This window comes from Micromonospora sp. Utrum1 (genome assembly GCF_057197805.1).
This window is the reverse complement of sequence record NZ_CM170071.1, coordinates 1731520-1962205: the sequence shown is the minus strand read 5'-3', so window position 1 is coordinate 1962205 and position 230686 is coordinate 1731520. Positions and strand designations below refer to the sequence as shown.

The 230686-nt window shown below is 74.0% G+C and carries 207 protein-coding genes, 2 pseudogenes and 1 riboswitch (2 of these 210 running past the window's edge); of the genes and pseudogenes, 70 read left to right on the top strand and 139 right to left on the bottom strand.

Going from position 1 to position 230686, the window contains the following annotated elements:
- Both AC0OLQ_RS09580 and AC0OLQ_RS09575 read right to left on the bottom strand, forming a co-directional pair.
- Positions 1–657, bottom strand: the 5' portion of a protein-coding gene (locus tag AC0OLQ_RS09580; protein WP_484531022.1) for a hypothetical protein. 294 nt of this gene lie to the left of the window's left edge; only the first 657 of its 951 coding nucleotides appear in the window; it begins with the start codon at positions 655–657; its stop codon lies off the left edge, out of view.
- A gap of 125 nt (positions 658–782) precedes the next feature.
- On the bottom strand, positions 783–2045 hold the full coding sequence (locus tag AC0OLQ_RS09575) for a S1C family serine protease (RefSeq protein WP_484532308.1): 1263 nt from the start codon (positions 2043–2045) through the stop codon (positions 783–785).
- A gap of 549 nt (positions 2046–2594) precedes the next feature.
- On the opposite strand from AC0OLQ_RS09575, the gene AC0OLQ_RS09570 reads away from it, so the two are divergent.
- The 4 genes from AC0OLQ_RS09570 to AC0OLQ_RS09555 all read left to right on the top strand — a co-directional run bounded on the left by AC0OLQ_RS09570 (position 2595) and on the right by AC0OLQ_RS09555 (position 8536).
- Complete coding sequence (locus tag AC0OLQ_RS09570) at positions 2595–3917, top strand: HRDC domain-containing protein (RefSeq protein ID WP_484531021.1); 1323 nt, start codon at positions 2595–2597, stop codon at positions 3915–3917.
- A 186-nt stretch (positions 3918–4103) separates the two neighbouring features.
- Positions 4104–5327: a thiolase family protein gene (locus tag AC0OLQ_RS09565; RefSeq protein WP_357339490.1), complete on the top strand. Its 1224-nt coding sequence runs from the start codon at positions 4104–4106 to the stop codon at positions 5325–5327.
- Positions 5324–7387, top strand: coding sequence for a 3-hydroxyacyl-CoA dehydrogenase NAD-binding domain-containing protein (locus tag AC0OLQ_RS09560; RefSeq protein ID WP_357339491.1), 2064 nt, complete (start codon positions 5324–5326; stop codon positions 7385–7387). The genes AC0OLQ_RS09565 and AC0OLQ_RS09560 overlap by 4 nt, the downstream gene beginning before the upstream one ends.
- A 243-nt stretch (positions 7388–7630) precedes the next feature.
- On the top strand, positions 7631–8536 hold the full coding sequence (locus tag AC0OLQ_RS09555; protein ID WP_484531020.1) for a hypothetical protein: 906 nt from the start codon (positions 7631–7633) through the stop codon (positions 8534–8536).
- Between the two features lie 62 nt (positions 8537–8598).
- On the opposite strand, the gene AC0OLQ_RS09550 is transcribed toward AC0OLQ_RS09555, so the two are convergent.
- The 4 genes from AC0OLQ_RS09550 to AC0OLQ_RS09535 form a co-directional block, all read right to left on the bottom strand.
- Positions 8599–8985, bottom strand: a complete 387-nt coding sequence (locus AC0OLQ_RS09550) for a VOC family protein (RefSeq protein ID WP_357339495.1) — start codon at positions 8983–8985, stop codon at positions 8599–8601.
- Positions 8986–9189: 204 nt separating this feature from the next.
- Complete coding sequence (locus AC0OLQ_RS09545) at positions 9190–11730, bottom strand: malectin domain-containing carbohydrate-binding protein (protein ID WP_484531019.1); 2541 nt, start codon at positions 11728–11730, stop codon at positions 9190–9192.
- A gap of 185 nt (positions 11731–11915) precedes the next feature.
- Positions 11916–13076, bottom strand: a complete 1161-nt coding sequence (locus AC0OLQ_RS09540; RefSeq protein WP_357339508.1) for a sensor histidine kinase — start codon at positions 13074–13076, stop codon at positions 11916–11918.
- A complete protein-coding gene (locus AC0OLQ_RS09535; RefSeq protein WP_357339510.1) occupies positions 13073–13741 on the bottom strand; it encodes a response regulator transcription factor in 669 nt (222 codons plus the stop codon). The genes AC0OLQ_RS09540 and AC0OLQ_RS09535 overlap by 4 nt, the downstream gene beginning before the upstream one ends.
- Positions 13742–13900: 159 nt before the next feature.
- Between AC0OLQ_RS09535 and AC0OLQ_RS09530 the strand changes: the two genes are divergently transcribed.
- A complete protein-coding gene (locus AC0OLQ_RS09530; protein WP_484531018.1) occupies positions 13901–15148 on the top strand; it encodes a peptidase C39 family protein in 1248 nt (415 codons plus the stop codon).
- A gap of 1 nt (position 15149) precedes the next feature.
- On the opposite strand, the gene AC0OLQ_RS09525 is transcribed toward AC0OLQ_RS09530, so the two are convergent.
- Positions 15150–16451: an outer membrane protein assembly factor BamB family protein gene (locus AC0OLQ_RS09525; RefSeq protein WP_484531017.1), complete on the bottom strand. Its 1302-nt coding sequence runs from the start codon at positions 16449–16451 to the stop codon at positions 15150–15152.
- On the bottom strand, positions 16436–17719 hold the full coding sequence (locus AC0OLQ_RS09520) for an outer membrane protein assembly factor BamB family protein (RefSeq protein WP_484531016.1): 1284 nt from the start codon (positions 17717–17719) through the stop codon (positions 16436–16438). Before AC0OLQ_RS09520 ends, AC0OLQ_RS09525 begins: the two co-directional genes overlap by 16 nt.
- Before the next feature lie 108 nt (positions 17720–17827).
- Here AC0OLQ_RS09520 and AC0OLQ_RS09515 point away from each other — a divergent pair, with 108 nt between their 5' ends.
- A complete protein-coding gene (locus AC0OLQ_RS09515; protein ID WP_484532307.1) occupies positions 17828–19654 on the top strand; it encodes a DUF6311 domain-containing protein in 1827 nt (608 codons plus the stop codon).
- A gap of 31 nt (positions 19655–19685) precedes the next feature.
- Here AC0OLQ_RS09515 and AC0OLQ_RS09510 read toward each other — a convergent pair whose 3' ends face one another.
- The 3 genes from AC0OLQ_RS09510 to AC0OLQ_RS09500 form a co-directional block, all read right to left on the bottom strand.
- Positions 19686–20015: a nucleoside triphosphate pyrophosphohydrolase family protein gene (locus AC0OLQ_RS09510; protein ID WP_357339527.1), complete on the bottom strand. Its 330-nt coding sequence runs from the start codon at positions 20013–20015 to the stop codon at positions 19686–19688.
- A 237-nt stretch (positions 20016–20252) separates the two neighbouring features.
- Positions 20253–22040 (bottom strand): DUF6311 domain-containing protein, encoded by a 1788-nt coding sequence (locus AC0OLQ_RS09505; protein ID WP_484531015.1) that lies wholly within the window; start codon positions 22038–22040, stop codon positions 20253–20255.
- A complete protein-coding gene (locus tag AC0OLQ_RS09500; RefSeq protein WP_484531014.1) occupies positions 21998–23806 on the bottom strand; it encodes a DUF6311 domain-containing protein in 1809 nt (602 codons plus the stop codon). The genes AC0OLQ_RS09505 and AC0OLQ_RS09500 overlap by 43 nt, the downstream gene beginning before the upstream one ends.
- A gap of 240 nt (positions 23807–24046) precedes the next feature.
- On the opposite strand from AC0OLQ_RS09500, the gene AC0OLQ_RS09495 reads away from it, so the two are divergent.
- Positions 24047–25231, top strand: a complete 1185-nt coding sequence (locus tag AC0OLQ_RS09495; RefSeq protein WP_484531013.1) for a hypothetical protein — start codon at positions 24047–24049, stop codon at positions 25229–25231.
- A 272-nt stretch (positions 25232–25503) separates the two neighbouring features.
- On the opposite strand, the gene AC0OLQ_RS09490 is transcribed toward AC0OLQ_RS09495, so the two are convergent.
- The 6 genes from AC0OLQ_RS09490 to AC0OLQ_RS09465 form a co-directional block, all read right to left on the bottom strand.
- Positions 25504–26052, bottom strand: a complete 549-nt coding sequence (locus AC0OLQ_RS09490; protein ID WP_484531012.1) for a hypothetical protein — start codon at positions 26050–26052, stop codon at positions 25504–25506.
- Between the two features lie 190 nt (positions 26053–26242).
- The gene (locus tag AC0OLQ_RS09485) at positions 26243–26938 is read right to left on the bottom strand and encodes a hypothetical protein (protein ID WP_484531011.1); all 696 of its coding nucleotides are present in this window, start codon (positions 26936–26938) and stop codon (positions 26243–26245) included.
- Positions 26939–27192: 254 nt separating this feature from the next.
- Positions 27193–29136: a 1-deoxy-D-xylulose-5-phosphate synthase gene (gene dxs, locus AC0OLQ_RS09480; protein WP_484531010.1), complete on the bottom strand. Its 1944-nt coding sequence runs from the start codon at positions 29134–29136 to the stop codon at positions 27193–27195.
- Positions 29137–29206: 70 nt separating this feature from the next.
- Positions 29207–30400, bottom strand: coding sequence for an anhydro-N-acetylmuramic acid kinase (locus AC0OLQ_RS09475; RefSeq protein ID WP_484531009.1), 1194 nt, complete (start codon positions 30398–30400; stop codon positions 29207–29209).
- A 13-nt stretch (positions 30401–30413) separates the two neighbouring features.
- Positions 30414–31652 carry a class I SAM-dependent RNA methyltransferase gene (locus AC0OLQ_RS09470; RefSeq protein WP_484531008.1) on the bottom strand — a complete coding sequence of 413 codons (1239 nt, stop codon included), beginning with the start codon at positions 31650–31652 and terminating at the stop codon, positions 30414–30416.
- On the bottom strand, positions 31649–33712 hold the full coding sequence (locus tag AC0OLQ_RS09465; protein ID WP_484531007.1) for an APC family permease: 2064 nt from the start codon (positions 33710–33712) through the stop codon (positions 31649–31651). Before AC0OLQ_RS09465 ends, AC0OLQ_RS09470 begins: the two co-directional genes overlap by 4 nt.
- A gap of 158 nt (positions 33713–33870) precedes the next feature.
- Between AC0OLQ_RS09465 and AC0OLQ_RS09460 the strand changes: the two genes are divergently transcribed.
- Together AC0OLQ_RS09460 and AC0OLQ_RS09455 are read left to right on the top strand one after the other, a co-directional pair.
- Positions 33871–34536 (top strand): potassium channel family protein, encoded by a 666-nt coding sequence (locus tag AC0OLQ_RS09460; RefSeq protein WP_484531006.1) that lies wholly within the window; start codon positions 33871–33873, stop codon positions 34534–34536.
- 2 nt (positions 34537–34538) lie between these two features.
- On the top strand, positions 34539–35228 hold the full coding sequence (locus AC0OLQ_RS09455) for a potassium channel family protein (protein ID WP_154225344.1): 690 nt from the start codon (positions 34539–34541) through the stop codon (positions 35226–35228).
- Positions 35229–35247: 19 nt separating this feature from the next.
- Here AC0OLQ_RS09455 and AC0OLQ_RS09450 read toward each other — a convergent pair whose 3' ends face one another.
- The 4 genes from AC0OLQ_RS09450 to dut all read right to left on the bottom strand — a co-directional run bounded on the left by AC0OLQ_RS09450 (position 35248) and on the right by dut (position 37681).
- Positions 35248–35922: a DUF3159 domain-containing protein gene (locus AC0OLQ_RS09450; RefSeq protein WP_484531005.1), complete on the bottom strand. Its 675-nt coding sequence runs from the start codon at positions 35920–35922 to the stop codon at positions 35248–35250.
- Positions 35919–36299 (bottom strand): OB-fold nucleic acid binding domain-containing protein, encoded by a 381-nt coding sequence (locus tag AC0OLQ_RS09445; protein WP_357339555.1) that lies wholly within the window; start codon positions 36297–36299, stop codon positions 35919–35921. Before AC0OLQ_RS09445 ends, AC0OLQ_RS09450 begins: the two co-directional genes overlap by 4 nt.
- Before the next feature lie 205 nt (positions 36300–36504).
- Entirely contained in the window at positions 36505–37158 is a 654-nt protein-coding gene (locus AC0OLQ_RS09440; protein WP_357339557.1) for a DUF3710 domain-containing protein, read from the bottom strand.
- A gap of 25 nt (positions 37159–37183) precedes the next feature.
- Positions 37184–37681, bottom strand: a complete 498-nt coding sequence (dut, locus tag AC0OLQ_RS09435; protein ID WP_484532306.1) for a dUTP diphosphatase — start codon at positions 37679–37681, stop codon at positions 37184–37186.
- An 86-nt stretch (positions 37682–37767) separates the two neighbouring features.
- On the opposite strand from dut, the gene AC0OLQ_RS09430 reads away from it, so the two are divergent.
- A complete protein-coding gene (locus AC0OLQ_RS09430) occupies positions 37768–38259 on the top strand; it encodes a DUF3093 domain-containing protein (RefSeq protein ID WP_484531004.1) in 492 nt (163 codons plus the stop codon).
- 27 nt (positions 38260–38286) lie between these two features.
- On the opposite strand, the gene AC0OLQ_RS09425 is transcribed toward AC0OLQ_RS09430, so the two are convergent.
- On the bottom strand, positions 38287–39075 hold the full coding sequence (locus tag AC0OLQ_RS09425; RefSeq protein ID WP_484532305.1) for a hypothetical protein: 789 nt from the start codon (positions 39073–39075) through the stop codon (positions 38287–38289).
- A 213-nt stretch (positions 39076–39288) separates the two neighbouring features.
- The gene (locus AC0OLQ_RS09420; RefSeq protein ID WP_091269374.1) at positions 39289–39585 is read right to left on the bottom strand and encodes a DUF4193 domain-containing protein; all 297 of its coding nucleotides are present in this window, start codon (positions 39583–39585) and stop codon (positions 39289–39291) included.
- Between the two features lie 436 nt (positions 39586–40021).
- Here AC0OLQ_RS09420 and AC0OLQ_RS09415 point away from each other — a divergent pair, with 436 nt between their 5' ends.
- Positions 40022–40531, top strand: coding sequence for a LytR C-terminal domain-containing protein (locus AC0OLQ_RS09415; protein WP_357339833.1), 510 nt, complete (start codon positions 40022–40024; stop codon positions 40529–40531).
- Between the two features lie 102 nt (positions 40532–40633).
- Here AC0OLQ_RS09415 and AC0OLQ_RS09410 read toward each other — a convergent pair whose 3' ends face one another.
- Positions 40634–41455: an inositol monophosphatase family protein gene (locus AC0OLQ_RS09410; RefSeq protein ID WP_484531003.1), complete on the bottom strand. Its 822-nt coding sequence runs from the start codon at positions 41453–41455 to the stop codon at positions 40634–40636.
- Between the two features lie 287 nt (positions 41456–41742).
- On the opposite strand from AC0OLQ_RS09410, the gene AC0OLQ_RS09405 reads away from it, so the two are divergent.
- A complete protein-coding gene (locus AC0OLQ_RS09405; protein ID WP_357339564.1) occupies positions 41743–43353 on the top strand; it encodes an RNA polymerase sigma factor in 1611 nt (536 codons plus the stop codon).
- A gap of 246 nt (positions 43354–43599) precedes the next feature.
- Positions 43600–43833 carry a DUF7455 domain-containing protein gene (locus tag AC0OLQ_RS09400; protein WP_013284786.1) on the top strand — a complete coding sequence of 78 codons (234 nt, stop codon included), beginning with the start codon at positions 43600–43602 and terminating at the stop codon, positions 43831–43833.
- 177 nt (positions 43834–44010) lie between these two features.
- Here the strand turns inward: AC0OLQ_RS09400 and AC0OLQ_RS09395 are convergent, their stop codons facing one another.
- From AC0OLQ_RS09395 to AC0OLQ_RS09385, 3 genes are all read right to left on the bottom strand, one after another.
- Positions 44011–45744: a DEAD/DEAH box helicase gene (locus tag AC0OLQ_RS09395; RefSeq protein ID WP_484531002.1), complete on the bottom strand. Its 1734-nt coding sequence runs from the start codon at positions 45742–45744 to the stop codon at positions 44011–44013.
- Between the two features lie 180 nt (positions 45745–45924).
- Positions 45925–46566: a trimeric intracellular cation channel family protein gene (locus AC0OLQ_RS09390; protein ID WP_357339568.1), complete on the bottom strand. Its 642-nt coding sequence runs from the start codon at positions 46564–46566 to the stop codon at positions 45925–45927.
- 40 nt (positions 46567–46606) lie between these two features.
- Positions 46607–46825: a DUF3039 domain-containing protein gene (locus AC0OLQ_RS09385; RefSeq protein WP_107074832.1), complete on the bottom strand. Its 219-nt coding sequence runs from the start codon at positions 46823–46825 to the stop codon at positions 46607–46609.
- 88 nt (positions 46826–46913) lie between these two features.
- Between AC0OLQ_RS09385 and AC0OLQ_RS09380 the strand changes: the two genes are divergently transcribed.
- Both AC0OLQ_RS09380 and AC0OLQ_RS09375 read left to right on the top strand, forming a co-directional pair.
- The gene (locus AC0OLQ_RS09380; protein ID WP_357339571.1) at positions 46914–47849 is read left to right on the top strand and encodes a pseudouridine-5'-phosphate glycosidase; all 936 of its coding nucleotides are present in this window, start codon (positions 46914–46916) and stop codon (positions 47847–47849) included.
- Positions 47846–48742 carry a carbohydrate kinase family protein gene (locus AC0OLQ_RS09375; protein WP_357339573.1) on the top strand — a complete coding sequence of 299 codons (897 nt, stop codon included), beginning with the start codon at positions 47846–47848 and terminating at the stop codon, positions 48740–48742. The genes AC0OLQ_RS09380 and AC0OLQ_RS09375 overlap by 4 nt, the downstream gene beginning before the upstream one ends.
- Positions 48743–48778: 36 nt before the next feature.
- On the opposite strand, the gene AC0OLQ_RS09370 is transcribed toward AC0OLQ_RS09375, so the two are convergent.
- Positions 48779–49135 (bottom strand): DUF3099 domain-containing protein, encoded by a 357-nt coding sequence (locus tag AC0OLQ_RS09370; RefSeq protein WP_357339835.1) that lies wholly within the window; start codon positions 49133–49135, stop codon positions 48779–48781.
- A gap of 107 nt (positions 49136–49242) precedes the next feature.
- Between AC0OLQ_RS09370 and AC0OLQ_RS09365 the strand changes: the two genes are divergently transcribed.
- Positions 49243–49554 carry a hypothetical protein gene (locus tag AC0OLQ_RS09365; RefSeq protein WP_244167872.1) on the top strand — a complete coding sequence of 104 codons (312 nt, stop codon included), beginning with the start codon at positions 49243–49245 and terminating at the stop codon, positions 49552–49554.
- Positions 49544–49855, top strand: coding sequence for a hypothetical protein (locus AC0OLQ_RS09360; protein WP_484531001.1), 312 nt, complete (start codon positions 49544–49546; stop codon positions 49853–49855). The genes AC0OLQ_RS09365 and AC0OLQ_RS09360 overlap by 11 nt, the downstream gene beginning before the upstream one ends.
- A gap of 3 nt (positions 49856–49858) precedes the next feature.
- Here AC0OLQ_RS09360 and AC0OLQ_RS09355 read toward each other — a convergent pair whose 3' ends face one another.
- The 4 genes and pseudogenes from AC0OLQ_RS09355 to AC0OLQ_RS09340 all read right to left on the bottom strand — a co-directional run.
- The gene (locus AC0OLQ_RS09355; protein WP_484531000.1) at positions 49859–51091 is read right to left on the bottom strand and encodes a low temperature requirement protein A; all 1233 of its coding nucleotides are present in this window, start codon (positions 51089–51091) and stop codon (positions 49859–49861) included.
- Positions 51092–51163: 72 nt separating this feature from the next.
- A complete protein-coding gene (locus AC0OLQ_RS09350) occupies positions 51164–52363 on the bottom strand; it encodes a low temperature requirement protein A (protein ID WP_484530999.1) in 1200 nt (399 codons plus the stop codon).
- A 62-nt stretch (positions 52364–52425) separates the two neighbouring features.
- Positions 52426–53001, bottom strand: a complete 576-nt coding sequence (locus AC0OLQ_RS09345; RefSeq protein WP_484530998.1) for an HhH-GPD-type base excision DNA repair protein — start codon at positions 52999–53001, stop codon at positions 52426–52428.
- Between the two features lie 120 nt (positions 53002–53121).
- Positions 53122–54336: pseudogene (locus tag AC0OLQ_RS09340) on the bottom strand (S8 family peptidase); the annotation flags it as partial.
- A 185-nt stretch (positions 54337–54521) separates the two neighbouring features.
- Here AC0OLQ_RS09340 and AC0OLQ_RS09335 point away from each other — a divergent pair.
- Together AC0OLQ_RS09335 and dtd are read left to right on the top strand one after the other, a co-directional pair.
- Entirely contained in the window at positions 54522–56006 is a 1485-nt protein-coding gene (locus AC0OLQ_RS09335) for a DUF7782 domain-containing protein (RefSeq protein WP_484530997.1), read from the top strand.
- Positions 56006–56428: a D-aminoacyl-tRNA deacylase gene (dtd, locus tag AC0OLQ_RS09330; RefSeq protein WP_484530996.1), complete on the top strand. Its 423-nt coding sequence runs from the start codon at positions 56006–56008 to the stop codon at positions 56426–56428. The genes AC0OLQ_RS09335 and dtd overlap by 1 nt, the downstream gene beginning before the upstream one ends.
- 91 nt (positions 56429–56519) lie before the next feature.
- Here the strand turns inward: dtd and AC0OLQ_RS09325 are convergent, their stop codons facing one another.
- Positions 56520–57308 (bottom strand): sporulation protein, encoded by a 789-nt coding sequence (locus tag AC0OLQ_RS09325; RefSeq protein WP_357339837.1) that lies wholly within the window; start codon positions 57306–57308, stop codon positions 56520–56522.
- A 225-nt stretch (positions 57309–57533) separates the two neighbouring features.
- Between AC0OLQ_RS09325 and sigB the strand changes: the two genes are divergently transcribed.
- Together sigB and AC0OLQ_RS09315 are read left to right on the top strand one after the other, a co-directional pair.
- Positions 57534–58520: an RNA polymerase sigma factor SigB gene (gene sigB, locus AC0OLQ_RS09320; protein ID WP_484530995.1), complete on the top strand. Its 987-nt coding sequence runs from the start codon at positions 57534–57536 to the stop codon at positions 58518–58520.
- 82 nt (positions 58521–58602) lie between these two features.
- The gene (locus AC0OLQ_RS09315; RefSeq protein WP_484530994.1) at positions 58603–59010 is read left to right on the top strand and encodes a VOC family protein; all 408 of its coding nucleotides are present in this window, start codon (positions 58603–58605) and stop codon (positions 59008–59010) included.
- Positions 59011–59013: 3 nt separating this feature from the next.
- Here AC0OLQ_RS09315 and AC0OLQ_RS09310 read toward each other — a convergent pair whose 3' ends face one another.
- Genes AC0OLQ_RS09310 through AC0OLQ_RS09300 form a run of 3 tightly spaced genes read right to left on the bottom strand, consistent with a single transcriptional unit; the run spans position 59014 to position 63660 of the window.
- On the bottom strand, positions 59014–61569 hold the full coding sequence (locus AC0OLQ_RS09310) for a bifunctional acetate--CoA ligase family protein/GNAT family N-acetyltransferase (protein ID WP_484530993.1): 2556 nt from the start codon (positions 61567–61569) through the stop codon (positions 59014–59016).
- Between the two features lie 3 nt (positions 61570–61572).
- The gene (locus AC0OLQ_RS09305) at positions 61573–62754 is read right to left on the bottom strand and encodes an acetoin utilization protein AcuC (RefSeq protein ID WP_484530992.1); all 1182 of its coding nucleotides are present in this window, start codon (positions 62752–62754) and stop codon (positions 61573–61575) included.
- Positions 62755–62802: 48 nt separating this feature from the next.
- Complete coding sequence (locus AC0OLQ_RS09300) at positions 62803–63660, bottom strand: sulfurtransferase (RefSeq protein WP_484530991.1); 858 nt, start codon at positions 63658–63660, stop codon at positions 62803–62805.
- A 98-nt stretch (positions 63661–63758) separates the two neighbouring features.
- On the opposite strand from AC0OLQ_RS09300, the gene AC0OLQ_RS09295 reads away from it, so the two are divergent.
- Positions 63759–64445, top strand: coding sequence for an iron-dependent transcriptional repressor DtxR (locus tag AC0OLQ_RS09295; RefSeq protein ID WP_357339604.1), 687 nt, complete (start codon positions 63759–63761; stop codon positions 64443–64445).
- A gap of 22 nt (positions 64446–64467) precedes the next feature.
- Here AC0OLQ_RS09295 and AC0OLQ_RS09290 read toward each other — a convergent pair whose 3' ends face one another.
- The 4 genes from AC0OLQ_RS09290 to AC0OLQ_RS09275 all read right to left on the bottom strand — a co-directional run bounded on the left by AC0OLQ_RS09290 (position 64468) and on the right by AC0OLQ_RS09275 (position 66991).
- Positions 64468–65016, bottom strand: coding sequence for a hypothetical protein (locus AC0OLQ_RS09290; protein WP_484530990.1), 549 nt, complete (start codon positions 65014–65016; stop codon positions 64468–64470).
- A gap of 86 nt (positions 65017–65102) precedes the next feature.
- Entirely contained in the window at positions 65103–65345 is a 243-nt protein-coding gene (locus AC0OLQ_RS09285) for a DUF5522 domain-containing protein (RefSeq protein ID WP_484530989.1), read from the bottom strand.
- Between the two features lie 30 nt (positions 65346–65375).
- A complete protein-coding gene (locus AC0OLQ_RS09280) occupies positions 65376–66353 on the bottom strand; it encodes an asparaginase (RefSeq protein WP_484530988.1) in 978 nt (325 codons plus the stop codon).
- Positions 66350–66991: a class I SAM-dependent DNA methyltransferase gene (locus tag AC0OLQ_RS09275; RefSeq protein WP_484530987.1), complete on the bottom strand. Its 642-nt coding sequence runs from the start codon at positions 66989–66991 to the stop codon at positions 66350–66352. The genes AC0OLQ_RS09280 and AC0OLQ_RS09275 overlap by 4 nt, the downstream gene beginning before the upstream one ends.
- Positions 66992–67121: 130 nt before the next feature.
- On the opposite strand from AC0OLQ_RS09275, the gene AC0OLQ_RS09270 reads away from it, so the two are divergent.
- The 3 genes from AC0OLQ_RS09270 to AC0OLQ_RS09260 all read left to right on the top strand — a co-directional run bounded on the left by AC0OLQ_RS09270 (position 67122) and on the right by AC0OLQ_RS09260 (position 70080).
- Positions 67122–68378: an MFS transporter gene (locus tag AC0OLQ_RS09270; protein ID WP_484530986.1), complete on the top strand. Its 1257-nt coding sequence runs from the start codon at positions 67122–67124 to the stop codon at positions 68376–68378.
- A 95-nt stretch (positions 68379–68473) separates the two neighbouring features.
- Positions 68474–68815, top strand: coding sequence for a YciI family protein (locus AC0OLQ_RS09265; protein ID WP_357339618.1), 342 nt, complete (start codon positions 68474–68476; stop codon positions 68813–68815).
- Positions 68816–68880: 65 nt separating this feature from the next.
- Positions 68881–70080, top strand: coding sequence for an RNA polymerase sigma factor (locus AC0OLQ_RS09260; RefSeq protein ID WP_484532304.1), 1200 nt, complete (start codon positions 68881–68883; stop codon positions 70078–70080).
- Here the strand turns inward: AC0OLQ_RS09260 and AC0OLQ_RS09255 are convergent.
- The 5 genes from AC0OLQ_RS09255 to nrdR all read right to left on the bottom strand — a co-directional run bounded on the left by AC0OLQ_RS09255 (position 70073) and on the right by nrdR (position 77099).
- Complete coding sequence (locus AC0OLQ_RS09255) at positions 70073–71704, bottom strand: hypothetical protein (RefSeq protein ID WP_484530985.1); 1632 nt, start codon at positions 71702–71704, stop codon at positions 70073–70075. The two genes, AC0OLQ_RS09260 and AC0OLQ_RS09255, sit on opposite strands and share 8 nt — an antisense overlap.
- Positions 71705–71792: 88 nt before the next feature.
- Positions 71793–72518, bottom strand: a complete 726-nt coding sequence (locus tag AC0OLQ_RS09250; RefSeq protein WP_484530984.1) for a nucleotidyltransferase domain-containing protein — start codon at positions 72516–72518, stop codon at positions 71793–71795.
- 106 nt (positions 72519–72624) lie between these two features.
- Positions 72625–73560 carry a DUF2332 domain-containing protein gene (locus AC0OLQ_RS09245; RefSeq protein WP_484530983.1) on the bottom strand — a complete coding sequence of 312 codons (936 nt, stop codon included), beginning with the start codon at positions 73558–73560 and terminating at the stop codon, positions 72625–72627.
- Between the two features lie 119 nt (positions 73561–73679).
- Positions 73680–76538 (bottom strand): vitamin B12-dependent ribonucleotide reductase, encoded by a 2859-nt coding sequence (locus AC0OLQ_RS09240; RefSeq protein WP_484530982.1) that lies wholly within the window; start codon positions 76536–76538, stop codon positions 73680–73682.
- A 66-nt stretch (positions 76539–76604) separates the two neighbouring features.
- Positions 76605–77099, bottom strand: a complete 495-nt coding sequence (gene nrdR / locus AC0OLQ_RS09235) for a transcriptional regulator NrdR (RefSeq protein ID WP_357339625.1) — start codon at positions 77097–77099, stop codon at positions 76605–76607.
- Positions 77100–77644: 545 nt separating this feature from the next.
- On the opposite strand from nrdR, the gene lexA reads away from it, so the two are divergent.
- Positions 77645–78427, top strand: coding sequence for a transcriptional repressor LexA (gene lexA / locus AC0OLQ_RS09230; RefSeq protein ID WP_484530981.1), 783 nt, complete (start codon positions 77645–77647; stop codon positions 78425–78427).
- 56 nt (positions 78428–78483) lie between these two features.
- On the opposite strand, the gene AC0OLQ_RS09225 is transcribed toward lexA, so the two are convergent.
- Together AC0OLQ_RS09225 and hflX are read right to left on the bottom strand one after the other, a co-directional pair.
- Entirely contained in the window at positions 78484–80076 is a 1593-nt protein-coding gene (locus tag AC0OLQ_RS09225) for a hypothetical protein (protein ID WP_484530980.1), read from the bottom strand.
- 50 nt (positions 80077–80126) lie between these two features.
- Positions 80127–81590 carry a GTPase HflX gene (hflX, locus tag AC0OLQ_RS09220; RefSeq protein WP_484532303.1) on the bottom strand — a complete coding sequence of 488 codons (1464 nt, stop codon included), beginning with the start codon at positions 81588–81590 and terminating at the stop codon, positions 80127–80129.
- 196 nt (positions 81591–81786) lie between these two features.
- Between hflX and AC0OLQ_RS09215 the strand changes: the two genes are divergently transcribed.
- The gene (locus AC0OLQ_RS09215) at positions 81787–83259 is read left to right on the top strand and encodes an NAD-dependent malic enzyme (RefSeq protein WP_357339633.1); all 1473 of its coding nucleotides are present in this window, start codon (positions 81787–81789) and stop codon (positions 83257–83259) included.
- A gap of 124 nt (positions 83260–83383) precedes the next feature.
- Here the strand turns inward: AC0OLQ_RS09215 and dapF are convergent, their stop codons facing one another.
- Genes dapF through AC0OLQ_RS09200 form a run of 3 tightly spaced genes read right to left on the bottom strand, consistent with a single transcriptional unit; the run spans position 83384 to position 85864 of the window.
- Positions 83384–84229, bottom strand: a complete 846-nt coding sequence (gene dapF, locus AC0OLQ_RS09210; protein WP_484530979.1) for a diaminopimelate epimerase — start codon at positions 84227–84229, stop codon at positions 83384–83386.
- 7 nt (positions 84230–84236) lie between these two features.
- Positions 84237–85148: a tRNA (adenosine(37)-N6)-dimethylallyltransferase MiaA gene (miaA, locus tag AC0OLQ_RS09205; protein WP_484530978.1), complete on the bottom strand. Its 912-nt coding sequence runs from the start codon at positions 85146–85148 to the stop codon at positions 84237–84239.
- On the bottom strand, positions 85145–85864 hold the full coding sequence (locus AC0OLQ_RS09200) for a class III extradiol dioxygenase subunit B-like domain-containing protein (RefSeq protein ID WP_484530977.1): 720 nt from the start codon (positions 85862–85864) through the stop codon (positions 85145–85147). The genes miaA and AC0OLQ_RS09200 overlap by 4 nt, the downstream gene beginning before the upstream one ends.
- Before the next feature lie 203 nt (positions 85865–86067).
- Between AC0OLQ_RS09200 and AC0OLQ_RS09195 the strand changes: the two genes are divergently transcribed.
- Together AC0OLQ_RS09195 and AC0OLQ_RS09190 are read left to right on the top strand one after the other, a co-directional pair.
- Positions 86068–87276: a DUF349 domain-containing protein gene (locus tag AC0OLQ_RS09195; RefSeq protein ID WP_484530976.1), complete on the top strand. Its 1209-nt coding sequence runs from the start codon at positions 86068–86070 to the stop codon at positions 87274–87276.
- A gap of 345 nt (positions 87277–87621) precedes the next feature.
- Positions 87622–89238 (top strand): cellulase family glycosylhydrolase, encoded by a 1617-nt coding sequence (locus tag AC0OLQ_RS09190; RefSeq protein WP_484530975.1) that lies wholly within the window; start codon positions 87622–87624, stop codon positions 89236–89238.
- Between the two features lie 50 nt (positions 89239–89288).
- Here the strand turns inward: AC0OLQ_RS09190 and miaB are convergent, their stop codons facing one another.
- From miaB to selD, 3 genes are all read right to left on the bottom strand, one after another.
- Positions 89289–90788: a tRNA (N6-isopentenyl adenosine(37)-C2)-methylthiotransferase MiaB gene (gene miaB, locus AC0OLQ_RS09185; protein ID WP_484530974.1), complete on the bottom strand. Its 1500-nt coding sequence runs from the start codon at positions 90786–90788 to the stop codon at positions 89289–89291.
- 108 nt (positions 90789–90896) lie between these two features.
- Complete coding sequence (locus AC0OLQ_RS09180) at positions 90897–91376, bottom strand: hypothetical protein (RefSeq protein WP_357339649.1); 480 nt, start codon at positions 91374–91376, stop codon at positions 90897–90899.
- A gap of 236 nt (positions 91377–91612) precedes the next feature.
- Positions 91613–92602: a selenide, water dikinase SelD gene (selD, locus tag AC0OLQ_RS09175; RefSeq protein WP_357339655.1), complete on the bottom strand. Its 990-nt coding sequence runs from the start codon at positions 92600–92602 to the stop codon at positions 91613–91615.
- A 197-nt stretch (positions 92603–92799) separates the two neighbouring features.
- On the opposite strand from selD, the gene AC0OLQ_RS09170 reads away from it, so the two are divergent.
- From AC0OLQ_RS09170 to AC0OLQ_RS09155, 4 genes are all read left to right on the top strand, one after another.
- Positions 92800–93555, top strand: a complete 756-nt coding sequence (locus tag AC0OLQ_RS09170; protein ID WP_484530973.1) for an amino acid ABC transporter ATP-binding protein — start codon at positions 92800–92802, stop codon at positions 93553–93555.
- A gap of 56 nt (positions 93556–93611) precedes the next feature.
- Positions 93612–94478, top strand: a complete 867-nt coding sequence (locus tag AC0OLQ_RS09165) for a glutamate ABC transporter substrate-binding protein (RefSeq protein ID WP_484530972.1) — start codon at positions 93612–93614, stop codon at positions 94476–94478.
- 79 nt (positions 94479–94557) lie between these two features.
- Positions 94558–95232 (top strand): amino acid ABC transporter permease, encoded by a 675-nt coding sequence (locus AC0OLQ_RS09160; RefSeq protein ID WP_484530971.1) that lies wholly within the window; start codon positions 94558–94560, stop codon positions 95230–95232.
- Positions 95232–96119, top strand: a complete 888-nt coding sequence (locus tag AC0OLQ_RS09155; RefSeq protein WP_484530970.1) for an amino acid ABC transporter permease — start codon at positions 95232–95234, stop codon at positions 96117–96119. The genes AC0OLQ_RS09160 and AC0OLQ_RS09155 overlap by 1 nt, the downstream gene beginning before the upstream one ends.
- A gap of 75 nt (positions 96120–96194) precedes the next feature.
- On the opposite strand, the gene rny is transcribed toward AC0OLQ_RS09155, so the two are convergent.
- From rny to AC0OLQ_RS09115, 8 genes are all read right to left on the bottom strand, one after another.
- Positions 96195–97961 (bottom strand): ribonuclease Y, encoded by a 1767-nt coding sequence (rny, locus tag AC0OLQ_RS09150; RefSeq protein WP_484530969.1) that lies wholly within the window; start codon positions 97959–97961, stop codon positions 96195–96197.
- Between the two features lie 823 nt (positions 97962–98784).
- The gene (locus AC0OLQ_RS09145; RefSeq protein ID WP_484530968.1) at positions 98785–99489 is read right to left on the bottom strand and encodes a 3-keto-5-aminohexanoate cleavage protein; all 705 of its coding nucleotides are present in this window, start codon (positions 99487–99489) and stop codon (positions 98785–98787) included.
- Between the two features lie 73 nt (positions 99490–99562).
- A complete protein-coding gene (locus AC0OLQ_RS09140; protein WP_484530967.1) occupies positions 99563–100261 on the bottom strand; it encodes a regulatory protein RecX in 699 nt (232 codons plus the stop codon).
- A 14-nt stretch (positions 100262–100275) separates the two neighbouring features.
- Positions 100276–101322 (bottom strand): recombinase RecA, encoded by a 1047-nt coding sequence (gene recA, locus AC0OLQ_RS09135; RefSeq protein ID WP_091269420.1) that lies wholly within the window; start codon positions 101320–101322, stop codon positions 100276–100278.
- A gap of 184 nt (positions 101323–101506) precedes the next feature.
- A complete protein-coding gene (locus AC0OLQ_RS09130) occupies positions 101507–101707 on the bottom strand; it encodes a DUF3046 domain-containing protein (RefSeq protein WP_484530966.1) in 201 nt (66 codons plus the stop codon).
- Positions 101708–101710: 3 nt separating this feature from the next.
- Positions 101711–103054 carry an MFS transporter gene (locus tag AC0OLQ_RS09125; RefSeq protein WP_484530965.1) on the bottom strand — a complete coding sequence of 448 codons (1344 nt, stop codon included), beginning with the start codon at positions 103052–103054 and terminating at the stop codon, positions 101711–101713.
- A gap of 71 nt (positions 103055–103125) precedes the next feature.
- Positions 103126–104268, bottom strand: coding sequence for an acyl-CoA dehydrogenase family protein (locus AC0OLQ_RS09120; protein ID WP_484530964.1), 1143 nt, complete (start codon positions 104266–104268; stop codon positions 103126–103128).
- 50 nt (positions 104269–104318) lie between these two features.
- Complete coding sequence (locus tag AC0OLQ_RS09115) at positions 104319–105035, bottom strand: GNAT family N-acetyltransferase (RefSeq protein WP_484530963.1); 717 nt, start codon at positions 105033–105035, stop codon at positions 104319–104321.
- A gap of 93 nt (positions 105036–105128) precedes the next feature.
- Here AC0OLQ_RS09115 and AC0OLQ_RS09110 point away from each other — a divergent pair, with 93 nt between their 5' ends.
- On the top strand, positions 105129–105782 hold the full coding sequence (locus AC0OLQ_RS09110) for a 4a-hydroxytetrahydrobiopterin dehydratase (RefSeq protein WP_484530962.1): 654 nt from the start codon (positions 105129–105131) through the stop codon (positions 105780–105782).
- Positions 105783–105787: 5 nt separating this feature from the next.
- Here the strand turns inward: AC0OLQ_RS09110 and AC0OLQ_RS09105 are convergent, their stop codons facing one another.
- The 3 genes from AC0OLQ_RS09105 to AC0OLQ_RS09095 are packed head-to-tail and all read right to left on the bottom strand — an operon-like array spanning position 105788 to position 108054.
- Positions 105788–106486, bottom strand: a complete 699-nt coding sequence (locus AC0OLQ_RS09105; RefSeq protein WP_484530961.1) for a UdgX family uracil-DNA binding protein — start codon at positions 106484–106486, stop codon at positions 105788–105790.
- A gap of 54 nt (positions 106487–106540) precedes the next feature.
- Complete coding sequence (locus tag AC0OLQ_RS09100) at positions 106541–106663, bottom strand: hypothetical protein (protein WP_484530960.1); 123 nt, start codon at positions 106661–106663, stop codon at positions 106541–106543.
- Between the two features lie 53 nt (positions 106664–106716).
- Positions 106717–108054, bottom strand: coding sequence for an aminotransferase class I/II-fold pyridoxal phosphate-dependent enzyme (locus AC0OLQ_RS09095; protein WP_484530959.1), 1338 nt, complete (start codon positions 108052–108054; stop codon positions 106717–106719).
- 38 nt (positions 108055–108092) lie between these two features.
- Here AC0OLQ_RS09095 and AC0OLQ_RS09090 point away from each other — a divergent pair, with 38 nt between their 5' ends.
- Complete coding sequence (locus AC0OLQ_RS09090) at positions 108093–109340, top strand: bifunctional pyridoxamine 5'-phosphate oxidase family protein/GNAT family N-acetyltransferase (protein ID WP_484530958.1); 1248 nt, start codon at positions 108093–108095, stop codon at positions 109338–109340.
- A complete protein-coding gene (gene leuE / locus AC0OLQ_RS09085; RefSeq protein ID WP_484530957.1) occupies positions 109337–110005 on the top strand; it encodes a leucine efflux protein LeuE in 669 nt (222 codons plus the stop codon). Before AC0OLQ_RS09090 ends, leuE begins: the two co-directional genes overlap by 4 nt.
- A 41-nt stretch (positions 110006–110046) precedes the next feature.
- On the opposite strand, the gene AC0OLQ_RS09080 is transcribed toward leuE, so the two are convergent.
- From AC0OLQ_RS09080 to AC0OLQ_RS09035, 10 genes are all read right to left on the bottom strand, one after another.
- Positions 110047–110976, bottom strand: a complete 930-nt coding sequence (locus AC0OLQ_RS09080; RefSeq protein ID WP_357339738.1) for a sporulation protein — start codon at positions 110974–110976, stop codon at positions 110047–110049.
- Positions 110977–111095: 119 nt separating this feature from the next.
- Positions 111096–112160 carry a hemolysin family protein gene (locus AC0OLQ_RS09075; protein WP_357339740.1) on the bottom strand — a complete coding sequence of 355 codons (1065 nt, stop codon included), beginning with the start codon at positions 112158–112160 and terminating at the stop codon, positions 111096–111098.
- Positions 112157–113509 carry a hemolysin family protein gene (locus AC0OLQ_RS09070; RefSeq protein ID WP_357339742.1) on the bottom strand — a complete coding sequence of 451 codons (1353 nt, stop codon included), beginning with the start codon at positions 113507–113509 and terminating at the stop codon, positions 112157–112159. Before AC0OLQ_RS09070 ends, AC0OLQ_RS09075 begins: the two co-directional genes overlap by 4 nt.
- A 161-nt stretch (positions 113510–113670) precedes the next feature.
- Positions 113671–114003, bottom strand: a complete 333-nt coding sequence (gene mnhG, locus AC0OLQ_RS09065; protein ID WP_484530956.1) for a monovalent cation/H(+) antiporter subunit G — start codon at positions 114001–114003, stop codon at positions 113671–113673.
- Positions 114004–114037: 34 nt separating this feature from the next.
- Positions 114038–114301 carry an MrpF/PhaF family protein gene (locus tag AC0OLQ_RS09060; protein WP_357339747.1) on the bottom strand — a complete coding sequence of 88 codons (264 nt, stop codon included), beginning with the start codon at positions 114299–114301 and terminating at the stop codon, positions 114038–114040.
- Positions 114298–114954, bottom strand: coding sequence for a Na+/H+ antiporter subunit E (locus tag AC0OLQ_RS09055; RefSeq protein WP_357339749.1), 657 nt, complete (start codon positions 114952–114954; stop codon positions 114298–114300). The genes AC0OLQ_RS09060 and AC0OLQ_RS09055 overlap by 4 nt, the downstream gene beginning before the upstream one ends.
- A complete protein-coding gene (locus AC0OLQ_RS09050) occupies positions 114951–116456 on the bottom strand; it encodes a Na+/H+ antiporter subunit D (protein ID WP_484530955.1) in 1506 nt (501 codons plus the stop codon). The genes AC0OLQ_RS09055 and AC0OLQ_RS09050 overlap by 4 nt, the downstream gene beginning before the upstream one ends.
- 55 nt (positions 116457–116511) lie before the next feature.
- Positions 116512–116994, bottom strand: a complete 483-nt coding sequence (locus tag AC0OLQ_RS09045) for a Na(+)/H(+) antiporter subunit C (protein WP_357339753.1) — start codon at positions 116992–116994, stop codon at positions 116512–116514.
- A 55-nt stretch (positions 116995–117049) separates the two neighbouring features.
- Complete coding sequence (locus AC0OLQ_RS09040; RefSeq protein ID WP_484530954.1) at positions 117050–119884, bottom strand: Na+/H+ antiporter subunit A; 2835 nt, start codon at positions 119882–119884, stop codon at positions 117050–117052.
- 118 nt (positions 119885–120002) lie between these two features.
- Entirely contained in the window at positions 120003–120371 is a 369-nt protein-coding gene (locus AC0OLQ_RS09035) for a hypothetical protein (protein ID WP_484530953.1), read from the bottom strand.
- Between the two features lie 180 nt (positions 120372–120551).
- On the opposite strand from AC0OLQ_RS09035, the gene AC0OLQ_RS09030 reads away from it, so the two are divergent.
- From AC0OLQ_RS09030 to AC0OLQ_RS09010, 5 genes are all read left to right on the top strand, one after another.
- Positions 120552–125147, top strand: coding sequence for an ATP-dependent helicase (locus AC0OLQ_RS09030; protein WP_484530952.1), 4596 nt, complete (start codon positions 120552–120554; stop codon positions 125145–125147).
- 179 nt (positions 125148–125326) lie between these two features.
- Entirely contained in the window at positions 125327–125833 is a 507-nt protein-coding gene (locus tag AC0OLQ_RS09025; RefSeq protein ID WP_484530951.1) for a GNAT family N-acetyltransferase, read from the top strand.
- Entirely contained in the window at positions 125830–126636 is an 807-nt protein-coding gene (locus tag AC0OLQ_RS09020; protein WP_484530950.1) for an SAM hydrolase/SAM-dependent halogenase family protein, read from the top strand. The genes AC0OLQ_RS09025 and AC0OLQ_RS09020 overlap by 4 nt, the downstream gene beginning before the upstream one ends.
- Positions 126637–126682: 46 nt before the next feature.
- Positions 126683–127480, top strand: coding sequence for a DNA-formamidopyrimidine glycosylase family protein (locus AC0OLQ_RS09015; protein ID WP_484530949.1), 798 nt, complete (start codon positions 126683–126685; stop codon positions 127478–127480).
- A 181-nt stretch (positions 127481–127661) separates the two neighbouring features.
- The gene (locus AC0OLQ_RS09010) at positions 127662–131273 is read left to right on the top strand and encodes a multicopper oxidase domain-containing protein (protein WP_484530948.1); all 3612 of its coding nucleotides are present in this window, start codon (positions 127662–127664) and stop codon (positions 131271–131273) included.
- Between the two features lie 85 nt (positions 131274–131358).
- On the opposite strand, the gene pspM is transcribed toward AC0OLQ_RS09010, so the two are convergent.
- The 7 genes from pspM to AC0OLQ_RS08975 all read right to left on the bottom strand — a co-directional run bounded on the left by pspM (position 131359) and on the right by AC0OLQ_RS08975 (position 137699).
- Entirely contained in the window at positions 131359–132138 is a 780-nt protein-coding gene (pspM, locus tag AC0OLQ_RS09005) for a phage shock envelope stress response protein PspM (protein WP_484530947.1), read from the bottom strand.
- A gap of 16 nt (positions 132139–132154) precedes the next feature.
- Positions 132155–133006, bottom strand: a complete 852-nt coding sequence (locus tag AC0OLQ_RS09000) for a PspA/IM30 family protein (RefSeq protein WP_484530946.1) — start codon at positions 133004–133006, stop codon at positions 132155–132157.
- Between the two features lie 166 nt (positions 133007–133172).
- On the bottom strand, positions 133173–133622 hold the full coding sequence (locus tag AC0OLQ_RS08995) for a helix-turn-helix domain-containing protein (protein ID WP_484530945.1): 450 nt from the start codon (positions 133620–133622) through the stop codon (positions 133173–133175).
- 226 nt (positions 133623–133848) lie between these two features.
- The gene (locus AC0OLQ_RS08990; RefSeq protein WP_357339844.1) at positions 133849–134421 is read right to left on the bottom strand and encodes a CinA family protein; all 573 of its coding nucleotides are present in this window, start codon (positions 134419–134421) and stop codon (positions 133849–133851) included.
- A gap of 98 nt (positions 134422–134519) precedes the next feature.
- Positions 134520–135101 carry a CDP-diacylglycerol--glycerol-3-phosphate 3-phosphatidyltransferase gene (gene pgsA, locus AC0OLQ_RS08985; protein WP_484530944.1) on the bottom strand — a complete coding sequence of 194 codons (582 nt, stop codon included), beginning with the start codon at positions 135099–135101 and terminating at the stop codon, positions 134520–134522.
- A gap of 47 nt (positions 135102–135148) precedes the next feature.
- Positions 135149–136699 carry a 30S ribosomal protein S12 methylthiotransferase RimO gene (gene rimO / locus AC0OLQ_RS08980; RefSeq protein ID WP_484530943.1) on the bottom strand — a complete coding sequence of 517 codons (1551 nt, stop codon included), beginning with the start codon at positions 136697–136699 and terminating at the stop codon, positions 135149–135151.
- Between the two features lie 76 nt (positions 136700–136775).
- Complete coding sequence (locus AC0OLQ_RS08975) at positions 136776–137699, bottom strand: ornithine cyclodeaminase family protein (RefSeq protein ID WP_484530942.1); 924 nt, start codon at positions 137697–137699, stop codon at positions 136776–136778.
- A 95-nt stretch (positions 137700–137794) separates the two neighbouring features.
- Positions 137795–137860: riboswitch (guanidine-III (ykkC-III) riboswitch) on the top strand.
- A gap of 53 nt (positions 137861–137913) precedes the next feature.
- On the opposite strand from AC0OLQ_RS08975, the gene AC0OLQ_RS08970 reads away from it, so the two are divergent.
- On the top strand, positions 137914–138228 hold the full coding sequence (locus tag AC0OLQ_RS08970) for a DMT family transporter (RefSeq protein ID WP_357339779.1): 315 nt from the start codon (positions 137914–137916) through the stop codon (positions 138226–138228).
- Positions 138229–138322: 94 nt separating this feature from the next.
- Positions 138323–138568: a hypothetical protein gene (locus tag AC0OLQ_RS08965; protein WP_357339781.1), complete on the top strand. Its 246-nt coding sequence runs from the start codon at positions 138323–138325 to the stop codon at positions 138566–138568.
- 73 nt (positions 138569–138641) lie between these two features.
- Here the strand turns inward: AC0OLQ_RS08965 and AC0OLQ_RS08960 are convergent, their stop codons facing one another.
- Positions 138642–139520: an MFS transporter gene (locus AC0OLQ_RS08960; RefSeq protein ID WP_484530941.1), complete on the bottom strand. Its 879-nt coding sequence runs from the start codon at positions 139518–139520 to the stop codon at positions 138642–138644.
- 79 nt (positions 139521–139599) lie between these two features.
- Positions 139600–139971, bottom strand: a pseudogene (locus tag AC0OLQ_RS08955) (MFS transporter); the annotation flags it as partial.
- Positions 139972–140202: 231 nt separating this feature from the next.
- Between AC0OLQ_RS08955 and AC0OLQ_RS08950 the strand changes: the two are divergent.
- On the top strand, positions 140203–140799 hold the full coding sequence (locus AC0OLQ_RS08950) for a TetR/AcrR family transcriptional regulator (protein WP_357339786.1): 597 nt from the start codon (positions 140203–140205) through the stop codon (positions 140797–140799).
- A 24-nt stretch (positions 140800–140823) separates the two neighbouring features.
- Here AC0OLQ_RS08950 and AC0OLQ_RS08945 read toward each other — a convergent pair whose 3' ends face one another.
- Complete coding sequence (locus AC0OLQ_RS08945) at positions 140824–143268, bottom strand: DNA translocase FtsK 4TM domain-containing protein (protein ID WP_484530940.1); 2445 nt, start codon at positions 143266–143268, stop codon at positions 140824–140826.
- A 113-nt stretch (positions 143269–143381) separates the two neighbouring features.
- Between AC0OLQ_RS08945 and AC0OLQ_RS08940 the strand changes: the two genes are divergently transcribed.
- Both AC0OLQ_RS08940 and AC0OLQ_RS08935 read left to right on the top strand, forming a co-directional pair.
- Positions 143382–143861, top strand: coding sequence for a YbjN domain-containing protein (locus tag AC0OLQ_RS08940; RefSeq protein ID WP_357339791.1), 480 nt, complete (start codon positions 143382–143384; stop codon positions 143859–143861).
- Entirely contained in the window at positions 143858–145438 is a 1581-nt protein-coding gene (locus tag AC0OLQ_RS08935; RefSeq protein ID WP_484530939.1) for a YbjN domain-containing protein, read from the top strand. The genes AC0OLQ_RS08940 and AC0OLQ_RS08935 overlap by 4 nt, the downstream gene beginning before the upstream one ends.
- 88 nt (positions 145439–145526) lie before the next feature.
- On the opposite strand, the gene AC0OLQ_RS08930 is transcribed toward AC0OLQ_RS08935, so the two are convergent.
- From AC0OLQ_RS08930 to AC0OLQ_RS08905, 6 genes are all read right to left on the bottom strand, one after another.
- Entirely contained in the window at positions 145527–147089 is a 1563-nt protein-coding gene (locus AC0OLQ_RS08930; protein ID WP_484530938.1) for a S1 family peptidase, read from the bottom strand.
- Positions 147090–147274: 185 nt separating this feature from the next.
- On the bottom strand, positions 147275–148963 hold the full coding sequence (locus AC0OLQ_RS08925) for a ribonuclease J (RefSeq protein WP_484530937.1): 1689 nt from the start codon (positions 148961–148963) through the stop codon (positions 147275–147277).
- Positions 148964–149014: 51 nt separating this feature from the next.
- Positions 149015–149941 (bottom strand): 4-hydroxy-tetrahydrodipicolinate synthase, encoded by a 927-nt coding sequence (gene dapA, locus AC0OLQ_RS08920; protein WP_357339798.1) that lies wholly within the window; start codon positions 149939–149941, stop codon positions 149015–149017.
- A 52-nt stretch (positions 149942–149993) separates the two neighbouring features.
- Positions 149994–150731 carry an FAD-dependent thymidylate synthase gene (gene thyX, locus AC0OLQ_RS08915; protein WP_484532302.1) on the bottom strand — a complete coding sequence of 246 codons (738 nt, stop codon included), beginning with the start codon at positions 150729–150731 and terminating at the stop codon, positions 149994–149996.
- Between the two features lie 140 nt (positions 150732–150871).
- Positions 150872–151564 (bottom strand): DUF2752 domain-containing protein, encoded by a 693-nt coding sequence (locus AC0OLQ_RS08910; RefSeq protein WP_484530936.1) that lies wholly within the window; start codon positions 151562–151564, stop codon positions 150872–150874.
- Positions 151565–151568: 4 nt separating this feature from the next.
- Positions 151569–152798, bottom strand: coding sequence for a winged helix-turn-helix domain-containing protein (locus tag AC0OLQ_RS08905; RefSeq protein ID WP_484530935.1), 1230 nt, complete (start codon positions 152796–152798; stop codon positions 151569–151571).
- A gap of 78 nt (positions 152799–152876) precedes the next feature.
- Between AC0OLQ_RS08905 and AC0OLQ_RS08900 the strand changes: the two genes are divergently transcribed.
- A complete protein-coding gene (locus tag AC0OLQ_RS08900; protein ID WP_484530934.1) occupies positions 152877–153428 on the top strand; it encodes a GNAT family N-acetyltransferase in 552 nt (183 codons plus the stop codon).
- On the opposite strand, the gene AC0OLQ_RS08895 is transcribed toward AC0OLQ_RS08900, so the two are convergent.
- Positions 153327–154637: a glycosyltransferase family 87 protein gene (locus AC0OLQ_RS08895; RefSeq protein WP_484530933.1), complete on the bottom strand. Its 1311-nt coding sequence runs from the start codon at positions 154635–154637 to the stop codon at positions 153327–153329. The two genes, AC0OLQ_RS08900 and AC0OLQ_RS08895, sit on opposite strands and share 102 nt — an antisense overlap.
- A 35-nt stretch (positions 154638–154672) precedes the next feature.
- On the opposite strand from AC0OLQ_RS08895, the gene AC0OLQ_RS08890 reads away from it, so the two are divergent.
- From AC0OLQ_RS08890 to AC0OLQ_RS08880, 3 genes are all read left to right on the top strand, one after another.
- Complete coding sequence (locus AC0OLQ_RS08890; RefSeq protein ID WP_484530932.1) at positions 154673–155251, top strand: GNAT family N-acetyltransferase; 579 nt, start codon at positions 154673–154675, stop codon at positions 155249–155251.
- A gap of 36 nt (positions 155252–155287) precedes the next feature.
- A complete protein-coding gene (locus AC0OLQ_RS08885; protein ID WP_484530931.1) occupies positions 155288–156244 on the top strand; it encodes a sigma-70 family RNA polymerase sigma factor in 957 nt (318 codons plus the stop codon).
- An 85-nt stretch (positions 156245–156329) separates the two neighbouring features.
- A complete protein-coding gene (locus AC0OLQ_RS08880) occupies positions 156330–156710 on the top strand; it encodes a VOC family protein (RefSeq protein WP_484530930.1) in 381 nt (126 codons plus the stop codon).
- Between the two features lie 280 nt (positions 156711–156990).
- On the opposite strand, the gene AC0OLQ_RS08875 is transcribed toward AC0OLQ_RS08880, so the two are convergent.
- The 8 genes from AC0OLQ_RS08875 to truB form a co-directional block, all read right to left on the bottom strand.
- Positions 156991–157479: a GNAT family N-acetyltransferase gene (locus tag AC0OLQ_RS08875; protein WP_484530929.1), complete on the bottom strand. Its 489-nt coding sequence runs from the start codon at positions 157477–157479 to the stop codon at positions 156991–156993.
- 164 nt (positions 157480–157643) lie between these two features.
- A complete protein-coding gene (locus AC0OLQ_RS08870) occupies positions 157644–158579 on the bottom strand; it encodes a helix-turn-helix domain-containing protein (protein WP_484530928.1) in 936 nt (311 codons plus the stop codon).
- Between the two features lie 113 nt (positions 158580–158692).
- The gene (dapB, locus tag AC0OLQ_RS08865; protein WP_484530927.1) at positions 158693–159466 is read right to left on the bottom strand and encodes a 4-hydroxy-tetrahydrodipicolinate reductase; all 774 of its coding nucleotides are present in this window, start codon (positions 159464–159466) and stop codon (positions 158693–158695) included.
- 72 nt (positions 159467–159538) lie between these two features.
- Positions 159539–160888, bottom strand: a complete 1350-nt coding sequence (locus AC0OLQ_RS08860; protein ID WP_484530926.1) for a M16 family metallopeptidase — start codon at positions 160886–160888, stop codon at positions 159539–159541.
- Positions 160889–161111: 223 nt separating this feature from the next.
- Positions 161112–163505, bottom strand: coding sequence for a polyribonucleotide nucleotidyltransferase (locus AC0OLQ_RS08855; RefSeq protein ID WP_484530925.1), 2394 nt, complete (start codon positions 163503–163505; stop codon positions 161112–161114).
- 220 nt (positions 163506–163725) lie between these two features.
- Positions 163726–163995 (bottom strand): 30S ribosomal protein S15, encoded by a 270-nt coding sequence (gene rpsO / locus AC0OLQ_RS08850; protein WP_043962418.1) that lies wholly within the window; start codon positions 163993–163995, stop codon positions 163726–163728.
- A 204-nt stretch (positions 163996–164199) separates the two neighbouring features.
- Entirely contained in the window at positions 164200–165126 is a 927-nt protein-coding gene (locus AC0OLQ_RS08845) for a bifunctional riboflavin kinase/FAD synthetase (protein WP_357338271.1), read from the bottom strand.
- A 30-nt stretch (positions 165127–165156) separates the two neighbouring features.
- Positions 165157–166041, bottom strand: coding sequence for a tRNA pseudouridine(55) synthase TruB (gene truB, locus AC0OLQ_RS08840; RefSeq protein ID WP_484530924.1), 885 nt, complete (start codon positions 166039–166041; stop codon positions 165157–165159).
- Positions 166042–166116: 75 nt separating this feature from the next.
- On the opposite strand from truB, the gene AC0OLQ_RS08835 reads away from it, so the two are divergent.
- From AC0OLQ_RS08835 to AC0OLQ_RS08825, 3 genes are all read left to right on the top strand, one after another.
- Entirely contained in the window at positions 166117–167154 is a 1038-nt protein-coding gene (locus tag AC0OLQ_RS08835) for a hypothetical protein (protein ID WP_484530923.1), read from the top strand.
- 88 nt (positions 167155–167242) lie between these two features.
- A complete protein-coding gene (locus AC0OLQ_RS08830; RefSeq protein ID WP_357338264.1) occupies positions 167243–167542 on the top strand; it encodes a hypothetical protein in 300 nt (99 codons plus the stop codon).
- A 55-nt stretch (positions 167543–167597) separates the two neighbouring features.
- Positions 167598–168539, top strand: coding sequence for a hypothetical protein (locus tag AC0OLQ_RS08825; RefSeq protein WP_484530922.1), 942 nt, complete (start codon positions 167598–167600; stop codon positions 168537–168539).
- Positions 168540–168542: 3 nt separating this feature from the next.
- Here AC0OLQ_RS08825 and AC0OLQ_RS08820 read toward each other — a convergent pair whose 3' ends face one another.
- From AC0OLQ_RS08820 to rimP, 12 genes are all read right to left on the bottom strand, one after another.
- Complete coding sequence (locus AC0OLQ_RS08820) at positions 168543–169868, bottom strand: MATE family efflux transporter (RefSeq protein ID WP_357338257.1); 1326 nt, start codon at positions 169866–169868, stop codon at positions 168543–168545.
- A 125-nt stretch (positions 169869–169993) separates the two neighbouring features.
- Positions 169994–170518 carry a P-loop NTPase family protein gene (locus AC0OLQ_RS08815; RefSeq protein ID WP_484530921.1) on the bottom strand — a complete coding sequence of 175 codons (525 nt, stop codon included), beginning with the start codon at positions 170516–170518 and terminating at the stop codon, positions 169994–169996.
- A 487-nt stretch (positions 170519–171005) separates the two neighbouring features.
- Positions 171006–171215 carry a DUF6186 family protein gene (locus tag AC0OLQ_RS08810; protein ID WP_357338293.1) on the bottom strand — a complete coding sequence of 70 codons (210 nt, stop codon included), beginning with the start codon at positions 171213–171215 and terminating at the stop codon, positions 171006–171008.
- The gene (locus tag AC0OLQ_RS08805; RefSeq protein WP_484530920.1) at positions 171215–171625 is read right to left on the bottom strand and encodes a hypothetical protein; all 411 of its coding nucleotides are present in this window, start codon (positions 171623–171625) and stop codon (positions 171215–171217) included. Before AC0OLQ_RS08805 ends, AC0OLQ_RS08810 begins: the two co-directional genes overlap by 1 nt.
- Before the next feature lie 77 nt (positions 171626–171702).
- Positions 171703–172749, bottom strand: a complete 1047-nt coding sequence (locus AC0OLQ_RS08800; protein WP_484530919.1) for a DHH family phosphoesterase — start codon at positions 172747–172749, stop codon at positions 171703–171705.
- On the bottom strand, positions 172746–173243 hold the full coding sequence (rbfA, locus tag AC0OLQ_RS08795; RefSeq protein ID WP_484530918.1) for a 30S ribosome-binding factor RbfA: 498 nt from the start codon (positions 173241–173243) through the stop codon (positions 172746–172748). The genes AC0OLQ_RS08800 and rbfA overlap by 4 nt, the downstream gene beginning before the upstream one ends.
- Before the next feature lie 248 nt (positions 173244–173491).
- The gene (locus AC0OLQ_RS08790) at positions 173492–173785 is read right to left on the bottom strand and encodes a DUF503 domain-containing protein (RefSeq protein ID WP_357338245.1); all 294 of its coding nucleotides are present in this window, start codon (positions 173783–173785) and stop codon (positions 173492–173494) included.
- A gap of 34 nt (positions 173786–173819) precedes the next feature.
- Positions 173820–174929, bottom strand: a complete 1110-nt coding sequence (locus tag AC0OLQ_RS08785) for a TRM11 family SAM-dependent methyltransferase (protein WP_484530917.1) — start codon at positions 174927–174929, stop codon at positions 173820–173822.
- 77 nt (positions 174930–175006) lie between these two features.
- On the bottom strand, positions 175007–178015 hold the full coding sequence (infB, locus tag AC0OLQ_RS08780) for a translation initiation factor IF-2 (RefSeq protein ID WP_484530916.1): 3009 nt from the start codon (positions 178013–178015) through the stop codon (positions 175007–175009).
- 93 nt (positions 178016–178108) lie between these two features.
- A complete protein-coding gene (locus AC0OLQ_RS08775) occupies positions 178109–178444 on the bottom strand; it encodes a YlxR family protein (protein WP_484530915.1) in 336 nt (111 codons plus the stop codon).
- A gap of 16 nt (positions 178445–178460) precedes the next feature.
- Positions 178461–179504, bottom strand: coding sequence for a transcription termination factor NusA (nusA, locus tag AC0OLQ_RS08770; RefSeq protein ID WP_484530914.1), 1044 nt, complete (start codon positions 179502–179504; stop codon positions 178461–178463).
- Positions 179501–180157, bottom strand: a complete 657-nt coding sequence (gene rimP, locus AC0OLQ_RS08765) for a ribosome maturation factor RimP (protein ID WP_357338230.1) — start codon at positions 180155–180157, stop codon at positions 179501–179503. Before rimP ends, nusA begins: the two co-directional genes overlap by 4 nt.
- 266 nt (positions 180158–180423) lie before the next feature.
- On the opposite strand from rimP, the gene AC0OLQ_RS08760 reads away from it, so the two are divergent.
- The 7 genes from AC0OLQ_RS08760 (at position 180424) to AC0OLQ_RS08730 (ending at position 186801) form a co-directional block, all read left to right on the top strand.
- Positions 180424–180873, top strand: coding sequence for a hypothetical protein (locus AC0OLQ_RS08760; RefSeq protein ID WP_357338290.1), 450 nt, complete (start codon positions 180424–180426; stop codon positions 180871–180873).
- Positions 180870–181310 (top strand): ferritin-like domain-containing protein, encoded by a 441-nt coding sequence (locus tag AC0OLQ_RS08755; protein ID WP_357338222.1) that lies wholly within the window; start codon positions 180870–180872, stop codon positions 181308–181310. The genes AC0OLQ_RS08760 and AC0OLQ_RS08755 overlap by 4 nt, the downstream gene beginning before the upstream one ends.
- A gap of 70 nt (positions 181311–181380) precedes the next feature.
- Positions 181381–181962, top strand: coding sequence for a PadR family transcriptional regulator (locus AC0OLQ_RS08750; protein ID WP_484530913.1), 582 nt, complete (start codon positions 181381–181383; stop codon positions 181960–181962).
- A gap of 29 nt (positions 181963–181991) precedes the next feature.
- Positions 181992–182714 carry an ABC transporter ATP-binding protein gene (locus tag AC0OLQ_RS08745; RefSeq protein ID WP_484530912.1) on the top strand — a complete coding sequence of 241 codons (723 nt, stop codon included), beginning with the start codon at positions 181992–181994 and terminating at the stop codon, positions 182712–182714.
- Complete coding sequence (locus AC0OLQ_RS08740) at positions 182711–185407, top strand: FtsX-like permease family protein (protein ID WP_484530911.1); 2697 nt, start codon at positions 182711–182713, stop codon at positions 185405–185407. Before AC0OLQ_RS08745 ends, AC0OLQ_RS08740 begins: the two co-directional genes overlap by 4 nt.
- 68 nt (positions 185408–185475) lie before the next feature.
- Positions 185476–185955 carry a nitroreductase family deazaflavin-dependent oxidoreductase gene (locus AC0OLQ_RS08735; protein WP_484530910.1) on the top strand — a complete coding sequence of 160 codons (480 nt, stop codon included), beginning with the start codon at positions 185476–185478 and terminating at the stop codon, positions 185953–185955.
- 108 nt (positions 185956–186063) lie between these two features.
- Entirely contained in the window at positions 186064–186801 is a 738-nt protein-coding gene (locus tag AC0OLQ_RS08730; RefSeq protein ID WP_357338209.1) for a nucleotidyltransferase domain-containing protein, read from the top strand.
- Between the two features lie 15 nt (positions 186802–186816).
- Here the strand turns inward: AC0OLQ_RS08730 and AC0OLQ_RS08725 are convergent, their stop codons facing one another.
- Both AC0OLQ_RS08725 and map read right to left on the bottom strand, forming a co-directional pair.
- Entirely contained in the window at positions 186817–187533 is a 717-nt protein-coding gene (locus tag AC0OLQ_RS08725; protein WP_484530909.1) for a VIT1/CCC1 transporter family protein, read from the bottom strand.
- Positions 187530–188387 (bottom strand): type I methionyl aminopeptidase, encoded by an 858-nt coding sequence (gene map / locus AC0OLQ_RS08720; protein ID WP_484530908.1) that lies wholly within the window; start codon positions 188385–188387, stop codon positions 187530–187532. The genes AC0OLQ_RS08725 and map overlap by 4 nt, the downstream gene beginning before the upstream one ends.
- A gap of 94 nt (positions 188388–188481) precedes the next feature.
- On the opposite strand from map, the gene AC0OLQ_RS08715 reads away from it, so the two are divergent.
- Positions 188482–188796 (top strand): STAS domain-containing protein, encoded by a 315-nt coding sequence (locus tag AC0OLQ_RS08715; protein ID WP_484530907.1) that lies wholly within the window; start codon positions 188482–188484, stop codon positions 188794–188796.
- Between the two features lie 15 nt (positions 188797–188811).
- On the opposite strand, the gene AC0OLQ_RS08710 is transcribed toward AC0OLQ_RS08715, so the two are convergent.
- The 8 genes from AC0OLQ_RS08710 to AC0OLQ_RS08675 all read right to left on the bottom strand — a co-directional run bounded on the left by AC0OLQ_RS08710 (position 188812) and on the right by AC0OLQ_RS08675 (position 200028).
- Entirely contained in the window at positions 188812–192474 is a 3663-nt protein-coding gene (locus AC0OLQ_RS08710; RefSeq protein WP_484530906.1) for a SpoIIE family protein phosphatase, read from the bottom strand.
- 124 nt (positions 192475–192598) lie between these two features.
- Positions 192599–193351 (bottom strand): gamma-glutamyl-gamma-aminobutyrate hydrolase family protein, encoded by a 753-nt coding sequence (locus tag AC0OLQ_RS08705; RefSeq protein WP_484530905.1) that lies wholly within the window; start codon positions 193349–193351, stop codon positions 192599–192601.
- Entirely contained in the window at positions 193348–194115 is a 768-nt protein-coding gene (locus tag AC0OLQ_RS08700) for a 3-oxoacyl-ACP reductase (RefSeq protein ID WP_091268577.1), read from the bottom strand. Before AC0OLQ_RS08700 ends, AC0OLQ_RS08705 begins: the two co-directional genes overlap by 4 nt.
- A 1-nt stretch (position 194116) precedes the next feature.
- A complete protein-coding gene (locus tag AC0OLQ_RS08695) occupies positions 194117–195472 on the bottom strand; it encodes an aldehyde dehydrogenase family protein (protein WP_484530904.1) in 1356 nt (451 codons plus the stop codon).
- A 102-nt stretch (positions 195473–195574) separates the two neighbouring features.
- Positions 195575–196939: a glutamine synthetase family protein gene (locus tag AC0OLQ_RS08690; protein ID WP_357338182.1), complete on the bottom strand. Its 1365-nt coding sequence runs from the start codon at positions 196937–196939 to the stop codon at positions 195575–195577.
- 181 nt (positions 196940–197120) lie between these two features.
- Entirely contained in the window at positions 197121–197777 is a 657-nt protein-coding gene (locus AC0OLQ_RS08685; protein ID WP_484530903.1) for a response regulator, read from the bottom strand.
- On the bottom strand, positions 197774–198958 hold the full coding sequence (locus AC0OLQ_RS08680; protein WP_484530902.1) for a sensor histidine kinase: 1185 nt from the start codon (positions 198956–198958) through the stop codon (positions 197774–197776). Before AC0OLQ_RS08680 ends, AC0OLQ_RS08685 begins: the two co-directional genes overlap by 4 nt.
- Complete coding sequence (locus AC0OLQ_RS08675; RefSeq protein ID WP_484530901.1) at positions 198955–200028, bottom strand: DUF418 domain-containing protein; 1074 nt, start codon at positions 200026–200028, stop codon at positions 198955–198957. The genes AC0OLQ_RS08680 and AC0OLQ_RS08675 overlap by 4 nt, the downstream gene beginning before the upstream one ends.
- Before the next feature lie 247 nt (positions 200029–200275).
- On the opposite strand from AC0OLQ_RS08675, the gene AC0OLQ_RS08670 reads away from it, so the two are divergent.
- Positions 200276–201400, top strand: a complete 1125-nt coding sequence (locus tag AC0OLQ_RS08670) for a PQQ-dependent sugar dehydrogenase (RefSeq protein ID WP_484530900.1) — start codon at positions 200276–200278, stop codon at positions 201398–201400.
- Positions 201401–201422: 22 nt separating this feature from the next.
- Here the strand turns inward: AC0OLQ_RS08670 and AC0OLQ_RS08665 are convergent, their stop codons facing one another.
- From AC0OLQ_RS08665 to pcaF, 5 genes are all read right to left on the bottom strand, one after another.
- Entirely contained in the window at positions 201423–203000 is a 1578-nt protein-coding gene (locus AC0OLQ_RS08665; RefSeq protein WP_484530899.1) for an amino acid permease, read from the bottom strand.
- Positions 203001–203295: 295 nt separating this feature from the next.
- Positions 203296–203796 carry a DUF456 domain-containing protein gene (locus AC0OLQ_RS08660; RefSeq protein WP_357338157.1) on the bottom strand — a complete coding sequence of 167 codons (501 nt, stop codon included), beginning with the start codon at positions 203794–203796 and terminating at the stop codon, positions 203296–203298.
- A complete protein-coding gene (locus tag AC0OLQ_RS08655; protein WP_484530898.1) occupies positions 203793–205955 on the bottom strand; it encodes a putative bifunctional diguanylate cyclase/phosphodiesterase in 2163 nt (720 codons plus the stop codon). The genes AC0OLQ_RS08660 and AC0OLQ_RS08655 overlap by 4 nt, the downstream gene beginning before the upstream one ends.
- Before the next feature lie 6 nt (positions 205956–205961).
- Entirely contained in the window at positions 205962–206780 is an 819-nt protein-coding gene (locus AC0OLQ_RS08650) for an SAM-dependent methyltransferase (protein ID WP_484530897.1), read from the bottom strand.
- Positions 206781–206922: 142 nt separating this feature from the next.
- The gene (gene pcaF, locus AC0OLQ_RS08645; protein WP_357338149.1) at positions 206923–208128 is read right to left on the bottom strand and encodes a 3-oxoadipyl-CoA thiolase; all 1206 of its coding nucleotides are present in this window, start codon (positions 208126–208128) and stop codon (positions 206923–206925) included.
- Between the two features lie 105 nt (positions 208129–208233).
- Here pcaF and AC0OLQ_RS08640 point away from each other — a divergent pair, with 105 nt between their 5' ends.
- The 4 genes from AC0OLQ_RS08640 to AC0OLQ_RS08625 all read left to right on the top strand — a co-directional run bounded on the left by AC0OLQ_RS08640 (position 208234) and on the right by AC0OLQ_RS08625 (position 212475).
- Positions 208234–209199, top strand: a complete 966-nt coding sequence (locus AC0OLQ_RS08640) for a glutathione S-transferase family protein (protein ID WP_484530896.1) — start codon at positions 208234–208236, stop codon at positions 209197–209199.
- The gene (locus AC0OLQ_RS08635; RefSeq protein ID WP_484530895.1) at positions 209192–209815 is read left to right on the top strand and encodes a DUF998 domain-containing protein; all 624 of its coding nucleotides are present in this window, start codon (positions 209192–209194) and stop codon (positions 209813–209815) included. Before AC0OLQ_RS08640 ends, AC0OLQ_RS08635 begins: the two co-directional genes overlap by 8 nt.
- 240 nt (positions 209816–210055) lie before the next feature.
- Positions 210056–211345, top strand: coding sequence for a dicarboxylate/amino acid:cation symporter (locus tag AC0OLQ_RS08630; protein ID WP_484532301.1), 1290 nt, complete (start codon positions 210056–210058; stop codon positions 211343–211345).
- A 62-nt stretch (positions 211346–211407) separates the two neighbouring features.
- Positions 211408–212475 carry an NADH:flavin oxidoreductase/NADH oxidase gene (locus AC0OLQ_RS08625; RefSeq protein ID WP_484530894.1) on the top strand — a complete coding sequence of 356 codons (1068 nt, stop codon included), beginning with the start codon at positions 211408–211410 and terminating at the stop codon, positions 212473–212475.
- 51 nt (positions 212476–212526) lie between these two features.
- On the opposite strand, the gene AC0OLQ_RS08620 is transcribed toward AC0OLQ_RS08625, so the two are convergent.
- From AC0OLQ_RS08620 to AC0OLQ_RS08595, 6 genes are all read right to left on the bottom strand, one after another.
- Positions 212527–216021: an ATP-binding cassette domain-containing protein gene (locus AC0OLQ_RS08620; protein ID WP_484530893.1), complete on the bottom strand. Its 3495-nt coding sequence runs from the start codon at positions 216019–216021 to the stop codon at positions 212527–212529.
- A 90-nt stretch (positions 216022–216111) separates the two neighbouring features.
- Positions 216112–216705 (bottom strand): TetR/AcrR family transcriptional regulator, encoded by a 594-nt coding sequence (locus AC0OLQ_RS08615; RefSeq protein WP_484530892.1) that lies wholly within the window; start codon positions 216703–216705, stop codon positions 216112–216114.
- A 10-nt stretch (positions 216706–216715) separates the two neighbouring features.
- Positions 216716–218866 carry a YhgE/Pip family protein gene (locus AC0OLQ_RS08610; protein WP_484530891.1) on the bottom strand — a complete coding sequence of 717 codons (2151 nt, stop codon included), beginning with the start codon at positions 218864–218866 and terminating at the stop codon, positions 216716–216718.
- Positions 218863–219573: an ATP-binding cassette domain-containing protein gene (locus AC0OLQ_RS08605; protein WP_484530890.1), complete on the bottom strand. Its 711-nt coding sequence runs from the start codon at positions 219571–219573 to the stop codon at positions 218863–218865. Before AC0OLQ_RS08605 ends, AC0OLQ_RS08610 begins: the two co-directional genes overlap by 4 nt.
- Positions 219574–219688: 115 nt before the next feature.
- Positions 219689–220528 (bottom strand): GNAT family N-acetyltransferase, encoded by an 840-nt coding sequence (locus AC0OLQ_RS08600; RefSeq protein ID WP_484530889.1) that lies wholly within the window; start codon positions 220526–220528, stop codon positions 219689–219691.
- Positions 220529–220606: 78 nt separating this feature from the next.
- On the bottom strand, positions 220607–221833 hold the full coding sequence (locus AC0OLQ_RS08595) for an MFS transporter (protein ID WP_357338130.1): 1227 nt from the start codon (positions 221831–221833) through the stop codon (positions 220607–220609).
- Positions 221834–221955: 122 nt separating this feature from the next.
- Between AC0OLQ_RS08595 and AC0OLQ_RS08590 the strand changes: the two genes are divergently transcribed.
- Both AC0OLQ_RS08590 and AC0OLQ_RS08585 read left to right on the top strand, forming a co-directional pair.
- Positions 221956–222546, top strand: coding sequence for a PadR family transcriptional regulator (locus AC0OLQ_RS08590; RefSeq protein WP_357338125.1), 591 nt, complete (start codon positions 221956–221958; stop codon positions 222544–222546).
- Positions 222543–222686, top strand: a complete 144-nt coding sequence (locus AC0OLQ_RS08585; protein WP_357338123.1) for a hypothetical protein — start codon at positions 222543–222545, stop codon at positions 222684–222686. The genes AC0OLQ_RS08590 and AC0OLQ_RS08585 overlap by 4 nt, the downstream gene beginning before the upstream one ends.
- Before the next feature lie 58 nt (positions 222687–222744).
- Here AC0OLQ_RS08585 and ispG read toward each other — a convergent pair whose 3' ends face one another.
- The 6 genes from ispG to AC0OLQ_RS08555 all read right to left on the bottom strand — a co-directional run bounded on the left by ispG (position 222745) and on the right by AC0OLQ_RS08555 (position 227828).
- Complete coding sequence (gene ispG / locus AC0OLQ_RS08580; RefSeq protein ID WP_357338121.1) at positions 222745–223917, bottom strand: flavodoxin-dependent (E)-4-hydroxy-3-methylbut-2-enyl-diphosphate synthase; 1173 nt, start codon at positions 223915–223917, stop codon at positions 222745–222747.
- Positions 223918–223926: 9 nt separating this feature from the next.
- Entirely contained in the window at positions 223927–225174 is a 1248-nt protein-coding gene (locus AC0OLQ_RS08575) for a M50 family metallopeptidase (protein ID WP_484530888.1), read from the bottom strand.
- Positions 225174–226385, bottom strand: coding sequence for a 1-deoxy-D-xylulose-5-phosphate reductoisomerase (gene dxr / locus AC0OLQ_RS08570; protein WP_484530887.1), 1212 nt, complete (start codon positions 226383–226385; stop codon positions 225174–225176). The genes AC0OLQ_RS08575 and dxr overlap by 1 nt, the downstream gene beginning before the upstream one ends.
- Positions 226386–226584: 199 nt before the next feature.
- On the bottom strand, positions 226585–226734 hold the full coding sequence (locus tag AC0OLQ_RS08565) for a hypothetical protein (RefSeq protein WP_484530886.1): 150 nt from the start codon (positions 226732–226734) through the stop codon (positions 226585–226587).
- Positions 226735–226737: 3 nt separating this feature from the next.
- Positions 226738–227250, bottom strand: a complete 513-nt coding sequence (locus AC0OLQ_RS08560; RefSeq protein ID WP_484530885.1) for a YcxB family protein — start codon at positions 227248–227250, stop codon at positions 226738–226740.
- A 35-nt stretch (positions 227251–227285) separates the two neighbouring features.
- A complete protein-coding gene (locus AC0OLQ_RS08555) occupies positions 227286–227828 on the bottom strand; it encodes a GNAT family N-acetyltransferase (protein ID WP_357338107.1) in 543 nt (180 codons plus the stop codon).
- Positions 227829–227878: 50 nt separating this feature from the next.
- Here AC0OLQ_RS08555 and AC0OLQ_RS08550 point away from each other — a divergent pair, with 50 nt between their 5' ends.
- Both AC0OLQ_RS08550 and AC0OLQ_RS08545 read left to right on the top strand, forming a co-directional pair.
- Entirely contained in the window at positions 227879–228721 is an 843-nt protein-coding gene (locus AC0OLQ_RS08550) for a YhjD/YihY/BrkB family envelope integrity protein (protein ID WP_484530884.1), read from the top strand.
- A gap of 76 nt (positions 228722–228797) precedes the next feature.
- Positions 228798–230399, top strand: coding sequence for a phytoene desaturase family protein (locus AC0OLQ_RS08545; RefSeq protein ID WP_484530883.1), 1602 nt, complete (start codon positions 228798–228800; stop codon positions 230397–230399).
- On the opposite strand, the gene AC0OLQ_RS08540 is transcribed toward AC0OLQ_RS08545, so the two are convergent.
- Positions 230380–230686, bottom strand: partial view of a TMEM175 family protein gene (locus AC0OLQ_RS08540; protein WP_357338285.1) — the 3' end only. The gene runs 350 nt beyond the window's last position; 307 of the gene's 657 nt are visible here — the last part of the coding sequence; the start codon falls outside the window, past its right edge — the gene reads right to left on this strand; it ends in the stop codon at positions 230380–230382. The genes AC0OLQ_RS08545 and AC0OLQ_RS08540 overlap by 20 nt on opposite strands.

Genomic DNA, 230686 nt, shown 5'->3' with positions numbered 1-230686 from the left:
CTTGTCCAGCTTGCCGTTGGTGGTGACGTAGAGGCCGGTCATCACGCCGCCGAGGACGAGGAGCAGCCCGGCGACGATGCCCAGGATCAGGGCAGCCCGCCCCTTGCCACCGCCCGCTGCCGGCGCCCCGTACGGCGGGACCGGGCCGGGCGGCGCCGACATCGGGTAGCCCGGCGGCGCCGACATCGGGTAGCCCGGCGGGGCCGACATCGGCTGCGGGTAGCCCGGCACGGAGCCGGCGCCGGAAACCGGCGGGACCGAGTTCGGCGGGGCCGACATGGGCTGCGGGTAGCCCGGCACGGAGACCGGCGCGCCCGGAGGCGGGACCGGGGCGGCGCCCGGCGCGTACTGGCCGGGCATCGGCGTGGTGGGCTGCGGCAGGGTGGGCTGGGGCTGGGCCGCGCCGTACTGCGGGGGCTCGGGCTGGGCGGGCCGGTACTGCGCGGGCTCGGGCTGGGCCGCGCCGTACTGCGGGGGCTCGGGCGGGGCGGGGCGGTACTGCGACGGCTCCGGCTGGGCCGGCTCGTACTGCTGGGGCTCCGGCTGGGCCGGCTCGTACTGCTGGGGTGCGGGCTGGCCCCCGTACGGGCTGCCGTACACGGTGCCCCCCGGCGGCTGGGGCGGGTAGCCGCCCGCTCCGGTCGGTGGCTGGGACATGTCTCTTCCTCCAGGTTTGCTGGTCCCCCGCGGGGTGGCCCGTAGGGCCGGGGTCTGCGGTCGGCGTGGTCGGGCCTACGCCTCGACGGTGCGGGACGGGGTCAAGCCCACCGGCGGCGCGCCGGTCAGCAGAGCTTGAACCGGTCGCACGCGGTCTTGATCGGCACCGCCAGGCCGATGCCCTCGGCGTCCCGGGCCTTGGCCGTGGCGATCCCGACCACCTCCTTGGACCCGTTGATCACCGGCCCGCCCGAGTTGCCGGGGTTGATCGGCGCGTCGAACTGGATCACCGGACCGGAGCCGCCCTCGTCCTTGCGGAACGCGCTCACCACGCCCGTGGTGACGCTGTCCTGGAGGCCGAGCGGCGCGCCGACCACCACGATCTGCTGCCCGGACTTGACCGGCGTGCGCGCCGCGAGCAGGCCGGTGAACTTGGCCGTGGTGCGCAGGTGGGCGAGGTCCTTGTCCTTGTCGACCTCGACGATCGTCGCCTCGAACCGCTGGTCCGTGCGCTCCAGGAAGACCTTGCGGTCGCCGGCCGCGTAGACCGCCTCCACCACGTGGAAGTTGGTGAGCAACGTGGTGCCGCCCCCGGCGGGAGCCTTGCCGATGGCGAAGGCCGTGCCGGTGAACTGGCCGGCCCGCACCCGGAACACGCTGGGCAGCACGGCGCTCGCCACGGCCTCCGGGTTGAACGTGGCGCCGGCCTGCTTCTCCAGCACCCCCGCCCGCTCCTCCAGGCCGTCGAGCCGGCCGGCGTCCGTGCCCTGCGCCTCGGCCAGTCGCCGGTCGGTGGCGGCGAGCCGGTCGTCCAGCCGATGGATCTGATACGCCTGCACGCCCGCGACCAGAGCCAGGATCCCGGCCAGGACGAGCGCCACCACCGGCAGCCTGCGCCCCCGCCCGGACCCGCCGGGGTGACCGGTGGGCTGTCCCGGCAACGCCGGCCCGGCGGCGGGCTGCCCGGGGTAGGCCGGCCCGGACGTGGGCTGCCCGGGATAGGCCGGGCCGGAAGTGGGCTGGCTCGGGAACGACGGACCTGACGTCGGCTGGCCCGGGTAGGCCGGGCCCGACGCCGGTGGCGGATAGGCCGGGCCCGACGCCGGTGCCGGATAGGCCGGGCCCGACGCCGGTGCCGGGTAGGCCGCGCCGGGAGTCTGCTGAGTCGGATAGCCGGCGGAGGCCGGCTGGCCCGGATGTGTGGGCGGAGCGACGGAGTTCGGGGCCGGGTGGTCGGTGTTGCCGGGCTGGCCGGGGAACTGTCCGGGGGCGGTCGGCTGTGCGGGCGGCCAGCCGCCGGGGGTGCGCGGGGTGGGTGCGGCGCCGCCACCCCACTGGCCGCTGTTCGGCGGCGGCGACCAGGCCGCCGAGGCGCCCGGCTGGTCAATGCCCGGCGCACCGCTCGCCCCGAGGGCGGGCGCCGCATCGAAGCCGGCACCGGGCGCGGAGCCGGGAGCGACGGGTGCGGAGCCGTGGCCCGCGCCGGCGGCAGCGGGTGCGGCACCGAACGCGGCGACGGGCGCGCCCGTCGGGTTCGGGGTCGGCGGGGTCGGATAGCCGGAGGGCTGACCCGGGACGGTGGCGTGGCCGGTCGGCGGGACGATGCGCGGCGGCAGCGGCCCCGGCCGGTCGGCTCGGGCCCGCCCCTGCTCGGCCGTCTCGTCGCCGCCCTGCCCCGGCACGCCGTCACCGGCCCCGTAAGCGCCCGTCATGATCGCTTTGTCCTCCCCCGTGACCGCCCCACCGACCTCCACCGACGGCCTCCCGGCCGTCCGCGGCTCATGGACCGTACCTGCGTGAAAGGGGTTTGTCTTCCCCGTTGTCCGACCCTGCCACCCCGGCGCAACCCGACCCTGTCACGCCATCTCCGGGACACCCGCCGACACGCGCCCGACCGGCTGCGCACACCGGATCGCCCGGCGCACTAGGGTTGTCAGGTGACCGACGAACCACCCCTGCGCCGTCGGGCCGCCGAAAGCCGTACGGGAGAGGCCTCGCCGCATCCGTCCTCGGCCGCGCCGGAGCCGGCGGACGCGGGGACCGAACCCACCGCCGGCGGGCCCGTTCCCCTGACCGCCCCGCGCGACGGCACGCCCGCCCCGGTGGCCACCGCGCGCGAGCTCGACGAGGTCGTGGCCCGTTTCGCGGCCGGCAGCGGCCCGGTGGCCCTGGACGCCGAGCGCGCTTCGGGCTACCGCTACAGCCAGCGCGCCTACCTGGTGCAGCTGCGCCGGGCGGGCTCCGGCACGGCGCTGATCGACCCGCTGCCGCTGCCCGACCTCACCGCCCTCGACTCGGTGATCGCCGGGGCCGAGTGGGTGCTGCACGCCGCCAGCCAGGATCTCGCCTGCCTGGCCGAGGTGGGGCTGCGCCCGCGCCGCCTGTTCGACACCGAGCTGGCCGCCCGGCTGGCCGGCTTCGAGCGGGTGGGCCTGGCCGCGCTGACCGAGCAGGTGCTCGGTTACAGCCTGGAGAAGCACCACTCCGCGGCGGACTGGTCGAGCCGGCCGCTGCCGGAGTCCTGGCTCACGTACGCGGCGCTGGACGTGGAGCTGCTGGTCGACCTGCGCGACGCGCTCGACGAGGAGCTGGAGAAGCAGGGCAAGTCGGCGTGGGCGGCGGAGGAGTTCGCCGCGCTGGTCCGCAACGGCGCCCGCCCGCCTCGCGTACGGGCCGAGCCCTGGCGCCGCACCTCGGGCATCCACCGGGTGCGCGGCGCGCGTGCGCAGGCCCGGGTCCGCTCGCTGTGGTACGCGCGGGACCAGATCGCCGCGCGGCGGGACGCCGCCCCGGGCCGGGTGCTGCCGGACTCGGCCATCGTGGCCGCCGCCGAGCTGGACCCGAAGGACGAGAAGACCCTGCTCACCCTCCCCGGTTTCGGTGGCCGCTCGGTGCGCCGGTTGGCGCGTACCTGGCTGGCGGCCCTGGACGACGCCCGCCAGCTGCCGGATGACGCCCTGCCGGTGAATCCGGTGGTGGAGGGGCCGCCCCCGCCGCACCGGTGGGCGGAGCGGGACCCGGTGGCGGCCGGCCGGCTGGCCCGCTGCCGGGAGGTCGTGGTCGGCACGGCCGGCGCGCACAACCTGCCGCCGGAGAACCTGATCGCCCCGGACTACGTACGCCGCCTGGCCTGGCAACCGCCCGAGGAGATCACCGACGACACGGTCGCCGAAACCCTCCGCACCTTCGGCGCGAGGGAGTGGCAGATCACCCTCCTCCTCCCGGCCCTGACGGAGGCCCTCCACCTCCCGGCGTCCTGACCGGACCCCAGCGTCGATCATGAAGTTGGCGGCAGTTCTGGAGATCGACATCGCCGTCAACTTCATGATCGACAGGGCGACCGCGCTCGCGGCGCGTGTGGGGTTGGCCACATGGGGGGTGGTGTCGCCGTTGGTTACTGGCGAGTAGCATCCGGGGAAACGCCAGTGCCGGCTAGGAGGCTCCAAGTGCCCCGTGAAGTTCGGGATGTCGTCTTCGTCGACGGCGTCCGCACCCCGTTCGGCAAGGCGGGTGGCATGTACGCCAACACCCGCGCCGACGACCTGGTGATCCGCTGCATCCGCGAGCTGATGCGGCGCAACCCGCAGTTGCCGCCGGAGAAGGTGGAGGAGGTCGCCATCGCGGCCACCACCCAGATCGGCGACCAGGGCCTGACCATCGGCCGCACCGCCGCCCTGCTGGCCGGCCTGCCCAAGACGGTGCCCGGCTTCGCCATCGACCGGATGTGCGCCGGCGCGATGACCGCCGTCACCACCGTGGCCAGCGGCATCGCCGTGGGGGCGTACGACGTCGCCATCGCCGGTGGCGTCGAGCACATGGGCCGCCACCCGATGGGCGAGGGTGTCGACCCCAACCCGCGGATCATCGCGGAGAAGCTGGTCGACCCGTCCGCGCTGGTCATGGGCGCCACCGCGGAGAACCTGCACGACCGGGTCCCGCACATCACCAAGCAGCGCACCGACGCCTTCGCGCTCGCCTCGCAGCAGAAGACCGCCAAGGCGTACGCCAACGGCAAGCTCCAGGGCGACCTGGTGCCGGTGGCGATCCGCGACCCGGAGGCCGGCTGGGGCCTGGCCACCACCGACGAGGCTCCCCGGGAGACCTCGCTGGAGAAGCTCGCCACCCTCAAGACCCCGTTCCGCCCGCACGGCAAGGTCACCGCGGGCAACGCGGCGGGCCTGAACGACGGCGCCACCGCGGCCCTGCTGGTCGCCGAGGAGACCGCCCGCGAGCTGGGCCTGCCGATCGGCATGCGGCTGGTGTCCTTCGGTTTCGTCGGCGTCGAGCCCGAGGTGATGGGCGTCGGCCCGATCCCGTCGACGGAGAAGGCGCTGCGCATCGCCGGCCTGAGCATCGACGACATCGGCCTGTTCGAGTTGAACGAGGCGTTCGCGGTGCAGGTGCTGGCCTTCCTCGACCACTTCGGCATCGCCGACGACGACCCGCGGGTCAACCCGTGGGGCGGTGCGATCGCCATCGGTCACCCGCTCGCCTCCTCCGGCGTCCGGCTGATGACCCAGCTCGCCCGGCAGTTCGCCGAGCACCCCGAGGTCCGCTACGGCCTCACCGCCATGTGCATCGGCATCGGCATGGGCGGCACCGTGATCTGGGAGAACCCACACTGGACGGAGTCCAGCAAGTCCGCGCAGGGGGAGGGTGGAGACAAGTGAGCCTCGCCGCACCGAACGAGGTCGTCACCAAGGCGCTGCTGCGCCAGGTGAACGTACCGGGGCTGGACCGTCCCGCCGCCCTCATCACCCTCGACAACGGCTTCGACCACACCAAGCCGAACACCTTCGGGCCGGCCGGCCTGACCAGCCTGGACGAGGCGATCACCGCCGCGCTCGCGGCGAAGCCGGCGTTCATCGCGGTCACCGGCAAGCCGTACATCTTCTGCGTCGGCGCCGACATCGTCGGCCTGCCGGCGCTGGAGAACCGCGAGCAGGCGCTGGAGATCGGCCGGCTCGGCCACCGGGTCTTCGCCCGGCTCAAGGACAGCGAGATCCCGACCTTCGCCTTCGTCAACGGCGCGGCGATGGGCGGCGGCCTGGAGCTGGCCCTGCACTGCCACTACCGGACCCTGTCGGCGGGCGCGGCGGCTCTGGCGCTGCCCGAGGTCTCGCTCGGCCTGGTCCCCGGCTGGGGCGGCACCCAACTCCTGCCGAACCTGATCGGCATCCCCGCGGCGACGCAGGTGATCCTGCAGAACCCGCTGATGCAGAACAAGATGCTCAAGCCGAAGCAGGCCGCGGAGATGGGCATCGCGGACGTGCTGCTGGAGCCGGCCGACTTCCTGGAGCGGTCGCTGGAGTGGGCCGCCGGCGTCGTCTCCGGCGAGGTCACCGTGACCCGGCCAGAGGTCGACAAGGACATGTGGGCGGGCGTGCTCTACTTCGCCCGGCAGACCCTCGACCAGCGGCTGCACGGAGCGGTCCCGGCCGCCTACAAGGCGCTGGACCTGCTGGAGACCGCCAAGGACGCCGACTTCGCGGCCGGCACCGCGGCCGAGGACGAGGCCCTGGCCGACCTGGTCTTCTCCGAGGAGCTGCGCAGCGGCCTGTACGCCTTCGACCTGGTGCAGCGGCGGGCCAAGCGGCCGGCCGGAGCGCCGGACAAGGGCCTGGCCCGCCCGGTCACCAAGGTGGGCATCGTGGGCGCCGGCCTGATGGCCAGCCAGCTCGCCCTGCTCTTCGCCCGCCGGCTCCAGGTGCCGGTCGTCATGACCGACCTGGACCAGTCCCGGGTGGACAAGGGCGTCGGCTACGTGCACACCCAGATCGAGAAGGCCGTCAGCAAGGGCCGGATGGACAAGGGCACCGCGGCCAAGCTGTACGGCCTGGTCAGCGGCTCGGTCGACAAGTCCGTCTTCGCCGACGCCGACTTCGTCATCGAGGCGGTCTTCGAGGACCTGAACGTCAAGAAGCAGGTCTGGGCCGAGCTGGAGAAGATCGTCAAGCCGGAGGCGGTGCTCGCCACCAACACCTCCAGCCTGTCGATCAGCGAGATGGCCGCCGACCTGGAGCACCCGGAGCGGGTGGTCGGCTTCCACTTCTTCAACCCGGTCGCCGTGCTGCCGCTGCTGGAGATCGTCCGCGGCGAGCGGACCGACGACGCCACCCTGGCCACCGCGTTCGCGGTCGGGAAGCAGCTGAAGAAGTCGAGCGTGCTGGTCAAGGACGCCCCGGCGTTCGTGGTCAACCGGCTGCTGACCCGCTTCCTCGGCACCGTCTTCGCCGCCGTCGACCAGGGCACCCCGCTGGACGTGGCGAACAGCGCGCTGGACCCGCTGGGCCTGCCGATGCGCCCGCTCGCCCTGCTCCAGCTGGTCGGCCCGGCCGTGGCGTACCACGTGGGCGGCACCCTGCACGCCGCCTTCCCGGACCGGTTCGGGGTCAGCGAGAACCTCAAGCGGATCGCCGACTCGGGCCAGCCGATCGTGGTCGACGACCAGGTCAACGAGGAGGTCGCCAAGCTGCTCGTGGTCGGCGACCAGCCGCTCACCGCCGAGCAGGTCCGGCAGAACGCGCTGGACGCGCTGGCCCAGGAGATCCGGCTCATGCTCGACGAGGGCGTCGTCGCCGAGGCGCAGGACATCGACCTGTGCATGATCCTCGGCGCCGGCTGGCCGTTCCACCTGGGCGGCGTCACGCCGTACCTGGACCGGACCGGCACCGCCGAGCGGGTCACCGGCCGGCGGTTCCTGCCGCGCGGGGTCGCCAGCCTCCGCTGACAGCCACCGCCGCTCCCCCACGATCGCGGTGGCCGGCCGTCCCTCGCGGACGGTCCGGCCACCGCGATCGGCGTTTCCCCGCCGGTCACCGGCCGGACACCCTGCGCATACTTCCCCGACATCGCCCGGGCGGCCCGGTCACGAGCCGGTTCCGGTTTCGTCACGTCGGCAGCGGCCGGACACCGCTGTGTCGGTGCGGCTCGCTACGATCACGCGTCCGGATTTAACTCAGGAGCTGACACCATGTCCCAGCCGCCGTCCAGTCCCTACCCCGGTTCCTACCCCCCGCCCCACCAGCAGCCCGGTGGCTACCAGCCCCCGCAGCAGCCCCAGTACGGCGGCGGCTACCCACCGGCTCCGCAGCAGCAGCCCCAGTACGGCGGCGGCTACCCGGAGAGCAACCAGCCCGGCCAGCAGTACGGCGGCGGCTACCCGGAGAGCAACCAGCCCGGCCAGCAGTACGGGGGCGGTTACCCCGGCGCGGGGCAGCCCGGCCAGCAGTACGGCGGCGGCTACCCGGAGACCGGCCAGCCCGGCTACGGCGCCCCGGCCCCGCTGCCGCCGAAGAAGAAGTCGAGCGCCGGCAAGATCGTGCTGATCGTGCTGGCCGTCGTGCTGGTGCTCTGCGTCGGCGGTGGCGCCGCCATCTGGTTCGCCGCCAAGGACGAGGTCGGCGAGGTGGTCACGGCCACCAAGACCCGCCTGGTCGAGCCCACCACGCTGGCCGGCCGGGCGAAGGTGGACCAGCCGGAGCTCCAGTCGGCCGCGGTCCAGATGAAGTCGGAGATCAGCAAGGACGTCCCGAACACGACCAGCACGGTCGGCGCGTTCTACGGCGATCCGGCGAAGAAGGACCTGGTCATGATCGCCGGCGCGTCCGGCGTCATCGCCGACCCGCAGAAGGAGATGGCGGACGCCATCACGGCGATCACCCCCGAGCTGGGCGCCAAGGAGTTCAAGACGGTCGACGCCGGCCCGCTGGGCGGCGAGGCCAAGTGCGGCGACGGCAAGGCCGAGGACGTCCCGGTGGCCGTCTGCATGTGGGCCGACAAGGGCAGCCTCGGCATGGTGGTGGTCTACTTCAAGTCCGCCGCCGAGATCCAGTCGGAGTTCGTCACCATGCGCGGCGAGATCGAGAAGCAGGGCTGACCTCCCGCAGACCCGGTGGACCGGGCCCCCGCCCTGCGGCGGGGGCCCGGTCCCGTTTCGGATCAGGCCGAGGCGGCGCGCTCCGCCGGGCTGCGGCAGACGCAGAACTCATTGCCCTCGGGGTCGGCGAGCACCACCCAGCCGGTGCCGTCCGGCCGGCGGCGGTCGTCGACCAGGGTGGCCCCGAGGTCGCGCAGCCGCGCCACCTCCTCGTCCCGGGTCCCCTCGGCCGCGTGCACGTCGAGGTGGAACGCGCCCTTGCCGTGCCGCTCCCCCACCGAGACGAAGAGCAGGTCGGGGCCGTGGCCGCCGGGCGCGGCGAGGACCGCCTCCGGGTCGCCCGGGTGGTCGTCGTCGTTCAGCTTCCGGTCGAGAACCCGGGCCCACCAGCTGGCCAGGGTGAACGGGTCGTCGCTCTCGACGGTGACGCAGTGGATCTGTGCACTCACGGTGCTTTCCTCCTGGATCGGAGTGCGCCCCGCCGGAGTGAGGGAGTCAGCGGCGACTGCGGGGCGCGGGACGGTTCATGGTGAACATCGACCACACCCCCTTCCACGTCTCGGGCTGACGCCGTTGATCATGTCACCGACTGGCGGCGGGAACAAGCCCGGCCCGGCCCCGAGAGCGGGACCGGGCCGGACGAGTACCCAGGGTCACGGGCCGACGAAGACCGCCTTCGCCCGCCAGTCGACGCCGTCCACGGCGGGGCCGCTGCGCACGGCGAACGCCGCGACCGGCGCACCGCCCGCCCAGTCCGTGGCCGACAGCTCGCCGGTGCTCCGGTTGACCTTGTAGAGGGTGCTGCCGGCCAGGAAGACCGACCCGGCGTCGGCGAAGCCGCTCGCCCCGGCGATGGTGAACCTCTCCGCGCCCACCACGCCGCTGTCCGGGGTGAACCAGCGCCAGAACAGGCCGCCCTGCCCGGCGAGGGTGTAGTAGAGCTGGCCGCCGCTGTAGAACATGCCGGTGACGTTGGGGATCTCCGGATAGAAGGTGTTGGTCACCCCGGCGTACGTCTGGCCGGCCGGGCCGGAGTCCGTCTCCACCGCGTCCCAGTAGGCGTCGTGGTACGGGTCGACCGCCGAGGCGGCGCCGAAGGTGGACCCGTTGAAGGTGCGCCGCCACAGCGACCCGTTCATCCCGTAGAAGAGCGTGCCGCCGACCCAGAACGCGCCCCGCGCGGTGGACCACGCGGTGCCGTCCGGGACGGCCACCGGGCCGACCGCGCCGACGGTGGTGACCCCGTCGTACGACCGGACCTGCACCTCGTCGCCGGTGCCGGCGGGCGGGGCGCCGGTCTTGACGATCTCGATGCCGTCGACCAGCGGGTTCTCCACCACGTGCCGGAACTCGAGGTCGATCGAGCCGTCGCTGACCACGGTGAACGCCCGCATGGTGCCCACGTTGTGCCCGACGCTGGCGGAGAGGTCGAGGTCGTCCAGGACGGTGGCGCCCTCCAGGGCCACGTCGAAGACCCGGGAACCGGCCGCGGCGGTGCCGTCGTACCGGTTGGCCAGGTAGAGCCGGACCTGGACCTCGGTGCCCGCGGGCACCGGGAACTGCCAGCTCAGCTCCGGGTCGCCGGCCGGGTCCCAGCGCTCGTCGCTGTAGAGCGCGGCCGGGGTGCCGGCCGGCACGGTGGCGTCCACGCCGCCCACCGGCGCGAAGCCGGCCGTGCTGCTGCCGGCGTTGTGGTACGGGCTGGGGTTGCCGCCGTCGTCGGCCGCCCAGTCCGGTCCGCTGTCCGTCGAGGCGACCAGCGGGCCGCCGGCGTTGACCCGGTGCAGCACGTTCGTCGGCGCCGGGACACCGGCCTGGTACACGTGCCCCGGGAGGGTGGCCGTGGTGGTCGGGTGCGGCGCCGCGCCGCCGGTCAGCGGGAAGAACGCGATCCGCTCCCGGCGGTACTGGAAGTTGCCGATCCACGAGGTGTCCGAGCCGACCCAGAGGCCGGCCGGGGTGACCAGCATCTCCGAGGCGCCGATGCCGCGGGGGTGCCGGCCCGGGTTCCAGGACAGTGGCAGGCCGGTGCGCGGGTCGAGGGCCGCGATGCTGGCCCGGCCGACCGCGCCGGCCTGGGCCGAGTCGCCGCCGAAGCTGTTGTTCAGCCAGCGGAAGTGACCGCCGACGTAGACCGCCTGCTCGCTGATGCCGACCGAGAGGTAGGTGTCGCCGCCGGTGTAGTCGACCCAGGTGGGCTGGAGGTCCGCGCCGGTGGCGCCGGCCTCCCAGCGGGCGGCGGCGTCGCAGAGCGTGCCGCCGTTCGGCGCGCCGGTGGTCACCACCACGAAGTAGCTGCCGTCCGGGGCGAAGGCGAGGTCCCGCATGTACGAGTCGAACGCCCACCAGGCGCAGCGCGGGGTGTACCGGCTGGTGTTCCAGTCGGCCACGGTGGCCGACGTGGGGCCCAGGTCGAGTTTGACGATCTGGTCGTGCAGCACCCCGTCGGCCTTCTTGAAGTTGCCGATCACCACGAGTTTCGTGCCGTCCGGGGACACGGCCAGCTTCTCGGCCCCGACGCCCCCGTTCGCGCCGCTGACCCCGTCGTAGTTGTGGTGCTCGGTGAGCGCGGTGGCGAGGTAGCCGTCCAGCGCGCCGGTGCTCGCGTTGAGCGAGGCGAGGCCGCCGCGCGGGTTGGCGTTGCCGGCCGTGGTGAAGATGCCGCCCACCAGCAGCCGCCCGCCGACCAGGGCGACGTCGTTGACCAGCCCGTTGAACGCCGGAGGGGCGAAGCTGGTGACCAGAGCCCCGGTGGCGACGTTGAGCAGGGCCACCTTGCGCCGGGTCACTCCGTTGACGGTGTTGAACCTGCCGGCGACGAAGACCGTCCCGGTGGTGGGCCCGGCAACCACCGCGTACACCTCGTTGTCGACGGTCGGCGCGAAGGCGGTGTCCACCATGCCGGTGGCCTTGTCGAAGGCGAGCAGGTAGTTGCGGGTGATGTCGGCGTCGGACCCGCGGTTCTGCACCCGGGTGAACGAGCCGGCCACGATGATCTTCGTGCCGGCGTCGTGGATCGCGTCGACCTTTCCGTCCATGATGTCCGGCGAGGCGGTGGAGGGGGTCGCCTTGACCAGGGTGGTGTGGTCGGGCGCGGCGGCGGCGGGGCCGGCCGGGGCCAGTCCGGCGGCGGTGAGCGCGACGGCGGCGAGGGCCACGAGGACACGGCGTGTGCGGGCCGAGGGGTGGGTCACGGGCAGCTCCGGAGGCTCATGTGGACAGGCGTGTCGCAGCACTCACCCTGGGCCACCCGTCACACGCCGTCCAGCACCGGCCACGCTTTCTGCCCGACCACCGCTGCGCTCCCCCCGACCACCCGGAGCGGCCGGACGGGACAGCCGGGCCCGGCCGCACGAACAGGTGACCGCCGATCGGCCCCTCAGGTGGCCGCGGGGGCGTCGGCCGACGGCAGGGTGACGGTCACCTCCAGGCCGCCGCCCGGCTGGGCGACCGCCTTCACCGTGCCGCCGTGCGCGTCGCAGACCGCCCGCACGATGGACAGTCCGAGGCCGGAGCCGCGGGCGCCGGTGCGTTCCTGCCCGCCGCGACGGAACGGCTCGAACAGCCCCGGCACGTCGGCCGGGGCGACCTCGAACCCGGTGTTGCCGACCACCAGCCAGGACCGCTGCCCGTCGGTGCCGGTCCGCACCCAGAGCCGGCCGTGCAGGTGGTTGTAGCGGACCGCGTTCTCCACCAGGTTGCCGGCGAGCCGGTCGAGCAGGCCCGGGTCGCCGACCACCGGTGCGGAGCGCAATGAGGTGTGCACCTTCAGGCCGATCCGCTCCACCTCGCGGGCCATCGCGGAGAGCGCGTTGGCGGTGCCGACGGCGAGGTCGAACTCGGTGCGCCGGGCCAGCCGGCCGCCGGTCTGCGCCTCGCTGCGGGCCAGCACCAGCAGCGCGTCGACCAGCCCGTTGGCGCGTTCCGAGGCGTCCCGGACCACGCTGGCCATCCGGCGGTATTCGGCGAGGTCCGCCTCGTCGTCGCTGAGCGTCACGTCGATCTCGGTACGCATCACCGCGAGCGGCGTCCGCAGCTCGTGCGAGGCGTTGGCCACGAACCGCCGCTGCGCCTCGAAGGCGGCGCTGATCCGGTCCAGCATGGCGTCGAAGGTCTCGGCCAGCTCGGCCACCTCGTCGTCCGCGCCGGACCAGCCGATCCGCTCGTCGAGGGTGGTCTCGCCGAGCCGGCGCGCGGTGGCGGTGACCTGGTGCAGCGGGCGCAGCGCCCGGCCGGCCACCGCGTACGCCCCGGCGACCCCGACCATGCCGATCGCCGCCAGCGCCACCAGGCCCTTCACCAGCAGCTCCCGCGAGGCGGCGTCGATCAGTTGCCGCTGCCAGTGCCCGGCGTCGAGGGTGCGGCCGTCGGCGAGCACCACCGTGGAGCCGGGCAGCAGCTCGTCGGTGGGGCGCAGCGCGTCCCGGACCAGCAGCCAGGCCAGCAGCACCAGGAGCGCGCCGGCCCCGACCAGCAGCACGCCGTTGAGCAGGGTGAGCCGCAGCCGCAGGGTGGGCCGCAGCCGGGACCGGCCGGTCACGCGGAGGCCTCGCCGATCCGGTAGCCCGCGCCGACCACCGTCTCGATCAGTGGTGGGTCGCCGAGCTTCTTGCGCAGCGTCATCACGGTGACCCGGACGATGGTGGTGAACGGGTCGGTGTTGGCGTCCCAGACCCGCTCCAGCAGCTCCTCGCTGGAGACCACCGCGCCGCGCGCCTTGAGCAGCTCGGCCAGCACGCCGAACTCCTTGTTGGTGAGGTCGACCGGCTCGCCACCGCGGGTGACCACCCGGCGGGCCGGGTCGAGCACCAGGTCGGCCAGCTCCAGCACCGGCGGGGCGGCCGGGGTGGCCCGCCGTCCCAGCGCCTGCACCCGGGCGACCAGCTCGTCGAAGGCGAACGGCTTGGGCAGGTAGTCGTCGGCGCCGAGCTGCAGCCCCTCCACCCGGTCGGCCACCGTGCCGCTCGCGGTCAGCATCAGCACCCGGGTCAGCGCGCCGGAGGCGGCCAGGTCGGCGCAGATCCGGTCGCCGTGCACGCCGGGCAGGTCGCGGTCCAGGATCACCACGTCGTAGCGGGTGACGAAGGCGGCCTCGTGCCCGGCGTCGCCGTCGTAGGCGACGTCCACGGCCATCCCGCGCTTGCGCAGCCCGCGCGCGATCGCGTCGGCGAGGTTCCGCTCGTCCTCGACCACCAGTACCCGCATCCCGGCCTCCCACCTCGTGACCTCCCACAACCTAGTGCGGGCCGCCAAGCGTCCCGCGCCGGCCGTCATTGCAAAAAATCTTCGGGTACGCGATGCTCGCCGGCAGGTAGCGACAACCGCCCCGGCCACCGGCCCGGGTCCGAGCCGACGGGAGCCCGCATGACCGCTGTCGACCCTGGCCGGGACGTGACGTACCACCGCTTCCGCTTCCCGGCGGACCTGCACCTGGGCACCGCGGACGGTCTGGCCGGCGGCCCGGACGGGCTGGTGCTCGCCGCGCCGGCCGACCGGGTCGAGCACACCGACCCGCACTCCGGCGACACCGCCGGCTACGACGCGGCGACCTGGACCTCTCCGGTGGTGCCGGTCGACTTCGCGGTCGCCGAACTGGTCCCCTCCTGGACCGCCGACGCCCCGCCCGGCTGCTGGCTCCGGGTGGAGTTGCGCGGCTGGGCCGGTGGAGTCGCCACCACCGGCTGGTACGACCTGGGCCGGTGGGCCGCCGACGAGACGACCATCCACCGCTCCTCGGTGCCGGGCCAGGCCGACGAGGCGGCCCGGGTCGCGGCCGACACCCTGCGCGTGACGGGCGCGACGGTCACCGGCTGGCAGGCCCGGGTCACCCTGCTCCGGCGCCCCGACGCCCCGGCCGGGCCGGTGCTGCGCACGCTCGGCGTGGTCGCCTCGGCCGGCGACACGCCCGGCCCGCCGGCCACCCGGACGGGCGCGCCGGGGGCTGCGGACGGCGGGCCGACCACCGTGCCGGCCCCGGTCGACGGGACGCCCGGCCACGCGCTCGGGCGGGTGCTGGACGTGCCCCGCTACGCGCAGCGGCTGCACGCCGGCGGGGAGACCCGCTGGGGCGGCGGCGGTGACTCCTGGTGCAGCCCCACCTGCGTGTCGATGGTGCTCGACTACTGGGGCGCCGGCCCCACCCCCGACCGGTACGCCTGGGTCGCCCCGCCCGGTCCCCGGCCGGTGGTGGTGCACGCCGCCCGGCACTGCTACGACCACGCCTACGCCGGGGCCGGGAACTGGGCGTTCAACGCCGCGTACGCGGGGCTGCACGGGGTGGACGCCTTCGTCACCCGGCTGCGCTCGCTGGCCGAGGCGGAACGGTTCGTGGCCGTCGGCATCCCGCTGATCGTCTCGGCCGCCTTCCACCGGGGGCAGGTGCCCGGGCTGGACTACGACACCCGGGGACACCTGATCGTGCTGGTCGGCTTCACCGCCGACGGCGACCCGGTGCTCAACGACCCGTACGCCCCGGACGACGAGGGGGTCCGCCGGACGGTGCCCCGGGCGGCGTTCGAGGCGGCCTGGCAGCGCGGCAGCGGCGGGGTCGTCTACGTGGTGCGACCGGAGTCGGTGCCGCTGCCGCCGGCACCCGCGCAGGCCAACTGGTGACTCACCGGCCCACCGGCCAGATCGTCAGCCCGCCCGACGGGCGCAGGCAGACCAGCGCCGTGCCCGAGTCGGCGCACTCGTCCCAGGAGCCCGGAAGCACCGCCCGGATCCGGACCTCCCCGGCCGCGACATCCAGCGCGCCGACCAAGGTCCGGTCGCCGGGCATGCGGCGCAGCCCGAGCAGCCGGGTCGGGTCGCTCACGATGCCGGTGGTACGCCAACGGCCGAGCCGGGCGAGGGCGCGCCCGGTGGCCGGGTCGAGCACCGACAGCTCCAGCTCCAGCCCGACGCCGGGCTCGGCGCCGAGCAGCCGGTCGCCGACCGGCGCCATCCCGATCCACTGGTCGTCCACCCAGCTCGGCCGCCCGGTGGCCGGGTCGAGAGCCCGTACCCCGCCGACCTGGTCGCGGATGCACACCATCCCGGCGCACTCGACGAACCAGACCCCGGCGCGGGGCTCCACCGGCACGTCCCAGCGCCGGTCCAGCCGGTCCAGCCCGTACGCGGTGACCGTGCCCGGCGCGCCGTCGACCAGCAGCAGGTCGGCCACCACCTGGGTGAACCGGTAGGAGACCCGGTCCGCGGCCGGCGGCACCCGGCCGGCGTGCACCAGGGCGCCGGAGTCCGCGTCGTGCACCTCCACCCGGCCGTCCGGGGTGATCAGCACGATCTGGGTCACCCCCCGATCGTCCTCCCGGTACCCCACCCCGTTGCCGGGCAGCAGCAACGACCAGCGCACCGCGCCCGAGACCGGGTCGACGGCCAGCACGGTGCCGGTCCCGGCCGCGCGTGGGGTCTCGAACAGCACCCCGCCGGACCGGGTCGACACCGGGTAGCCCGACTGCCGCCAGCGCACCGCGCCGGTGGCCGGGTCGAGCAGGGTCGAGACCGTGTCGCCGGCCCCGGCCGGGCTGCTCGTCACCAGCAGCCCGCCGGCCACCGTGCCCAGCCCGAGCAGGTGGTCGCCGACCGGCAGGGTGAACCGCCAGAGCGGCTCCCCGCCGGGCAGCCGGTGCCCGGTGACCACCCGGCCGCCCCGGCCGATCGTGCCCGGACCGTCGGCCACCATGAGCCGGCCCGCCAGGACCAGGAAGATGGCGCCCTGCGGGGCGGGCACCCGGATCCCCACCGGCTGCCGGGCCGGCCCGGCGGCGCCCGCCAGGGTCAGCAGGGCGAGGCAACAGGCGGCCACCGCCCGGGCCACCCGGCCCGGCGGCCGGACCGGCGAGGTCTCCGGCTCGTCGGCCTCCTCGCCGTGCCGCATCTCCCCCAGCTCGATGACCGGGCTCACGACAACCGCCACAGCCCGAAGTCGCCGTCCGTGCGGCGGCAGACGAGCAGCTTCGCGCCCATCCGGCAGTCGCCGACGGCGCCGATCATCACCTGGCGGACCTCGGCGCGGCCGCCGGCCGGGTCCAGCTCGGCGAGGAGCAGACGGCTGTTTCTCACCCGCCGGACGCCGAACAGCCGGCCGTCGAACTCGTCCTGCGGGATCACGTCCCACTCGCCGAGGTCGGCCACCAGCCGGCCGGTCGCCTCCTCGACCACCGCCAGGGCGGTTCCGGTGCCCGTGGTCATGCCCACGGCGACCAGAAGCCGGCCGCCGGCGGCCAAAAGCGTCCCCGTCCACCGGTCGTCGGTCCACCGCACGGCGCCGGTGGCGGGGTCGAGCGCCCACATCCCGCCGGTCTGCCCGGTGGCGCAGAGCAGACTGCCGCACCGCTCCGCGAAGCCGACAAGCGGGAGATCGGCCGTCCAGCGGCGCTGGAGGGTGTCGAGGTCGTAACCCGTGACGGTGCCACCGGCGTCCCCGATCACCAACAGCATCCCGGCGGCGAGCAGGGTCCGCTGCCGGGTGGGCAGGTCGCCGGGGCGCAGGTCGCGGGCGACCAGCCGGGCGCCGGTGACGGCGTCGTAGACGGCGGTCTCGCCTGCGGCCGGCAGGTAGACCAGCCGGTCCACGCCGGCCGGGCCGAAGCTGAGTTCGAGGTTGTCCGGTGTGCCCGGGACCGACCACAGGGTCCGGCCGTCGCGCACCGCCACCCGGCGGATCGGCTGCCGGTCCGCCACCTCGGGGACCTGCATCAGCAGCGCCTCGCCGGCCGGGAAGCCCACCCCGGGCTGGCGCCAGCTCACCCGGCCGGTGCGCGCGTCGAAGCCCATCGACTCCCACCCCGAGTCGCCGGCGGTCCGCCCGACCAGGAGCACGGTGCCGTCCTGCTCCCACACCGAGGCGGCGACGCCCGCCCCGGGCAGCGCGGTCCGCCAGAGTGTCCGGGGTGGACCCCCGGCCACCCGGTACGCGACGAGTCGGCGGCGGCCGTCGGCGTGCTGCGGGTCGAGCGGCTGCACCACGTACACCCGGTCGCCGGAGACGAAGGCGGTGGCCGCGGGGCCGCCCACCAGGGTGCGCGCGGCGGCACGCGGCGGCGGAGCCGCGGCGGCCAGCGTGACCAACGCCACCAGCAGCACCGCGACGGTCCGGAACGGACGGCCGGCGGCCCGCGGACGCCGGGTCGAGGGCTCCGGCACGGCGTCGTCGCGCACCTCACCCAGATCGATGACGGTCACGACGACCTCCTCCCCGCGCCGCCGCCCCGGCGGTCCCGGCCGAGACCGGTACGAGACGTGCCGCCTGTACGATGGCCCGTCGTGGCTGTGCCGGTGGTCGACCCTTCGCTGAACTCCTCGCGCGTCGAGGCCGAGCCCGTCGTGGCGGCTCCGCCACGCCGGCCCCGCCGCCGGCCGGCCCGCGCCGACGTGCTGGCCATCGGAGCCTATGCGGTGCTCGGCGTTCTCGTCTGCCTCAACTATTGGGGCGACGTGCAACACCGGGTCTCCTCGCACCTGCCGACCGACCACAGCTGGTTCGAGTGGCTCTTCGCCCACGGCGCGTACTCGTTGCGTCACCTGGAGAACCCGCTCTTCACCGCCCGGCAGAACGCGCCGGACGGGGTGAACATGATGGCGAACACCTCGCTGCTCGGGGTCACCCTGCCGCTGGCGCCGCTCACCCTGCTGCTCGGCCCGCAGGTGATGTACGCGCTCTACCTCGGCGCGGCCCTGTCGGCGACCGCGGCCACCTCCTACTGGGTGCTGTCCCGGCACCTGGTCCGCTCGCGCGGGGCGGCCTTCGTGGGCGGCGCCTTCCTCGGCTTCGCCCCGGGCATCGTGCACCACGCCAACGGGCAGCCGAACTTCGTCTCGAACTTCCTGCTTCCGCTGATCGTGGCCCGGGTGCTGCGGCTCGGCGAACCGGGCCGGTGGCGGCGCAACGGGATCGCGCTGGGCCTGCTGGTGGCGTACCAGATCTTCATCAACGAGGAGATGCTGCTGCTCACCGCGCTGGCCTGCCTGGTCGTCGTGGCGGCGTACGCGGTGCAGCGGCCGCGGGCGGCGCGCGAGCGGGCCGGCGCCTTCCTCGCCGCCGTCGGGGTGGGCGGCGGGCTGACCCTGCTGCTGACCGCCTACCCGATCTGGTTCCAGTTCAACGGGCCGCAGTCCTACCGGGGTCTGCAGGGCGGGGTCTTCCACGACTGGGGCGAGGACCTGATGGCCTTCGTGACCTTCGCCCGGGACACCGTGGCCGGGGACGAGGCGGTGGAGAAGACCATCGGGCTGACCGAGCAGAACACCTGGTTCGGCTGGCCGCTGGTGCTGGTCGCGCTGGTCGCCCTGGTGCTGCTGGTGCGCCGCTCGCTGCCGGCCCGGATCGTGGCCGTGCTGGTGGTGCTCTTCTCGGTCGCCGCGATCGGCCCGAAGGTGCGCTTCGACGGGGTGGAGACCGCCGTCGACGGCCCCTGGGCGTACGTGCCGGACGACCTGCCGCTGGTCGAGATGATGATGCCGACCCGGCTGAGCCTGGTGGTGGTCGCCGCGGTCGGCGTGCTGCTCGCGCTGGCCTGGGACGCCCTGTCGGGGCGCGGCCGCCCGCCGGTGCCCGCCCAGCGCACCGGATCGTCCAATCCGGCCCCGCCGCGCCGCCGCTGGCTGCGCCTCGTCGGGTACGCCGCCATCGTGGCCGCGCTGCTCCCGCTGCTCCCCCGCCCGCTGCCGGCCCAGCGGATCGACCCGCCGCCGCACTTCATCACCGCCGGCGGCTGGCGGCCGTACGTGCCGGACGGCCGGACCCTGGTGCCGGTGCCGATCCCGAGCAACGTGCACGGCCTGCCCACGCTGCGCTGGAGCGCGCTGACCCGGCAGGAGTTCCCCATCCCCGGCGGCTACTTCATCGGCCCGAACGAGGTGGGCGAGGGGGTCTTCGGCGCGCCGAACCGGCCCACCAGCACGCTGATCTACTCCACCATGGACACGGACAGGGTGCCGCCGCTCACCGACGAGAACCGCCGCCAGGCCCTCGACGACCTGCGCTTCTGGAAGGCCTCAGTGGTGGTGCTCGGCGCGAACCCCCGCGAGGGCGTGCTCCGTGAGCTGATTACCCAGTTGCTGGGCCCGCCGCAGCGCGTCGACGACGTGTGGCTCTGGGACGTCCGCGACCGCGTCTGACCAACTCTCCGGGCCCGCGCCGCCCCCCGGCTCAGCGGTTGTCGCCGCTGCCACCCAGCACGCCACGGCCCTGGCGGCTGGCCAGCTTGGCCAGGTTGGCCGTCGCGATGTCGTCCAGCGACAGGTCGAGGTAGTCGGCGAGCACCGCCACGTACCAGAGCACGTCACCGAGTTCCTTGGCGATGTCGGCCCGGTCGATCCGCGACTCCTCGCTGTCGAGGTCGCGGACCCACTTCTTGAACTTCTCGGCGATCTCCCCCGACTCACCGACCAGCCCGAGCACCAGGTGGAGCAGCTCGTTCCTCTTGTCACGCGGAGCGGCGGTACGGAGGGCGCCACGCTGATACTCATCCAGGTCCACGACGGGTCAGTATGGTCGAACCGGCCCCCGGCGTGAATCGCCTACGCCATCAAGTTCGTAGCGTCCTCCGACCCATGACGACGCGGGCCGCCCGCGACCGCCGGCTCCGGTCGTGGCGTCCTTCGGACAATGACGATCCGGGCCACCGCGAGCGCCGGCCGTGTCACAGATGGTCGACCGTCGCCGGCCCTCTACCGAGGAGGCCGCACTGCCAACCGTCAGCGGCGAGGGAGCGGGTCAGCCGATCAGGGGGCGGACGTCCCAGAGGTGGGCGCCGGGGACGTCGCGGCCGGGGCCGACCAGGGCATCCACGGTGGCGCGGACCGGGTCGCCCGGGGTCGAGTCGGCCTGCACCAGCACCGCCGCCCGCCAGTGCCGCAGGTCCGCGACGGCCTGGCGGCGTTCCGCGTCGCCGATCGGCGGCACCTGGCCGGTCTCGGCGGCCCGGCGCAGCAGCAGCGAGGTGGGCCGGTCGGGCGCGCCCCAGTGCGCGCTCGGGTCGCCGGTAGAGCGGGGGCCGATGAAGTAGCCGCCCGGCGCGTCGAAGGCCAGCCCGGTCCGCGCCGACCAGAAGGTGGCCGGGCTGACCCCGGATCCGGTGACCGGCGGAACCGGCACCAGCGTCCGCCCCGGCGGCACGTACGCCCGCCAGCCGCCGTCGGTCACGAAGGCCGGCACCGGCATGGCCGGCACGGTGCGGATCGGCGTCGGGGTGAGCGGCAGCAGTGCGGCGGCGACCGCTCCGGCCCACGGCGCCCAGGTGCGGACCGCGCGGTGCCGGACCCGGTCCAGGGCCAGGGCCAGTAGCACCCCGAGCACCGGTACGCAGACCAGCGCGAACCGGGCCGGCACCACCAGGTCGAGCAGCGGCACCCCGGCGAGCAGCCGGTACGGCCCGGGCAGCCCGGTGTCGTGCCGGTTCACCACCACCGTGGTGCCGAGGGAGAGCAGCGCGAAGAGCAGCCCGCAGGCGGCCAGGGCCCGGACCAGGGGCCGTCGCCACAGCCGGACCACCACCAGCACCGCCAGCAGCGGCAGGAACGGCCCGAAGAACGAGTTCTCCTCGGTGGCGTTCGGGGAGAGCAGCCCGGCGTGATGGCCGTCCCCGGCGACGGTCTGCCGGGCGGCGCCGGCGTACGAGGCCAGGTCCAGCCGGTAGCCCCGGGCGTAGAACGGCATCCCGCTGTAGTGGCCGGGACCGTGGAACTGCACCCACAGCGGGTACGCCAGCAGCACCCCGGCGACCAGCGCGCCGATCCCGAGCCGGCGCGCCACCACGGGCGCCAACCGGCGCGCCCCGGCCCGGTCGGCAAGCGCGTACGCCCCGGCGAACACCCCGGCCGCGAGGGCCAGGAAGACAAGCACCTCCTCGCCGAGGAAGACCTGGTAGGTGACGGCCAGCCCGAGCAGCACCCCGTCCCGGCGGACCCGGTCGGTGGCCGGCCGGAACACCAGCCCGAGGATCACCGGGACCAGGAACTGAGCGGCCATGTGCAGGTGCGCCCCGGCCTGCGACACCAGGCCGGGGGCGAAGCCGCAGAACAGTCCGCCCACCGCCGCGGCGGCCCGGGACCGGACCAGCCGGCGGGCGAGCAGCGCGTACCAGGCGGTGGCGGTGCCCGCGAGGCAGAGCACCACGGCGACGAGGAAGGCCACCTGGGAGCCGAACAGCGCGGTGACCGGGGTGAGCGGCACGCCCAGCCCGAGCACCGAGGTGTTGGCCATCAGGTTGACCCCGTCCGGCACGTTCAGCGCGGTGCTGTGCAGCGGGTTCTGCCCGCCGGTCACCGCCCGGGCGGCCCGGGCCAGCATCCACTCGAAGAGCATCTGGTCGCCGGCCTGGTGGAACAGCCGGTCCGGCCGGCGCCACTGCCCGGCGGTGAGCAGCACGGCCAGGCCCAGATAGCCGGCGACCACGAGCGCGTCGACCGGGCGCGGCCGCCACCGGCGCCGCGGCGCGGGCTCGGGGCGGTCCGGGCCGGTCAGGCCGACTGGCTGGTCAGTGTCCGGACGTCCCACAACCACACGTCCAGCTCCTGCCGGGCGGGCCCGACCAGCTGCTCCACGGTCCGGCGCAGCGGCTCGGCGTTCTGCTCGTTCAGCGGCAGCACCACGATCGCGGCCCGCCAGTGCCGCAGCTCGTCGAGGAAGCGGCGGCGCTGCCGGTCGTCGAGTTTCGGCGTACGCCCGGTGGCCTCGACCTCGGCGAGCAGCTCGCCGATGCCGCTGGGCCGGCCACCGAAGCGGCCCGGGTCGCCGGTGACCCCGTTGCACGGGGCGAGGAAGTAGCCACCGGGGATCTTGAAGGCCAGGTCGGTGCTGGCCGCCCAGCGCATCGGGTCGGTGTTGCCCATGGCCGGCACCGGCACGGACACCAGCGTCTGGTCCGGCCCGACGTACTGCCGCCACCGGTCGGCGGTGATGAACTTCGGCACCGCCGGGCGGGTGGTGACCCGCAACGGCATCGGCGCGATGGGCAGCAGCGCGAACACCAGGCCGGCGGCGGTCAGGGTACGCACGGTGCGCCGCTCCACGACCCGCCACGCCGCCGCCCGCTCGACGGCCAGGGCCAGCAGCACCCCGAGGACCACGGTGGTGATCAGGCCGAACCGGGTCGGCACCACGGCGTCCAGCAGCGGCAGCTTGACCAGCAGTTCCCACGGGCCGGTGACCAGGTCCCGGTCCCACCAGGAGACCCGCTCGCCGAGGGAGAGCACGGCGAAGAACAGCCCGGTCGCCGCCAGCGCCCGGACGACGACCTCCCGGCGCAGCCACACCACGATGCCGACCGCGAGGAGCGACAAGCTCCAGCCGAAGAAGGCGTTCTCCTCCGAGTAGTTCGGGGCGAGGTTGACGTTGGCCCGCTCGTTGCCGCCGAGGGTGGTCGAGCCGGGGGTGAAGAACGCGGCGATGTCGTTGCCGTAGTCGCGGACCGTGTCGCTGAGCCCGTGGTAGGCCATCGGCCCGGCGAACTGCACCCAGAGCGGGTACGCCAGCAGCGCCCCGGCGAGCACCGCGCAGACCGCCAGCCCGACGCCGGCCGGCCGCCAGGCGGTGGCCCACCGCTCGCGCTGCTGCACCACCACGGCGAACAGGAACACCCCGCAGGCCAGCGCCGTGAAGAGCAGGATCTCCTCGTTGACGAACGCCTGCACCGTGACCAGCAGGGCGAGCAGCGCGCCGTCGCGCACCGGCCGGGTGGACCGGGTCAGCACCAGCACCCGCCAGACGATGAACGGCAGCAGGAACTGGCTGATGATGTTCGGATGCCAGTTGGCGTGCGACAGCATGGCCGGCGAGAACCCACAGAACCAGCCGCCCACGGCGGCGGCCAGCCGGTTGCGCACCAGGTGTCGGGAGAGCACCCGGTACCAGGCGGCGGCCGTGCCGGCGAGACCGAGCGTGACCAGGGTGACGAAGGAGACCGCCGGTCCGAACAGGAGGGTCACCGGGACCATCGGGATGCCGAGGGCCAGGATGGCGGTGTTCGCCATCAGGTTGACCCCGTCCGGATAGTTGAACTGGTCGGTGTAGAACGGGTACTCGCCGTGCAGCACGACCCGCACCGAGTGGGCCAGGAAGAACTGCACCTGTGCCGGGTCGCTGCTGTAGAGCGCGGCCACCCGGCCGGCCGGATCGGCCCAGATCCCGCTGGTCACCCAGAGCGCGGCGAGCAGGAACATCCCGTACACCGCAAGGTGCTGCCGGCGCGGCGTCCACCGCCACCGCCGCCGGGCGGCCGGCGCGGCGCCCTCCGGGTCGCCCGTGGTGACCGGGGGTTCGTCCACCATGACGGAGAGCGGTCCGCCTGAGGAGTCGGCGTCCGGCGTCGAGGCGCCACGGGTCTCGGCAGGCGTCACAGTCGGCGGAGTCTACCGGAGCCGGAAATTGGCGTACGAATCGCACGTCCCACCGTCCTCTGTGGTCATCATCCGAAAGGGTGAGGCGGGCGCGGCCGGGTGACCGGACGTCTCGTACCATGTGGGCTTCCGGACACGACCGGTGAAGACGGGATTCAGGGGGCGTACAGGGTGGTTTCAGTCCGCCGACGCGGCACGACGGCCACCGCGTTGCTGGCGCTGCTGCTGGCCGGCTGCGGCCCGGTCGCCGAGCGGCAGCCGGCGACGCTGCCGGTCGGCTACGACAGCCTGGACGGCACCCTGAAGGTCTGGCCGGCGCGGGGCAACCTGGCCCGCGACGCCGCCGCGACCGCCGGCATCACCGCCGCCGTGCGCGACTGGCGCTCGCCGATCGACGACCGGGCCCACCTCTCCTCCTCCGGCATCCTCTTCTCCGGCGAGGTCGCCGGGTCACCGCTCGCCCTGGTCGCCGCCGACGTGCCCGGCGAGGCCGCCTCCTGGCTGCTGCAACTCGACCGGGACGGGGAACGCTGGCGGGTGGCCCACGCCACCGAGTACACCGACCCCGGCTACCTGGTCTACTCCGACGTGCTGCCGGTCGCGCAGCCCACCGGCCGCCGCTACCTCACCTCCGCCCGCGTCGAGCGGCTGCTCGGCCCCGACGGCAAGGCGCTCCCCGCGGCCGACGGCATCACCGAGCCGGTCGCCGTGCCCGCCTGCCAGGCCGTGGCGGTGACCGCGACGCTGCGGGCCACCCGCTCGCTGCCGCGCGGCCGGGCCGCGGACCGCGTCCTCGACCTGGGTACGGCGACCCTGGCGCCTCGTTATCCCTTGGTGCGCGACGAGACGGGCTCAGGGAAGCGGGCGCTGACCGGGCTGGACACGTGCGTGCTCGGCGGGGAGCGGGGGCCGTTCGGGAGCGTGCCGCGGCGGATCGGGGACCGTGCGGCTCCTCGCTCGGCGCCGGAGTCGTGGCCGATGGCGAAGATCGCGGTGCGGTCGCTGGGGTCGGTGGCTCTTGGTGGTGGCGAGCCTGGTGAGCTGGAGCAGCTGACCTGGGAGAGCGCCACCGGGACGATGACTGCCGTGGTCTACCGGCCGGCTGGCGGTGGGGCGCCGGTGGTGTCGCCTGCGGATCGGTCCACGACGTTGCAGGCTTACTACCTGCCGGTGCCGGGGCAGCCGCTTGCGGTGCTGAGCTGGCGGACGCGTGATGCCTCGTTCGCCGCGCCGCCGGGGACGACGCGGCTGGTGGATCGGCCCGGCCTTGTGGTCGTGGCGCAGCCGGATCGGAAGCAGACGTTCAGCCTGGCTGGTACGGAGAAGACCTGGTACCGGTCGGTGGGCGGGCGCTGAGTCCGCTTTTCCTTGCGGTGGTGGGGTTCGGGGCAGCCCGACCCGCTCCGGGCGGTCAGGCTTGATCCCTGCGCGGGTCGGGCTGCCCCGAACCCCGCGCCGGTGCCGGTCCGTACGCGGGTTGCGGCTTCCTTCACCCGCTGGCGATCTTGGTGCCAAATGGCCCGTATAGGGGCCATTTCGTTCCAAGATCTCCCCGAGGTCTGTCTAGACGAGGCGGTGGAGGCGGATTTTCGGGGCGCTCGTTTCTCAGGTGGGCCGCGGCGTGTCGTTCAGCTCTGCGGAGGATTCAGCCAGCTTTCGAGATCGTAGGCGACCGCGCAGTACTCGTCGTTGCGGTCGTTGATGGGCTCGTACAGCTCGCCGTCGTTACCCAGCTTCATCGTCAGTTCAAGCTCGAAGCTCGCGGCCATCCCGGCGATGGAACGGCCGCCGGCGCGCTGTAGTGGGACGTCCAGTCCGTACGAGGTGCCGCTGTCGGCCAAGCTGACGTAGATTCGACAGCTTTCATCGGCCCGGAGCATGAAGCCGGTGAACCAGAAGACGTCTTTGACCGAGGGGAGAATCGGGCCGCGCTGCATGAGCTGGAAAACCGTCAACAGCTCCTGCTCGGATGCGATTCGGATCGAGGGCGCCGCGAGCCCTTCGGCGGCAAGCGTGACCAGCCGGTTGCCGTGGACATCCCGCGGTAGGGCCACGTCCCGCTTCAGCCGGTCGATGTCGTCGATGGAAATAGATCGCAGATGGGCGAGAACCGTGTCGACCTCGAATGGATTTCCGTCGTCGTGGTGCAGGGCCTCGTGCGACACCTCGAAAGCCACACCGGACCCCATTGCCAGGTCGTCGGTGAGAACGACTCGGGATCGTTTCTCGTCAACTCGGACGACTCCTCGGAGCCGGGGTCGGGGAACAGAGGCGGAACCTAGAGGAGGTAGCAGCAGCGGCAGCACAGCACCGAGGAGAAGCCGGTGTGCATGGTCCACGTCCTCCAGGTTCCTCACCACGCCGTCCTCAGCTGACTCTGACGCGATTGACCGCGTTCGGGCATTTGCTCTTGCCTTTACAGTAACCGGTGATCACTCCGATGTACGCACCGTCCGGGCTGACGTAACGACCGTCCGACGTGCGAGTGGCCATCTGGACGCCGAAGACCACTGTCTCCCGGACGCCGAGGTTGCTGTCCACCAGGAGAGCCGTGTAGTTGCTCTGCGCATTTGGGCCGTGCGCCTTCAAGGCGGCCTTGAAGGGGTCGATGGAGGTGAGATTGTGCCTGACGTTGTAGTGCCGGTAACCGAGATCAGCGTTGCCCAGGCGCAGCGGGACGTAGGTGCCGTTCCAGTCCCGACCACCCCAGACGACGCTCCACCACTTTCCGTCGTTGCCGCCGCCCGGGTCCAGGTCCGGCAGCGATCCGGCTGTGTGGTCGCCGCCGAACTCCTCGCTCGACAGCACGTCGGAGACGGACCCGTCGTCAGCTCGCACCCGGAACTTGTCCGGAAGCTTCATGTCGGGCATGGAGACAACTTCCTCTTCCGATATTCCTGCCGCCGACGAATACTCCTCGATGGAGGCCCAATGCAGCGTCTCCACTTCGGAATCTGCAGGTGCGGCAGCCGCGCCTGTGGCGGCTGAGCCCGTCATCGCCAGTGCCACCACCGTGACCCCGAACAGCGATCGCAGGCTTCGACGCTGCTGCACGGCTTTCATAAGCGGAATGCCTCCCCTTCATTGGCGACCCTTGTCACCTGATGATCACGATAGGTAAGGCAAGTTCCCACCACAGCCCCGGTTCGCATGGCCGTGCTCACAGCGCCGACTCACATCGATTCACGCCTTGGTCATATTCGACGAGCATGACCGGGCTTGAAGCGGGAACCGCGGGCTGTCGCAAGCGAGCAGGGCATGAGACGCCGAACGGGCGGCCCTGCATACAGCAGGACCGCCCGTTGGCGTAGCTGAGATCAGTTCTTCGCGGTGGCCTCGTCGGCGGCCGTCTCGACGGACTGCGCGTCCAGCCCCGAGATCCACCCGGTCACATCCCGCGCCACGTCCTGCGCAGTAAGCCCCAGGTCGGCAAGGATCTGCGCCCGAGTCCCGTGCGGGTGCCAGTCCGCCGGCACGCCGAGGTCCTTAACGGGCACCCGAACATCGGCATCCCGCATGGCCTGAGCGAGCGCGGAACCCACGCCACCCACCCGGACCCCGTCCTCGACGGTCACCACGAGCCGGTGCCCGACGGCCAGCTCGACCAGCTCGGCCGGCACCGGCCGGACCCACCGCGGGTCGACCACGGTCACGCCGTAGCCCTGCTCGGCGACCCGGGTCGCGACCTCCATGCCGAGGCCGGCGAAGGAGCCGACCGCGACGAGCAGCACGTCGGTACGCGCCGACTCGGCCAGTACGTCGACCGGGCCAACCCGGCGCACGGCCGGCAGGTCGGCGGCGACGGTGCCGGTCGGGAAGCGCAGGATGGTCGGGCCGTCGTCCACGGCGATGGCCTCGCGCAGCTCCTCGCGGAGGGTGGCCGAGTCGCGGGGCGCGGCGATGCGCAGGCCGGGCACCACGCCGAAGACCGACATGTCCCAGATGCCGTAGTGGCTGGGCCCGTCGGGGCCGGTGATGCCGGCCCGGTCCAGCACGAAGGTGACCGGCAGCTTGTGCATGGCCACGTCCAGCAGGACCTGGTCGAAGGCCCGGTTGAGGAAGGTGGCGTAGACGGCGACCACCGGGTGCAGGCCGCCCAGGGCGAGACCGGCCGCCGAGGTGGCGGCGTGCTGCTCGGCGATGCCCACGTCGTACACCCGGTTGGGGTATTTGCGGGCCAGGGTGGCGATGCCGGTGGGCTCGGCCATGGCGGCGGTGATGCCCACCACGTCGGGGCGGTCGTCGGCGATGGCGACCAGCTCGTCGGCGAAGACGTTGGTCCACTTCACCGAGGGGACGGCGAGCAGCTTGCCGGTTTCGGCGTCGAACGCGCCGGGGCCGTGCAGGCAGTCGGCCTCGTCCTCCTCGGCGGGGCGGTAGCCGTAGCCCTTGCGGGTGACCGCGTGCACTATCACCGGGCCGCCGAAGTTCTTGGCGGCGCGCAGCGCCGACTCGACCGCGGAGACGTCGTGGCCGTCGACCGGGCCGACGTACTTGATGCCGAGGTCCTCGAACATGGCCTGCGGGGCGACGGCGTCCTTGATGCCCTTCTTGACCGCGTGCAGCACCTCGTACATCGGCTTGCCGACCAGCGGGGTCGAGCCGAGGGCGTCCTTGACGGTGTCGAGCACCTTCTCGTAGCTCGGGTTGAGCCGCAGCGACGACAGGTGGTCGGCGAGGCCGCCGATGGTCGGCGAGTAGGACCGGCCGTTGTCGTTGACCACGATCACCAGCGGGTTGCCGGCGGTGGCGATGTTGTTCAGCGCCTCCCAGCACATGCCGCCGGTGAGCGCGCCGTCGCCGACCACGGCCACCACGCTGCGCTTCTCGCCGCGCAGCGCGTACGCCTTGGCGAGGCCGTCGGCGTAGGAGAGGGCGGTGGAGGCGTGCGAGTTCTCAATGAGGTCGTGCTCGCTCTCCGCCTGGCTCGGGTAGCCGGAGAGGCCACCGCGCTGGCGGAGCTTGTCGAAGCCCTCCTGCCGGCCGGTGACGATCTTGTGTACGTAGGCCTGGTGGCCGGTGTCGAACAGGAGGCGGTCGCGCGGCGAGTCGAAGACCCGGTGCATGGCCAGGGTGATCTCGACCACACCCAGGTTGGGGCCGACGTGCCCACCGGTGCGGGAGACCTTGGCGATCAGGAAGTCCCGGATCTCGGCGGCGAGGATGTCCAGCTGCTCGGCCGTCATCCGCTTCACGTCCTGCGGGCCGCGGACGGTGCCCAGCAGCCGACCGTGGTTGGCCGTGCCCTCTTCAACGCTCATGACCGAAGAGTCTATCGGCCACCCGACAGCCCGCAGCCCGGCCGTGGATCTTCCCAGGTCAGACCCCCGATCAGGGGGTGACGACCAGCCGGCGCGGCGGATCGGCCTGCGTCGCGGTGAACGGCGGGCCGGACGGGGTCCAGGAGCCCAGCACGGCCGCCCGGGACGCCCCGGTGACCGAGGGGATGGCTCCGGGCAGCCCGTGCCAGGAGAGCCAGCCCAGCAGGGCGAACGCGTACGCCTCCTTGGCCTGCGCCGGCACCCCCAGCTCGTCGGTGGTGCGCAGCCGCCAGCGCCCCTCCCCCAGCGCGGCGAGCCGGGCCCGCAGGGTGGGGTTGCGCACGCCCCCGCCGGCGGCGATGACCTCGGTCACCCCGTGCCGGTCACAGGCGTCGGCGACGGTCCTGGCGGTCAGCTCGGTGAGCGTGGCGAGCACGTCGTCGGCGGCCACCGGCTCGCCCAGGGCGGCCAGCCGGTCGTCCAGGTAGCCGCCGTGGAACAGCTCCTTGCCGGTGGACTTGGGCGGGGCAGCGGCGTAGTAGGGCTCGGCGAGCAGCAGCGCCAACAGGCCCTCGTGCACCCGGCCGGCGGCCGCCCGGGCCCCGTCCAAGTCGCACGGGCGGTCCAGGAAGCGCCGGGCCGCGGCGTCCAGCAGGGCGTTCGCCGGGCCCACGTCGTACCCGAGGACCGGCGCCCCGGGGGCGACCACGGTGAGGTTCGCGATGCCACCCAGATTGAGCGCCGCCCGCGGCGCTGTGCCGCCCGAGCCGAGCGCCGCCCGCGGCCCGCCGGCCGCGTCGAGCAGCAGCGCGTCGAAGGCCGGCACCAGCGGCGCGCCCTGGCCGCCGGCCGCCACGTCCGCCGAACGCAGGTCGTGCAACACGGGTACGCCCACCCGGGCGGCCACCCGGGCCGGCGCGCCGAGCTGGAGGGTGCCCCGCACCCGGCCCGCCTCGACCCAGTGGAAGACGGTCTGCCCGGGCGAGACCACCGCGTCGGCCACACCCCCGGCCAGCTCGACGCCGAGCGCCGCCGCCTCGGCGAAGACCTCGCCGAGGCGGTTGTCCAGCCGGCAGACCGCCTCGATGGTGGTGGCCGCCGGGGGCAGCAGCGCGCCGATCTCGGCCCGCAGGTCGTCCGGGTAGTCGAGGCTGCGGTGCCCGAGCGGGCGCAGCCGCAGCGTCTCGCCCTCCCGGGTGAACTCGGCCGCCACCGCGTCCACCCCGTCGTAGGAGGTGCCCGACATGAGCCCGACGATCTTCATCGGGCCAGGCTAGTCACTCTTCCGGTGGCCGGAACAGCCCGACCAGCTCGACATGCTGGGTCATCGGAAACAGGTCGAAGCCGCGCAGCGCGGCGAGCCGCCACCCGGCCCCGGTGAAGGTGCGCACGTCGCGGGCGAAGGCGGCCGGGTCGCAGGCCACGTACGCGACGGCGCGCGGGCCGGCGGCGACGATGTCCCGCACCACCGGGGCGCCCGCGCCGGAGCGTGGCGGGTCGAGCACCACCAGGTCGACGGGGCCGGTGACCCGGCGGCGGGCCAGCGCGGTCTCCACCCGGGCGGCGACCACCTCGACCCGGGGCAGGTCGGCCAGGTTGGCCCGGGCCGCGTCCACCCCGTCCTGGCTGGACTCGACCACGGTGACCCGGGCGTCGCCGACCCGGCCGGCGAGGGCCGCGGCGAACAGCCCGGCGCCGCCGTAGAGGTCCCAGGCGGTCTCGCCGGGGCGCGGGTCGAGCAGGTCGAGGACCGCCCCGACCAGGGTGTCCGCCGCGGCCGGGTGCACCTGCCAGAAGCCGGACGCGGGCAGCGTCCAGTCCCGGCCGGCGGCCACCTCGCGGACCTCGGCCGGGCCGCTCACCGGGGTGGGCACCCCCTCGGCGAAGGCCACCACGCTGACGTCGCCGCCGGTGGAGGCGACCGTCTCGACGGCGTCGGCCTCCGGCCAGCGGGCCCCGCTGGGCGCCAGCACCGGCAGGTCCTGAATGGCCGGGTGGGCGATCAGGCAGCGGTCGATCGGCACCACCTCGTGCGAGCGGTGCTTGAGCAGGCCGGCCCGGCCGGCGGCGTCGACCGCGTAGCGGACCCGGGAGCGCCAGCCCAGCGGCCCGCCGGGCAGCGGCTCGACCCGGACGCCGAGCGCGTCGATCTGGTCGTCGGTGAGCCCGCCCAGCCGGGTGAGCTGCTCGCGCACCACGGTGGCCTTCCAGTCGAGCTGGGCGGCCGGGGTGACGTGCTGGAGGTCGCAGCCGCCGCACCGGCCCGGCTTCGCGTACGGGCAGGGCTGCTCGACCCGGTCCGGCGACGCGGTCAGGATCTCCACGGCGTCGGCCCGGGCGAAGCCCCGGTGCAGCTCGGTCACCTCGGCCACCACCCGCTCGCCGGGCAGCGCGTGCCGGACGAAGACCACCTGGCCGTCGACCCGGGCCACGCAGTGCCCGCCCGGGGCGACCGCGTCCACGGTCAGCTCGACCCGCTCGGCCTCCTCCAGCCCGGTGCGGGCGGGCGCGGTCACGGGCGCTCCCCCGAACCGCTCTCGCCGGGCGGCGCGGAGACCACCGGCGGGACGCTGGGCGGCAGGGTGCTGCGCGGCACCACCCGGGGGCCGCGCGCCGGGCCACGGGTGAGCGTGGCGTCCAGCCGGTCCAGGTTCTTGCTGGCCGTGGAGGCGAGCTGCCAGGGCACGCTGGTGACCATCACGCCCGGCTCGAAGAGCAGCCGCCCCTTGAGCCGCAACGCGCTCTGGTTGTGCAGGAGGTTCTCCCACCAGCGGCCCACCACGTACTCCGGAATGAAGACGGTGACCACGTCGCGGGGCGACTCCCGGCGGGTGGAGGCGACGAAGTTGAGGATCGGCCGGGTGATCTCCCGGTACGGGGAGTCGATCACGGTCAGCGGCACCGGCAGCTCGCGCCGCTCCCACTCGGCCTGGAGGTCCCGGGTGTCCTTGTCGTCCACGTTCACCGTCACCGCGGTGAGCGTGTCCGGCCGGGTGGCCCGGGCGTAGGCGATGGCCCGCAGCGTGGGCTGGTGCAGCTTGCTGACCAGCACGATGGCGTGGTTGCGGGCGGGCAGCACGGCCCGCTGCTCGGTCGGCTCCAGCTCGGCGGCGATCCGGTCGTAGTGCCGGCGGATGGCCAGCATGAGCAGATAGATCACCGCCATCGCGGCGATCGCGATCCAGGCGCCGAGCAGGAACTTGGTGACCAGCACGATGACCAGCACCACGCCGGTCAGCACCATGCCGAACGCGTTGATCGCCCGGGAGCGGATCATCCGGGCGCGTGCCTCCGGGTCCCGCTCGGTGCGCAGGTGCCGGTTCCAGTGCCGGATCATGCCGGCCTGGGACAGGGTGAACGAGACGAACACCCCGACGATGTAGAGCTGGATGAGCCGGGTCACCTCGGCCTGGAAGCCGATGATCAGCACCACCGCGAAGACGGCCAGGAAGACGATGCCGTTGGAGAAGGCCAGCCGGTCGCCCCGGGTGTGCAGCTGGCGGGGCAGGTAGCGGTCCTGGGCCAGGATCGAGCCGAGCACCGGGAAGCCGTTGAAGGCGGTGTTCGCGGCCAGGAACAGGATCAGCGCCGTCATCCCGGCGACCACGTAGAGCAGCACCGAACCGTCACCGAACACGGTCTGGCCGAGCTGGGTGGTGACGGTCTTCTGCACGTACCCGTCGGGCCCGGCGACGATCTGCGTCGGGTCCTCGACGAACTGGAGGCCGGTCAGCTTGGCCAGCCAGATGATGCCGACCAGCATGCTGACCGCGATGGTGCCGAGCAGCAGCAGGGTGGTGGCCGCGTTCTTCGACTTCGGGGTCTTGAACGCCGGCACGCCGTTGGAGATCGCCTCGACGCCGGTGAGCGCGGCACAGCCCGAGGAGAAGGTACGCAGCAGCAGGAAGATCAACGCGAAGCCGGTCACGCTGTGCTCGGCGTGGATCTCCAGCCCCGCGCTGGGCGCCCGCAGGTCGTGGCCGAGGACGAAGATCCGGACCAGGCCGGTCAGCAGCATGCCGCCGATGACGATCACGAAGCCGTAGGTGGGGACGGCGAACGCGGTGCCCGACTCGCGCAGGCCGCGCAGGTTCATGGCGGTGAGCAGCACCACCGCGCTGACCGCGATGAGGACCTTGTGGGTGGCCACGAACGGCACCACCGAGCCGAGGTTCGCCACGCCGGAGGAGACCGACACCGCCACGGTGAGCACGTAGTCGACCAGCAGGGCGCTGGCCACCGCGAGCCCGGCCCGCGGCCCGAGGTTGACCGTGGCCACCTCGTAGTCGCCGCCGCCCGAGGGGTAGGCGTGCACGTTCTGCCGGTAGCTGGCCACCACGGTGAGCATCACCACGACGACCGCGAGCGCGATCCACGGAGAGAAGACGAAGGCCGACGCGCCCGCGATGGAGAGCGTCAGGAGGATCTCGTCGGGGGCATAGGCGACGCTGGAGAGCGCGTCGGAGGCGAAGACCGGCAGCGCGATGCGCTTCGGCAGGAGGGTGTGCTGGAGACGGTCGGACCGGAACGGTCGACCGACGAGGAGTCGCTTCAGCAGCGAGGTGGGTCGGGCCACAACCGCCAAGAGTACGACCACCCCGCGCCGGGCGGTGGGGGTGGCTGATCGTCTCGCGCACGCCCGCGGGGTACCGTTCGATCCCCCGCTGGCGGCGGGGACGTGGCAGGCTCGCAGACGACGAGCCAGCGGGCGGCACCGGAGGAGGAGCGGACACCGTGCATGTCGTGATCATGGGCTGCGGCCGGGTCGGGTCGACCCTGGCCCACAGCCTGGAGTCCCGGGGGCACTCGGTGGCGGTGATCGACCAGGACGCGGACGCGTTCCGCCGTCTCGGGCCGGACTTCGCCGGCATCACGGTCACCGGCGCCGGCTTCGACGGCGAGGTGCTGCGGCAGGCCGGCATCGAGCGGGCCGACGCCTTCGCCGCGGTCTCCAGCGGCGACAACTCCAACATCATCTCAGCCCGGCTGGCCCGGGAGACCTTCGGCGTGTCCCGGGTGGCCGCCCGGATCTACGACCAGCGCCGCGCCCAGGTCTACGAGCGCCTCGGCATCCCCACCGTGGCCACCGTCCGGTGGACCGCCGACCGGATGCTGCGCCACCTGGTCCCCGAGGGCAACGTGGAGATCTTCCGCGACCCGACCAGCACCGTCTCGATCATCGAGGTGCCGGTGCACAAGGACTGGATCGGCCGGTCGATGCGGCAACTGGAGGAGTCCACCGGCGCGCGGGTGGCCTACCTGATCCGGTTCGGGATCGGCACGCTGCCCACCGCCTCCACCGTGGTACAGGAGGGCGACCAGGTCTTCATGCTGGTGACCGACGACATCACCGCCGCGGTCACCTCGGTGGCGGCGGCGCCGCCCGAAGGGGGGCAGTGAGCATGCGCATCGCCATCGCCGGCGCAGGCAACGTGGGCCGGTCGATCGCCCAGGAGCTGATCGACAACGGCCACCAGGTGATGCTGATCGAGCGGCAGCCCAAGATGCTCCGCCCCGACCGGGTGCCGGCCGCCGACTGGGTGCTCGCCGACGCCTGCGAGCTGGCCAGCCTGGAGGAGGCCAACGTGGCCGGCTGCGAGGTGGTCGTGGCCGCCACCGGCGACGACAAGGTCAACCTCGTGGTGTCGCTGCTGGCCAAGACCGAGTTCGCGGTGCCCCGCGTGGTGGCCCGGGTCAACCGGGCGGAGAACGAGTGGCTCTTCACCGAGCAGTGGGGCGTCGACGTCGCGGTGAGCAAGCCGCGGGTGATGGCCGCGCTGGTCGAAGAGGCGGTCACGGTCGGCGACCTGGTCCGGCTGATGACGTTCCGCCAGGGCGAGGCGAACCTGGTCGAGATCACCCTGCCGCCCACCGCGCCCTACGTCGGTCAGCCGATCCACGCGGTGCCGATCCCCCGCGACGCCGCCCTAGTGGCGATCTTGCGCGGCAAGCGGGTGCTGGTGCCCAGCCCGGACGACCCGATCGAGGCCGGCGACGAGCTGATCTTCGTGTGCACGGCCGCGGTGGAGGACGAGGTCCGGGCGGTGATCCTCGGCCCGGACAGCGTCGAGCGCAACCGCGAGCGCCCGTGACCGACCGCTGCTCGGGGGCTCAGGCCCCCGGCAGCGGCGCCGGCGTGTTCTCCCGGGTCACCCGGCGCACCACCCAGACGGTGATCAGCAGCAGCAGCGCGTAGGGCGGGTAGCCCAGGGCCAGCCGGGCCACGCCCAGCGCGGTGTCCTGGTGGGCCAGGTAGAGCCCGGCCTGCACGCCGACCTTGGCCAGCCACACCACGCCCCAGAGCACGGTGAGCTGGGTGAACGTGCGCACCAGCTTCGGGTCGTCCCGCCACTCGGAGCGGCCCTTGGCCACCAGCACCGACCAGATCCAGCCGACCAGCGGCTGCCGGATCGCCGCCGAGAGCAGCAGGGCCAGGCCGTAGCCGATGCCGTAGAGGATGCCGGGGAGGTAGAAGTCGCGCTCGTTGCCGGTGCGCCAGGCGATGGCCGCGCCGATGGCGACGCCGAACAGGCCGTTGACCGCGTGCCGCACCGGCCGTCGCTGGGCCAGCCGCAGGCCGGCGATCAGCAGCGCCACCGCCACCGAGGCGATCACCGCGGGACGCAGGTCGCCCACCACGTTGGCGATCACGAAGACCACCACGGGAATGCTCGACTCGACCAGACCCCGCCAGCCGCCGAGCTGGTCGGCCATCTGCTCGGCGATGCTGGGCAGCGGCGCGTCCTCCGGTCCGAGTTCCGGCTCGGTGTGCTGTCCCGTCGTCACTTCGGCGACTCCAGCTCGTAGTACGGGTTGTAGATCACCTTGCGGTCGTCCCGTACGGCCACCCGGCCGCGGGCAGTGAGGTGCCGGCCCGGCTCGATGCCGGCGATGTGCCGCCGGCCCAGCCAGACCAGGGTGACCACGTCGCTGCCGTCGTAGAGGTCGGCCTCCAGCGTGGGCAGGTTGGTCCGGGGCGTGTAGACCACCGTGCGCAGCCGCCCGGCCACCGAGACCACCTGGCCCCGCATGCACTGGCGGGCGGGCATGCCGCCGGACTCGGCGCTCTCCCGCTGCAGCTCCTGCGCCTCGATCTCGGCCTCGCTCGCGGTGAGCCGCTGCAGGAGCCGCCGCAGCGACACCCGGCTCTCGTCGGTCGTCATGACCTCCGCGTCACCCTCTCCACGCCCGCCGGCTCGCGCCGGCTCCTGGGTGGCCCCGGGTTGCCGGAACCGTCCCGCCAGCGTACGCCGATCCGACCCGGCGGCGGGACCGGCGTCGGCAGGCGTACCGCCGCCGGGACCGGACACGCGGCGGGCCCGGCGCCGCCGGCGTCACGCCGACGGGACCGGGCCCGGATCGCGGTGCTCAGGCCTCCCGCTGCTGCGGCGCGCCCTCCTGCTCGGCCTGCTGCTCGGCCATCTCGCGGGGCAGCCGCAGCGGCAGCGGCTCACGGACCGGCTTGGCCTCCTGGCCGCGGTCGACGACCAGGCCGTCCAGGCAGGCCGCGAGGGGGCCGGCGGCGACCGGGTTGGTGGCGGCCTCGCCCTGGTAGACCCCGCGCACCATCCAGCGCGGCCCGTCGATGCCGACGAAGCGCAGGTCGGTGATGCCGTCCGGGGTGCGGACGCGGGCGCGCAGCTCGGTGCCGTACTCCCCCTCGACCTCCTGGGCGGCCGCGCCGTCGTTGAACAGCGACTGCCGGATCTCCTCACGCACCTCGTCCCAGATGCCCTCGGAGCGGGGCGCGGCGAAGACGCCGAGCTGCAGGGCGTTCTGGCCGTGCACCAGCACCACCTGCTGGATCACGCCCTGCGGGTCGGCCTGCACCCGCACCTCGACCTCCGGCACCGCCGGGATCTGCAGGCTGCCCAGGTCGAGCCGGGGCGCGTCGGGCGCCTCGGCCGCGTCGTAGGGGCCGCGGGCCGGCGACTGCGGGGTCTCCTCGGCGTCGAGGACCCCGGCGTCCCGCTCGTCACGCGCGTGCCGCGCGCCCTCGGCCCGCTTACGGGAGAAGATCACTGCGCCCACCCTCCGCTGTTCGCACTCACCCTGCCACCTCTTCCGTCCGCCCACCCGCCGGAGCCGGGACCAGCCCGGCGTGCCCGCCGGTGGAGCCGTGCCCGCCGCTCCCGCGCCGGGACGCGGGCAGCTCGACCGCCGGCTGGAAGTCGGCCCGGGCGACCCGCTGGACCACGAGCTGCGCGATCCGGTCGCCCCGGCTGATCTTCGCCGGCGTCTCCCGATCATGATTGATCAGGTTGACCAGGATCTCACCCCGGTAGCCGGCGTCGACCGTACCGGGCGCGTTGAGCACCGTCACGCCGAGCCTGGCCGCCAGCCCCGATCGGGGGTGCACCAGCCCGACGTACCCCTCCGGCAGCGCGATCGCCACGCCGGTCGGCACCAGGGCCCGCCCGCCGGGGGGCAGCTCCACGTCCGCGGCGGCCACCAGGTCCGCGCCGGCGTCGCCGGGATGGGCGTACGCCGGCAGTGGCAGCTCCGGATCGAGCTGCCGTACGGGCACGGGTACGACGTCTGTCACAGTCATCCTCTTCCGTCCGGTCCTTGCGGGGGTGACCCTGCCATCCTGCCGGTTCACCGGTCGCCCGCGCGCCGTACCCTCGGACTGTGCGTCAGTCGTCATCCTCGGCCGCTCCCGTCACCGCCGCTCCGGAGTACTCGGAGCGCCTCGGGCTGCCCTGGTGGGCCTGGCCGATCGGCCTGGCCGCCGCCGGGCTGCTCGCCGCCGAGCTGTGGATGGGCGCGACCGGCGTCCGCGCCTGGCTGCCGTTCGTGCTGCTGATCCCGGCGGCGGTAGCCACGCTCTGGTGGCTGGGCCGGATCCGGGTCACGGTCCGCGCCGGCGAGCTGCGGGTCGACGACGCGCACCTGCCGGTGCGCCACATCGCGGACGCGGTGCCGTTGGATACGGCCGGCCGGCGCGAGGTGCTGGGCGTCGGCGCCGACCCGCTGGCCTTCGTGGTGCAACGGCCCTGGGTCGGCGGCGCGGTGCAGGTGGTGCTGGACGATCCCGACGACCCCACCCCGTTCTGGGTGGTCAGCTCGCGCCGCCCGGTCGAGCTGGCCGCGGCCCTGATCGCCGCCCGCGACGCCGCCTGACCCGCTCCGACCTGGGGTTGTCCGGGGTCAGGGGTTCTTGCGGGGCAGCGCGCGGGCCTGGAAGTGGAGGTCCTTGCGGAGTTGGTCGCCGAGGGTGCGGGTGGCCCGCCGGTTGAGGTAGCCGGCCACGGCGGCGCCGGTCAGGAACGGCCCGAGCGTGGTGAGGTTGCGCCCGAAGCGCCGCAGCAGGCTGTCGCGCAGCTCGCGGCGGGCGGCGGTGCCCAGCACCGCGCTGACCCCGACCCCCGGCATCATCGGGTTGATTCCCCGCTGGGTGGCCCAGGAGTGCATCAGGGCCACCGCCCGCTGGGCGCCGCCAGGGGGCAGTGGCACCCGGTGGACCTGGTGCAGCTCGCCGATCAGCTTCAGTTCGACGGCCACCACGGCGACCGTCTCGGCGGCCAGCAGTACCGGCGCGGAGAGCAGGGTCGGCGTGACCGCCCACTCCACCGCGGCCACCCCGCCGCCGGCCGCGCCGACCCCGGCGGTCGTCCGGGCTGCGTTGCGGATGAGCCGCTCCGCGAGCGCCTCGTCGTCCAGACCGGGGAAGTGCTTGCGGAGGGTCGCCAGGTCGCGAATCGGCACGCGCGGGGCGACCTCGGCGACGGTGTCCGTCATCCAGCGGATCGCCGCCTTCGGCTTGTACAGGTCGGCGATGCCGCGGGCGCGGGTCTGGGCGACCAGCCGGGTGAGCAGTTGCCGGCGGCGGGCGGGGCCGATGTCGTCCTCGGTCAGCGCCGCGACGGTCGCGCCGAGCTGCTCGGCGTCGGCGTCGGGTTGCCCCGGCCGGCCGGCATCGGCGCCCCCGCCGGGCAGGATCACGTTCTTCTCGGTCGGTCGGTCCGCGCCGGTTCCCTCGGCGCCCGGCCCCCCGTCCCGTTCGCTGCGCTCGCTCACCCGTCCGCCCTCCTGCCCCGCGCGGCGTGTCAGCCGCCGGTACGAGTCAAGCAGCTTCCCGCCACCGGCGCATGGCGGCTCGATAAGCGGCGGCCCCGTCGAGGAGGCCGCCGCCGGTGTCTCGGTTCGGGGTCAGACGCACTCGCGGCAGATCAGCTCGCCGTTGCGCTCGACCGCCAGCTGGCTGCGGTGGTGGACCAGGAAGCAGCGGGCGCACCTGAACTCGTCCTGCTGCATCGGTAGCACCTTGACCGTGAGCTCCTCGTCGGCCAGGTCGGCGCCGGGCAGCTCGAAGCTCTCGGCCACCTCGGCCTCGTCGACGTCCACGGCGCCCGACTGTGTGTCGACGCGCCGGGCCTTGAGCTCTTCCAGGCTGTCCTCGCCGAGGTCGACCTCGTCGCGACGCGGGGCGTCGTAGTCGGTGGCCATCGGTTTCACTCTCCCATATCGATATGGTCGCTTCCGGTTGTAACGCCGGACGACGCTGTTTCGGTTCCGCTGGCCGGCCACCAAATGTGTCGGTCACCCGACCCGACCGTCGTGGGCCGGGACCGCCAGGAAGGAACTCCCCAGCGAGCGCGGAACCTTACCCCCCCTTTGGGCGAGGCATGTATACCGCCCTCGCGGCAGAGATGTACGCCCCTGCGCCCGAAGTTGTTCCCAATGTGACTCAGGCGACACGAAGATAGGGGTAGTAGTACCCGTTCCTCTGGTGGCGCGCCGGCATGTCGGACTGTTTCCACGCGACAGCCGGACAAGCGTTAACCTCAGCGGCGTACTCGATCGCCGGCGGGGCGGACCGACCGCCGGCGGCCGCCGCCACCCAATCACCGTCCGGGGAGCGCCCAGAATGAGTTTTGCGCGAGTGCGGGCACTCGTTGTCGTCGGACTGCTGGCGGTCACCGCCCTGGTCTTCGTCGTGGTCGCGGTGGTGCGCGACACCCAGAGCTCGGCGGGCATCGCCGAGGACTGCCCCGAGGGCTGGCCGGTGGCCGACGTGCGCCTGCGCGAGCAGAAGGACGTCAAGATCAACGTCTACAACGGCACCGACGAGGTGGGGCTGGCCGGCGGCGTCGCGGACGACTTCCGCAACCGCAACTTCCAGGTCAAGAAGGAGGGCAACGCCCCCAAGACCGACCAGGTGGCGGTGCTGCGCTACGGCCCCAAGGGCGTCGGCTCCGCACACCTGCTGCGGGCCTACTTCCTCAACAACGCCAAGCTGGAACCCGACCTGAAGCGCAAGGACGACACGGTCGACGTGATCCTCGGCAACGGTTTCCAGCAGTTGGCCACCACCACCGAGGTCAACCAGTCCCTCGGCGACCTCGGCTCGCCGGAGGCGCCGGCCGGCACCTGCGCGGGGCCGGTCAAGTAACGGCCGATCGGCCGACCCGTTCTCGTGAAAAGAGTGGCCCTCCCCCGGCGGGGCGGCCACTCTTTCCGTATCCACCCGGCTCGTATCCGCCCGGCGGACCGGTCACGGGCCGCCGGAGGCGTCCAGGGCGGTGAGCCGGGTGTCCAGCGACTCGTGGAGCGCGGGCGGCGCGGCCAGCACCAGGTCCGGGCCGGGCGGCCGGCCCGACAGCCCGGTCACCAGCAGCCCGGCCTCCCGGGCGACCAGCCCGCCCGCGGCGAGGTCCCAGGCGGCCAGCCCCTTCTCGTAGTAGGCGTCCACCCGGCCCTCGGCGGCCAGGCAGAGGTCGAGCGCGGCGGCACCCATCCGGCGGATGTCCCGCACCTGCGCGATCAGCTCGGCGACCACCCGGGCCTGGTGCGCCCGGCGCCCGGCGTCGTAGCCGAACCCGGTGGCGACCAGCGCCTGCCCCAGGTCGGTCTCGGCGGAGCAGCGCAGCCGCTGCCCGTCCCGCCAGGCGCCGCCGCCCGCGGTGGCGGTCCACTCCTCGCCGGTGGCCACGTTGCGCACCACCCCGGCGACCACCTCGCCGGCCACCTCGGCGGCCAGGGAGACCGCGCAGTACGGCAGCCCGTAGAGATAGTTGACGGTGCCGTCGATCGGGTCGACGATCCAGCGCACCCCGCCCTCGGCGGCCGGGCCGGTCTCCCCCGCGCCGTACTCCTCGCCCAGCACCGCGTCGCCGGGGCGCAGCGTCCGCAGCGCCGCCAGCACCTGTCGTTCCACCGCCCGGTCGGCGGCGGTGACCACGTCGGTGACCGTGCTCTTGGTCGCGGCCACCGAGACCCCCTCGGCCCGCATCCGGTGCGCGGTGGCCGCGGCGTCCCGGGCCACCTCGACGGCGATCGTGAGCAGTTCCTGCGGCGTGGGCGCCGAGGCGATCATGTTCGTCCCCTTCCGGCACGATCCGGACCGGCCGGTTCGCGCGCGGGTATCATCCTTACAAAGTCCACAACTGCGCCTAATCGGTGGTCCGTACGGCCGGTCCACCGTGCGGCGCAGGATGATCGCCGCAGACGGCGTTACAATTCACCCTGCCCCACGCGCCACGGACCGCCAGCGACCGGTCGGACCGGGACACGGGGGTCCCTCAACGACATCGCCCGGCACGGCGTTCCGTGCTGCGCCGGACGACCCGGCCGTGCTCGCTCTTCGCCTCCGGAAGGTCATTCGTGACAGAACCCCGCCAGACCGGCGCCGACGTTCGCTCGCTCACCGACACCCTGATCGCCCACGCGCAGAGCGCCGGCGGCCAGCTCACGTCGGCCCAGCTCGCGCGCACCGTCGAGTCCGCTGAGGTGACCCCGGCCCAGGCCAAGAAGATCCTCCGTGCGCTCTCCGAGGCGGGCGTGACGGTGGTCGTGGACGGCTCCGCGAGCACCCGCCGCCGGGTCGCCGCCGCCCGGTCCGCCACTCCGGCCTCCCGGGCCACCACGGCCAAGACCACCAAGAAGGCCGCCGCGCCCGCCCCGAAGCAGGCGCCGGCCGCCGAGGAGGCCCCGGCCCCCGCCCCGCGGAAGGCGACGGCGCGCAAGGCCGCCGGCACCACCGCCGAGGTGGCCGCCAAGGCCGCCGCCCCGGCGAAGGCCACCAAGACGACCCGGGCCACCAAGGCCACCGTGGCCGCCAAGAACGCCGCCGCGAAGCCGGCCAAGGACGCCCCGAAGGGCGAGGGCGCCGAGGGCGAGATCGATCCGGAGGAACTCGCCGCCGAGATCGAGGACGTGGTGGTCGAGGAGCCGGCCGAGCTGACCCAGGCCGCCGAGGCCGACGCGGCCAGCTCCGCCACGGACAACGACTTCGAGTGGGACGACGAGGAGTCCGAGGCGCTCAAGCAGGCGCGCCGGGACGCCGAGCTGACCGCCTCCGCCGACTCCGTCCGGGCCTACCTGAAGCAGATCGGCAAGGTGCCGCTGCTCAACGCCGAGCAGGAGGTCGAGCTCGCCAAGCGGATCGAGGCCGGCCTCTACGCCGCCGAGCGGCTGCGCGCCGCCGACGAGGGAGAGGAGAAGCTCACCCGCGACATGCAGCGCGACCTGATGTGGATCTCCCGGGACGGCGAGCGGGCCAAGAACCACCTGCTGGAGGCGAACCTCCGGCTGGTCGTCTCGCTGGCCAAGCGCTACACCGGTCGTGGCATGGCCTTCCTCGACCTCATCCAGGAGGGCAACCTCGGCCTGATCCGCGCGGTCGAGAAGTTCGACTACACCAAGGGCTACAAGTTCTCCACCTACGCCACCTGGTGGATCCGCCAGGCCATCACCCGCGCCATGGCCGACCAGGCCCGCACCATCCGCATCCCGGTGCACATGGTCGAGGTGATCAACAAGCTCGGTCGGATCCAGCGCGAGCTGCTCCAGGACCTGGGCCGCGAGCCCACCCCGGAGGAGCTGGCGAAGGAGATGGACATCACACCGGAGAAGGTGCTGGAGATCCAGCAGTACGCCCGGGAGCCCATCTCGCTCGACCAGACCATCGGTGACGAGGGTGACAGCCAGCTCGGTGACTTCATCGAGGACTCCGAGGCGGTCGTCGCGGTCGACGCGGTGTCGTTCTCGCTGCTCCAGGACCAGCTCCAGCAGGTCCTCCAGACGCTGTCCGAGCGCGAGGCGGGCGTGGTACGCCTGCGCTTCGGCCTCACCGACGGCCAGCCGCGGACCCTGGACGAGATCGGCCAGGTCTACGGCGTGACCCGGGAGCGCATCCGGCAGATCGAATCCAAGACCATGTCCAAGTTGCGGCACCCCTCGCGTTCCCAGGTGCTCCGCGACTACCTGGACTGACCGTCACGCGTCAACCACGCCGTGTCGGTTTGATCACCAGCCGTAGAACACTCTCCGGTGACCTGACGGTTGCCGGTTTGTGATCGTTGACGTGGCACCCTTGGTGCACGGCACACTGTCTTCCACGCCAGGTGTGACCTCCGTCCCCGACGGGCACACAGGGAAGGCAGGGCCCGAGAAGGGTGTTGCACGATAGGTGAGCAACCGAAGAGAGTGTTCATCGGTGACGACCAGAGGAGGAAGGCGATGACCCCGACCCTCACGCCGCCGCCCGAGACGGTGAGCCCCCCGGCCGCCGATGAACGGTGCGACCGCTGCAATGCTGCCGGCAAGCTCCGGATCACTCTGGCGGGTGGGAGCGAGCTGGTGTTCTGTGGGCACCACGCGAACAAGTACGCGGAGGATCTCGTGAAGATCACCGTGCGCTACGCGTCGGACCCGGAGTTCAGCTGGCGTGGCGCCGATCTGATGGCGAACTGAGTACGAGGAATCCGCAACTAGACATAAGCCGGCCGGAGGTCTGGGGACCTCCGGCCGGCTTTTGCGCACCCCCACCCACTCCACCCCAAACCCCGTCGATCATGCGGATGGCGGCAGTTCTGGAGATCCACTTCGCCGCCAACCTCATGATCACCCGGGGCCGGGTGAAGGGGCGGGTCAGAGGGTCTGGACGGTGGCGATGCGCTCTTCCAGCTGCTCGATGGTGGCCTGGGCGCTGGGCGGGCCGCCGCAGAGCCGGCGCAGCTCGGCGTGGATTTTGCCGTGCGGCTGGCCGGTGCGGTGGTGGCGGGCGGCCACCAGGGCGTTCAGTTGCCGCCGGAGGGCCACCCGGCGCTGGGCCGCATTCATCGGGGGCGGGGCCGCCGCCGGGGCCGCAGCGGCCGGCTCAGCGGTCCGCTGGGCGGCCCGGCGTCGCTGCGCGGCGAGCTGCTCGGCCTGCCGCTTGGTGAGCAGCATCGAGACCTGGTCGGCGGTGAGCAGCCCGGGCAGGCCGAGGTATTCCTCCTCCTCGGGCGTGCCCGCCTGGGCGGCGGTGCCGAACGAGGCGCCGTCGAAGATCACCTGGTCCAGCTCGGCGGTGGCGGAGAGCGCGGCGAACCGCTTCTCCAGCTCGCCGCTGGCCTGGTCGTCCCGCTGGGCACGCTCCAGCAGGTCGTCGTCGAGGCCGTCGGAGTCCTTCGGCTTGCCGAGCACGTGGTCCCGCTCGGCCTCCATCTCGCTGGCCAGCCCGAGCAGGTGCGGCACGCTGGGCAGGAAGACCGAGGCGGTCTCCCCGGGCCGGCGGGCCCGGACGAACCGGCCGATCGCCTGCGCGAAATAGAGCGGGGTGCTGGCGCTCGTCGCGTAGACCCCGACGGCCAGCCGGGGGATGTCCACGCCCTCGGACACCATCCGGACCGCGACCAGCCAGCGCTGCTCGGAGGCCGCGAACGTCGCGATCCGCGCGGACGCGCCCTGGTCGTCGGAGAGCACCACGGCGGCCTTCTCACCGGTCACCTGCTCCAGCAGCTTGGCGTAGGAGCGGGCCACCTGCTGGTCGCTGGCGATCACCAGACCACCGGCGTCGGGCATGCCGTTGTTGCGCAGCACGGTCAGCCGGGCGTCGGCGGCGCGCAGCACCTGCGGCATCCAGTCGCCGGCCGGGTCCAGCGCGGTCCGCCAGGCCTGCGCGATGAGGTCCTGGGTCATCGGCTCGCCCAGCCGGGCGGCCAGTTCCTCGCCGGCGTTGGTGCGCCACCGGGTCTCCCCCGAGTACGCCAGGAAGAGCACCGGCCGGACCACGCCCTCGCGCAGCGCGTCGGAGTAGCCGTAGACCGAGTCGGCGCGGGAGCGGAGCAGCCCGTCCCCGCCCCGCTCGTAGCTGACGAACGGGATCGGGTTGTCGTCGGAGCGGAACGGCGTGCCGGTGAGCATCAGCCGGCGCACCGCGGGCTCGAAGGCCGCCTTGACGCCGTCGCCCCAGGTCCGGGAGTCGCCGGCGTGGTGGATCTCGTCGAGGATGACCAGGGTGCGCCGGGTCATGGTGCGCCGCCGGTGCACCTGTGGCGCCATGCCGACCTGGGCGTAGGTGACGACCGCGCCGTGGAAGTCGGCCGCGGAGTGCAGGTCGGCGTTGCGGAAGGCGGCGTCGAGCTGAATGCCGACCCGGGCGGCGGACTCGGCCCACTGGGTCTTCAGGTGCTCGGTCGGGGCGACCACGGTGACCGCCTCGACGGTGCCGTCGTTCAGGAGCTCGGCGGCGATCCGCAGGGCGAAGGTGGTCTTGCCGGCGCCGGGCGTGGCGACCGCCGTGAAGTCCTCGGTCCGGCGGCGCAGGTACTCCACCATCGCCTTGCGTTGCCAGGCACGCAGGGGTGGGAACGTGTCGAGCCCCGGCAACCGCGGTGCCACGCGTAGCTCCTCTCCGACCGCACGACGGCGGACCCCGGCCGAGGGCCACGGGTTACGCCGCCCATGAAAACGCCCTCGCGCATCCGGTGCCGCGAAGGCCGACTCAGCATAACCAGCGGGGCCGTTCCGCCCCACTCGACGCCACGCTGGTCACATCCGCCCACCCCACCGTGCGGGGGTTCAGACCTGCGGTCCCCGGACACCGGTGCGGGGCGTCGGCACCGGGGCGGACCAGCGCCGCCGCAGTGCCACCAGGCGCAGCCCGAAGACGAAGACGGCCGCGGCGGTCAGCGGCATCGCGGTCGCCGCCCCGTACGCCGACAGCAGCGCCACCGCGATCGACCCGGCGAGCGCGGCCACCGCGTAGATCTCCCGGCGCAGCACCACCGGGATCTCGCCGGTCAGCAGGTCGCGGCCCAGCCCGCCGCCGATCGCGGTGAGCATGCCGATCATGCAGGCGCCGACGGCCGGCACGTGGGCGTCGAGGGCCTTGAGCGTGCCGGTGACGGTGAACAGGGCGAGACCGGCCGCGTCGAGCACCAGCACGGTGGTGCGCAGCCGGGCGAACTGGGGATGCAGCCAGAAGATGGCGGCGGCGGTGACCGCCGCGGTGACCGCGTACCGCCAGTCGGCGAAGGCCAGCGGCGGCACCTCGTCGATGACCAGGTCGCGGAAGATCCCGCCGCCGAGGGCGGCGACGACGCCGACGAAGACCACCCCGAAGAGGTCGAGCCGTTTTGCCACCGCCGCGGAGGCGCCGGAGGCAGCGAAGACCGCCACGCCGGTGAGGTCGGCGAAGAGCAGGGCGGTGGAGGTGGTCACCGCCGCAGGTTACGTGGGCGGCCGGGGCGGCCGCCCGGCATCACGCGGCGTACGAGTCGTAGATCTCCTTGCACTTCGGGCAGACCGGGGAACCGGGCTTGGCCGCCTTGGTCACCGGAAAGGTCTCGCCACAGAGCGCCACCACGAAGGTGCCCATCACGGCACTCTCCGCGATCTTCTCCTTGCGGACGTAGTGGAACATCTCCGGGCCGGTGTCGGCGTCCTTCAGCTCGGGACGCTCGAGAACCTCTGTACTCACGACTACACCTCCAACGGTCCAGTTAAGCAGGTCGATCCGGCCCGGTCCACCTGGGCCCGCGCCGAGAGCGGCCCGTACCGTAGCCGAAGTGACCAACTTTCACATCAGTCTCGGCACCGAGGTGGCCGACGCCCTGCGCGACGGCCGTCCGGTCGTCGCCCTGGAGAGCACCATCGTCTCGCACGGCCTGCCCCGGCCGGACAATCTTCGCGTCGCGCGACAGATCGAGCAGGCGGTCCGGGACGCGGGGGCCGTCCCGGCCACCATCGGCATGGTCGCCGGTGAGCTGATCGTGGGGCTGGACGATGCCCAGCTCACCCGGCTCGCCACGGTCGACGGGGTGAGCAAGCTCTCGGTACGCGATCTCGCCGTCGCGGCGGCCACCGGCGCGGACGGCGCCACCACGGTGGCGGCGACCAGCGCGGTCGCCGCGGCGGCCGGGATCGGCGTCTTCGCCACCGGCGGCCTCGGCGGGGTGCACCGGGAGGCCGCGCAGACCTTCGACGAGTCCGCCGACCTGGTCACCCTGGCCCGGACCCCGATCGCGGTGGTCTGCGCCGGGGTCAAGTCGATCCTCGACGTGGGCGCCACCCTGGAGCGGCTGGAGACCCTCGGGGTCAGCGTGGTCGGCTACCGCACCCGCCGCTTCCCGGGCTTCTACCTCACCGACGCCGGCTTCGACCTGGACTGGTCGGTGGAGTCGCCGGAACAGGCCGCCGACGTGCTGGTCGCCCGCCGGGAGCAGGGCGTGCACCACGGCGGGCTGATCGTGGCGAACCCGCTGCCGGTGGACGAGCAGCTCGACCCGGCGCTGCACGACCGCACCCTCGCCACGGGCCTGGCCATGCTGGCCCGCGACGGGGTGACCGGCAAGGCGGTGACCCCGTTCCTGCTGGCCCACTTCCACTCCGCCACCGAGGGCGCCAGCCTGGCGGTGAACGTCCGGATCATCCTGCGCAACGCCGACCTGGCGGCGCGGATCGCGGTCGCCGTGGCGGCCCGCCGCACCGCCCCCTCGGCATGATCCCCGTGCCCCGCATCGTCGTCGTCGGCGACGTGATCACCGACGTGCTCGCGGTGCTCTCCGGCCCCCTCGCCACCGGCTCGGACACCGCGGCCGGGATCCGGTTCAGCGGCGGCGGCCAGGCGGCCAACACGGCGGCCTGGCTCGCCGGCCAGGGGGCGGACGTCACCCTGGTCGCCGCGGTCGGCGACGACGAGACGGGCCGCGAGCGGGTCGCCGAGCTGGAGCGGGTCGGGGTGACCTGCGCGGTGGAGCGGCACGAGGGCTACCCCACCGGCACGGTCATCGTGCTCGCCCACGACGGGGAGCGGACCATGGTGAGCCAGCGGGGGGCGAACCTGCGGCTGACCGCCGGGCACGTCGACCGGACCGTCGCGGCGGCGCCCGACGCCGGGCACCTGCACCTGTCCGCGTACACCCTGCTGGACGTCGGGTCGCGCGGCGCGGGCCTGCGCGCGCTGGCCGCCGCCCGCGAGCGCGGGCTGACCACCAGCGTCGACGCGGCCTCCGCGGCCCCGCTGCGGCGGGTCGGCGCGGCCTTCCTGACCTGGGTACGCGACGTCGACCTGCTGCTGGTCAACACCGACGAGGCGACGGTGCTGGCCGGTGGGCTGGACCCGGCGGCGCAGGCCCGGGCGCTGACCTCGGTGGCCCGGCGGGTGGTGGTGAAGCGGGGCGCCGCCGGCGCGGTCTGGGTGGACCGGGCCGGGCTGGTCGAGACGGCCCCGGCGCGCGGGGTGGCCGTGGTGGACGTGACCGGCGCGGGAGACGCCTTCGCCGCCGGCCTGCTCACCGCCTGGCTGGCCGGCGCCGACCCGCGCACGGCCCTGGCCCGAGCCGGCGACCTGGGCGCCCTCGCGGTAACCACGGTAGGCGCCCGCCCCACCCCCTGACGCCTGACCGGTCCGGGCGGTTGGCGCCCGGGCCGGTCAGGGTTCGGCGTCGATGACCTTGTGGGGGCGCTCCTCGGCGGAGAGCGCCATGGGCGGGGTCTCGTCGCGGTGGCGGGGCTGGAACTTCCCGGCCAGCCGGTGCTGCTCCTTGGGCGGACGGTCGTTGGCCAGCAGCACGGCCAGCCACGGGATGAGCACCATCCCGAGACCGCAGAGCGGCAGCCAGAGCCAGAGCAGCGGTGCGTTGACACCCACCAGGACCGCACCGAGCACCAGGCACGCGACCCGGATTCCCATCATCAGCACGTAGCGCTTCTGGCGGCTGGTGAGCTGGTCGTCCTGGCTGCGCGAGGCGTCGGTGATCAGGATCGGCTGGTACGCCTGACGCTTCACCACGGACCTCCTCGAGGGGATTACGACCCATCCTGTCACCCGGGACGGTTGATCGGCGAAAATCGTGACAAGGACGGCGCGTGTTACGGCCGTGGTACGCTCGGCCCGTGGGCAACCGGTTCAGCTTCTCCGATGAGGCGTTGGCCAACCTGCGGGTCTACGACGTCACGCCCGGGGAAGTCTGGGAGGCCCTGCACAGCACGCGACGGGTCATCCGTCACCTCGGGGACGACGTCATGGTGGTCTACGCGACCGACCACCGGGGGCGACGCCTCGCGGTGCTGCTGGCCGAGGCCGACGGCACCGACAACGACTGGGACATCCTCTCCGCCCGCGAACTGAGCGACGTCGAGGCCAAGCGCTACGACGACGCGGTGCGGAGGTCACGCCGACGAGGAGGCGGTCACGATGCACCGTAACGAGGCGACCAAGCGGTTCCACGACAGCGGCGACGCGCTCGCCGACCTGATCGACGAGAGCCAGCCCGCGGAACTGCCCGTCCCCGACACCGACGTGCCGATGGTCAGCCGCTCGGTGCGCCTGCCGCTGGACACGTACGAACGGGTCCGGGCGGCCGCCGAGACGCGCGGCATCGGGGTGACCACGCTCATGCGGCAGTGGATCGAGGCCGGCCTGGCCGACCTCGACGACTCCGCCACGGTCTCCCTGGCCGACGTGCGCCGGGCGCTGGCCGCGCTGTCCCGCCCCACCGCCGCCTGACCGTCAGGCCTCCGGGCCGCTGCTGTCCGGTCCCCGCCGCCCGATCGGGGAGGCCGACATCTCCGGCGGGCGGCCGCGGCTGCGCATCGCGTCCGCCAGCGCCACCCCGGCCAGCACGGCGGCCACCAGGGACAGGGCCAGCACGGCGGGAGCGTGCGCGAGCAGCGGGACGAGCAGCACCAGCACGCCCGCGCCGAGCACCCGGGGAACCGAGATCCGGCCGAAGATCTCGTACTCGAAGCGGGCTCGGCCGGCGAGGAAGAGCAGCGGTCCACCCACCACGAAGAGCAGCAGGGCCGCCTCGGACCGGTGGAACGGCTCGGCGATGGCCACCTCGTAGCCGACCGCCGCGGTGAGCACGCCGAGCACGAGGACCAGGTGGGTGACGGTGGCCGACGTGCCGAGCCGGCCCGGCATGCGCGCCAGCCGCAGCGCCTCGGCGAGCAGGTGCCCGGCCCGGTGGAAGTAGATCCGCCAGAGCAGCGCGGTGGTGACGAAGGCGACCACGAAGGCGCCGGCGCCCTCGCCGGAGAACTCCTCGCCGCTGTAGGTCACCCCGATGACCAGGATCGACTCGCCGAGCGCGATGAGGAAGATCTGCTGGTAACGCTCGGCGAGATGCTCGCCGGCGATACGCCAGCCGAGGACCGGCGCGGACCCGACCCGCGGCACCGGCCAACCGGTGAAGAGGGCTCCGTAGTCCACGGCCAGCGCGAAGGCCCAGAGCGGGAGGCGCAGGTCGTCCGGGCCCAGCGCGCCGCCCAGCCAGAGCGGCGCGGTCGCCGCGGCCCAGACGGCCAGCCGGAGCGGGACCAGCCGCCGCGGATGGCCGTGCAGCGCGGCCGCGACGACCAGGGGTCGGCCGAGCATCACCGCCACGTACGCGAGGGCGAACGGCAGCGCCCGCTCCTCCAGGGCACGCGGCAGCGCCACCCCCATCACCAGGCTGGCGAACATCGTGCCGACCACGACGGCCTGGATGACCGTCCGCTCCGGCTCGTACCGGCTGGTCACCCAGACGGTGATCGTCCAGATCAGCCACAGCGCCAGGAAGAGCAGCACGGTACGGCCGACCGCGGCGGCCAGCGTCCACCCGGCGGCGGGCAGGCTGCCGATCAGCCGCTGGGAGACCCGGGTCAGCGCGAAGACGAAGACCAGGTCGAAGAAGAGCTCCAGGAAGGTGGCACGCCCGGAACTGTCCGGCGGGCGCAGCAGTTCCGCACCCCGTTCGTACACCACCTCACCCCCGTCCGCCGTCCTGGCTCCCAACGACGGGGGCGCCGCCCCGGTTGCGTGTCCCCCGGCGGGTCACATCGGCGAGGCGGGGCGCTCGGGCGGGCGGCCCCGGGCCCGCAGCGCGTCCGCCACCGCCATCCCGGTCAGCACCACGGTGACGGCGAGGGCGAGGGCGAGCAGCGGCAGCCGGCCCAGCAGCGGCACGCCGAGGACCAGGAGCAGCAGGCCGACCAGGCGGGACCGGGAGACCCGGCCGAACACCTCGTACTCGAAGCGGGCCCGGCCGACCACGAAGAGCGCCGGGCCCCCGACGATGGCCGCCACCCGGACCACGTCGGCGTGCCCGGCGGGCTCGGTGATCGCCACCTCGTAGCCGACCGCCGTGGTGACGATGCCGGCGATCATGGTCAGGTGGGTCCAGGTGGCCGACCGCCCCAACCGGGCCGGCTGCCGCGCCTCGGCCACCGCCTCGGCCAGCACGGAGCCGGCCCGGTGGAAGTAGATCCGCCAGAGCAGCACGGTGGTGGCGAAGGCGTCCACGAAGGCGATCCAGCGCGGCAGCGAGAAGTGGGTGCCGCTGAACCCGACGCCGGCCACGAAGATCATCTCGCCGAGCGCGATGATGGTGAACTGCTGGTACCGCTCGGCCAGGTGCTCGCCGGTCACCGTCCACGCCGTGGCCGTCGCCCGACCCAGCCGGGGCGCCGGCCAGCCGGTGATCAGGCCCAGGTAGTCGATCAGCAGGGCGATCCCCCAGCAGAGCAGCCGCACGTCCTCCCCGAGCAGGCCACCGACGAGCCAGGGCACGGCCGAGACGGCCGACCAGACCAGGATCCGGGCGGACAGGTGCCGCTGGACGTGCCGGCGCAGCGCCACCGTCAGGTAGATCGAGCGACCGAGCTGGATGGACACGTAGCCGGCGGCGAAGCTCAGCCCGTGCGGCCCGTACGCGTCCGGCACCGACACCGCCATCACCAGGCTGCCGAACATCGACCCGACCATCACCGCCTGGATGGGCGGCTGCTCCGGGTCGTAGTGGCTGGTGGCCCACGCGGTCAGCGACCAGACCATCCAGAGCGCGAGCAGCAGGAACAGCGTCTGCGCCAGTTCCAGCGGGAGGCGGTCGCCGCCCGTCGCCACGTCGGTGATCAGGCGCTGCGAGACCCGGGTGAAGGCGAAGACGAAGACGACGTCGAGGAAGAGCTCCAGGAAGGTCGCGTGGTAGGGCCCACCGCCCCGGCGCAGGAGTTCCGCCCCCCGCTCGTCCGTCATCACCCGCCCGTCGTCTTCGCCTTGACGATCATGACAACGAGCCAGGGTGGACGCCGGTTGCGTCAGCCCTTCGCGGCCTTCGCCTCCGCCTTCATCCGCTGCTTGTACTCGCGGACCCGGCGCAGCGACTCGGGATCGGTCACGTCGGCCACCGAGCGGTACGCGTCCGCGTCGCCGTAGCCGCCGGCCGCCTCGCGCCAGCCGTCCGGGGCGATCCCGAACCGCTTGCCGAGCAGGGCGACGAAGATCTGCGCCTTCTGCCGGCCGAAGCCGGGCAGGTCGCCGACCCGGCGCAGCAGTTCCCGGCCGTCGGTCACCTCGGACCAGAGCCGGGCCGGGTCGCCGTCGTAGCGCTCGACCAGGGCCCGGCACACCTCCTGCACCCGGGCGGCCATGGCCTTGGGGAACCGGTGCAGGGCCGGCGGTCGGGCGAAGATCTCGACCAGGGCCTCCGGGGAGTACCCGGCCAGCTCCCGGGCGTCCGGCTCGTGGCCCAGCCGCTGGGCCAGCACGTACGGGGAGGAGAACGCCTTCTCCATCGGCACCTGCTGGTCCAGCACCATGCCGAGGAGCAGCGCCAGCGGGCTGCGCGCCAGCAGCTCGTTGGCCTGCGGGTCGATGGGCAGCGAGAGCGTCATGCCTCCATCCTGCCGCGCCCGCCGCCGCCCGCCACGCCGACTCCCCGGCGGCACGCGACACGGCCCGGTGGACAGGGGTGGGGTCCACCGGGCCGCGCGGCCGCGCGATCGTCAGTTGACGACGAACAGCAGCCGGTTCGGTGAGCCGGATCCGGGGTTGGTCACCTTGCCGGTGGTGGCGTTGGTGGTCAGGTAGCTGGCCACCTGCGCCGGGCTGTAGGACGGGTTGGCGCCGAGCACGAGCGCGGCCGCGCCGGCCACGTGCGGCGAGGCCATCGAGGTGCCGCTCAGCGTGCTGCTGGCGGTGTCGCTAGTGCGGTACGCGGAGACGATGCTCGACCCGGGGGCGAAGATGTCCACGCAGGAGCCGTAGTTGGAGAAGGACGAGCGCGCGTCGCTGCTGGTGGTCGAGCCGACGGTGATCGCGGCGGCGGCACGGGCGGGCGAGTAGTTGCAGGCGTTGGCGCTGGAGTTGCCGGCCGCGACCGCGTACGTGATGCCGGAGTTGACCGAGTTGGTCACCGCGTTGTCGATCGAGCTGCTGGCGCCGCCGCCGAGGCTCATGTTGGCCACCGCCGGCTTCACCGCGTTCGAGGTGACCCAGTTGATGCCGCTCACCACGCCGGTGGTGCTGCCGCTGCCGGAGCAGTTGAGCACCTTCACTGCGATCAGCCGGACGCCCTTGGCCACGCCGTACCGGGTGCCGCCGACCGTGCCGGCCACGTGGGTGCCGTGGCCGTTGCAGTCGGTGTTGTTGGTGTCGACGGTGTTGGTGCCCCAGGTGGCCCGGCCGCCGAAGTCGGTGTGGGTGGTCCGGATGCCGGTGTCGATGATGTACGCCCGCACGTTCGAGGCCGTGTTCGGGTAGGTGTAGCTGGCGTTCAGCGGGAGGTTGCGCTGGTCGATCCGGTCCAGGCCCCAGGACGGCGGGTTGGTCTGGGTGGCCTGGGCGGTCACCACCCGGTCCTGCTCGACGTACGCGACGGCCGGGTCGGCGGCCAGCCGGCGGGCCTGGGCGGGGCTCAGCTTCGCGCTGTAGCCGGTGAGCGCCGCGCTCCACACCGTGCCGACGCTGCCGCCGTAGCGCCTGGCCAGGCCGGCGGCCCGGTCCGGCACGGCGGTCCGGGCGGCGAGGCTGTTCGCAGCGCCGACCGTGTCGCTCTTCAGCACCACCAGGTAGCTGCCGCCGATGGCGTCGGGGGCGGAGGCGTAGCGGACGTCGCCGGTCGGTGCGGCGAGGGCGGGGGTGGAGGCGGCGGCGGCGAGGGCCGCGGCGGCTGCCGTGACGGCGAGGACGCGCAGCGCGCGCCGCCGGGGAACGGACACGTCGGACATCGTCTGGCTCCCTACCGGGCACGCCCGGGCTCGTGACCACCGGGTACGCCCATCGACGAACGTTGGGGCAGATGCTAGCCACACATCGATGAGCATGAAAGAGATAACAATCGATACAGTGGGTCGGTGGTATGGATGTCCCGGGTGCCCGCCGGGCGGGCGCCGTGGCGAGGCAGGATGACGACGTGGACCGTCACGACATGCTGCTCTCCCCCGCCGGGGTCGACGCGCTGCGCGCCGCGCTGACCCGGGCGCGCTTCACCGCCAACGGCATCGCCGACCGGCTCGGCGCGCAGGCCACCGGCGGGGTGGCCCGCAACGACTACCGGGCGGCCCTGCGCGCCACCGAGGACCGCGACCCGCTCGGCACGCTGATCCGGGTCTTCATCTGCGAGCAGACCGAGCCGGAGCCGGTGGTGGCCGCCGCGCTCGCCCCGTTGACCGTCGAGGAGGCGCTGGCCGGGGGCCTCGTCGAGCGGCATGACGACGGACTGCGCGCCGGCGTCGATCTGGAGCCGTACGGGGACGACTGGTGGGTGCTCGCCGACGTGCCGGCCAGCGCCCGGCCCGGCCGCCCGCTGCACGCCGAGCACGTGCTGGGCATCGGCGGGGCCACCCAGACGCTGATCGGCGCGACCGTGCGCCGGCCGGTGGAGACCGCGCTGGACCTGGGCACCGGCTCCGGTGTGCAGGCCCTGCACCTGTCCACCCACGCCCGGCGGGTGACCGCCACCGACGTCTCCGAGCGGGCGCTGCGCTTCGCCGCGACCACCGCCGCCCTCAATGGGCAGGACTGGGAACTGCTCCGCGGCGACATGGTCGCCCCGGTGGCCGGCCGCCGGTTCGACCTGGTGGTCAGCAACCCGCCGTTCGTGGTCGGGCCCGGCACCACCACGCACGTCTACCGCGACTCCGGCCGGGTCGGCGACGCGATGGGCGCCGAGCTGGCCGCCGCCGCCCCGCACCTGCTCACCGAGGGCGGGACGATGCAGTACCTGGCCAACTGGGTGCACGTCACCGGCGAGGACTGGGGCGAACGGGTGACCGGCTGGTTCGCCGGCACCGGGCTGGACGCCTGGGTGATCCAGCGCGAGGTGGCCGACCCGATGGCGTACGTCGACCTCTGGCTCACCGACGTCGGCGAGCGGGCCGACCCACAGCGGATGGCGGCCTGGCTGGACTGGTTCGACGCGCACAAGGTGGAGGCGATCGGGTTCGGCATCGTCTCGCTGCGCCGGGCCGGCCACGACGAGCCGATCGTCCGGGTCGAGGACCTGCGCCAGCGGGTGGAGCCACCGCTGGGCGACCGGGTCGGCGAGTGGTTCGACCGGCAGGACTGGCTGCGCGCCCGGGACGCCGACGGGCTGCTCGCCGCCCGCTACCGGGCCGCCGACGGGCTCCAGCTGCGCCAGGAGGCCACCATGGGCGAGGAAGGCTGGGCGGTGGACCGGCAGGTCCTCGCCATGCCGCACGGGCTGCGCTGGTCGGAGGAGATCGACCCGCTGGTGCTCGCCCTGGTCGGCGGCGCGGACGGCCGGCTGCCCCTGCGCGACCAGCTCGCCCTGCTGGCCGCCGCGCACGACGTGGCCCCGGACGAGCTGGCCGAGGCGGCCGGGCCGATCGTGGCGCACCTGGTCGAGCGGGGCCTCGTCGAGCCGGTGGCGGACTGATGCGAGCGGTGGTGCAGACGGTCGGCCGGGCCGCCGTGACCGTCGACGGCGAGGTCGTCGGCGAGATCACCGACGGGCTGCTGGTGCTGCTCGGGGTCACGCACACCGACACCCCGCAGGTGGCCGCCACCATGGCCCGCAAGATCCACGAACTGCGCATCCTGGACGACGAGCGGAGCGCCGCCGACACCGGCGCCCCCGTCCTCGTGGTCAGCCAGTTCACCCTCTACGGCGACGCCCGCAAGGGCCGGCGCCCGAGCTGGACCGCCGCCGCCCCGGCCGAGGTGGCCGAGCCACTGGTCGACGCGCTGGTCGAGGAGTTACGCGCCCGCGGCGCCAAGGTCGAAACGGGCCGCTTCCGCGCACACATGCTGGTGGAGAGCGTCAACGTCGGCCCCCGCACCATCCTCCTGGACCTCTGAACCCCCGCACCCCGTCGGTGATCATGAAGTTAGCGGCACTTTCGGAGATCCACATCGCCACTAACTCCATGATCGACGGGAGGGAGGGGGCTTAGAAGAAGAGGCCGCGGCGGGAGAGGGACTGGCGGAGCCAGCCGTCGAGCTGGGCGGTCCAGTCGGTGCGGTCCGCCGTCGCGTGGTCGACCGTGAAGCGGCCGAAGGCGTCGCGGCCCTCGGTGAACAGGCCGCCACGCTTGTCCAGCTCCAGCACCACGTGCACCTGCTGCGGGTCGGTGACGAAGGTGAGTTCGAGCTGGTTCATCGCGCGGGCGTACTGGGGCGCCGGGTGGAACTCGATCTCCTGGTAGAACGGCAGGCTCTGCCGTAGGCCGTAGATGTGGCCGCGCTCGACGTCGGCCCGGGCGAACCGGAAGCCCAGCCGCAGCAACGCCTCCAGCAGCCGCTCCTGGGCGGGCAGCGGATGCACCGCCACCGCGTCCAGGTCGCCCTTGTCGACCGCCCGGGCCACCTCCAGCTCGGTCCGCAGGCCCATGGTCATCCCGTGCAGGTGCTGCCCGTACAGGTCGGTGAGCGGGGTCTCCCAGGGCACCTGGAAGCGGAACGGCACGTCGTACCGCTGCCCCGGGTCCAGCCGGAACGCGCCGGTCACCTGGGCCCGGCCGAACTCCTGGGTGGTGTCGTACTCCGAGTCGCCGCTCTCCACCTCCACCCGGGTCACCAGGCCGAGCGCGACGTAGCTCACATCGACCGGGTGCTCCCCGCCGACCACCTGGACCCGGCCCTCCAACTGGCCGCCGGGACGGCAGTTCGGGTTGGCCAGCACCGTCTCCACCGACGGTCCACCCACACCCATCGCCTGCATGAGCCGCTTGAAGACCACCACGTCCTCCGATCGCCTGTGCGCGCCGAACCCTGGTGGCCGGCCGCTGGCACGGTAACCGGGTCCGGCAAGGCACAGCCGACGTTCCGCCCGGATTGCTGTCGGGTCCCCGATCGCCTCACTCCCGTTTCACGCTCCGCCCGCCAAGCTGTTCCTCACCGGCACCGCCGCGCCGACGAACGGCACGGAACCGGTACGGCACGACGGACACGGGGAGAGACAGAGATGGCCCAGCAGATGATCGAGCACCAGGAACTGGATGTCACCCTGACCGACCTGGACGCCACCGACGAGCGCGGCGTCTCCACGGACCTGGTCCGGGCGTACCTGAACGGCATCGGCCGCACCAAGCTGCTCACCGCGGCGCAGGAGGTCGAGCTGAGCAAGCGGATCGAGGCCGGCCTCTTCGCCGAGGAGAAGCTCTCCACCTGCACCCCGGTCTCCGCCGAGCTGCGCGCCGACCTGGCGCTGATCGTGACCGAGGGCCGCGCCGCCAAGAACCACCTGCTGGAGGCGAACCTGCGACTGGTGGTGAGCATCGCCAAGCGCTACACGGGTCGCGGCATGGCCTTCCTCGACCTCATCCAGGAGGGCAACCTCGGCCTGATCCGCGCAGTCGAGAAGTTCGACTACACCAAGGGCTACAAGTTCTCCACCTACGCCACCTGGTGGATCCGCCAGGCCATCACCCGCGCCATGGCCGACCAGGCCCGCACCATCCGCATCCCGGTGCACATGGTCGAGCAGGTCAACCGGATGGTCCGGGTCCGCCGCGAGCTGTCGGTCACGCTGGGCCGGGAGCCCACCGTCGCCGAGGTGGCCACCGCGCTGGACATCCCGGAGTTCCAGGTGATCGAGCTGATCTCCTACGACCGGGAGCCGGTGAGCCTGGACCAGACGGTCGGCGAGGACGGCGAGAGCGCGCTGGGCGACTTCGTCGCCGCGGTGGCCCCCGGCGCCGACCCGGGCGACGCCGCCGGCAACGGCGAGCTGCGCAACGAGGTACGCATCGTGCTGGCCACCCTCTCCCAGCGGGAGCAGGCGGTGATCCGGCTGCGGTTCGGCCTGGACGACGGCCGGCAGCGCACCCTCGACGAGGTGGGCCGCGAGTTCGGGCTGTCCCGGGAGCGGATCCGGCAGATCGAGAAGGTGACCCTGCTCAAGCTGCGCGACCCGGAGCGGGCCAACCGACTGGAGGCGTACGCCTGCTGAGCTGACTCCCGCGACAGGCCTGGGCGGTTCGCCCGGGCCTGTCGCGCTTGAAGCGGCGGCCCAGGACCGTCACCCTGGGGTGATGAACTGGACACTGGAAGTGGTGGTCGTGCCGGTCTCCGATGTGGACCGGGCCAAGGAGTTCTACGCCGAACGGCTCGGCTTCGCCGTCGACCACGACACCGACCTGGGGGCCACCGGGCGGGTCGTCCAACTCACGCCACCGGGCTCCGGATGCTCCATCGTCATCGGCCGGGGCGTCGTGCCGGACATGCCGCCGGGCTCCGTCAGGGGGCTGCAGCTCGTCGTGCCAAACCTGGAGAAGGCCCGCGCGGAACTGGTCGAGCGGGGCGTCGCGGTCAGCGAGATCAAGGTGGTCGGGGAGAACCCGAGCCTCGTGCCGCACCCGCTGGACAACGTCGCTTTCGTCTTCTTCGCCGACCCGGACGGCAACGCCTGGGCGGTGCAGCAGATCTCCAGCCGGGGCTGAGCCTCACAGCCGACGCGGGCCGGTGTCCGGACGGGGCGCCTCGGCGCCGGTGCGGACGGTGGCGTGCAGCACCGAGATGCCGTCCGGCCGGGCCAGCACCGGGTTGAGGGTGAGCGACCGGACCCGGGGCTGCTCGTCGGCGAGCCGCCCGACCCGCAGCAGCAGGTCGACCAGGGCCGCCCGGTCCACCGGCGCGGCGCCCCGGTGGCCGCGCAGCAGGGGCGCGGCCCGAGGCTCGTCGACCAGCTCGGCGGCGTCCCGGTCGGTCAGCGGCACCGCCCGCCACGCCCGGTCGCCGAGCAGCTCGGTGGCGACGCCGCCCAGGCCGAAGCCGACCACCGGCCCGAACGCCGGATCCTCCACCAGCTCCACCACACAGGCCACCCCGGGCGGCACCATCGGCTGGACCAGGACGTCCGCGCCGAAGACCGGGGCCATCTCGGCGTACGCGCGGCGCAGCGCGGCGGCGTCGGCCAGGTCGAGCCGGACCGCGCCCAGGTCGAGGCGGTGCCGCAGCCCCGGGGCGGCCGCCTTGAGCGCGACCGGCCAGCCGAGCCGCCCGGCCGCCGCCACCGCCTCCTCGGCCGAGTGCGCCGGCACCGACTCCACCACGTCGATCCCGTACCCGCGCAGCAACGCCGCCGCGTCCGCGCCGTCGGGCCGCAGCGCGGCCTGCCCGGCCGACCGGTCGACCCGGTCCAGCTCGGGCAGCACGCCGGGCGGGCGGCGCAGCCAGTCGGCGTACGCGGTGACCCGGGCCAGGGCCCGGACCGCCTCCTCCACGCTCGGGTACGCGGGCACCCCGGCGGGCACCCGGCCGGCGAGGAAGGTGGCCACCACCGGCTTGCCGGCGGCCCGCGCGTCGGGCAGGGCCGCGGTGAAGTCGGCCTCCGGGTCGGTGAGCTGGCCGGGCAGCGGCGGGGCGAAGACCGCCACCACGGCGTCCACCCGCTCGTCGGCCGCGGAGGCGGCGAGCGCGGCGGCGTACTCGGCGGCGGTGGCCCGGGGGCCGACGTCGTGCGGGTAGCCGTCGGCCACGGTGAGGCCCTGGCCCGCGCAGGCGGTGGCGGCCAGCCCGGTCAGCGCCGAGGAGTTGCCGACCACGGCGACCCGGCGACCGGCCGGCAGCGGCTGGTGGGCCAGGAGCACGCCGACGTCGAGCAGTTCGGCGACGGTGTCCACCCGGATCACCCCGGACTGCGCGAAGAGCGCGCTGACCGCGGCGGCGTCCAGGGCCGGGGCGTCGCCGACCCCCGGCGGGCGGGCCAGCGAGGCGAGCGCCACCACCGGCTTGCTCCGGCCGATCCGCCGGGCCAGCCGGGCGAACTTGCGCGGGTTGCCGAAGGTCTCCAGGTAGAGCGTGATGACGTCGGTGCCCGGATCGTCCTGCCAGTACTGGAGCAGGTCGTTGCCGGAGACGTCGGCCCGGTTGCCGGCGGAGACGAAGCTGGACAGGCCGAGCCCGCGCCGGGACGCCTCGGCGAGCAGGGCCACCCCGAACGCGCCGGACTGGCTGAACACGCCGACCCGGCCGGGGGCGGGCAGCACCGGGGCGAGGGTGGCGTTGAGGCGTACCGCGGGGTCGGTGTTGGCCACGCCGAGGCAGTTCGGGCCGACCACCCGCATGCCGGCCAGGTGGGCGGCGCGGACCAGGGCACGCTGGGCGGCCGCCCCGGCCGGGCCGGACTCGGCGAACCCGGCGGAGATCACCACCAGCCCGTGCGCGCCGGCCTTCGCGGCGTCGGCGACCACCTCGGTCACCGCCGTGGGGGCGACGGCCACCACGGCCAGGTCGATGTCGAGGCCGGCGTCGGCCGCCGACGGGTAGGCGGGCAGCCCGGCCACGGTCGCCGCGGTCGGGTGCACCGGGACGATCGCGCCGGTGAACCCGCCGTCGCGCAGGTGCCCGAGCAGGGCCGCGCCGACGCCCTGGCCGGTGGTGCTGGCACCGTAGACGGCGATGCCGCGCGGGGCGAGCAGCCGGGCGATCGAGCGGGCCTCGGTGCGGTGCTCCCGGCCGCGCTGCACCTCCAGGGTCGCCTCGGTGGGGGCGATCGGGAAGTTCAGGTGCACCACGCCGTCGGCGAACTGCCGCTGGACCTGGTAGCCGAAGTCGGAGAAGACCCGCAGCATCGCCCCGTTGGCCGGGAGCACCTCGGCGACGAAGTGCACGATGCCGTAACGCCGGGCCGCGTCGGCCAGGTGCTCCAGCAGCACCGAGCCGATGCCCCGGCCCTGGTACGCGTCCTCCACCACGAAGGCCACCTCGGCCTCCGGCGAGCCGGGGCCGAGCCGCTCGTAGCGGCCGACGGCGACGATCCGGTCGCCGGCCAGCACCACGAACGCCTCCCGGTCGCGGTGGTCGACGGTGACGAACCGCTGCAGGTCCCGCTCCGGGATGCGCGGGTACGGAGAGAAGTAGCGCAGGTAGCGGGTGCGCTCGGAGAAGCGGGAGTGCATCGCCACGATCGCCGCGGCGTCGTCCGGACGGATCTGCCGCAGCTGGACGGTCGTGCCGTCGCTGAGCAGCACGTCCACCGGTTGCTCGAGTGTGGTCACCGGTCAGTCGCGGGGATCGTGCGGGTCGAGCCCGAGCAGCGGGAAGACCGCCTTGCGGGTCGCCGCGATCGCCCGGTCCACCGCGGTCGGCTCGCCGCTCGGCTGCCACGGCTGGTACGACGGGTCGACGTCGTCGGTCATCCGCAGCGGCACCTCGTGCCCGGGTCGCCGCCGCGCGGCCAGGTCCCGCCAGCCCGGCGGGGTGAGCGTGGCCGGGTCGAGGGGCTCCCCGGTGGCCACCGCGAGCAGGTGCGTCCAGGCCCGGGGCACCACCTCGACCAGCGCGTACCCGCCGCCGCCCAGGGCGACCCAGCGGCCGTCGCAGAGCTCGTCGGCGAGCGCGCGCAGCGCCTGGTAGGTGGCCCGCTGCCCGTCGACGGAGAGGTGCAGGTCCGCCAGCGGGTCGAGCCGGTGCCCGTCCGCCCCGCACTGGGTGACCAGCACCTGCGGCCGGAACGCCCGCAGCACCGACGGCACGATCGCGTGGAACGCCCGCTGCCAGCCCGGGTCGCCGGCCCCCGGCGGCAGCGGCACGTTGACCGCGGACCCCTCCGCGCCCGGGCCGCCGGTCTCGTCGGGGAACCCGGTGCCGGGGAAGAGCGCCAGCGGGGTCTCGTGCAGGCTGACCGTGAGCACCCGCGGGTCCCGGTAGAAGATCTCCTGCACCCCGTCGCCGTGGTGCACGTCCACGTCGACGTACGCGATCCGCTCCGCGCCCAGGTCGAGCAGGCGGGCGATGGCCACCGCCGGGTCGTTGTAGACGCAGAACCCGGCCGCCCGGGCCGGCATGGCGTGGTGCAGCCCGCCGGCCACGTTGACCGCCCGGCGGGCCCCGCCGCGCCAGACCGCCTCGGCCGCGGCGGCGCTCGCCCCGGCGATCAGGGCGCTCGACTCGTGCATGCCGTCGAAGACCGGGTTGTCCGAGGTGCCGAGGCCGAAGCCGGCGAAGAGCGGGTCCCGGGGCGCGGCCCGTACGGCGTCCAGGTAGCGCGGGTCGTGCACCCGGGTCAGCAGCGCGTCGTCGGCCGGTTCCGGCTTCACCAACCGGACCCCGGGCCGGTCCAGCACCCCCAGCTCGCGGGCGAGCGCCATGGTCAACTCGACCCGGACCGGGTCGAGGGGATGGTCGCCCATGTCGTACCCGAGCAGGGCCTCGTCCCACACCACCACCGTGTCGTCGGCCATGGGGCCATCGTCGCACGGGCGCCGGGTGGACCCACCGCACGCGCGGCCTCAGCGGCCGGACGTCTCCCCGGTGGCGACCGGACGGTCCGGGTCGGCCACCCAGTTGCTCCACGACCCGACGTACAGGGCGGCGTCGGGGCGGCCGGCCAGGTGCAGCGCCAGCACCGCCTGGGCGGCGGTCACCCCCGAGCCGCAGTACGCGCCGACCGGCGTGCCCTCGGCCACCCCGGCGGCGGCGAACCGCTCGCGCAGCGCCTCGGCGGCCGGGAAGCGTCCCTCGGCGACGTACTCGGGAGCGGGCAGGTTGACCGCGCCCGGGACGTGCCCGGCGACCGGGTCGATCGGCTCGGTCTCGCCCCGGTAGCGCGGGGCGGCCCGCACGTCGAGCAGCACCCCGGCGTCGGCGGCGGCCAGCCGGGCGGCCTCCCGCGCGTCCAGCACCGGCAGCTCGCCGGGAGTGACCGTGACGTCCCCGGGCGCGGGCGCCGGTGCCTCGGTGCTGACGGGCCGGCCGGCCGCGACCCAGGCCGGGAAGCCGCCGTGCAGCACCCGGACCGGCCGGTGGCCGGCCCAGCGCAGGGTCCACCAGGCGCGGGCGGCCGACATGCCGTCGCCGCCGTCGTACACCACCACCGGGTGGCCGGCGCGGACGCCGGCGGCCCGCAGCGCGGCCTGGAGCGCGGCGGGGTCGGGCAGCGGGTGCCGGCCGGCGGCGCCGGGCCGGCCGCAGAGTTCGGTGTCCAGGTCGACGAAGACGGCGCCGGGCAGGTGACCGGCCAGGTAGTCCGCCCGGCCGGGCTCGCCGGCGAGCCGCCAGCGGACGTCGAGCAGGGTGGGCGGGTCGGCGCGGTCGAGTTCGGCGGCGAGCCGGTCGGGCTCGACCAGCAGGTCTTCGGTTCCGGACATGCGGTCCAGTCAACACCATCCCGGCAGCGATCCCCCGGTTCGGCGTCCGTAGATCGTCGGGGGTCCGGGGTAGCATCGAACGCCGGGAGGCCGCTGACGTGAAGCATGACCTGGTCGACACGACCGAGATGTACCTGCGCACCATCCTCGAGCTGGAAGAGGAGGGGGTGCCGCCGCTGCGTGCCCGGATCGCGGAGCGGCTGAAGCAGAGCGGTCCCACCGTCAGCCAGACGGTCGCCCGGATGGAGCGGGACGGCCTGCTCACCGTCGAGGGCGACCGCCACCTGACGCTCACCGAGCGGGGCCGCAACTCGGCGGTTTCGGTCATGCGCAAGCACCGGCTGGCCGAGCTGCTGCTGGTGAACGTGATCGGGATGCCCTACGAGGAGGCCCACGAGGAGGCCTGCCGGTGGGAGCACGTGATGAGCGACGCGGTCGAGAAGCGGGTCTACGACCTGCTCAACCGCCCGACCCGCTCGCCCTACGGCAACCCGATCCCGGGCCTGGAGGAGCTGGGCGACCCGGGCCTGCTGGAGGCCGAGACCGTGGAGGGCGAGCGCAACCTGGCCTTCCCGGGCCTCTCCGGGCCGGTCGTGGTGCGGCGGATCTGCGAGAGCGTGCAGACCGACGCCGACGTGCTACGGCAGCTGCACGCCGCGGGCGTCGACCCGGGCGCCACGGTGACCGTGGCCCAGGAGCGCGACGGCGTCTCCATCGACCGCTCCGGCGACCGGGTCCGGCTGCCCCGCGAGGTGGCCTCCCGGGTCTTCGTCGCGGCCCACTGACCCGTCCGGTCCCACCCGGTGGTCAGAGCTGCCGGGTGTCGATCACCTTGGCGAGGCTGACCAGCTTGCCGGCCATCTTCTCGGCCTCGGCCGTGGCGGTGCCACGAGGGCTGGCCCAGTGCAGCGTGGCCAGCCGCCCCTCGGCGGCCAGCCAGCCCACCTCCGCCGCCGCGCCGTTCTTCGCGGTCTTCGGCAGCGTGTGCCGGTAGCCGATCTTCCCCAGCTTGGTGACCTTCTTCGCGCCCCGGGGCAGCACGTCCAGGGTGAAGCTCGACGTGTCGATCGACGTGTCGGTCACCGTGAGCGTCAACTCCGGCAGGACGGCCTGCTCGGCGCGGACCACGCAGGTGTGGGTGTCGCCCTTGTCCGTGGCGGCGGCCACGTCGAACCGGCCGCCGGTGTGCTTGGCGATCACCGCGAAGTCGAGCAGCCGGCACGCCCCGCCCGACGAGGCCGCGGCAACCTCGACCGCCCGCGGCTCCGCCGCCGGCACGGCCACCGGCGCGGCCTCCTTGGCACAGCCGGCGGTCAGCAGTACGGCCGAAGCGGCCAGCCAGGTCCGGGCGCGCACGTGGAGACCTCCGCAGTCGTCGGCGGGAGGCGCCCGCCGGATGTCCGTCGGAAACCGTACGGGCTGCCCGCCGGGGACGGAAGTCCTCAATCGTCCACATACGGACAGTGCCGGCACCCTCGCCCGCAGCACGTGCCCCGGCGGGCCAGGAAACCGGCGCTGAGCACGAAGAGCCCGGTGGCCGGGTCGAGGTAGCCGGCCTCCCCGGCGGCCAAGGCGGCGGCGTGCGCGGCCAGGATCCGCTCCCGGTCCGGGTGGTCGGGCGGCAGCCGCGACGGGTGCGGCTCGGTCAACGGCCGGTCCGCCAGAGGTCGTCGCTCTCCGGTCACCGGGCGAGTCTACGGAGCGACCCCGCCGCCTCAGCCGTGCCGGGTGAACGCCTCGGCGACCGCCGCCCCGTCCGCGCCCCCGGCCAGCAGCATCCGGAGCAGCACCTTGGCCTTGTACGGGTCGAGCAGCCCACCGCAGACCAGCCCGCGCCGCCGCAGGTCGGTCTCCGAGCCGACGGCGCCGTAGGTGTTCCGCAGCACCGAGCCGGCCCCGGTGCGCGAGGCGAGCACCACCGGCATCCGCGCGGCCAGCGCGCCCAGCGCCGGGGCGAGATCCGGCGGCACGTGCCCCACCCCGAACCCGGCGACCACCAGCCCGTCCAGACCCGGGGCGAGCGCGTCGAGCAGCGCCAGGTCGTCGTCGAGGGTGACGGTGTGCAGCGCCACCCGGGTGGCGGCCAGCCGGTCGCGGTCCACCGGCGGCAGTGGGGCGTGCCGGGGCGGGCGGGTGAGCAGGCGTACCGCGCCCTCGATCACGTGCCCGAGCGGGCCGGCGTTGGGCGAGGCGAAGGTGGCCGTACTGGTGCTGTGGGTCTTGCGGACGAAGCGGGCGGCGTGGATCTCGTCGTTGAACGCCACCAGCACGCCGAGGTCCCGCGCGGCCGGTGCGGCGGCGACCCGGACGGCGGCCAGCAGGTTGGCCGGGCCGTCCGGGCCGGCCAGGGTGGGGTTGCGCATCGCGCCGGTGAACACCAGCGGCGCCGGGTGCGGCCAGACCAGGTCGGCCAGGAACGCGGTCTCCTCCAGGGTGTCGGTGCCCTGGGTGACCACCACGCCGGTCGCCCCCTCGGCGACCGCCGCGCCAGCCGCGTCCACCAGGTCCAGGATCTGCCGGTACGCCAGCGCGGCGCTGGGCACCGCCTCGACGTCCCGCACGTCGAGCGGGATGTCGGCGAGCCCGGGCACGGCGGCGGTGAGGTCGGCGCCGGTGAGCCGGCTGACCACTCCCCCGGAACCGGTGCCCGCCATGGCGATCGTGCCGCCGAGGGTGAAGAGCGCGACGGTCACCGGGCGGGCTTCCGGGCGAGCAGGAACGCCTGCGGTCCCCGGTCGAGTTCCTCCGCTTCGCGGACCAGCGTGGCGTGCACGGCCAGACCGGCCGCCGTGAGCTGCTCGGCCAGCCGTTCCGGCGGCAGCCAGTACACGTCGTACGAGACGGTGCGACCGTACGCCTGCTCCAGCCGGATCCGCTGGTCGCCGGCCTTGACCGCGATCAGCAGGTGACCGCCCGGGGCGAGCACCCGGTGGAACTCGGCGAACACCTCGGGCAGCAGCTCCGGCGGCAGGTGGATGATCGAGTACCAGGCCACGAGGCCGGCCAGCGTCGCGTCGGGGACGTCCAGCGCGGTCATCGAGCCGACCTCGAAGCGCAGCTCCGGATGGTTCCGGCGGGCCACCTCGAGCATGCCCGGGGACAGGTCGACCCCGGAGATGTCGAGCCCGAGACCGCGCAGGTGGGCGGTGATCCGGCCGGTCCCGCAGCCCGCCTCCAGCACCGGCCGGCCGGGCCCGACCAGCTCGGCGAACGCGGCCAGCATCCCCCGGTCTAGCGGGCCCTCCAGCACGTCGGGGATCAGCCGTGCGTAGTCCACGGCGACGGTGTCGTAGGCGGCGCGCGTCTCGATGAGCCAGCTCGGTTCGATCATGAAGCCGACCCTAGTCGCCGGCCGGCCCCGCGTCCGTCCGCACCCTGGCCGGAAAACGCCGCGCCCGGCGGCGGGCCGGCGGGATACCGTGCCGGGTCGCGACCCGTGACCCCGACGGACAGGCCCAGCGGTGACCCAGCAACTGAAGCCCCCGACCACCGGAACCCGCACCTCCCTGTGGCGGAACCGGAACTTCCTGCTGCTCTGGAGCGGTCAGACGGTCAGCGAGGTGGGCACCCGGATCTCCGGGCTGGCGGTGCCGCTGCTCGCCGCGGACGTGCTCGACGCCACCGTCTTCCAGGTCTCCCTGCTCACCTTCCTGGCCTGGCTGCCGTACCTGTTCTTCTCGCTGCCGGCCGGCATGCTGGCCGACCGGGTCGACCAGCGGCGGCTGATGGTCGTGTGCGACCTGGGTCGTGCGGCGCTGCTGCTGTCGGTGCCGGTGGTCGCCCTGGTCGGCGACCTCACGCTGGCCTACCTGTACGCGGTGGTCGGGCTCTCCGGCGTGCTGACCGTCGCGTTCACCGTGGCGTACCGGAGCCTGCTGCCCGCGCTCGTCCCGGCGGACCACCTCACCTCGGCCAACGCGCGACTGGAGGTGAGCGAGAACCTGGCCCAACTGGCCGGGCCGAGCACCGGCGGCGTGCTCGTCGGCCTGCTCGGCGCGGCGCGGACCTTCGTCGCCGACGCCGCCAGCTTCCTGGCCAGCGCGGTCACGCTGCTGCTGGTCCGGCACCGCCCGGCGCCGCGCACCGAGGGCCGGGTGCCGGTCCGGGCGGCGCTGACCGAGGGGCTCGGTTTCATCCGCCGGCAGCGGATCCTCGCCCTGGTGCTCGCCTGCACGGCCACCTCGAACTTCTTCGTGATGGCCGCCCAGGCCATCGAGGTGCCGTACCTGCTGCGCGTGCTGCACGCCGCCCCGGCCACCATCGGCCTCCTGTTCAGCCTGGGTTCGGTGGGTGGGCTGCTGGCCGGCGTGCTGGCCGGACGGGTGACCGCGCTGCTCGGCGGCGCCCGGTCCATCTGGGTGTCGATGACCGCGCCCGGTCCGCTCTACCTGCTGATGCCGCTGGCCCGGCCCGGCTGGGGCACCCTGCTCTACGGGATCGGCATGGCGGCCTTCGCGGCCAACGCGGTCCTGTTCAACGTGGCGGCCATGTCCTACCGGCAGCGGGTCACCCCGGCCCGGCTGCTCGGCCGGGTCAACGCGGCGTTCCTGTGGATCTGCTACGGCGTGATCCCGCTCGGCGCCCTGCTCGGCGGCGCCCTCGGCACCCGGCTCGGGCTGCGCCCGGCGCTGCTGGTCTGCGTGCTCGGCATGTGGAGCGCGGCCCTGTTCGTGGTCTGCTCCCCGCTGCGCCGGATGCGGGACTTCCCGACTCAATAAAAAGAGGCAAGATTTTCCGGGGCCGCTGTCGAATCCGGCCGCGCCCGTCCGTCGGTGAGACGGAAGAGGGAAACGACAACCCCAAGGAGAGACCGATGGCCCAGTACGCAGTCCTCGTCTACTCGCCCGCGCCGGCCGACCCGATGGACCTGAGCCCCGACTACGTGGCCCTGCTGGAGCGGTACGGGACCCAGGTCGCCGAGCTGGGCGGCCAGATCCTCACCGGGTTCGCGCTCCAGCCGAGCACCACCGCCACGGCGATCCGCGGCGACGTGGTCACCGACGGCCCGTTCATCGAGGCCAAGGAGGTCGTCGCCGGGTTCTTCATCCTGGAGGCGCCCGACCTGGACGTGGCCCTGAAGATCGCCAAGCTGAACCCGGCGACCATCGACGGCGGCGTCGAGGTCCGGCCGCTGTTCCAGCCGCCGGCCGAGTGAGCGACACCGCCACCGTCGCCGCCGAACGCGCCGTGGCGGACGCGCACCGTCGCGAGTGGGCCTTCGTGCTCGCCGCGACGGCGCGCGTCGCCGGCGACCTCGACGTGGCCGAGGAGTGCGTGCAGGACGCCTACCTGGCCGCGCTGGCCGCCTGGGCGCGCGACGGCGTACCCGACAAACCGGGCGCCTGGCTGACCGCCACCGCGAAGCGCAAGGCGCTCGACGTGCTGCGCCGGGAGAAGGTGTTCCGGTCGAAGATGCCCCTGCTCGTCGAACCGGCGGAGGCCGACATGACGGACGAGCCCGCCGGAGACGCGGTCCCCGACGACCGGCTGCGCCTGGTGTTCACCTGCTGCCACCCGGCGCTCGCCCGGGAGGCGCAGGTGGCGCTCACCCTGCGCCTGGTCTGCGGGGTGGCCACCGGCGACATCGCCCGCGCCTTCCTGGTCACCGAGACGACCATGGCGGCCCGGGTCACCCGGGCCAAGAAGAAGATCGCGGCCGCCCGCATCCCGTACCGGGTGCCGGAGGCCGCCGAGCTGCCCGAACGCCTCGACGCCGTGCTCACCGTCATCCACCTGCTCTTCACCACCGGGCACACCGCGCCGACCGGGGCCGACCTGGTCCGCGCCGACCTGGTCGACCGGGCGGTGCACCTGACCCGGATGCTGCTCGCCCTGATGCCCGACGAGCCGGAGGTACGCGGCCTGCTCGCCCTGCTGCTGCTCACCGATGCCCGCCGGGCCACCCGCACCGACCGTGCCGGTCGCCTGCTCCGGCTGGAGGACCAGGACCGCTCGGCGTGGGATCGGGCCGCCATCGCGGAGGGCAACCAGCTGGTCCTGGGCGCGTTCCGCACCGGCCGGGTCGGCCGGTACGCCCTCCAGGCCGCCATCGCCTCGCTGCACGCGGTCGCCCCCAGCTACGCCGCCACCGACTGGCCCCAGGTGGTACGCCTCTACGACGAGCTGCTGAAACGCTGGTCGTCCCCGGTGGTCGCGCTGAACCGGGCGGTGGCGGTGTCCATGATCGACGGACCGACGGCCGCCCTGGCGGAGGTCGACGCCCTGGCTGCCGACCCCCACCTGGTCGGCTACCACTACCTCCCGGCCATCCGCGCCGACCTGCTCCGCCGCCTCGACCGGCCGCAGGAGGCCGCGGACGCCTACCGGGCGGCGCTGGAGCTTGTCGACAACGAGGCCGAACGCGCCTTCCTCACGTCCCGCCTCACCGAGGTCGAACCTTCGGAGAAACCGGTTACGTGAGCACGGTGCAGTCGAGGATTCGGCCGTCCAGGGTGCCGATCGCCAGGCGGCCAGGCGCCAGCCGGGTCAGGGCCAGTGGCACCACGCGGTGACCATCGACCCGTAGTTCCTGTCGGAGGCGCACCGTGCCGTCGTGGGCGTCCAGCACCACCAGCTCGCCGGAGTTGAAGACGACGTACACGACGTCGTCCCCGACATCGCAGGCCGTGGCCTGGTGATCCCCGGTGAAGACCCACTGTGCCGCGCCGCCCGGATACGCCCGGCGGACCACGAAGGCGTTGCCCGGCAGCAGCCCAGCGCCGTCGTGGACCACGCCGGTGTGCACGAGCGCGGGTCCCGAGCGGTCGTCAAGGTACGCCCCACAGCCGCCGTACAGGTGGCCGGCGCGCGACGCGTCCCACTCCAGCGGGAACAGTCGGCGCACCGGCCCCTCGGGCGCCTCGACGGCGACCACCCACTTGTCCCGCCAGGGCTTGTTCCCTCGGCCTTCGAGGAACAGCAACTCCGGCGCGTACCGGATGTCGAAGAAGTGGTTGATCAGGTCGTACCGGCCGAGCAGGAGCGTGGCCGCCCGTTCCCCGTCGGGGCCTCTGAGCAGCACCTCCCCCCGCGCTGCCCGGCTGTAGTGCCGGGTGTCGCGCAGCGCCCACCACCCGTCGGCCCGGGCGGTGACGACCACCGGGGTGGCCGCAGTCTCCGTCGCCGGCACCTCACCCGTCGCCAGGTCGACCCGACGCAGCACGCTCGGGTCGGTGGTCCAGCCCCGGTCCTGGAACCGGGGCGGCGTCTGGGCCAGCGACAGCGCCGTCCGCTCGTCCGGCGCCACGACGATCAGGCAGCCCGTCCCCTCGGTCGGCACCCGCCACAGGAGTTCATCGGAGTTCCCGGACCAGCACTCCAGGCCCGCTCCTTCGAGCGCGGCGAGGATCCGGCCGTCGGCGAGCCCGCGCACCGCCCAGACCGTCCGGCGCGGTGCCCAGGTCCGCCCCCGCTCTCGACAGAGCCGTTCTAGGTGAGCGGCAGCAGCGGCCGGTTCGGCGCCGGGTCCGTCCGGCACCGGATCCGCGCCGAAGGGCGGCCGGAGCATGCCGTTCGTGGGCACCGCCCAGTCGTCCCGGGTGACGGCCCAGGCGAGGGAGGTGGTGCCGAACCGCTCCTCATCCTGGTCGCACGGAATGGCGAGCACCAGGTCGAGGGTGCGGGAATCACACCAGCTGACCCGCCGCACCTCCCGTGGATGGGGCAGCAGCGACGCGACCGATCCACTCTCCAGGTCGAGCAGCAGCAGTTCGCCCTCATAGGCCCAGCCGCCGTCGTACGCGCCGGTGCCCACCGCCACCAGTGGAAGAGTCGGGTGGAAGGCGATGGCGTTGACCGGCCACCGGGTGGTGACGTGGTGCTGACAGCTGAGGTCGTCGGTCCGGTACACCGCCAGCGGGTACCAGCCGGTATGGGGACGGGAACAGGCGGACACGTCCCGGCCGTGCCACTGCGGACGGGCGAGTGCGCCGCCGACCATGATCAGGCGCCCGTCGGGCGAGACCGCGGTGACGCGTGGCTCGCCGATCTCGCGGAACGGACCGTCGCCCAGCACCCGGTCGACCCGGATCTCGGACGGGCTCACCGGCCTTCGGTGGAGTCGATTCTTTCGATCATGGAACAAGCCTCGCGGTCGGACGGGCCGGCGGCAACGGATTTCCGACACACAGCGGTCAGGAGACCTGCCGGCGCGCCCTCGCCACGGTGCGGTGGGCGTCGCGCCAGGCGATCAGGGCGGTGCGGAGGCGGGGTGAGGTGACCGGCTCGCCGCGACGGCGGGCCGCCAGCTGACCGATCAGCCAGGCCGGGGCGGCGGCCGCCTCGACGGCGCGGGTCTTGCTGAGCAGGTCGCCGTGGTGGAGCGCGTGCCGACCGCGGGCCATCGAGGTGAGGCCGAGGTCGGCGAGGCCGGGGTCCAGCCACAGCCACGGCCGCCGGACGGCCCAGGCCCAGTAGCCGGTGAGCTCGGCGCGGGCGGCGGCGCGTACGTCGTCGTCGCTCATCGGCGGGAACACCTCGCCGGGCGGGCGGCCGAAGACCGCGTACCCGTGCCGGACCAGCTCCGCCCGGGTGATGCCGGACAGGATGCGCTGGACGAGCTGCCCATGGGTCCACGTCGGATGTTTCCGGTGCACGTCCGGGATGGTGGCGCTGTCGACGTAGACGCAGCCCAGGTGCAGCCCGGCTGCGCTGCCCGCGTCGAGGCGCCGGTGCACGGCGGCGAGGGTTGCCTCCCGCGCGGCGTCGACCGGGCCGTGGGTCAGCGCCACCAGGTCGAGATCGCTCACGCCGGACCGGTAGTCACCCGTCGCCAACGATCCCGCGACCAGCAGGTCGCTGACCCAGCCGAGCGCCGCGAGCTCACGGGCGAACTCCTCGACGACCGGCAGCCTCACCATGACCTTCCCCTCGGCTCGGACGGTGAATCTTGGAGACTTTCTGTTCCTGTCGAACAGTAAGTCTCCAAGATCTGCCGCCGCGACCGCGGCGGTGCGACGCGGGCGCCTACCCGAACCAGGTGATCGCCTGGCCGTGTCCGCGGCTCCAGGCCAGCGGCTTTCCGTCGAGCGCGAGCACGTTGTGGAACCCGCCCGGCGGTTGTTCCGGCAGCGCGGCGTACGGCAGCACGTCGGGGTCCTCGTTGGCGATCCAGTGCCCAGGCAGCGCGCGGACCACCTCGGCGAACGCCTCCCGGCGCGGCGGCGGCACCTGGTACAGCACCGAGGTGTGGAACACCACCAGGGTCGCGTCCCGGGGCGCCCGCGCGGCCAGCGCCGGCAGGTCGTCCACCAGGTCACCCCGCACCAGCAGCGGTGGGTCGGCCGCGGCGACGGCCGCCGCGGCCCGCAACCGCTCCCGACGGTGCCCGTGCTCCGGCCAGATGAGCGCGTCGAGCCGCGCCACGTCGTCCGGGTCGGTCACGTCGAGCGGGTTGAGGTCCAGGCCGGCCCGCCACACCACCTCGGGCCGGCCAGCCGGGGGCGCCGTCCCGGCGATCGCGCAGTCGAGGACCGGTTCACCCGCCCCGAGCAGGTGGTCGCCGTAGCGGTAGGCGTACCGGTCGGGGTAGAGACACAGGCCCGCGGAGGTGCCGACCTCCAGCAGCGCCAGGGGCTGCGGCAGCGACGCCAGCACCGGCAGGAGTACGGCACACCGGCCCGGCTCGTTCGTCTGCGTGGCCCGGACCCGGAGCTGCGCCTCGATGGCCGGCCAGTTGGCCAGCACGTGATCGTGGAAGGCCGCCGGGTCCTCGACCGGGCCGCCGAGCAGCCGGACCACGGCGAAGAGCAGGTTCGGCTGGCGCTTGGCCGGCGGCAGGGTGTCGATCCTGCCCAGCAGCTCGTCGTCGCGGGCGACCGCCTCCGACAGCCGCTCGTACGCGGGCGACACCCCGCGCGCCTCCCGGGTGGCGAAGGTGGCGTAGCGGTCCGCAGTGGTCATGGCCCGAGCATCCCAGCCGGAGGCGGTCGCCTGCGACGTGAGATTCGTCCCCGGAGTCGGTCTCAGACGCCGCGAGCGCGGCAGGGAAATCCCCTGCCGCGCTCGCGAACGGTCGTACGTCAGCTGCAGCCGCTGGTGGAGCCGCAGCCCTCGCAGACGTAGCAGCTACCGGCGGGCCGCATCTTGGTGCCGCAGGTGAAGCAGAGCGGCGCGTCCGCGGCCTTGCCGATCACGGCCTCGAGCAGTTCGGTGCTGGAGCCCACCGACGGCGCCGGCTTGACGGCGGCCACCTCGGCCACCTCCTGCTTCGGCTGGGCGACCGCCTTCGGCTCGGGCGCCTCGACCGGGGCGGAGGCGGCCATCGCGGTGAGGTCCGCACCGCTCGCCTCCGCCTCCGCCTCGGCCGCGAGCTGGGCGGCCCGCTCCTTGGCGGTGAAGATGCCCAGCTCGGCGCGGCGCTCGTACGGCAGGAAGTCCAGGGCCAGGCGACGGAAGATGTAGTCCATCACCGAGGCCGCCATCCGCACGTCCGGGTCGTCGGTCATGCCGGCCGGCTCGAAGCGCATGTTGGTGAACTTGCTGACGTACGTCTCCAGCGGGACGCCGTACTGGAGACCGATGGAGATGGCCACCGAGAAGGCGTCCATCACGCCGGCCAGGGTCGAGCCCTGCTTCGACATCTTGAGGAAGACCTCGCCGAGGCCGTCGTCCGGGTACGACGAGGCGGTGAGGTAACCCTCGGCGCCGCCGACCGAGAACGAGATGGTCTCCGACGGGCGCTTCTTCGGCAGCCGCTTGCGGACCGGCCGGTACTCGACGACCTTCTCCACGACCTTCTCGACCTCGGCTGCCGGGGCCTGGGTCTCGGCGGCGGTCTTGTTGGACTTGGCCACCGAGAGCGGCTGGCCGACCTTGCAGTTGTCCCGGTAGATCGCCAGCGCCTTGAGGCCGAGCTTCCAGCCCTCGAAGTAGATCTTCTCGACGTCCTCGACGGTGGCCTGCTCGGGCATGTTGACCGTCTTGGAGATCGCGCCGGAGACGAACGGCTGGATTGCCGCCATCATCCGCACGTGGCCCATCGGGGCGATCGACCGCTCCCCCATGGCGCAGTCGAAGACCGGGTAGTGCTCCGGCTTGAGGCCCGGGGCGTCCACCACGTGGCCGTGGTCGGCGATGTGCTCGACGATCGCCTCGACCTGCTCCTCGGGGTAGCCGAGGCTGCGCAATGCGCGCGGCACGGTCTGGTTGACGATCTGCATCGAGCCGCCGCCGACCAGCTTCTTGAACTTGACCAGCGCCAGGTCCGGCTCCACGCCGGTCGTGTCGCAGTCCATCATGAAGCCGATGGTGCCGGTCGGCGCGAGGACGCTGGCCTGCGAGTTGCGCCAGCCGTTCTTGTCACCGATCTTGTTGCCGAGCGTCCACTGCCTGGTGGCCTCGCGCTGGACGGCGGTGGCCACGGTGCCGGTCGGCTTGATGGCGTCGTTGGCGGCGGCGTGCTTGCGCATGACCCGCTTGTGCGGCTCCGCGTTGCGGGCGTAGCCGTCGTACGGGCCGACGACGCCGGCCAGCTCGGCGGAGCGGCGGTAGGCGGTGCCGGTCATCAGCGAGGTGATCGCCGCGGCGACCTCCCGGCCCTGCTCCGAGTCGTACGGAAGGCCGGAGGCCATCAGCAGGGCGCCGAGGTTGGCGTAGCCGATGCCGAGCTGCCGGTAGGCGCGGCTGGTCTCACCGATCTTCTCGGTCGGGAAGTCGGCGAAGCAGATCGAGATGTCCATCGCGGTGATGACGAACTCGACCGACTTGACGAACTTCTCCACCTCGAAGCCGCCGTCGGCGCGCATGAACTTCATGAGGTTCAGCGAGGCCAGGTTGCACGAGGAGTTGTCCAGGTGCAGGTACTCCGAGCACGGGTTCGACGCGGTGATCCGCCCGGTCTCCGGGCAGGTGTGCCAGTCGTTGATGGTGTCGTCGTACTGCAGGCCGGGGTCGGCACACTCCCAGGCGGCCTGGGAGATGCTGCGGAACAACTTCTTGGCGTCGATCGTTTCGATGACCTGGCCGTCGAGCCGGCCGCGCAGGTCGAAGCCGCCGCCGTTCTCCACCGCGGTCATGAACTCGTCGGAGACCCGGACCGAGTTGTTGGCGTTCTGGTACTGCACGCTGACGATGTCGGCGCCGCCCAGGTCCATGTCGAAGCCGGCGTCCCGCAGCGCGCGGATCTTGTCCTCCTCGCGCGCCTTGGTGACCACGAACTCCTGGATGTCCGGGTGGTCCACGTCGAGGATGACCATCTTGGCCGCCCGCCGGGTGGCGCCGCCGGACTTGATGGTGCCGGCGGAGGCGTCCGCGCCGCGCATGAAGCTGACCGGGCCGGAGGCGTTGCCGCCGGAGGACAGCAGCTCCCGGGAGGAGCGGATCCGGGACAGGTTGACGCCAGAGCCGGAGCCGCCCTTGAAGATCAGCCCCTCCTCCTTGTACCAGTCGAGGATGGAGTCCATCGAGTCGTCGACGGCCAGGATGAAGCAGGCGCTGACCTGCTGCGGCGACGGCGTTCCGACGTTGAACCAGACCGGCGAGTTGAAGCTGAACACCTGGTGCAGCAGCATCCAGGTCAGCTCGTGCGCGAACACCTCGGCGTCGGCCGGGGTGGCGAAGTAGCCGTACTCCTCACCGGCGGTGCGGTAGGTGCCGACCACCCGGTCGATCAGCTGCTTGAGCGACCACTCCCGCTCCGGGGTCCCCACCGCGCCCCGGAAGTACTTGGTGGTCACGATGTTGGCCGCGTTGACCGACCAGGACTCGGGGAACTCCACCCCGCGCTGCTCGAAGTTGATCGAACCGTCCCGCCAGTTCGTCATCACGACGTCGCGGCGCTCCCAGGTGACCTCGTCGTAGGGATGCACCCCCTCGGTCGTCCAGACGCGCTCGATCTTCAGCCCGGTCCCGGCCTTGTTCCGTGACTTGCTGGTCGTCACGCCTCGCCCCCCTCGTCAGCGCGGTCACCCACCGCGCGTCGTCAAACTGTCAGAAATCCGTGAAACTCAACTGGTCGCGCCGGCGGCCTCGACGGCCCCGGCACCCTCCCGGGCGCGCGCGGCGGCCCGCAGCGTCTCGATCTCGCGCTCGAAGTCGGCGAGCGAGTCGAAGGAGCGGTAGACGCTCGCGAACCGCAGGTAGGCCACCTCGTCGAGGTCGCGCAGCGGCCCGAGGATGGCCAGCCCGACCTCGTGGCTGGGCAGCTCGGCGGCCCCCTTGGCCCGGACGGTCTCCTCGACCTTCTGCGCGAGCAGCGCGATGGAGTCGTCGTCGACCGGCCGGCCCTGGCACGCCTTGCGCACCCCACCGATGATCTTGGTGCGGCTGAACGGCTCGGTCACCCCGCTGCGCTTGACCACCGCGAGCACCGCCTCCTCGACGGTGGTGAACCGCTTGCCGCACTCCGGGCAGGACCGCCGCCGCCGGATGAGCTGGCCGTCGTCGGCCTCCCGCGAGTCGACCACCCGGGAGTCGGCGTGCCGGCAGTACGGACACCGCATCGCCTGACCTCCTTCTTTCGACCGCGGTCCACCGGCCGCCTCCGGGCACGCCTCGGCGCGGCGGTGCCACCTCTCGATGGCCCCCGCCGGGTCGGCGGTGCGGGAGTGCGGTCGGTAACCGGACCCAACCTGTAGGCGACTTACGCCCATGTAACCACAACATCTAGGGGTCGACCGTATGCCGTCGCACTAGCGAGGTCAAGTTGAACCGCGTGTCCGGCGCGTCATCAGAATCACTCGCCCATGCCACCCCGTCCCCGGCGTACCGAGGAACCCAACGGCCGGCGGCCGACGGGGTCACGGGACGCCGGGATAGAACATTCGTTCGAGAGCGACGTACCATTTATCAGAACAGGCGTTCGGAAATCCAGGATTTCGGCACGACACGCCGACAACAGGTCGTACAGATGTTTGAAAATGGCCGATCTCACCTATACGGTCAACAACGACCGGACGCGGCGGATCGCGGCGGACCGGTCGCCAGCACCACCTGAGCACGCACCACGAGCCGACGAGGCACCCAGCGCCGACCAGGGAGGACGGACGTGACCGAGGACCGGGCCAGCCGGCAGAAGAACCCGCAGCCGATCGACGGGGCGGGTCCGCCGGCGACCCGTCGACCCCGCACCGCGCGCAGCCGGGCGGCCCAGCCCGCCGTGCGCCCGGTCACCCCGGTGGTCAGCAGCTTCCCCGACCCGGCGACGGTCGACCTCACGGCCCGCCAGCGCCGGATCCTGGAGTTCATCCGCACCTGGGTGGAGCGGCACGGCTACCCGCCGAGCGTGCGCGAGATCGGCGAGGCGGTCGGCCTGGTCTCCCCGTCGAGCGTCGCCTACCAGCTCAAGGAGCTGGAGAAGAAGGGCTTCCTGCGCCGCGACCCGAACCGGCCGCGCGCCGTGGACGTCCGGGCCCCCGGCGACATCGACGACGAGGCGGCCCGCGCCCAGCGCCCCGCACCGGCCTACGTGCCGATGCTGGGCCGGATCGCCGCCGGTGGCCCGATCCTGGCCGAGCAGGCGGTGGAGGACATCTTCCCCCTCCCCCGCGAGCTGGTCGGTGAGGGCGAGGTCTTCATGCTCCAGGTCAAGGGCGACTCGATGCTCGACGCGGCGATCTGCGACGGCGACTGGGTGGTGGTCCGGCAGCAGCCGACCGCCGAGGTGGGCGACATCGTGGCGGCCATGCTCGACGGCGAGGCGACGGTGAAGACCTACCGGCGGCGCGACGGGCACGTCTGGCTGATGCCGCAGAACCCGGCCTTCGACCCGATCCCGGGCGACGACGCCACCATCATGGGTCGCGTGGTCGCCGTGCTGCGCCGCATCTGAGGCGAGAAGAAAGGGGGTGAGCGCCGGTTCCGGCGGTCACCCCCTTTTTCGTGCGCTCAGTAGCGGTCGCCCCGGTACTCCCGGCCGCCGCCGGAGACCTGGCCGTACTGCTGGCCCCGGTCGCCGTAGCCGTTGTCGCGGCGGCCTCCGCGCGGGTCGGGTTCACGACGCGGCGGTTCGCCCCGGCCCGGGCCGTAGCCTCCGCCGCCCGGCCGGCCGCCGCCGTAGCCGCCACCGCCCGGGGCTCCGCCGCCGCCGTAGACGCCGCCGCCCTGGGGGCGACCACCGCCCTGCGGGCCGCCGCCGTAGACCCCGCCACCGCGACCGCCGCCCTGCGGGCGACCACCGCCGTAGACCCCGCCGGCCGGGCGGGCGCCGTTCGCCGGGGCGCCGCCGTAGACCCCACCCTGGCCGCCACCGCCGCCGTAGACCCCACCGCGCGGCGGGGCGTCGGGCCGGTTGCCCGGCGGAGGGAAGCCGGAGCCGGCCGGGAACGTGTCGCCCGGCCCGTCGGTCGGCCCGGCGGGCGGCGCCGGCTTGCGCCGGGCCCGCAGGATGCCGAAGATGCCCGCGCCGACCAGGAGCGCGCCGAGCACGCCCACCGCCGCGATCAGGTACGTGATCTCGTCGAGGGTGAGGCCCTCGATCCAGGACTTCTCCGCGGCCGGCTTGGTCACGTCGTTGCCGGCGTTGGGCAGCGCCTCGACCCCGGTGGTGGCCGGGGTGTAGCTGAGGATGTCGATCGGGTCCGCGGCGTCCAGCAGGCCGCCGTCGGAGACGGTGAGGAAGGTCTTCCCGTCGGGCGTGTAGGCGATGGCCTCGCCGAACGGGTCCGCGAGCGGGGTGACCCGGGGCTTGCCGGTGGTCAGCGCGGCGACGATGTTGCCGCCGGTCACGTCGAACTCGAAGGCGTCGCCGTAGGTGCGCAGCACGACCTTGCTGCCGTCGGGCGAGCGGGCCGCGCCGGTGACCAGCAGCCGGCCCGGCGCGCCCAGCTTGTTCTCGGTGTTGGTCTTCGGGAGGGTGACCTCGCCGACCTTCTTCATCGGGATGGCCTCGAGGTCACCGCTGCTCTTGAACTTCGCCGTCGGCGTGAAGATCTCCGACTTGCCGGACAGGTCCTTGGTGATGACCAGCGGCAGGTTGTCGTCGCCGACGAGCAGCGCCTCGGAGTCGTGCGGCTCGTTGCCCGGGTAGGTCAGCCGGTGCAGCACCGGCTGCTTGGACCCGCTCAGCGGCATGGTCCAGATTGCGACCCGATCCCGTCGGGTCTTGGCCTCGACGTTGTCGCCGGTGTCGGCGATCCAGAGGGTCTTCTTGTCCGGCCCGACGGCCAGGTCCTCGGTGTCGCGGGGCCCGGGATCCGAGTAGCGGACCGGGTCCTTGGCGATCTTGCACTTGGTGTCGAGGAAGAAGATCCGCTCGCGGCTCTCGATCTCGCTGCCGTCGTTGATCACGACGTAGCCGGTGCTGGTGGCGACGAGGCCGGACAGCTCCCGGAGGCGCTCGTCCTCGACGGTGCACTTCTTCTTGGGAGCCGCGGCCAGCACGGGGGCCGCGGCGGGAGCCGCCAGGGCGAGCCCGGCCGGCGCCACGACCGCGCCGACGAGGCTCAGCGCGATCGTGACCGAGGAGACAGCGTGCCGCATGGCGCCAAGTGTCGCACGGCCCGGGTTTCGGGCGGGTGACGCCGGACGGCTTACCGCCCGGCGCCCACCCGTTCGTCGCTGGTGAGCCGGTCCCCCGCGCGGTACGGCGCGAGCTCGGCGGCCAGCGCCTGGCCCACCCGGACGTGCAGCAGCGTGCCCTCGGGCAGGTGCGCCGTGCTGAGCACCTCGCCCTGCCGGTGCACCCGGGCCACCAGGTCGCCCCGGTCGTACGGGAGCACCGCCCGGACCTCGACGGCCGGCCGGGGCAGCCGCTTCTCGATCGCCTCGCGCAGCCCGTCGATCCCGCGCCCGTTGTGGGCGGAGACCAGGACCGCCTCCGGCCAGAGCCGCTTGAGCCGCAGCAGCGTCTCCTCGTCGGTGGCGTCGGTCTTGTTGACCACCAGCAGCTCGGGCAGCCGGTCGGCGCCCACCTCGGCGAGCACCTCGCGGACCGCCCGGACCTGCTCCTCCGGGTCCGGGTGGGTGCCGTCGACCACGTGCACCACCAGGTCGGCGTCGGCGACCTCCTCCAGCGTCGAGCGGAACGCCTCGACGATCTGGTGCGGCAGGTGCCGGACGAACCCGACCGTGTCGGAGAGGGTGTAGAGCCGGCCGTCGGAGGTGGTGGCCCGGCGGGTGGTCGGGTCCAGGGTGGCGAACAGGGCGTTCTCCACCAGCACGCCCGCCCCGGTGAGGCGGTTGAGCAGGCTGGACTTGCCGGCGTTGGTGTAGCCGGCGATGGCCACCGCGGGCACCGCGTTGCGGGACCGGCGGGCACGCTTGGTCTGGCGTACCGTCGTCATGCTCTTGATCTCGCGGCGCAGCCGTGCGATGCGGTGCCGGATCCGGCGTCGGTCGGTCTCGAGCTTGGTCTCACCGGGACCGCGCAGGCCCACGCCGCCGCCGGCGCCACCGCCGCGGCCGCTACCACCGGTCTGCCGGGAGAGGGTCTCACCCCAACCACGCAGTCGCGGCAGCAGGTATTCGAGCTGGGCCAGCTCGACCTGCGCCTTGCCCTCGCGGCTCTTGGCGTGCTGGGCGAAGATGTCGAGGATCAGGGCGGTCCGGTCGACCACCTTGACCTTGGTGCGCTGCTCCAGGTTGCGCAGCTGCGAGGGAGACAGCTCACCGTCGCAGATGACCGTGTCGGCGCCGGTGGCGAGCACCACCGCGCCCAGGTCGTCGACCTTGCCCCGACCGATGTACGTCGCCGGGTCCGGCCGGTTGCGCCGCTGGATCAGCCCCTCGAGCACCTGCGAGCCGGCCGTCTCGGCCAGCGCCGCGAGCTCGGTGAGGCTGTTGTCCGCGTCGTCCTGGGTCCCCTCGGTCCAGACGCCCACGAGGACGACCCGCTCCAGCCGGAGCTGGCGGTATTCGACCTCGGTGATGTCGGTGAGTTCGGTGGAGAGGCCGGGGACCCGCCGCAGCGCCTGCCGCTCCGACAGCTCGTATTCACCGGTGGTGGCCTCGAGCTCGTCGTCCTCGTAGGGAAGGAAGGTCTCCTGCTCTCGCAAACCGCGACTCCTGTCCGTTATGTCTTTTGTCGGGGCATTTCCCGTTCGCATGAGCATCCTGACATGTCCCAACGCCCGACGCACCCGCTATATGCCCGTGGCGCTACTAACCAGTAGCGGGGTCGGATGCCGACCGACCTGGGCGGGCGAGTAGAAATGCCAGGCGAGCCGCTCAGCGCCGACGGAGGAGTTCTACGTGGCCAATACCCGACTGCCGAGTGCCGGATTCTCGATCACGATCCGGATCGCGGTACCCGCGGACGCCTCCTCCATCGGGCGGCTGACCACCGCGGCGGGCGAGGCGGGCGCCATCGTCACCGCGCTGGACGTGGTCGACTCCGACCCGGCCCACGTGATCGTCGACCTCACCTGCGACACCGCCGACGCCGGCCACGCCGACCAGGTGGTCGACGCCCTGACCGCGCTCGACGGGGTGGACGTCCGCAAGGTCTCCGACCGGACCTTCCTGCTGCACCTGGGCGGCAAGATCGAGGTCAACTCGAAGGTTGCGCTGCGCAACCGTGACGAACTGTCCCGGGCGTACACCCCGGGGGTGGCCCGGGTCTGCATGGCGATCGCCGAGAACCCGGCCGACGCCCGCCGGCTCACCATCAAGCGCAACACGGTCGCCGTGGTCAGCGACGGCTCGGCCGTGCTCGGCCTGGGCAACCTCGGGCCGGCCGCCTCGCTGCCCGTGATGGAGGGCAAGGCCGCGCTGTTCAAGCGCTTCGGCGGGGTGGACGCCTGGCCGGTGGTGCTGGACACCCAGGACACCGACGAGATCGTGCAGATCGTCAAGGCGATCGCGCCCGCGTACGGGGGCATCAACCTGGAGGACATCGCCGCGCCGCGCTGCTTCGAGATCGAGGCCCGGCTCCGCGAGGCGCTGGACATCCCGGTCTTCCACGACGACCAGCACGGCACCGCGATCTGCGTGCTGGCCGCGCTGACCAACGCGCTGCGCGTCGTGGGCAAGCAGCTCTCGGACGTCCGGGTCGTGGTCTCCGGCGCCGGCGCGGCCGGCACCGCGATCATGAAGCTGCTGCTGCGGCAGGGCGTGGGCGACATCATCGCGTACGACCGGCAGGGCGCCCTGCACCGCGGGCTGCCCGACCTCAACCCGGCCTGGCAGTGGCTGGCCGACCACACCAACAAGGAGAACTACTCCGGCGACCTGCCCGGCGCGGTACGGGGCGCGGACGTCTTCATCGGGGTGAGCGCGCCGAACCTGCTCACCGGCGAGGACATCGCCACCATGGCCAAGGACGCGATCGTCTTCGCGCTGGCCAACCCCGACCCGGAGGTGGACCCGCGGGAGGCGCGCAAGTACGCCGCCGTGGTCGCCACCGGCCGGTCCGACCAGCCGAACCAGATCAACAACGTGCTCGCCTTCCCGGGCGTCTTCCGCGGCATGCTCGACGCGCACGCCGAGGAGTTCACCGAGGAGATGGCGATCGCGGCGGCCCGCGCCATCGCGGACGTGGTCGGCGAAGACAAGATCAACCCGACGGTGATCGTGCCCAGCGTCTTCGACTCCCGGGTCGCTCCCGCGGTGGCGGCCGCGGTGCGCGCCGCCGCCCAGAACCCGACCGCGACGCCCGCGCCGGCCGCCGACCCCGGCCCGGCCGACCTCCCCGAGATCGCCGCCAACGCCAGCGCCACCCCCTGACGGCCCTCCGGGTGCGTCCGTCGTCGCCGCGCCAGCGCCAGCCGGGTGGGAGACACGTTCCACCCTCGGATGCCGGGTTGAGGCTGGTCGGGCGGTTGGCGATGGAGTGGGCGCGCTCGAACGGTCAGGTTGCGAGGGTCGTCGCGGTGATCTCGCCGGTGGCGACCAGGACGGCCGGGCCGGAGAGCCAGCAGGTGTCGTCGGTGACCGTGACGGTGAGGCGGCCGCCGGGAACGTCGACGGTCATCGTGCCGGTCTCCCGGCCGGCGTCGCGCAGCGCCACCGCGGCCACCGCGCAGGCGCCGGTACCGCAGGAGAGCGTCTCGGCCGAGCCCCGCTCGTAGACCCGCATGAGCACGTGCCCGTCGGTGCCCTCGACCGGCTCGGCCGGGGTGGTGAACTCGACGTTCACCCCCGACGGGAAGACCGACGGGTCGACGTCGGGCGCCCGGGTGAGGTCCAGGCCGCCCAGGTCCAGGCTGGCGGGCAGGGCGCAGACCAGGTGCGGGTTGCCCACGTCCACCGCCGCGCCGGTCAGGGTGAGCCCGCCCACGGTGGCGGTGGCGGTGTCGTAGAGCCGGGGGCGGCGCATCTCGACGGCCACGTCGGCCCCCTCGACCCGGGCGCGGACCAGGCCGGCCCGGGTGGCCACCGGCAGCGCCGCGCCGGACGGGGCGGCCAGCCCGGTCTCCAGCAGGTAGCGGACGAAGACCCGGGCCCCGTTGCCGCACATCTCGGCCACCGAGCCGTCGGAGTTCCAGTAGTCCATGAACCACTCGGCCTCGCCGGCCAGCGCGACGCCCTCCGGGTGCTTGGCGGCGCGTACCACGCGCAGCACGCCGTCGCCGCCGACGCCGCGCCGCCGGTCGCAGAGCGCGGCGACCAGGCCGGGCGTCAGGTCGAGCGCCCCGTCCGGGTCGGGCAGGATGACGAAGTCGTTGCCGGTGCCGTGGCCCTTGGTGAACTCCACACCTCCATCATTCCCGATGCTCGGCCACCACCCGCAGCGCAGTGTCGACAAACGCGGGCGACGCCGAATCCAGCCAGTGGATCCGCGGGTCACGGCGGAACCAGGAGCGCTGCCGGCGCACGAACCGCCGGGTGGCCCGGATGGTCTCCTCGTACGCCTCGGTCTCGGTCAACTCCCCGGCCAGGAAGCGCAGCACCTGCTGGTAGCCGAGCGCCCGGCTGGCCGTACGCCCCTCGGGCAGGCCCGCACCGACCAGGGTCCGCGTCTCGGCGACCAGGCCGTCGGCCCACATCCGGTCCACCCGCAGCGCGATCCGCTCGTCGAGCAGCGCGGTGTCCAGGTCGACGCCGAGCTGCACCGACGGGTAGTACGGAGTCGGCTCGGGCAGCGACGCGGTGAACGGCGCGCCGGTCAGCTCGACGACCTCCAGAGCCCGGACGATGCGCCGGCCGTTGCTCGGCAGGATGCCGGCCGCGGCCACCGGGTCGGCCTCGGCGAGCCGGGCGTGCAGCGGGGCCGGGCCGACCGCGGCCAGCTCCGCCTCCAGCCGCTCCCGCACCGCCGGGTCGGTGCCGGGGAACTCGAACTGCTCCAGCACCGCCCGCACGTAGAGCCCGGAGCCGCCCACCAGCAGCGGCAGCCTCCCCCGCGCCAGGATGTCGTCAACCGCCGCGCGGGCCAGCTTCTGGTATTCGGCCACGCTGGCCGGCTCGGTCACCGGCCAGATGTCGAGCAGGTGGTGCGGCACACCCTCCCGCTCGGCCGGGGTCAGCTTGGCCGTGCCGATGTCCATGCCCCGGTAGAGCTGCATCGAGTCGGCGTTGACCACCTCGCCGTCGAGGGCGTGCGCCAGGGCGATGCTCAGCGCCGACTTGCCCGCCGCGGTCGGCCCGACCACGGCCACCACGGTCCGGGTCACTGCGGTTCCCAGTTCGCCACGAAGTAGGCAACGCCGTAGGGAACCTCCTGGTAGCCGAGGTCGCCGCGCCAGTCGCCGCCCGCCGCCCGGACCGCGCCGGCCAGCACCTGCCACGGCGCCCGCCCGGCGACCTTCAGCTCCGCCGACAGCACCGGGTCCAGGCCGAGCAGGGCCTCGACGTCCGCGCCGGCCAGGGCCGCGGCGACCCCCTCGTCGTACGCGGGCGCGCGCGGATCGTCGTAGCCGGGTGCCTTCACCCCCCGGCAGGCCGACCCGTCCCCGAGCACCAGCAGCGCGGTCCGCCCGTCCGGCTCGGCGACCAGGGCGGCGCCGAGGGCGGCGCACTCGGCCGGGGAGGCGTCGGCGGCGACGGACCGGGCCAGCCGGGGCAGCTCGGTGCCGGACCGGTTCACCAGCCAGGCGCCGATGGTCAGGCTCAGTGGCAGCACCTCGGCCCCGGAGCAGGCCACCTTCCACAAGCGCACCGGCCGGTCGAGTCCGTAGCCACGCAGCGAGCCGGAGTCGGCGGCGCCGAAAGCCCTGCTCTCCGGCCCGGCCCCGACCAGCAGGATCACCTCCGGATCGGCGGCGAGCAGCCGGGCCACGGCCGCGTCGGCGGCGGCGCGGAGGTCGTCCAGCTCGGGCGCGGCGGCGCCGGCCAGCTCGGGCACGATCAGGGGCGGGTGGGGGCAGACGGCGGCGGCGACCAGAGGCACCGGTCCAACCTATCCGTATCCCCCGGTGCGTCCCCGCGCCGATCCGGTCATCGAGGCGCTACGACACCGTATGGTCACGGTCGACGACGGGCGCTCGACACGGACCGGGTCGGACCTGTGACAATGCCGGGAGAAACTTTGCTGCGCCGTGGCGGCGATCGCGGGAGGTGTCCCGTCGACGCCGGGAGAACGAGGATGGGCACATGAGCGACTGGACTGCCTTCGGACGGGTGGACGAGGACGGCACCGTCTACGTCAAGACCGCCGAGGGCGAGCGGGTGGTCGGATCCTGGCAGGCAGGGGCACCGGAGGAAGGGCTCGCACACTTCGCCCGGCGCTTCGCCGACCTGGTGACGGAGGTGGACCTGACCGAGGCCCGGCTCAACTCGGGCGCGGCGGACGCCGGCCACTCGCTGACCACGATCCGCCGGATCCGCGCCTCCCTGCCCGAGGCGCACGTCGTCGGGGACATCGACGCCCTGGCCGCCCGCCTGGACAAGCTGGCCGCGGTGGCCGAGGAGAAGGCCGGCGAGGCGCGGGCCGCCCGGGACGCCGCCCGCGGTGAGGCGCTCGCCCGCAAGACCGCCCTGGTCGAGGAGGCGGAGAAGCTGGCCGCCGAGTCGACCGGCTGGAAGACCGCCGGCGACCGGCTCAAGGAGATCCTCGACGAGTGGAAGACCATCCGCGGGGTCGACAAGAAGGCCGACGGTGAGCTGTGGAAGCGGTTCGCCGCCGCCCGCGACGGCTTCACCCGCCGCCGGGGCGCCCACTTCGCCTCCCTGGATCAGCAGCGCAAGCAGGCGCAGGGGATCAAGGAGGAACTGGTCGCCGAGGCCGAGAAGCTCAAGGAGTCGACCGACTGGGGCGTCACCGCCAACCAGCTCAAGGACCTGATGGCCCAGTGGAAGGCCGCGCCGCGCGCCTCCAAGGAGGCCGAGCAGAAGCTCTGGGAACGGTTCCGGGCGGCGCAGGACGACTTCTTCACCCGGCGCAGCGAGGTCTTCTCGGCGCGTGACAACGAGCAGCGCGCCAACCTGGAGCGCAAGCAGGCCCTGCTCGCCGAGGCCGAGGCGCTCGACGTCGACGGCGACCCGAAGGGCGCCCAGGCGAAGCTGCGGGAGATCCAGGCGCAGTGGCACGAGGCCGGCCGGGTGCCCCGTGAGGCCGCCGCCGGGCTGGAGCGCCGGCTGCGCGCCGTGGACGACAAGGTCCGAGAGGTCATGGACTCGGCGTGGCGGCGTACCTCCAAGGAGGACAACCCGCTGCTGGCCCAGATGCGGGCCCAGGTCGCCGAGGCCGAGGACCGGCTGGCCCGGGCGCAGGCGGCCGGCGACGCCCGCCGGATCAAGGAGGCCGAGCAGGCGCTCGCCTCGAAGCGGCAGTTCCTCCAGCTGGCCGAGCAGGCCGGCTGAGTCGAGCTTCACCGGGAGCCCCCGGTCCCGCCTCGGGACCGGGGGCTCCTCCGTGTCCGCCGCCGGGCACGGGAAAGCGCCTTCTCGGCGCGCCCCCGGGTCGACCGGTTGACGCATCGAGGTGAGCTGATCAAAATGGGCGGCAGAGCCAGGTTCCGCACCGGCGCGAGGGCACGACGGCACGACCCGCCGTCGGGATTCGCCGGTGCCTTTCTCCGCGAGTGGCCGTCCACACGACACGGCCCGACGCGCGCTGTCCGCGTACTCGATGACGAGCGGGCCGTCCCCCTTGGTCTTTCCGCCCGCGGCGCTCGCGCGGCGCGGGCATCCGAAGTGGAGCTCGCCATGCACCGACCCACCGCCCTCGGCGGCGCCCTCGCGGCGCTCGCCACCGCCGCGGCCGGCGTTCTCGTCGCCGCCGCCGTCAGCACCACCCCGGCCGCCGCCGCCACCGGCGGGACCGGCACCGGCTACCTGCACACCAGCGGCAACAAGATCGTCGACAGCACGGGGGCCACTGTCCGGCTCACCGGCATCAACTGGTTCGGCATGGAGACCGACAACAAGACCTTCCACGGTCTGTGGTCGAGCAACCCGTGGCGCGGCCAGCTCGACACCATGGCCCGGCTGGGCTACAACACGCTGCGCATCCCCTACTCGAACGACGCGCTGAAGCCGGGCGCGACGGCCACCGGCATCAACGACTTCGTCAACCCGGACCTGGTCGGGCTCTCCCCGTTGCAGATCCTCGACAAGGTCATCGACTACGCCGGCAGCAAGGGGATGCGGGTCATCCTCGACCGGCACCGGCCCACCTCGGCCGGGCAGTCGCCGCTCTGGTACACCTCGACGGTCTCCGAGGCGACCTGGATCGCCGACTGGAAGATGCTCGCCCAGCGGTACGCGAACAACCCCACGGTGATCGGGGCGGACCTGCACAACGAGCCGCACGCCGAGGGCACCAACCCGGCGGCCACCGGCGCCTGTTGGGGCTGCGGCGACACCGCCCGGGACTGGCGGCTCGCCGCCGAGCGGGCCGGCAACGCGATCCTCGGGGTGCAGCCGAACTGGCTGATCTTCGTGGAGGGGGTGAGCTGCCCGAGCGGCGGCCTGTCGAACGTCTGGGACAACGACACCAGCAACGACGAGGACTGCGGCTGGTGGGGCGGCAACCTGTCGAAGGCGGGGCAGTTCCCGGTCCGGCTGAACGTGGCCAACCGGCTGGTCTACTCCCCGCACGAGTACGCCACCTCGGTCTACCACCAGACCTGGTTCGACGACCCGAGCTACCCGGCAAACATGCCGGCCATCTGGGACAAGTACTGGGGTTACCTCTACAAGCAGAACCTCGCGCCGATCATGATGGGCGAGTTCGGCAGCACCCTTCAGGACCCGAAGGACAAGGTCTGGCTGCAGAACCTGATGGCCTACACGGGGACCGGGGTGACCGGGATGTCCTTCACCTACTGGTCGTGGAACCCGAACTCGGGTGACACCGGCGGCATCGCCAACGACGACTGGACCACCATCAACCAGGCCAAGCAGGACATCCTCCAGCCCTACCTGATCCCGCCGGTGGGTGGGGGCGGCACCAGCAGCCCGTCGCCGACCGGCACCCCGAACACGTCGCCGGCGCCCACCACGCCGGCCCCGACCGGCGGCTGCACCGCGACCTACAAGCAGACCAACGCCTGGCAGGGTGGTTTCCAGGGCGAGCTGACGGTGAAGAACAGCGGCACCGGCACGGTGAACCCGTGGTCGGTGACCTGGACCTGGCCGTCCGGGGTCACCCTGGGCAGCGGTTGGAACGCGACCGTCACCCAGTCCGGCGGCACGATCACCGCGGCCGCGCCGACCTGGGCGCCGTCGCTCGCACCGGGCGCCTCGGTGACCATCGGCTTCACCGCGAACGGCGCGGCCTCCGCGCCCGCGTCGGTGAAGCTCAACGGCACCGCCTGCTGACCCGCGACGGCCGGGGCCTCCGCGTGGAGGCCCCGGCCGTCGGCGGTCGGTCAGTGCGCGGCGCAGCCGCCGGTGGGCGCGGGCACCGCGGCCGGCGCGCCGATCGTCGGCAGCCCGAGCAGGACCCCCGGGGTACGCGGGGCGCGCCCCGCCTCGGCCGCGTCGCCGGCCCGGGTACGCCGGTGCGACAGCGGCTCCCCGTCGGCGTTGAGGTGGTGCGGGGCGGCATAGGTGACCGTGGTGTGCACGATGTCGCCGGGGCGGACCTGCCCGGCGAGCGAGCCGGCGTCGAAGTGCACGAGCCGGCCGTCCCGGGCCCGGCCGGACAGCCGGCCGGTGCGCTCGTCCTTGCGCCCCTCGCCGACCGCGACCAGCACCTCGACGGTCTCCCCGACCAGCTTCCGGTTCTCCGCCCAGGTGATCTCCTCCACGCAGGCGATCAGCCGCTCGTACCGCTCCTGCACGACCTGCTTGGGCAGCTGGCCGTCCATGGTCGCGGCCGGGGTGCCGGGGCGCTTGGAGTACTGGAAGGTGAACGCCGACGAGAAGCGGGCCGCGCGGACCACGTCGAGGGTGCGCTCGAAGTCGGCGTCGGTCTCACCGGGGAAGCCGACGATGATGTCGGTGGTGATCGCCGCGTCCGGCATCGCGGCCCGGACCTTCTCGATGATCCCCAGGTACTTCTCGGAGCGGTACGAGCGGCGCATGGCCCGCAGCACGTCGTCGGAGCCGGACTGGAGCGGCATGTGCAGCGAGTGGCAGACGTTGGGCGTCTCGGCCATCGCGGCGATCACGTCGTCGGTGAAGTCCTTCGGGTGCGGGCTGGTGAACCGGACCCGCTCCAGCCCCTCGACGTCGCCGCAGGCGCGCAGCAGCTTGCCGAAGGCGTACCGGTCGCCGAACTCGACGCCGTAGGAGTTGACGTTCTGCCCGAGCAGGGTCACCTCCAGCACGCCCTCGTCGACCAGGGCGCGCACCTCGGAGAGGACGTCGCCGGGGCGGCGGTCCTTCTCCTTGCCGCGCAGCGACGGCACGATGCAGAACGTGCAGGTGTTGTTGCAGCCCACCGAGATCGACACCCAGCCGGCGTACGTCGACTCGCGCCGGGTCGGCAGCGTGGACGGGAAGACGTCGAGGGATTCGAGGATCTCCACCTCGGCGGCGGTGTTGTGCCGGGCCCGCTCCAGCAGCACCGGCAGCGAGCCGATGTTGTGCGTGCCGAAGACGACATCCACCCAGGGCGCCTTGCGGACGATCTCGCCGCGGTCCTTCTGGGCCAGGCAGCCGCCCACGGCGATCTGCATCCCGGGGTGCTTGTCCTTCACGGGGCGCAGGTGACCCAGGTTGCCGTAGAGCCGGTTGTCGGCGTTCTCCCGGACGGCGCAGGTGTTGAACACCACTACGTCGGGCTGCTCGTCGGCCTCGGCGGCGCGCACGTAACCGGCCTGTTCGAGCAGGCCGGAAATGCGCTCGGAGTCGTGCACGTTCATCTGGCAGCCGTACGTGCGCACCTGGTAGGTGCGCGGGCTGCCCGCGGCTGCGGTAGTCATGACCCGGACAGCGTATCCGGCCACCGCCACGCTCCTGAACCAGCTGGTGGTCCGGGGCAGCAGCCGGCGGCCCGGGCCTGCGCCCGGGGCCGGCCCCCTCGCCGCCGGTCAGGCGGCGGCGAGGGCCGGGGCGACCGAGTCGGGCGCCCACCGGGAGCGGTGACACTGCGACCAGCCCCGGCAGCGGGGGTCCGCCACGGTGCAGAGCCGCTGGTCGCTGAGGACCTCGCCGTCGTCGGTCTCGACCACGTCGAAGTGCACCGGCCGGATCGTGCCGTCCGGGGCGACCAGCAGGTGCCGCCCGGCGTCGAGGGTGTCGTCGCGCATCAGGCAGTTGCGGTCCAGCAGCCGGGCCAGCGCCGCGATGCTGGGCAGCTCGGGCAGGCGCTCGGGCACGCCGTAACAGTCGACCATGGTGCCGTACACGCCGGGCGCCTCCCACACGTCGCAGACCACCGCGTACGCGGGAAGTCGGACCGGGTCGGCGACGGCGAGGGGCATCACCACCCGGCCGAGCGCCTCGGCCAGCGCCGGGTAGACCTCCACCGGCGCCGCGCCGTCGATTCTCCAGTTCCACAGCTCGGTCATGCCGCCTCCTCGCTGCGCTCGTCCCACCGGCCTCCGGATCGGGCCTTACTGACGATGGTGGGGTGCATATGACCTCAGCCGGGTGCAAGTTACCGGTCTGTGACCATTCCGGGCAGAATTTCCTCGGGCGACGTTGCCCAGAGTAGCGGGAAGATGACAGTTTATCGGGTATGGTGCCGCCTTCGCGGCTGGAATCCCCGGGGATCGCGCCCGGCGCGGGAACCCGACACCGCTCCTCAGCGGACCCGGATCAGGTGCTCGCTCGCCGGCAGCAGCTCACCGACCACCGTGCCGCCCGGGACCTCGCCCGCGACCAGCAGCCCGCCCGAGGTCTGCGCGTCGGCCAGCAGCAGCCGCTCCCCCTCGTCCACCCCGCCGAAGTCCGTCCACGGGGTCACCCAGTCGAGGTTGCGCCGGGTGCCGCCGCTCACGTACCCGTCGCGCAGCGCCTCCCGGGCGCCGGGCAGGTAGGGCACCGCGGCCGCGTCGATCGCCACGGTGAGGCGGCTGGCCCGGGCCAGCTTCGAGGCGTGCCCGAGCAGCCCGAACCCGGTGATGTCGGTGCCGCAGCGGATCCCGGCCGCGACGGCCGCCCGGGCCGCGTCCCGGTTGAGCCGGGCCATCGAGGCGACCGCCTCCGGAAAACGCTCGCCGGTCCGCTTGTGCCGGGTGTTCAGCACGCCGACGCCGAGCGGCTTGGTCAGCGACAGCGGCAGGCCGGCCCGGCCGGCGTCCAGGGTGATCAGCTCCTCGGGCCGGACCACCCCGGTGACCGCCAGGCCGTACTTCGGGCCGTCGTCGTCCACGCTGTGCCCGCCGGCCAGGTGGCAGCCGGCCTCCCGGGCCACGTCCTGACCGCCGCGCAGCACCTCGCGGGCCAGCTCCAGCGGCAGCACCTCGCGGGGCCAGCAGAGCAGGTTGAGCGCCACGAGCGGGGTGCCGCCCATGGCGTACACGTCGGAGAGCGCGTTGGCGGCGGCGATCCGCCCCCAGTCGTACGCGTCGTCGACCACCGGGGTGAAGAAGTCGGCGGTGCTGACCAGGCCGGTGCGCTCGTCGAGCCGGACCACCGCGGCGTCGTCGCCGTGCTCCAGACCGACCAGCAGTTCGGCGGCGCCGGTAGCCGGCGCGAGGCCAGCGACCATCGTCTCCAGCTCGCCCGGCGGGATCTTGCAGGCGCACCCGCCGCCGCGGGCGTAATCGGTCAGCCGGAGCCGGTCAGTCATCCCCACATGATCTCCGTGAACCGCGGTGGCCGCCACTCGGACGCCCCGTTCCGTGACGGAATTCGGACTCACGGGTACGGCCGTGACCGGTGTTACCGCTCCGTGACCATTCGAGTTGCGTTCCGCCACTTCACCCCGCCTACAGTGGCCCAACCGGGGGTCTCGCGACCCCGCTTTCCGTATGGACGACAGGGACGGTGAACGACGTGACGACGGGCGAACCGCTGATCGTGCTCGACGGGGTGAACAAGTGGTTCGGCCCGCTGCACGTGCTGGACGACGTCTCGCTCTCCGTCGGCAGGGGCGAGGTGGTCGTGGTCATCGGCCCGTCCGGCTCCGGCAAGTCGACGCTCTGCCGGGCGATCAACCGGCTGGAGCCGATCAACTCGGGCACCATCACCTTCGACGGCACCCCGCTGCCGGCCGAGGGCAAGTCGCTGGCCAAGCTGCGCAGCGAGGTCGGCATGGTGTTCCAGTCGTTCAACCTCTTCGCGCACAAGACCATCCTGGAGAACGTCACGCTGGGCCCGGTCAAGGTGCGCCGGGAGAAGCCGGCCGCCGCCCGCGAGCGCGGCCTGGCCCTGCTCGACCGGGTCGGCATCGCCAACCAGGCGGACAAGTACCCGGCGCAGCTCTCCGGCGGCCAGCAGCAGCGGGCGGCCATCGCCCGCGCGCTGGCCATGCAGCCCAAGGCGATGCTCTTCGACGAGCCCACCAGCGCGCTCGACCCGGAGATGGTCGGCGAGGTGCTGGAGGTGATGACCTCGCTGGTCCGCGACGGCATGACCATGGTCGTGGTCACCCACGAGATGGGCTTCGCCCGGCACGCGGCCAACCGGGTGATCTTCATGGCCGACGGCAGGCTCGTCGAGGACGCGCCGCCGGCCGAGTTCTTCGCCAACCCGCGCAGCGAGCGGGCCAAGGACTTCCTCTCCAAGATCCTCACGCACTGAGCGTCCGTAGTGGAGCGCGCCGTCCCCCGGCGGCTCTTTCGAAGAAGGAGATGAGTATGCGTATGAAGCGCGTGGCGGCAGTCGCCGCGGCGGCGACCTTGGCGCTCGGCATGAGCGCCTGTGGCGGCGACGGGGACGGCGGCTCCGGCAGCAGCGGGGCCAAGGGCATCGTCGGCAAGGCGCAGAACCAGAAGAAGCTGGTCATCGGCGTGAAGGCCGACCAGCCGGGCCTGGGCCTGCAGACCGGCAGCCAGTACGAGGGCTTCGACATCGAGATCGGCAAGATCGTGGCCAAGGGCCTCGGCGTCGACGCGAACAACATCGAGTGGAAGACCACCGTGTCGTCCAACCGCGAGCCCTTCATCCAGCAGGGCACCGTCGACCTGGTCGTGGCGACCTACACGATCAACGACGAGCGCAAGCAGAAGGTCAACTTCGCCGGCCCGTACTTCATCGCCGGTCAGGACCTGCTGGTCAAGGCGGACTCCACCCTCACCGGGCCGGAGGCGCTGGACGGGAAGACGGTCTGCTCGGTGACCGGCTCCACTCCGGCCAAGCGGATCCAGACGGACCACCCGAAGGCGAAGCTCCAGCAGTTCGACTCGTACTCCAAGTGCCTGCCGCTGCTGGAGAACGGCCAGGTCGACGCGGTGACCACCGACGACATCATCCTCGCCGGCTACGCCGCGCAGTCCCAGTACGCCGGCAAGTTCAAGGTGGTCGGCAAGCCCTTCTCCACCGAGCCCTACGGCATCGGCCTGAAGAAGGACGACAAGGACGGCTGCGAGAAGGTCAACGAGATCCTCAAGGCCGCCGCCGCGGACGGCACCTACAAGGCCGCCTGGGACGCCACCCTGGGCAAGAGCGGCAAGGCCGCACCCGAGCTGGACACCACCAAGCTGACCAACTGCGGCAGCGTCTGACCGGTTCCGGGGCCGGCATCCGTGAGGGTGCCGGCCCCGGCCTGTCGCGACGCCGACGACGTGCCCCGGGAGTCGACGCATGCACGTATTCGATGATCCGACCAACTTCGACGCGTACGTGTCGGGTTTTCTCTGGATTCTCAAGCTCACCGGCGCCTCGGCCGTGTTCTCGCTGGTGCTCGGCGTGTTGCTCGCCGCGTTCCGGGTGTCACCGGTGCCGGTGCTGCGCGGCCTCGGCGCGGCGTGGGTCAACATCTTCCGCAACACGCCGCTCACGCTGATCATCTTTTTCTGCTACTTCGGCCTCTTCTCCACGCTCGGTCTGCGGCTGTCGGACGACCTGGACCTGAACAACTACTGGCTCGGGGTGGTCGGCCTGTCGGTCTACACCGCCGCGTTCGTCTGCGAGGCGGTCCGCTCCGGTGTCAACACCGTCCCGGCCGGTCAGGCGGAGGCGGCCCGCGCGATCGGACTGACCTTCTTCCAGACCCTGCGCATCGTGATCCTGCCGCAGGCCGGGCGGGCCGTGGTGGCCCCGCTGGGCAGCGTGCTCATCGCGCTGTACAAGAACGCCACGATCGTCGGCACCATCGGGCTGATGGAGTCGTCCAGCGTCATGAAGGATCTGATCAACAGCAACGGCGATGCCGTCATCCCGATCTTCCTGGTCTTCGCGGGCACGTTCGCCGTGATCCTGATCCCGACCGGCTACCTGTTCGGCTGGCTGGCCAACCGACTGGCGGTGAAGCGCTGATGAGCACCAGCTCCATTCTCTACGACCACCCGGGGCCGCGGGCCCGCGTCCGCAACCGCGTGCTAAGCATCGTCTTCGGCGTCGCCCTGCTTGCGCTGCTGTGGTGGCTCTACAGCAAGTTCGACCAGGCCGGCCAGTGGGAGGGCCGGCTGTGGAAGCCCTTCACCGAGCCGAAGACCTGGACCCAGTTCATCCTGCCGGCGTTGCTGCAGACGCTGTATGCCGCGGCCACCGGCATGGTGCTCTCGCTGGCCTTCGGCATCGTCTTCGCGGTCGGGCGGCTCTCCGACCACTGGTGGCTTCGGATCCCGGCCGGCGTGGTGGTGGAGTTCTTCCGGGCCGTGCCGTTGCTGCTGATGATCTTCTTCATCTTCTACGGCGTGCCGTTCCTCATTCAGGGGCCGGTCTCGGCGTTCTGGTCGGTGGTCGTCGGCCTCACCCTGTACAACGGGTCGGTGCTGGCCGAGGCGTTCCGCGCCGGCATCCGCTCCATCCCGGGTGGCCAGTCCGAGGCCGGCTACGCGGTGGGCATGCGCAAGGGCCAGGTGATGGGGCTGATCCTGGTGCCGCAGGCCGCCCGGGCCATGCTGCCGGTGATCGTCAGCCAGCTCGTCGTGCTGCTCAAGGACACCGCGCTCGGCTACATCGTGGCCTTCCCCGAGCTGCTGCAGCGGGGCGTCAACGACCTCTCGGCCAACTACGGCAACGTGGTCGCCGCCGCGATGGTGGCGGCCGCCATCTTCATCGTGATCAACTCACTGCTCACCGCGCTGGCCGGGTGGCTGGACCGGCGTACCCGGCGGCGGGGCTTCCGGATCCCGAGGCAGACCGCGGCGCCGGACTCGACCCCGGCCGGTGGCGCCACCGTGGCGGAGCCGCAGGGCTGACCGTCCGCCCGTCCACACGACGAAGCCCTGTCACCTCGCGGAGGTGGCAGGGCTTCGTCGTGACGCCGGCCCCGGTCAGCGGGCGATCTCGGTGACCCGGGACTCGCGGACCACGGTCACCCGGATCTGACCGGGGTAGGTCAGCTCCTCCTCGATCTGCTTGGCCACGTCCCGGGCCAGGACCGCCGCGCCGATGTCGTCCACGTCCTCCGGCTTGACCATCACCCGGATCTCCCGGCCCGCCTGCATGGCGAAGACCTTGTCGACGCCGAGCTTGCCGGCCGCGATCTCCTCGATCCGCTCCAGCCGCTTGACGTACGCCTCCAGGCTCTCCCGCCGTGCGCCCGGCCGCCCACCCGAGCAGGCGTCCGACGCCTGGGTGAGCACCGCCTCGATGGTCTGCGGCGGCACCTCGTTGTGGTGCGCCTCGATGGCGTGCACCACCTCCTCGCTCTCCCCGTACTTGCGGGCCAGGTCGGCGCCGATGATGGCGTGGCTGCCCTCCACCTCATGGGTGAGCGCCTTGCCGATGTCGTGCAGGAACGCGCACCGCTTGATGGTCGGCACGTCCAGCCGCAGCTCGGCGGCCATGATGCCGGCGATGTGCGCGGTCTCGACCAGGTGCTTGAGCACGTTCTGCCCGTAGGACGTCCGGTAGCGCAGCCGGCCGAGCAGGGTGACCAGCTCCGGGTGGATCTCGGTGATGCCGACCTCGACCAGGGCGTCCTCGGCGGCCCGGTGGCAGAGCTCCTCCACCTCGTGCCGGGCCAGGTCGTAGACCTCCTCGATCCGGTGCGGGTGGATCCGGCCGTCCAGCACCAGCTTCTCGAGCGTGAGCCGGCCGACCTCCCGGCGCACCGGGTCGAAGCAGGAGAGCAGGACCGCCTCGGGGGTGTCGTCGATGATCAGGTTGACCCCGGTGACCGACTCGAAGGCGCGGATGTTGCGGCCCTCCCGGCCGATGATCCGCCCCTTCATCTCGTCCCCGGGCAGGTGCAGGACGCTGACCACGCTCTCCGCGGTCTGCTCGCTGGCCACCCGCTGGATGGCGTCGACCACGATGTGCCGCGCCCGCTGCTCGGCGGTGCCGCGCGCGTCGGCCTCGATCTCCCGGACCAGCAGCGCGGCCTCCCGCTTGGCCTGCCCCTCGATCGACTCGACCAGCTCGGCCCGGGCCGTGTCGGCGGTCAGTCCGGCGACCCGCTCCAGCTCGCGGCGGCGCTGCTCCTCCGCCTCGGCGAGCGCCTGCTCCCGCTCCACCAGGCCGGCCTCCCGGGCGGCGAGCGCGGCGCTGGCGGCGGTGAGCTGCCGCTCCCGCTCGGCGAGCCGCTCCACCTCCTCGGTGTGCAGCCGCTCCCGCTCGTCCATCCGGGCCGCCCGCCGCTCGACCTCCGCGGCCTGCTCCCGGGTGGTCGCGGCGAGCACCGCCACCTCCCGCTCGCCGCTGCGCCGGGCCGTGGCGCGAAGCTGCTCGGCGTCGGCCTCGGCCTGCTTGTGCGCCCGCTCCAGCACCGTGTCGGCCTCGGCCCGGGCGTCGTCGAGCACCCGCCGGGCCTCGGCCCGGGCCGCCTTCGCCTCGGCCTTGGCGGCGGCTGCCTCGGTCCGGGCCGCGGCGGCGGCGGACTTCGCCACGTCGATCGTGCTGTTCGCCTCGTCGGCGGCGTTGCGCAGGGCCGCCAGGGACTGCTCCTGCCGGTCCTTCTCGGCGATGAAGGCCGGATCCTCGGGGGCGGGCGCGAGACTGAGCCGGCGCACGGTACGCACGCCGAACAGGACGGCACCGACCACCACCACGACGAGCAGCAGGACCACCGCGAGGATGACGACGTCGAAGGCGCTCATCCGGCCGCTCCGAGCCGGGGCGTGCCCACTCCGGCCTGGCCCGGGCAGCCGCCCGGCGAAGAGCGGCCGGCAGCACGTGGAAGACCGCCGGTGATCCTGTGCCGCCCCGCCATGGCCGCCTCCCCTGAACGTCGGCGCCGCAGGCGGCGTGCGGGTGAGCACGCACCTGCGACTCTGGACGCCCGACCGGAGCGGCTGGCTGTGGGTAGCTTTCCGTCGGCGGTGCCCACGTCGGGGCATCGCCGGCGGCCGGTTGCAGTTGTCGGGTCGGCTCCGGACCGGCCGTCCGGAGCTTGCCGTCAAAGGCCGGTGAAGCTGGCCAAAGTGATGCTGTTCTGTTACGAGATCTATGTTGTGCGCTTAGCCTGCGCTGGTCGGGCAAAGTGAGCCTGTATGGCGAGGCTAGGTCGCCAGGGGCCGTTCGGTCAAGAACTCATGATCAAACCACCCGGACGGAGAGAAGTTGGAGGATCACGCAGCGCTGTCCAGATGCCGGACACGGACGGACAAATTTCACCCTTCAGGGCCGCCTCCGTCACCTTCCCGACCTGCTCAGAGCCACGACGCGACCGTCACCGGGGCCGCTGCGGGGCGTGCCGTCACCGCCGCCGGCGGGCCGACAACTTTCACAAGGGTGATTCGCGTTGCACCCCGCCGATCGCTCGCTCGGTTCTCTCCTGCCGGCTACGAACTTGATGACGTGAACGACTCACCGCGCGCCGGCACGCTCCGCTCGGCCGTGCGTGACGGATCTTGGAGAGTTGCTGTTCGTCACGGACAGCAACTGTCCAAGATCTCGAAGCGGCGAAGGGCAGGCGGAGGTTCAGTGGGCGCCGAGGGTGCGGGCCGCCCGCACCAGCGCCACGTTGTCCGGTGCGGCGTAGCCGTCCGGCAGCACCTGGGTGTCCTCCAGGCCGATCCGGGTGTCCAGGCCACGGCGTACCGCCTCGGCGAGCACCGGCCAGGTCGCCGGGCCCTCGCCGTGCAGCAGCACCGGCGGGCGGGCGGCGGGTAGCGCCGCGAGGATGGCGGCGGCGTCGGCGAGGGCCACGTCGACCTGTTCGGCCAGGCACTCGACGAGGACCCGGCCGGTCGGCGCGGGCCAGCGGCGCCAGGCGTCGACCGCCGCCACGGTCCAGAGGCCGGCCTCGACCAGGACGCCCCGCTCGTGCAGGGCGGCCGCCACGGCGGCCGCGCCGGGTTCGTGGGCGTTGACCGAGGCGAAGTCGGGCAGCACCGCCCAGGCGCGTACGGCGGCGACCCGGTCGGCGGGCTCGGGGGCGATCCAGGCGCCGGTGCTCACCCCGACGGGCAGGCCCGGCCGAGCGGCCCGGATCGCGGTCACCGCCGCGGCGATCACGGCCGGGTCGAGTGACTCGGCGCCGGCGGCGTCGCGCGGGTGCACGTGCACCGCCGCCGCCCCGGCCGCCGCACACCGGACCGCCTCGGCCGCCAACTGCTCCGGCGTCACCGGCACCGCCGGATGCTCCTCCCGCCGCCGCCCGCCGTTCAGGCACGCCTTCAACACCGCACACCTCCCCAGGAATCGACCATGACCAGGCAGCCCGGCGCGCACCTCATGATCGCGAGACCGGCCGGGGTCAGTCGAGGGGACGGGCGGCGGGGTCGAGGTCGTTCTCGGCGTCGGCCAAGGCGTCGGCGTCGATGTGCTCGGCGAACTCGGCCGCCTCGGCGCTCTGCGCGGCCAGCGCGTCCTTGACGGCGCGGATGGCCACGCCGGCCGGGTAGCCCTTGCGGGCCAGCATGCCGACCAGGCGACGGAACACCGCGTCGGGCTCGCCCCGGGACGAGCGCAGCTTCCGCTCCACCAGGGCCCGGGCGGTCTCCGCCTCGGTCTCCTCGTCGAGCTCGTCGAGGGCCTCGCTGGCCACCTCGCCGTCGACGCCGCGCTGGCGCAGCTCGTTGGCGAGTGCCCGGCGGGCCAGCCCGCGGCCGGTGTGCCGGCTGCTCACCCAGGCCCGGGCGAAGGCGGCGTCGTCCACGAGGCCGACCTCGTCGTAGCGGTCGAGGACCTGCTCGGCGACCTCCTCGGAGATGCCTCGCTTCGCCAGGGCGCCGGCCAGCTCGGCCCGGGTACGCGGCCGGACCGCGAGCTGCCGCAGGCAGATCTCCCGCGCCAGTTCGGCCTCGTCGCGAGGCGGCGCGGGAGGCGCCTCGGCATCGGGCTCCTCGGCCCGGCCCCGGCGACCGCGGCGCGGCCGGGGTGGAGTGGTGGCGTCACCCGTGCGGGGCGGGCTGGCGTCCCAGCCCCGCCCCGTACGAGCGCGTCGTCCTGCCACGGGTCAGCCGGGGATCAGAAGTCGACCGGCGGCAGCTCCGGGCCGCCGGCGGCGTCGCCCGCGCCGGTGCCGACGCCGAGCTTCTCCAGGATCTTCTTCTCGATCTCGGCCGCCACGTCCGGGTTCTCCCGGAGGAACTCGCGGGCCTTCTCCTTGCCCTGGCCGAGCTGGTCACCGTCGTAGGTGTACCAGGCGCCGGACTTGCGGATGATCGCCTGCTCCACGCCGACGTCGATCAGCGAGCCCTCGCGGGAGATGCCCTTGCCGTACATGATGTCGAACTCGGCCTGCTTGAACGGCGCGGCGACCTTGTTCTTCACAACCTTGACCCGGGTGCGGTTACCGACCACGTCGGTGCCGTCCTTGAGGCTCTCGATGCGGCGCACGTCGAGCCGGACCGAGGCGTAGAACTTCAGCGCCCGACCACCGGTGGTGGTCTCCGGGCTGCCGAACATCACGCCGATCTTCTCGCGGAGCTGGTTGATGAAGATCGCCGTGGTGCCGGTGTTGTTGAGCACACCGGTGATCTTCCGGAGCGCCTGGCTCATCAGCCGGGCCTGGAGACCCACGTGGCTGTCGCCCATCTCGCCCTCGATCTCGGCGCGCGGCACCAGGGCCGCGACCGAGTCGATCACGATGATGTCGATCGCGCCGGAGCGGACCAGCATGTCGGCGATCTCCAGCGCCTGCTCGCCGGTGTCCGGCTGGGAGACCAGCAGGGCGTCGGTGTCGACGCCGAGGGCCTTCGCGTATTCCGGGTCGAGCGCGTGCTCGGCGTCGATGAAGGCTGCGATGCCGCCGGCCCGCTGCGCGTTGGCCACCGCGTGCAGGGCCACCGTGGTCTTACCGCTGGACTCGGGACCGTAGATCTCGACGACCCGGCCGCGCGGCAGACCGCCCACGCCGAGCGCCACGTCGAGCGCGATGGAGCTGGTCGGGATGACCGCCGTCTGGACGACGGGCCGCTCTCCCAGCCGCATCACCGAACCCTTGCCGAACTGCTTGTCGATCTGAGCGAGAGCAAGGTCGAGTGCCTTCTCCCGGTCGGGCCCTGCCGCCATCGTTGCCACCCCTGCCTTCGCCGGCGTCTTTCCTGAGCTTCGCGTCACGCGGACACGCTAGGCGCTGGGTCCGACAGAAAACCAGCCGACGGGCCGCGAGCTGTGGACGAGCACCCCGCTGTGGACAATAGCCGAACAGGTGTACGACTCGACAAGCGACACGCGGAACCGGCGAAAAGGCTGCTCAGCGTAGTCGCGCGGGTACCCGGTCGGGATACGCGGCGACGACCGCGCGCCACACCACGTGCGTCTCCTCACCCGCCGCGAAGGCCTGCTGGATGGTCCGCCCGCCGAGCTGGGGCAGCACCTGGTCGCTGGCCATGCTGGCCGCGTAGCCCGGCCCGAACGCCTCCTCCAGCCGCGCCCAGAAGTCGGTCAGCCGCACGTGTCACTCCTCCTCGTCGGGCAGGTCGTCCGAAGGACGCCGGAGCTCGTCCGGCTCCGCGACCGGCGCCGGACGCAACGCTAGCGCCACCAGTGGCACCACCGCGATCGCCGACAGCAGGGTCAGCGTCGGATAACCCACGGCCCGCATGACAAACCCGCTCGCCGCCGCCGCGGCCGCCCCGGCCAGCCCCATGACCAGGTCGGAGAGGCCCTGCACGCCGGGCCGGTCGGCGGTGGGCACCGACTCGGACAGCAGGGTGGAGCCGGCCACCATGGTGCCCGACCAGCCCAGCCCGAGCAGGGCCAGGCCCACCGAGAGCAGCGGGGTGTGGTGCCCGGCGGTGCCGGCGACCGCGCACGCGGCCAGCAGCAGGGCCACGCCGCCGAGGATCACCGGACGCCGGCCCAGCCGGTCGGTGAGCCAGCCGACCAGCGGGGAGAGCGCGTACATGCCGGCGATGTGCAGGCTGAGCACGATGCCGACCACCCGCAGCACGTCCGCGTCGGCGTGCGACTCGCCGAGGCGTACCGGGGTCATCGACATCACGGCGACCATCACCAGGTGGCCCATGGCCACCGCGGCGATGCCGAGGCGGGCGGCGGGCCGCTCGCGTGCCGTGCGCCAGGCCGACCGCATGCCCGCGCGGCGCCGGGCCGTCCCACCCGGCGCCGCGACCGGGTCGGCCGGGGTCTCGGCCGCCGCCAGCCGGCGGGCGGTGAGGAGCGGGTCGGGCCGGAGCAACCCCGCCAGTACGACGGCGGCCAGCACGAACGCGGCGGCGCTGAAGGCGAACGGGCCGGCCAGCGCCGGCAGGCCCCAGCCGCGGGTGGTGGCGTCGGCGAGCGCGGCGAAGTTCGGCGCGGCCACCGCGCCGATGGTGGTGGCCCAGACGACCAGCGAGAGCTGGCGCCCCCGGCGGGCCGGCTCGGCCAGGTCCACGGCCGTGTAGCGGGCCTGGAGGTTGGCCGCGGTCCCGCCGCCGAAGAGCAGCATGCCGACGAAGAGCAGCGGCACCAGGTGCAGCACGGTGGAGACCACCACGAGCACGCCCCCGACGGCCCCGACCAGGTACGCGGTGACCAGCCCCGGCCGCCGGCCGCGGGCCGCCATGATCCGGGTGACCGGCACGGCGAGCAGCGCGGCGCCGACCACCCCGGCGCTCTGCGCCACCCCGGCCAGGGCGGTGCCCGCGACCCGGGCGGCGAGCAGCGCGCCGACCGAGATGCCGATGGTGACGCCGATGCCGCCGATGATCTGGGTGAGGAAGAGCAGCCGGACGGTGCGCCGCTGGATCGGGGCGACGTCGAGCCGGCTCGGCGCGGGCGTGGTCAGGTCGGTGGCCATGGCGGGTGCTCCTGGGGGTAAGGGGTGACCCATCCTCCCGCACCCGACCGGGTCGCCGGGACCCCGTTCAGCTACAGGCCGAGTCCCCGACCGATGATCTCCTTCATGATCTCGGTGGTGCCGCCGTAGATGGTCTGCACCCGGCTGTCCAGCCAGGCCTTCGCCACCGGGTACTCCAGCATGAAGCCGTAGCCGCCGTGCAGCTGCACGCAGCGGTCGGCCACCTTGTTCTGCAGCTCGGTGGTCCACCACTTGGCCTTCGCCGCGTCGGTCACCGAGAGCCGGCCGGCGTTGTACTCGGCCACGCAGTGGTTGACGAAGGTCCGCGCGATGGTGACCTCGGTGTCCAGCTCGGCCAGGAGAAAGCGGTTGTGCTGGAACCGCCCGATCGGCCGGCCGAACGCCTCCCGCGAACGGGCGTAGTCGAGGGTGATCGCGAGCAGCTTCTCCGCCGCCGCCACCGCGGCGACCGCGATGCTCAGCCGCTCCCGGGGCAGGTTGGCCATCAGGTGGTAGAAGCCGTGGTTCTCGGTGCCGATCAGGTTCTCCGCCGGCACCCGGCAGTCGTCGAAGAACAATTCGGCGGTGTCGTTGGCCTTCAGGCCGACCTTGGCCAGCCGCCGGCCCCGGCCGAAGCCGGGCGTGCCGGTCTCCACCACGATCAGGCTCACCCCGTGCGCGCCCTGGTCGGGGGCGGTCTTGGCGACCACCACCACGAGGTCGGCCAGCTCGCCGTTGGTGATGAACGTCTTCTGCCCGTTGAGCACCCAGCTGTCGCCGTCGCGGACCGCGCTCGTACGGATGCCGGCCAGGTCGCTGCCCGCGCCCGGCTCGCTCATCGCGATCGCGGTGACCAGGTCGCCGGAGCAGAAGCCCGGCAGCCAGCGCTTGCGCTGGTCGTCGGTGGTCAGCTCGGTCAGGTACGGGGCCACCACGTCGTTGTGCAGCCCGAAGCCCAGCCCGGTGCAACCGGCCGCGATGATCTCCTCGTCGAGCACCGCGTTGAACCGGAAGTCGCGCTGCCCGCCGCCGCCGTGCTCCGGGTCCACGTCCATGCCGAGCAGCCCGGCCGCGCCCGCCCGGCGCCACACCTCCCGGTCGACGATCCCGTCGGCCTCCCAGCGCTCGTGGTGCGGCACGGCCTCCCGGGCGAGGAACTGACGGCACAGGTCCCGGAACTCTTCGTGAACGGGCTCGTAGAGATGCTGCTCCATGGCGGCCAGTCTGGCACCGCCCACCCCCGCTGCCCAGGGGCGAATCCTGCTCAGCTCCACCAGGTGGCGTCGGCGACCGGGACGAAGCCGAGCGAGTCGTAGAGCGGGCGGCCGGCGCGCGCCGCGGTGAGCGTCATCGGCACCTCGCCGAGCCGGCCGAGGACGCCGTGCAGCAGGTTCCGCCCCACGCCCCGGGAGCGGTGCTCGGGCAGGCTGGTCATCCAGTACAGGCCGACGCTTTCGTCCCGCACGGTCAGGCAGGCGCCGGCCGCCGCGCCGCCCGAGTGGATCAGGAAGAACCCCACCTCGGGCCGGTCCAGCAGGGCGGCCGGGAACGCCTCGCCGGGACGGCGCGGTTGCAGCGGCTCCAGGGGGAAGCCGCGCACCACGACGTCCTCGGCCACGTCGAGCTGGTCGGGGCGCTCGACCGGAGTGACCGGCAGGGACGGGTCGGGCACCGGCGCCGGGCGCCGGACCAGCACCGGCAGACTGCTCGGGGTGAGGCCGAGGTCGGTGAGATCCACGGAGGCGTACTGGTCCTCGACGGTGACCGGGCCGACCCGCCGGCGGACCAGGTCGGCCAGCGCGGCCCGGTCGTCGGGGGCCGGGTCCGGGGTGCGCAGCAGGATCCGCAGCCCGGTGCGTCGGCCGCCGGTCACCGCGAGGAAGCCGGGCCGGCGCAGCAGCGCGTGGCCCCGGGCCTCGGCGAGGGCGGTCCAGAGCGCGGCGGCGTTGCGCACGGACCGGTCAAGATCAGCGGCGGTCATGCCGCGACGCTACGGCCCGGGCCGCCCGCCGCGCAGGTCCATTCCGCCGCCGTCGCACTGGTCCAAAGCCCCGGGGTACGCCAGCATGGCGGGATGAGCACGCTGACCGGGAAGCAGATCGCCGACGCCGCGCTGGACGGGTGGACCTACCTGCTCGGCGCCCTGCACACCCGCATCCGTACGCCGAACTTCGCCGCCGGACTGTCGCTGGTGGACGCCATCGGCGCCGAGGCCGAACGGCGGGACCACCATCCCGACCTGGACCTGCGCTACACCCACGTCGACGTGCGGCTCTGGTCGCACGACGCGCGCGGCGTCACCGACCGCGACGTCCGGCTGGCCCGGGCCATCTCGGCGCTCGCCGCCGAGGCCGGCCTGTCCCCGGCGCACGCCGGCGTCGCCCGGCTCGAACTCGCCCTGGACAGCCCGGATTTCGCCGCCGTACTGCCGTTCTGGCGGGCGGTGCTGGCCGTGGAGCACCTGGCCGGGCCCGGGTTCGGTGACGAGCTGCGCGATCCGGCCGGCGCGCTGCCCACCGTGTGGTTCCAGGAGTCCGGCCGCGACGAGCCCCGCCAGCGCTGGCATCCGGACGTGTGGGTGGACCCGGCGGAGGTGGGGCCGCGGATCGAGGCGGCGCTGGCCGCCGGCGGAACGCTGGTCAGTGACGAGGCGGCGCCGCACTTCTGGGTGCTCGCCGACTCCGACGGCAACCGGGTCTGCCTCTGCACCTGGCAGGGGCGCGACTAACCGCCTCAGCGCAGCGCCCGGCCGGCCACCTTCAGGTCCTTGACCAGCCCCTCGTACGCGACGTCGTGGTTGTCGGCGCGGAGCACCGCGGAGGGGTGGATGGTGGCCAGCAGCCGGGCCTCCGGGGCGTCGGCGACCTTGCCGGCGCTGTCCACCGGGACCCGGGCGAAGTCCTCCGGGTGCTGCGCGGCGGCCGGCCACGGCAGCAGCTCGCCGCGCTGCTTGGTCACCCGGAACGTCGGGCCGAGCAGCGCCTTGGCGGCGGTGGCGCCGAGCACCACCACGATCTCCGGGTGCAGCCGGGCGAACTCGGCCACCAGCCAGGGCCGGCAGGCGGTGATGTGCACCCGGTCCGGCGTCTGGTGGATCCGCCGCTTGCCGCGCAGCTCGAAGCGGAAGTGCTTGACGGCGTTGGTGAGGTAGATGTGGCCGGGGTCGATGCCGGCGTCGTCCACCGCCTTGCGCAGCAGCCGGCCGGCCGGGCCGACGAACGGCAGCCCCTTCTGGTCCTCCATGTCGCCGGGCTGCTCCCCGACGAAGACCACCCGGGCGCTCTCGTCGCCCCGGCCGAACACGGTCTGCGAGGCGTCCCGGTAGAGCTCGCAGCCCCGGCAGCCGACCGCGGCGGCGCGCAGCTCGTCGATGGTGTCCGCCTGCGGCGGGATGAACTTCTGGGCTCCGGGGGCGCTCTCGGTCTCGGCCATGCCAGCTTTATATACCGGTTTCGACACCGACGCCGGATGCGCCCGGGACCCGGGTCAGTATCCGGAGCCGCCGCCGCCACCGCCGCGCGAGGCCAGCGCGATCGCGATGATCACCAGGATGATCACCACCACCGCCACGCCGATCCAGAGACCGGTCCGGGACCTGTTCGAAGCCATGCCACTCACCTCCGGGCCGCGGTTACCCGCCGGCGGCCCGGACATGCGGCGGTTCAGGTGGTGAAGCCGGCCGGCGCCGGCCGGACCGCCCGGGCCACCGCGTCGGCGAGCGGGCCGAGGTCGGCCTCGTCGAGCGAACTCACGGTGATCCGCACGCCGGGCGCGGCGGCGATCCGGTTCAGCGCGCCGGGGGCCACCGACCAGCCGGCGTCCCGCAGGGCGGTGACCGCGACCGTCTCGTCGGGCACCGGCACCCAGACGTTGATCCCGGTCCGTCCGTGGGCGGCCAGGCCCCGCGCCGCCAGGGCGTCGACCAGCCCGTCGCGCCGCCGCTCGTAGCTCTCTGCCGCGCCGCGTACCAGGTCGGCGGTGGCCGGGTCGCGCCAGAGCGCCAGGACCAGGCGTTGCAGCACGGTGGAGACCCAGCCGGCGCCGACCCGGGCCCGGCCGGCCACCCGGGCCACGGTGGCCTCGTCGCCGGCGAGCACCGCGAGCCGCAGGTCCGGGCCGTAGGGCTTGCTCACCGACCGGACGAAGGCCCACGCCGGGGTCGCCCCGGCGAGCGGGTGCAGGGGTACGCGGGCCAGCTCGGCGGCGTGGTCGTCCTCGATCAGCAGCAGGTCGGACCGGCCGGCGAGGAGCGTACGCAGCTCGGCGGCCCGGTCGGCGGAGACCGCGGCGCCGGTGGGGTTCTGGGCCCGGCTGGTGACGATCAGCGCGCGGGTGCCGGCGGCCAGCGCGGCGCGGACGCCCGGCGCGGTGGGGCCCTCGTCGTCCACCGGCACCCCGATGGCGCGCAGCCCGAGCGCGGCGAGCAGGTCGAGCAGGTTGGCCCAGCCGGGGTCCTCGACGGCGACCGCGTCGCCGGGGCGCAGGTGGGCGGCGAGCAGGCGTTCGATGCCGTCGAGCGCGCCACCGGTCACGGTGATCTCGTCGGCCGGCACCCCGTCGGCGGCGAGCCGGTCCCGGGCGGCGGCGGCCAGTTCGGGCAGGACGGCGGCCGCCGCGTATCCGCCGGGCACGCCGAGCTGGGCGGCGAGTTCGGCGAGGTGCGGACCGAGCGGCGGCAGCAGGCGGCCGTCGGGCTCACCGGCGGAGAGGTTGCGCGTGCCGGGCAGCGGCCGGGGCATCAGCGCGGACCGGCGGGTGGCCACCGGCGGGCGGGGACGCACCCGGGTGCCGTGCCGGCCAGCGGTGGCCACCAGGCCACGCTGCCGCAGCTCCTGGTACGCCTTCGCGACGGTGGCCGGACTGACGCCCAGCTCGGCGGCGAGGGCGCGGACCGCGGGGAGGGCGTCGCCCGGGGCGAGGTCACCGGCCCGGATGCCGGTCTCCACGCACGCCGAAATCGCCGCCGACGAGGAGCCGCTGATCTGATAACGTGCTGCCACAGTTTGGTGATTGTACTGGAACAAAGGTGGGATGTCGCATGTACCCCCCGACCGAACGGACCACCGCCACCCGCATGCGGGGCCGGATGAGCTACGACGAGGCCGCCGCGCACGCCGTCCTCGACGAGGCGTACCACTGCACGCTCGGGTTCACCGTGGACGGCGAGCCGCGACTGCTGCCCACCCTGCACGTCCGCGTCGGCGACACCCTCTACCTGCACGGCTCCACCGGCAGCCGGCCGCTGCTCGCCGCCCGCGACGACGCCGGGCTGCCCATCTGCGTCGCGGTGACCCACCTCGACGGGCTGGTCTTCGCCCGTTCGCAGTTCAACCACAGCGCCAACTACCGGTCCGTGGTCGCCCATGGCACCGCCCGCCTGGTCACCGACGAGCGGGAGAAGCTCGCCGTGCTGACGGCGTTGGTCGAGAAGGTGGCCGCCGGCCGCAGCACCGACAGCCGGCCGCCGAGCCGCCGGGAGCTGGCCGAGACGGCCGTGCTGGCGCTGCCGCTGCGCGAGGTGTCGGTCCGCGCCCGGGCCGCCGGGGTCAACGACGAGCCGGCCGACCACGAGCTGCCGTACTGGGCCGGGGTGGTGCCGCTGCGGGTCACCAGAGGGCTGCCCGAGCCGGACGCCGGGGTGGCCGCGCCGGTGCCGGCGTACCTGCGGCCGGCCCCGTCACCCTGGCTGGAGCCGGTGGTGCTGCGCGGCGCGCACGTCGTGCTGGAGCCCCTCGACCAGTCCCACGCCGAGGAGCTGTACGCGGCCCTCGACGACGAGGAGGTCTGGCGGTACGTCGGCACGCCGCGCCCGGCCGGCGTCGAGGAGATGGCGGACCACGTCCGGGCCTCGCTCGACGCCCACCGGCGCGGGGTGCGGATGCCCTGGGTGCAGCGCTGCGCGGTGACCGGCGCGGTGGTCGGCACCACCTCCTACTACCAGCCCGACCCCGAGCTGCGGACCGTCGAGATCGGCTACACCCAGCTCGGCCGGCCCTGGTGGCGCACCGGGATCAACACCGAGGCGAAGCTGCTGCTGCTCACCCGGGCGTTCGAGGAGCTGGACGCGATCCGGGTCACCTGGCAGACCAGCTCCCTCAACGAGCGCTCGCAGCGGGCCATCGAACGGCTCGGCGCGGTCCGGGAGGGGACGCTGCGGTCCAACCGCCGGCGCGCCGACGGCACCTGGCGGGAGTCCGCGCTCTACTCGATGCTCGCGGAGGAGTGGCCAAACGCACAGGTCAGGCTGCGGGAACGGCTTCGCCCCGCGGTGCCCGCGGCGTCATGATGACCGGCGTGCTGGGGATCACCGACATCTGGACGTACGTGCTGGGCACCGTGGCGATCGTGCTGCTGCCCGGGCCGAACTCGCTCTTCGTGCTCTCCACGGCGGCCCGCCGTGGGGTGGCGGCCGGTTACCGGGCCGCCGGAGGCGTGTTCGTCGGCGACTCGGTGCTGATGATCCTCTCCGCCGCCGGGGTGGCGTCGCTGCTCAAGGCGTACCCGGCGCTCTTCCTGGTGGTCAAGTACGCCGGCGCCGCGTACCTCGCGTGGTTGGGGCTGGGCATGCTGCGCGGCGCCTGGCGGCGCTGGCGCGACCGCAACGACCCCGCGACGCCGCGGCTCATCGACGCGGCGGAGCCGGCGGCCGTGCGCGACCCGTTCCGGCGGGCGCTGGTGATCAGCCTGCTCAACCCGAAGGCGATCCTCTTCTTCATCTCCTTCTTCATCCAGTTCGTCGACCCCGGCTACGCCTGGCCGGCGCTGTCGTTCCTGCTGCTCGGGCTGATCGCGCAGGTGACCAGCGCGCTCTACCTGACCGCGCTGATCCTCACCGGCACCTTCCTGGCCGCCCAGTTCCACCGCCGGCGGCGGCTCGCCGCCACCGGCACCACGGCCATCGCCGTGCTGTTCCTCGGCTTCAGCCTGAAGCTGGCCACCGCCTCGGTCTGACCCGTCGCCTTCTCACTGCCTCGGGGTGGCGGCGGCCGGCGTCAGGTGCCGTCGCCGCCGCCACCACCGCCACCGACGCCCGCGCCCCCGGCGGTGCCGCCGAGGCCGTAGCCGGGCGCGACCGGCTCGTCGGGGTGGCGGCTGACGTGCGCGGATTCGCTGATCCGGGCGGACCAGTCGGCGTGCGCGGCGGCCGCGGCGTGCCGGTCGATGGCGTGCCGCAGCCAGCCGTCCACCGTGGCGACCCAGTCCCGCCGGTCCGCTCCCGCGTGCCAGGCCCGGAACCGGCTGATGCTCTGGTGGGTGATCCCGGCCAGGGAGAGCCGGCGGTCCATCCAGAGCAGCACCTCCAGCCCCGCCGCGTTGGTCACGAAGATCACCTCCAGCTCGGTGATCGGGCCGGCGTAGAGCGGGGCGACCCAGTAACCCAACCGCTGGTGGAACGGCAGCCCCTGCTCCACGCCGGGCAGCCGCCCGTGCTGGAGCCCGGCCTGCCGCATCACGAAGCCCAGGGTTTCCAGCGCGGCCAGGACGTGCTGCTGGGTCGGGATCGGATGGACGAAGACCGGCACCATGGCGCCCTGGTCCAGGTCCGGGTCGACCGACACCTCGGTACGCAGCCCGGTGCGCAGGCTCATCAGCGGCACCCCGCCGAAGATGGTCACCGGCGTCTCCCAGGGCAGCGGGATCGCGAAGTCCACCGCCCGCCGCCGCTCCGCCGGCACCACGAACCGGCCGGCGATCGGCACCTGGTGGTACTGCACCAGCCGGCGGGGTGACTCCGGATCCTCCGGCTCGACCTGGGCGACGAGCCCGAGCCGGATGTGCCGGACGGCGACGTCGGTGCCGCCGGCGGCCAGGGTGACGCGGCCGGGGAGGCGCAGGCCGGGGCGGGTGCTCGGGTTGGGCAACGTGGTGCTCACCGACAGCCCGGTCCACACGGACTCCGACGACACCCCGGTCAACCGCATGCGGCGGGCATTCCCGCTGCCCGCGGCGGCATGCGCCGGCCGTGGCGGGTCCGCCCGGATCCGGGTGCGTCCGTTGTTGCCGGAGCGACAACAGACGCACCCGAAGAGAGGCCAGCGCGTCAGCGCAGGCGGCGGCCTCGCGGCACCGGGTCGGTCTCGTCGTCGAACTCGCCGATGACCTCCTCGAGGAGGTCCTCCAGCGCGACGAAACCGATCGGCCGGGTCGGGCCGCCGCCGTTGCGGACCAGCGCCAGCTGGGCCTGGCGGCCGCGCATGGCGGCCACCGCCTCGGTGACCGACGCCTCGCCGGGCAGGGTGAACGCCGGGGTCATCAGCTCCTCGGCGGTCGCGGGCCGGCCGGTGGTGACCGCGCGGACCGCCTCGCGGACGTGGACGAGGCCGCAGACCTCGCCGCCGGCGTCGACCACGGCCAGCCGGGACCGGCCGCTGTCGCGGGAGACGTGCTCGATCCGGTCGGCGGTGTCGTTCCGGCGTACCGTGACGATCCGGTCGAACGGCTCCATCACCTGCGCCACGGTGGTGCCCTGCAGCTCCAGCATGCTGGTCAGCATCTGATGCTGCTCCGCGCCGAGCAGCCCGTGTTCGCGGGACTGCTCCAGCAGGATGCGCAGCTCGTCCGGGCCGTGCGCCTGGGCGAGCTGGTCCTGCTGGCGGACGCCGACCAGCCGCAGCACGGCGTTGGCCAGCGCGTTGAGCGCGGAGAGCACCGGGCGGGCGACCCGGGCGAAGGCCCGGAACGGCAGCGCCAGCAGCATGGCCGAACGTTCCGCGTCGGTGATCGCCCAGGACTTCGGCGCCATCTCGCCGACCACCAGGTGCAGGAAGGTCACCAGGGCCAGGGCGAAGAGCAACCCGACCAGGTGACTGACCGCGTCGGGCAGCCCGACCGTGTGCAGCAGCGGGCTCAGCAGGTGCTCGAGGGCCGGCTCGGCCAGCGCGCCGAGCCCCAGGGTGCACAGGGTGATGCCGAGCTGGGCGCCGGCCAGCATGAGGCTCAGCTCGCGGACGCCGTCCAGCGCCGCGCGGGCCGCCCGGCCGCCGCCGACGGCCATCTGTTCCAGGCGGTACCGCTTCGCTGCGACCAGCGCGAACTCGGCCGCCACGAAGAAGCCGTTCAGCGCCAGGAGCACCGCGGAGAAGAAGAGCGCGAACCCCGGGCTCATGCCGCCTCCTCCCGGTGCACGCCGGCCGTCGTCCGGAGCCGGACGGAGTCCGCCACGTGCCGGTCCACGGCGAGCACCTCGACCAGAGCGCGCGGCTCGTCCGGCTCGTCGCCGTCGACGGCCAGGGCGATCTCCAGCCGGTCGCCGACCTCCGGCACCCGGCCCAGCTCCCGCATGACCAGGCCGGAGAGGGTGTCGTACTCGGGGGCCTCGGGCAGCGCGATGCCGGTGCTGTCGGCGACCTCGTCGATCCGCCAGCGGGCGGGCACCACCCAGGAGCCGTCATCCTGCCGGGCCGGGGCCCGCTCCGGCGGGTCGTCCTCGTCGCGGATCGGCCCGACCAGCTCCTCGGCGATGTCCTCCAGCGTGATCACGCCGGCGAAGCCGCCGTACTCGTCGACCACGCAGGCGAGCTGGCGGTGCCCGACCCGGAGGCGGTCCAGCACCGTCGGCAGCGGCAGCGTCTCCGGCACCAGCAACGGGGGTACGGCGACCGCGGCGACCCGGGTGGTCGCCCGCTCGGCCGGCGGCACCCCGAGCACGTCGGCGATGCCGACCACGCCGACCAGGTCGTCGACGCCCTCGGCGCCGCGCACCGGGAACCGGGAGTGGCCGGTGTCGAGCAGCTCGACGACCCGGCTGACCGGCTCGTCGGCCCGTACGGTGTGCACGTCGACCCGGGGGACCATGGCCTCCCCGGCCGTGAGCTCCCGGAAGTCGAGCCCCCGGTCCAGCAGGTCGGACATCGCGGCGTCGAGGCGCCCCTCCTCCCGGGACTCGGCGATGATCTGCTCCAGGTCCTCCGGGGTGGCGCCGCTGGGCAGCTCCTCGATCGGTTCGATGCCGGCCCGGCGGAGCAGCCGCACGGCGGCCCGGTCGAAGAGGGTGATCACCGGTCCGAAGATCCGCAGGTACATGAGGGTGGACCCGGCCAGCGCCCGGGCGAGCGGCTCGGCGCGGACGATGGCCAGGTTCTTCGGGGCCAGCTCACCGAGGACCATCTGCACCACGGTGGCGATGAGCAGGGCGAGCGCCACCGACAGCGGCAGCGCCACCCCGCTGGAGACGCCGGCGAGGCCGAGCAGGTCGGCCAGCCCGGCGCCCAGGTACGGCTCGGCGGCGTAACCGACCAGCAGGGCGGTCACGGTGATGCCGAGCTGGGCGCCGGAGAGCATGAACGAGAGCCGGCCGGTCACCTCGAGGGCCCGGGCGGCGGCCTGGTCGCCACCGTCGGCGAGCTGCTTGAGCTTGCCCCGGTCCACGGCGACGTAACCGAACTCCTGGGCCACGAAGTAACCGGTGGCGGCAGTGAGCACGATGATGAGAACAAGGCCGACGAGGATCAGCACGGGAGGTTCAGGGCTCCCGGGGCCGTCGGGTCCAGAGATTGCCGGGCACGACCCGGCTGGCTACTGCTGCCCTCCTGGGCAGAGGAGTCGATCATGTGGCCATTTTATCGGGGGCGGCTGGACGTTCGCTGAGGGTGCCGGAAGCCTCCCCGCTGTCCGGTTCACCGCCCGGCCAGCTCGTCGGCGTCCAGCAGTTTCCGGTCGATCCGCCCCGAGCGGTAGGCGGAACGCCCGATCATCTGCGCGGCGACCGGCGCGGTGGCCAGCTGGAAGACCGCCACCAGCGCGATCATGCCCAGGTCCGACACCGAACGCAGGCGCAGCGCCAGGCCGGCCAGGAGCAGCAGCACCCCGAGCACCTGCGGCTTGGTGGCGGCGTGCATCCGGCCCAGCACGTCCGGGAAGCGCAGCACGCCGATCCCGGCGACCAGGCTGAGCAGCGCCCCGCCCAGCAGGCAGGCGCCGCCGAGCCAGTCGGCGACGGTCCCGATCATGGGATGCCGCCCGTCGTTCGCGGGCGCCGGGCGCTCATGTTTCCTCCCGGACGGCGAAGCGGACCAGGGACACCGAGCCGACGAAGCCGAGCAGGGAGAGCACCACCAGCACGGGCAGCGTGGTGGCGTGCCCGTTGACCGCCGCCTCCGCGCCCACCGCGCCGAGCATGGTGGAGAGCAGCAGGTCGGCGGCGACGACCCGGTCGAGCAGGGACGGGCCGCGGTAGATCCGGGCCAGGGCGAGCAGCGCGGTGACCGAGAGCAGCACGGTCAGCGCGACGGCGAGGAGCGCGGTCACGGGTGGTTCCTCCGATCGACGGGTTCGGGACTGAGCCGGCGTACCTCCGCGGCGGAGCCGACGGCGCGGACGATGCGCCGTTCGACGGCGAGGACCCGCTCCCGGCTGCCGGTCAGGTCCTCCGGGCCGCGGACGTCGAGGACGTGCACGTAGAGCACCCCCCGGTCGCGGTCCACCTCGAGGATCAGGGTCCCCGGCACCAGGGAGATCACCTCGGCGGTGAGGGCCAGGTTGAGGTCGGTGCGGACCCGCAGCGGCACCGCGATGATCGCGCCGCGCGGGCGGTAGCCGGGGCGCAGCGCGACGGCGGCGACGTGCAGGCTGGCGCTGACCAGCTCGCCGACGAAGGTGACCGCGAGGACCAGCAGCGGGCCGGGGCGCAGCCGCCCGCCGAAGGTGACCGGCGGGAGCGGGAAGAAGAGCAGCACGGCCGCGCCGATCACCAGGCCGGCGAGCAGGTTGCCCCAGGACAGGTCACCCCAGAGCAGCAGCCAGATGGCGACCAGCCAGCCCAGCGCCACGGCCTGGTCGCGCCGCCGCCCGCCCCGGCCCACGGCGGGCGGGAGGGCTTCGGGCGCCAGGTGGGCCGCCGACGGGTCACCGGTCGGCTCTCCGTCGCCGGCCGCCCGGCCCGGGGGCAGGTCGTCGGTCACGGCACGTCCACCGGCAGGACCGAACGGATGTACGGGGTGCGCTGGCGCAGGTCGGTGGCGGCGTCCGTGGTGACCCGGAACAACGGCCCGGCGGCCAGGGTGAGCACCAGGCCGAGCAGCACCAGGGCGGCGGTGGCCCCGACCATCAGCCCGGGCAGCCGCACGGCCGGGCCGGCGGTGGCCAGCCGGGGCGCCCGCCAGAACGCGATGTTCCACACCCGGGAGGCGGCGTAGAGGGTGAGCAGGCTGGTCAGGGCGCCCGCCCCGACCAGCACGGCGGGCAGCGTCCCGCCGGCCGCCACCCCGGCCTGGAGCAGGCCGAGCTTGCCGAGGAAACCGGAGAACGGCGGGATGCCGGCCAGGTTCATGGCCGGGACGAAGAAGAGCACGGCGAGCAGCGGGGCGATCCGGGCCAGCCCGCCGAGCCGGCGCAGGTCGGTGCTGCCGGCGCGCTCCTCGACCAGGCCGGCGACCAGGAAGAGGGTGGTCTGGATGGTGATGTGGTGCACCACGTAGAAGATCGCCCCGGCCAGGCCGGCGATGCTGCTCAACGCCACCCCGAAGATCATGTAGCCGATGTGGCTGACCAGGGTGAACGAGAAGAGCCGCTTCATGTCGGACTGGGCCGCCGCGCCGAGGATGCCGACCACCATGGTCAGGCCGGCCACCACCATGAGCAGGCCGGAGACCTGGCCGCCGGGGAAGAGCAGGGTCTCGGTGCGGATGATCGCGTACACGCCGACCTTGGTGAGCAGGCCGGCGAAGACCGCGGTGACCGGGGCGGGCGCGGTCGGGTAGCTGTCCGGCAGCCAGGCGGAGACCGGGAACACCGCGGCCTTGATGCCGAAGGCCAGCAGCAGGGTGAGCTGCAACGCCAGGCGTACGCCGGACGGCAGGGCGTCCAGCCGGCCGGCGAGCTGCGCCATGTTGACGGTGCCGGTGGCCGCGTACACCAGCCCCATCGCGGCCAGGAAGATCATCGACGACAGGATGCTGACCACCACGTACGTCGAGCCGGTGCGGATCCGGGTCTCGGTTCCGCCGAGGGTGATCAGCACGAAGCTCGCGGCCAGCAGGATCTCGAAGCCGACGAAGAGGTTGAACAGGTCCCCGGCGAGGAACGCGTTGGTCACGCCGGCGGTGAGCACCAGGTAGGTGGGGTGGTAGATGCTCACCGGCGCGGTCTCGCCGGTCTCCCCCCGCCCCTGGCCGATCGAGTAGAGCAGCACGCAGAGGGTGACCGCCGAGGAGACCACCAGCATCAGCGCGGCCAACTGGTCGGCGACCAGCACGATGCCGACCGGCGCCGGCCAGCCGCCCACCCGGACCACGACCGGCCCGTGCCGGTACGCCTCGACCAGCAGCACCACCGCCACCACCAGGGTGGTGGTCAGTCCGATCACGCTGACCGAGCGCTGCAACCCGGGCCGGTTGGCCAGGATCAGGGTGAGGGCCGCGCCGAGCAGCGGCACCACCACCGGCAGCGGCACCAGGCCGGTCATGCGCCCGTCCCCGTTCCCGACCGCGGGGCTCGCGGCACCGGCGCGCTCCTCGCGCTCACCGCTGCTCCCCCCGCCGGCGCAGGCGGCGCAGCGCCGGTTCCGGGTCCACCTGCTCCGGGTCGTTGTCCGGCCCCTCGCCGCCGAGGTCCGCGGTGGCCACCTCGTTGCGTTCGGCGAGCCGGACGATCTGCCGGTCCTCCAGGTCGTCCTGGACCTCGTCGTCGCCGGTGAGATACCAGCTCCGGTAGGCGACCGCGAGCAGGAACGCCGTCAGCCCGAACGTGATCACCACGGCGGTGAGCACCATGGCCTGTGGCAGCGCGTCGCTCATCGCCGCGGGCGGCGCGGTGCCCACCAGCGGCGCGGCCCCGGACCGGCCGCCGAGCAGGATCAGCAGGTTCACCCCGTTGCCGAGCAGGATGACGCCGAGCAGGATCCGGGTCAGGCTGCGCTCCAGCAGCAGGATGACCCCGGTGGCGACGAGCACCCCGACGGCGATCACCAGCACCAGGGTCGGCCCGGCCGCGCCCCGGGTCACCGCGGCACCTCCGGTCGCGACCGCGGGGCTCGCCGGACCGGCCCGCTCCTCGCGCTCACGGGCCCTCCCCCTCGCGCTGGACGGCGAGCCCGCGGGCCGGTTCGCCGGCCGCCTCGACGTGCCGGTCCACCTCCGCGCCGAGGCTGCGCAGGATGTCCAGCACCAGCCCGACCACGATCAGATAGACGCCGATGTCGAAGAAGAGCGACGTGACCAGGTAGAAGTGGCCGACCAGCGGCAGCCAGAGGTTGACCTTCACGCTCTCCAGCACCTGGCCGGTGAGGAGCAGCCCGAGCACGCCGCCGCCGACCGAGACGGCCAGTCCGGCGCCGAGCACCATGCCCGCACCGACCGGCGCCGCCTCGGCCAGCTCGTACCGGCCGCCGGCCAGGTAGCGGACGGTCAGCGCGAGGCCGGCAACCAGGCCGCCCGAGAAGCCGCCGCCCGGGGCGTTGTGCCCGGAGAAGAGGAGGAACAGCGAGAAGAGCAGCACGGTGTGGAAGATCAGCCGGGTGACCACCTCGAAGACGAGCGAGCGGCGGCGCTCCTGCAGGGTGGCTCCGCCGCGCAGCCACACCGTCCGCGGGTCGCGGCGCGACGGGACCGGGCCGGGGCGGCGCGGCCGGGGCCCGGTGCGGGACCGCTCGAAGATCAGGCTGGCCACCCCGGTCGCGGCCACCACCAGCACCGAGATCTCCCCCATCGTGTCCCAGGCCCGGATGTCGACCAGGGTCACGTTGACCACGTTGCGGCCGTAGCCCTGCGCCACGGCGAGGTCGGGGAAGGCCGCCGAGATCGACGGGGTACGCCGAGCGCCCGCCGCGGCCAGCGCCAGGCCGGCCATGACCAGGCCCGCGGCCACCCCGATACCGCGGCGTACCCAGCGGCTGCGGCGCAGCGGGCGGGCCGAGAAGCGTTCCGGCAGCCGGCGCAGCACCAGCACGAAGACCGCGATGGTGACGGTCTCCACGAGGAACTGGGTGAGCGCCAGGTCGGGCGCGCCGTAGAGGACGAACATCATCGCGGTGCCGTAGCCGGTGACGCCGACCAGCAGCATGGCGGTGAGCCGGCGCCGGGCGCCCACCGCGAGCAGCGCGGCCACCGCGATCACCACGCAGACCACCAGCTGGGTCGGGTTGTCCCAGACGGCGATCTCGGTGCGCCAGGGCCGGGTGGCCAGCATCGCGCTGCCCGGCACCAGCACCAGGACGACCAGCACGGTGCCGAGGTACTGCGGCAGGGCGCCGCGCTGGGTGGCGCCGGTGACCTCGATGGCGAACCGGTCGAACCGGTGGGTGACCCACTCGTACCCCTGGTTGCCGCCGACCGGCGCGCGCAGCCGGGTCAGCGCGGGGGCGAGCGGACCGCGGACCAGGTGGAGCACCACCCCGCCGGCGATCACCAACGCGGAGAGGCCGAGCGCCGCGCTCGGTCCGTGCCAGAGCGCCAGTTTCTCCTCGACCGGGCCGAACAGCTCGGCGTACGGGCGGAGCAGCCCGCCCAGCCAGCCGGCGGCCGGGCCGGCGGCGAGCCCGGCGACGGCGAGCAGGGCCGGGGGTACGAGCATCGCGGCGGGCGGCCGCTCCACGTCGGTGGCCGGGACGCCCGGCCGGGAGGCGAACGCGCCCCAGAGGAACCGGATGCTGTACGCGACGGTCAGCGCGCTCCCCACGACCAGCACGGCGAGCACCACCGGCTGCCCGGTGAACGCGCCGAGCACCGCCTCCTTGGCCACGAAGCCGAACAGCGGCGGCACCCCCGCCATCGAGGCGGCGGCCAGCACGGCGACCGTGGCGAGCACCGGCGCGTTCCGGCCCACCCCGGACAGGTCGCGCAGGTCCCGGCTGCCGGCGCTGTGGTCGAGGATGCCGACGACGAGGAAGAGCGCCGCCTTGAACAGCGCGTGCGCCAGCAGCATGGCGACGCCGGCGAGGGCGGCCTTCGGGGTGCCCGCGCCGAGCACCACGGCGAGCAGGCCGAGCTGGCTGACCGTCCCGTACGCCAGCAGCAGCTTGAGGTCGGTCTGCCGCAGCGCCGCCCAGCCCCCGGCGACCAGGGTGACCAGCCCGGCGACCACGGTGACCGGCCGCCACGGTCCGGCCGGCGCGAGCGCCGGTCCGAGCAGCCCGACGAGGAAGATCCCGGCCTTCACCATGGCCGCCGCGTGCAGGTAGGCGCTGACCGGGGTGGTCGCCGCCATCGCCACCGGCAGCCAGGAGTTGAACGGGAAGACCGCGGACTTGGCGAGGGCGCCGGTGAGGACGAGCAGCACCGCGACCACCAGGTAACCGCCGCCGGGCAGCGGCGCGGCGGTGACGACGGACCAGCGGTAGCTCCCGACGTGGTGACCGAGCAGCAGGAAGCCGACCAGCATGGCCAGTCCGCCGAGGGTGGTGACGGTCAGCGCCTGGGCGGCCGCCCACCGGCTGGACCGCCGCTCTGTGCTGTGTCCGATCAGCAGATAGGAGAAGACCGTGGTCAGCTCCCAGAAGACGTAGAGCAGCAGCAGGTCGTCGGAGACGACCAGGCCGACCATCGCCCCGGCGAAGGCGACCATGACGGCCGCGAACCGGGCCAGGCCCGCCGAGCCGGCGTGGAAGTAGCGGGCGGAGTAGACCAGCACCAGCGCGCCGACGCCGCCGACCAGCAGCAGCATCAGCCAGGACAGGGTGGTGACCCGCAGCGCCACGTCCAGCTGGAGCTCCGCGACCCACGGGTACGTCTCGACCACCGCCCCGCCGGCGCGGACCGCGCCGGTGTGGGCCACCGCCCAGCCGAAGGTGGCGGCCGGGGCGAGCGCGAGCAGCAGGCAGGCGCGGGAGCCGTACCGGTGGACCAGCAGCGGGGCGGACAGGGCCGCCACCAGGTGCAGGATCAGCAGGACGAGCACGCGCACTCCCGGTCGAGGTGACAGCGTGCCGGGGCACGCTGCGGCCACGACCGATGAGACGCCACATTCCCGACCAGCTGGGCGGTTTTCGGGAAACCCGCCCGGCGGCGCGGCCCGGTCAGCGCAGGGCGGGGTCGACGGCCGTGCGGTCCCGGCGGGGCGTCTCGACCAGCAGGTCGGGCCGGCCGAGCTGGCGGACCGCCTTGTTCACCACCCGCTGGGCGGCGGCGAGGGAGCGCACCGGCAGCAGCTTGCCGCGGCTCTCCCGGCGCAGGACGAAGTAGTGCACCGCGGCGCGGACCAGCCCTCGGTCGGCGGCGCTGGAGTGGGCGGTGGCGACGACCAGCTCGCGGAGGCAGCGGGCCAGTTCCTCGGCCAGCTCCAGCTCGGGGCCCTGCAGGCCGGTGCGGAGCGCGGCGAGATGGCTGTCGACCTTGCGGATGAGCACGTCGGTCCCGGACCCGGAGCCTCGCCCCTGCACGGTCATCCAAGCCCTCCACCCCACGCTGCGTTGCGGGTGAAGTTACTTTATGTTGCGCGGTGGAAGCAAGCAGTTAAGTGAGACTTAACGCATTCAAGGCCGCATCCGTCGCTTAAGGCCCCGTCCCCGGACAGAACAGCGTCCGCCGAGGACTGGTTGTCACACCGACCAGGCAGGATGGAAGGCGTGGCGGACGAGGTGACCCAGGGCGCGGCGGTCCTGGCGGAATTCGGCGCGGCGACCCGGGAGTGGTTCGCCGCGGCCTTCGCGGCGCCCACCGCCGCCCAGACCGGCGCCTGGCGGTCGGTCTCCGCCGGGCGCAACGCCCTCGTCGTCGCCCCGACCGGCTCCGGCAAGACCCTCGCGGCGTTCCTCTGGTCGCTGGACCGGCTGGCCAAGGAGCCGCCGCCGGCCGAGGCGCGGCAGCGCTGCCGGGTGCTCTACGTCAGCCCGCTCAAGGCGCTCGCCGTCGACGTGGAACGCAACCTGCGTGCCCCGCTCACCGGCATCCGGCAGGCCGCCACGCGGCTCGGCCTCACCCCGCCGGACATCACGGTCGGCATGCGCACCGGCGACACGCCGGCCGACGAGCGGCGAGCCTTCGCCCGGACCCCACCGGACATCCTCATCACCACCCCCGAGTCGCTGTTCCTGCTGCTCACCTCCGCCGCCCGCGACTCGTTGCGCGGGGTCCGCACGGTGATCGTCGACGAGGTGCACGCGGTGGCCGGCACCAAGCGCGGCGCCCATCTGGCGCTCTCCCTGGAGCGCCTCGACGCGCTGCTGGAGACGCCGGCGCAACGGATCGGGCTCTCCGCCACCGTCCGGCCGATCGACGTCTGCGCCCGCTTCCTCGGCGGGGCCCGCCCGGTCGACGTGGTGCAGCCGCCCACCAGCAAGACCATCGAGGTCAGCGTCCAGGTGCCGGTGGAGGACATGACCCGCCTCGACGAGCAGGAGCCGCCGGAGGACGCGCTGGGCGGGCTCGGCCCGCGCCGGGCGTCGATCTGGCCGGCCGTCGAGGAGCGGGTCTTCTCGCTGATCCGGTCACACCGCTCGACCATCGTCTTCACCAACTCCCGGCGCAGCGCCGAGCGGCTCTGCGCCCGGCTGAACGAGCTGGCCGCCGAGGAGCTGGAGGCGGCGAACGGCCCGGCGGCCGGCGACGGCGGGCCGGTGGGTCCGCTGCGCGCGCCCCGGCAGCCGGCCGAGGTGATGGCGCAGTCCGGTGCGGCGGCCGGCGCGCCGCCGGTCATCGCCCGGGCCCACCACGGCAGCGTCTCCCGCGAGGAGCGCAAGCACATCGAGGAGGCGCTGAAGTCCGGGCAGCTCCCGGCCGTGGTCGCCACCTCCAGCCTGGAGCTGGGCATCGACATGGGCGCGGTCGACCTGGTCGTGCAGATCGAGGCCCCGCCGAGCGTCGCCGCCGGCCTGCAACGGGTCGGCCGGGCCGGGCACCAAGTCGGCGCGGTCTCCCGGGGCGTGGTCTTCCCGAAGCACCGCGGTGACCTGCTCTCCTGCACCGTGGTCGCCGAGCGGATGGGCGTCGGCGCGATCGAGGAGCTGCACTACCCGCGCAACCCGCTCGACGTGCTGGCCCAGCAGATCGTGGCCATGGTGGCCCTGGAGCCGTGGCGGCTCGGCGACCTCGCCGTGCTGGTCCGCCGGGCCGCCCCCTTCGCCGAGCTGCCCGACTCGGCGCTGCACGCGGTGCTCGACATGCTCTCCGGGCGCTACCCGTCGACCGCCTTCGCCGAGCTGCGACCCCGGCTGGTCTGGGACCGGGCCGCCGACGTGCTCACCGGCCGGCCCGGCGCGCAGCGGCTCGCCGTCACCAGCGGCGGCACCATCCCCGACCGGGGCCTCTTCGGGGTCTTCCTGGCCGGTGCCGAGCGGGCCGCCCGGGTCGGCGAGCTGGACGAGGAGATGGTCTACGAGTCCCGGGTCGGCGACGTCTTCCTGCTCGGCTCGTCGTCCTGGCGGATCGAGGAGATCACCCCCGACCGGGTGCTGGTCTCCCCCGCCCCGGGCCAGGCCGCCCGGATGCCGTTCTGGAAGGGCGACCAGCTCGGCCGGCCGGTCGAGCTGGGCCGGGCCATCGGCGCCCGGGTCCGGGCGCTGCTGCGCCAGTCCGACGCCGACGCCGTGGCGGCGCTGCGCGCCGGCGGGCTCGACGACTGGGCCGCCGGCAACCTGATGACCTACCTGCGCGAGCAGAAGGAGGCCACCCGGTCCCTGCCCGACGACCGCACCGTGGTGGTCGAGCGGTTCCGCGACGAGCTGGGCGACTGGCGGCTCGCCGTGCACTCGGTGCTCGGCGCCCGGGTCAACGGCCCGTGGGCGCTCGCCATCGGCCGCCGGCTCGCCGAGCGCTACGGGGTGGACGCCCAGGTGATGCCCTCCGACGACGGCATCGTGGTCCGGCTGCCCGACACCGCCGACGAGCCGCCCGGCGCCGACGTGGTGGTCTTCGACCCGGAGGAGATCGCCCAGCTGGTCGAGGAGTCCGTCGGCACGTCGGCGCTGTTCGCCGCCCGGTTCCGCGAGTGCGCGGCCCGGTCCCTGCTGCTGCCCCGCCGCGACCCGCGCCGCCGGCAGCCGCTCTGGCAGCAGCGCCAGCGCGCCGCCCAACTCCTCGACGTGGCCCGCGAGTACGCCGACTTCCCGGTCACCCTGGAGGCCGCCCGGGAGTGCCTCCAGGACGTCTTCGACCAGCCCGCGCTGGCCGAGCTGATGCGCGACCTGGGCGCCCGCAAGGTCCGCCTGGTCGAGGTGGAGTCCGAGCGCCCGTCGCCGTTCGCCCGCTCGCTGTTGTTCGGCTACGTCGGCGCGTTCCTCTACGAGGGCGACGCGCCGCTGGCCGAGCGCCGGGCCGCCGCCCTGGCACTCGACTCCGGGCTCCTCGGCGAGCTGCTCGGCCGGGTCGACCTGCGGGAGTTGCTCGACCCCGCGGTGCTGGCCGAGACCGAACGGCAACTGCGCTGGCGCACCGAGCAACGCCGCCCCCGCGACGCGGAGGACGTGGTCGAGCTGCTCCGGGTGATCGGTGACCTGAGCGAGGCCGAGCTGGCCGAGCGGGGCGTACCGGCCGGGTGGCTGGGCGAGCTGGAGGCGGCCCGTCGGGCGCTGCGGGTGCGGATAGCCGGCGAGGACCGCTGGGTGATCGTCGAGGACGCCGCCCGGCTGCGCGACGCGCTGGGCGTGGCGCTGCCCGTCGGGGTGGCCGAGGCCTACCTGGCGCCGGTGGCCGACCCGCTCGGCGACCTGGTGGCCCGCTACGCCCGCACCCACGGCCCGTTCGCGGCGGCCACCTGCGCCGCCCGGTTCGGGCTCGGGGTGTTCGTCGTCGAGCAGGCGCTGCGCCGGCTCGCCGCCACCGGGCGGGTGGTCTCCGGTGAGTTCGCCCCGGACAGCGTCGGCACCCAGTGGTGCGACGCCGAGGTGCTGCGGCTGCTGCGCCGCCGGTCCCTCGCCGCGCTACGCCGGGAGATCGAGCCGGTGCCGCCCCGGGCGCTCGCCGCGTTCCTGCCCCGCTGGCAGCAGGTCGGCTCGTCGGCCCGCGGCGTGGAGGCGGTCGCCGCCACCGTCGAGCAGTTGCAGGGCGTGGCCGTGCCGGCGTCCGCGCTGGAACGTCTCGTGCTGCCCGCCCGCATCGCCGACTACTCCCCCGCCCAGCTCGACGAGCTCTGCGCCAGCGGGGAGGTGGTCTGGGCCGGGTCCGGGGCGATCTCCGGCGGCGACGGCTGGGTCACCCTGGCGTACGCGGACGTCGCGCCGCTGCTGCTGGCCCCGCCGGACGAGGCACTGGCCCTGACCCCGCTGCACGAGGCGGTGCTCGACGCGCTCGCCGACGGGCAGGCGCTCTTCTTCCGCTCGCTCTCCGACCGGGTCGGCTCCACCGACGACACCGCCCTGGCGGCGGCGGTGTGGGACCTGGTCTGGGCCGGTCACCTCACCAACGACACCCTGGCGCCGCTGCGGGCGGCGCTCGGCGGCGGCGGGGCACACCGGTCCCGGCCGACCGCCCCGCGCACCCGCTACCGCCGCCCCGGCCGGGTGGCACTGCCCAGCCGCGGCGGCCCGCCCACCGTGGCCGGCCGCTGGTCCCGGCTGCCCGACCGCGACCTCGACCTCACCCGGCGGGCCGCCGCCCTCGCCGATCTGCTGCTCGAACGGCACGGCGTGGTGACCCGGGGCGCGGTGATGGCCGAGCAGGTGACCGGCGGCTTCGCGGCGGTCTACCCGGTGCTCTCCGCGCTGGAGGAACGCGGGGCGGCCCGGCGCGGCTACTTCGTCGAGGGGCTGGGCGCGGCCCAGTTCGCCGTGCCGGGGGCGGTGGACCGGATCCGCGCCCTCGCCGATCCCGCCGATGACAGCCGGGGCCGGGGCGGGCCGACCACGGTGCTCGCCGCCACCGACCCGGCCAACCCCTACGGCGCGGCCCTGCCCTGGCCCGACCGGGTGATCGACTCCGGCGACGGGGCGGCCCCGGCCACCGGGCACCGGGCCGGGCGCAAGGCCGGGGCGCTGGTCGTGCTGGTCGGCGGCGACCTGGTGCTCTACGTCGAGCGGGGCGGGCGGACGATCCTCTCGTTCACCGACGACACCGACACGCTGGCCGCGGCCGGCAAGGCGCTCGCCGACGCGGTGCACTCCGGCGCGCTGGGCGCGATCTCGGTGGAACGCGCCGACGGCGAGGCGGTGCACTCGTCGCCACTGCGCGACGCGCTCACCGCGGCCGGCTTCCGCGCCACCCCGCGCGGCCTACGCCTCCGCGGCTGACCACCCGGCCCAGGCACCGCACCCTCACACGCGCGCCTCGCCTCGGCGGGGCGCCCCAGAGATCTTGGATGGAAATGGCCCCCACAGGGGCCGTTTCCATCCAAGATCTTTCCGGCGTTCCGGAATGTGGATGAGCCGGCCTGCTCGCTAGGGTGTTCCGCGACGACGAGGGAGACGACATGGCCTCGATCCAGGTACGGCCCGCCGAACCCGGCGACCAGGTCGACCTCGCGGCCCTGCACCGGCGCGAGTGGGGCGGCCCGTACGTGGTGGTCCACGACACCCGCTACGACCTGCGGGAACTGCCCACAATGGTGGCGGTGGACGGGGCGGGCGGGTTCGCCGGGGCGCTGGTGCACCGGCTCGCCGACGGCGGGCTGGAGGTGGTCAGCCTCGCCGCCACGGCGCCCGGCAACGGCGCCGGCAGCGCCCTGCTGGCCGCCGCCGAGGCGGTCGCCGCGGCCGCCGGGGCGGACCGGCTCTGGTTGGTCACCACCAACGACAACCTGCGGGCGCTCCGCTTCTACCAGCGCCGGGGGCTGCGGATCGTGGCGGTGGACGCCGGTGCGGTGGACCGGGCGCGGGCGGTCAAGCCGGGCATCCCGTACCTGGGCGAGGACGACATCCCGCTCCACGACGAGCTGCGGCTGGAGCGGCGGCTGCCCGCGCCGGCGGCCCGGCCGTGAACGGCACCGACTCGGCGCCGGGCGGCGGGCAATGGATCTCGCTGACCACCGACTACGGCCTGGCCGACGGTTTCGTGGCGGCCTGCCACGGGGTGCTGGCCCGGCTCGCCCCGGCCGCCCGGGTGATCGACGTGACTCACCTGGTGCCGCCGGCCGACGTACGCCGGGGCGCGGCGGTGCTCGCGCAGGCCGTGCCGTACCTGCCGGTGGGGGTGCACGTGGCGGTGGTCGATCCGGGCGTGGGCACCGCCCGGCGGGGCGTCGCGCTGGCCACGCCGGGCGGGCTGCTGGTCGGCCCGGACAACGGGCTGCTGCTGGACGCCGCCGAGGCCCTCGGCGGGATCACCGGGGCGGTGGAGCTGACCAATCCGGCCTGGCTCGCCCCGACGGTCTCCCGCACCTTCCATGGGCGGGACGTGTTCGCCCCGGTCGCCGCGCGGCTGGCGCTCGGCGCGCCGCTCGCCGAGGCGGGCCCGGCCGTGGACCCGGCGACGCTGGTCCGGCTGCCGGCGCTGGTGGTCCGCGCCGACGACACGGGCTTCACGGCCGAGGTGCTGACCGTCGACCACTTCGGCAACGTCCAGCTCGCCGCTCCCGGCGCGCTGCTCGACGGGCTGCCGGAGCGGGTCCGGGTGGCCGGCCGGGCGGCGGTGCGCGGAAGCACCTTCGGCGACGCCCCGCCCGGCGGGCTGGTCGCGTACGTGGACTCGGCCGGCCTGGTGGCGCTGGCGGTCAACACCGGCCGCGCGGTCGACCTGCTCGGCGTACGCCCCGGCGAGGTGGTGACGGTGACCGCCGGCTGACCCCGCCGACCAGGCGAAACGGGCCGGGGCGAGGGAGGATGGCAGGGTGCCCGAAGGCGACACCGTCTGGAACACCGCCCGCGTCCTCCAGCGCGCCCTGGCCGGCGCCCGGCTCACCGGCTCCGACTTCCGCGTGCCGCAGCTCGCGGCGACCGACCTGACCGGCTGGACCGTGCGCGAGTCGACCAGCCGCGGCAAGCACCTGCTCCTCCGGCTCACCGCGCCCCCCGACGCCGCCGGGCGGGACTGGACGTTGCACTCGCACCTGCGGATGGACGGCGCCTGGCGGGCGTACGCCCCGGGCGAGCGGTGGGCGGCCCGCCCGGCGCACCTGATCCGGGTGGTGCTCCGCTCCCCCGGCGCGGTCGCGGTCGGCTACCACCTGCACGAGCTGGCCCTGATCCCGACCGCCGAGGAGGAGTCGCTGGTCGGCCACCTGGGCCCGGACCTGCTCGGCCCCGACTGGGACCCGGACGAGGCGGTCCGCCGGCTGGCCACCCACCCGGACGAGACGATCGGCGAGGCACTGCTGGACCAGCGGAACCTGGCCGGGGTGGGCAACCTCTACAAGTGCGAGGTGCTGTTCCTGCGCGGGGTCTCCCCGTGGACGCCGGTTCGCGCGGTGCCCGACCTGGCCGGCACGGTCACCCTCGCCCAACGGCTGCTCGCCGCCAACCGGGGTCGCTGGACGCAGAGCACCACCGGTTCGCTGCACCGCGGACAGACCAGCTACGTCTACGGCCGCCGGGCGCAGCCCTGCCGGCGCTGCGGCACGGCGATCCGCAAGGAGGAGCTGGGCGAGCGGGTGACCTACTGGTGCCCGGCCTGTCAACCGGACCGCTGAGTGGGACGGCGCATGGAACTTCCACGAACCACCCAAGATCGCCCGAGATAGGGACGATTGGGTAGTTCCCCGCCGCACCTCCGGCGTCGCATGCTGCGGTGGAGTGCTCACCGATCGTCAGCAGCGCGTACGCCCGTCACGTCGGGGTGGCGGCAGGCGCGCCCGGACCCCGGGGAGAGCCATGGTGCTGTTCCGCAGACGCCGGCCGGGATGGACGGACCGGGCCGCCCGGACCGCCGAGGACCACGCGCCGACGGTGCCCGCCGCCCGCGCCGCCGAGGAGGAGACCGGGCCCACCCCGGCCAGCCTCGACCCGGCCGCCGTGCCGCGCTGCTTCGGCCCGGTGCCGAACTTCGCCGCCAGCCCGCTGCCCGCGCTCGACCGGGACGGCCGGCCGGTGCCGGGCACCGGCATCCGCAAGTTCGTCGACCCGCTGCCGGTGCCCGGCCCGCTGGCCACCGCCGGGCTGGGCGCCCGCCTGCCGGTCGCGGTGCCCGACACGATCACCTGGCCGGGCTGCGACTACTACGAGATCGGCCTCCAGGAGTACGCGCAACGCCTGCACCGCGACCTGCCGGCCACCCGGCTGCGCGGCTACCGCCAGCTCAACCTGGGCACCGACGCATCCGGGCACAACACGGTCAGCCCGCCGGACCGGCCCTGGCACCTCGGCCCGATGATCGTCGCCCGGCGCGGCCGGCCGGTGCGGATCAAGTTCATCAACCAGCTTCCCACCGGCCGGGCCGGCGAGCTCTTCCTGCCGGTCGACGAGACGGTCGACGGGGCGGGGACCGGCCCGTTGGACGGGCCCGCGCCGTACCCGGGGAACCGGGCGGTGCCGCACCTGGCCGGGGCGCAGACGGCGTGGATCAGCGCCGGCAACCCGTGGCAGTGGGTCACCCCGGCCGGCGAGATCACCCCGTACCCGACCGGGGTGGGGGTGACCCCGGTGCCCGACATGCCGCCGCCCGGCGGGGGTGCCACCACGCTCTACTTCCCCAACGAGCAGAGCGGCCGGCTCATGTGGCTGCACGACAACACCCTCGGCCTGTCCCGGCTCACCGTCTACTCCGGGCAGCTGGCGCTCTACCTGCTCACCGACCCGGCCGAGGAGCGGCTGGTCGACGACGGCGTGCTCCCCGCCGACCAGCTCCCCCTGGTGATCGAGGACAAGACCTTCGTGCCGGACGACGCCCAGCTCGCCGCCCAGGACCCCACCTGGGACCGGGACCGCTGGGGCGCGAAGGGCAGCCTCTGGCACCCGCACGTCTACCAGCCCCGGCAGAACCCCTACGGGACGACCGGCGGCAACCCGACCGGCCGCTGGGACTACGGCCCGTGGGCCCACGACCCGGACGGCGGGGCCAGCCCCTGGGTCGCCCCGGTGCCGAACCCGCACCACGACCCGGTCGCCGAGCCGGACGAGCCGCCGCTGGCGCCGGGCGTGCCGCACCCGTCGGCCGTGCCCGAGGCGTACGGGGATACCCCGCTCATCAACGGGGTGGCCTACCCGTACCTGGAGGTCGCGCCGCGGGCGTACCGTTTCCGGATCCTCAACGCCTGCCCGGACCGCACGCTCAACCTCCAGCTCTATCGGGCCGGCTCGGACCAGCCGATGTGGACCGAGACGGGCGGGCCGGGCGACCCGCGCGCCGGTGAGGTGCCGATGGTCGCGGCGGCCCGGGCCGCCGGGCGGCCGGCGCACTGGCCGGTCGACGGACGCGAGGGCGGGGTGCCGGACCCGGCCGCCGCCGGGCCGGAGCTGATCCAGATCGGCAACGAGGGCGGCCTGCTGCCGGCCCCCGTGGTGCTGCCCAACCGCCCGATCGGCTACCGGTACGACCGCCAGGACCCCACCGTGCTCAACGTGGACGGGCACACCCTGCTGCTCGCCCCCGGCGAGCGCGCCGACGTCGTGGTGGACTTCGCGACCGTCCCGCCGGGCAGCACCCTGATCCTCTACAACGACTGCCCGGCCCCGCTGCCCCGGTTCGACCCGCGCTACGACCACCACACCGACGCCCCGGACCGCACCGCCACCGGCGGCCTCCCCGCCGCCCGCCCCGGGTACGGCCCGAACACCCGTACCCTGCTTCAGATCCAGGTCACCGGCAGCCCGGCGGCGCCCTACGACCGGGACGTGCTGGCCGCCCGCCTGCCCGGCGCGTACGCGGAGAGCCAGCGGCCGCCGATCGTGCCGCAACCGGCCTACGACGCGGCCTTCGGCACCCGTACCCCCGGCGAGACGCTGGTGTCGGCGCGCGCCACCTCGGTCACGTTCACCCCGCCCGGCGCGGCCGCCCCGGTCACCCTGCCGCTCGCGGTGAAGTCGGTCGGCCAGGTCTTCGAACCCCGGCACGGCCGGGCGGTGGGGCGGCTCGGGGTGGGCCACCCGAACGCCGGGCCGCGGACCCCGGCCACCCTGCCGCTCGGCCCGGTCGACCCGGCCACCGAGGTGCTGTACGCGACCGACCCGACCGTGCCGGTGGGCGGGCCGGCCGACGGCACCCAGCTGTGGCGGATCGTCGGCGACGCGCCCCGCACCCACCCCGTGCACATCGAGGGCTGCGACGTGCAGCTGGTCAACCGGGTCGGCTGGGACGGCACGGTGCGCCCGCCGGACCCGGGCGAACGGGGCTGGAAGGACACCGTCCGGGTCAACCCGCGGGAGGACGTGATCGTCGCCCTGCGCCCGGTGCCGCCCACCCTGCCCTTCAAGATCGGCGACAGCGTGCGCCTGCTCGACCCGACCCGGCCGCCTGGCGCCCGGCTGGACGCCAGCCCGGTCAGCCCGGTCGACGGGCGCCCCGCCGCGGTGGTCAACCAGCTGGTCAACCTGGGCTGGGAGTACCGCTGGCAGACCCGCTCGGCGGGCCTGCGCGACCAGGGCATGAGCCGGCCGCTGGTGCTGCGGGTGGCGCCCAAGGCGCCGACCGGGCTGACCGCCACCCCGGCGCCCGGCTCGGCCACCGCGCTGCCCGCCATCGCGCTGACCTGGACCGGAAACGGCGGCCGCCCGCCGGCCACCAGCCACCGCCTGCAACGCGCCACCGACGCGGCCTTCACCGCCGGGCTCACCGAGATCACCGTGGCCGCCACCGCCACCCGGTACACCGACGCGTCCGTCACCCCCGGGGTCACCTACCACTACCGGATCCGGGCTGAGAACGCGGTGAGCTGCTCGGCCTGGTCGAACAGCGTCCCCGCATCGGTGCAGCTGACCGCGCCGGCCAAGCTGGCGGCCGTGGTGCCGCCGGCCGCGCCGCTGCGGATCGCGCTGCGCTGGGCCAACCGGTCGTTCGCGACCGGGGTGGACGTGCAGCGGGCCACCAACCCGACGTTCACCAGCGGGCCGGGCACCACCGCCATCGCCGTCGGCGAGGCCCACCTCGACCCGGCGGTCGCCCCGGACACCACCTACTACTACCGGGTACGCACCACCTACCTCGGCGCGGCGTCACCCTGGTCGACGGTGGCCACGGTGACCACCCCGCCCCGCCCCGGTGTGCCGACCGGCGTGCTCGCCACCGCCACCGCGCCCGCTCCGGACACCGCCACGGTGATCCTGAACTGGTCGGCCAGCACGCCGACCGGGTCGGGCGCCGGCTTCGTGGTGCAGCGCGCCACCGACGCCGCCTTCACCCACGAGCTGGCCACGTTCAGCGTCACCGGCCGGGGCTTCACCAACACCGGCCTCGCCCGGGGCGTCACCTACCACTACCGGATCCGCTCGGTCAACGTCGTCGGCGCCTCCCCCTGGACCACGCCCACCCAGGTGACCACCCCCGACTGACCCTGTTGATCAAGGGGTTTGCGTCAGGAATCGCCGCGTTTCTGACGCAAAACTTCTTGATCGACACTGCGAGGGAGTGCGGGGGTCAGGGGGTGCGGAGGGGGGTGTGGGCGGTGCGGAGTTCGGCGAGGGCGCCGGCGACGCCGTGCAGCAGGTCGGTGGCCTCGGTGAGGCGGGTGGCCGAGGGGTGCTCGGTGCTCGGGCTGGCGTCCTCGGCCACGTAGCCGGCGGCGGCCACCACCAGCCGCTCGTACGCGGCCACCCCGCTCTCCAACTGCCCGACCAGCGTGGCGTGCGCCTCGGCGAGCGACCCGCGCGCCTCGGCCGGGGCGAGCTTCAGGGCGCGCTCGACGCCGGCCACCCGGTTGGCCAGGTCGCGCAGGGAACGGTCGGCCTCGGCCGCCTCGCGGACCGCCGGCTCGGCCAGCCCGGTGAGCCGGCCGGCCAGCCCGGCCAGGGTCAGCGCGGCCCGGTCCAGCCGGGCCCACGCCTCGGCGGCCGTGGTGCCGCGCAGCGCGAGGCGGGAGCGGACGCGGCGTACCTCGGCGAGGACGCCGGGGCCGACGGGCAGCCGCTCGACGGCGGCGACCAGCCGGGCTCGGGAGCGGGCGGCGGCCTCGGCCGGGCCGAGGGCCGGCGGGGCCGGCACGGCGGCGAGGGCGCGCAGGTCCACCCAGCGCCAAGCGGCGACGGCGATCGCGCTGCCCGCGGCGCCGGCCCAGGCCGCGTCGGGCAGGCCCAGCCCCGCGTACGGGGTCAGCACGGCGGCGGCGCCGCCCAGCCCACCGGCCAGGACGCTCCAGCGCCGCGCGGACCGGCGCAACCTGCGCAGCCGGCGGAAGTGCCGCGCCCGCTCGTCAACCATCGGTCTCCCCCGTCTGCTAGCTCGTGGTGCTCTCCCCGGTGCCGCGCTCCCGGCTCATGCTGGCCCGGATCTCGTCGAGCCGGGCGGCGGCCGCCGGGTCGGTGGGCTGCCCCACGGCGGGGCGCTCCTGCCGACCGCCGAGCTGCTCGCCGGCCATGCTCGACCGGATCTGCTCCAGTCTGGCCGACCCGGCCGAGTCGAGGGTGGCCTTCTGGATCTCCAGCATCCGGCCCTCGACGGAGTTGCCGGCCAGTTCGGCCCGGCCCATCGCGTCGGCGTAGCGGCGCTCGATCCGGTCCCGGACCTCGTTGAGCGACGGGGTGGTGCCGGGGGCGGTGAGCGCGGACATCGACTCCAGCGAGCGGGCCACCGTCTCCTGCATCCTGGCCTGCTCGAGCTGGCTGAGCAGCTTGGTGCGCTCGGCCAGCTTCTGCTGGAGGATCATCGAGTTGTTCTCGACCGCCTTGCGGGCCTGCGCGGCAGCGCCGAGCGCCTGGTCGTGCAGGGTCTTGAGGTCCTCGGTCGCCTGCTCGGCGGAGACCAGCTGGGTCGCGAGCAGCTGCGCGGACTGCTCGTAGCGCCCGGCCTCGGTCTCGTCGCCGCGCCCCCGGGCCTGGTCGGCAAGGACGAGGGCCTGCCGGGCGTTGGCCTGGAGCTGCTCGACCTCGGTCATCTGCCGGGACAGCTTCATCTCCAGCTGGCGCTGGTTGCCGATGACCGCGGCCGCCTGCTGGACCAGCGCCTGGTGCTGCCGCTGGGCCTCCTCGATGGCCTGCTGGATCTGCACCTTCGGGTCGGCGTGCTCGTCGATCTTCGCGCCGAAGAGCGCCATCAGGTATTTCCAACCCTTGACGAACGGGTTCGCCATCTCCGCCTTGTCCCCTCAGTAGCGTCGCGTCGCCTCGACCGGGGTCGACCGGCGGGCCGCGCGGTGTGCCTCCATCGTCCCAGTCGGACGCCAACACGGCACCCGTACGACCCTGATCAACACTACGACGCGGTCGCCACCGGCGCCCATGGCGCGGCGGGCGGGATCAGGCGGCGCAGACCACGTCGCGGTCGGCGGGGCGGACCCGGGTGCTGCGCAGCGTCGCCTTGAGCGGCGAATCCTGGCGGACCTGGACGGCCACCGAGCCGTCGGAGGTGACGTGGCGGACGCCCCGGTTGGTCGCCTTGCGCACGGCGGCCGCTGCCACCGGCGTCGACTCGACCGGCTCGTCAGCCAACGGGACCAGCACCCCGGGCATCTGCTCGGCCAGCGCGACGGTGTCGCTGACCTCGCGGAGCAGCTCGGAGAGGCGGGCGCCGAGCGCGTCGCAGATCGCGGCCAGCAGCTCGCTGGAGGGTTCCTTCTGGCCGCGCTCGATCTCGGAGAGGTAGCCGAGGCTCACGTTGGCGGCGGAGGAGACCTCGCGCAGGGTGCGGTGCTGCCCCTGCCGGCGCGCCCGCAGTGCGTCACCGATCACTCGGCGTAGCAGGACCATCGCACCTCCCCCTGGACGGGATCATCATCTCCGGCCGGACGTGCCGCGCCGGACGCGGCGAACCGCCCCGGCGCCGGCGTCGTCCGCCGGAGCCTTCCCGCAACCGTACCCGTTGGTCGCCCCGGCGACATCCCACCCCGCCTCTCCAATCCTGCGGAACCCGCCGCGCGGGCCGGTCGGCGGCCCCGCGCCGGCCCCGCCGTCGTCGGGCGTGTCGCGGGCCGGCTCACCGCTGGCCGGCCCCCGCCCGGTCGACGTCGTCCGCCTCGTCCGCGGATTCCGCCTCGTCGGCCTCGACCGCGGCGTGGATCTGGTCGGCGAGCAGGCGCAGCGCCTCGATCACCGCCGCCGAGCGGATGTGGTCCCGGCCACCGTCGAGGTGCAGCTCACGTACCTCGGTGCCGCCCGGCCCGGTCGCGGCGACGTAGACCAGGCCGACCGGCTTGCCGTCCTGCGGCTCCGGCCCGGCCACGCCCGTGGTGGCCAGCCCCCAGTCGGCGCCGCAACGCCGCCGCCCGCCCTCGGCGAGGGCGGCGGCCACGTCCGGATCGACCGGTCCGCGCTCGGCCAGCAGATCCTCCGGTACGCCGGCCAGCTCCGACTTCAGCTCGGTGGCGTAGACCACCAGGCCGCCCCGGAAGACCCCGCTCACCCCGGCGATCTCCACGATCGCGGCGGAGAGCAGCCCGCCGGTCAGCGACTCGACGGTGGCCAGGGTCTCCCCGCGCTCGTGCAGGCTGTGCACCACCGAGGCCGCCGGACTGCCCGCGGGCCGCTCATGATTCGCATCCGTCCCCATGCCGGCCCTCTCTTCCCGAACTGCCGCAACCTACTCATCCTGCGCACGGAATCGCCGATCATGAGGCTGTCCCCGGCGGCGCGCCGCACCGGCCGAGCTCAGCGGGCGGGGCGGCGCAGGCGGAGGGCCTGGGCGATGTAGTCGAAGCCGGTGACCACGGTGACCACCACGGCCGCGCCCATGATCCAGGGGCCGACCGGGGCCAGCGCGGCGGGCATCGGCCAGAGGTACCAGGTGATCGCCAGGATCTGGAGGGCAGTCTTGATCTTGCCGCCCCGGCTGGCCGCGATCACGCCGTGCCGGATCACCCAGAAGCGCAGCGCGGTGATGCCCAGCTCGCGGGCGAGGATCACCGCGGTCACCCACCAGGGCAGCCGGTCGTACCAGGAGAGCAGCACCAGGGCGGCGCCGGTGAGCGCCTTGTCGGCGATCGGGTCGGCCACCTTGCCGAGCGAGGTGACCAGCCCGAACCGGCGGGCGATCCAGCCGTCCACCAGGTCGGTCGCCGAGGCGACCACGAAGATCAGGCAGGCGGCCATCCGCCAGCCGGCGTGGCTCATCGCGGAGGCGACCACGGTGACCGCGAAGACCGGAACCAGCACCAGCCGCACCGCGGTCAGCATGTTCGCCGCGTTCAGCAGGGGCACCGGGGCCGCCACCGTCGACTCCGCCCCGGTCATGTCCGGCACCGCCCCACGTGGCTCTCCCGTCCTGTCCGGGCCCGTCGTCACCGTGCCGCGCCGGGCGCCGCCGAGATCATCTCATCCGGTACGGCGATCAGGTCGACACCCTCGGTCGCGGTGACCGTGGCCCGGACCAGGTCGCCGGGGCGCAGTGCGGCCAGGTCCACCCCGCCGCCCTGCGGGGCGACCAGGGTCGTCGAGCCGTCGACCTCGGGCGCCTGGTGGGCGGCCCGCCCCTCGACCACGCCGTCGGCGACCGAGTCGACCAGCACCTCCACGGTCGAGCCGAGCCGCTCCTCGGCCCGCTGCGAGCAGAGCTCGTCGGCCAGTGCGGCGAGCTTGTCGTAGCGCCGCTTGATCGTCGCGGCGGAGACCTTGCCGGGCAGGCCGGCGGCCTCGGTGCCGTCCTCGTCGCTGTAGTCGAACACGCCGATCGCGTCGAGGCGCGCCTCGGTCAGGAACCGGACCAGCTCGGCCACGTCCTGCTTGGTCTCCCCGGGAAAGCCGACGATGAAGTTGCTCCGCGCGCCCGCCGCCGGCGCCAGCTCGCGGGCGGAGGCCAGCAGCTCCAGGAACCGGTCGGTGGAGCCGAACCGGCGCATCCGGCGCAGCACCGGCTCGCTGGAGTGCTGGAACGACAGGTCGAAGTAGGCGGCCACACCCGGCGTGGTGGCGATCACCTCGACCAGGCCCGGCCGGGTCTCGGCGGGCTGGAGGTAGCTGGCCCGCACCCGCACGATGCCGTCGATCGCGGCGAGCTGCGGCAGCAGCTTCTCCAGCGCCCGCGGGTCGCCCAGGTCCTTGCCGTACGAGGTGGAGTTCTCGCTGACCAGCACCAGCTCGCGCACGCCGGTCTTGGCCAGCCACTCCGCCTCGGCGAGCAGCTCGTCCGGCGTGCGCGAGACGAACGCCCCGCGGAACGCCGGGATGGCGCAGAACGCGCACCGCCGGTCGCAGCCGCTGGCCAGCTTGAGCGAGGCCACCGGCCCGGTGTCGAGCCGGTGCCGCAGCACCTGCCGCAGGTGGGCCGGGGTGTGCTCGTCGGCCTCAACGGTGACCCGGGTCGGGGTGCCGTGGCCGGGCAGCGACACCGCCGCCTCGCGGCGCTTGACCGGGGTGAGCGGGAGCAGCTCGCGCCGGTCGCGCGGGGTGTGCGCGCCCAGCGCCTCGCCGGCCATCACGGCGTCCAGCCGGGCCGAGATGTCCGGATAGTCGTCGAAGCTGAGCACCGCCTGCGCCTCGGGGAGGCTGTCGGCCAGCTCGCGGCCGTAGCGCTCGGCCATGCAGCCGGCGGCGACCACCTTGGCGCCGGTGTCGGCGGCGGCCAGCAGCGTCTGGATCGAGTCCTGCTTGGCCTTCTCCACGAACCCGCAGGTGTTCACGACCACCACGTCGGCGCCCTCGCCGTCGGTGGTCACCTGCCAGCCGTCGGCGTGCAGCCGGGCGGCCAGCTCCTCCGAGTCGACCTCGTTACGGGCGCACCCCAGGGTCAGCAGGGCGACGCGACGGTTGTCCGAGGACGACGGCTCCGGGTCGCGGCGCGGCGTCGGACGCGCCGAACTGGAGTTGTCGTAAGGGGAGGTGGCAGACACCATCCGAGGGTACCGGGCCGCGGCGGGATCGCCGCGCCGCCCGGCCGGGGCATCGGCCGGCTCACAGTTGAGCCGCGGGTCAGCGGGCCGCGGCGCCGACCCGGGCCAGGCGGTCGAGGAGGAAGACCTCGGTGCCGGCCAGGCCGGTGGAGCAGAAGACCGAGATCTGGTCCGCGCCGGTCCGCCCCGGGGCCGCCCCGGCCAGCACCGCGCCCAGGTCGCGCAGCCGGTTCGCGTACGGCTCGACGGCGGCGAGCATCGGCGGGGCGTACGCGGCCGCCTGGGCGGGCGAGTCGGTGACCAGCAGGTCGGCGGCGTCCAGCAGGTCGGGCCCGAACTCGTGCCGGTCGACCTGCTTGAAGCCGACCGTGTTGACGTGGGTGCCCGGGGCGAGGTCGGTGGCGTCCAGCACCGGGCAGGTGCTGGTGGTGGCGAGCACCACGAGGTCCCGGTCGCGCACCGCCGCGGCGGCCGAGTCGACGGCGCGGGCCGGCACGCCCAGCTCGGCCCGGACCCGGGTGGCGAAGGCCTCCCGGCGGGCCGCCGAGCGGCTGTGCACGGTCACCTCGCGCAGCGGGCGGACCGCGGCGGCGGCCCAGACCTGGGTCCACGCCTGGCGACCCGAGCCGACCACGCCGAGGGTGGCCGCGTCGGGGCGGGCCAGCGCGTCCACGGCCACCCCGCCCAGCCCTCCGGTGCGCCGCGAGCCCAGCTCCTCGCCGACGGCGATGGCGCGTACCGCCCCGGTGGTGGCGTCGTGCAGCACCACGAGCTGCGCGCTCTCCGGGTGCCCGAAGGTGTCGTACGAGCGGAAGCCGTACCACTCGCCGGTGAGGTGCCCGGCGGTGAGCACCATCCGGCCGCCGCCGAGCGGGGCGGACGCCCGGGGCGGGGCGATCAGCCGGCCCTCGTACGCGGCCAGCAGCGCGTCCCGCATGGCGGCGACGGTGAACGGGGCGTCCACGGTGGCGGCGACGTCCTCGTCGGAGAAGAGCACGGTCATGCCGACCATGGTGCAACCTGAAGTTGACGTGAACTCCAGCCATGGTGGGATTCCTCACCGCGCCGGACCATCGGCTGCGGCGGTGCTAGCGTCGGCCTCGGCGGCCCCGCGCCGCCCCGGACGAGTGGTGGGCGTACCCGGTCAGGCCAAGACGCCCCGCGTGACCGCCCGTCCCGGCCCCGGTGGCCGGGCCCGCCCCGTCAGAGGTGACCCGATGGCCTGGCTCGTACTGGTGCTCTCCGGACTGCTGGAGACCGCGTGGGCGATCGCCCTCGACCGCAGCGCCGGCTTCACCCGCCCGCTCCCCTCCCTGGTCTTCGTCGTCGCGCTGGTGGCCAGCATGGCCGGCCTGGCATACGCGCTGCGGGACATCCCGGTCGGCACCGGCTACGCCGTCTGGGTCGGCATCGGCGCGGCCGGCACGGCCGGAGTCGGCATGCTGGCGCTGGGCGAGTCGGCCAGCCTGCCCCGGATCGCCTGCCTGCTGCTGGTGGTCGCCGGCGTGGTCGGCCTCAAGCTCTTCCACTGAGCCTCCGGCCCGTCCGGCGTCCCGTTTGGACGGCATGCCGGCGCGGGTATCTCCTCCTCGCCCCACCCGAGAGGAACCACCGACGGAGGACATCATGGCCGACATCCACGCCACCGCCCGCCCGCGCAGCAGCGCGGCACGCGTCTGCACGATTCTCGCGTTCGTCTTCGCGGTCATCGCGATCTTCTTCCTACCGCCGCTGTTCGGGCTGATCGGCCTGGTGCTCGGCATCGTCGGCGCGGTGCTCGGCGACAAGCCCCTCGGCTGGTACGCCGCCGCCGCCAGCGTGGTCGGCGCCGTCATCGGCATGATCCTCAGCTACGCCATCTACAACTCCTGACCCGGTACGCGTCAGGGCCCGCCGGGAGCACCGGCGGGCCCTCGTCGCGGTCTCTGGCGAAGGCAGGCGGACCCTAGTGCAGGCGCGCCGATGCCCCGGCCGGCGGCCGACCGGCCGGCACCAGGACCAGTGACACCAGCGCGGCCAGGGCGGCGGCGACCGCGCTGAAGACGAAGGCGTGCGTGAAGCCGGTGGCCACCACCCCGCCGGAGGTCAGACTCGCGGCGGCGACCGTGGAGACGACCGCCACGCCGACCGAACCGCCGAGTTCGTGGAACGTGTTGACGATGCCCGAGGTGACGCCGGCCTCCCCGGGTGCCACCTCGGCGAGCGCGGTGGTGGTGGCCGCCACGAACGTCATCCCCAGCCCGGCCGCGGCGACGCTGATCCCGATGACCATCGACCCGGACGTCGGCCCCATGGCGGGGATCGCGGCACCCAGTGCGGCGACGGCGAGTCCCACGGTGGCCGTCGTACGGGGACAGAGGTGCCCGACTCCGCGGCTGGCCAGGTGGGCGCCGACGACGGTGCCGAGCGCCACCGGCAGGAAGAGCAGTCCAGTGGTCAGCGCCCCGTGTCCGCGCACCTGCTGCAGATAGAACGAACCGAGGAAGAAGCTCGCGATCAGTAGCCCGGTCGCCACCAGCATCAGGAACGAACCCGCGGCGACCCGGCGGCGGGCGAGGATCGAGAGGTCCACCAGCGGCGCCGGGACGGCCCGTTCGACCAGCACGAAGCCCGCGTAGAGCGCGGCGGCGACCGCGAGCGGGCCGAGGGTGGACATGGCGGTCCAACCGTGGTCGCCGGAGCTGATCAGCCCGTAGAGCGCCGCCGCGGTGGCGAGCGTGACGATGAGCGCCCCGGGCAGATCCAGCTTCCGATCCGCGCGCCGTGGTCCCGGCCCGGGCAGGACGACCAGCAGCAGCGCGAGCACGGCGACCCCGATCGGCACGTTGACGTAGAAAGATCCATTGCCAGCCCGGGCCGGCGGTGAGCAGGCCGCCGACCAGCACGCCGACGGCCGCTCCGGTGCCGCCCAGGGCGCCCCAGACGCCCAGCGCCCGGTGCCGCTCCGGGCCTTGGAACAGCGTGGTGACCAGGGAGAGCGCGGCGGGAGAAAGGAGTGCGGCACCGACGCCCTGACCGATCCGACCGCCGATGAGCATCGCGGCGTTGACCGAAAGCCCCGCCACCAGCGACGACGCGGTGAAGAACGCCAGGCCGGCGAGCACGGTCCGGCGGGCCTCGAACAGGTCGGCGGCGCGACCGCCGAGGAGCATCAGGCCACCGAAGACCAGGGTGTACGCAGTGACGACCCAGGTCAGCGCCGCGCGGTCGAGACCAAGGTCGACACCGATGCTCAGCAGCGCGATGGTGACCACTGTGATGTCGAGGATGAGCATGAACTGGGCGAGGCTGAGCAGCGCCAAAGCCCGCCATCGGCGCGGGACGGGCGTGGCCGGCGCGGCGCCGTGCGGTGACGATGTGACGTGGACGTTCATGTGGCGCTCCCGAAGACGGACGGCCGGGCAGCCGGCGGGAATCGTCCCGGGCCGCCCATTAAGTCGTACGCGGGTGTACGACTTACTGTCTCACGGTAACCTGAACACCGGTGTCTGACAAAGGAGGACGTGGTGGACCGGACAACCGACGCCGTCGGGCAGCGCGGCAAGCGCGCGGACGCGCAGCGGAACATCACCGCGATCCTTGACGCGGCACTGGAGTGCCTGGTGCGAGATCCGGACGCCAACATCGCCGAGATCGCCCGGCGCGCCGGGGTCGGCCGGGTGACTCTCTACGGCCACTTCTCGTCCCGCGACGACCTCATCGACCAGCTGTTCACCCGCACCGTGGACCGGGCGGACCGGGCGTTGGAGACGGTCGACCTGACCGGTGACCCCCGGGCGGCCCTCAGCCGCCTCGTCGCATCGAGCTGGCAGATCGTCGACCAGTTCCGGCACCTGCTCGATGTCGCCCAGCGGTCACTGCCACCCGCCCGCATCCGGGCCGCGCACGAGGGGCCGATGCGCCGCATCGCCGGCCTCATCGAGCGCGGCCGGGCCGAGGGCGTGTTCCGCACCGACCTGCCCGCGACCTGGCTGGTCGCGCTCGTCCACACCGTGGTGCACGCGGCGGCGGACGAACTCAGCGGAGGGCGCCTCGCCGAGCAGGACGCGCCCTTCGTCATCGACGCGACCCTGCAGGCCGCGTACGCGCCACCGGCCGGGTGACCCGACCGGTCACCGCTCGGCGCCCTACTCCTCGCCGCCGCGCAGGCCGGCCAGGACCTCCTCAAGCTCGTCCGGCTTGACCAGCACGTCGCGAGCCTTGGACCCCTCGGACGGGCCGACCACGCCCCGGGTCTCCATGAGGTCCATGAGCCGGCCCGCCTTGGCGAAGCCGACCCGCAGCTTGCGCTGGAGCATCGAGGTCGAGCCGAACTGCGAGGTGACCACCAGCTCCACGGCCTGCACGAGCAGGTCCAGGTCGTCGCCGATGTCCTCGTCGATCTTCTTCTTGCTGTCCTGCGCGGGGGCGAGCACGTCCGGACGGAAGTCCGGCTCGCGCTGGTCCTTGCAGAACTTCACCACGTCGTGGATCTCGCGCTCGGTCACCCAGGCGCCCTGGATCCGGATCGGCTTCGACGCGCCCATCGGCAGGAACAGCCCGTCGCCGCGGCCGAGCAGCTTCTCCGCGCCGGGCTGATCCAGGATGACCCGGGAGTCGGCCAGCGAGGAGGTGGCGAAGGCGAGCCGGGACGGCACGTTCGCCTTGATCAGGCCGGTGACCACGTCCACCGAGGGACGCTGGGTGGCCAGCACCAGGTGGATGCCGGCGGCCCGCGCCAGCTGGGTGATCCGGACGACCGAGTCCTCCACGTCGCGCGGCGCGACCATCATGAGGTCCGCCAGCTCGTCCACGATCACCAGCAGGTACGGGTACGGCCGGATCTCCCGCTCGCTGCCCGGCGGGGCCTTGATCTCGCCGTTGCGCACCTTGCGGTTGTAGTCGTCGATGTGCCGGACCCCGTTGGCGGCGAGGTCGTCGTAGCGCATGTCCATCTCGCGGACGACCCACTCCAGCGAGTCGGCCGCCTTCTTCGGGTTGGTCACGATCGGGGTGACCAGGTGCGGGATGCCCTCGTAGCCGGTCATCTCGACCCGCTTCGGGTCGATCAGCAGCAGCCGCACCTCGTCCGGGGTGGCCCGGGTGAGCACCGACACCAGCAGCGAGTTGAGGCAGGACGACTTGCCCGCGCCGGTCGCGCCGGCGATCAGGATGTGCGGCATCTTGGCCAGGTTGGCCACCACGTAGCCGCCCTCGATGTCCTTGCCGAGCGCCACCACCATCGGGTGGTGGTCACTGGTGGCGGCACGCGAGCGCAGCACGTCACCGAGCGCCACGTTCTCCGGGTCGGTGTTGGGGATCTCCACGCCGACCGCGCTCTTGCCCGGAATCGGGCTGAGGATCCGCACGTCCGGCGACTTCACCGCGTAGGCGATGTTGCGGGACAGCTGGGTGATCCGCTCGACCTTGACGCCCGGCCCCAGCTCGACCTCGTAGCGGGTGACCGTCGGGCCGCGGGTGAAGCCGGTGACCGCGGCGTCCACGTCGAACTGGTCGAAGACGCCGGTCAGCGCGGCGATCACCTCGTCGTTGGCCTTGCTCCGCGTCTTCGGCGCGGCCCCGCTGCCCAGCATGTTGGCCGGCGGCAGGGTGTAGTCGCCCGCCAGCCCGGTGAGCGCGAGCTGCTCAGCCCGGGTGGGCAGCGGCGAGTGCTCCGGGGGCTCGACCGGCTTGCGGCTGGCCGGCACCCGCTTGCGCGGCAGCACCAGGGTTTCCTGGAGGTCGACGCCGTCGAGGTCGTCGTCCGGGTCGAGCGGGTCGACCGGCGGCGGGAGACGCTTGGCCGCCCGCTTCCGGGCCGGCTTCGTCGCCGCCTCGGCCGCCTCGGCCTCCTCGGCGTCCGGCGGCACCGGGGCGACCCGCAGCCCGAGCCGCTCCGGGATCTTGTTGATCGGGGTCGCGGTGATCACCAGCAGGCCGAAGACCAGCAGCAGGAGCAGCAGCGGCATGGCCACCCAGGCGGTGACCGCGGACTTGAGGAGGTCGCCCAGGCCGGCGCCGATCAGGCCGCCCGCGTAGTCGCGCTGGACCTCGTCGACCGGGTCCTGTCCGATGTGCAGCATGGCCGCCGTGGCGAGCAGCATGGAACCCCAGCCGACCAGGCCGCGGCCGCGGTGCGCGGGATCGGCCGGGGTGCGCATCAGCCGCCAGGCGCCCACCATGAGCAGCACCGGCAGCACGATGGCGATGGCCCCGACGAAGAGGCGCACGGTGTCCGCGAGATGCCGGCCCACCGGCCCCGCGCCGCCGGACCAGATGCCCACGGCACTGAGAATGGCCAGGCCGAACAGGAGCAGCCCGGCGCCGTCGCGGCGGTGCTCCGGGTCCAGCTCGCGGGTGGTGGCGGCCTGCCGGCCGGCCGCCCGGAACACCCAGCCCACGCTGTGCGCCAGCCCCATCCACAGGGCACCCAGCGCGCGGCCGAGGAAGGCCGCCGGGCTCGGCCCGGGCGCCGGGCGCCGCCGAGCCCTCGCCCGGCTGGCCTTCTTGGCCGGCTGGCGGGCACGGCTGTTCGTGGTTCCGCGCGGCGACGCGCCGCGCCGCCGGCTCGCCTGAGAGGTACGGCCCGCCATACAGTCACCGTAACGGCGGGACCCGGCAGATCGCCGCTTTTCCGGGTCGTGTCCGCGCGTCGCGGCACGGATCCGCCGCCCGTTGTGTTATTCGCCTCAGAAGGGATGCCCTCATGGCGTCGCCGGAGATCGAGGACGGTCCGGACGGCCCCCTGGCCGGACACCCGCAGGCGCTACGACCGCTGACCGGCGAGCTGATCGCCGCCGTGCTGGCCAACCGGGGGTACGCGGTGACCGAGGACGCCGACGGCGACCTGGTGGGCCGCTGGGACCAGAGCCTCATCTGGTTCTTCCGGCGCGGCGCCGCCGGGGAGGTGCTCCAGGTACGCACCGTCGCGGCGCACCGGTTCGGCATCGAACACGTGCCCGGCCTGCACGCCTTCTGCAACGCCTGGAACCACGACCGGCTCTGGCCCAAGGCGTTCGTGCACGTGGCCGACGACGGGCTGGCCCAGGTCTGCGGCGAGGTGACCACCGACCTGGAACGCGGCGTCACCCCGCACCAACTCGACCAGCTCGTCGACTGTGGCGTCACCACCGGCTGCCAGCTCGCCGCCGCCGTGGCGGACCTGCCCGGCGGGACGGTCCGGTGACCACCTCCCGGGACCGGGGGCTGGCCGACGCGCTCGCCGACGCCCGGGACCTGCCCGACGGCGAGGCCCGCTGCGCCGAGCTGGAGCGGATCGCCGCCCGGGCCGACGCCACCGGCGATCCGCGTACCGGGCTGGCGGCGCGGTTCGCGCTGGTCGAGGCGTACCTGCACCTGGGCGAGCGGTGGCGGATGGTGGAGCCGGTACGCCGCTGCGTGGCCACGGTGGACCGGCAGCCCGGGCTGCTCGACGGCCGCCCCGGCGAGGCCGAGCGGCTGCGCCGGCACCAGCGGCAGGCCGTGGAGGCGCTCTTCGGCACCCCCCGGGTGGCCCTGGACCAGGCCCGTTCCCTGTTGGACGATCTCGCCGACCGGCTGGGCCCGGACGCCGAGCCGGTGGCTGAGCTGCGCTGCCGGCTCGCCGACCACCTCGGCGACGAGCCCACCGCCCGCCGCGAGTACGACCGCTGGTCCGCCGGCGACCCGTCCGACCCGGTGGCCGGCTGCGCCGGCTGCGCCCCCGCGCGCCGGGCCGAGCTGCTGGCCGGCTGGGGCGAGCCGGCGGCCGCGCTGGCCGCGCTGGAGCCGGCGCTCGACGGCGAGCCGGGCTGCACCGACCAGCCGGAGCGGGCCCTCGCCGCCGGGCTGCTGCCCTGGCTGCGCACCGGCGAGCCGGCGCGTGCCGCGCGGGCGCACGTGCGGGCGTACCGCCGGCACCGCGGGGAGCGGACGGCGTTCCCGCAGCTCGCCGCACACCTGCGGTTCTGCGCGTTGGGCGGGCACCTGGCGCACGGGCTGGACGTGCTGGCCGAGCAGCTGCCCCGGCTGGACCACCCCGCCGACGACCTCTCCGCGATGGAGTTCGCCGCGGCGGGCGCGCTGCTCTGCGGGCTGGCCGTCGAGGCCGGTCTCGGCGAGCGGCCGATCCACCGCCCCGGCCACGGGCCCCGGCCGGCCGCCGAGGTGGACGTGGCGGCGCTCGGCGGCCAGCTCCAGGCCCTCGCCACCGCGCTCGCCGGTAGCTTCGACGCCCGCAACGGCACCGGCCACCAGTCCGGCCGGATCGCCTCCTGGCTGGCCGAGCGGCCGCTCGCCGAGCCGGTGCCGCTGCCCGCCGAGGACGACGTGGAACCCGGCGACGACCCGGCCGAGCCCGGGCCGCCCGGCGAGGAGGAGGTCGCCCCGCTGAGCCTGCGGCTGCTCACCGCCGCCCTCGACGCGCGCGGCGACGCGTACACGCTGGAGCCGGACGGCACCGTGGTGGGGCGCTGGGGCGAGGCGGTGGTCCAGTTCCGCCGGCTCGGGCCGCAGGGCGAGGTGCTGCACGCCCGGGCTGTGGCGCTGCGCCGGCTGCCGGCCGCCCGCCGCGCCGAGGCGTACGCGTTCTGCAACGCCTGGAACCACGACCGGCTGCTGCCGGCGGCGTACGTGCACGACCCGGGCGACGGGACGCTGCTGCTGGCCGCCGACGTCACCACCGACCTGGCGTACGGGGTGGCCCCGGCGCAACTCGTCGTGCTGGTCACCGCGGCGGTCAGCACCGGGGCCGCGTACGCCGACGCGGTCGCCGCACTGCCCTGATCCCGGACGCGGCGCGGCCCCCGGCCACCGGGCGGTGGTGGACGGGGGCCGCGGTCCTCCGGCCGCCGGGTTCGACCCCGGCGGCGGCTCAGCGGGCGGAGAACGCCAGGGTGTACTCGCCGGCCCCGGCCAGACCGACCACCCGGTAGCGGTAGGCGCCGGCCGGGGTGTCGGCGGTCAGCCGGGCCAGCCCGTCGGCGCTGTCGGCGCGGGCCACGGTGCGGAACGCGCTTCCGGTGAAGCGTTGCAGTTCCAGCGCCACCCGGTTATTCGCGGGCGCGGAGACACAGGCCTCCTGGGCGCCGCCGGGCATCCGGAAGAAGCGGCCGTCCGGCTGGACCTGCGCCCGCCCGGCGGCGATCCGGCCGGTCCGGCTCACCTGCCCGGTGCAGGCCGTCGCATCGCCGGCCGGCGGGTTGGCCGGCGCGGTGCTCGCCGGCGGCGCGGTGGCCCCGACCCCGGCCGGCGGCGCGGAGGGGGCCGGCTGGTCGCCCGCGGTGATCAGGGTGAGGTTGTTGCGCTGGAGGATCTCGTTGACCGGCTGGAAGAAGGTGACCCCACCCCGCGTGCAGTCGCCGGAGCCGCCGGAGGTGACCCCCTGCGCCTGGTCGCCGGAGAGCCAGGCGCCGCCCGAGTCGCCCGGCTCGGCGCAGACGTTCGTCCGGGTCAGCCCGGTGACCGTTCCCTCCGGATAGTTCACCGTGGCGTTCCTGGCCTGGATCACCCCGCAGCGGGTGCCGGTGGTCGAGCCGGAGCGGCACACCGAGGCGCCGACCGGGGCCTCGGTGGAGCCGTTCACCGGCACCGTGCCACCGTTGAAGTCGTTGACCACGCCCTGCGGCGTCCACTCGCCGTTGACCTCGACGACGGCCCAGTCGTCGCCGGGGAACGAGGAGGCGGCGAAGGTGCCCTGGGCGACCCGGTTCGCGCCGGCGGTGCGGTCCCCCGGCCGGCCGCAGTGCCCGGCCGTGACGAAGCCGCCGACCACCGAGAAGCCGACCGAGCAGCGCCCGGCGCCGTTGATGAAGTAGGCGTCACCGCCCCGCACGTCGAACAGCGGCCGGGGCGCCTCGTCGGCGGTCTTCACCCGCACCGCCCCCGCGGGCACCCCGCCGGCCTCGGCGAACCGGCGGCCGGCCGCCTCCGCGCCGGGCCGGGCGACCACCACCACCGAGTTGGTGGGCACGTCGACGTACCAGCCGGCGACGTCCGGGGTGGCCTCGCCGCCGGCCGCGTCGAGGCGGGTCTTCACCGCGTCCAGTTCGGCGACCCCGCGGTCGACCCGCTTCGGCACCGCGCCCGCGGCGGTCACCCGGGCCGCCCGCGCCGGGTCGGCCACCGCCACGTTCAGCGTCGCGCCGTCGGCGCCGAGCCAGCTGCCGCCGTAGTCGGCGCCGAGTTCGGTACGGAGTTTCGAGACCGTGCCGGACGCCCACCGCTCGGTCTTCAGCCGTCGGACCGCCTGGTTCCGGGTGAGCGAGAGGTCGCGGCTCAGCGCGTCCAGCACCTCGGGCGCGACGCCGTCGGACGCCGCCGGGGCGCTCCGCCGGGCCGCCGGGTTCTCGCCGGCGAAGGACGGCAGGGTCACCGCCGCCGCCGTGCCCGCCGCCGCCACCAGTACGCCGATGGCTGTCATCCGTCTGCGGTCCATCCGCCACGCTCCTCCCGGCCGGCGCGGGGTACGCCTGCCGGAGCGGTATACGGAGACGGACGCCGATCGGTTGAACGGGACCGGTCAGCATGGCGGAGCGTGGCGGGACGGCTTCGGGGCGTACCCCGGGAACGACGACGCCGGCCCACCGCGGAGGGTGGACCGGCGTGCGGCGTGTGCGGCGGTCAGACCTCGACGACCGTCGGCACGATCATCGGCCGGCGGCGGTACGCGTCGTTGACCCAGCGCCCGACGGTGCGCCGGACGATCTGCTGGAGCTGGTGCGGATCGGTGATGCCGTCCGCGGCGGCCCGGTTGAGCGCCTCGGTGACCAGCGGGATGACCGGGTTGAACGCCTCCGGGTCCTCGGAGAAGCCCTTCGCCGAGAGGGTCGGCCCGCCGACCACCTTGCCGGTGACCGAGTCGACCACCACGGTGGTGGCGATGAAGCCGCCGTCGCCGAGGATCCGGCGCTCGGTGAGCAGCGACTCGCTGACGTCGCCGACGGCGAGGCCGTCGACGTAGACGTACCGGCTCTTCACGTGGCCGACCAGGCTGGCCCGCCCGTCGACCAGGTCGACCACGTCGCCGTCCTCGCAGAGCACCACCCGGTCCGGCGCGACACCGGACTCGATACCGAGCCGGGCGTGCGCCCGCAGGTGCCGCCACTCGCCGTGCACCGGCATGAGGTTGCTCGGGCGCGTGACGTTGAGCAGGTAGAGCAGCTCGCCGGCGGGAGCGTGACCGGAGACGTGCACCTTCGCCACGTCCTTGTGGATCACGGTCGCGCCGGCCCGGGCCAGCCGGTTGATCACCCGGTAGACCGAGGTCTCGTTGCCGGGCACCAGCGAGGAGGCGAGCACCACGGTGTCGCCGGGGGCGATGGTGATGTGCCGGTGGTCGCCGCTGGCCATCCGGCCCAGCGCGCTCATCGGCTCGCCCTGCGAGCCGGTGGACATCAGCACGATCTGCTCGGGCGGCAGCGTGGTGGCCTCCTCCAGCCCGACCACCAGGCCCGGCGGGATGTTCAGCAGGCCCAGGTCGCGGGCGATGCCCATGTTGCGCACCATGGACCGGCCGATCAGCGCCACCTTGCGGCCGTGCTCGACCGCCGAGTCGAAGACCTGCTGCACGCGGTGCACGTGCGAGGCGAACGAGGCCACGATGATCCGGCCGCGCGCCTTCTGGAAGATCGAGTCGAGCACCGGCCCGATCTCCCGCTCCGGGGTGACGAAGCCGGGGATCTCTGCGTTGGTGGAGTCGGAGAGCAGCAGGTCCACGCCCTCGGCGCCGAGCCGGGCGAAGCCGGCCAGGTCGGTGATCCGGCCGTCCAGCGGGAGCTGGTCCATCTTGAAGTCGCCGGTGTGCAGCACCAGGCCGGCGCCCGTGCGGATGGCCACCGCGAGCGCGTCGGGGATCGAGTGGTTCACCGCGAAGAACTCGCACTCGAACGGGCCGAGCCGCTCGCGCCGCCCCTCGGCGACGGTCAGCGTGTAGGGCTGGATCCGCCGCTCGGCCAGCTTCGCCTCGACCAGGGCCAGGGTGAACTGCGAGCCGACCAGCGGGATGTCGGGCTTGTGGGCGAGCAGGTACGGCACCGCGCCGATGTGGTCCTCGTGGCCGTGGGTGAGCACGATCGCCTGCACGTCGCCGAGCCGGTCCAGGATCGGCCCGAAGTCGGGCAGGATCAGGTCCACGCCCGGCTGCTCGACGTCGGGGAAGAGCACCCCGCAGTCGACGATCAGCAGCTTGCCCTCGTACTCGAAGACCGTCATGTTCCGGCCGATGGCGCCGAGTCCGCCGAGCGGGATGATCCGCAGGCCGCCCTCCGGCAGCGGCGGGGGCAGCTCACCCTCGATGTGCGCCTCGGTCACGCGTCACCTCATTCTGCGACGCCGTCGTGCGGCGTCCGTCGTGTCGTTCGATCATTCGGGAAGGGGTAGGCCCGCCGCGGCGCAGTCGGCGCGCAGCTGGGCCAGTTCGTCGCCGGTGGCGTCCACCAGCGGCGGGCGCACCGGGCCGGCCGGCAGCCCCTTGGCCGCCAGGCCGGCCTTCACCAGGATCACGCCCTGGGTCCGGAAGATGCCGGTGTACAGCGGCAGCAGCCGCCGGTGCAGGGCGAGCGCCGTGGCGGTGTCGCCCGCCTCGTAGGCCTCGATCATCTGCTTCGTCTGCACGCCGGTGAAGTGGGTGGAGGTGCCGACCACGCCGACCGAGCCGACCGCCATGGCGGGCAGGGTCAGCGCGTCCTCACCGCTGTAGAAGGCCAGGTCGCTGCGGGCCAGCACCCACGAGGTGGCGGTGAGGTCGCCCTTGGCGTCCTTGACCGCCACGATCCGGCCGTGCTCGGCCAGCCTGACCAGGGTCTCGGTGGCGATCTCGGTGCCGGTCCGGTGCGGGATGTCGTACAGCATGATCGGCAGCCCGCTGGCGTCGGCGACCGCGGTGAAGTGGCGCAACAGCCCGCTCTGCGGCGGCTTGTTGTAGTACGGCGTGACCACCAGCAGGCCGTGCGCGCCGGCCTTCTCCGCCTGCGCGGCCAGCTCGATGGTGTGCCGGGTGTCGTTGGTGCCCACCCCGGCGACGATCCGGGCCCGGTCGCCGACCGCCTCCGCGACGGCGCGGATCAGCGCCTCCTGCTCGGCGTCGGTGGTGGTCGGCGACTCACCGGTGGTGCCGTTGAGCACCAGCGCGTCGTTGCCCTGCTCGTCGACGAGATGACTCGCGAGCCGTACGGCGCCGTCGAGATCGAGCGACCCGTCGGCGGTGAACGGGGTCACCATGGCCGTGATCAGTCGCCCGAACGGGCGCGACGTGCCCCGGTCCGGGCCGGCAGGGAGGTCGTGCGTCATGTTCACAACCTAGCGGACGACCACCGGGGGCCCGGCGGCGAAGGGCGACGACTCACTCGGCGTGCGGAGAGGCCGCCACCTCGGTGCCGTCGGGCAACTGGGAGATCACGAAGTCGGCGAACACGTTCGGCGCGACCCCCTGGAGCTGTCGCAGGCACTCCACGGCCAGCTCGCGGATCTCCACGTCGGCGTGCTCGGTGGCGCGCATCTTGACGAAGTGCCGCCACGCCCGGTAGTTGCCGGTCACCACGATCCGGGTCTCGGTGGCGTTGGGCAGCACCGCGCGGGCCGCCTGCCGGGCCTGCTTGCGGCGCAGCGTCGGGTTGGGCTCGTCGGTGAACCGGGCCTCCAGCCCCTCCAGCAGCTCGGTGTACGCCCGCACCGCCGCCTCGCTCGCCTCGACGAACTTCTTGTGCAGCTCCGGGTCCTCGGCGATCACCGCCGGCTCGACCATGGCCGCGTCGCGCTCCGGGACGTAGCGCTGGGAGAGCTGCGAGTAGGAGAAGTGCCGGTGCCGGATCAGCTCGTGGGTGAAGGACCGGGAGACCCCGCTGAAGTAGAAGCTCACCGAGCCGTGCTCCAGCACGGAGAGGTGACCCACGTCCAGGATGTGCGCCAGGTAGCCGGCGTTGGTCGCGGTGGCCGGGTTCGGCTTCTTCCAGCTCTGGTAGCAGGCCCGGCCGGCGAACTCGGCGAGCGCCTGACCGCCCTCCGCGTCGGTCGACCACGGCACGTCGTCCGGGGCCTGGAACTGGGTCCACGCGATCAGCTTGACCTGGGGCTGCACCATCTCCGGCATTCCTGCGACTGTAGTGGCCGGTGGGCCGGCCGCGAAAGTTGGGCGCGCGGACGTGAACCAGCGCACCGGCGGCGAATCTCGGACACTTCCCGTCCGCGCCGGACGTCAGGTGTCCAAGATCTCGGTGCGGGTCAGACGTAGAGCGAGGTGAACGGGGCCCAGGGCAGGTTGCGGGCCACCGAGAAGGCGAGCCAGAGGGCCAGGAAGCCGCCGATCACCTTCGGGCTGACCCGCAGCTCCGGCAGCCGCCAGCCGAACGCCCGGTTCCCCGCCCAGCTGACGAAGAGCCAGGCCAGGAAGGGCAGCGAGAAGACGAAGAGGAAGTGGTGCCGGGCGGCGGCGGGCAGATCGGCGTGCAGCACGTACCAGAGGGCGCGGGTGCCGCCGCAGCCCGGGCAGTCCAGCCCGGTGGTGAGCTTGAGCAGGCAGGTCGGCCGGGCGTCCGGGTCGCTGTGGGTGGGGTTGCTGAGCAGCGCGTACGCCATGCCCAGGCCGACGCAGCCGAGCGCCGCGAGCGGCACCGCCCAGCGCGGGGCGCGGGCGTGCAGCCGCAGCACCAGGCGGGTGAACCGGTCCGGCTCGACGGCCGGGTAGGCCACCCCGGCGGGCCAGACCTCCGGCCCGGCGGCGGGCGGCCCGAAGTGGGCGTGCGGCCCTGCGGCGTGCTCCGCGTGCGCCCCGGCGTGCTCTGCGTGCGGCCCGGTGGCGACAGCGTGCGGCCCGGTGATGGTGGCGGGTGGTCCGGCCGGGGCCGGTCCGGGGGGACCGGCGGGCGGGGCCGGGTGCGGGTCGGGCGCGGCGGCCGGCCGGTCAACGCTCGTCACGCGCTCACCGTACACCCGCCACGCCCAGCAGGGCGGCGGCCAGCGGGGCGGCCAGGTCGCCGGCGGCGGGCGGGGCGACGGCGTCCAGGCCGAGCCAGCCGGCGAGCCGGTAGAGCTCGGCGGCGAGCGCCACCGCGGTCTCCCCCGGGTCGGCGCCCGGCTCGACCCAGGCCGCCGGCACCAGCAGCACCCCGGCCTTCCGGTCGGCCTTGAGGTCGACCCGGGCGGTGAACCGCTCGCCCTGGAGGAAGGGGAGCACGTAGTAGCCGTAGACCCGCTGCGGGGCCGGCACGTAGATCTCGATCCGGTAGTTGAAGTCGAAGAGCCGCTCGGCGCGGGCCCGCTCCCAGACCAGCGGGTCGAACGGGCTGACCAGGGTGTTGCCGCGCACCCAGCGGGGCAACCGCGCCTGGGCGTGCAGGTAGGCCGGCTGCCGCCAGCCCGCCACGGTGACCGGGATCAGCTCGCCGGCCTCCACCAGCTCGGCGATCGCCTGGCGGGCGCCGGCCACCGGCAGCCGGAAGTAGTCGCGCAGCTCCGGCTCGGCGGCCACGCCCAGCGATCGGCCGGCGATCGCCACCAGCGTGCGATGGGCGTCGGCGTCGCTCGGGGTGGGCGCGTCCAGCACCGCGGCCGGCAGCACCCGCTCGGGCAGGTCGTAGCGGCGGGCGAAGGAGGTGGTGCGATCCGCGGCGGCCACCTCGCCGGCCCAGAACAGGAACTCCAGCGCCCGCTTGACCGTGGACCAGTTCCACCCCCAGTTGCCCGTCTCCCGGGGCGCGTCGTGCTCGATCTCGGCGGCGGTGAGCGGGCCCCGGGCGGCCACCTCGTCGCGCACCCAGGCGACCAGTTCGGGCTGCTCCTGGGCGATCCGGCGCATCCCGCCCCAGGCCTCGTCGTGGGCCTTGGCCATCCGCCAGCGCAGCGCCGGGTGCAGCCCCACCGGGACCAGCGACGCCTCGTGCGCCCAGTATTCGAACAGCTCGCGGGGGCGCCGGTAGGCCGCGGTGTCGAGCAGGGTGGTCGGGTAGGGCCCGAGCCGGCTGTAGAGCGGCAGGTAGTGCGCGCGTTGCAGGACGTTGACCGAGTCCATCTGGATCAGCCCGACCCGGTCGAGCACCCGGCGCAGGTGCCGGCGGGTGGGCACGCCGGTGGGCGCCGGGTCGGCGAAGCCCTGGGCGGCCAGCGCGATCCGGCGGGCCTGGGCGAGGGAGAGCGATTCCGGTGCGGCCATCGTCGGGCACCCTATTGCACCGGTACGACACCTGTGTGGCGGCTGGACCGATCGCCCGGAGCGGCATAGAACGGACGGGTGCGCACCATCCGCCGGGAGGAACCGGACGACGCCGAGGCGATCGCCCGGGTGCACATCCACGGCTGGCAGGCCGGGTACGCCGGAATCATGCCGGACGAGGTGCTGAACCGACTGAACCCGGCCGCCTGGGCGCAGCGCCGCCGCGACCTCGGCACGGCCGACCCGGAGCACCCGTTCACCACGCTGGTCGCCGAGGTCGACGGGGTGGTCGTCGGCTTCACCACCTTCGGGCCGTACCGGAACAACCAGGACCGGGGCGACCTGGACCCGCGGTACGGCGAGGTCCTGGCGCTCTACCTGGAACCGGCGCACTGGAGCACCGGGCTCGGGCGGGCACTTCACGCCGCGGCCCGGGCCGGGCTGGCGGAGCGGGCGTGGACGGAGTACCGGCTCTGGGTGCTCGCCGACAACGGCCGGGCCCGCCGCTTCTACGAGCGGGCCGGGTTGTCACCGGACGGGGAGGAGTCCACCTACCCGGTCCCGCTGCACGGCGGGCGCGACCCGGTCCGGCTCGTCGAGCTGCGTTACACCGCCCGGCTCGACGGCTGAGCCGACCGGCCCGCCCCGCCCGGCGGGGCCGCCGCCGGTCGGCGTGGCCCAGCCGGGGATCGGCAGGGCGAGCAGCAGCGCCAGGCTGATCCAGACGTAGGTGTTGCTGCCCAGGAAGCCGTCGACGCCGGTGAAGTCCTTCTCCCAGGCCCAGACGATCCGGCTGGTCAGGAAGGCGTACCCGACGAGCGCGCCGGCCAGCAGCAGTCGGCGCCGGCGGCTGCGCGCGGGGGCCGCCATGCCGTTGTCGACCAGCAGGATCAGCCCGGGCAGCAGCCAGACCAGGTGGTGCACCCAGGTCACCGGGCTGACCAGGCACATGGTGGCGCCGGTCAGCGCCAGGCCGGTGGCTTCGTCGCCGGCGGCCACCGCGGCCCGGGAACGCCAGCCCCAGACCACCAGGGTGGCGAGGACCAACACCAGCCAGGCGACGGTGCTCGGGTGTTCCGGATCGAGCCGGGCCACCATCCCGCGCAGCGACTGGTTGGAGACGAAGGCCAGCTCGCCCACCCGGTCGGTGTTCCACAGCGCCTCGGTCCAGAACTCCCGGGAGGCGTCCGGGAAGAGCGCGGCGGCCACCAGCGTCGCCGCGGTCGCCGCGCCGATGGCGGTGAACGCGGCCCGCCAGCGGCCGGTGACCAGCAGGTAGACGATGAAGATGCCCGGGGTCAGCTTGATCGCGGTGGCCAGCCCGATGCCCACCCCGGCCCACCGGCTGCGCGCGGGCAGCAGCCGGAGCAGGTCCACCGCCACCAGGAACAGCAGCAGCATGTTGACCTGGCCGAAGTTGACCGTCTCGCGCATCGGCTCGTACGCGGCGGCCAGGCAGAGCGCCACGGCGAGGACGAACCAGCGGGTCCAGCCGGCGCGGCGGGCGACCGGGTCGAGCAGCCACCAGATGACCACCGCGCTGACCACCACGGTGGCGGCCACGCTCACCGTGATCGCGGCCGGCCACGGCAGGTACGCCATCGGCAGCATGACCAGCGCGGCGAACGGCGGGTAGGTGAAGCCGTACTGGGTGCCGGCCTTGAGGAAGTCGTAGATCTCCCCGCCGTCGTGCACCCAGAAGGTCAGCGCGCCGTAGTAGACCTTGAGGTCGAAGAAGCCGTGCCGGACGGCCGCCACGGACAGGAACGCGGTCACCGCGACGGCGAGCGCCAGCACGGCGACGACCTGCAGGAGCGTCCGCCTGGCACCCTGCGCCACCGTCGCCCTCCTCGCCCTGCGTAGGCTCTCGTGCCATGGCTCTCGGGTACGTCCGCCCCGCGCGTCCGGAGGACGCCGGCGAGATCGCACGCCTCCAGCTCGCCACCTGGCGGGCCGCGTACCGCCGGATCCTGCCCCGGCACGTGCTCGACAACCTGGACGAGGCCTACCTCGCCCGGCGGTGGAGCGCCGCGGTGCAGGAGCCGCCCTCGGGCGCGCACCGCGTGCTGGTCGCCGTCGAACAGGCCGAGCAATCGTATCTGGTGGGGTTCGCCGCCTCCGGTCCGGCCGACGCCGAGGCGCTCGCTCCGGGCGAGCCGGCCGACGCGCTCGCCGACGGCGTGGCGGCGGTGACCGACCTGCTGGTCGAGCCGCGCTGGGGCCGGCGCGGGCACGGCAGCCGACTGCTCGCCGCCATGGTCGACCACTGGCGGGAGGACGGCTTCACCCGGGCGGTGGCCTGGACGTTCGACGCCGACGCGGCGACCCGGAAGTTCCTCACCTCGACGGGCTGGGAGCCGGACGGCGCGGGCCGCGCGCTGGACGTGGACGACATGCTGGTCCCCCAGGTCCGCCTGCACGTCGGCGTCCCCGCCGAGCGGGCCGCCTCCTGACTACCCGCTGTCGGGGGTAGCGCCTACCGTGGCGGCATGACGACCGCACCGGCGCCGGCGACGAATGACCTGGAACCGTTCCGGGTCGAGCTGACCGGCTACGCCTACCGGATGCTCGGCTCGGTGTTCGACGCCGAGGACGCGGTGCAGGAGACCCTGCTACGGGCCTGGCGCGCCCGGGACGGCTTCGACGGCCGGTCCAGCCTGCGCACCTGGCTCTACCGGATCGCCACCAACGTCTGCCTCGACCTGCTGCGGGGGCGCGGCCGGCGGGCCCTGCCGGTCGACCTGGGCGGCCCGGTCGCGCCGGTGGCCGAGTCGCTCGGCGCGCCGGCCGGCGACTGGGTCGAGCCGGTGCCGGACGCGGCGGTACTCCCGACCGACCCGGCGGAGCTGGCGGTGGCGCGGGAGTCGGTGCGGCTGGCGTTCGTGGCCGCCCTCCAGCACCTGCCGCCCCGGCAGCGCGCCGTGCTGATCCTGCGGGACGTGCTGCGCTGGCGCGCCGACGAGGTCGCCGACCTGCTCGACGCCACCGTGCCGGCGGTCAACAGCGCGCTCCAGCGGGCCCGGGCGACCCTGGCCGGGGCGCGCGCCGACCGGCGCGCCGGGCCGGATCTCGACCCGGTCGACCGCGACCTGCTCGACCGTTACGTGGACGCCTTCGCACGCTACGACATCGACGCCCTGGTCGCGCTGCTGCGCGCGGACGCGGTGCAGAGCATGCCGCCCTACCCGATGTGGCTGCGTGGCGCGGCCGACATCGGCCGCTGGCTGGCCGGGCCGGGCGCCGGTTGCCGGGGCTCCCGGCTGGTCCGGGTGGCCGCGAACGGCGTCCCGGCGCTGGCGCAGTACCGAGTCGACCCGGCCGGCGGCCACCGGGCCTTCTCGATCAGCCTGCTGGAGTGCGCCGAGGGGCGGATCGCCCGGCTCACCCACTTCCTGGAGCCCCGGCTCTTCCCGCGCTTCGGGCTTCCGGACCGGCTCGATCCCTGACCGGCCGATGAGTTTCCGCCCGGCGCACCGTCCACCCCTGGTAGGCACGACGGAGGCGGCGCACCGGCGGAGTGAGGAGCGGGTCATGTTCAGGGACACGAAGGCGTTCAGCGGGTTCTCGGTCGACGACCCGGACCGCGCGGAGCGGTTCTACACCGACGTCCTGGAGTTGCGGGTGTCCCGGGACGACGCGATGGGCGGCCTGCTGACCCTGCACCTGGCCGGGGACCGGCCGGTGCTGGTCTACCCGAAGCGCGACCACCGGCCGGCCACCTACACGGTGCTCAACTTCCCGGTCCCGGACATCGACCGGGCGGTGGACGAGCTGATCTCGCGCGGGGTGCGGTTCGAGCGCTACGAGGGCATGCCGCAGGACGACAAGGGGGTCATGCGGGGCAACGGCCCGTCGATCGCCTGGTTCACCGACCCGGCCGGCAACGTGTTCTCGGTGCTCCAGGAGAGCTGAGCCGGCTCCGGCGGTCCCGGCACGGGGCGGGACCGCCGGCCGCCGGTCAGCCCTTGTCGGCGCCCTCGTTCGCGCCGCGGACGAAATAACGCTGGAAGATCACGAAGAGCACCGCCACCGGGATGGTGGCGAGCAACGCGGCGCCCAGCTTGAGCGGATACCGGCTGCCTTCGGCCGCCCCGGCGCCGACCGCTGGTGCGGCTACGCCGACCGCTCCCCGGACGGTCGATCATGAAGTTGACGGCGGAGTCGATCTCCTCGACTGCCGCCAACTTCATGATCAACGGGGTGGGGCGGCGGGGTGGGTGGGGGTGAGTTCGGCGACCAGTTCGTCGTCCTCCATGGCGCCCGTCGGGTGGAAGCCCAGGGAGCGGTAGAGGATGGCGGCGGCGGTGTTGTCCGGGTGGTAGCTGAGGCGGATCGGTTGTCCGGCCTTGGCGAGCCAGTCGGTGAGGGTCCGGACGACGGCGCGGCCGACGCCGTGGTCCTGCTCGGCGGCGTCGATCACCATGCCGCCGATCCAGCGGGAGCCGTCGTCGTCCACGCCCCACATGACGTGCCCGACCACCGTCTCGTCCGCGTGGACGGCGAGCGAGGTCCAGACGTCCGAGCGCATGGTCAGCACCAGGTAGCGGGCGGCCAGCGCCGGCACGAAGGCGCGCTGGTCGTCGCGGGGCGCCACGTCGGCCACCGCCCGCCAGTTGTCGTCGTCCACCGGCCGCAGGGTCACCCGGCGGCCGGCGCGGTCACGCAGCGCGGAATCGATCACGGCGGTCAGCCTAGGTCCGGCCCGCCCACCGAGCCATGGCTTTCCCCGAGCCATCGCTTTCCCCGGAGCCCCGGAGTCGCCCCAGAATCCGGATCGCCGAGGTGGCGTGTGCCGGCCTCCGCCACCCCGGCGCGCCGGAGTTGATCAAGGTCCGGCGCGGGTCGTCAGCCGGCGGGCGCGGTCGCGGCGGCGTCCAGGTAGGGGCGGGGGTCGCCGGCGCCGAGGTCGGTGATCCCGGCGCTGTGCAGGGCACCGATGGCCAGGGTGCGGCGCACGGCGGCGAAGGTGATCACGTGGCCGATCGTGCCGCCCAGCGTGTGGGTGGTCGGCGGCGAGCAGGTGGTGTCCACGAAGGTGTCGGCGAGGGTGCCGGCGGCCAGCGTCCGGGCCACGAAGGCCCGCCAGTCCCGGCCGGCGACCGCGTGCCGGGCGGCCAGCCCGGACACCGACCGGTCGCTCTCGTCGGGCCACTCGCCGCCGCGCAGCGCCGAGAGCCAGTGCTCCTCCTGGGTGACCATGGCGTTGATCAGCGAGCGGAGGGTGGGCCCCTCGTCGATGGTCTCCACGGACACGGTGACGGGCCGGTCGAGCATCTCGTCGTCGAGGGCGCCGGCGCGGTCGATGATCGCGGTGAGGGTCTCGACGTGGTGGTCGACCAGGTGTTGGAGAACGTTCATCGGAGTCTCCTGACGTGCCGCCGGCAGCCGCAGGCCACCGGGCGGTTGGAAGTGGACGCCGCTGGGGCAGGGCAGCTCCAGCTCGCGGAAGGTCAACGGCGGGCGCCGCCGGACCGCGGTCGGGGCGATGCCGTACGACCGCTGGAAGGCGCGGGTGAACGCCTCGTGCGAGCCGTACCCGGCCTCGACGGCGATGTCGAGGACGGTCCGGTCGCTGGTGGTGAGCCGGTGTGCCGCGCGCTCGAGGAGCAGCCGGCGGCGCAGCGCGCCCGGCGGTTCCCCGGTGGCCGCGGCGACCAGCCGGTCGAAGTGGAACCGGGACAGGTGGGCTCGGGCGGCCAGACCGGCCGGGCCGGCCTCCGGATCGTCGAGCGCGACCTGGAGCCAGTCGAGGAGGCCGGTGAGTCCGTCCGTCTGGGTCATGTGGACAGCCTGCACCCGCCGGCGGCCGCGCCGCTTGATCGCCGTTGCGCACCTGCGCCCCGCCCGCGGGCGGCCGCCGTCAGGGGTACGGCCGCCCGGGGGCGCGGCGGGAGTCAGTCGAGCAGGGCGTCCAGGCCGACGGTGAGGCCCGGCCGGCGGCGCACCTCGCGGACCGCCAGCAGCACGCCGGGCATGAACGAGGCCCGGTCGTAGGAGTCGTGCCGGATGGTCAGCGTCTCGCCGGTGGTGCCGAAGAGCACCTCCTGGTGGGCGACCAGGCCGGTGGCGCGGACGGCGTGCACGCGTACCCCGTCGATCTCGGCGCCGCGGGCGCCGGGCACCTCGTCCCTGGTGGCGTCCGGTGTCGGGCCCAGCCCGGCCTCGGCGCGGGCCTGCGCGACGAGCCGGGCGGTGTGGGTGGCGGTGCCGCTGGGCGCGTCCAGCTTGCGCGGGTGGTGCTGCTCGATGATCTCGACCGACTCGAAGTGCCGGGCCGCGCGGGCGGCGAACTGCATCATCAGCACCGCGCCGATGCCGAAGTTGGGGGCGATCACCACGCCGACGCCGGGCTTGCCGGCCAGCCAGCCGCGCACCTGCTCGAGCCGCTGCTCGGTGAAGCCGGTGGTGCCGACCACCGCGCTGATGCCCTGGTCGATGCACCACTGCAGGTTGTCCATGACGACGTCGGGGGTGGTGAAGTCGACGACCACCTCGGCGCCGGCGTCGGAGACGGCGGAGAGGCCGTCGCCCTGGTCGACCGTCGCCACCAGGTCCAGGTCGCCGGCCGCGTCGACCGCCTTGCAGACCTCCATGCCCATCCGGCCGTGGGCGCCCAGCACGCCGACCCGGATCGCCTCGGCCGGGTTCTTCTCCTGCTCGTCAGTCACGGGGGACAACCTATCCCAATCGGGACGCGGCCACCCCTACGGACCGGGGAGCGGGACGGGAGTCCCGGCCGGTCAGCGCGTGGTGAAGGCCGACTCGTCGAACGGGCCGACCACGGCGAGGGACATCGGCCGGCCGAGCAGCTCGGCGGCGAGGCCGTTGACGTCGTCCAGGGTCACCGCGTCGACCCGGGCCAGCAGCTCGTCCACCGGCATCAGGTTGCCGTAGAGCAGCTCGCCCTTGGCCAGCCGGCTCATCCGGGAGCCGGTGTCCTCCAGGCCGAGGACGAAGGAGCCCTTGCTCATCCCCTTGCCCCGGGCCAGCTCGGCCTCGGTGATCCCGGTGGCGGCCACCCGGTGCAGCTCGGCCCGGGTCAGGTCCAGCACCTCGTCCACCTTGCCGGGGGCGCAGCCGGCGTAGACGGCGAACAGGCCGCTGTCGGCGTACTGGCTGGCGTAGGAGTAGACCGAGTAGGCCAAGCCGCGCTGCTCGCGGATCTCCTGGAACAGCCGGCTGGACATGCCGCCGCCGAGCACGTTGTTGAGCACCCCGAGGGCGAAGCGCCGCTCGTCGAGGCGGTCGATGCCGGGGCAGCCGAGGATGACGTGCGCCTGCTCGGTCTCCTTCGGCTCCACCAGGGTGGCGGCCGGCTCGGTGCGTACCGCCGGGGTGGCCGACCGGTACGGGGCCGGCGTGGCCGCGTCGGTGTCCAGCGGGGTGCCGCGCAGCGCCTGCCGGACCAGCTTGACCACGGCGGCGTGGTCGAGGTTGCCGGCGGCGGCGATGACGATCTGCGGCGCGGTGTAGTGGCGGCGGTAGAAGGTCTGGATCTGCCGCCGGGTCATCGGGGTGACCGTCTCCTCGGTGCCGGAGATCAGCCGGCCGAGGGGGTGGTCGCCGTAGACGGCGCGGGCGAAGAGGTCGTGCACCTCGTCGCCGGGCTCGTCGTCGTGCATGGCGATCTCTTCGAGGATGACCCCGCGCTCGGTCTCCACGTCGGCGGCGGCCAGCACCGAGTCGGCGACCAGGTCGCACATGACGTCGATGGCCAGCGGCAGGTCCTCGTCCAGCACCCGCGCGTAGTAGCAGGTGTATTCCTTGGTGGTGAAGGCGTTGGTCTCGCCGCCCACCGCCTCGATCTCCGAGGAGATCTCCAGCGCGCCGCGCTTGTTGGTGCCCTTGAAGAGCAGGTGCTCCAGGAAGTGCGCGGCGCCGGCCTGCGGCCCGGTCTCGTCGCGGGAGCCGACCGCCACCCAGACGCCGAACGAGACGCTGCGCATCGCCGGGATCGCCTCGGTGAGCACTCGCAGGCCGCTGGGGAGCACGGTGCGGCGGACGGTGCCGCCCAGCGGGTCGTCGCTGAGCGTACGGGTGACCGCCCGGGCCGCTCCGCCCGCGGGGCGCGCGACCCCGGACGACGTCACCCCCCGTCGAGCCGCAGGGGAGGACGAACGCCGGGTCCGACTCACGAGGAACCTGCTCTCAGTTCGACGAGGGGTGGGTGGTGCGGGGGTGACGAACGACGGCTCCAGCGCGTCTCCGACAACTCCAGCTCGGCGCGGCTGACGCCGCGCGGCGACCTGGAGCCGTCGCTGGAGCAGTCACCGGCCGGGTGACGCCATTGGCGTCACCCGGCCGCTGAGTGGATCAGCTGTGCCGGGTCCGGCGCCGCGGACGGCCGTCGCCGCCGCCCTCGCCGCCACCCTCGCCGCGCTCCGGGCCGCGGCCGCCGCGCTCGCGGTCGCCGCCGCGCTCACGGTCGCCGCGGTCCCGCGGGCCACGGTCGCCGCCGCGGTCCCGGCCGGCCGGACGCTCGCCGCCCTCGCCCTCGCCCTCGGCCTCGGCCGCGGCCGGCGCCTCGGCGCCCTCCGGGCGGACCTTGTCCAGGTAGATCTTGCCGCGCTGGTCGATGTCGGCGATCTCGACCTCGACCCTGTCGCCGACGTTGAGGAAGTCCTCGACCTTCTCGACCCGCTTGCCGTCGCCCACCTTGGAGATGTGCAGCAGGCCGTCGCGGCCCGGGAGCAGCGAGATGAAGGCGCCGAACGCGGCGGTCTTCACCACGGTGCCGAGGAACCGGTCGCCGACCTTCGGCAGCGTCGGGTTGGCGATCGCGTTGATCCGCTCGACCGCGGCCTGGGCCGACGGGCCGTTGGTCGCGCCGACGTAGATGGTGCCGTCGTCCTCGATGGAGATCTCGGCGCCGGTCTCGTCCTGGATGGCGTTGATGGTCTGGCCCTTCGGGCCGATCACCATGCCGATCTTGTCGACCGGGATCTTCACGGTGGTGACCCGCGGGGCGTAGTCCGACATCTCGGCCGGGGCCTCGATGGCCCGCTGCATCACGTCGAGGATGGTCTGCCGGGCCTCGTTCGCCTGCTGGAGCGCGGCGGCCAGCACGTCCGACGGGATGCCGTCGAGCTTGGTGTCGAGCTGCAGCGCGGTGACGAAGTCCCGGGTGCCGGCGACCTTGAAGTCCATGTCGCCGAACGCGTCCTCGGCGCCGAGGATGTCGGTCAGCGTCACGTACTGGGTCTTGCCGTCGACCTCGTCGGAGATGAGGCCCATGGCGATGCCGGCGACCGGCGCCTTCAGCGGCACACCGGCCGAGAGCAGGCCCAGCGTCGAGGCGCAGACCGAGCCCATCGAGGTGGAGCCGTTGGAGCCGAGCGCCTCGGAGACCTGCCGGATGGCGTAGGGGAACTCCTCGCGCGACGGCAGCACCGGGATCAGCGCCCGCTCCGCGAGAGCGCCGTGACCGATCTCGCGCCGCTTCGGCGAGCCGACCCGGCCGGTCTCACCGGTCGAGTACGGCGGGAAGTTGTAGTTGTGCATGTAGCGCTTGCGGTTCTCCGGGGACAGCGTGTCCACCATCTGCTCCATGCGCAGCATGTTCAGCGTGGTGACGCCCAGGATCTGGGTCTCGCCCCGCTCGAACAGCGCCGAGCCGTGCACCCGCGGCAGCACGCCGACCTCGGCGGTCAGCGGACGGATGTCGCGCGGGCCGCGGCCGTCGATGCGGACCTGCTCGCGCAGCACCCGGTTGCGCACCTCGGACTTGGTCAGCGAGCGGAAGGCGGCGGAGAGTTCCTTCTCGCGGCCCTCGAAACGCGGGCCGAGCTCCTCGGCGACCTTGGCCTTGACCCGGTCCAGGGCCTCCTCACGGGCCGCCTTGCCGGCGATCTTGAGGGCCTCGGCGACCTCGGCGCGGGCCAGGTCGGCCACCGCCTCGTACGCGTCGTCGGAGTAGTCCAGGAAGACCGGGAACTCGGCGACCGGCTTGGCGGCCACCTCGGCCAGCTCGCTCTGCGCGCGGCACAGCTCGCGGATCGCCGGCTTGGCGGCCTCCAGGCCGCTGGCCACGATCTCCTCGGTCGGGGCGGTGGCGCCGTCCGCGATCAGGGCCACGGCGTGCGGCGTGGCCTCGGCCTCGACCATCATGATCGCGACGTCGCCGTCGGCCAGGGCCCGGCCGGCCACGACCATGTCGAAGGTGGCCCGGGCCAGCTCCTCCAGGGTCGGGAAGGCGACCCACTGGCCGTCGACGTGCGCGACCCGGGTCGCGCCGATCGGGCCGGAGAACGGCAGGCCGGAGAGCTTGGTGGACATCGAGGCGGCGTTGATCGCCACCACGTCGTACGGGTGCTGCGGGTCGAGCGCCAGCACGGTCTCGACGACCTGGACCTCGTTGCGCAGGCCCTTGACGAACGACGGGCGCAGCGGCCGGTCGATCAGCCGGCAGGTGAGGATGGCGTCCTCGCTGGGCCGGCCCTCGCGGCGGAAGAACGAGCCGGGGATCCGGCCCGCGGCGTACATCCGCTCCTCGACGTCGACGGTCAGCGGGAAGAAGTCGAACTGCTCCCGGGGCTGCTTGCCGGCGGTGGTGGCGGAGAGGACGACCGTCTCGCCCAGCTGGGCGATGACGGAGCCGGCGGCCTGACGGGCGAGCCGGCCGGTGGAGAAGGTGATCTCGCGGGTGCCGAACGACCCGTTGTCGATCACGGCGGTGCGGGATTCGGTGCCGAGGTTGGTCTCGGTCATGTGCTGTGGTGCTCCTTCGCGTCGTCGGCCCACGACACGGGGAACTGCTCAGGCGGCCGGTCTTCGATCGAAGCGCCCGGGTGGCCGGCATGATGCCGGGATTCCCGGGGGCCACTACCGGAGACCGGTGCTGACCTGCTCCCTCTCGGGTTGTCGCGCGGCCGGATTCTTCGGTGGTACCGGAACGGGGGAGCGGCCGAGTGGCCACTCCCCCGTCGCGTCATCGGCGCAGGCCGAGCCGCTCGATGAGCGACCGGTAGCGGTTGATGTCCTTCTTCTGGACGTAGTTGAGCAGCCGGCGGCGACGGCCGACCAGCAGCAGCAGCCCGCGGCGGCTGTGGTGGTCGTGCTTGTGCACCTTCAGGTGCTCGGTGAGCTCAGCGATCCGCTTGGTGAGGACCGCGACCTGCACCTCCGGCGAACCGGTGTCGCCCTCGGCGGTCGCGTACTCCGCACGGATCTTGGCCTTGGCTTCCTGGTCGAGCGCCATGTTCTCCCTGTTTCGTGGAACGTTCGATGAGGTCCGTCGGATCGGTCGGAGTGACCGGGGAACGGACCGGTTCCTCGCACCCGCGGCGTCGTGCAGGCACGCGAGGCCCCACGTCGGTCAGCCGACGTCCCCGCCAGACTACCAGCCCGACGGGGAACCGCCCGGTGAAGGGCCGCGAAGCGCCCGGGGGGCGCTCCGGCACGCTCAGCCGACCGCCCGGCGGGTCCGCTCCACGTCCTCGGCGATCTGGGCCACCAGCGGCTCGATCGCGTCGTACGTCCGTTGTTCCCGCAGGTGCGCCACGAAGTCCAGGGCCAGCCGCTCGCCGTAGAGGTCGCCGGTGAAGTCCAGCGCGTACGCCTCCACCCGGCGCTCCCGGCCGGAGAAGGTCGGGTTGGTGCCGATGGAGACCGCCGCGGCCAGCGGCTCCCCGCCCCGGCGCACCAGCCGGGCCGCGTACACCCCGTCGGCGGGGATCGCCGCGTACCGGTGGGTCAGCAGGTTGGCGGTCGGATAGCCCAGTTCCCGCCCGCGCTGGTCACCGCGGACCACCACGCCCTCCACCCGGTGCGGCCGGCCCAGCGCGGCGGCCGCCGCGGTCACGTCCCCCGCGTCGACGCAGGAGCGGATGTAGGTCGAGGAGAAGACCGTGCCCGCCTCGGCGACCAGCGGGCCGCCCTCCACGCCGAAACCGAAGGTGCGGCCCAGCCGCTCCAGCAGCGCCACGTCGCCGGCCGCCCTGTGCCCGAACCGGAAGTTGGCGCCGACCACCACGAGCGCGGCGTGCAGGTGCTCGACCAGGATGTCGTGCACGAACTCCTCGGCCGGCAGCCGGGAGAACTCCGGAGTGAACGGCACCACGCAGAGCACGTCGACGCCGAGCGCCTCGATCAGCTCCGCCTTGCGGGCCGGCTCGGTCAGCACGGCCGGGTGCGAGCCGGGGCGCACCACCTCGGCCGGGTGCGGGTCGAAGGTCACCACCACCGACTTGACGCCCAGCTCGCGGGCGCGCGCCACGGCGTGGCCGATGGTCGCCTGGTGGCCCTTGTGCACGCCGTCGAAGACGCCGATGGTGACCACCGACCGTCCCCAGCCGCCGGGCGCCGCCTCGTACCCCCGCCACCGCTGCATGCCGCTCCTCCCCTGTCCGCCCACACGCCGTCAGGCGGGGGCCAGCACGATCTCCGCGCGGGCCCGCCCGTCCCGCTCGCTGACGATAGCGATCAACCCGCCGTCCGGGCCGAAGACCGCGTACGGCCCGGCGATGCCCGCCGGGTCCAGCGGCCCGCCGTGGGAGAGCACCTTCGCCTCCTCGGGCGTGGCGTCCCGGCGCGGGAAGAACCGGCCGGCGGCCGCGTCCAGCGGCAGGTTCACCACCTCCGGCGCGCGCTGCTCCAGCGCGTCGAGGGTGGCCGCCTCGGCCAGGGTGAACCCGCCGACCGCGGTGCGGCGCAGCGCGGTGAGGTGGCCGCCGACCCCGAGCGCCAGGCCCGCGTCCCGGGCGATGGCCCGGATGTACGTCCCGGACGAGCAGGTCACGTCCACGTCCACGTCCACCACGTCCGGGGTGTCCCGGCGGATCGCCAGCACGTCCAGCCGGGAGATGGTGACCCGCCGGGCCGGCAGGTCGACGCTCTCCCCCTCACGCACCCGCTTGTACGCCCGCTGCCCGTCGATCTTGATGGCGCTGACCGCGCTGGGCACCTGGTCGACCTCGCCGGTGAGCGCGGCGAGCGCCGCGCGGACCGCATCGTCGGTGACCGCCCCGGCGGGGGTGCTGGCGATCACGTCGCCCTCCGCGTCGTCGGTGACCGTCGCCTGGCCGAGCCGGATTGTCGCGGTGTAGCTCTTGCCCGCGCCGATCACGTAGGTGAGCAGCCGGGTGGCGCGGCCCACACCGATCACCAGCACGCCGGTGGCCATCGGGTCCAGCGTGCCGCCGTGGCCGACCCGCCGGGTCCGGGCCAGCCGCCGGATCCGGGCCACCACGTCGTGCGACGTCATGCCGCCGGGCTTGTCGACCACGATCAGACCGTCTGTGCTCACGACCGCCAAGCCTGCCAGACGGCGGTGATCGCCCCTGCGGGGGATACCGCCCTGATCGAACCGGGTGTCAAGATCATGCGCCCCTCGCCCCACTCCTGCCCGGGAAGCATGATGAGCAGCGACGACCTCACCCCCGAGCCACCGCGGCTCGACCGCCCCTCACCCGGCCCGGAGGAGATCCCCGACTGGGTACGCCAACTCGAGCGGGACATCCGGGTCGGCCCGGCCACCCGGCTGCGCATCTGGTTCGGCCGGCACGCCCGCGGGCTGCGCGTCGGCGTCGGCGCGGTGCTGGTGCTCGCGCTGCTGGCCTACCTCGCCCCGGCCGGATACCGGTACGTCCGGCGCCCCGCCGAGCAGCCCCGGGCGTACCCGACGGTGAGCCCGCCCCCCGGCATCCAGGCGACCACCTCCGCCTCGCCGCCCCCGGCCGCCGGCCCGTTCGACGGCACCCCGGCGGCCGCGTACCCCGAGGGAGCGGCCGGGATCACGCTGCCCCCGGCGAAGGCGACCGGCGACTTCACCGCGAAGCAGGTGTCGGCCGCGCTCACGAAGATCCGGGCCGCCCTGGTGACCGCCCGGCTCGACCGCGCGTTCATGACGGCGAAGGACCGGGAGCGGCTGGTGCGGCAGTTCGCCCCGGACGAGCGCCGTTACGTCCGGGCGGACCTCACCGACGCCGTCTTCGCCAACCTCGCGACCCGGCTCGCGCCCGGGGCCCGGCTGCTGCCGGACCAGCCCCGGGTGAAGGGCCGGATCACCTACCGGGCGACCCGGAACGAACAGGGGACCCGGGTGCTCGAGGTGACCACCAACTTCGTCTGGGCGTACGCCTTCCACGGCCCGCAGGTGGTGCCCGGCGACGGGGTGGTGGTCGTGCACGACACGCTGGTCTGGCACGTGCCGCACCCGGGCGACGTCCCGGCCCGCGCGAACGGTCTCTGGCTCCGGGACATGCGCTCGTACGCCGCCAACATCGACTGCGCGGCCTCCGACAAGGGACTGCTGAATGTCGGCACGTGGCACGACGGGAAGGTGGTCGCCACCCCCACGCCGGACCCCGACTCTCTCTACGACCCCGACCGCTCGCTGGACATCCCGGACACCTGCTGACCCGGCCAGGAGCACGGGGTCGCGGCGTGGACCCCGTTCCGGCACACTGCCGCCACCCCCTTCGTCGCCCCACCCCCAGGAGCCCCGAGTGAGCACCACCCCGCCGTCCCACCAGCACCGCCCCCGGGTCGACCTGCCCGACTGGATGCGGAACCCCGAGCCGCCGCGGCGCACCCTCGGCCGCCGCGTCTCCGACTTCGTCGACGGCGTGCCGGCGCTGGCGGCGGCGCGGCGCCGGCTCTGGGCGTGGCGGGACCGCACCCGGTTCAGCGAGCGGCACCCGGTGGTCTCCGCCATCACGTCCTTCGTGGTGGTGGCCGTGGTGGCCACCACCCTGGTGGTCGGCACGCTCTACCTGCTTTACAAGATCACGAACCGCGAGATCTGACCGGACGCGCCCTTCCGGGTGCGACGACCAACCCTCCGTATGTCTGGGATGCCTGATGACCACCGAAGACGAGACCGCCCCGCCGACGGCCCCGGACCGGGACACCGTCGCCACCCGCGGTGACGCTGTCCGGCTGCCGAGCTGGATGACCGGCGAGGACGCGGCGACGCCGCTGACCCGCGGGGAACGGGCCCGGCTGGCCTGGGCCCGGCAGAGCGGGAAACGCCACGCCGCCGTCGTCGTGCTGATCGCGCTGGCGCTGGTCGGCGGAGCAGCCACGCTCGGCCGGGTCACGGTCGAGCGGATCCGGGCCGGCACGTCCCGGCCCGCGGCGTCTCCCACGCCGTCGCCGGTGCCGCTGAGTCAGGTCGGCGAGCCGCGCGACCTCTTCGCCGGCACCGTCGCGGCGGACTACGCGGTCGGCGAGGCGGGGATCACGCTGCCCCGGGCCGCCGCGCAGGGACCGTTCACCGCCCGGGAGGTGACCGCGGCCCTGACCCAGGTCCGGTCCGCGCTGGTGGCGGCCCGGCTCGACACCAGCATGATCGTCGGTGACCCGGAGCCGTTCCTGGCACTCCTGGCACCGGCCGCCCGCCGGGAACGGATCCACGACTTCGACGGCGACACCTTCCTGCACTACGCCACGCGGATCGGGTCCCAGGACCGGGCCGAGGAGGTCAGGACCCGGGGGACGATGCGCTACCGGGCCACCACGAACGAGAACGGCGTCCCGGTGCTGGAGATCACCACCGAGTACGTCTGGTTGTACGCCTTCGACGTGCCGCGCACGACGCCCGGCGCGGCGGGCCTGGCGGCGATCCGCGACAAGGTCGTGTGGCACGTGCCCCGGCCGGACGCGCTGCCGGCCGCGGAGCGAGGGCTCTGGCTGGTCTCGGCGGAGGCGAGCACCAGTAACGTCGACTGTGCCCGGTTGGCGGAGGGCTTCTTGACGGTGGAGCCGTGGATGGGCGGGCCGGGGTCGTTCAAGCCGTGTTGACGGTCAGCGGACCGCGCCGACCACCGCCCAGCCGCCGGAGCGCAGCCGCAGCAGCAGGGCGACCAGCCGGAGCACCACGAACAGGGTCAGCCCGGCCCAGATCCCGCCCAGCCCGAGGTTGAGCCCGTAGGCCAGCCAGATGGCCGGCAGGAAGCCGCCCAGCGCCGCCACGATGGTGAGGTTGCGCAGGTAGCGGACGTCCCCCGCGCCGATCAGCACGCCGTCCAGGGCGAACACCACGCCGCCGATCGGCTGGAGCGCGACGAACCAGGGCCAGGCGACCATGGCCTGCTCGCGTACCTCAGGATCGGAGCTGAACCACGACGGCACCAGGCCGGCCCCGGCGGCGATGAGCACCGCGAACGCCACCCCGCAGAGGCCGCCGAGCAGGGCGATCCGCCGGGCGAGGGCGCGCGCCGCGGCGGCCTCGCCGGCGCCGAGCGCCGCGCCGATCAGCGACTGCGCGGCGATCGCCAGGGCGTCCAGCACCAGGGCGGTGAAGAACCAGAGTTGTACGGCGATCTGGTGCGCGCCGACCGCGGCGGCGCCGAACCGGGCGGCCACGGCGGTCGCGGACAGGAAGCTGGCCTGGAAGGCGACGCCCCGGATGAGCAGGTCGCGGCTGAGCGCCAACTGCTGGCCGATCAGCCGGGGCCGGGGGCGCAGCGGGACCTGCTCACGGACCAGTGCCGCCGCGAAGAGGCCACCGGAGAGGGTCTGCGCCAGCGCGTTCGCCACCGCCGAGCCGGCCAGGCCGAGCCCGGCCGGATAGACCAGCAGCGGGCAGAGCAGCGCGGAGAGCAGGTTGGGGGCGAGCACGAAGAGCAGCGGCCGGCGGGTGTCCTGGATGCCGCGCAGCCAGCCGTTGCCGGCCGCCGCGAGCAGCAGGCCGGGCGCGCCGAGCGCCGCGATCCGCAGCCAGGTCGCGGCGGCGTCGGCCACCTCGCCGGGGCCGCCGACGAGGGTACGCGCCAACCACCCGCCCCCGACCTGCATGGCGAGCGCCACCAGCACTCCGACGCTCAGGGCGAGCCAGGACGCCTGCACGCCCTCGGCCACCGCGGCGGCCCGGTCCCCCGAGCCGAACCGCCGGGCCGACCGCCCGGTGGTGCCGTAGGCGACGACGGTGCCGAGCCAGGCGGTCAGCGTCAGCACCGTGCCGCCGACGGCGAGCGCGGCGAGCGGGACCCGGCCCAGGTGCCCGACGACCGCCGTGTCGACCAGGACGTAGAGCGGCTCGGCGGCGAGCACCACCAGCGCCGGCAGGGCGAGCGCGGCGATCCGCCGGGCCGTGGCGGACTGGGTGGCGGAGGCGACGGTCTGACTCATCGCCGCCGATCCTGGCACGCACCCAGTAAGGAACGCAACCCCGACCATCACTTACCGGTCCGGCCGCGTCCTTCCGTCGATCATGAAGTTGGCGGCGGTCTGGATCTCCGAATCCGCCGTCAACCTCATGATCGATGGGGCGGGGCGGGGAGGGTGGCCAGCCAGCGGCGGATCTGGCGGCGGGTGCGGAGGTGGGCCACCGGGAGGGTGGGGGCGGTGTTCCGGAGGGCGGCGAAGATGCGGGGGCGCGAGCGACGGGGGTAGTTCCAGACGTACCGGACGAACTCGAGGTCGATCTGCTCGGGGCAGCCCTCCGGGCGGTCGGGCCGGGGCGTCGCCCGGTACGCCCAGCGGCGGCGCAGCACCCGGACCAGGCAGCGCAGCCGGGGCGGGTCGCAGAGCACCAGGAGGTCGGCGTGGGGCAGGCGGAGATCGAGGGTGCCGCCGTAGTTGCCGTCCATCACCCAGGCCGGGCGGGCGGCGAGCGCGGCGACCTCGGCGCGGAAGTCGGCCTCCCCGGCGGGCACCCAGCCGGGAAGCCAGTAGTGCCGGTCGAGGTGGATCAGCGGCAGGTCGAGCCGGCGGGCGACCTCGCGGGAGAGCGTGCTCTTGCCGGCGCCCGCGCTGCCGACGATCAGGATGCGGCGCACCGGGCGACGGTAGCGCCGGACGCGAGCACGGGGCGACCGGAGCGGCGGTGACGTCGTGGCTACGGCGTCACCGCCGGGCGGCCACCGTCACTGACGGGTGTCCATCGAGGTCTGCAGAGCGCGGCGCATCTGCTCGCGCGCCTCGTCGGTGGTGTTCTCGGTCTGCGGCTTGCGCTTGGTCGCCATGGGAGTTCCCTTCCAGGGTGCGGACCACCGACGCACGGCGGCCCTGAGGGCGATCCGACACTCCAGCTCAACCTGGAGCCGTCGGTCTGCTGAGCGCCGGCAGCGGTCCGGGATCACCGGAGCGGCTCCCTGGCAGCGTGAGCCCGGGTCGGTCTGACCCTGGAGGGAGGCGGCACCGGGTGTGGCACCACCGCCCGTGACCAGCGCCGAAACGCCGGCCCCACCCAAATTAACGTTCACTTTCCACATGCTGCCCACTGTTCCCGCGATACGGACAGCACGGAGCGTGTCGGGGTGTGGCTCAGCGGGCCAGGAAGTGCCAGCCCAGCCACCACCAGAAACCGAACAGGCCGATCCGCCCGACCGGGACCGGCCCGACCTCGTAGCGCATCACGAAGGCGCAGACGTCGGCCAGGGACGGGATCCGCGAGCCCTCCCGCCGGGCGGCCCACTCGACGCCCGCGAAGAGCAGCAGCGCGGCCAGGAAGCCGCCGATCGCCAGGGCGCGCATCATCGGCGGACCAGTCCCCAGAAGGCGGTCAGCCAGGCGAACCAGGCCGCCGAGCGGACCAGCTGGTCCTCCAGCATCGGGTCGGCCAGCCGGGAGAAGGTGGGGAACTCGTCCCCCACGGACAGCACGAAGGTGGCGCCCTCCAGGACCCCGAAGACGGTGACCGGCAGCAGCCACCAGAGCGTGCCGGGCGGCAGCCGACGCGGCGCCGGCCGCCGGGGCGGCACCCGGTTGCTCAGGCCGACCCAGATCAACGCCCCGCCGGTGCCCAGGGTGTAGAGGTTGGCCGCGGTGGAGAAGGACGGCATCTGCCCGCCGACCAGGGAGAGGCAGATCAACACCGGCACGGAGACGACCGGCCGGTCCCAGACCCGGGGCGCCTCGACGGTGAGCTCACGGGGGTGATCCATCACCCGATTGTCCCCAGCGTCACGGAACGCCGGAAGACCGGCACGCCCCGGAGTCACCCCCGGTTCTCACCCCCGGGTCAGGCGGGCAGCAGTGCGCCGGAGAGTTCCGCGCGGATGCGCTCGACCACCTCGTCGACCGTGCCCCGCCCGGTGAACCCGGCCGCGAACCGGTGCCCGCCGCCGCCGAGCGCCATCGCCACCCGGCTCACGTCCACCGCGCCCTTGCTGCGCAGCGAGACCGCCCACTCGGCGTCGCCGGCCTGCTTGACCACGCAGCTGACGTCCGCCTCGGCGGTGCAGCGCACCGAGTCGATCAGGGCCTCCAGCACGTACGCCGGCTGGTCGTGCCGGGCCAGGTCGGCGCGGGTGGCGTAGGTCCAGACCAGCCCGTGCCCCGCGGCGGCCGCCGGCTCCAGCCGGGCCCGGCCCAGCACCTCGCCGAAGAGGCGGACCGCGCCGAACGGCCGGGTGTCGAAGACCTTCCGGGAGATCTCCCCCGGCCGGATCCCGGTGGCCAGCAGCCGGGCCGCCAGCTCGTGCACGGCCGGAGTGGTGGCCTCGAAGCGGAACGAGCCGGTGTCGGTGCTCAGCGCCACGTAGAGGCAGGCCGCGATCTCCGCGTCCAGCGCCACCCCGAGCCGGTCCAGCAGCCCGAGCGCGACCACCGAGGTGGCCGCCGCGTGCGGGTCCACCAGGTGGATGCCGCCGAACCCGGTGTTCGAGGCGTGGTGATCCAGCACCAGCGCGCTGCCCGCCTTGTCCAGCCGGTCGACCAGGTCGCCCAGCCGGGACTCGCTCGCCACGTCGAAGCAGATCACCAGGTCCGGATCGGGGTACGCGTCGTCCGGCGCCACCAGCAGGTCGGAGCCGGGCAGCCAGCGGAACGGCTCGGGCACCTCCGGCGGCCCGGGGAAGGTCGCCTGGAGCTGCCGTACGCCGAGCCGGCGCAGGCCCAGCCCGAAGCCGAGCATGCTGCCCAGCGCGTCGCCGTCCGGGTTGACGTGGCAGATGAGCAGCACCCGCGCGGTGGCGGGGAGTTCGCGTACCGCCGCGACGGCGGCCGCCCAGTCGGTGTCGGTCGGGCCGGCACCGGCCGGCGAGCCGCCCGCGGCGGAACCGGTCACCGGCGGTCGCCGCCGCGCGACTCGTCGGCCTCGACCTCGGCGTCCTCGTCCTCGGTCTCCTCGACCTCGGCGTCCTCGTCCTCCACCCGGTACGGCTGGGGCTCGCCCGCGTACTGGGCCTTGGCGGCCAGGCGCTGCACCTCGGCGTCGGCGTTGCGGGCCGCCGCGAGCAGGTCGTCGATGTGCTTGACCTGGTCCTGCACGTCGTCGAGGACGAAGGTCAGAGTCGGCGAGTGGCGCAGACCGAGCGCCTTGCCGACGGTGCTGCGCAGCAGGCCCTTGGCGCTCTCCAGCGCGGCGGCGGTGCTGGCCTGGGCCGCCGCGTCGCCGAGCACCGTGTAGAAGACGGTCGCGTCGCGCAGATCGGCGGTGATCCGGGCGTCGGTGATGGTGATCATGCCGAGCCGGGGGTCCTTGATCTGGCTCCGCACCACCGACGCGACCAGTTCACGGATGCGCTCCGCGTGCCGGCGTACCTTGGCCGGATCCGTCATGTCCCCCACCTCCAGGGCTTCGTGCCTGCTACGACGACTCCGGCTCGGCGCGTCTGACGCCGCCCCGCTACGACGACTTCAGTTCGGCGCGTCTGACGCCGCGCTGCGACCTGAAGCCGTCGCTGGAGCCGTCGGCCGGAGACGGACGGCGCGGGCGCCGCCGGGTCCGACCGCTCAACATCTCGAACACTACCCGCGCGATCGCCGCCCCCGCGCGGGGCCGCCGGTGCCGCCGGTGAGCGGCCCGGTCAGTCCTCCTCGCCGTGCAGACGGCGGCGGACGGACAGCAGTTCGACCTCCGGCCGGGCGGCCACCAGCCGCTCGCAGGAGTCGAGCACCTCGCGGACGTGCGCCGGCTCGGCGGCCACCACGGCCACCCCGATCTGCGCCCGGCCGTGCAGGTCGAGCGTCCCGACCTCGGCGGCGGAGACCTCGAACCGGCGCAGCGCCGCGACGATCGGCCGGACGTACGACCGCTTGGCCTTCAGGGACCGGGAGTCCCCCGGGAGCAACAGGTCGAACTGCGCGGTTCCGGTATACACGGCGAGCAACGGTACGGCAGGAGCAGCGCCCCGGTCACCCGTTTTCCGGCGACGGCTCCAGGTCGCCGCGCGGGGTCGGACGCGCCGAGCCGGAGTCGCCGTCGGGCGCGACCGCCACCACCACGTCCCGCTCGATCGCCTGGTCGACCCGGTGCGCGAGGTCCCCCCAGCCGGGCCCGTCCACCACCCGTAGGCCGGCGTCGGCCAGCACCGCCTCGGCCGCCGCCCGGGGGGCGACGTGGGTGTTCCAGGACAGCCCCAGCGCGCCGCCCGGTCGGAGCAGTTCCCGCCAGACCGGCACGGCGGCGGTGAGCAGATCCAGGGGGCTGCGGGACAGTCCCGCGTCGGTCCGGCTGCCGTGCGCCACCCCGTACGGGGCGTCGGTGACGATCACGTCGGCGCAACGGGCACGGAGCACCTCGCGGGCCCGGGTGGTGTCGGTGTGCAGCACGGTGACCCGCTGGGTCGCCCCGGCCCGGTGCGCGTCCCGGGACGGCGCGAGGACCGCCTCGAAGCGCCGGGCCAGGAGCCTGCGGTCCCGCCGCACCGGCACCGTCTCGGCGGTGTGCTTGAGCCGCTTGCGGCGCAGCCAGGTACGCAGGAACGCCGCGTACGCGTCCACGTCCTTGCCGTCCTGCTCCACGCCGATGCCGTCGTAGCCGTACATCAGTGCCTGGTTGAGGGTGGTGCCCCGGCCGCAGAGCGGGTCGAGCACCACGAGCGGCGCGTCCAGCATCCGGGGCGCCGACGCCGACGCCAGCAGGGTGACGTTGAGCAGCAGCCGGGTGAACTGCTCGTTGGTCTTGCCGGCGTACTTGGGGATGGTGATGAGGTCGGAGTCGTACCGGGCCAGAGGGTGCAGCGGCACCGGCCGGAGCAGGTCGTCACCGACCCGCTCGAAGAGCGCGTACGCCGCCGACAGGTTGGCCAGGTGGGCCAGGTCCCGCGCGCCGAGGCCGGGCTCCGGGACGGCGAAGGTCAGGTACTCCACCCCGCCGATCCGCTCCACCGCAGCGTCGACTGGCGCCGCGTCGAGCACCCCCGACCCGGCGAACACGGTCAGCTCGGCCCGGGCCAGCCGGGCGGCCGCGTCGGCGTAGACGCGGTTGGCGGAGGGGGCGAGGAGCAGCGCGTACCCGATCACGCCGGAGATTGTCGCAGCCTGCGGAAACGGCGACGGCCGGGGCCCGAAGGCCCCGGCCGTCTCCGTGTTCACACCGCTCAGGCGCGCGGCTTCTCCCGCATCTCGAAGGTCTCGATGATGTCGCCGACCTGGACGTTGTTGTAACCGCCCAGCGTCAGACCACACTCGAAGCCTTCGCGGACCTCGGTCGCGTCGTCCTTGAACCGCTTCAGGGAGCTGATCGTGAGGTTGTCCGCCACGACCGCCCCGTCCCGCAGCAGCCGCGCCTTGGCGTTGCGGCGGATGAGGCCGGACCGGACGATACAGCCGGAGATGTTGCCGATCTTGGACGAGCGGAAGACGTCGCGGATCTCCGCGGTGCCCAGCTCGACCTCCTCGTACTCCGGCTTGAGCAGACCCTTGAGCGCGGCGTCGATCTCCTCGATGGCCTGGTAGATGACCGTGTAGTACCGGATCTCCACGCCCTCGCGGTCGGCGATCTCGCGGACCTTGTTGGCGGCCCGCACGTTGAAGCCGATGATCGTGACCGCCTCGGACGAGGCGCTCGCGAGCATGACGTCGCTCTCGGTGATCGCACCCACGCCCCGGTGGATGATCCGAAGCTGGACCTCCTCCGGGATGTCGAGGTTGAACAGCGCGTCCTCGAGGGCCTCCACGGAGCCGGAGACGTCGCCCTTGAGCACCAGGTTGAGCGAGGTCTTCTCGCCCTCCTTGAGCTGCTCCATGAGCGTCTCGAGAGTGGCCCGGCCGCGGGAGTTGGCGAATGCCGCCGCCCGCCGTCGCGCCTGCCGCTGCTCGGCGATCTGCCGCACGGTGCGGTCGTCCTCGGCGGCCAGGAAGGTGTCACCCGCACCCGGCACCGTGGTCAGACCCAGCACCATGACCGGACGCGCCGGCCCGGCCTCGTCGACCGGCTTGCCGTTCTCGTCCAGCATGGCCCGGACCCGGCCGTGCGCCCCACCGGCGACGATCGAGTCGCCGGCCCGGAGGGTGCCCTTCTGCACCAGCACGGTCGCCACCGCACCACGGCCCTTGTCCAGGTGCGCCTCGATGGCGACACCCTGCGCCGGCCCGTCGATCGGAGCGGTCAGCTCCAGCGACGCGTCGGCGGTCAGCAGCACGGCCTCGAGAAGCTCCTCGATGCCGATGCCGGGCTTGGCCGCCACGTTGACGAACATGGTGTCGCCGCCGTACTCCTCGGCGACCAGGCCGTACTCGGTCAGCTGCTGGCGGACCTTGTCCGGGTTCGCCTCCGGCTTGTCGACCTTGTTGACCGCGACCACGATCGGCACGTCCGCCGCCTTGGCGTGGTTGAGCGCCTCGATGGTCTGCGGCATCACGCCGTCGTCGGCCGCCACCACCAGGATCACGATGTCCGTCACCTGGGCACCACGGGCACGCATGGCGGTGAACGCCTCGTGACCCGGGGTGTCGATGAAGGTCACCGCGCGGTCCACACCGTCGTGCGGGACGTGGACCTGGTAGGCGCCGATGTGCTGGGTGATGCCACCCGCCTCGCCGGCCACGACGTTCGCCTTGCGGATCGCGTCGAGCAGCTTGGTCTTACCGTGGTCGACGTGACCCATGACGGTCACCACCGGCGCACGGCTGACCAGACGCTCCGCCGCGACCTCGGCGTCGAGGTCGATGTTGAACTGCGCGAGCAGCTCGCGGTCCTCGTCCTCCGGGCTGACGATCTGCACGTCGAAGCCGAGGTGCTCACCCAGCAGCAGCAGGGTGTCGTCGGAGCAGGACTGCGTCGCGGTCACCATCTCGCCCAGGTTGAACATCTCCTGGACGAGCGAACCCGGGTTGGCGTTGATCTTGTCGGCGAAGTCCGACAGCGAGGCGCCACGGGACAGCCGGACGACCTGACCCTGACCGCGGGGGGCACCCGAGGACATGGTCGGGGCCGACAGGTTGTCGAACTCCTGTCTGCGCTGCTTCTTCGACTTGCGACCACGGGTCGGCCGGCCACCCGGACGCCCGAAGGCACCCGCGGCGCCACCGCCACGGCCACGACCGCCACCACCCGGACGGCCACCGCCGCCGGCCGGAGCACCCGGGCGGAAACCGCCACCGGGAGCGCCACCGCCGCCACCGGGACCGCCGCGGAAGCCACCGCCGCCGCCACCGCCACCGGGACCGCCGCGGAAGCCACCGCCGCCGCCACCGCCACCGGGACCGCCGCGGAAACCACCGCCGCCGCCACCGGGACGACCCGCGCCGCCGCCACCGGGACCGCCACGACCGCCACCGGGACCGCCGGGGCGACCCGTGGTCGGCCGCTGGCTCGGCATGGAGGCCGGGCTGGGCCGGGGCGGCATGGAGGCCGGGCTGGGCCGCGGCGGCATGCCCGCCGGGCTCGGCCGGGGACCGCCCGCACCGGCGGCCGGGGGCCGCTGCTGCTGGCCACCCTGGATACCGAACGGGTTGTTGCCGGCGCCGCGCGCCGGCGGACGACCGCCCGGACGGGCACCCGGACCCGGGGTCGGGCCACCGGGACGGCCGGCGGCCGGGGCACCCGGACGCGGCGGCGCCGCGTTCGGACCCGGACGCGGCCCCGGACGGGGACCACCCTCGGTCGGGGGCTCGCGGCGGACGTTCTCCCGCTGCTGCTGGCGGGCGGCCTGCGCGGCCTTGACCGCGGCCTCCTGCTCAGCCTTGAGTGCGGCGGCGCGCGCCTCGGCGGCCGCCACTTCGATGTCGTGCGCGCTCGCCGGCTTGGCGACCGGAGTCGCCGGCTGCGGCGGGCCGGGGACCGGGCCCTTGGGCTTCGGTCCAGGGGTCGGCGCGGCCGGCCGCCGGGGCGGCATCGGCTTGGCCGAGACCCGGGGGGCGCCCGGGGTCGGGGACGGCGTCGGGGTCGTTGCCGGGCTCGGTGCGGCCGCCGACGGGGCGGCCGCAGCCGCGGAACCACCGGCGGACGCGACGAATGCGCCACGCAGCCGTCGGGCGACGGGCGCCTCGACGGTGCTGGACGCGGACTTCACGAACTCGCCCATCTCCTTGAGCTTGGCGAGAACGGTCTTACTCTCGACCCCGAGCTCCTTGGCGAGCTCGTGTACGCGGGCCTTTCCTGCCACTGCACTCCTCACTCCGAGGTCGTGCGGGCAGCACCCGCAGCGACCTCACTCGTGCACTTGAAGCCTGGTCATTTCAGGGACTTCATCGTGTGCTCATGTCGGTCGTCCTACCTTGCTAGCGACCCTCGACCGGTCGGGTTGACCGGTCGTCGGGGTTTGCGCGTCAACGTGCTCCGCGAGCACACCGTGGTCGACGACCCCGGTGATGCGCAGTGCCCGCCCGAAGGCGCGGCGCCGCACCGCCTGCGCGAAGCAGGCCGGATCCGGGTGCATGCTCGCTCCCCGACCCGGCAGTCTGCGCGCCGGATCGGGCCGGAGGCTGTAATGACCAGCCTCGTCGCCAACCGCGACGATTCGCAGCAACTCGCTGGCCGGCGCTCGCTTCCGGCAGCCCACACAGGTGCGCTCCGGCAGCGCGCGTCGTACCACTGGAGGAAGTCTACCCCTAGCTGCTCGAGATCGCGCCGCCCGCCTCGGGAACGTGATCAGCTCCGCCCCGGCCGGCCGCTCCGCTCTGCTCCGCGTCGGAGCGGATGTCGATCCGCCAACCGGTCAACCGGGCCGCAAGCCGGGCGTTCTGCCCTTCCCGCCCGATCGCCAGCGAGAGCTGGAAATCCGGGACGGTGACCCGGGCGGTCCGGCTGGCCAGGTCGACCACCTCCACCCGGAGCGCCTTGGCCGGCGAGAGCGCGTTGCCGACGAAGGTGGCCGGGTCGTCCGACCAGTCGATGATGTCGATCTTCTCGCCGTGCAGCTCGCTCATCACCGCGCGGACCCGCTGGCCCATCGGGCCGATGCAGGCGCCCTTGGCGTTGACTCCCGGAGTCGTGGAGCGCACCGCGATCTTCGTCCGGTGACCTGCCTCACGCGCGATGGCGCCGATCTCCACGGTGCCGTCGGCGATCTCCGGGACCTCCAGGGCGAAGAGCTTCTTCACCAGGCCCGGATGCGACCGGGACAACGTGATCTGCGGGCCGCGCATTCCCTTGGCCACGTGCACCACGACGCAGCGGATCCGCTCGCCGTGCACGTACCGCTCGCCGGGGACCTGCTCGGACTGGGGCAGGACGCCCTCCAGCTTGCCCAGGTCGACGCTGACGATGCCCTTCTCGGCCCGCGCCTCGTGCGCCTGCACCACGCCGGTGACCAGGTCGCCGTCGCGGCCGACGTACTCGCCGAAGTGCACCTCGTCGGTGGCCTCCCGCAGCCGCTGGAGGATCACCTGCTTGGCGGTCATGGCCGCGATCCGGCCGAAGTCGTGCGGGGTGTCGTCCCACTCCCGGACCACGGTGCCGTCGGCGTCCACCTCCTGGGCGTACACCGAGGCGGTCCCGGTCTTGCGGTCGATCTCCACCCGGGCGTGCGGCTCGGCGCCGTCGGTGTGCCGGTAGGCGGTCAGCAGCGCGGTCTCGATCGCCGCGAGGATCGTGTCGAACGGGATCTCCCGCTCGCGCTCCAGTGCGCGCAGCGCCGCGAGGTCGATGTTCACCTCTCCTCGTCCTCCAGATCTTCGTCGTCGTCGATGTCGGTGTCGTCACCGAAGTCCTCGTCGGCCACCTCGTCCAGGCGGTTGAACTCCACCTGGACCCGGCCGGGTCCCAGCTCGGCGTACGGGTGCTCCACGCGGCCGGCGTCGGTCTCCAGCGCCACGCGCTCGTCGTCGCCGGCCGCGATCCGGCCGGTGACCTGCCGGTCCCCTTCGGGGCCGTGGACGGTCACCTTGACCAGCCGACCGGCGTTGCGCCGCCAGTGCCGGGGCAGGGTGAGCGGGCGGTCGACGCCGGGCGAGCTGACCTCGAGCTGGTACTCGCCGGCCACGATGTCGCCGCCGGCCTCCTCGGCGGCGTCCAGCGCCGCCGAGACCGCCCGGGAGACGTCCGCGACCGCGTCCAGGTTGATCCCGCCGTCGGCGTCCACGATCACCCGGACCACGTGCCGGCGGCCGGCGCGGGACACGGAGAGGTCCTCCAGGTCGTAGCCGGCGGCGGTGACCACCGGCTCGATCACCTCGCGAAGCCGGGCCCGGCGCGCGTTCAGGTCGCCGCGGGGTGCGCCGCCCCGGTCCGCGCCACGGGGGCCGTCGGGCCGGCGGGGTCGCCCGGAGGGCCCCGTCGCCCGGGTGGCACGGCCACGCTGCGTCATTCGGCGCACCTCTCTGCTGTTGCCACGGGCACGGAGGCCCGTCGTGTCGCTGCTCGGGCGAGCCGGGTCGGCCCGCCATGCCGGCACGCCACCGGGGCGTTCGCGCCCGGTGGCTGCGCAGAGCGTAACGCGCGGGCCGGGCGGCGGCCCGGGCGGCGCACCGACGGCCACTGGCCCACAGGACGGCGGAGATGGTGTTGACTTGTCCGGTGGCGACCGGCAGAACGACATCGAACCAGGGCGCACCGGGGCATTCCCGGCGGACGCTGCTGCGCGCCGGGGCCCTGGTGGCGCTCGGCGGCGCGGCGGTGCCGCTGACCGGCTGTGATCTTTTCGACCGCGACGAAAAGTCCCGGCCCCCGGATCCGCTCGAGCCGCTCGCGGCCGAGGCCACCGCGTTGGAGGCCCGCTATCGGGCCGCCGCCTCGGCCGTCCCGGCGCTGGCCGAGCGGCTCACCGCGATCGCCGACGCGCACCGGGCGCACGCCGAGGAGTTGCGCAAGGTGATCGGCCGGCCGGCCCCGTCCGGCAGCCCGGCCGCGGGCCCGTCGGGAGCCGCCATGGACCCGGACACGGTCCTGACCGAGCTGCGGCAGGCCGAGCAGGAGGGGCGGGAGAACGCCGCGAAGGCCTGCGCCGCCGCACCCGCCGAGCGGGCCGCGCTGCTCGGCTCGATCGCGGCGGCCCGGGCGACCCACGTGGAGGCGTTGAAGTGAACCCGACCAGCGGCCCGGCCCAGGCCCTCGGCGACGCGCTCGCCGCCGAGTACGCGGCGATCTGGGCGTACGGGGTGATCGGCGTGCACCTGACCGGGGCGGCCCGCACCGCCGCCCGCACCGCGGAGGCGGCCCACCGGTCCCGCCGGGACGGCCTCATCCTCCAGCTCAGCGCCGGCGGGGGCCAGGTCCCGGCCGACCGGGCCGGCTACGCGCTGCCCTACCCGGTGACCGACCGGGCGAGCGCGCTGAAGCTGGCCGTGGAGGTCGAGGAACGGACCGCCGGCCACTGGCGGGCGGCGCTGCCCCACACCACCGGGGCGGACCGGAACAAGGCCCTCGCGGCGCTCACCGACTGCGCGCTGCGGGCCACCCGCTGGCGGCGCACCGCCGGGGTGACCCCGGTCACCGTTCCGTTCCCCGGCCGGCAGGCCTGAGCGGAGGCCCCGGTCACCCGCCGGAACCCTGCGGTTGCGGACCGCATACCAGGTATGCATACTCCACGCCATGTCCATCCGCCACGGCCTGCTCGCCCTGCTCGAGCGCGGCCAGATGTACGGCTACCAGCTCCGCTCGGCGTTCGAGGAGTCGACCGGATCGACCTGGCCGCTGAACATCGGGCAGGTGTACACCACCCTGTCCCGGCTGGAACGCGACGGCCTGGTCCGCTCGCTGCCGGAGAGCGACGGGGGGCAGCGGCCGTACGAGATCACCGACGCCGGGCGGGCGGACCTGGCGCTCTGGTTCGCCACCCCGATCAGCCGGGCCGACCGGCCCCGCGACGAGCTGTCGATCAAGCTGGCCCTGGCCCTCACCACGCCCGGCGTGGACGTCCGCGCGGTGGTGCAGACCCAGCGCAGCGCCACCATGCGGGCCCTGCAGGAGTTCACCCGGTTGAAGTACGCCAGTGACAAGCCGGAGGACCTGCCCTGGCGCCTGGTGCTGGACGCGATGATCTTCCAGGCCGAGGCCGAGGTCCGCTGGCTCGACCACTGCGAGACCAGCCTGGTCCGCCACCGCCCGGCGCCGAGCCGGCCGGTCATCCACCCGGAGGCGGTGGACCGGGCCGACGAGGAGGCCCGCCGGTGACGGCGGCCGGCACGGCGGGAGGTGACCCGATGAGTGGAGTGCTGGAACTGCGGGCGGTGCACCGGACCCACGGCTCCGGGGAGGCGACCGTGCACGCGCTGCGCGGGGTGAGCCTCACCGTGTCGGCGGGCGAACTGGTGGCCGTGATGGGCCCCTCGGGCTCCGGCAAGTCGACCCTGCTCGCACTGGCCGGCGGGCTGGACCGGCCGACCGGCGGCGAGGTGCTGGTCGAGGGGGAGTCCCTCGGCGGCCTGCCGGCCCGCGACCTGGCCCGGCTGCGCCGCCGCCGGATCGGCTACGTCTTCCAGGATTTGAACCTGCTCGGCAGCCTCACCGCCGCGGAGAACGTGGCGCTCCCCCTGGAACTGGACGGCGCCGGCGTCCGGGCGGCCCGCCGGCTGGCCCTGGCCGCGCTCGCCGAGGTGGACGTGGCCGGGCTGGCGGACCGGTTCCCCGACCAGATGTCCGGCGGCCAGCAGCAGCGGGTGGCGATCGCCCGGGCCCTGGTCGGCGAGCGCCGCCTGGTCCTCGCCGACGAGCCCACCGGCGCGCTGGACTCGCAGGCCGGTGAGGCGGTGCTGCACCTGCTGCGCCGCCGGGTGGACGCGGGCGCGGCCGGGGTGCTGGTCACCCATGAGGCGCGGCACGCCGGCTGGGCGGACCGGGTGGTCTTCCTCCGCGACGGGGTGCTGGTCGACTCGACGGCCCCGCTGATCGGCGTCGAGCACCTGCTCAGCGGCAGCGGTCGGTGAGCCGGGGCCGGCTGGCCGCCACGGTCGGGTCGTGGCGGACCGCGCTGCGGATCGCCCGGCGGGAGGCCCGCCGGGCCCGTCGGCGTACCGCCCTGGTGCTCGTGATGATCGCGCTGCCGGTGCTCGGGCTGAGCTTCGCCGCGGTGAGCTACGACATGGCCGAGCTGACCCGGGCCGAGCGGATGGACCGGCAGCTGGGCGGGGCCGACGCGGAGCTGCGCTGGATCGACCTGAACGCGATCGCCCAGGACGCCTGGGGCGAGAGCTCCTGGCCGGTCGAGGGCGACCCGGTGCCCCGGAGCCGCGCGGTGACGGCCGACGAGCTGCGGGCGCTGCTGCCCGCCGGCAGCCGGCTCACCCGGCTGCGCCGGTGGGTGCCGTTCGAGGTGCGGATCGACGGGAAGACCGAGTCGTTCGACGCCCGCGCCGTCGACCTGAACGACCCGCTCAGCCGGCCGCTGGCGACCCTGCGCGAGGGCCGGCGGCCGACCCGCCCCGACGAGATCGCGATGAGCCCGGCCGCGCTGCGCCGGCTGGACGCGCGCCTGGACGAGCCGGTGCGGACCGTCGACGGCACGACCTACCGGGTGGTCGGGATGGTGGAGTTCCCGGACAACCTGCGGGAGGTTGTCGCGCTCCGGCCGGAGATCCCACCCGGTCCGCTCGCCGCAGCCGACGAGAACTGGCTCGTGGACCTGCCCGGGCCCGTCGACGCGGCGCTGGCCGACCGGTTGAACGCCCGCGGCATCCTGGTGGCCGCCCGGACCCCGCTGCCCGGACGGGACGAGATGGCCACCGGACCGGACCTGCCCGACGCCGAGCAAGCCGGCAACACGGTGCTGGTCGGCGGGCTCGGCCTGCTGGAGGTGGTGCTGCTGGTCGGCCCGGCCTTCGCGGTCGGCGTCCGCCGCCGTCGGCGGGACCTCGCCCTGGTCGCGGTCGCCGGCGGGGACGCCGCGCACCTGCGCCGGATCGTGCTCGCCGACGGGGTGGTGCTCGGCGCGGGCGGGGCCGCCGTCGGCCTGCTGCTCGGCGTCGGCGCCGCGTTCGCCGGCCGGCCGCTGGTCGAGCAGTACGTGATGGGCGCGCGGTCCGGGGCGTACCGGCTCTTCCCCTCGGCGCTCCTGGCGATCGTGGCGGTGGCGGTGCTGGCCGGCGTGCTGGCCGCGCTCGCCCCGGCCTGGGCGGCGGCCCGGCAGGACGTGGTGGCCGGGCTGGCCGGCCGGCGGGAGCCGCCCCGGCCACGCCGCCGCTGGCTGGTGCTCGGGGCGCTGCTCACCGTGGCCGGCGCCGCCCTGGCCGCGTACGGCGCCACCCGGACCACCCCGACCGGCGTGCTGGCCGGGTTGGTCCTGGGCGAGCTCGGGCTGGTCTTCTGCACCCCGACGCTGATCGGGCTGCTGGCCCGGACCGGCCGGCTGCTGCCGCTGGCGCCGCGGCTGGCGTTGCGCGACGCCAGCCGCAACCGCTCGTCGGCCGCGCCGGCCATCTCGGCGGTGATGGCGGCGGTCGCCGGCAGCGTGGCGCTGGGCGTCTACGTGGCCAGCGACGACGCCCGGCAGCGGGCGGCCTGGCAGCCCGGCCTGCCCCCGGGCAACGTGCTGCTCCAGCGCACCGACGGGCCGGCCACCGGCGCGCTGCCTCCGGCCGGCGAGGTGGCGGAGCGGGTCCGGGCGGTCCTGCCGTCCGCCACGGTGGTCCCGCTCGCCGCCCTGGAGTGCGCCCGGCCCGCAGGCCCGGAGGACTATTGCGTCGCCAGCGCGATGCGCCCGCCCGAGCAGCTCTGCCCCTACGAACCGATCGATCCGATCGACCCCGTGCCCACCGCGGCGCGGACCGACCCGCGCTGCGTCCGGCCGTTCCGTGAACCGAGCGACCTCTACCTGCCGACGCTGGTGGACGACGGGACCGGGCTGCCCGCGCTCACCGGCGCCCCGGCCGGGGAGGTGGCCGCAGCCCGCCGGACGCTCCAGGCGGGCGGGGTGGTGGTCACCGATCCCCGGCAACTGGTGGACGGGCGGGTGCGGGTGGAGGTCAGCCACGGCTCGGAGGGCCTGGCGGCCGCCGGCACGCTGCCCGGGTACGTGCTGCGCGGCGGCCTCCCGGTGGACCGGCTGGTGGTCTCCCCGGCGGCGGCGACCACGCTCGGCCTCGTCGCCGCGCCGCTGGGCTACCTGGTCGACACCGTCGAGCCGCCCACCGCCCGCCAGCGGGACCGGCTGGCCACCGAGCTGTCCGGGGTCGCCCCGCTGGCGGTCCAGGTGTCGGCGGCCGGGCCGCCGTCCGATCAGCGCCCGCTGCTGCTCCTGCTGGCCGGTGCCGCCGGCCTGATCACCCTGGGCTCGGCCGCGGTGGCCACCGGCCTCGCCGCCGCCGAGGGCCGCCGGGACCTGTCCACCCTCGCGGCGGTCGGCGCAGACCCCCGGGTACGCCGGCTGTTGTCGCTCTGCCAGGCCGGGGTGATCGCGGTGCTCGGCTCGGTGCTCGGCATCCTGGCCGGTCTCGGCTCCGCGGCCATCATCCTGGTCTCGCTCAACCGGCGGTACGCGCAGTCCTGGCCGGTGGAGCCGCCGTACCCGCTGGTGGTGCCCGGGTCGACCCTGACCGTGCTGGTGGTGGTGCCGCTGGTGGCCATGCTCGGGGCGGCCCTGCTCACCCGGTCCCGGCTGCCGGTGGAGCGCCGGCTGGACTGACGGCGCTCGATCCGGTCGGACCGGTCGGGGGGTGTCGCCGGCGGGGTGCGGGGCGGCACACTGGGCGGGTGTCCGCCCTGGGATCCCTCACCCGTCGTCTCGGTCACCAGAAGTGGTTCGCCGCCACCATGCGTCTGTTCGTCCCCGCCGACCGGCTGGTCGGCCGGCTGACGAAGGGGCGGGTGGTCGCCTTCGGGCTGGTGCCCTCGCTGGTCCTCACCACCACCGGCCGCCGCTCCGGCAAGCCGCGCAGCAACCCGCTTCTCTACGTGCCGGACGGCGACGCCTACGTGGTGATCGGCTCGAACTGGGGGCAGCAGCACCAGCCCGCCTGGTCGCTGAACCTGCTCGCCCAGCCGGCCGCCGAGGTCGACATCAAGGGCCGCCGGGTCCCGGTGCGCGCCGAGCCGGTCAACGGCGCGGAGCGGGAGTGGCTGTTCGCCCGGCTGGTCGACGAGTGGCCGGCCTACCGCACGTACGTGGAGCGGGCCGGCGGCCGGGAGATCCGGGTGTTCCGGCTGGTCCCGGTGGGCGAGCCGGCCACCTGACCACGGGCGCGGCGAGCCGGCGGGCCCGGTCCGGCTGGCTAGGGTGGAGGTCGGTCGACGCGTGCCGGGCCGCCGCCGGGTGAGGCGCGCGCGGAACGGAGGTGGACCGTGGACGCCAGCGGCGCCGAGCTGGACACCGACCGGTACCTGGACGATCCCCGCTGGCGGGTCGCCGAGCGGGTGGGCGACGCGGCGCTGCGCCGGTTCCCGGCGGACATTCTCGCCGTCGCGGTGCACGGCCCGCTCGCGCACGGCGACGACGACGGCGGCGGGACCGGCGAGGTCGGGCTGCTGGTGGCCACCTACCGGCCGGGCGGCGGGCCCTCACCGGCCACACGCCGGGTGGACGGCGTGCTGGTCGACCTCACCGTGGCCGGGGCCGACGACTACGTGCGGCAGGCCACCACGATCACCGCGCTCTGGCCGCTCACCGCGGACCGGTACGTCACCACCCGCGCCCTGCACGACCCGACGGGCTGGCTGCGCACCCTCCGCGACGAGCACCTGGCCCGGCTGGCCCGGGCCCGGCCGGCCGAGTTCAGCGCCGCGGCCCGGCAGGCCTGGTACCGGGGCAGCGCGGCGCACGCCCGGGCGCTGCGGCTGGCCGAGTGGTACGAGACCGACCCGGCGTTGCTCATGCTCGGCGAGGCCCGGCTGGCCGCGGCGACCGTGCAGGGGCTGCTCAGCCGGACCTACTTCCGCGATCCGGGCGACGCGGTGCGGCGCACCGGCCTGGCCGGGGCCGACATGACCGAGGTGGGCACGGTGCTGGCCCGCCAGGCCGAGGAGCTGGCCGCCCGGGGCCGCCCGGTCGACGGCACCGTGGACGAGCTGCTCGGCGGCTGAGGGCCGCCGGGCTCGTCAGCCGATCCCGCCCTGGATGCCGATCAGGGCGCCGACCAGGTAGGTGGCCCCGGCCGCGAGGGCGCCGAGCACCAGCTGCCGCAGCCCGCTGGACCACCAGGTGCGGTTGGTGAACCGGGCCACGATCGCGCCGGCCACGAAGAGCCCCACCCCGCCGACGCCGAGCGCGAGCGCGAGGCTGGTGAAGCCGAGCAGGTAGGTGATCAGCGGCACCAGCGCGCCGACCGAGAAGCAGAGGAACGACGAGATCGCCGCCGCCCACGGGCTGGGCTGTTCGTCGGGGTCGACGCCCAGCTCCTCCCGGACGTGCATCCGCAGCGCCTCCTCCGGGTTGCGCCGGACGGCCTCGGCGACCTGCGTGGCCAGGTCCCGGGGCAGCCCCCGGGCCACCCACGCGTCGGCCAGCTCGCGGGCCTCCGCCTCGGGGTGCCGTTCCAGCTCGCGCCGCTCCTTGGCCACCTCGGCGGCCACCTGCTCGTTCGCCGAGCGGACGCTGGTGTATTCGCCCAGCCCCATCGAGATGGCGCCGGCCACCAGCCCGGCCGCGCCGGTGAGCACGACGCTGTGCGGGGAGACCCCGCCTCCGCCGACGCCGGCGATCAGCGCGATGTTGGTGACCAGCCCGTCCATCGCCCCGAACACCGCCGGCCGCAGCCAGCCGCCGGACACGTCCGCGTGGTGCGCCTCGCGCAGCGCCGCCGGGGTCTCGGTCACGGCAGGGTCAGGATCTCGTAACCGTCGTCGGTCACGACGATGGTGTGCTCGAACTGCGCCGTCCACCGGCGGTCCTTGGTGACCACGGTCCAGCCGTCGTCCCACATGTCGTACTGGTGGGTGCCGAGGGTGATCATCGGCTCGATGGTGAAGGTCATGCCGGGCTCCATCACGTCGGTGGGGCGCGGGCTGTCGTAGTGCGGCACGTAGAGGCCGCTGTGGAAGGACTCGCCGATGCCGTGGCCGGTGAAGTCGCGCACGACGCCGTAGCCGAACCGCTTGGCGTACGACTCGATGACCCGACCGATGACGTTGATCTGCCGGCCCGGGGCGACCGCCTTGATCCCGCGCATCATGGCCTGGTGGGTCCGATCGACCAGCAGGCGGGCCTCCTCGCTCACCTCGCCCACGCAGAAGGTGGCGTCGGTGTCGCCGTGCACCCCGCCGATGTACGCGGTCACATCGACGTTGATGATGTCGCCGTCCTGGAGCACGGTGGAGTCCGGGATGCCGTGGCAGATCACCTCGTTGAGGCTGGTGCAGCAGGACTTCGGGAAGCCCTTGTAGCCCAGCGTCGACGGGTAGGCGCCGTGGTCGCAGAGGAACTCGTGGACCACCTTGTCGATCTCGTCGGTGGTGACCCCCGGCTTGCAGTGCTCCCCGGCCAACTGCGTGGCCTGGGCGGCGAGCCGGCCGGCGATCCGCATCTTCTCGATGGTCTCCGGCGTCTGCACGTGCGAGCCGCGCCACTCCTGGGGGCGCGTCTTGCCCACGTACTCGGGACGCGGGATGTGGGCGGGAACCGCCCGCCACGGGGAGAGCGTGCCTGGGGTCAGCGGCGCACGGACGGTCATGATTACAGCCTATCGCCGCACCCCTGGTGACCCCCGCCACGGCCCGCTCGCCCGGGTTGTTGCCGCGCCGCAACCGCTGTGCCATTGTTGCTCCGTGGATCAAGGGGGCGCACCGCCCGTCTTCTCCGCGACCGCGGAGCTCGACGGTGATCAACTGCGCGTCCGGGTGGCCGGCGAGGTCGACATGGCGACCGCCGACACCATGTACCAGACCGTCCTCCGGGAGCCCGTCCGGCACGTCACGCTCGACCTGCGGGCGGTGACCTTCTTCGACTCGGCCGCGATCCACGCGGTGGTCCGGCTGGCCCAGCGCTTCCCCGGCACCCTCACCGTGCTGCCGTCCCGGCAGGTCCGCCGGGTGCTGGAGATCTCCGGCCTGGGCGAGCAGGACTGGCTGCCGCCGGCCTGAGCCGCCGCCGCGGCGTCAGTCCGCCAGCCGCCGGCGCAGCACCAGCTCGGTGCCGTCGTTCGTGCGGGTCACGCTCATCTCGCCGAGCGCCTGGATCAGCGCCAGGCCGCGGCCCCGGAAGCTCGACCCGCTGGACTCCCGCCACCGGCCGCTGTCGCGGATCGTGGCGATCACCGTGCGACCCTCGATGGTCACCTCGACGCCGATCATCGGCTCGGCCGGGGCGACCGGGTGCTCGATGGCGTTGGCGGCGGCCTCGGAGATGGCCACCGTGAGGTCGAACAGGTCGGTCTCGCCGACGTGGTGGGCGACCAGGAAGTCCTCCAGCCGCTTGCGCAGCACGCTGAGCCGGGTCGGGTCGGCCGGCAGCCGCAGCGCGAAGCGGTTCAGCTCGGTCGCCTCCAGGGCGAGCACCGCCACGTCGTCGTGCCGGGTCCGCCCGGCGACCCGCTCGACCACCGCGTCGACCAGGTCGGCCACGTGCTCCCCCGGGGTGGTCGCGTCCGCCCGGAGCTGGCCGAGCCCGGCGTCGATGCCGGCCTGCCGGTCCTCGATCAGCCCGTCGGTGTAGAGCAGCAGCCGGCCGCCGGGGGCCAGCTCGCCCTCGACGGTCCGGTACGTCGTGCCGGGGATCGCCCCGACCGGCGGTCCGAGCGCCCGGTCGTGCAGGAACACGGCGTCGTCTCCCTGGATCAGCAGCGGCGAGGGATGGCCCGCGCTGGCGTACCGGAGCCGGCCGGTGCGCGGGGAGAAACGGAGGCAGACCACGGTGGCGAACGAGCCGCCCTCGGTGGAGCCGACCAGCCGGTTGAGCCGGGTCAGCGCCTCGCCCGGGTCGTAGCCCTCCAGCACGTACGCCCGCAGCGCGTTGCGGAGCTGGCCCATGGCGGCGGCCGCCCGCACCCCTTTGCCCACCACGTCACCGATCACCAGCACCAGCTCGTCGTCGGCGGCCCCGATCACGTCGTACCAGTCGCCGCCGACCTCGACGTCGGTGCTGCCCGGCAGGTAGCGGCTGGCCACGACGGCGCCGGGGAGCTGCGGCAGGGTACGCGGCAGCAGGCTGTGCTGGAGGGTGGTGGCGATCCGGTGCTCGGCCTCGTAGAGCTGCGCGTTCTCCAGCCGTACGCCGACCAGCCGGGCCAGCTCGGTGAGCGCCGCCTGCTCGGTGCCGCCGCCCTCCCGGCGCCAGACCCGCAGCTCGCCGAGCTGCTCGTCGGTGGTGCCGGTCAGCGGCAGCACCACCGACGGCTCGGCGGACACGTCCCCGCCGCCGTCCGCCTCGTAACGGGCGCCGGTGGCGGTGACCACCACCCGGGCGGCCTCGGCCAGGCTGAGCGCGTGCCGCGCGGCGACCCGCACCACGTCGGCGGTGGACCGGGCGGTGTTGATCGCCACGGCGGCGTCGGCGAGCGCCCGCAGCCGGCGGATGATCTGGCCGCGGAGCTGGCCCAGCTCGACGTTGGCCCGGACCCGGGCGATCAGCTCCTGGCTGGAGAAGGGCTTGGTGAGGTAGTCGTCGGCGCCGACCGAGAGCCCGGCGACCTCCTCCGCCGCGCCCGCCCGGGCGGAGAGCAGCACGATCGGCAGGTGTCGGGTGACCGGGTTGGCGCGCAGCGCGGTGACCAGCCCGAAGCCGTCCAGCCGGGGCATCATCACGTCGGTCAGGACCAGGTCGAACGGGGAGTCGACGGCCAGCCGCAGCGCCTCCACGCCGTCCGGCACGGCGACCACCTCGTACGACGGGGAGAGCAGCCGGCTGACGTGCTCGCGCAGGTCGGCGTTGTCGTCGGCGACCAGGATCCGGCCCGCCCCGCCCGGCACACCGGCCAGCTCCGGCAGCCCGCCGGGCCGCGCCACCTCGTCGGTCCAGAGCGCGGTCTCGGCGACGTGGAGCCGGGCCTGCTCCGGCTCGCCGGGTGGCGTCGGGGCGAGCGCGGCCACCCGGTCGGCGGGCAGGTGCGCGTACCCGAACGGCACGGTGACCCGGAACGTGGTCCCCCGGTCGACGACGCTGTCCGCCTCGACCGTGCCGCCGTGCATCTCGACCAGCTCGCGGACCAGGGCGAGACCGATGCCGGTGCCCTCGTGGGTGCGGGCTCGGGCTCCGGGCACCCGGTGGAACCGCTCGAAGACGTGCGGCAGCTCCTGCGGCGCGATGCCGACCCCGGTGTCGGCGACCTCCAGCACGGCGACGTCGTCGCGGGCGCGGACCCGGACCCGGATCTCGCCGTCGAAGGTGAACTTGACCGCGTTCGACGCCAGGTTGAGGACGATCTTCTCCCACATGTCCCGGTCGACGTAGACCGGCGCGGGCAGCGGCGGGCAGTCCACCACCAGGCGCAGCCCGACCCGCTCGGTGGCCGAGCGGAAGGTGCTGGCCAGCCGGGAGGTGTAGTCGGCCAGGTCGGTGGGCTGGTAGCGGGCGGCCAGCCGGCCGGACTCCAGCCGGGAGAAGTCGAGCACGGTGTTGACCAGCTTGAGCAGCCGCAGCGCGTTGCGGTGCATCACGGCGAGCCGGTCGAGGTAGGCATCGGGCAGGGCGCGGTCGGCGAGCAGGTCCTCCAGCGGCCCCAGCACCAGGGTGAGCGGGGTGCGGAACTCGTGGCTGACATTGGCGAAGAAGTTGGTCTTGGCGCGGTCGAGCGTGGCCAGCTCGGCGGCGCGGGCCTGCTCCTGCTCGTACGCCCGCTGCTTGCCGACGGCCCGGGAGACCTGGGCGGCGACCAGGTCGACGAAGTGGCGGTAGTCGTCGGTGAAGGGCAGCCGGCGGGCCACCCCGAGCAGCAGCACGCCGGCCGGCTCGTTGACGGCGGTGAGCGGCAGCAGCAGCGCCCGGTCGGCGGCGTCCGGCGGCACCGCCCCGGGCAGGTCCGCGGTGGCGACCCAGCGGGCCGCGTCCGGGGTGTCGCCGGCGCCGAGGGCCGGTGGCCCGCCAGCGACCGTGCTCAGGTCCACCCCGGCGCAGCCGGCCAGCGCCGGGACGCCGTCCTCGTCGTGCAGCCAGATGGCGCTGAACGGCACGTCGGCCCGGCGCCGGTCGAGCACCCGGGCCACGGAACGACCCAGCTCCAGGGTGCTCCGCACGTCGGCCAGCTCGGTGCCCAGCTCGGCCAGGGTCCGCAGCCGGCGCTCGCCGACCACCCGCCCGGTGGTCTCGTTGACGAAGCAGAACACGCCGCTGACGCTGCCGTCGGCGTCCCGGATCGGGTCGTACGAGATGTCGAAGTAGACGTCCTCCAGGAAGCCGTGCCGGTTCAGCACGAAGGGGTGGTTCCCCGCCTGGTACGGCACGCCCGTGCGGCGTACCCCGTCGAGCAGTGGCCCGAGGACGTCCCAGGTCTCCGCCCAGTACTCGCGGGCGGACCGGCCGATCGCGGCCGGGTGCTTGTCGCCGATGGTCGGCCGGTAGGCGTCGTTGTAGAAGGCCAGGTAGTCCTCGCCCCAGAACAGGACGATCTGCGCCCGGGACGAGAGCATGGTGCTGATCGCGTGGGCGAGCGCCGGGGGCCAGATGTCCGGGCCGCCGAGCGGGGTGGTGGACCAGTCGAAGCCGCGCAGCCGCTCGCCCATCTCGCCGCCGGCGGCGAACGCCGCGGTCAGCAGTGGAGAGAGTTTCGCCTCCCCGGTCCCCGAGGACGAATGACGATCGTCCCCGCCCCCCTGGGCCGAGCCCATGCAACCTCCCGCTCGGGCCAATGTCCACGACGACCGGCGCGATCACGCCGGTCGTCCCCGCCTACTACCCCGACGGAGGAGCAACGTAACGCATACCGACGGTGGGACGCTGGTTACCTACGCCTCATCCTGACGCAACCGGCGGCCGGCGGCGAGTCGGGCGGGGCCGGGGGCCGGCCGGAGCGGTGTCGGCCGCCGCGCGGACCAGGGCGGCGACCGGCCGGGGATCGGCGTCGTTCTCCGGGTGCCACTGCACGCCGAGCAGGAAGCGCCGCGCCGGATCCTCCAGCGCCTCCACCACCCCGTCGTCGGCCCAGCCGGTCACCGCCAGGCCGCCCGGGTCGGCCACCCCCTGATGGTGGTACGAGTTGACCCGCTCCACCCCGGCCATCACCGCCCCGGCCAGGCTGCCGTCGGCGAACCGGACCGGGTGCGACCCGTACACCCCGGGGGCGGGGCGGTGGCCGTCGTGCCCGACCACGTCGGGCAGGTGCTGGTGCAGCGTGCCGCCGTGGGCCACCGCGAGCAGCTGCATGCCCCGGCACACGCCGAGCACCGGCAGGTCGGCGGCGAGCGCGGCGGTCAGCAGCGCCAGCTCGCCCGCGTCCCGGTCCGGCCGGCTCTCGGTGCGCGGGTCGGGCGGCCGGCCGTACCGCTCCGGGCCGACGTCGGCGCCGCCGGCCAGCAGCAGCCCGTCCAGCACCCGCAGCACGTCGGCGTCGGCGTCGTCCGGGGGCAGCACCACGGCCCGGCCACCCGCCGCCGTCACGGCCCGGACGTACGCCTGCGGCACCAGCGCCGCCGGCACGTCCCGCCACACCGCCCAGCCGGCCGGCTCGACGTACGACGTGATGCCGATCACCGGCCGCCGGCTCATAGGGGGGTCACGTACGCGCCGGTGATCCCGCCGTCCACCACGAACTGCGCGGCGGTCATGAACGAGGCGTCGTCGCTGGCCAGGAACGCCACCGCGGCGGCGATCTCCTCGGGGTTGCCGAACCGACCCATCGGCACGTGGACGAGGCGGCGGGCGGCCCGTTCCGGGTCCTTGGCGAACAGCTCCAGCAGCAGCGGGGTGGCGACCGGGCCGGGGCAGAGCGCGTTGACCCGGATGCCCTCCCGGGCGAACTGCACGCCCAGCTCCCGGGTCATCGCCAGCACCCCGCCCTTGCTCGCCGTGTACGCGATCTGCGACGTCGCCGCCCCCATCAGCGCCACGAACGAGGCGGTGTTGATGATCGAACCCTTGCCCTGCCGCCGCATGTGCGGGATGGCGTACTTGCAGCAGAGGTAGACGCTGGTGGTGTTGACCCGCAGCACCCGCTCCCAGGCGTCCAGCCCGGTCTCCAGGATCGAGTCGTCGTCGGGGGGCGAGATGCCCGCGTTGTTGAAGGCCACGTCCACCCGGCCGTGCCGCTCGGCCACCCCGTCGAAGAGGTCCCGGACCGCCGCCTCGTCGGCCACGTCGGCGGCGACGAACTCGCCGGCCACCTCGTCGGCGGCCCGCTTGCCCGCCTCGGCGTCGATGTCCACGCAGACCACCCGGGCCCCCTCGGCGGCGAACCGCCGCACGGTGGCCAGGCCGATGCCGCTGCCCGCCCCGGTCACCACGGCGACCCGGTCCTGAAGCCGTCCCTGCATCTCACTCCTCCGTGCTGATGAAGACGTTCTTGACGTCGGTGAAGGCGTGCAGCGCGTCCGGACCCAGCTCCCGGCCGAGGCCGGAGCGCTTCATCCCGCCGAACGGGGTCCAGTAGCGCACCGAGGAGTGCGAGTTGACGCTGAGGTTGCCGGCCTCGACCGCCCGGGCCACCCGTACCGCGCGGCCCACGTCCCGGGTCCAGATCGAGCCGGAGAGCCCGTACTCGGTGTCGTTGGCCAGGCGAATCGCGTCCGCCTCGTCGTCGAACGGGAGCACCGAGACCACCGGGCCGAAGATCTCCTCCCGCCAGTGCCGGTCGGCCGGGGAGTCGGCGAGCAGCACGGTCGGGGCGTACCAGAAGCCGGCGCCGTCGGGGCGGGCGCCGGTGAAGGCCACCTTCGCCCCGTCGACGTACCCGGCGACCCGGTCCCGGTGCCCGGCGGAGATCAGCGGGCCCATCTCGGCGCTCTCGGCGGCCGGGTCCTCCACCCGGAACGCGCGCACGGCCGGTTCGAGCAGTTCCAGGAAGCGGTCGTACGCCGGTCGCTGGACCAGGATCCGGGAGCGGGCGCAGCAGTCCTGGCCGGCGTTGTCGAAGACCGCGGCCGGGGCGGTGGCCGCCGCCTTCGCCAGGTCGGCGTCGGCGAAGACCAGGTTGGCGGACTTGCCGCCCAGCTCCAGCGTCACCCGCTTCACCTGGGCGGCGCAGCCGGCCATGATCCGGGTGCCCACCTCGGTCGACCCGGTGAAGCAGACCTTGCGGACCGCCGGGTGGGTGACGAACCGCTCGCCCACCACGCTGCCCTGGCCGGGCAGCACGGTGAACACGCCCTCGGGCAGGCCGGCGTCGAGGGCCAGCTCGGCCAGGCGCAGCGCGGTGAGCGGGGTCAGCTCGGCGGGCTTGAGCACCACGGTGTTGCCGGCGGCGAGCGCGGGGGCGAAGCCCCAGCCGGCGATGGGCATCGGGAAGTTCCACGGCACGATCACGCCGACCACGCCGAGCGGTTCGTGGAAGGTGACGTCGAGCCCGCCGGGCACCGGGATCTGGTGCCCGGTCAGCCGCTCCGGCGCGCCCGCGTAGTAGTCGAGCACGTCCCGGACGTTGCCGGCCTCCCAGCGCGCGTTGCCGATGGTGTGGCCCGCGTTGCGCACCTCCAGCAGCGCCAGCTCCTCCCGGTGCGCGTCGACCACGGCGGCGAACCGCCGCAACAACCGCGCCCGGTCCCCCGGCCCCACCGCCCGCCACGTCTCGAAGGCCGCCGCCGCCCGCCCGATCGCCGCGTCCGTCTCCGCGAGCGAGGTCGCGGCGACGTTCGCCACGACCTCCCCCGTAGCCGGGTTCCGCACCTCACTCACGCGCCCCGCCCTCCCTCTCCTCGCCGATCTTGCAGTCGCTGCCCGGACAAAAACCGCTCATCGGCGCTGACCGCGGGCCGAAAGTGCAAGATCGCGCGGAGGTCAGAGGCGTTCGAAGCCACGGATGAGCTCCCAGTCCGTCACGGCGGCGTCGAAGGCGGTCAGCTCGACGCGCGCGTTGTTGGCGTAGTGGGCGACCACCTCGGCGCCGAACGCCTCCTTCGCCAGCGGCGAGCCCTCCCAGAGCGTCAGGGCGTCGCGCAGCGTCGAGGGCACCCGCTCGGCGTCCCCGTCGTCGTACGCGTTGCCGGCGCACTCCTCGCCCAGCTCCAGCTCCCGCTCGATGCCGTGCACCGCGCCAGCCACCAGCGCGGCGATCGCCAGGTACGGGTTGACGTCCGCCCCGGGCACCCGGTTCTCCACCCGCATCCCCTGACCGTGCCCGACCAGCCGCAGCGCGCAGGTGCGGTTGTCGGTGCCCCAGCGCAGCGCGGTCGGGGCGAACGAGCCGGGCTGGTAGCGCTTGTAGGAGTTGACGTTCGGGGCGAACAGGATGCTGAACTCGCGCATGCTGGCGAGCAGCCCGGCCAGCACCCGCTGCCCGGTGGGCGACAGGTGGGCCGGCCCGTCGCCGAGCATGGCCGAGCGGCCGTCGGCGCCGCGCAGCGAGAAGTGGATGTGGCAGGAGTTGCCCTCCCGCGCGTTCGGCTTGGCCATGAAGGTGATCGACATGCCCTCCTGGGCGGCGATCTCCTTCGCCCCGTTCTTGTAGATGACGTGGTGGTCGGCGCAGGCCACCGCCTCGTCGTAGCGGAAGGCGATCTCGTGCTGGCCGAGGTTGCACTCGCCCTTGGCGCTCTCCGGGGTCAGCCCGGCGCCGGCCATCTCGGTGCGGATCCGGCGCAGCAGCGGCTCCACCCGGGCGGTGCCGAGCAGTGAATAGTCCACATTGTACTGGTTCGCCGGGGTCAGCTCGCGGTAGCCGCGCCGCCACGCCTCCTCGTACGAGTCGCGGAACAGCACGAACTCCAGCTCGGTGCCGGCGTACGCGGTCAGCCCGTGTGCGGCCAGCCGGTCGAGCTGGCGGCGCAGGATCTGCCGGGGCGAGGCGACCACCGGGCCGGAGCCGTCCAGCCACTCCAGGTCGGCCAGCAGCATCGCGGTGCCCGGCTGCCAGGGCACCCGGCGCAGGGTGGCCAGGTCGGGCCGCATGGCGAAGTCGCCGTAGCCGCGTTCCCAGCTCGACATGGCGTACCCGTCGACGGTGTTCATGTCGACGTCGACAGCGAGCAGGTAGTTGCAGCCCTCACTCCCGTGCCGGACCACCTCGTCGAGGAAGTAGGGCGCGTGGAACCGCTTGCCCTGCAACCGGCCCTGCATGTCGGTCAGGGCGAGCACCACCGTGTCGATCTCGCCGCCCCGGATGGCGACCCGCAGTTCTTCGAGCGTGAGCGGAGCTTTCCTCATCGGCGAGCCTCCATCACCAAGGTCTACTGGCAGAACCGGATCACCGTCAATGCCCCCTGCGGACACCGTGGCAAACGCGATCGACCGACCACCCCCGGCCGTGCGTCAACACCCGGTAGGCGAGGCGCTTTCCGCTCTCCCGGCTCCGACCGCCCCGACCGGGTCCAGCCGCCCGCGTCGGTCAGGTCTCCGTCACCAGTCGGTTCTCCCAGGCCCAGGCGGCGATCTCGGTACGGTTCCGCAGCTGCAGCTTGTCCTGGATGTTGGCCACGTGGGCCTTCACCGTGCTCAGCGAGATGAACAGCTCCTGCGCGATCTCCTGGTTGGTGCGTCCCCGGGCCAGGCACCTGATCAGCTCGATCTCCCGGTCGGTCAGCGGTGTGGCAGGGCGGCGCGGCGATGGGACCGCGATCGGCCCGAACTGCTTCAGCAGCCGCATCGTGATCGACGGCGAGATCATCGCGTCACCGGCGTGCGCCGCCCGCACCGCCTCGGCCAGCAGGGCCGGCCCGGAATCCTTGAGGATGAACCCGACGGCTCCCGCCCGAAGCGCGCTGTACACGTACTCGTCCAGGTCGAAGGTCGTGATGATCACGACCCGCATCGGGTCGCGTACGGCGCCGCCGGCGAGCGCGCGGGTCACGTCGACGCCGTCCAGTCGTGGCATCTGGAGGTCCACCAGGCAGACGTCCGGGCGGAGGTCCCGGGCAAGGCTGATGGCCTCCGGGCCGTCGCCGGCCTCGCCGACCACCGTGATGTCGGGCTGGCTCTCCAGCAGCAGCCGGAGACCTCGGCGGACGATCGCCTGGTCCTCGGCGACGAGCACGCGGATGGTCATGACGCTCCCGGTGCGGGGATGGTGGCCTCGACCGTCCAGCCGGCCGGTGTGCCCGGACCGGCGCTCAGCTCACCACCGAGGGCGGCGGCTCGCTCGCGCATGCCGACCAGGCCGTGGCCGGCGGGGCGGGTGGCGCGGCCGGGCTGTCCGTCGTCGGCGACGCGGAGCCGGATGGTCCGCCCGTCGTGGGCGAGCGTCACGGTGACGGTACGGGCGTCGCGCGCGTGCTGGGCCACATTGGTCAGCGCCTCCTGCACGATCCGGTAGATGCCGACCGTGGTCTCCGACGGCCACTCGGCCGGCACGGGGCCGTTCGGCAGGTGGAGGTTCGCGCGGATGCCGGTGCCGTCGAATCGCTCGATGAGCTCGGCCAGCGAATCCGGCACGGGCGCGATCTCCGGCTCGTCGTCCCGCAGCAGCCGCACAACCTGCCGCAGGGAGGCGAGCGCCTGCGCGCCGGCCGTCTCGATCCCGGTGAGGGTGGCCCGGGTCGTGGGCGGGTCGGCATCGGTGGCGAGCTGCGCGACCTGAGCCTGGATGATCAGGCCGGTCAGGTGATGGGCCGCGACGTCGTGCAGGTCACGGGCGAGGGCCAGCCGTTCGGTACGCCGTATCCCGTCGACCAGGGCCCGCCGCCGCGCGTCGCCGAGTCGCCGCCACAGGCCCACCGCGACCGCGACCGCCCAGCCGGACACCATGATTTTCGTGCCCGTTGTCGCATTCGGGATGTCCTGGGTCAGGTAGGTCGCGTACCGCTCGATGGTGCCGGCGGCGACCACCCCGGATCCGGCGGCGACCGCGACGGCGCCCGCCGGACCGGGCAGGTGACGCACCGCGGAGGCGACCACCACCAGGAGCGCGAGGCAGGCGATCGGGGCGGGTTGGCCCTGCCGGCCGTTCCGCCAGTCGACCAGCTCGGCGACCCCGCACAGGACGATCGCCACCGCCGCCGCCCGACCGGGGAACCGTCGTCGCAGCAGCGACACCCCGCACACCGCTGCCGTGATCAGCACGAACACGGCACCCACCGGCCAGGCCGGGCGGCGACTCAGCACCGCCGCCGTCTCGAGGGCGACACCGGCGGCGAGCAGCACGCCGAACGCGGCCTCGACCAGCACACCCGGCAGGCCGGGCCGGCGCAGGGCGATGCGCCTGCCAGCGAGAATCATGATGCCTCTCATGCCCGGTCCGCCGCGGCGCCTCGTCGTCCGGAACGCCGCAGCGGCGGCCGCTGCCACCACGTCACCCAACGCCACAGCCACTCGACCGGCCCCTGGTGGCACCGGCGCAGCCAGACTACCGACCAGCCCCACTGGACGACGAGGACCGCAGCGGCGACCGCGACCACCGCGCCGACCGACCAGCGGTCCGCGTCGCCGACCACACCGGAGATCGCCAGCACGAGGACCGTCGCGGTCAGGTAGTTCGTCAGCGCCATCCGTCCGAGCGGCCGGAGCACGGCGGTCAACGGCCCGGCCAGCCGAGTCCTGAGCAGCAGCAACAGCCCGCACACGTAGGCGCCGGCGGTCAGCAGCCCGGCCGCCGGATAGGCGATCCTCGCCGCCCCGCTGCCCGTGCCCGCGCGCAACTGGATCACCGTCGCGGGCACGGCGGCAAGAGCGAGGACCAACCCCGACACCGCCGTGGTACGGAAACCCGAGCCGATGCTTCTGACCACCCCGTACCTGGTCAGTGCCGAACCGAGCAGGAACAGACCGGGGACCACCGTGTACCCGCCGCCGAGCAGGGCCACCGACAGCACGATGAGCACCCCGGCGGCGAACGCCACCACGCGACGCGGCAGCCACGTGGAGGGCAGCAGGACCAGCAGGCCGAGCACCGCGTACACGGTGAGGATGTCGCCCTTCCACAACAGCAGGAAGTGGAGAAGCCCCACGGCCAGCAGCGCCAGCATCCGGCGGAGCAGCACCACTCGCGGTTGCCGGGCCCGCGCCTGCGCGGACTCCAGCAACAGCGCGAAGCCGACGCCGAACAGCAACGAGAAGATCGGAAAGAATCGCTGGTCGACCAGCAGATGCAGCACCGTCGCCGCGGTCGTCTCCGCCAGGTGCGCGGTACCGAGTTCGCCGCCGCGGTGGGCGATCGGCTTCACGTTCGCCAGCAGGATCCCGCACAGGGCGAAGCCCCGAAGCACATCGAGCGCCACGATGCGCTGCCGCGCCCGGGGCACGGTGGATCGCGGCCGATTGCCGTCGATCGTGCCGACGTCTCCCACACCGTTCCATGACATGCCCCGAGCCTGGCCGAGCGACGGTCCCGGCCCCTCGGCCACAAGTCCACACCGGCGCCCGAGGCGTCGTACTTTCGGCCATTCCCACCGGGATCGGGACCGGGGCGAGCTGGGCCTGGGTGACCCGCAACTCTTCCCAGGTCAGGGGCGTTTTGCCCAGCAGGAGGCCGCACCCGAGGGTCGACCGGGAAACCGGATCACCGTCACTTTCCCGGGCGCGGTCCGGGACGAGCCCCGAGGAGTCCAGATGCGTCGGATCGTCGCCGCGGTCGCCGCCCTACTCGCGGTCGGGATGGGCGTCACCGACGCCCGGGCGGACCGGCAGCCGCCGGCCGGGCGGGGACAACCACCCGCCACAGCCCGCTTCGACTTCGCGAACCCGGAGGTCGTCGCCACCGGGCTGGAGGTGCCCTGGGGGCTCGACTTCCTGCCCGACGGCAGCGCGCTGGTGGCCCAGCGCAACCTGGGCACCGTCGTACGGGTCCGGCCCGGCGCCGCGCCCCGTGAGGTCGCCCGGATCCCCGGCGTGGTCGCCGGTGGGGAGGCGGGCCTGCTCGGGCTGGCGGTCTCTCCCACGTTCCGGCGCGACCGGCTGATCTACGTCTGCTACACGACCGCCTCGGACATCCGCATCGCGCGGTTCCGGCTGTACGCGCCACAGTCCCTCCAGGTGATCCTCAGCGGTGTCACCCGGGCGGCCGCCCACGACGGCGGCCGGATCGCGTTCGGCCCGGACGGCATGCTCTACGCCGGCATCGGTGACGCCGTCGTCCCCGCCAACGCGCAGAACCTGGCCAGCCGGAACGGCAAGATCCTGCGGATGCGGCCGGACGGCCGGGTGCCGGCGGACAACCCGTTCCCGGGCTCGCTGGTCTACAGCTACGGTCATCGCAACGTGCAGGGTCTCGCCTGGGACCGGCGGGGGCGGCTGTTCGCCACCGAGTTCGGCCAGAACACCTGGGACGAGGTGAACCGGATCGTGCCGGGCGGCAACTACGGCTGGCCGGTCGTGGAGGGCCGCAGCGGCGATCCCCGGTTCCGCGACCCGGTCGTCGTCTGGTCACCCGCGGAGGCGTCCCCGAGCGGGGCTGCCTTCGCCGCCGGCACGCTGTTCGTCGCGGCGCTGCGGGGAGCGCGGCTCTGGGCCGTACCCGTCGATCCCACCGGTCGGGTCGGCACTCCCACCGCGGTGTTGCAGGGGGCCTACGGCCGCCTGCGTACCGTCGAACGGGCCCCGGACGGCGCCCTGTGGGTGACCACCAGCAACCGGGACGGCCGCGGCAGCCCGGCTGCGGACGACGACCGGGTCCTCCGCTTCCCGGACGGGGCGCGGCAGCCGCGGCCCCCGGCGCTCCTCGCCGGCGCCGGGTGATCCGGCGCCGGCGGGGGAGGGATCAGGCCGGTTCGTCGGCCGGCGCGGGGCGCTGCACCGGCACGTCGACGGTACGGCGGGGGCCGGTGAACCACTTCCGGGCCGAGGCGTACCACCAGATGGCCACGCCGAGCAGCACGCCGCCGATGGCGAGCGGGGCGTAGTTCACCGCCGTCCAGCTGAACTCGGCGTTGCCGGGCACGCCGGCCGGCACGATCGGCAGCACGAAGTAGACGGAGATGATCGCGATCTCGATCACCGCGATCCAGCCGAGCAGCTTGTACCTCCGGCCCAGCGTCCACGGGCCGGCGACGAACCGGTCCCCCATCCGCAGCCGCAGGAAGATCGGGATGAGGAAGGACAGGTACAGCCCGATCACCGCGACCGAGACCACCGCGTAGAAGGCGACCGGCACGCCGGCCTTCTGGTAGAGCGCGGGCAGCGTGAGCACCAGCCCGGCCAGGGTGGCCGCGATGATCGCGTTGACCGGGGTGCCGTTGCGGTCCACCCGCGACCAGAGCCGCCAGCCAGGAACCGCCCGGTCCCGGCTGAACGCGTACGCCATCCGGGACATCGAGGTCACGCAGCTCATCCCGCAGAAGAACTGGCCGATGGTGGAGATGATGATGACGGCCTTGAAGAAGAACGGGGTCAGCGCGGACTCGAAGATCGCCCCGGAGAAGCCACCCGCGGAATTGATCGCGTCCACGTCGGTGGCCGCGAAGAGGAAGGCGAGCAGCAGGATCCAGCCGCCCACCGCCGAATAGAAGATCGATCGCCAGAGGCCCTGGGCGGCGGCCTTCGAGGCGCCCCGGGTCTCCTCGGAGACGTGCGCGCAGGCGTCGAAGCCGGTGATCGTGTACTGGGTGAGCAGGAAGCCCAGCGGCAGCACGTAGAACCAGAAGGTGAGCCCGCCGGTGTCACCGTCGCCGAAGCCGGAGTTGTTGAACCGCTCGGTGAAGACGAACTTGAAGCTCTGGTGGTCGTCCGGGACCAGGACCAGGATCAGCACCACCGCGGCCGCGCCGGCCACGTGCCACCAGACCGAGACGTTCTGGAGTACGTCGATGACGCGGTGCCCGTAGATGTTGATCAGCCCGTGCAGGGCGAGGATCACCACGAAAAGCCCGAAGGTCTGGTGCGCGGTGCCGGCCCAGCCGTCGAAGAGCGCGGAGAGGGTGAGGTTGAGAAAGGTGGCGCAGCCGTAGTCGACCGAGGCGGTCACCGCCACCAGACCGATCAGGTTGAGCCAGCCGGTGAACCAGCCGTGCACCGGCCGCCCCATGGTCGCGGCCCACCAGTAGATCCCGCCGGCGGTCGGGTAGGCGGACACCAGCTCGGCCATGCAGAAGCCGATGATCAGGATGAACAGCGAGATCAGCGGCCAGCCCCAGGAGATGGCGACCGGACCGCCGTTGTTCCACGCCTGACCGAAGGTGGTGAAGCAACCGGCCAGGATCGAGATGATCGAGAACGAGATGGCGAAGTTGGAGAAGCCGCTCCACTTGCGGTGCAGCTCCTGTTTGTAGCCGAGTTCTGCGAGTCGTCGGGCGTCGTCGTCCATCGGCTGCTCGGCGGTCGGCGCGGGCGTCGTGGCCACTGCACACCTCCTCGAGGTGGTTCCCCGGTTGCGAGTGGGCAAAGTGTGATCCCGTCGATCAAGACGGTCAATACGACAGGCGTGGGAATCTCACGGCCGGCACGGCTAATTGCGTTGCCGCGCCAACCGGTTCCGGGGCATCCTTGAGCCCGTGACCAGGCCCGATCGCGACGGGCCAACCGCCGGGCGCTCGGCAACGCCCGGACCGCGGCGGCGCGGGGCGTCCACCTCTCTCTCACTGAAGTACGGCGGTTCGCCGCACCCCCGGACGCTCCCGCGCCGCCGCTCTCACGCCTCAGGCGAACAGCAGTCCGGCCACCCAGAGCACCGCGATGACCAGGCCGGCCAGGAACTCGACCAGCATGGACAGCCCGGCCGCCTTGAGCGCCTGCACGGTGGCCGGCCAGGCGAGCTGGTTGCTGCCCAGCCGCAGCCGTTCCGCGCCCCAGATCCCGCCGATGAAGCCGATCGGCAGGCCGATCACCGGGATGACGAAGAAGCCCACCAGGCCGAGCAGCCCACCGGCCAGCAACGACGAGGTGGGCACGCCCGTCCGTTTCAGGTTCCGGCCCGGCCAGAGGTACTTGACCACGCCGCCGCCGACGGCGACCACGGTGGCCGCGGCCAGCACCGCCCAGCGGCCCGGCCCGGCGTCGCCGAAGAGGGCCCACACCAGCACCCCGCCCCAGCAGAGCGGCAGCGCCGGCAGCCCGGGCACCACCACCCCGGCCAGCCCGGCCAGGATGGCCAGCGCCGCCACCACCGACACCACCGCCTGCGAATCCGTGAGACTCACGCCGCCTCCCCACCGCCCAGCCGCTCGAAGATCTGCCGGGCCGGCATCGGGGAGCCGAACCAGCGGCCCTGCCCGGTGTCGCAGCGCAGCGACCGCAGCCGCTCGGCCTGCACCTCGGTCTCCACCGCCTCGGCGGTCACCCACAGCTCCAGCGCGTGCGCCAGCCGGACCAGCGCGTCGACGATCCGCTCGTCGCGGTGGTCGGCGGCGGCGTCCGTGCCGTCGGCCCGGATCCCCTCGACGAACGGGCCGGCCAGCTTCAGGCAGTGGATCGGCAGCCGCCGCAGGTACGCCAGGTTCGAGTAGCCGGTGCCGAAGTCGTCGATGGCCAGCCGGATCCCGAGGTCGGCGAGCTGGTGCAGGGCGCGCAGCGGCTCTCCGGCGCTGCCCATCACGGCGCTCTCGGTCAGCTCCAGTTGCAGCAGCTCGGCGGGGAGCCCGGTGTGCTGCAGCGCCTCGGCGACGGTCTCCACGATGGCCGGGTCGTCGGCCTGCCGGGCGGCCAGGTTGACGCTGACCACCAGCCGCACCTCCGGGTACGCCCGTCGCCAGCTCTCGGCGTCCCGGCACGCCTGCCGGAGCACCCAGGCGCCGAGCCGGACGATCAGGCCGGTCTCCTCGGCCAGCCCGATGAACCGGTCCGGGCCGATCAGGCCCAGCTCCGGGTGCTGCCAGCGGACCAGGGCCTCCACCGCCACCATCGAGCCGTCCAGCAGCGAGACGATCGGCTGGTAGTGCAGCACGAACTCGCCCCGGTCCAGCGCGGCGGGCAGGTTCGCGGCCAGCGCCGAGCGGGCGATGTCGGCGGCGCTGCGCTCCGGGTCGTAGACCGCCCAGCGGCCCCGCCCCTCGGCCTTGGCCCAGTAGAGCGTGGTGTCGGCGGCCTTCATCAGCTCCGAGACGCTGGTCTCGGCGGCCGGGCACTCCACGATGCCGATGCTCGCCGAAACGGCGAGCTGCTGGTCGCCGACGTGCACCGGGGCGGAGACCGCGGCCAGGGCCAGCTCGGCCACCTCCACCGCGTCGTCGAGGCCGCCGTCGGAGTCGACCAGGATGACGAACTCGTCGCCGCCCATCCGGGCCACCAGGTGGCCGCGGCCGGACACGCAGTCGGCCAGCCGCCGGGAGATCACCTTGAGCAGCCGATCGCCGAGATCGTGGCCGAGGCTGTCGTTGATCGCCTTGAAGCCGTCCAGGTCGATGAAGCAGAGCCCGACCCGCTGCTCCGGCGCGGCCGTGTCGAAGACCTGGCCGAGCGTCTCGAAGAACAGCGTCCGGTTGGGCAGGCCGGTGAGCGGGTCGTGCAGCGCCTGGAAGCGCAGCCGCTGCTGGAGCTGGTAGCGCTCGGTGATGTCCTCGATCATCGCCACGGTGAACCGGGGGCGGCCGTCGTCGTGGCGGATCAGCGAGACGGCGAGGTCGGTCCAGACCACGGTGCCGTCCTTGCGGTAGTAGCGCTTCTCCATCCGGGCGCTGTCCCGCTTGCCCTCGATCAGCTCCTGGTACAGCTCCCACATGCCGGCGGCGTCGTCGGGGTGGAACAGCCCGTCCACCGTGAGCTCCCGCAGCTCGGCCGCGGTGTAGCCGAGCATGTCGGCGAACGACTGGTTGACCTCGATGATCCGCCCGTCCACCCCGGCGATGCCGATGCCGATCGCCGCCCCGGTGAAGACGGCCCGGAACCGCGCCTCGCTGTCCCGCAGCGCCTGCTCCACCGCGTCCCGGGCCTGCCAGGCCGAGCGGGCGATCCGCTCCTGCTGGCTGAACACCCGGTCGCGCAGCGCCCGGCCGAAGCCGGCGGCGAACGCGCCCTGCATGGCGGCGATCCGTTCCCGCACCTCGGGCAGCTCCACCCGGCCGGGCAGCACCCAGGACAGGAAGCGGTCGCCGAGTGCCCGCACCGACCAGTCGAGCACCCCGGGCTCGGTGAGGTGCGCCTCGACCAGGGCCCGCCCGGCGTCCTCCGCCGGCTGGGCGGAGAACGCCGGGGCGAGCAGGGCCCGGCCGAGCCGGACGGTGTGCGCCAGCAGCAGCCGCTCGGTCTCGGCCGCGCTCAGCGGCACGAAACCGATGCGCCGCACCGCCCGGGCCCACTCGGCTGCGTACGCCGCGGCGCCCGGCCGGCTGAGGTCGCCCCCGTCGGGGTCCGGGGCGCGCATGTCGGGTCAGCCGGCGGTGCGGTCGTACCGGGCGACGCCACCGAACGCGCCGAACCGCTCGGGGTGCTCGTCCACGTCGGACGGCGAGTCGGGTCGCCAGAGCGGCATGTGGACCACGCCCGGTTCGAGCACCGTCCAGTCGCCGAAGTAACCGGTGATCTCGGCCCGCGAGCGCAGCGTGATCTCGGTGGCGGTACGCGCCGACAGCCGCTGCGCGTCGAGCATCTCCTGCGGCTGGTCCTCGAAGGTGGAGTGCGAGATGACCAGGAAGCTGCCGGGCGCCGCGGCGGCCCGCAGGGTGGCCAGGATGTCGCCCGGCCGGTCCTGGTCGGGGATGAAGTGCACCACCCCGGCGAGCAGGATGCCGACCGGGCGGTCGAAGTCGATCAGGCCGCTGGCCCGGGCCTGGTCCAGGATCAGCTTCGGCTCCCGCAGGTCGGCGAGGATCGCGGTGGCCCGGTCGTTGCCGGCGAGCAGTTCCCGGCTGTGCGCCACGGCGACCGGGTCGATGTCGACGTAGACGATCCGGGCCTCGGGGTTGGCCGCCTGGGCCACCTCGTGCACGTTGCCGACCGTGGGGATCCCCGAGCCGATGTCGAGGAACTGGTCGATGCCCGCGTCGAGCAGCACCCGCACGGCCCGGCGCAGGAACTCCCGCCCGGAGCGCATGGTGGCCGCCAGGTTCGGCGTCATGGCGGCGATCTGCTCGGCGAGCTGCCGGTCGATCTCGAAGTTGTGCGCGCCGCCGAGGAAGTAGTCGTAGACCCGGGCCGCGCTCGGCCGGTTCAGGTCGATCTCGGCGGGAAGTCCGTCCGGCGTCTGCATCGCTCGGTCCCCCAGGTCGTCGCCGCTGTCCGCGGGGAGCCCGACGCGGGCGACCCGCAGGAATTCGTGTGGTCCACACCACTCTAGGCGCGCACACCCGCGAACGGGACATCCACTTTCGACGGTGCCGGCCCGCCGACCGTCAGCCGGCCGCCTCCAGCAGCAGCGAGATGCCCTGCCCGACACCGATGCACATGGTCGCCAGGGCCCGCCGCCCGCCCCGCCGGCGCAGCTCCAGCGCGGCGGTGAGGGCCAGCCGGGCTCCGCTGGCGCCGAGCGGGTGTCCCAGCGCGATCGCCCCGCCGTTCGGGTTGACGTGCTCGGCGTCCTCGGGCAGCCCCAGCTCGCGCAGCACCGCCACCGACTGGGCGGCGAACGCCTCGTTCAGCTCGATCACGTCGAGGTCGGCCAGGCCCAGGCCCTGCCGGTCGAGCAGCTTGCGGGTGGCCGGGACCGGCCCGATGCCCATGATCCGCGGCGGCACGCCGGCCGCCGCCGCCCCGGTCACCCGGGCGAGCGGGGTGAGGCCGTACCGGTCGACGGCCGCCGCGGAGGCGACCAGCAGGGCGACCGCGCCGTCGTTGACGCCGGAGGAGTTGCCGGCGGTCACCGTGCCGCCCTCGCGGAACGGCGTGGGCAGCGCGGCGAGCTTCTCCAGCGAGGTCTCCCGGGGGTGCTCGTCGGCCTCGACCAGCTTCGTCTCCCGCTTGCCGGCCGGCACGGTCACCGGCACGATCTCCTCGGCCAGCCGGCCGTCGGCCTGCGCCTTGGCGGCGCGCTGCTGGGAGCGGAACGCGAACTCGTCCTGCGCGGCGCGGTCGACGCCGAAGTCGGCGGCGACGTTCTCCGCCGTCTCCGGCATCGAGTCGATGCCCCACTGCTTCTTCATCAGCGGGTTCACCAGCCGCCAGCCGATGGTGGTGTCGTACACCTCGGCGGTGCGGGCGAACGCGGTGGTGGCCTTCGGCATCACGAAGGGTGCCCGGCTCATGCTCTCCACCCCGCCGGCGACCAGGAGGTCGGCCTCGCCGGCCACGACGGCGCGGGCCGCGGTAGCCAGGGCGTCCAGGCCGGAGCCGCAGAGCCGGTTGACCGTGCTGCCCGGGACCTCCTCCGGCAGCCCGCCGAGCAGCGCGGCCATCCGGGCCACGTTGCGGTTGTCCTCGCCGGCCTGGTTGGCGCAGCCCAGGATCACGTCGTCGGTGCGGGCCCAGTCCACCGAGGGGTGGCGGGCGACCAGCTCGCGGATCACGTGCGCGGCCAGGTCGTCGGGGCGCACCCCGGCGAGGGCGCCGGCGTACCGGCCGATCGGGGTGCGGACACCGGCCACGAGGTATGCGACGGTCATCGGCGCTCAGTCCTTCGGGGGTGGGCGGGGGTGGCGGGTCGCCCGCCGGGTCACGGGGACGCCCGGCGCCAGGATATCCGCGCCCGGAACGGATAGGTTGGCCGCATGGCCCGGGCCCAGTTCAGCGCAGAGACCGCCGGCGGGGGCGCGTTCGTCCGCCAGCCCAACCGCTTCACCGGTCGGGTCACCCCGCACTCCACCTCACCCGAGGGTGGCGGCCCCGACGACCAGGGCCGCTGGCCGCTGGAGGCGGGCCGCTACCGGCTGATCTGGTGCCGGGCGTGCCCGTGGGCGCACCGGGCCCGGATCGTGCGCGGCCTGCTCGGGCTGGACGAGGTGATCTCGCTGGGCACGGTCGACCCGATCCGGGACGAGCGGGGCTGGCGGTTCAGCCTCGACCAGGACGGCTTCGACCCGGTGCTGGGCATCGGGTACCTCAGCGACGCGTACCTGGCCACCGACCCCGACTACACCGGCCGGGTCACCGTGCCGGCGCTGGTCGACACGCTGACCGGCCGGGTGGTCACCAACGACTATCCGCAGCTCACCCTCGACTTCTCCACCGAGTGGCGGCGGTTCCACAAGCCGGGCGCACCGGATCTCTACCCGGTCGAGCTGCGCCCGGAGATGGACGCGCTGATGGCGGAGATCCACCGGGACGTCAACAACGGCGTCTACCGGTGCGGCTTCGCCACCTCCCAGGAGGCGTACGACGAGGCGTACACGGCGCTGTTCGCCCGGCTGGACGCGCTGTCGGAGCGGCTGTCCGGGCGGCGTTACCTGATGGGCGAGCAGATCACCGAGGCCGACGTGCGGCTCTTCACCACGCTGGTCCGCTTCGACGTGGCGTACCACGGGCACTTCAAGTGCAACCGGCAGAAGCTCACCGAGATGCCGGTGCTCTGGGCGTACGCGCGGGACCTGTTCCAGACCCCGGGCTTCGGCGAGACGGTGGACTTCGACCACATCAAGCGGCACTACTACGCCACCCACGAGATGATCAACCCGACCCGGATCGTGCCGCTCGGTCCGGACCTGTCCGGCTGGACCACGCCGCACGGGCGTGGCTGACCGGAATGTCCTGCGGGCCGCCGCCGCGTCCGCCGCGGCCGGCTGCACCGTGGCCGGGGTGGTGGCCGTGACGGTCGCCGTGGCCGCCGGTCCCGGTCCGGGCCTGACCGGGTACGTCAGCGAGGCCGGCGTCACCGACAGCGGCTACGCCGGGGCGTACCGGATCGGGGTCCTCGCCCTGGCGGCGGCGCTGCTGCTGCTCGCCGCGGCGCTGCCCCCGGCGCTGCGGACGGCGGCCGCGCTGCTCGTGGCCGGCGCCGCCGGCACGGGGCTCTCCGCGGCGGTGACCTGCTCCACCGGCTGCCCGCTGCCGCCGTTCGAGGCCGCCACGGTGGCCGACCTCGTGCACGGCGGGGCCAGCATCGCGGCCACCGCCGCGGTGGTCTTCGCCATGGTGGCGGTGCTCCTCTCCCCGGCGGCGGGCCGGGCGCTGCGCCGGGTCGCCGCGGTCGGCGCGGCCCTGGCGCTGCCGCTCTCCGGGGCGATCGGGCTGGCCATGCTGCTGGTCGGGCGCGGCGGCGTGGTCGGGGTGCTGGAGCGGCTGCTCCTCACGGTGGCAGCCGGGTGGGGTCTGGCCACCGCCGCGGTCCTGGGCCTGGCGCACCGCCGATCGTGACGAACGGATCATCCGGGCGTGAACGGTGCCTGTAAGGATCGTCACGCCCAGCACTCCTTCCAGCCAGGAGCCGGCCGGGAGTAGCGTCGGCAGGCGATGACCAACGTCTGGCACCTCACCGTGCGCCTGTACGTCGACCTCCGACGGCAGGCCAGCGGCATCTGTCCGGCGCAGCCGCTCTCCTGACGCTGCCCCGTTCACCCACCACCAGACCTTGGACAGATTCCCATGGCTTCCGCCCTGCGCAAGTTCCCCTTTTCCGTGCAGATCCTGCTCGGCCTCGTCCTCGGCGTGGCGCTCGGCTTCCTGGCCCGCGCCAACGACCTCGCCTGGCTGACCAGCACCCTCGACACCGTCGGCGGCCTCTTCGTCCAGCTGCTCAAGCTGGCCGTGCCGCCGCTGGTCTTCACCGCCATCGTGGTCAGCGTGGTCAGCCTCCGCGGCGTGGCCAACGCCGCCCGGCTGGCGCTCAAGACGCTGCTCTGGTTCGGCATCACCGCGCTGATCGCGGTGAGCATCGGCATCGGCCTCGGCCTGCTCACCGACCCCGGCAAGGGCGTCACCCTCGACGTGGCCGGCGCCACCGCGCCGAAGAAGACCGGCTCCTGGACCGACTTCCTCACCGGCATCGTGCCGACCAACCCGGTCGGCGCGTTCGTCGAGGGCAACGTCCTCCAGATCGTCTTCCTCGCCCTGGTGGTCGGCGCCGCCGCGCTGCTCATCGGCGAGGCCGCCGAGCCGTTCGTGAGCCTCAACCGCTCGGTGCTGGCCATCGTGCAGAAGGCGCTCTGGTGGGTCATCCGGCTCGCCCCGATCGGCACGCTCGGCCTGATCGGCAACGCCGTCGCCTCGTACGGCTGGGACCTGCTGGCCCCGCTCGCGAAGTTCACCACCGCCGTCTACGTCGGCTGCGCCATCGTGCTGTTCGTGGTCTACCCGCTGGTGCTGGTGGCCGCCGGCCGGCTCAACCCGCTGCGCTTCTTCGCCGGCGCCTGGCCCGCCATCGAGCTGGCCTTCGTGTCCCGCTCCTCGGTGGGCACCATGCCGGTGACCCAGCGTTCGGTCGAGCGCCTCGGCGTCCCCCGCGAGTACGCCTCCTTCGCCGTGCCGTTCGGCGCCACCACGAAGATGGACGGCTGCGCCGCCATCTACCCGGCCCTCGCCGCGATCTTCGTGGCGCAGGTCTTCGGGGTGCACCTGGGCGTCACCGACTACCTGCTGATCGCCTTCGTCTCGGTGGTCGGCTCGGCCGCCACGGCCGGCCTGACCGGCGCGATCGTGATGCTCACGCTGACCTTGAGCACGCTGGGCCTGCCGCTGGCCGGCGCCGGTCTGCTGCTGGCCATCGACCCGATCCTGGACATGATCCGCACCGCCACCAACGTGGCCGGTCAGGCCCTCGTGCCGACCGTCGTGGCCGCCCGCGAGGGCACCCTCGACCGCGCCGCGTACGACTCGGCCGGTAGGCGTGACCTGGTCGACGCTGTCGACGCTCCGGAGAGCGAGCGGCTCGCTCCGGTAGCCGCCTGAGCACTTCGTTCCCGGGGGGAGGGCTTCGGCCCTCCCCCCGACGCCTGTTGAAGGATGACCACATGAGTGCCCTCTTCACCCCGCTGACCCTGCGCGGCGTCACCCTGCCCAACCGGGTGGCGCTCGCCCCGATGTGCCAGTACAGCGCCGGGCCGGACGGCCTGCCCACCGACTGGCATCGCGTCCACCTCGGCTCCCGCGCCGTCGGCGGCGCCGGACTGATCATCACCGAGGCGACCGCCGTGGTCCCCGAGGGGCGGATCAGCCCGCAGGACACCGGGCTCTGGTCCGAGGCGCACGTCGACGCGTGGCGGCCCATCACCGCGTTCATCGCGGCCCAGGGGGCGGTGCCGGCCGTGCAGCTCGCGCACGCCGGATTCAAGGCCTCCACGTATCGGCCGTGGGCCGAGCACCGGGGCGGCGTACCGGACGCCGAGGGCGGCTGGACCCCGGTCGGCCCCGGCGCCGAGCCGTTCGTGCCCGACTACCGCACCCCGACGGCGCTGGACGAGGCCGGCATCGCCGCAGTGGTCGAGGCGTTCGCCGCCGCCGCCCGCCGGGCGCTCGACGCCGGCTTCGCCGCCGTGGAGATCCACGCCGCGCACGGCTACCTGCTGCACGAGTTCCTCTCCCCGCTCACCAACCACCGGACCGACGGCTACGGCGGCGACCGTGCCGGCCGGATGCGGCTGACCCTGGAGGTGGCCCGGGCGGTGCGCGCCGCGGTCGGCGAGGCCGTGCCGGTGCTGACCCGGATCTCCGCCACCGACTGGACGGACGGCGGCTGGACCGTCGAGGACAGCGTGGTGCTCGCCGGTGAGCTGGCCGCGGCCGGCGTGGACCTGGTCGACGCCTCCTCCGGCGGCGCCTCCGCCGCCGCGAGCATCCCCGTCGGCCCCGGCTACCAGGTGCCCCTGGCCGCCCGGATCCGCCGCGACGCGGGCGTGCTGACCGGCGCCGTCGGCCTGATCGTCGAACCCGAGCAGGCCGAGCAGATCGTCGCCGCCGGCGAGGCCGATTTGGTCCTCCTCGGCCGCGAACTCCTCCGCGACCCCTACTGGCCCCACCGCGCCGCCGCCAAGCTCACCCAGAACCCCACCTGGCCAAACCAGTACACCCGAGCCTCCTGACCCCCTGCCCTGCCCGCCTGCCCCGCCTTGCCTGGGGGCGGGCGGGAGGGGTCAGCCCGCCAGGTGGCCCCAGCGGGACTCCAGGTCGGGCCACGGGCCCTGGGCCGTCACCGCGCCGTCGACCAGCACCACCACGTGGTCCGCGCGGACCAGCGCGGCCCGCTTCGCGGTCGAGCCGACCACCGTCACCCCGTGCTCGCGCAGCGCCGCCCAGAGCGCCAGCTCCGTCGTCACGTCCAGCGCGGACGAGACGTCGTCGGCGACCAGCAGCTCGGTACGCGGCGCGAGCGCCCGGGCCAGCGCCAGCCGCTGGAGCTGCCCGCCGGAGAGCCGGGTGCCCTTGTGCCCGATGAGCAGCCCGAGCCCGCCCCCGGCCGCCGCCAGGTCGTGGTCCAGCTGGGCGGTCGACACCGCGTCGGCGGCGTCCACCTGGTGGCCGAGCGCGATGTTGTCCGCCACCGTGCCGGAGAGCACCCGGGGCAGCTGCCCGACGTACCCGACCTGGTTGGGGCGGAGGAACAGCTCCGGCTCGGTGACCGGCTCGCCGTTCCAGCGCAGCGTGCCGGTGTGGTGCACGATCCCGGCGAGGGCCCGCAGCAGCGAGGACTTGCCCGCGCCGACCGGCCCGACCACCAGCACCAACTGTCCGCGTTCGACGGTCAGGTCGACGTCCCGGACGGCGAGGGTGCCGTCGGAGTGCAGCGCGCCGAAGCCGGTCAGCTCCAGCCGGCGCAGCGGGTGCCGCGCCGGCGGTTCGGGCGCCGGGGCGGTGCCGGCGGCCAGGTCCAGCCCGGGCACCGTCGCCGAGTAGGTGGCCACCCCGCTCATCGCCACCGTCCGCCTGGTCCACACCCGGGCCGACGGGTAGTGCGAGACCAGCGAGGCGGTGGTCCACGCGAACCAGCGGGCCGCGCCGAGGGTGGAGACCGCGACCAGGGTGGCCCCGGCGGAGAGGCCGCCGGCCAGGTAGAGCGCCCACGCGCCGATCGGCAGCAGGCCGCTGGCGATCGACGGGGTGGACCGAGCCCACACCTGCATGGCGATCTCCCGCCGCTGCCGGTCGCTGCGGACCGTGTCCAGCTTCGCCAGATGGTCCAGCACCGGGCGGGTGGCGCCGGCCAGCTTCACCGTACGGGCGGCGGAGAGCGAGGAGACCAGGGCGGTGGCGAACGCGGCGCGGGCCTTCACGGTGCCGCCGGCGGTGCGTTCCAGCCGGGGGCCGAACAGGGTCGCCGCCAGCCCGGAGACCACCATCGTCCCGACGAAGAACAGCGCCGGTACGAAGCTGCCGGTCACCAGGGTCATGGTGATCACGATGGCCAGCGAGATGAACTGGTCCATGAGGTTGTCGGCGAGCTGCACCACCCGGTCGGTGTCGCCGCCCTGGGCCACCACCTCGGCCGGGGTGTGCCCGCTGACCCGGCGCGCCCCGGTCTGCCCATGCACCAGCCGCGCGCTGATCCGCAGCATCTGCCGGATCCACCACTGCGGGAACCAGAGGTTGGTCAGGTACGGCAGCGGCAGCACGACCAGCAGCGCGGCGACGATGCCCAGCGCCGGCAGCCACGGGTCTCCCCCGCCGACCACCTCGGCCCAGAGCCAGGGCAGCACCGAGCCGTCCAGCCCGAGCAGGGTCATCACGACGAACAGGCAGACGGAGAGCAGCCCGTACCGCGGGTCGTTGGTGCCGAGCCGGAGGATCTCCCGCAGGGTCCGCGCGGGCGGCGGGTCGGGCAGCGGCGGCGGGTCGGTGCGCGGCACCGCGACCTGGCGCGGCGCGGTGGCCGCGGTGGCCGACTCGGCCGGCTCGTCGGGCCACTCGTCGGGGCCGTCCAGCAGCTCCACCCCGCCCCGGCGGGCGCCCGCGCCCGCGTAGGCGCTGGCGTGGCTGGTGGCGAGCAGTTCGGCGAAGCGGGCCGACTCGCGCAGCGGCCCGGCCTCCAGCACCGCGCCGTCGGCCATCACCACGACCTCGTCGCAGCGGCGCACCGAGGAGAGCCGGTGCGCGATGACGATGCCGATCCGGTCGGTGAGCAGTCGTTCGGTGGCCTGGCGTACCCGGTTCTCGGTGACCGGGTCGAGCCGGGCGGTGGCCTCGTCGAGGATCACCACGTGCGGGTCGCGGACCAGGATCCTGGCGAACGCGACGAGCTGCTCCTGCCCGGCGGAGAGCACGTGCCCGCCCTCGCCGAGCCGGGTGTGCACCCCGTCGGGGAGTTCGGCGATCCAGCCGGCGAGCCCCAGCTCCTCCAGCGCCCGGGTGGCGTCGTCGAGCAAATCCGGGTCGAAGAGCGCGACGTTCTCGGCGAGGGTGCCGGCCAGGATCTCGGTGCGCTGGGGCACCACGGCGATCCACCGGCGCAGCGCCTCGATGTCCAGGTCGACCAGGTCGGTGTCGCCCAGAAAGACGGTGCGGGACGGCACGTCCACGGCCCGGGTGAGCACCTTGGCCAGCGTCGACTTGCCGGATCCGGTCCGGCCGACCAGGGCGTAGGACCGGCCGCGGGCGAAGGCGAGCGTGACGTCGCGCAGCGCCGGCCCGCGCTCCTCGCCGGTGGCTGGGTAGCGGAACGTGAGCCCTCGGACGGTCAGGTCTCCCTCGACCGGGACGGCGCCGCCGGTCGGCTCCTGGCGAGAGTCGGCGAGCAACTGCACCCGCGCCCACGCGCCGAGCGCCTGTTGCAGGTGCGGCACCCAGCGGGCGATGTGCTCGACGGTCGCGCCGAAGGCGAGGGCGAGCAGCCAGATCGCGGTGAGCCGGGCGGCGTCCACCCGGCCGGTGGCGAGCGCCCACGCCCCGGCCAGGACCACGGCGGCGATGCCGACCCGGACGCCGCCGGCGGCCAGCGCGGTGACCCGGGCGGAGAGCCGGAAGACCCGGCCGCCCCGGGCGATCACCTCGGCGGCCCGCCGGGCGTAGAGGCGCAGCACGTACGGGCGGGCCAGGCTGGTGCGCACGTCGTCCTGGCCGTGCACCGCCTCCTCCATCACGGCGGCCAGGTCGGACCAGGCCTCCTCCTCCACCATCCGGGCCGGGGCGATCCGGGCCGTGGGGCGGCGCAGGGCCACGCCGAGCAGCGCGGTGAGCAGGATCATCCCGACGCCGGCCGGCCACCACACGACCAGCGCGCTGACCGTGGCGAGCAGGCAGACGGCGACGCCCTGGACGAGCCGTACGCCGGTGTTCCGCATCTCGGCGGCGACCTGGTAGACGTCGTTGTCGATCCGGTCGAGCAGCTCGCCGACCGGGGTGGTCTCCAGGGTGGGCAGGTCCTGCCCGAGCGCGACCCGGCAGAGCCGGCGGCGGACGTCGGCGGACCAGTCGGCGGTGAGGCCGGCCATCAGCAGGCCGATGAGCAGGTCGGACACGACGGCGGCGACCAGCGCCACGGCCAGCGCGGTGAACCAGCCGGGCGACCGGTGCACCAGCACCGGCCCGGCCAGCGCCGAGGCGGCCGCCTGGCCCCCGGCCCCGAGCACGATCAGCAGCAGGACGAGCGTCATCCGGCGCGGTGCGGTGGCCCGGAGATCGCGGAGCAGGCGCATGGACAGTCCTCCGGACTCGGGTCGGTGGGGGCGGTGCCCCCAGCCTCACCCGGGCGGCCCCGGCCACTCAAACGATTTACCGGCGCGGCGTCACGTCTGGGCGACCCGGCGGACGATGCCGAGCAGCGCCTCCTGCACGTCCTCGATGGGCCGGTCCGGCTGGAAGACCAGCCAGTCGACGGCCACCACCAGGCCGACGCCGAACAGCGCCGAGCTGGCCGTGCGCACGTCCAGGTCGGCGGGGAGGTCGCCGCTGGCCACCCCGGCCCGTACGGTCTCCGCGATCACCTCGATCGCCTCGCCGCGCAGCAGCCGCAGGGTCTGCTGCCACTCCCGGTTGGTCCGCCACATCTCCGAGAGCAGGAGCTGGGCGAAGGCCCGGTAGCGGCGGATGTACTCCAGCTCGGCGCGGACCAGCGCGGCGAGCGCCTCGCGCGGCGGCTGCCCGGCGACGGCGGCCCGGAAGTCGGCGGTGAGCAGGCCGATGCCGTGCCGCAGCAGCTCCTCGAAGAGGACCGTCTTGGACTCGAAGTTGTAGTAGATGGTCCCCTTCGCCACGCCGGCCCGGGCCGCGATGTCGTCCACGGTGGTGGCCGAGAAGCCTTGCTCGGCGATGAGTTCCACCGCCGCCACGAAGAGGCGTTGGCGGGTGTCCTCCCGCCGGCGGGTCCGTCCGTCCGTCACCCGCCCATCCTCACATGGTCAGTTCGGGGTGCAGCTTGGCCGGGGTGAGCCGGCGGGAGCGGCGCGCCGCGCCGACGGTGAGCGCCAGGGCACCCGCCCCGAAGGCGAGCAGCACCAGCGCCCCGGTGACCACCGGCCCGGAGGGCCCGCCGTTGATCGTGTGCCGCAGGCCACCCACCACGTACGTCATGGGCAGCCAGGGGTGGACGGCCTGGAAGAAGCCGGGCGAGGTCTGCACCGGGTAGGTGCCGCCCGAGGAGGTGAGCTGGAGCATCAGCAGGGCCAGCGCGGCGAGCCGGCCGGCCGGCCCGAGCGCCACGCCGAGCAGCTGCATGACGGCGGTGAACGCCAGCGAGGTGAGCGCGAGCAGCCCGAAGGTGGCCGGCCCGTGCCGCGGGTCGAGGCCCAGGGCCAGGGTGACCACGGTGTAGAGCACCGCGACCTGGGCCAGCCCGATCGCCGCGGCGGGCAGCCAGCCGGCGAGCGCGACCCGCCAGCCGGGCGCGCCGGACATCACGTGCCGCCGGTTCACCGGCCGCAGCAGCATGTAGGTGATCATCGCGCCGACCCAGAGCGCCAGGGCCAGGAAGTACGGGGCGAAGCCGACCCCGTACGACCCGGCCGGGTGGTCGGAGTGGCGGATCAGCCCGACGGGGTCGCCGAGGACGTCGGCGCGGCTGTCCGCGTCGTCGTACCCGGGCAGCTTCTTCTCCCCGGCGGCGAGCCCGTCGGCGAGGTCACCGGCGCCACCCTCCAGCTTGGTCAGCCCGTCGGCGAGCCGGTTGCTGCCGCCGCTGAGCTGCGCCAGGCCACCGTCGAGCTGCCGGGCGCCGGTGGCGAGCCGGTAGAGGCCGCCGCGGAGCTGGTCGGCGCCGTCCGCGGCGTCGCCGAGCCCGTCGCGGAGCTTTGCGCTGCCCTGCGCCAGGGTGGTCAGGCCGCCGGCCAGCTGGTCGACCTTGGTCCGGGCCGTGGCGACGTCGTCGGCCAGGTGCGGCGCGGCGGCGGCCACCTCCCGGGCGGTCTGCGCGACCTCGGTCATCTGCTTCTTCAGCGCGGCCAGGTCGGTCCCGTCCAACGCGACGACCATGGCCCGGGCCGCGGTGACCGCCTGGTCGGCGGCCCTGCGCGCGGCGACCAGGTTCGGGTCGTCGGCCAGTTCCGGGTGCTCCTCGACCAGCGCGTCGAGCCGGTCGCGCACCTTCTCCGCCTGGCCGACCACCTCGTCGGCCCTGGCCGGCAGCGCGTCGAGGCCGTCGGCGAGCGCCTGCGCGCCCTCGGCGACCAGCGTGGCGGCCCGCTGGATGTCGGCGGCGTTGCGCCGGAGCAGCGGCTCGTATCTGTCCGCCGCCGCGTCGACCTGCTTCGCGGCGGCGCGGGTCTCGGTGGCCGCCCGGTTGGCGCCGTCGGCGATCTGGGCCGCCCCGGTGTAGAGCTGGTCCAGTCCGTTGGCCAGCCTGGTGGCGCCCTGCACGGAGGTGTTCAGCCCGCCGGCGAGCTGCCCGGCGCCGTCCTCGGCGGTGCCCAGCCCGTCGGCGAGCTGCCCGGCGCCCTGCTGGGAGGTGCCGAGCCCGTCGTGGATCCGGCCGGCGCCGTCGGCGGCCCGCCCGGTCTCGGCCTTGGCGTCGGTGAACCCGATCAGCATCCGGTCGAAGTACGACGCGGCGGTGCTCTCCGCGGCGGCGGCCCGGATCTCGCTGAAGGCGGAGCGGGCGAGCAGCCCGGAGAGGTAGTTGGTGGCGTCGTCGTTGACCACCTTCAGCTCGCCCCGCCGGGCCGGCCGGTCGGGCTCCGGGCTGGCCGCCAGGGTGGCGGAGAAGTCCGCCGGGATGGAGAAGACCAGGTGGTAGCGGCCGTCGCGGAGCCCCTCGGTGGCGTCGTCCTGGTCGGTCACCGTCCAGCCGAAGACCTTCCGGTCGAGCAGTTCGTCGGTGAGGTCCCGGCCGGCGTGCACCTCGCTGCCGTCGCCGGCCTTCGCCGGCCGGTCGGCGTTGACCAGGGCCACCGGGATCCGGTCGAGGTTCCCGTACGGGTCCCAGAAGGCGTAGAGGTAGAGGGCGCCGTAGAGCAGCGGGATGACGGTGAGGACGGCGAGCGCGGCGCGCGGCAGCCGGCCCCGGGTCATCCGGCGCAGCTCGAACAGCGCGAGTCGAACGACACTCATGCGGTCACCTCGGAGGTCAGGGCCGGGCTGGGCAGGGTCGGGTCACCGATCCGGTGCGCGATGGCGGTCGCGGCCGGCTCGACGGCGCGGGCGCTGGCGACAACGGCGTACCCCTGGTCGGCGAGGCGGGCCAGGGCGGCCCAGATCCACGCCCGCTCGGGCGCGTCGGCGCCGGCGTCCACGTCGTCGGCGACGATCAGGTTCGGGCCGCCGAGGCTGGCCAGCACCAGGCCGAGCACCTGCCGCTCGACGGGGGTGAGGTCGCGGCCGTACCGGTCCGGGTCGAGCGGGGCGTCGGTGAAGCCGGCGCCGGCGATCGCGGCGGCGAAGGCGTCCCGCCGGTAGGCCCGCCGGGCCCGCACGGCGGCGACCGGGACGAGCTGCCGGCGGCGGCGCGGCACCGGCCCGAGCAGCAGCAGCCGCTCCTGGATGTGCTCGGCGACGGTGAGGGTGGGATCGGGCTCGTGCACCCCGGCCACCTGCCCGAGCGCGGCCGGTCCGCGGCGGCGCAGCTCTCCGTGGGTGTGCGGGAAGCGCCCGGCCAGGGCGAGCAGCAGCGAGGTGCGCCCGCTGCCCGGCGGTCCGGTGACGGCGTGCAGCTCGCCGGCCTCGGCGCTGAGGGCGACGTCCCGGTAGACCCACCCGCGGCGGGTGCGCAGCCCCAGCCCGCTGGCCTCGACGATCTTCATCGCACCGTGTCCCGACATCTAGACTGACTGGTCAGTACAAAAACATGCCGAGCATAGCGTCGGTTGTCCGGTTCGGCGCAATCAGAAGGGACGTGATCCCGGCCATGCCGGGTCGTCGCGGGAGGCCGGGGCCTTAGAACAGCACGGTGGCGAGCGTGCCCACCGCTCGGAAGCCGCAGCGCTCGTAGACCCGGCGGGCGGGCAGGTTGAAGTCGTTGACGTAGAGGCTCACCGTGGGCGCGACCCGTTCCAGCGCGTCCCGCACCACCGCCGCCATCGCCGCGGTCGCGATGCCCCGGCCCCGCCACTCCGGCGCGACCCAGACCCCCTGCACCTGCGCGGTGCGCCGGGTGACCACGGCCAACTCGGCCTTGAAGACCACCTCGCCGTCCACGAACCGGGCGTAGGCCCGGCCCGCGCGGACCAGGTCGGCCACCCGCCGCCGGTAACCGCGCCCGCCGTCCTCGAGCAGCGGCGACACCCCGACCTCCTCGGTGTACATCGCCACCGCAGCCGGGAAGAGCCGGTCGACCTCACCGCCGCGCACCCGGCGGACCTCCGGGTCGGGCGCCACGACGGGCAGCGCGTCCGTGGCCAGCAGCGGCTGGTTCGGGCGTACGTCCCGGGCCGGCCCCCAGTAGGCGGCGAGGCGGTCCCAGAGCCCCAGCACGGCGTCAGCGCGGCCCACGATCGAGGAGCAGAGCCGCTCCTCGGCGCTCAACTGTTCGGCGAAGGCGGCCACCGCCGCCTCCGAGGCGAGCACCGGCGTCAGGTTGCCGCCGAGCCAGCAGATCGACTCCAGGTTGCGGCGCGAGCCGTAGCCGAGGATCCGCCCCTCGGCCCGCCACCAGGCCAGCCCGCGCGCCGCCACCCGCTCGGCGACCTGCGCGCCGGCGTACGGGTCGAGGTCGAGCAGCCGCTCGACCGCACGGCGCTCGGACTCCCCGAGTTGGCGTACCGGCAGCGTGAGCACGGATACCAGCCTGCCAGATGCACCCTGCCCCGCGCGGGCCGACCTGAAGACGCCGGACGATCGGTGGTGAGTGGCGGCTCAGCCGACCGGAACCGGTTCCGCGTCCGGCACGGCGGGCCGGGTCCGCGCGGCCCAGCGCACCACCGGCGGCACCAGCACCCCGAGCACCAGGAACATCCCGCCGAGCAGCAGCCACCCCGGCACGCCCCAGCCGATCGCCAGGGTGGTCACCACCACCGGGGCGACCATCGAGCCGAGCTGCATGCCCATCCCGTACGCGCCCTGGTACTGACCCTGCGCGTGCGCGGGGGCGAGCCCGAACGAGATGCCCCAGCCGGCTGCCGCGTGCCACAACTCCCCCACCACGTGCACCAGCGCGCCGCCGAGCAGCAGCGGGACCGCCACCGCGACGGGCACGCCCCCGCCGGCCGCGAAGAGCGCGCAGGCGACCGCGATCAGCGCGCCGGCCCGGCGGGCCGCCCGACCGGCCCCGGTGAGGTCCTCGGTGCCCCGCGAGGCGCGGACCTGGAAGAGGATCACCACCACGGTGTTGACCAGCAGGCAGGCGGAGATCAGCCAGCGCGGCGCGGTGGTGTGCCCGGCGATCCACAGCGGCAGGGCGATGTTGATCAGGCTGAAGTGCATCGACATCAGCCCGTCGAGCACAGTGAAGGCGAGGAACGGGCGGTCCCGCAGGGCGATCAGCCGCGGCCCGTGTGTGGGCGCCGGCACCGGCGGCACGGGCGGCAGCCGGAGCAGCACCGCCGCGGCCAGCAGGTAGGTGGCGCAATCGAGCAGGATCAGCGACACGTACGCGGTCCGCGTGTCGGCGGCCAGGGCGAAGCCGGCCAGCACCGTGCCGACCGAGATCCCGACGTTGGTGACCGCCCGCAGGTAGGCCCGGGTGCGTACCCGCTGGTCCGGCGGCACCGCGCCGGCGATCAGCGCGCCCCGGGCGCCCCGGGTCGCCGAGTCGGCGACCGCCATCAGCATCCCGACCACCAGGAACCCGGCGAAGGAACGGACGGCCACCAGGGCGGCGGTGAAACCGGCGGAGGCGAGCAGCGCGGTCAGCTGGAGGCCGCGTGGGCCGAGCCGGTCGGCCAGGTAGCCCATCGGCGTGCTGGTCACCAGGCTCACCAGCGCGGTGATCGTGAGAGCGAGGCCGACCTGGGCCACCGTCAGCCCGACCGAGCGGGTGAGGAAGAGCGCGCTGGCGGTGAGCCAGGTGCCCCGGCCGACGGTGTTGATCAGGGTGGAGAGGGCGAGGGTCCGGGACGGGCCCGGTTCGGGAAGCAGGCGCACCCTCAGACCCTAGCAAGACGTACGTACGGTTTCCCTTCCCGTCCCACATCCTGTCTTGTCGACGATGCATTGCCGATATATCGTTGATGCATCAGCGATACGACGACAGAGGGAGGACCCCGATGGGTTTCCACCGCCGGATGCACGCCGTACATGACGAGATGCGGATGCGGGGCTTCGGCTTCCCGCCCGTACCCCCCGGCCCACCGCCGTTCCCGCCCGGACCGCACGGTCACGGCCACGGCCGGGGTGGGCGGGGCCGCGGACGCGGCCGCCGGCCCAACGTGCGCGGCGCCGTGCTGGCCCTGCTCACCGAGCGGCCGATGCACGGCTACGAGATGATCCAGGAGATCGACTCCCGGACCGGCGGGGCTTGGCGGCCCAGCCCCGGCTCGATCTACCCGACGCTGCAACTGCTGGAGGACGAGGGCGTCATCGCCGCCGCCGCGGACTCCGACGGCGGGCGGAAGCGCTTCGCCCTCACCGACCAGGGACAGGCCGAGGCCGCCGAGGCGGCGCAGACCCCGCCCTGGGGCGAGTTCGCCGAGCAGACCGTGAACAGCTGGCACGACATCCGCGACGCCGGCGCGCAGGCCATGCACGCGCTGCGGCAGGTCATGATGACCGGCACCGACGACCAGCGGGCGCGCGCCGCCCAGGTGCTCGACGAGACCCGGCGCAAGCTGTACGCGATCCTCGCCGAATCCGAGTGAGTCCCCGCGTAGCGTTCGCCGGCCGGGGTGGCCACGGGACCGCCACCCCGGCCGGCGCCGCCGTCAGCCGGCGGGCCCTGCCCCGGTGGTTCACCCTCTCCGAGTTCGCCGCCGTGCCCCGGCCGGCGGCGCGGGCCTGAGACGACACGTGCGGCCGCCCCGGGTGGGGACGGCCGCACAATGTCGGTGGAGCGGGTGTCAGTGCACGGTCACCGTGGCGCCCGGCACCAGGCCGCGCAGCTCCTCGGGGATCTCGGCGCCCATCTCGTCGGCGATCCGCAGCGCCTCCTCGATCAGCGTCTCCACGATCTGACCCTCGGGCACGGTCTTGACGACCTGGCCCTTGACGAAGATCTGGCCCTTGCCGTTGCCGGAGGCGACGCCGAGGTCGGCCTCGCGGGCCTCGCCCGGGCCGTTCACCACGCAGCCCATGACGGCGACGCGCAGCGGCACCGGCAGCCCCTCCAGGCCGGCGGTGACCTCCTCGGCCAGCTTGTAGACGTCGACCTGGGCGCGGCCGCAGGACGGGCAGGAGACGATCTCCAGGCCCCGCTCGCGCAGGCCCAGCGACTCCAGGATCGCGGTGCCGACCTTGATCTCCTCGACCGGCGGGGCGGAGAGCGAGACCCGGATGGTGTCGCCGATCCCCTCGGCCAGCAGCGCGCCGAACGCCACCGCGGACTTGATGGTGCCCTGGAAGGCCGGGCCGGCCTCGGTCACACCCAGGTGCAGCGGGTAGTCGCACTTCTCGGCGAGCTGCCGGTACGCCCGGATCATCACCACCGGGTCGTTGTGCTTGACCGAGATCTTGATGTCGCGGAAGCCGTGCTCCTCGAAGAGCGAGCACTCCCAGAGCGCCGACTCGACCAGCGCCTCGGCGGTGGCCTTGCCGTACTTGGCGAGGAGGCGCTTGTCCAGCGAGCCGGCGTTCACGCCGATCCGGATCGGCACGCCCGCGTCGCCGGCCGCCCGGGCGATCTCCTTGACCTTGTCGTCGAACTGCCGGATGTTGCCCGGGTTCACCCGGACCGCGGCGCAGCCGGCGTCGATCGCCGCGAAGACGTACTTCGGCTGGAAGTGGATGTCGGCGATCACCGGGATCTGCGACTTCTTGGCGATCGCGGGCAGCGCCTCGACGTCGTCCTGGGACGGCACGGCCACCCGGACGATCTGACAGCCGGACGCGGTGAGCTCGGCGATCTGCTGGAGGGTGGCGTTCACGTCGGCGGTCAGGGTGGTGGTCATGGACTGCACCGAGACCGGCGCGCCCCCACCGACCGGCACCGAACCGACCATGATCTGGCGGCTGGCCCGGCGCGGGGCGAGCGGCGGCGGCGGTACGGGGGGCATACCGAGACTGACAGCGGTCACTTCAGGCACTCACCTTGAGAAGAGCGTGATGGGGTTGACGACGTCCGCGGTGACGGTCAGCAGCGTGAACGCGCCACCGATGAGGATCACCGCGTACGTGAGGGGCATGAGCTTGAGGTAGTCGACCCGGCCCGGGTCGGCGCGACCGATCCGGGCGTAGAGCCAGGAGCGGGCCCGCTCGAACCAGGCGATGGCGATGTGGCCGCCGTCCAGCGGGAGCAGCGGCAGCAGATTGAACACGCCGATGAAGAAGTTGAGCGAGACGAAGAGCATGAAGAACCCGTACCAGGCGTCGTTCGCCACGAACTCGCCACCGAGCCGGCTCGCGCCGACCACGCTGATCGGGGTGTCCATGTCCCGCTCGCCGCCGGTGACAGCGGTCCAGAGGGCGGGGACCTTCTGCGGGATCCGCTGCATGGCGTGCGCGGTCTGCACCGCCATGTTGCCGGTGAAGTCGGCGGTGGCGCCGAACGCGGCGATCGGCCCGTACTCGATCCGGCTCGGGGTGGTGGGCTGGAGCATGACGCCGAGCGCGGAGACCGGCGAGGTGGCCCCCTTCGGGTCGTTCAGCGGCGGCCGCTGCACCGCGGCCAGGTCGACCTTGGCGGTGGCCGGGGCGCCGTCCCGGACGTAGTCGATGGTGGCCAGGCCGGGCGGGGTGGTGCGGACCACGTCCAGCATGTCGCCCCAGGTGGAGACCGGCTTGCCGTTCACGGCGGTGATCCGGTCGCCGTCCTTGAGCTGGGCCTTGCTGGCGGGGCTGGCCGGGTCGCCGGCCTGGCAGTTGCGGTTGGCGTTCTCCACCACCACGCACGGGGCCAGGACGATCACGGCCGGCTCGGTCTTGAGACCCTCGGTGGTGGTCGGGGCCTTGGGGTTGGGCAACCCGACCGAGACCGCCATCACCCAGAGCGCGCCGAGAGCCAGGGCGAAGTGGGTGATGGAGCCGGCGGACATGACGATCGTCCGCTTCCACACCGGGTAGCGCCACATGGCGCGCTTCTCGTCCCCCGGCTCGACGTCGTCGTCCTGCGGGGTCATGCCGACGATCTTGCAGAAGCCGCCGAGCGGGACGCCCTTCACGCCGTATTCGGTCTCGCCGCGCCGGAAGGACCAGAGCGTCGGGCCGAAGCCGACGAAGTAGCGGGTGACCTTCATCCCGAACGCCTTGGCGGTGATCATGTGCCCCGCCTCGTGCAGGCTCACCGAGACGAGAATGAACACGGCGAACAGCACGACCCCGAGCAGGTTTGCCATCAGGCTCCTTCCAGCGACCCGACGATGATCGTCTGGGCGTGCGCCCGTGCCCACGACTCGGCGGCGAGCACGTCCTCGACGGTACCTGGTTCGGCGAAGTCCGGAGCGTCCTCCAACACCCGCTCGAGGGTGTCGACGATGCCCAGGAAGGGCAGCCGGCCGGCCACGAAAGCCGCCACGCACTCCTCGTTCGCCGCGTTGTAGATCGCCGGCCGGCAGCGCCCGGCCTCGCCGGCCGCCTTGGCCAGCGCCACCGCCGGGAAGGCGGCGTCGTCGAGCGGAAAGAACTCCCAGCCGTGGGACTTTGTCCAGTCGACCGCGGCGGCGGCCCCGGGCACCCGGTCCGGCCAGCCGAGGCCGAGGGCGATGGGCAACCGCATGTCCGGCGGGCTGGCCTGGGCCAGGGTGGAGCCGTCGGCGAACTCGACCATCGAGTGGATCACCGACTGCGGGTGGACCATCACCTCGATGTCGGCGTAGGGCACGTCGAACAGCTCGTGCGCCTCGATCACCTCGAGGGCCTTGTTGACCATGGTGGCGGAGTTGATCGTCACCACCGGCCCCATGTTCCAGGTCGGGTGGGCGAGCGCCTGCTCCGGCGTGACCTCGGTCAACTCGTCGCGCCGCCGGCCCCGGAACGGCCCGCCGCTGGCGGTCACCACGAGCCGGCGCACCTCACCCCGGGTGCCCCCGCGCAGGCACTGCGCCAGCGCCGAGTGCTCCGAGTCGACCGGAACGATCTGCCCCGGCCGCGTCACCGCGGCCCTGACCAGCGGGCCGCCGGCCACCAGCGACTCCTTGTTGGCCAGGGCGAGGGTACGCCCGGCGCGCAGCGCGGCCAGGGTCGGCGCGAGCCCGAGCGAGCCGACCACCCCGTTGAGCACCACGTCGCAGGGCCACCCGGCCAGCTCGGTCATCGCGTCCGGCCCGGCCACGATCTTGGGGAGCTTGAAGTCGCCGGTGGCCCAGCCGCGCCGGCTCGCCTCGGCGTAGAACGCGAGCTGGAGATCCTGGGCGGCGGACGCCCGGGCCACCCCGACCGCCTCCACGCCCAGCTCCAGCGCCTGCGCGGCGAGCAGTTCCACGTTGCCGCCGCCGGCGCCGAGGGCCACCACCCGGAACCGGTCCGGGTTGCGCCGGACGATGTCGATGGCCTGGGTGCCGATCGAGCCGGTCGAGCCGAGCAGGACGAGGGAACGGGGAGACGTCACCCGCCCATTCTTCCCCAGCCCTCCTGAGCGCCCGCTGGGAGCCTCACTCCCCCGCGTCCGACTCCTCCGCCGGCGCCTCCTCGTCGAGCAGGTCGGCCGGATCGACGCTGAACTCGAACGGCTGCCGCATGACGAAGGTGGCGCCGGCCGCGGCGGCGGCGAGGGGCCGGTACTCCCCGCCTGTCCGCTACGGACGGGCTCAGGCGACGGTCGCGGCGAGGATCAGGGCTACAGGCAGCCGCTCCGGGATCAGCTGCACCACGGCCAGGAGGCAGAGCGCGATACCGGTGCCGCGGTACGGCGGCGACTTGCCGTTCGTGGCGAACGATAGGTCTCCAAGATCCGGCACGCCCTACCCGGCGGCGGCGATGCGACGGGCGGCCTCCTCCGCCGGCTGGCCGAGCAGGCCCCGGGCGTGCAGGAAGGCGAGCAGCTCGTCGCGTTGCTCCGCGTCCAGCCCGTCGACCCGGGCGGGGAGCACCTGGTAACGGCCGATCCGGAAGATCAGGTGGTACGGGACGGGCTCGACCCGTTCCACGGCGGGCCAGCGGACCAGACAGTCCATCAGCTCGCCGTCGTAGCGCACCCCCTCGTCGCCGACAGCCCAGAGGATGGGGCGGCCGTAGACCTTCCAGTTGATGCTGACCGTGCGGCGGTCGGCCCACCAGGCGATCAGCGCGAGCGCGACGGAACCGGCACTTGCGATCACCACCCCGGGGGTGTCACCCACGGACCACGCCAGGAGAGCCAGCAGCGCCATCACGCCGGCGCAGACCCAGTACAGGAGCAGGGTCCGGCGGAAGGCCCGGCGAAGCGCGACGCCGAGCAGCCTCCGATCCGGCTGCGTCATGAAGGTGATCAGCACGAGCGGACACGATACGGCCGCCGCTCGCCGGACGGCTACGCCGGGCGGGCCAGCACGAAGGTCTCCAGGTCCGCGCCGCCGTACCAGTCGGTGCGGGTGCCGAGGTGGGTCATGCCGAGTCGGCGGGCCACCGCCATGGACGGCTCGTTGCCGGCCATCACCACGGCGTAGACCTGCCGGGTGCCGGTGGCGAACTCGCGCTCCAGCACGGCCCGGGCCGCCTCGGTGGCGTAGCCGTGCCCCTGGGCGTCGGGGTGCAGGTGCCAGCCCACCTCGATGTCGTCGGTGGGGGTGACCCCGTCGCGCCCGGGCAGCGGCTTGAGCAGGACGCTGCCGACCGCCCGGCCGGCCTCGCGCGGCTCGATCGCCCAGAGACCCCAGCGGCCGGCGTACGGCGCGTAGCGCTCGCGCCAGGAGTGCACCCGTTCGCGCGCCTCGGCGGGGTCGGTCATCCGCCCGGCGCCGCCGCCCAGCCAGCGCATCACCTCGTGGCGGGAGTAGATGTCGTAGATCCGGGCCAGGTCGTCCGGCGACTCCGTCCAGTCGCGGACCACCAGCCGCTCGGTCGAGGTGATCACACGCCGGATCGTAATGCGTGCCGGGTCACCCCAGGGGGAACGAGGGTGCGATGGGCGAGCGGTGGCAGCGGTCGAGACGGATCACCGGCGCGGCGTTCCGGCCGGTACGCGGGCGGGACCTCTCGCTGCACGCCGCCGCGATCACCTTCTACGGGGCGATCGCCGTGGTGCCGGTGGCGCTGCTGGCGATCTGGCTCACCGGGCTGGTGGCCGGGGACGAGCGGGTGCGCCGGCTCGCCACGTACGCGATCGACACGCTGCCCACCGACATCGGCGCCAACCGGGCGGTGGCGGCGCTGGTGGAGGCCGGGTTGGGCCTGACCCCGCTGCTGGCGCTGACCTCGCTGCTGCCGGCGTCGCTCTACGGTGAGGGGCTGCGTCGGGCGTTCGTCTCGGTCGCCACCCCACGCGGCCAGGCCGAGACCCTGGTCGGCTGGCGGGGTCGGCTGCTGCTGCTCCCGCTGCTCGCCCCGGCCCCGGCGCTGCTGCTGTCGGTCCTGCTGGGGCTGCCGCTCACCACCCACCTGGTCAGGCAGGGCGGCTGGTTGGGGGCGCTCGGTGTGGTGCTCTCCTTCCTGGCGACCTGGCTGGTGCTCACCCCGGTGCTGGTCTGGCTGTTCCGGGTGGTCGGGCCGACCTCCCCGGACTGGCTCGCCACACTGGGCCTGGGCTCGTTCACCGCGGCGAACCTCTCCGGTTTCCTGCACGGCTTCGTGCTGTTCTGCTCGCTGCCGCTGGACCTGGGGGCGCCGTTCGGCGGGTTCGACGAGATCGGCGGCGGGGTGGCCGTGCTGCTCTGGCTCTACCTGTTCCACGTGATCGTGCTGGCCGGCTACTCGGCCACCCTGGCGCTGAGCCGGTGGCGGGCCGCCCGGCTCGCGGCCCGCGCCTGACCGGCGGCGGGCCGGCCGACAGCTCGATCAGCGGCTCCCTCCCGCCGGCCACCGAACCGCACTAGGCTGCCCGGGCATGAGCGAAGCGAGTGAGCTGCCGTCCCGCGCCGACGTCGTCGTGGTCGGCTCCGGGCACAACGGCCTGGTCTCGGCGATCCTGCTGGCCCGCGCCGGCCTCGACGTGCTGGTGCTGGAGGCGGCCGAGGTGATCGGCGGGGCCACCCGCACGGAGAACCCGTTCCCGAAGGTGCCCGGGCTGCGGCACTCCACCGGCTCGTACCTGCTCGGGCTGATGCCGCCGGAGCTGCTCGCCACCCTCGACGTGACGATCCCGGTGCTGCGCCGCGACCCGCACTACTTCCTGCCCACCCCGGGCGGGCTCGGCTCGCCGTACCTGCTCTTCGGCAGTGACACGGCGAGCACCCGGCGGCAGCTCGCGGAGTTCTTCTCCCCCGCGGACGTGGCCGCCGACGACGCGCTCCAGGCCGAGCTGGCCCAGCTCCGGGAGGACCTGGCGCCCGCCTGGCTGGCCGAGCCGCTGCCGGTGGCGGAGACCGCCGAGCGGTACGTCCGGCCCGCCCTCCGGCAGGTCTTCGTCGACCTGGTCCGCGGCTCGGTCGCCGACTACCTGGCCCGCTTCGACTTCCGCTCCGAGCTGCTGGTCAGCATGTACGCGGTCACCGACGGCCTCTCCGGGCTGAACGCCGGCCCGGACGACCCGGGCACCGGGCACAACTTCCTGGTGCACAACATGTGCCGGCTGCCCGGGTCGGAGGGCACCTGGATGATCGCCCAGGGCGGCATGGGCACGGTCTCCCGGACCTTCGCCGAGGCCGCCCGCGCGGCCGGCGCCCGCATCGTGACCGGTACGCCGGTCACCGCCGTCACGCTCAACGGCGCGGCGGCCGGCGGGGTGGTGCTGGCCGACGGGCGGGAGGTGGCCGCCTCCGTGGTGCTCGGGGCCTGCGACCCGTACCGGTTGATGGAGCTGCTGCCCGACGGCGCGCTCCCGGCGGAGCTCGACGCCCGGATGGCGGCGGTCCGCCGGCCCGGCACCACGCTCAAGCTCAACCTGGCGCTCACCGGACTGCCCCGGTTCGGCTGCCTGCCGGCGGACGCGCCGAGCCCGTTCGGCTCCACCATCCACCTGCTCCCCGGCTCGGCCTCGCTGGTCGGCGCCGGCGGCGAGCCGCCGATGGCCGCGCTGCGCGCCATGTGGGCGGACGTGCAGGCCGGGCGGCTGCCCGAGGAACCGACCATCGAGTGGTACCTGCACACCACGGTCGACCCGTCGCTCTCCGACGGCGCCGGGCACCACTCGTCGGCGCTCTTCGTCCAGTCGGTCCCCTACGAGCTGGCCGGCACCACCTGGGACGCGGCGCTGCCCGGCTACGTCGACCGCCTGATCGACATCTGCGAGCGGTACGCCCCCGGCACCCGCGACCTGATCGCCGACGCGGTGCCGCTGCCCCCGCCGGGCATCGAGGCGCACTTCGGCATCACCGGCGGGCACATCCACCACGTCGACAACACCGTCTCGTTCACCGATCGGATGCCCTACGCCACCGGGATCGACGGCGTCTACGCGGGCAGCGCCGGCTGCCACCCGGCCGGCAGCGTGATCGGCGCGGCCGGCCACAACGCCGCCCAGCGGATCCTCAGCGACCTCGGTCGCTGACCTCGCCGCCGGCCTCGGCGGGGAAACGGGGCAGGTCGCCGGGGCGGCGGACGAGGGAGAGGCCGACGAGCAGCAGCAGGTAGAGGAGCAGGCTGAAGATCGGGTCGACGAAGACGAAGGCGAAGGCGATCGTGTAGAGCAGCGGGCGCACCACCAGCCGCCGCGAGACCGCCCGGGCCAGTTGCGGGTCCAGGTCGGGGTGGAGCAGCCGGTGCCGGCGGGCCCACCACCAGCTCAGGTTGAAGAAGAGCGACTCGCCCAGCACGGTGCCGAGGTAGAGGGCGGCG

Bases quoted from the DNA above. Each gene is read 5' to 3' on its own strand.
- AC0OLQ_RS09555 (WP_484531020.1), top strand. From the start codon at position 7,631: ATGTCCCAGCCGCCGTCCAGTCCCTACCCCGGTTCCTACCCCCCGCCC.
- AC0OLQ_RS09535 (WP_357339510.1), bottom strand. From the start codon at position 13,741: ATGCGGGTACTGGTGGTCGAGGACGAGCGGAACCTCGCCGACGCGATC.
- AC0OLQ_RS09530 (WP_484531018.1), top strand. From the start codon at position 13,901: ATGACCGCTGTCGACCCTGGCCGGGACGTGACGTACCACCGCTTCCGC.
- AC0OLQ_RS09500 (WP_484531014.1), bottom strand. From the start codon at position 23,806: ATGGTGGACGAACCCCCGGTCACCACGGGCGACCCGGAGGGCGCCGCG.
- AC0OLQ_RS09485 (WP_484531011.1), bottom strand. From the start codon at position 26,938: ATGAAAGCCGTGCAGCAGCGTCGAAGCCTGCGATCGCTGTTCGGGGTC.
- dxs (WP_484531010.1), bottom strand. From the start codon at position 29,136: ATGAGCGTTGAAGAGGGCACGGCCAACCACGGTCGGCTGCTGGGCACC.
- AC0OLQ_RS09475 (WP_484531009.1), bottom strand. From the start codon at position 30,400: ATGAAGATCGTCGGGCTCATGTCGGGCACCTCCTACGACGGGGTGGAC.
- AC0OLQ_RS09455 (WP_154225344.1), top strand. From the start codon at position 34,539: ATGCGCATCGCCATCGCCGGCGCAGGCAACGTGGGCCGGTCGATCGCC.
- AC0OLQ_RS09445 (WP_357339555.1), bottom strand. From the start codon at position 36,299: ATGACGACCGACGAGAGCCGGGTGTCGCTGCGGCGGCTCCTGCAGCGG.
- AC0OLQ_RS09420 (WP_091269374.1), bottom strand. From the start codon at position 39,585: ATGGCCACCGACTACGACGCCCCGCGTCGCGACGAGGTCGACCTCGGC.
- AC0OLQ_RS09410 (WP_484531003.1), bottom strand. From the start codon at position 41,455: ATGATCGCCTCGGCGCCCACGCCGCAGGAACTGCTCACGATCGCCGTC.
- AC0OLQ_RS09400 (WP_013284786.1), top strand. From the start codon at position 43,600: ATGACCCCGACCCTCACGCCGCCGCCCGAGACGGTGAGCCCCCCGGCC.
- AC0OLQ_RS09375 (WP_357339573.1), top strand. From the start codon at position 47,846: ATGATCCCCGTGCCCCGCATCGTCGTCGTCGGCGACGTGATCACCGAC.
- AC0OLQ_RS09360 (WP_484531001.1), top strand. From the start codon at position 49,544: ATGCACCGTAACGAGGCGACCAAGCGGTTCCACGACAGCGGCGACGCG.
- AC0OLQ_RS09350 (WP_484530999.1), bottom strand. From the start codon at position 52,363: ATGACGGACGAGCGGGGGGCGGAACTCCTGCGCCGGGGCGGTGGGCCC.
- AC0OLQ_RS09345 (WP_484530998.1), bottom strand. From the start codon at position 53,001: ATGACGCTCTCGCTGCCCATCGACCCGCAGGCCAACGAGCTGCTGGCG.
- dtd (WP_484530996.1), top strand. From the start codon at position 56,006: ATGCGAGCGGTGGTGCAGACGGTCGGCCGGGCCGCCGTGACCGTCGAC.
- sigB (WP_484530995.1), top strand. From the start codon at position 57,534: ATGGCCCAGCAGATGATCGAGCACCAGGAACTGGATGTCACCCTGACC.
- AC0OLQ_RS09315 (WP_484530994.1), top strand. From the start codon at position 58,603: ATGAACTGGACACTGGAAGTGGTGGTCGTGCCGGTCTCCGATGTGGAC.
- AC0OLQ_RS09305 (WP_484530992.1), bottom strand. From the start codon at position 62,754: ATGGCCGACGACACGGTGGTGGTGTGGGACGAGGCCCTGCTCGGGTAC.
- AC0OLQ_RS09300 (WP_484530991.1), bottom strand. From the start codon at position 63,660: ATGTCCGGAACCGAAGACCTGCTGGTCGAGCCCGACCGGCTCGCCGCC.
- AC0OLQ_RS09275 (WP_484530987.1), bottom strand. From the start codon at position 66,991: ATGATCGAACCGAGCTGGCTCATCGAGACGCGCGCCGCCTACGACACC.
- AC0OLQ_RS09265 (WP_357339618.1), top strand. From the start codon at position 68,474: ATGGCCCAGTACGCAGTCCTCGTCTACTCGCCCGCGCCGGCCGACCCG.
- AC0OLQ_RS09250 (WP_484530984.1), bottom strand. From the start codon at position 72,518: ATGGTGAGGCTGCCGGTCGTCGAGGAGTTCGCCCGTGAGCTCGCGGCG.
- AC0OLQ_RS09245 (WP_484530983.1), bottom strand. From the start codon at position 73,560: ATGACCACTGCGGACCGCTACGCCACCTTCGCCACCCGGGAGGCGCGC.
- nrdR (WP_357339625.1), bottom strand. From the start codon at position 77,099: ATGCGGTGTCCGTACTGCCGGCACGCCGACTCCCGGGTGGTCGACTCG.
- AC0OLQ_RS09225 (WP_484530980.1), bottom strand. From the start codon at position 80,076: ATGCGGCACGCTGTCTCCTCGGTCACGATCGCGCTGAGCCTCGTCGGC.
- AC0OLQ_RS09195 (WP_484530976.1), top strand. From the start codon at position 86,068: ATGAGCGACTGGACTGCCTTCGGACGGGTGGACGAGGACGGCACCGTC.
- AC0OLQ_RS09190 (WP_484530975.1), top strand. From the start codon at position 87,622: ATGCACCGACCCACCGCCCTCGGCGGCGCCCTCGCGGCGCTCGCCACC.
- miaB (WP_484530974.1), bottom strand. From the start codon at position 90,788: ATGACTACCGCAGCCGCGGGCAGCCCGCGCACCTACCAGGTGCGCACG.
- AC0OLQ_RS09180 (WP_357339649.1), bottom strand. From the start codon at position 91,376: ATGACCGAGCTGTGGAACTGGAGAATCGACGGCGCGGCGCCGGTGGAG.
- selD (WP_357339655.1), bottom strand. From the start codon at position 92,602: ATGACTGACCGGCTCCGGCTGACCGATTACGCCCGCGGCGGCGGGTGC.
- AC0OLQ_RS09165 (WP_484530972.1), top strand. From the start codon at position 93,612: ATGCGTATGAAGCGCGTGGCGGCAGTCGCCGCGGCGGCGACCTTGGCG.
- AC0OLQ_RS09160 (WP_484530971.1), top strand. From the start codon at position 94,558: ATGCACGTATTCGATGATCCGACCAACTTCGACGCGTACGTGTCGGGT.
- AC0OLQ_RS09155 (WP_484530970.1), top strand. From the start codon at position 95,232: ATGAGCACCAGCTCCATTCTCTACGACCACCCGGGGCCGCGGGCCCGC.
- rny (WP_484530969.1), bottom strand. From the start codon at position 97,961: ATGAGCGCCTTCGACGTCGTCATCCTCGCGGTGGTCCTGCTGCTCGTC.
- recA (WP_091269420.1), bottom strand. From the start codon at position 101,322: ATGGCGGCAGGGCCCGACCGGGAGAAGGCACTCGACCTTGCTCTCGCT.
- AC0OLQ_RS09125 (WP_484530965.1), bottom strand. From the start codon at position 103,054: ATGGCCACCGACCTGACCACGCCCGCGCCGAGCCGGCTCGACGTCGCC.
- AC0OLQ_RS09120 (WP_484530964.1), bottom strand. From the start codon at position 104,268: ATGGAGCAGCATCTCTACGAGCCCGTTCACGAAGAGTTCCGGGACCTG.
- AC0OLQ_RS09115 (WP_484530963.1), bottom strand. From the start codon at position 105,035: ATGACCGCCGCTGATCTTGACCGGTCCGTGCGCAACGCCGCCGCGCTC.
- AC0OLQ_RS09110 (WP_484530962.1), top strand. From the start codon at position 105,129: ATGAGCACGCTGACCGGGAAGCAGATCGCCGACGCCGCGCTGGACGGG.
- AC0OLQ_RS09105 (WP_484530961.1), bottom strand. From the start codon at position 106,486: ATGGCCGAGACCGAGAGCGCCCCCGGAGCCCAGAAGTTCATCCCGCCG.
- AC0OLQ_RS09100 (WP_484530960.1), bottom strand. From the start codon at position 106,663: ATGGCTTCGAACAGGTCCCGGACCGGTCTCTGGATCGGCGTGGCGGTG.
- AC0OLQ_RS09090 (WP_484530958.1), top strand. From the start codon at position 108,093: ATGTACCCCCCGACCGAACGGACCACCGCCACCCGCATGCGGGGCCGG.
- leuE (WP_484530957.1), top strand. From the start codon at position 109,337: ATGATGACCGGCGTGCTGGGGATCACCGACATCTGGACGTACGTGCTG.
- AC0OLQ_RS09080 (WP_357339738.1), bottom strand. From the start codon at position 110,976: ATGCGGTTGACCGGGGTGTCGTCGGAGTCCGTGTGGACCGGGCTGTCG.
- AC0OLQ_RS09075 (WP_357339740.1), bottom strand. From the start codon at position 112,160: ATGAGCCCGGGGTTCGCGCTCTTCTTCTCCGCGGTGCTCCTGGCGCTG.
- mnhG (WP_484530956.1), bottom strand. From the start codon at position 114,003: ATGATCGGGACCGTCGCCGACTGGCTCGGCGGCGCCTGCCTGCTGGGC.
- AC0OLQ_RS09050 (WP_484530955.1), bottom strand. From the start codon at position 116,456: ATGACCGGCCTGGTGCCGCTGCCGGTGGTGGTGCCGCTGCTCGGCGCG.
- AC0OLQ_RS09035 (WP_484530953.1), bottom strand. From the start codon at position 120,371: ATGACCGTGCAGGGGCGAGGCTCCGGGTCCGGGACCGACGTGCTCATC.
- AC0OLQ_RS09025 (WP_484530951.1), top strand. From the start codon at position 125,327: ATGGCCTCGATCCAGGTACGGCCCGCCGAACCCGGCGACCAGGTCGAC.
- AC0OLQ_RS09010 (WP_484530948.1), top strand. From the start codon at position 127,662: ATGGTGCTGTTCCGCAGACGCCGGCCGGGATGGACGGACCGGGCCGCC.
- pspM (WP_484530947.1), bottom strand. From the start codon at position 132,138: ATGGTTGACGAGCGGGCGCGGCACTTCCGCCGGCTGCGCAGGTTGCGC.
- AC0OLQ_RS09000 (WP_484530946.1), bottom strand. From the start codon at position 133,006: ATGGCGAACCCGTTCGTCAAGGGTTGGAAATACCTGATGGCGCTCTTC.
- AC0OLQ_RS08995 (WP_484530945.1), bottom strand. From the start codon at position 133,622: ATGGTCCTGCTACGCCGAGTGATCGGTGACGCACTGCGGGCGCGCCGG.
- AC0OLQ_RS08990 (WP_357339844.1), bottom strand. From the start codon at position 134,421: ATGGGGACGGATGCGAATCATGAGCGGCCCGCGGGCAGTCCGGCGGCC.
- pgsA (WP_484530944.1), bottom strand. From the start codon at position 135,101: ATGACCGGGGCGGAGTCGACGGTGGCGGCCCCGGTGCCCCTGCTGAAC.
- rimO (WP_484530943.1), bottom strand. From the start codon at position 136,699: ATGGTGTCTGCCACCTCCCCTTACGACAACTCCAGTTCGGCGCGTCCG.
- AC0OLQ_RS08975 (WP_484530942.1), bottom strand. From the start codon at position 137,699: ATGACCGTGCTCTTCTCCGACGAGGACGTCGCCGCCACCGTGGACGCC.
- AC0OLQ_RS08970 (WP_357339779.1), top strand. From the start codon at position 137,914: ATGGCCTGGCTCGTACTGGTGCTCTCCGGACTGCTGGAGACCGCGTGG.
- AC0OLQ_RS08965 (WP_357339781.1), top strand. From the start codon at position 138,323: ATGGCCGACATCCACGCCACCGCCCGCCCGCGCAGCAGCGCGGCACGC.
- AC0OLQ_RS08945 (WP_484530940.1), bottom strand. From the start codon at position 143,268: ATGGCGGGCCGTACCTCTCAGGCGAGCCGGCGGCGCGGCGCGTCGCCG.
- AC0OLQ_RS08940 (WP_357339791.1), top strand. From the start codon at position 143,382: ATGGCGTCGCCGGAGATCGAGGACGGTCCGGACGGCCCCCTGGCCGGA.
- AC0OLQ_RS08930 (WP_484530938.1), bottom strand. From the start codon at position 147,089: ATGGACCGCAGACGGATGACAGCCATCGGCGTACTGGTGGCGGCGGCG.
- dapA (WP_357339798.1), bottom strand. From the start codon at position 149,941: ATGACGCACGACCTCCCTGCCGGCCCGGACCGGGGCACGTCGCGCCCG.
- thyX (WP_484532302.1), bottom strand. From the start codon at position 150,731: ATGGTGCAGCCCCAGGTCAAGCTGATCGCGTGGACCCAGTTCCAGGCC.
- AC0OLQ_RS08905 (WP_484530935.1), bottom strand. From the start codon at position 152,798: ATGGCCGCACCGGAATCGCTCTCCCTCGCCCAGGCCCGCCGGATCGCG.
- AC0OLQ_RS08890 (WP_484530932.1), top strand. From the start codon at position 154,673: ATGGCTCTCGGGTACGTCCGCCCCGCGCGTCCGGAGGACGCCGGCGAG.
- AC0OLQ_RS08885 (WP_484530931.1), top strand. From the start codon at position 155,288: ATGACGACCGCACCGGCGCCGGCGACGAATGACCTGGAACCGTTCCGG.
- AC0OLQ_RS08880 (WP_484530930.1), top strand. From the start codon at position 156,330: ATGTTCAGGGACACGAAGGCGTTCAGCGGGTTCTCGGTCGACGACCCG.
- AC0OLQ_RS08870 (WP_484530928.1), bottom strand. From the start codon at position 158,579: ATGACCCAGACGGACGGACTCACCGGCCTCCTCGACTGGCTCCAGGTC.
- AC0OLQ_RS08855 (WP_484530925.1), bottom strand. From the start codon at position 163,505: ATGACCGAGACCAACCTCGGCACCGAATCCCGCACCGCCGTGATCGAC.
- rpsO (WP_043962418.1), bottom strand. From the start codon at position 163,995: ATGGCGCTCGACCAGGAAGCCAAGGCCAAGATCCGTGCGGAGTACGCG.
- AC0OLQ_RS08845 (WP_357338271.1), bottom strand. From the start codon at position 165,126: ATGCAGCGGTGGCGGGGGTACGAGGCGGCGCCCGGCGGCTGGGGACGG.
- AC0OLQ_RS08835 (WP_484530923.1), top strand. From the start codon at position 166,117: ATGCGCCCCTCGCCCCACTCCTGCCCGGGAAGCATGATGAGCAGCGAC.
- AC0OLQ_RS08825 (WP_484530922.1), top strand. From the start codon at position 167,598: ATGACCACCGAAGACGAGACCGCCCCGCCGACGGCCCCGGACCGGGAC.
- AC0OLQ_RS08820 (WP_357338257.1), bottom strand. From the start codon at position 169,868: ATGAGTCAGACCGTCGCCTCCGCCACCCAGTCCGCCACGGCCCGGCGG.
- AC0OLQ_RS08810 (WP_357338293.1), bottom strand. From the start codon at position 171,215: ATGCGCGCCCTGGCGATCGGCGGCTTCCTGGCCGCGCTGCTGCTCTTC.
- AC0OLQ_RS08805 (WP_484530920.1), bottom strand. From the start codon at position 171,625: ATGGATCACCCCCGTGAGCTCACCGTCGAGGCGCCCCGGGTCTGGGAC.
- rbfA (WP_484530918.1), bottom strand. From the start codon at position 173,243: ATGACGGATCCGGCCAAGGTACGCCGGCACGCGGAGCGCATCCGTGAA.
- rimP (WP_357338230.1), bottom strand. From the start codon at position 180,157: ATGACGCAGCGTGGCCGTGCCACCCGGGCGACGGGGCCCTCCGGGCGA.
- AC0OLQ_RS08750 (WP_484530913.1), top strand. From the start codon at position 181,381: ATGTCCATCCGCCACGGCCTGCTCGCCCTGCTCGAGCGCGGCCAGATG.
- AC0OLQ_RS08745 (WP_484530912.1), top strand. From the start codon at position 181,992: ATGAGTGGAGTGCTGGAACTGCGGGCGGTGCACCGGACCCACGGCTCC.
- map (WP_484530908.1), bottom strand. From the start codon at position 188,387: ATGACCGTCCGTGCGCCGCTGACCCCAGGCACGCTCTCCCCGTGGCGG.
- AC0OLQ_RS08710 (WP_484530906.1), bottom strand. From the start codon at position 192,474: ATGGGCTCGGCCCAGGGGGGCGGGGACGATCGTCATTCGTCCTCGGGG.
- AC0OLQ_RS08705 (WP_484530905.1), bottom strand. From the start codon at position 193,351: ATGAGCCGGCGGCCGGTGATCGGCATCACGTCGTACGTCGAGCCGGCC.
- AC0OLQ_RS08700 (WP_091268577.1), bottom strand. From the start codon at position 194,115: ATGCAGGGACGGCTTCAGGACCGGGTCGCCGTGGTGACCGGGGCGGGC.
- AC0OLQ_RS08690 (WP_357338182.1), bottom strand. From the start codon at position 196,939: ATGAGGAAAGCTCCGCTCACGCTCGAAGAACTGCGGGTCGCCATCCGG.
- AC0OLQ_RS08685 (WP_484530903.1), bottom strand. From the start codon at position 197,777: ATGACCATCCGCGTGCTCGTCGCCGAGGACCAGGCGATCGTCCGCCGA.
- AC0OLQ_RS08680 (WP_484530902.1), bottom strand. From the start codon at position 198,958: ATGAGAGGCATCATGATTCTCGCTGGCAGGCGCATCGCCCTGCGCCGG.
- AC0OLQ_RS08675 (WP_484530901.1), bottom strand. From the start codon at position 200,028: ATGTCATGGAACGGTGTGGGAGACGTCGGCACGATCGACGGCAATCGG.
- AC0OLQ_RS08670 (WP_484530900.1), top strand. From the start codon at position 200,276: ATGCGTCGGATCGTCGCCGCGGTCGCCGCCCTACTCGCGGTCGGGATG.
- AC0OLQ_RS08655 (WP_484530898.1), bottom strand. From the start codon at position 205,955: ATGCGCGCCCCGGACCCCGACGGGGGCGACCTCAGCCGGCCGGGCGCC.
- AC0OLQ_RS08650 (WP_484530897.1), bottom strand. From the start codon at position 206,780: ATGCAGACGCCGGACGGACTTCCCGCCGAGATCGACCTGAACCGGCCG.
- pcaF (WP_357338149.1), bottom strand. From the start codon at position 208,128: ATGACCGTCGCATACCTCGTGGCCGGTGTCCGCACCCCGATCGGCCGG.
- AC0OLQ_RS08640 (WP_484530896.1), top strand. From the start codon at position 208,234: ATGGCCCGGGCCCAGTTCAGCGCAGAGACCGCCGGCGGGGGCGCGTTC.
- AC0OLQ_RS08625 (WP_484530894.1), top strand. From the start codon at position 211,408: ATGAGTGCCCTCTTCACCCCGCTGACCCTGCGCGGCGTCACCCTGCCC.
- AC0OLQ_RS08620 (WP_484530893.1), bottom strand. From the start codon at position 216,021: ATGCGCCTGCTCCGCGATCTCCGGGCCACCGCACCGCGCCGGATGACG.
- AC0OLQ_RS08610 (WP_484530891.1), bottom strand. From the start codon at position 218,866: ATGAGTGTCGTTCGACTCGCGCTGTTCGAGCTGCGCCGGATGACCCGG.
- AC0OLQ_RS08605 (WP_484530890.1), bottom strand. From the start codon at position 219,573: ATGTCGGGACACGGTGCGATGAAGATCGTCGAGGCCAGCGGGCTGGGG.
- AC0OLQ_RS08590 (WP_357338125.1), top strand. From the start codon at position 221,956: ATGGGTTTCCACCGCCGGATGCACGCCGTACATGACGAGATGCGGATG.
- AC0OLQ_RS08575 (WP_484530888.1), bottom strand. From the start codon at position 225,174: ATGGCAAACCTGCTCGGGGTCGTGCTGTTCGCCGTGTTCATTCTCGTC.
- AC0OLQ_RS08550 (WP_484530884.1), top strand. From the start codon at position 227,879: ATGGGCGAGCGGTGGCAGCGGTCGAGACGGATCACCGGCGCGGCGTTC.
- AC0OLQ_RS08545 (WP_484530883.1), top strand. From the start codon at position 228,798: ATGAGCGAAGCGAGTGAGCTGCCGTCCCGCGCCGACGTCGTCGTGGTC.